Annotated in this window: 226 protein-coding genes, 5 tRNA genes, 1 other RNA gene, 1 CRISPR repeat array and 5 riboswitches (2 of these 238 only partly in view); of the genes, 75 read left to right on the top strand and 157 right to left on the bottom strand. The window is 31.1% G+C overall.

The window, feature by feature from the left end:
* Positions 1-288: the start of an adenosylhomocysteinase gene (locus Y592_RS00270; protein ID WP_077286928.1), read on the bottom strand. Its footprint begins 912 nt before the window's first position; 288 of the gene's 1,200 nt are visible here — the first part of the coding sequence; it begins with the start codon at positions 286-288; the stop codon falls past the left edge of the window.
* A 175-nt stretch (positions 289-463) separates the two neighbouring features.
* Here Y592_RS00270 and Y592_RS00275 point away from each other — a divergent pair, with 175 nt between their 5' ends.
* From Y592_RS00275 to Y592_RS00300, 6 genes are read left to right on the top strand one after another with little or no spacing between them, the layout of a single operon-like run.
* The gene (locus tag Y592_RS00275; RefSeq protein ID WP_075665091.1) at positions 464-976 is read left to right on the top strand and encodes a deoxycytidylate deaminase; all 513 of its coding nucleotides are present in this window, start codon (positions 464-466) and stop codon (positions 974-976) included.
* The gene (locus Y592_RS00280; RefSeq protein WP_077197692.1) at positions 963-1,787 is read left to right on the top strand and encodes a 2-oxoacid:ferredoxin oxidoreductase subunit beta; all 825 of its coding nucleotides are present in this window, start codon (positions 963-965) and stop codon (positions 1,785-1,787) included. The genes Y592_RS00275 and Y592_RS00280 overlap by 14 nt, the downstream gene beginning before the upstream one ends.
* Positions 1,788-1,791: 4 nt before the next feature.
* On the top strand, positions 1,792-2,394 hold the full coding sequence (locus tag Y592_RS00285; RefSeq protein ID WP_075665093.1) for a 2-oxoacid:acceptor oxidoreductase family protein: 603 nt from the start codon (positions 1,792-1,794) through the stop codon (positions 2,392-2,394).
* Complete coding sequence (locus tag Y592_RS00290; RefSeq protein ID WP_075665094.1) at positions 2,318-2,833, top strand: diacylglycerol kinase family protein; 516 nt, start codon at positions 2,318-2,320, stop codon at positions 2,831-2,833. Before Y592_RS00285 ends, Y592_RS00290 begins: the two co-directional genes overlap by 77 nt.
* Complete coding sequence (locus tag Y592_RS00295; protein WP_077288530.1) at positions 2,815-3,852, top strand: protein-glutamate methylesterase/protein-glutamine glutaminase; 1,038 nt, start codon at positions 2,815-2,817, stop codon at positions 3,850-3,852. The genes Y592_RS00290 and Y592_RS00295 overlap by 19 nt, the downstream gene beginning before the upstream one ends.
* Before the next feature lie 27 nt (positions 3,853-3,879).
* On the top strand, positions 3,880-4,965 hold the full coding sequence (locus tag Y592_RS00300; RefSeq protein WP_075665096.1) for an S-layer homology domain-containing protein: 1,086 nt from the start codon (positions 3,880-3,882) through the stop codon (positions 4,963-4,965).
* A 547-nt stretch (positions 4,966-5,512) separates the two neighbouring features.
* On the opposite strand, the gene Y592_RS00305 is transcribed toward Y592_RS00300, so the two are convergent.
* The 21 genes from Y592_RS00305 to Y592_RS00405 form a co-directional block, all read right to left on the bottom strand.
* Complete coding sequence (locus Y592_RS00305; protein WP_088368809.1) at positions 5,513-7,510, bottom strand: methyl-accepting chemotaxis protein; 1,998 nt, start codon at positions 7,508-7,510, stop codon at positions 5,513-5,515.
* Entirely contained in the window at positions 7,507-8,988 is a 1,482-nt protein-coding gene (gene hutH, locus Y592_RS00310; protein ID WP_075665098.1) for a histidine ammonia-lyase, read from the bottom strand. The genes Y592_RS00305 and hutH overlap by 4 nt, the downstream gene beginning before the upstream one ends.
* A 78-nt stretch (positions 8,989-9,066) precedes the next feature.
* The gene (locus Y592_RS00315) at positions 9,067-9,588 is read right to left on the bottom strand and encodes a cob(I)yrinic acid a,c-diamide adenosyltransferase (protein ID WP_075665099.1); all 522 of its coding nucleotides are present in this window, start codon (positions 9,586-9,588) and stop codon (positions 9,067-9,069) included.
* Positions 9,588-10,331, bottom strand: a complete 744-nt coding sequence (locus Y592_RS00320) for a hypothetical protein (RefSeq protein WP_075665100.1) — start codon at positions 10,329-10,331, stop codon at positions 9,588-9,590. The genes Y592_RS00315 and Y592_RS00320 overlap by 1 nt, the downstream gene beginning before the upstream one ends.
* Positions 10,332-10,333: 2 nt before the next feature.
* Complete coding sequence (locus tag Y592_RS00325) at positions 10,334-11,068, bottom strand: hypothetical protein (RefSeq protein ID WP_075665101.1); 735 nt, start codon at positions 11,066-11,068, stop codon at positions 10,334-10,336.
* A gap of 4 nt (positions 11,069-11,072) precedes the next feature.
* The gene (locus Y592_RS00330; protein ID WP_075665102.1) at positions 11,073-11,582 is read right to left on the bottom strand and encodes a GNAT family N-acetyltransferase; all 510 of its coding nucleotides are present in this window, start codon (positions 11,580-11,582) and stop codon (positions 11,073-11,075) included.
* Positions 11,572-12,387, bottom strand: a complete 816-nt coding sequence (locus tag Y592_RS00335) for a metallophosphoesterase family protein (protein WP_088368810.1) — start codon at positions 12,385-12,387, stop codon at positions 11,572-11,574. The genes Y592_RS00330 and Y592_RS00335 overlap by 11 nt, the downstream gene beginning before the upstream one ends.
* The gene (locus tag Y592_RS00340; protein ID WP_075665103.1) at positions 12,387-12,617 is read right to left on the bottom strand and encodes a DUF4911 domain-containing protein; all 231 of its coding nucleotides are present in this window, start codon (positions 12,615-12,617) and stop codon (positions 12,387-12,389) included. Before Y592_RS00340 ends, Y592_RS00335 begins: the two co-directional genes overlap by 1 nt.
* Positions 12,607-13,104 carry a metal-dependent transcriptional regulator gene (locus tag Y592_RS00345; protein WP_075665104.1) on the bottom strand — a complete coding sequence of 166 codons (498 nt, stop codon included), beginning with the start codon at positions 13,102-13,104 and terminating at the stop codon, positions 12,607-12,609. The genes Y592_RS00340 and Y592_RS00345 overlap by 11 nt, the downstream gene beginning before the upstream one ends.
* Positions 13,105-13,148: 44 nt before the next feature.
* On the bottom strand, positions 13,149-14,180 hold the full coding sequence (locus Y592_RS00350) for a M42 family metallopeptidase (protein ID WP_075665105.1): 1,032 nt from the start codon (positions 14,178-14,180) through the stop codon (positions 13,149-13,151).
* Positions 14,181-14,828: a Na(+)/H(+) antiporter subunit B gene (locus tag Y592_RS00355; RefSeq protein WP_075665106.1), complete on the bottom strand. Its 648-nt coding sequence runs from the start codon at positions 14,826-14,828 to the stop codon at positions 14,181-14,183.
* Positions 14,828-15,079 carry a monovalent cation/H(+) antiporter subunit G gene (locus tag Y592_RS00360; protein WP_172799323.1) on the bottom strand — a complete coding sequence of 84 codons (252 nt, stop codon included), beginning with the start codon at positions 15,077-15,079 and terminating at the stop codon, positions 14,828-14,830. Before Y592_RS00360 ends, Y592_RS00355 begins: the two co-directional genes overlap by 1 nt.
* On the bottom strand, positions 15,079-15,321 hold the full coding sequence (locus tag Y592_RS00365) for a hypothetical protein (protein WP_075665108.1): 243 nt from the start codon (positions 15,319-15,321) through the stop codon (positions 15,079-15,081). The genes Y592_RS00360 and Y592_RS00365 overlap by 1 nt, the downstream gene beginning before the upstream one ends.
* 1 nt (position 15,322) lies before the next feature.
* Positions 15,323-15,667: a hypothetical protein gene (locus tag Y592_RS00370; RefSeq protein WP_075665109.1), complete on the bottom strand. Its 345-nt coding sequence runs from the start codon at positions 15,665-15,667 to the stop codon at positions 15,323-15,325.
* Entirely contained in the window at positions 15,655-16,626 is a 972-nt protein-coding gene (locus Y592_RS00375; RefSeq protein WP_075665110.1) for an NAD(P)H-dependent glycerol-3-phosphate dehydrogenase, read from the bottom strand. The genes Y592_RS00370 and Y592_RS00375 overlap by 13 nt, the downstream gene beginning before the upstream one ends.
* Positions 16,623-17,552 (bottom strand): tRNA (guanosine(46)-N7)-methyltransferase TrmB, encoded by a 930-nt coding sequence (gene trmB / locus Y592_RS00380; protein ID WP_075665111.1) that lies wholly within the window; start codon positions 17,550-17,552, stop codon positions 16,623-16,625. Before trmB ends, Y592_RS00375 begins: the two co-directional genes overlap by 4 nt.
* Positions 17,549-18,652 carry a tetratricopeptide repeat protein gene (locus Y592_RS00385; protein WP_075665112.1) on the bottom strand — a complete coding sequence of 368 codons (1,104 nt, stop codon included), beginning with the start codon at positions 18,650-18,652 and terminating at the stop codon, positions 17,549-17,551. The genes trmB and Y592_RS00385 overlap by 4 nt, the downstream gene beginning before the upstream one ends.
* Positions 18,649-20,139: an NAD(P)H-hydrate dehydratase gene (locus Y592_RS00390; protein WP_232218236.1), complete on the bottom strand. Its 1,491-nt coding sequence runs from the start codon at positions 20,137-20,139 to the stop codon at positions 18,649-18,651. The genes Y592_RS00385 and Y592_RS00390 overlap by 4 nt, the downstream gene beginning before the upstream one ends.
* A gap of 10 nt (positions 20,140-20,149) precedes the next feature.
* Entirely contained in the window at positions 20,150-20,617 is a 468-nt protein-coding gene (locus tag Y592_RS00395) for a lytic transglycosylase domain-containing protein (protein WP_232218196.1), read from the bottom strand.
* A 1-nt stretch (position 20,618) separates the two neighbouring features.
* Positions 20,619-21,317, bottom strand: coding sequence for a prepilin peptidase (locus Y592_RS00400; RefSeq protein ID WP_075665114.1), 699 nt, complete (start codon positions 21,315-21,317; stop codon positions 20,619-20,621).
* Positions 21,302-22,360, bottom strand: a complete 1,059-nt coding sequence (locus Y592_RS00405; protein WP_075665115.1) for a tetratricopeptide repeat protein — start codon at positions 22,358-22,360, stop codon at positions 21,302-21,304. The genes Y592_RS00400 and Y592_RS00405 overlap by 16 nt, the downstream gene beginning before the upstream one ends.
* A 154-nt stretch (positions 22,361-22,514) precedes the next feature.
* Here Y592_RS00405 and Y592_RS00410 point away from each other — a divergent pair, with 154 nt between their 5' ends.
* Entirely contained in the window at positions 22,515-23,873 is a 1,359-nt protein-coding gene (locus Y592_RS00410) for a Do family serine endopeptidase (RefSeq protein WP_075665116.1), read from the top strand.
* Between the two features lie 141 nt (positions 23,874-24,014).
* Positions 24,015-26,498: a glycogen/starch/alpha-glucan phosphorylase gene (locus tag Y592_RS00415; protein ID WP_075665117.1), complete on the top strand. Its 2,484-nt coding sequence runs from the start codon at positions 24,015-24,017 to the stop codon at positions 26,496-26,498.
* 29 nt (positions 26,499-26,527) lie between these two features.
* Here the strand turns inward: Y592_RS00415 and lepB are convergent, their stop codons facing one another.
* The 8 genes from lepB to ffh are packed head-to-tail and all read right to left on the bottom strand — an operon-like array spanning position 26,528 to position 31,426.
* Positions 26,528-27,394 carry a signal peptidase I gene (gene lepB / locus Y592_RS00420; protein ID WP_075665118.1) on the bottom strand — a complete coding sequence of 289 codons (867 nt, stop codon included), beginning with the start codon at positions 27,392-27,394 and terminating at the stop codon, positions 26,528-26,530.
* Positions 27,395-27,399: 5 nt separating this feature from the next.
* The gene (rplS, locus tag Y592_RS00425) at positions 27,400-27,747 is read right to left on the bottom strand and encodes a 50S ribosomal protein L19 (RefSeq protein WP_075665119.1); all 348 of its coding nucleotides are present in this window, start codon (positions 27,745-27,747) and stop codon (positions 27,400-27,402) included.
* A 13-nt stretch (positions 27,748-27,760) separates the two neighbouring features.
* Positions 27,761-28,327, bottom strand: coding sequence for an RNA methyltransferase (locus Y592_RS00430; RefSeq protein ID WP_075666661.1), 567 nt, complete (start codon positions 28,325-28,327; stop codon positions 27,761-27,763).
* On the bottom strand, positions 28,317-29,057 hold the full coding sequence (gene trmD / locus Y592_RS00435) for a tRNA (guanosine(37)-N1)-methyltransferase TrmD (RefSeq protein WP_075665120.1): 741 nt from the start codon (positions 29,055-29,057) through the stop codon (positions 28,317-28,319). Before trmD ends, Y592_RS00430 begins: the two co-directional genes overlap by 11 nt.
* The gene (gene rimM, locus Y592_RS00440) at positions 29,054-29,590 is read right to left on the bottom strand and encodes a ribosome maturation factor RimM (protein WP_075665121.1); all 537 of its coding nucleotides are present in this window, start codon (positions 29,588-29,590) and stop codon (positions 29,054-29,056) included. Before rimM ends, trmD begins: the two co-directional genes overlap by 4 nt.
* Positions 29,587-29,811, bottom strand: coding sequence for a KH domain-containing protein (locus tag Y592_RS00445; protein WP_075665122.1), 225 nt, complete (start codon positions 29,809-29,811; stop codon positions 29,587-29,589). Before Y592_RS00445 ends, rimM begins: the two co-directional genes overlap by 4 nt.
* A complete protein-coding gene (rpsP, locus tag Y592_RS00450; RefSeq protein ID WP_075665123.1) occupies positions 29,808-30,095 on the bottom strand; it encodes a 30S ribosomal protein S16 in 288 nt (95 codons plus the stop codon). The genes Y592_RS00445 and rpsP overlap by 4 nt, the downstream gene beginning before the upstream one ends.
* Before the next feature lie 23 nt (positions 30,096-30,118).
* The gene (gene ffh, locus Y592_RS00455) at positions 30,119-31,426 is read right to left on the bottom strand and encodes a signal recognition particle protein (protein WP_075665124.1); all 1,308 of its coding nucleotides are present in this window, start codon (positions 31,424-31,426) and stop codon (positions 30,119-30,121) included.
* Positions 31,427-31,634: 208 nt separating this feature from the next.
* A riboswitch (TPP riboswitch) is annotated at positions 31,635-31,745 on the top strand.
* 30 nt (positions 31,746-31,775) lie between these two features.
* Here ffh and Y592_RS00460 point away from each other — a divergent pair.
* Complete coding sequence (locus Y592_RS00460) at positions 31,776-32,753, top strand: thiamine ABC transporter substrate-binding protein (RefSeq protein WP_075666662.1); 978 nt, start codon at positions 31,776-31,778, stop codon at positions 32,751-32,753.
* A 5-nt stretch (positions 32,754-32,758) separates the two neighbouring features.
* A complete protein-coding gene (locus Y592_RS00465; protein WP_233120216.1) occupies positions 32,759-34,276 on the top strand; it encodes an ABC transporter permease in 1,518 nt (505 codons plus the stop codon).
* Here Y592_RS00465 and Y592_RS00470 read toward each other — a convergent pair.
* From Y592_RS00470 to Y592_RS00480, 3 genes are read right to left on the bottom strand one after another with little or no spacing between them, the layout of a single operon-like run.
* Positions 34,253-35,119, bottom strand: a complete 867-nt coding sequence (locus Y592_RS00470) for a VIT1/CCC1 transporter family protein (RefSeq protein ID WP_077286946.1) — start codon at positions 35,117-35,119, stop codon at positions 34,253-34,255. The two genes, Y592_RS00465 and Y592_RS00470, sit on opposite strands and share 24 nt — an antisense overlap.
* Positions 35,116-35,892 carry a Rossmann-like domain-containing protein gene (locus tag Y592_RS00475; RefSeq protein WP_075665126.1) on the bottom strand — a complete coding sequence of 259 codons (777 nt, stop codon included), beginning with the start codon at positions 35,890-35,892 and terminating at the stop codon, positions 35,116-35,118. The genes Y592_RS00470 and Y592_RS00475 overlap by 4 nt, the downstream gene beginning before the upstream one ends.
* Before the next feature lie 10 nt (positions 35,893-35,902).
* The gene (locus tag Y592_RS00480) at positions 35,903-36,538 is read right to left on the bottom strand and encodes an N-glycosylase/DNA lyase (protein ID WP_255407169.1); all 636 of its coding nucleotides are present in this window, start codon (positions 36,536-36,538) and stop codon (positions 35,903-35,905) included.
* Between the two features lie 89 nt (positions 36,539-36,627).
* Between Y592_RS00480 and Y592_RS00485 the strand changes: the two genes are divergently transcribed.
* The gene (locus Y592_RS00485) at positions 36,628-37,377 is read left to right on the top strand and encodes a hypothetical protein (protein ID WP_075665128.1); all 750 of its coding nucleotides are present in this window, start codon (positions 36,628-36,630) and stop codon (positions 37,375-37,377) included.
* A gap of 15 nt (positions 37,378-37,392) precedes the next feature.
* Here the strand turns inward: Y592_RS00485 and Y592_RS00490 are convergent, their stop codons facing one another.
* From Y592_RS00490 to Y592_RS00510, 5 genes are all read right to left on the bottom strand, one after another.
* Positions 37,393-38,178: a hypothetical protein gene (locus tag Y592_RS00490; RefSeq protein WP_075665129.1), complete on the bottom strand. Its 786-nt coding sequence runs from the start codon at positions 38,176-38,178 to the stop codon at positions 37,393-37,395.
* A gap of 173 nt (positions 38,179-38,351) precedes the next feature.
* Positions 38,352-39,290 (bottom strand): ornithine carbamoyltransferase, encoded by a 939-nt coding sequence (argF, locus tag Y592_RS00495; protein WP_088368812.1) that lies wholly within the window; start codon positions 39,288-39,290, stop codon positions 38,352-38,354.
* 49 nt (positions 39,291-39,339) lie between these two features.
* Positions 39,340-40,674, bottom strand: a complete 1,335-nt coding sequence (locus Y592_RS00500) for a cyclic 2,3-diphosphoglycerate synthase (protein ID WP_075665131.1) — start codon at positions 40,672-40,674, stop codon at positions 39,340-39,342.
* Between the two features lie 165 nt (positions 40,675-40,839).
* Positions 40,840-42,432: a methyl-accepting chemotaxis protein gene (locus Y592_RS00505; RefSeq protein ID WP_075665132.1), complete on the bottom strand. Its 1,593-nt coding sequence runs from the start codon at positions 42,430-42,432 to the stop codon at positions 40,840-40,842.
* A 113-nt stretch (positions 42,433-42,545) separates the two neighbouring features.
* Positions 42,546-43,493, bottom strand: a complete 948-nt coding sequence (locus Y592_RS00510; RefSeq protein ID WP_075665133.1) for a radical SAM protein — start codon at positions 43,491-43,493, stop codon at positions 42,546-42,548.
* A 129-nt stretch (positions 43,494-43,622) separates the two neighbouring features.
* On the opposite strand from Y592_RS00510, the gene Y592_RS00515 reads away from it, so the two are divergent.
* The 4 genes from Y592_RS00515 to Y592_RS00530 all read left to right on the top strand — a co-directional run bounded on the left by Y592_RS00515 (position 43,623) and on the right by Y592_RS00530 (position 47,958).
* The gene (locus Y592_RS00515; RefSeq protein ID WP_143609904.1) at positions 43,623-43,910 is read left to right on the top strand and encodes a hypothetical protein; all 288 of its coding nucleotides are present in this window, start codon (positions 43,623-43,625) and stop codon (positions 43,908-43,910) included.
* Positions 43,907-45,469: a LytS/YhcK type 5TM receptor domain-containing protein gene (locus Y592_RS00520; RefSeq protein WP_075665135.1), complete on the top strand. Its 1,563-nt coding sequence runs from the start codon at positions 43,907-43,909 to the stop codon at positions 45,467-45,469. The genes Y592_RS00515 and Y592_RS00520 overlap by 4 nt, the downstream gene beginning before the upstream one ends.
* A 4-nt stretch (positions 45,470-45,473) precedes the next feature.
* A complete protein-coding gene (locus Y592_RS00525; RefSeq protein WP_075665136.1) occupies positions 45,474-46,154 on the top strand; it encodes a LytR/AlgR family response regulator transcription factor in 681 nt (226 codons plus the stop codon).
* 106 nt (positions 46,155-46,260) lie between these two features.
* Positions 46,261-47,958: a carbon starvation CstA family protein gene (locus tag Y592_RS00530; protein ID WP_075665137.1), complete on the top strand. Its 1,698-nt coding sequence runs from the start codon at positions 46,261-46,263 to the stop codon at positions 47,956-47,958.
* Positions 47,959-48,104: 146 nt separating this feature from the next.
* Here Y592_RS00530 and Y592_RS00535 read toward each other — a convergent pair whose 3' ends face one another.
* From Y592_RS00535 to Y592_RS00545, 3 genes are all read right to left on the bottom strand, one after another.
* Positions 48,105-49,250: a glycosyltransferase gene (locus Y592_RS00535; RefSeq protein ID WP_075665138.1), complete on the bottom strand. Its 1,146-nt coding sequence runs from the start codon at positions 49,248-49,250 to the stop codon at positions 48,105-48,107.
* A gap of 13 nt (positions 49,251-49,263) precedes the next feature.
* Positions 49,264-50,253 (bottom strand): lysylphosphatidylglycerol synthase transmembrane domain-containing protein, encoded by a 990-nt coding sequence (locus Y592_RS00540; protein WP_077286956.1) that lies wholly within the window; start codon positions 50,251-50,253, stop codon positions 49,264-49,266.
* Positions 50,254-50,444: 191 nt separating this feature from the next.
* Entirely contained in the window at positions 50,445-50,771 is a 327-nt protein-coding gene (locus tag Y592_RS00545) for a zinc ribbon domain-containing protein (protein ID WP_075665140.1), read from the bottom strand.
* 237 nt (positions 50,772-51,008) lie between these two features.
* Between Y592_RS00545 and Y592_RS00550 the strand changes: the two genes are divergently transcribed.
* Complete coding sequence (locus Y592_RS00550; RefSeq protein ID WP_088368813.1) at positions 51,009-53,177, top strand: AAA family ATPase; 2,169 nt, start codon at positions 51,009-51,011, stop codon at positions 53,175-53,177.
* 119 nt (positions 53,178-53,296) lie between these two features.
* Complete coding sequence (locus Y592_RS00555; protein WP_075665142.1) at positions 53,297-54,574, top strand: SLC13 family permease; 1,278 nt, start codon at positions 53,297-53,299, stop codon at positions 54,572-54,574.
* A 134-nt stretch (positions 54,575-54,708) separates the two neighbouring features.
* Here Y592_RS00555 and cas6 read toward each other — a convergent pair whose 3' ends face one another.
* The 20 genes from cas6 to Y592_RS00655 all read right to left on the bottom strand — a co-directional run bounded on the left by cas6 (position 54,709) and on the right by Y592_RS00655 (position 74,731).
* Entirely contained in the window at positions 54,709-55,437 is a 729-nt protein-coding gene (gene cas6, locus Y592_RS00560) for a CRISPR-associated endoribonuclease Cas6 (protein WP_075665143.1), read from the bottom strand.
* On the bottom strand, positions 55,415-56,032 hold the full coding sequence (locus Y592_RS00565; protein WP_075665144.1) for a hypothetical protein: 618 nt from the start codon (positions 56,030-56,032) through the stop codon (positions 55,415-55,417). The genes cas6 and Y592_RS00565 overlap by 23 nt, the downstream gene beginning before the upstream one ends.
* Positions 56,002-57,090, bottom strand: coding sequence for a type III-A CRISPR-associated RAMP protein Csm5 (gene csm5, locus Y592_RS00570; RefSeq protein WP_075665145.1), 1,089 nt, complete (start codon positions 57,088-57,090; stop codon positions 56,002-56,004). Before csm5 ends, Y592_RS00565 begins: the two co-directional genes overlap by 31 nt.
* 1 nt (position 57,091) lies before the next feature.
* Positions 57,092-58,030 (bottom strand): type III-A CRISPR-associated RAMP protein Csm4, encoded by a 939-nt coding sequence (csm4, locus tag Y592_RS00575; protein WP_075665146.1) that lies wholly within the window; start codon positions 58,028-58,030, stop codon positions 57,092-57,094.
* A 16-nt stretch (positions 58,031-58,046) separates the two neighbouring features.
* Positions 58,047-58,838, bottom strand: a complete 792-nt coding sequence (csm3, locus tag Y592_RS00580) for a type III-A CRISPR-associated RAMP protein Csm3 (RefSeq protein WP_088368814.1) — start codon at positions 58,836-58,838, stop codon at positions 58,047-58,049.
* A gap of 18 nt (positions 58,839-58,856) precedes the next feature.
* Positions 58,857-59,270, bottom strand: a complete 414-nt coding sequence (gene csm2, locus Y592_RS00585; protein ID WP_077286968.1) for a type III-A CRISPR-associated protein Csm2 — start codon at positions 59,268-59,270, stop codon at positions 58,857-58,859.
* A gap of 1 nt (position 59,271) precedes the next feature.
* Positions 59,272-61,536, bottom strand: coding sequence for a type III-A CRISPR-associated protein Cas10/Csm1 (cas10, locus tag Y592_RS00590; protein ID WP_237254758.1), 2,265 nt, complete (start codon positions 61,534-61,536; stop codon positions 59,272-59,274).
* 18 nt (positions 61,537-61,554) lie between these two features.
* Complete coding sequence (gene csx1 / locus Y592_RS00595; RefSeq protein ID WP_075665149.1) at positions 61,555-62,916, bottom strand: CRISPR-associated CARF protein Csx1; 1,362 nt, start codon at positions 62,914-62,916, stop codon at positions 61,555-61,557.
* Positions 62,913-64,355 (bottom strand): SAVED domain-containing protein, encoded by a 1,443-nt coding sequence (locus tag Y592_RS00600; RefSeq protein WP_075665150.1) that lies wholly within the window; start codon positions 64,353-64,355, stop codon positions 62,913-62,915. The genes csx1 and Y592_RS00600 overlap by 4 nt, the downstream gene beginning before the upstream one ends.
* Positions 64,356-64,358: 3 nt before the next feature.
* Complete coding sequence (locus Y592_RS00605; RefSeq protein ID WP_075665151.1) at positions 64,359-65,111, bottom strand: hypothetical protein; 753 nt, start codon at positions 65,109-65,111, stop codon at positions 64,359-64,361.
* Between the two features lie 24 nt (positions 65,112-65,135).
* Entirely contained in the window at positions 65,136-65,804 is a 669-nt protein-coding gene (locus Y592_RS00610) for a hypothetical protein (protein ID WP_088368816.1), read from the bottom strand.
* 7 nt (positions 65,805-65,811) lie between these two features.
* Positions 65,812-66,213 (bottom strand): hypothetical protein, encoded by a 402-nt coding sequence (locus tag Y592_RS00615; protein ID WP_077286977.1) that lies wholly within the window; start codon positions 66,211-66,213, stop codon positions 65,812-65,814.
* A gap of 48 nt (positions 66,214-66,261) precedes the next feature.
* Positions 66,262-66,573: a CRISPR-associated endonuclease Cas2 gene (gene cas2 / locus Y592_RS00620; RefSeq protein WP_232218198.1), complete on the bottom strand. Its 312-nt coding sequence runs from the start codon at positions 66,571-66,573 to the stop codon at positions 66,262-66,264.
* The gene (cas1b, locus tag Y592_RS00625) at positions 66,536-67,522 is read right to left on the bottom strand and encodes a type I-B CRISPR-associated endonuclease Cas1b (RefSeq protein WP_075665154.1); all 987 of its coding nucleotides are present in this window, start codon (positions 67,520-67,522) and stop codon (positions 66,536-66,538) included. Before cas1b ends, cas2 (Y592_RS00620) begins: the two co-directional genes overlap by 38 nt.
* Positions 67,523-67,532: 10 nt before the next feature.
* On the bottom strand, positions 67,533-67,796 hold the full coding sequence (gene cas2, locus Y592_RS00630; protein ID WP_075665155.1) for a CRISPR-associated endonuclease Cas2: 264 nt from the start codon (positions 67,794-67,796) through the stop codon (positions 67,533-67,535).
* A 96-nt stretch (positions 67,797-67,892) separates the two neighbouring features.
* Positions 67,893-68,671: direct repeats of the CRISPR family, unit length 30 nt; unit sequence GTTTCCATTCCTCATAGGTATGTTCTAAAC.
* A gap of 791 nt (positions 68,672-69,462) precedes the next feature.
* Positions 69,463-70,251, bottom strand: coding sequence for an MBL fold metallo-hydrolase (locus Y592_RS00635; RefSeq protein WP_075665156.1), 789 nt, complete (start codon positions 70,249-70,251; stop codon positions 69,463-69,465).
* A gap of 47 nt (positions 70,252-70,298) precedes the next feature.
* Positions 70,299-71,702, bottom strand: coding sequence for an amidase family protein (locus tag Y592_RS00640; protein WP_232218199.1), 1,404 nt, complete (start codon positions 71,700-71,702; stop codon positions 70,299-70,301).
* 5 nt (positions 71,703-71,707) lie between these two features.
* Positions 71,708-72,547, bottom strand: coding sequence for a carbohydrate ABC transporter permease (locus Y592_RS00645; RefSeq protein WP_075665157.1), 840 nt, complete (start codon positions 72,545-72,547; stop codon positions 71,708-71,710).
* Between the two features lie 12 nt (positions 72,548-72,559).
* Positions 72,560-73,441, bottom strand: coding sequence for a carbohydrate ABC transporter permease (locus tag Y592_RS00650; RefSeq protein ID WP_075665158.1), 882 nt, complete (start codon positions 73,439-73,441; stop codon positions 72,560-72,562).
* A gap of 51 nt (positions 73,442-73,492) precedes the next feature.
* A complete protein-coding gene (locus Y592_RS00655; RefSeq protein WP_075665159.1) occupies positions 73,493-74,731 on the bottom strand; it encodes an ABC transporter substrate-binding protein in 1,239 nt (412 codons plus the stop codon).
* A 332-nt stretch (positions 74,732-75,063) separates the two neighbouring features.
* Between Y592_RS00655 and Y592_RS00660 the strand changes: the two genes are divergently transcribed.
* The gene (locus Y592_RS00660; RefSeq protein ID WP_075665160.1) at positions 75,064-76,275 is read left to right on the top strand and encodes a glycosyltransferase; all 1,212 of its coding nucleotides are present in this window, start codon (positions 75,064-75,066) and stop codon (positions 76,273-76,275) included.
* A complete protein-coding gene (locus tag Y592_RS00665; protein WP_075665161.1) occupies positions 76,275-77,390 on the top strand; it encodes an ROK family transcriptional regulator in 1,116 nt (371 codons plus the stop codon). The genes Y592_RS00660 and Y592_RS00665 overlap by 1 nt, the downstream gene beginning before the upstream one ends.
* Here Y592_RS00665 and Y592_RS00670 read toward each other — a convergent pair.
* The 8 genes from Y592_RS00670 to Y592_RS00705 form a co-directional block, all read right to left on the bottom strand.
* Positions 77,371-78,309 (bottom strand): sensor histidine kinase, encoded by a 939-nt coding sequence (locus tag Y592_RS00670; RefSeq protein WP_075665162.1) that lies wholly within the window; start codon positions 78,307-78,309, stop codon positions 77,371-77,373. The two genes, Y592_RS00665 and Y592_RS00670, sit on opposite strands and share 20 nt — an antisense overlap.
* Positions 78,296-78,970 (bottom strand): response regulator transcription factor, encoded by a 675-nt coding sequence (locus Y592_RS00675; protein ID WP_075665163.1) that lies wholly within the window; start codon positions 78,968-78,970, stop codon positions 78,296-78,298. The genes Y592_RS00670 and Y592_RS00675 overlap by 14 nt, the downstream gene beginning before the upstream one ends.
* Positions 78,967-79,611, bottom strand: a complete 645-nt coding sequence (phoU, locus tag Y592_RS00680) for a phosphate signaling complex protein PhoU (RefSeq protein ID WP_075665164.1) — start codon at positions 79,609-79,611, stop codon at positions 78,967-78,969. Before phoU ends, Y592_RS00675 begins: the two co-directional genes overlap by 4 nt.
* An 11-nt stretch (positions 79,612-79,622) precedes the next feature.
* A complete protein-coding gene (gene pstB, locus Y592_RS00685) occupies positions 79,623-80,369 on the bottom strand; it encodes a phosphate ABC transporter ATP-binding protein PstB (protein WP_075665165.1) in 747 nt (248 codons plus the stop codon).
* Positions 80,366-81,178 (bottom strand): phosphate ABC transporter permease PstA, encoded by an 813-nt coding sequence (gene pstA, locus Y592_RS00690; protein ID WP_075665166.1) that lies wholly within the window; start codon positions 81,176-81,178, stop codon positions 80,366-80,368. The genes pstB and pstA overlap by 4 nt, the downstream gene beginning before the upstream one ends.
* Positions 81,171-82,028: a PstC family ABC transporter permease gene (locus Y592_RS00695; protein ID WP_075665167.1), complete on the bottom strand. Its 858-nt coding sequence runs from the start codon at positions 82,026-82,028 to the stop codon at positions 81,171-81,173. The genes pstA and Y592_RS00695 overlap by 8 nt, the downstream gene beginning before the upstream one ends.
* 10 nt (positions 82,029-82,038) lie before the next feature.
* The gene (locus Y592_RS00700) at positions 82,039-82,860 is read right to left on the bottom strand and encodes a phosphate ABC transporter substrate-binding protein PstS family protein (RefSeq protein ID WP_075665168.1); all 822 of its coding nucleotides are present in this window, start codon (positions 82,858-82,860) and stop codon (positions 82,039-82,041) included.
* 87 nt (positions 82,861-82,947) lie between these two features.
* Complete coding sequence (locus Y592_RS00705) at positions 82,948-83,466, bottom strand: GNAT family N-acetyltransferase (RefSeq protein WP_077286993.1); 519 nt, start codon at positions 83,464-83,466, stop codon at positions 82,948-82,950.
* Positions 83,467-83,517: 51 nt separating this feature from the next.
* Here Y592_RS00705 and Y592_RS00710 point away from each other — a divergent pair, with 51 nt between their 5' ends.
* Positions 83,518-83,940 (top strand): MarR family winged helix-turn-helix transcriptional regulator, encoded by a 423-nt coding sequence (locus Y592_RS00710; RefSeq protein WP_075665170.1) that lies wholly within the window; start codon positions 83,518-83,520, stop codon positions 83,938-83,940.
* A 149-nt stretch (positions 83,941-84,089) separates the two neighbouring features.
* The gene (locus tag Y592_RS00715) at positions 84,090-85,097 is read left to right on the top strand and encodes an NAD-dependent epimerase/dehydratase family protein (protein WP_075665171.1); all 1,008 of its coding nucleotides are present in this window, start codon (positions 84,090-84,092) and stop codon (positions 85,095-85,097) included.
* Here Y592_RS00715 and Y592_RS00720 read toward each other — a convergent pair.
* From Y592_RS00720 to Y592_RS00735, 4 genes are read right to left on the bottom strand one after another with little or no spacing between them, the layout of a single operon-like run.
* Positions 85,068-85,988, bottom strand: coding sequence for a 1-phosphofructokinase family hexose kinase (locus tag Y592_RS00720; RefSeq protein WP_075665172.1), 921 nt, complete (start codon positions 85,986-85,988; stop codon positions 85,068-85,070). The two genes, Y592_RS00715 and Y592_RS00720, sit on opposite strands and share 30 nt — an antisense overlap.
* A gap of 39 nt (positions 85,989-86,027) precedes the next feature.
* Positions 86,028-86,762 (bottom strand): 3-oxoacyl-[acyl-carrier-protein] reductase, encoded by a 735-nt coding sequence (gene fabG, locus Y592_RS00725; protein ID WP_075665173.1) that lies wholly within the window; start codon positions 86,760-86,762, stop codon positions 86,028-86,030.
* A 50-nt stretch (positions 86,763-86,812) separates the two neighbouring features.
* Positions 86,813-87,550, bottom strand: a complete 738-nt coding sequence (locus Y592_RS00730) for an energy-coupling factor transporter transmembrane component T family protein (protein WP_075665174.1) — start codon at positions 87,548-87,550, stop codon at positions 86,813-86,815.
* A 12-nt stretch (positions 87,551-87,562) separates the two neighbouring features.
* Positions 87,563-89,701 carry a sodium-translocating pyrophosphatase gene (locus tag Y592_RS00735; protein WP_198927367.1) on the bottom strand — a complete coding sequence of 713 codons (2,139 nt, stop codon included), beginning with the start codon at positions 89,699-89,701 and terminating at the stop codon, positions 87,563-87,565.
* 150 nt (positions 89,702-89,851) lie between these two features.
* On the opposite strand from Y592_RS00735, the gene Y592_RS00740 reads away from it, so the two are divergent.
* Genes Y592_RS00740 through coaE form a run of 8 tightly spaced genes read left to right on the top strand, consistent with a single transcriptional unit; the run spans position 89,852 to position 97,394 of the window.
* Positions 89,852-90,571 (top strand): response regulator transcription factor, encoded by a 720-nt coding sequence (locus Y592_RS00740; RefSeq protein ID WP_075665175.1) that lies wholly within the window; start codon positions 89,852-89,854, stop codon positions 90,569-90,571.
* 3 nt (positions 90,572-90,574) lie between these two features.
* Positions 90,575-91,846: a sensor histidine kinase gene (locus Y592_RS00745; protein WP_075665176.1), complete on the top strand. Its 1,272-nt coding sequence runs from the start codon at positions 90,575-90,577 to the stop codon at positions 91,844-91,846.
* Entirely contained in the window at positions 91,833-93,137 is a 1,305-nt protein-coding gene (locus Y592_RS00750) for a thymidine phosphorylase (protein ID WP_075665177.1), read from the top strand. Before Y592_RS00745 ends, Y592_RS00750 begins: the two co-directional genes overlap by 14 nt.
* 9 nt (positions 93,138-93,146) lie before the next feature.
* Entirely contained in the window at positions 93,147-94,751 is a 1,605-nt protein-coding gene (locus Y592_RS00755) for a phosphodiester glycosidase family protein (RefSeq protein WP_075665178.1), read from the top strand.
* Between the two features lie 19 nt (positions 94,752-94,770).
* Positions 94,771-95,283 (top strand): adenine phosphoribosyltransferase, encoded by a 513-nt coding sequence (locus Y592_RS00760; RefSeq protein WP_075665179.1) that lies wholly within the window; start codon positions 94,771-94,773, stop codon positions 95,281-95,283.
* 13 nt (positions 95,284-95,296) lie between these two features.
* Positions 95,297-96,646 carry a glucose-6-phosphate isomerase gene (locus Y592_RS00765; protein WP_075665180.1) on the top strand — a complete coding sequence of 450 codons (1,350 nt, stop codon included), beginning with the start codon at positions 95,297-95,299 and terminating at the stop codon, positions 96,644-96,646.
* Positions 96,646-96,858, top strand: coding sequence for a hypothetical protein (locus Y592_RS00770; RefSeq protein ID WP_075665181.1), 213 nt, complete (start codon positions 96,646-96,648; stop codon positions 96,856-96,858). The genes Y592_RS00765 and Y592_RS00770 overlap by 1 nt, the downstream gene beginning before the upstream one ends.
* Positions 96,855-97,394, top strand: a complete 540-nt coding sequence (gene coaE, locus Y592_RS00775; protein ID WP_075665182.1) for a dephospho-CoA kinase — start codon at positions 96,855-96,857, stop codon at positions 97,392-97,394. The genes Y592_RS00770 and coaE overlap by 4 nt, the downstream gene beginning before the upstream one ends.
* An 8-nt stretch (positions 97,395-97,402) precedes the next feature.
* Here the strand turns inward: coaE and Y592_RS00780 are convergent, their stop codons facing one another.
* The 5 genes from Y592_RS00780 to Y592_RS00800 form a co-directional block, all read right to left on the bottom strand.
* Positions 97,403-98,209 carry a GGDEF domain-containing protein gene (locus Y592_RS00780; protein WP_075665183.1) on the bottom strand — a complete coding sequence of 269 codons (807 nt, stop codon included), beginning with the start codon at positions 98,207-98,209 and terminating at the stop codon, positions 97,403-97,405.
* Between the two features lie 27 nt (positions 98,210-98,236).
* Positions 98,237-100,216 carry an excinuclease ABC subunit UvrB gene (gene uvrB / locus Y592_RS00785; RefSeq protein ID WP_075665184.1) on the bottom strand — a complete coding sequence of 660 codons (1,980 nt, stop codon included), beginning with the start codon at positions 100,214-100,216 and terminating at the stop codon, positions 98,237-98,239.
* 1 nt (position 100,217) lies between these two features.
* Positions 100,218-101,816, bottom strand: a complete 1,599-nt coding sequence (locus tag Y592_RS00790) for an Rqc2 family fibronectin-binding protein (RefSeq protein WP_088368817.1) — start codon at positions 101,814-101,816, stop codon at positions 100,218-100,220.
* Positions 101,817-101,894: 78 nt separating this feature from the next.
* Entirely contained in the window at positions 101,895-103,739 is a 1,845-nt protein-coding gene (locus Y592_RS00795; RefSeq protein ID WP_075665186.1) for an ABC transporter substrate-binding protein, read from the bottom strand.
* Positions 103,740-103,841: 102 nt separating this feature from the next.
* Positions 103,842-104,870, bottom strand: a complete 1,029-nt coding sequence (locus Y592_RS00800; protein ID WP_075665187.1) for a hypothetical protein — start codon at positions 104,868-104,870, stop codon at positions 103,842-103,844.
* 89 nt (positions 104,871-104,959) lie between these two features.
* Between Y592_RS00800 and Y592_RS00805 the strand changes: the two genes are divergently transcribed.
* The 4 genes from Y592_RS00805 (at position 104,960) to Y592_RS00820 (ending at position 109,495) form a co-directional block, all read left to right on the top strand.
* Positions 104,960-105,034, top strand: a tRNA-Val gene (locus Y592_RS00805).
* A gap of 51 nt (positions 105,035-105,085) precedes the next feature.
* The gene (locus tag Y592_RS00810; protein WP_232218200.1) at positions 105,086-105,532 is read left to right on the top strand and encodes a hypothetical protein; all 447 of its coding nucleotides are present in this window, start codon (positions 105,086-105,088) and stop codon (positions 105,530-105,532) included.
* Complete coding sequence (locus Y592_RS00815) at positions 105,529-106,836, top strand: nucleotidyltransferase (protein ID WP_075665189.1); 1,308 nt, start codon at positions 105,529-105,531, stop codon at positions 106,834-106,836. Before Y592_RS00810 ends, Y592_RS00815 begins: the two co-directional genes overlap by 4 nt.
* Positions 106,796-109,495, top strand: a complete 2,700-nt coding sequence (locus Y592_RS00820) for a DEAD/DEAH box helicase (RefSeq protein WP_088368818.1) — start codon at positions 106,796-106,798, stop codon at positions 109,493-109,495. Before Y592_RS00815 ends, Y592_RS00820 begins: the two co-directional genes overlap by 41 nt.
* Before the next feature lie 122 nt (positions 109,496-109,617).
* Here Y592_RS00820 and disA read toward each other — a convergent pair whose 3' ends face one another.
* The 12 genes from disA to Y592_RS00880 form a co-directional block, all read right to left on the bottom strand.
* The gene (disA, locus tag Y592_RS00825) at positions 109,618-110,688 is read right to left on the bottom strand and encodes a DNA integrity scanning diadenylate cyclase DisA (protein ID WP_075665191.1); all 1,071 of its coding nucleotides are present in this window, start codon (positions 110,686-110,688) and stop codon (positions 109,618-109,620) included.
* 74 nt (positions 110,689-110,762) lie between these two features.
* Positions 110,763-111,326, bottom strand: coding sequence for a pyridoxal 5'-phosphate synthase glutaminase subunit PdxT (pdxT, locus tag Y592_RS00830; protein ID WP_075665192.1), 564 nt, complete (start codon positions 111,324-111,326; stop codon positions 110,763-110,765).
* Position 111,327: 1 nt separating this feature from the next.
* Positions 111,328-112,206, bottom strand: a complete 879-nt coding sequence (gene pdxS / locus Y592_RS00835; protein ID WP_075665193.1) for a pyridoxal 5'-phosphate synthase lyase subunit PdxS — start codon at positions 112,204-112,206, stop codon at positions 111,328-111,330.
* Between the two features lie 16 nt (positions 112,207-112,222).
* The gene (locus Y592_RS00840) at positions 112,223-113,902 is read right to left on the bottom strand and encodes an acyl-CoA mutase large subunit family protein (RefSeq protein WP_075665194.1); all 1,680 of its coding nucleotides are present in this window, start codon (positions 113,900-113,902) and stop codon (positions 112,223-112,225) included.
* Between the two features lie 33 nt (positions 113,903-113,935).
* Positions 113,936-114,574: a class II aldolase/adducin family protein gene (locus Y592_RS00845; RefSeq protein WP_075665195.1), complete on the bottom strand. Its 639-nt coding sequence runs from the start codon at positions 114,572-114,574 to the stop codon at positions 113,936-113,938.
* A complete protein-coding gene (locus Y592_RS00850; protein ID WP_075665196.1) occupies positions 114,571-114,873 on the bottom strand; it encodes an RNA-binding protein in 303 nt (100 codons plus the stop codon). Before Y592_RS00850 ends, Y592_RS00845 begins: the two co-directional genes overlap by 4 nt.
* Positions 114,852-115,667 carry a 2-amino-4-hydroxy-6-hydroxymethyldihydropteridine diphosphokinase gene (gene folK / locus Y592_RS00855; protein WP_075665197.1) on the bottom strand — a complete coding sequence of 272 codons (816 nt, stop codon included), beginning with the start codon at positions 115,665-115,667 and terminating at the stop codon, positions 114,852-114,854. The genes Y592_RS00850 and folK overlap by 22 nt, the downstream gene beginning before the upstream one ends.
* Positions 115,664-117,040 carry a pyruvate carboxylase subunit B gene (locus Y592_RS00860; RefSeq protein ID WP_088368819.1) on the bottom strand — a complete coding sequence of 459 codons (1,377 nt, stop codon included), beginning with the start codon at positions 117,038-117,040 and terminating at the stop codon, positions 115,664-115,666. The genes folK and Y592_RS00860 overlap by 4 nt, the downstream gene beginning before the upstream one ends.
* Before the next feature lies 1 nt (position 117,041).
* The gene (gene infB / locus Y592_RS00865) at positions 117,042-119,114 is read right to left on the bottom strand and encodes a translation initiation factor IF-2 (protein WP_075665199.1); all 2,073 of its coding nucleotides are present in this window, start codon (positions 119,112-119,114) and stop codon (positions 117,042-117,044) included.
* A gap of 22 nt (positions 119,115-119,136) precedes the next feature.
* Entirely contained in the window at positions 119,137-119,337 is a 201-nt protein-coding gene (locus tag Y592_RS00870; protein ID WP_075665200.1) for a DUF3783 domain-containing protein, read from the bottom strand.
* Positions 119,338-119,354: 17 nt separating this feature from the next.
* A complete protein-coding gene (locus Y592_RS00875) occupies positions 119,355-120,221 on the bottom strand; it encodes a methyl-accepting chemotaxis protein (protein ID WP_232218201.1) in 867 nt (288 codons plus the stop codon).
* The gene (locus Y592_RS00880) at positions 120,199-120,963 is read right to left on the bottom strand and encodes an MBL fold metallo-hydrolase (RefSeq protein ID WP_075665201.1); all 765 of its coding nucleotides are present in this window, start codon (positions 120,961-120,963) and stop codon (positions 120,199-120,201) included. Before Y592_RS00880 ends, Y592_RS00875 begins: the two co-directional genes overlap by 23 nt.
* A gap of 167 nt (positions 120,964-121,130) precedes the next feature.
* Here Y592_RS00880 and Y592_RS00885 point away from each other — a divergent pair, with 167 nt between their 5' ends.
* A complete protein-coding gene (locus Y592_RS00885; RefSeq protein ID WP_075665202.1) occupies positions 121,131-121,763 on the top strand; it encodes a queuosine precursor transporter in 633 nt (210 codons plus the stop codon).
* A gap of 38 nt (positions 121,764-121,801) precedes the next feature.
* Here the strand turns inward: Y592_RS00885 and Y592_RS00890 are convergent, their stop codons facing one another.
* Positions 121,802-123,058 carry an alkaline phosphatase gene (locus Y592_RS00890; protein ID WP_075665203.1) on the bottom strand — a complete coding sequence of 419 codons (1,257 nt, stop codon included), beginning with the start codon at positions 123,056-123,058 and terminating at the stop codon, positions 121,802-121,804.
* 177 nt (positions 123,059-123,235) lie between these two features.
* Between Y592_RS00890 and Y592_RS00895 the strand changes: the two genes are divergently transcribed.
* The 23 genes from Y592_RS00895 to hutU all read left to right on the top strand — a co-directional run bounded on the left by Y592_RS00895 (position 123,236) and on the right by hutU (position 149,260).
* Complete coding sequence (locus tag Y592_RS00895; RefSeq protein WP_075665204.1) at positions 123,236-123,499, top strand: SHOCT domain-containing protein; 264 nt, start codon at positions 123,236-123,238, stop codon at positions 123,497-123,499.
* A 561-nt stretch (positions 123,500-124,060) separates the two neighbouring features.
* A riboswitch (cobalamin riboswitch) is annotated at positions 124,061-124,237 on the top strand.
* Positions 124,238-124,292: 55 nt separating this feature from the next.
* A complete protein-coding gene (locus tag Y592_RS00905) occupies positions 124,293-125,309 on the top strand; it encodes a succinate--CoA ligase subunit beta (protein WP_075665206.1) in 1,017 nt (338 codons plus the stop codon).
* Positions 125,306-126,145 (top strand): succinate--CoA ligase subunit alpha, encoded by an 840-nt coding sequence (locus tag Y592_RS00910; RefSeq protein WP_075665207.1) that lies wholly within the window; start codon positions 125,306-125,308, stop codon positions 126,143-126,145. The genes Y592_RS00905 and Y592_RS00910 overlap by 4 nt, the downstream gene beginning before the upstream one ends.
* 4 nt (positions 126,146-126,149) lie before the next feature.
* Positions 126,150-127,271 (top strand): hypothetical protein, encoded by a 1,122-nt coding sequence (locus Y592_RS00915; RefSeq protein WP_075665208.1) that lies wholly within the window; start codon positions 126,150-126,152, stop codon positions 127,269-127,271.
* Between the two features lie 39 nt (positions 127,272-127,310).
* Positions 127,311-127,488: riboswitch (Lysine riboswitch) on the top strand.
* Positions 127,489-127,554: 66 nt separating this feature from the next.
* Positions 127,555-128,514 carry an aspartate-semialdehyde dehydrogenase gene (locus Y592_RS00925; protein WP_075665209.1) on the top strand — a complete coding sequence of 320 codons (960 nt, stop codon included), beginning with the start codon at positions 127,555-127,557 and terminating at the stop codon, positions 128,512-128,514.
* The gene (gene dapF, locus Y592_RS00930) at positions 128,511-129,203 is read left to right on the top strand and encodes a diaminopimelate epimerase (RefSeq protein ID WP_075665210.1); all 693 of its coding nucleotides are present in this window, start codon (positions 128,511-128,513) and stop codon (positions 129,201-129,203) included. The genes Y592_RS00925 and dapF overlap by 4 nt, the downstream gene beginning before the upstream one ends.
* Positions 129,196-130,062: a 4-hydroxy-tetrahydrodipicolinate synthase gene (gene dapA, locus Y592_RS00935; RefSeq protein ID WP_075665211.1), complete on the top strand. Its 867-nt coding sequence runs from the start codon at positions 129,196-129,198 to the stop codon at positions 130,060-130,062. Before dapF ends, dapA begins: the two co-directional genes overlap by 8 nt.
* The gene (locus Y592_RS00940) at positions 130,059-130,712 is read left to right on the top strand and encodes a 4-hydroxy-tetrahydrodipicolinate reductase (RefSeq protein WP_075665212.1); all 654 of its coding nucleotides are present in this window, start codon (positions 130,059-130,061) and stop codon (positions 130,710-130,712) included. The genes dapA and Y592_RS00940 overlap by 4 nt, the downstream gene beginning before the upstream one ends.
* Positions 130,709-131,404 carry a 2,3,4,5-tetrahydropyridine-2,6-dicarboxylate N-acetyltransferase gene (gene dapD / locus Y592_RS00945; RefSeq protein ID WP_075665213.1) on the top strand — a complete coding sequence of 232 codons (696 nt, stop codon included), beginning with the start codon at positions 130,709-130,711 and terminating at the stop codon, positions 131,402-131,404. Before Y592_RS00940 ends, dapD begins: the two co-directional genes overlap by 4 nt.
* 4 nt (positions 131,405-131,408) lie before the next feature.
* Positions 131,409-132,608 (top strand): aspartate kinase, encoded by a 1,200-nt coding sequence (locus Y592_RS00950; RefSeq protein WP_075665214.1) that lies wholly within the window; start codon positions 131,409-131,411, stop codon positions 132,606-132,608.
* A gap of 4 nt (positions 132,609-132,612) precedes the next feature.
* The gene (locus tag Y592_RS00955; protein ID WP_088368820.1) at positions 132,613-133,737 is read left to right on the top strand and encodes an aspartate aminotransferase family protein; all 1,125 of its coding nucleotides are present in this window, start codon (positions 132,613-132,615) and stop codon (positions 133,735-133,737) included.
* Between the two features lie 97 nt (positions 133,738-133,834).
* Positions 133,835-134,953, top strand: coding sequence for a DegT/DnrJ/EryC1/StrS family aminotransferase (locus Y592_RS00960; protein WP_077287074.1), 1,119 nt, complete (start codon positions 133,835-133,837; stop codon positions 134,951-134,953).
* A 13-nt stretch (positions 134,954-134,966) separates the two neighbouring features.
* Positions 134,967-136,424 (top strand): apolipoprotein N-acyltransferase, encoded by a 1,458-nt coding sequence (gene lnt / locus Y592_RS00965; RefSeq protein WP_088368821.1) that lies wholly within the window; start codon positions 134,967-134,969, stop codon positions 136,422-136,424.
* Positions 136,421-137,719, top strand: a complete 1,299-nt coding sequence (locus tag Y592_RS00970) for a nicotinate phosphoribosyltransferase (protein WP_075665218.1) — start codon at positions 136,421-136,423, stop codon at positions 137,717-137,719. The genes lnt and Y592_RS00970 overlap by 4 nt, the downstream gene beginning before the upstream one ends.
* Positions 137,720-137,820: 101 nt before the next feature.
* On the top strand, positions 137,821-139,131 hold the full coding sequence (gene gcvT, locus Y592_RS00975; protein ID WP_075665219.1) for a glycine cleavage system aminomethyltransferase GcvT: 1,311 nt from the start codon (positions 137,821-137,823) through the stop codon (positions 139,129-139,131).
* 6 nt (positions 139,132-139,137) lie between these two features.
* A complete protein-coding gene (gcvPA, locus tag Y592_RS00980; RefSeq protein WP_075665220.1) occupies positions 139,138-140,457 on the top strand; it encodes an aminomethyl-transferring glycine dehydrogenase subunit GcvPA in 1,320 nt (439 codons plus the stop codon).
* Between the two features lie 15 nt (positions 140,458-140,472).
* Positions 140,473-141,921, top strand: a complete 1,449-nt coding sequence (gene gcvPB, locus Y592_RS00985) for an aminomethyl-transferring glycine dehydrogenase subunit GcvPB (RefSeq protein WP_075665221.1) — start codon at positions 140,473-140,475, stop codon at positions 141,919-141,921.
* A 1-nt stretch (position 141,922) separates the two neighbouring features.
* Positions 141,923-143,002 (top strand): iron-containing alcohol dehydrogenase family protein, encoded by a 1,080-nt coding sequence (locus tag Y592_RS00990; RefSeq protein WP_088368822.1) that lies wholly within the window; start codon positions 141,923-141,925, stop codon positions 143,000-143,002.
* The gene (locus tag Y592_RS00995; protein ID WP_075665223.1) at positions 142,999-144,165 is read left to right on the top strand and encodes a class I SAM-dependent rRNA methyltransferase; all 1,167 of its coding nucleotides are present in this window, start codon (positions 142,999-143,001) and stop codon (positions 144,163-144,165) included. Before Y592_RS00990 ends, Y592_RS00995 begins: the two co-directional genes overlap by 4 nt.
* Positions 144,166-144,169: 4 nt before the next feature.
* Positions 144,170-145,825, top strand: coding sequence for an outer membrane protein assembly factor BamB family protein (locus tag Y592_RS01000; RefSeq protein ID WP_075665224.1), 1,656 nt, complete (start codon positions 144,170-144,172; stop codon positions 145,823-145,825).
* Between the two features lies 1 nt (position 145,826).
* Positions 145,827-146,369 (top strand): NUDIX hydrolase, encoded by a 543-nt coding sequence (locus Y592_RS01005; protein ID WP_075665225.1) that lies wholly within the window; start codon positions 145,827-145,829, stop codon positions 146,367-146,369.
* Entirely contained in the window at positions 146,366-147,589 is a 1,224-nt protein-coding gene (locus tag Y592_RS01010; protein WP_088368823.1) for a M20 family metallo-hydrolase, read from the top strand. The genes Y592_RS01005 and Y592_RS01010 overlap by 4 nt, the downstream gene beginning before the upstream one ends.
* Positions 147,590-147,607: 18 nt before the next feature.
* Positions 147,608-149,260 (top strand): urocanate hydratase, encoded by a 1,653-nt coding sequence (gene hutU / locus Y592_RS01015; RefSeq protein WP_075665227.1) that lies wholly within the window; start codon positions 147,608-147,610, stop codon positions 149,258-149,260.
* A gap of 239 nt (positions 149,261-149,499) precedes the next feature.
* On the opposite strand, the gene Y592_RS01020 is transcribed toward hutU, so the two are convergent.
* From Y592_RS01020 to Y592_RS01185, 34 genes are all read right to left on the bottom strand, one after another.
* Positions 149,500-150,660 carry a 2-oxoacid:acceptor oxidoreductase subunit alpha gene (locus Y592_RS01020; protein WP_075665228.1) on the bottom strand — a complete coding sequence of 387 codons (1,161 nt, stop codon included), beginning with the start codon at positions 150,658-150,660 and terminating at the stop codon, positions 149,500-149,502.
* Positions 150,653-150,880, bottom strand: a complete 228-nt coding sequence (locus Y592_RS01025; RefSeq protein ID WP_075665229.1) for a 4Fe-4S dicluster domain-containing protein — start codon at positions 150,878-150,880, stop codon at positions 150,653-150,655. Before Y592_RS01025 ends, Y592_RS01020 begins: the two co-directional genes overlap by 8 nt.
* Before the next feature lie 9 nt (positions 150,881-150,889).
* Positions 150,890-152,026, bottom strand: coding sequence for a sodium ion-translocating decarboxylase subunit beta (locus tag Y592_RS01030; RefSeq protein ID WP_075665230.1), 1,137 nt, complete (start codon positions 152,024-152,026; stop codon positions 150,890-150,892).
* 89 nt (positions 152,027-152,115) lie between these two features.
* On the bottom strand, positions 152,116-152,913 hold the full coding sequence (locus Y592_RS01035) for a DNA polymerase III subunit delta' (protein ID WP_075665231.1): 798 nt from the start codon (positions 152,911-152,913) through the stop codon (positions 152,116-152,118).
* Positions 152,910-153,536: an energy-coupling factor ABC transporter ATP-binding protein gene (locus tag Y592_RS01040; protein ID WP_088368824.1), complete on the bottom strand. Its 627-nt coding sequence runs from the start codon at positions 153,534-153,536 to the stop codon at positions 152,910-152,912. The genes Y592_RS01035 and Y592_RS01040 overlap by 4 nt, the downstream gene beginning before the upstream one ends.
* Before the next feature lie 41 nt (positions 153,537-153,577).
* The gene (locus Y592_RS01045) at positions 153,578-154,336 is read right to left on the bottom strand and encodes an SAM hydrolase/SAM-dependent halogenase family protein (RefSeq protein WP_075665233.1); all 759 of its coding nucleotides are present in this window, start codon (positions 154,334-154,336) and stop codon (positions 153,578-153,580) included.
* 10 nt (positions 154,337-154,346) lie between these two features.
* Entirely contained in the window at positions 154,347-155,354 is a 1,008-nt protein-coding gene (locus Y592_RS01050; protein ID WP_075665234.1) for a 6-phosphofructokinase, read from the bottom strand.
* A 1-nt stretch (position 155,355) separates the two neighbouring features.
* Positions 155,356-157,305, bottom strand: a complete 1,950-nt coding sequence (locus tag Y592_RS01055) for a sodium-translocating pyrophosphatase (RefSeq protein ID WP_075665235.1) — start codon at positions 157,303-157,305, stop codon at positions 155,356-155,358.
* A gap of 45 nt (positions 157,306-157,350) precedes the next feature.
* Positions 157,351-158,259, bottom strand: a complete 909-nt coding sequence (secF, locus tag Y592_RS01060) for a protein translocase subunit SecF (RefSeq protein WP_075665236.1) — start codon at positions 158,257-158,259, stop codon at positions 157,351-157,353.
* Positions 158,256-159,689, bottom strand: a complete 1,434-nt coding sequence (gene secD / locus Y592_RS01065; RefSeq protein WP_088368825.1) for a protein translocase subunit SecD — start codon at positions 159,687-159,689, stop codon at positions 158,256-158,258. The genes secF and secD overlap by 4 nt, the downstream gene beginning before the upstream one ends.
* 22 nt (positions 159,690-159,711) lie before the next feature.
* Positions 159,712-160,065 (bottom strand): preprotein translocase subunit YajC, encoded by a 354-nt coding sequence (yajC, locus tag Y592_RS01070; RefSeq protein WP_088368826.1) that lies wholly within the window; start codon positions 160,063-160,065, stop codon positions 159,712-159,714.
* 18 nt (positions 160,066-160,083) lie between these two features.
* The gene (locus Y592_RS01075; protein WP_075665239.1) at positions 160,084-160,899 is read right to left on the bottom strand and encodes a bifunctional 5,10-methylenetetrahydrofolate dehydrogenase/5,10-methenyltetrahydrofolate cyclohydrolase; all 816 of its coding nucleotides are present in this window, start codon (positions 160,897-160,899) and stop codon (positions 160,084-160,086) included.
* A gap of 13 nt (positions 160,900-160,912) precedes the next feature.
* Positions 160,913-161,260 carry a hypothetical protein gene (locus Y592_RS01080; protein WP_075665240.1) on the bottom strand — a complete coding sequence of 116 codons (348 nt, stop codon included), beginning with the start codon at positions 161,258-161,260 and terminating at the stop codon, positions 160,913-160,915.
* Positions 161,257-161,946 carry an FAD-dependent thymidylate synthase gene (thyX, locus tag Y592_RS01085; protein ID WP_075665241.1) on the bottom strand — a complete coding sequence of 230 codons (690 nt, stop codon included), beginning with the start codon at positions 161,944-161,946 and terminating at the stop codon, positions 161,257-161,259. The genes Y592_RS01080 and thyX overlap by 4 nt, the downstream gene beginning before the upstream one ends.
* Positions 161,936-162,586: a ribonuclease HII gene (locus tag Y592_RS01090; protein WP_075665242.1), complete on the bottom strand. Its 651-nt coding sequence runs from the start codon at positions 162,584-162,586 to the stop codon at positions 161,936-161,938. Before Y592_RS01090 ends, thyX begins: the two co-directional genes overlap by 11 nt.
* Positions 162,583-163,059, bottom strand: coding sequence for a DUF3242 domain-containing protein (locus Y592_RS01095; protein WP_075665243.1), 477 nt, complete (start codon positions 163,057-163,059; stop codon positions 162,583-162,585). The genes Y592_RS01090 and Y592_RS01095 overlap by 4 nt, the downstream gene beginning before the upstream one ends.
* A gap of 3 nt (positions 163,060-163,062) precedes the next feature.
* Positions 163,063-164,049, bottom strand: a complete 987-nt coding sequence (locus tag Y592_RS01100; RefSeq protein WP_075665244.1) for a lipase family alpha/beta hydrolase — start codon at positions 164,047-164,049, stop codon at positions 163,063-163,065.
* 1 nt (position 164,050) lies between these two features.
* Complete coding sequence (locus Y592_RS01105; RefSeq protein WP_088368827.1) at positions 164,051-164,749, bottom strand: SIR2 family NAD-dependent protein deacylase; 699 nt, start codon at positions 164,747-164,749, stop codon at positions 164,051-164,053.
* Entirely contained in the window at positions 164,730-165,260 is a 531-nt protein-coding gene (locus Y592_RS01110) for a chromate transporter (RefSeq protein WP_335743679.1), read from the bottom strand. The genes Y592_RS01105 and Y592_RS01110 overlap by 20 nt, the downstream gene beginning before the upstream one ends.
* Complete coding sequence (locus Y592_RS01115) at positions 165,235-165,504, bottom strand: exodeoxyribonuclease VII (protein WP_075665247.1); 270 nt, start codon at positions 165,502-165,504, stop codon at positions 165,235-165,237. The genes Y592_RS01110 and Y592_RS01115 overlap by 26 nt, the downstream gene beginning before the upstream one ends.
* Positions 165,476-166,921: an exodeoxyribonuclease VII large subunit gene (gene xseA, locus Y592_RS01120; protein ID WP_088368829.1), complete on the bottom strand. Its 1,446-nt coding sequence runs from the start codon at positions 166,919-166,921 to the stop codon at positions 165,476-165,478. Before xseA ends, Y592_RS01115 begins: the two co-directional genes overlap by 29 nt.
* Positions 166,912-169,578 carry a DNA polymerase I gene (gene polA, locus Y592_RS01125; protein ID WP_075665248.1) on the bottom strand — a complete coding sequence of 889 codons (2,667 nt, stop codon included), beginning with the start codon at positions 169,576-169,578 and terminating at the stop codon, positions 166,912-166,914. Before polA ends, xseA begins: the two co-directional genes overlap by 10 nt.
* On the bottom strand, positions 169,556-169,921 hold the full coding sequence (locus Y592_RS01130; RefSeq protein WP_075665249.1) for a carboxymuconolactone decarboxylase family protein: 366 nt from the start codon (positions 169,919-169,921) through the stop codon (positions 169,556-169,558). Before Y592_RS01130 ends, polA begins: the two co-directional genes overlap by 23 nt.
* 1 nt (position 169,922) lies before the next feature.
* Positions 169,923-172,013 (bottom strand): cell division FtsA domain-containing protein, encoded by a 2,091-nt coding sequence (locus tag Y592_RS01135; RefSeq protein ID WP_075665250.1) that lies wholly within the window; start codon positions 172,011-172,013, stop codon positions 169,923-169,925.
* Between the two features lie 3 nt (positions 172,014-172,016).
* Positions 172,017-174,299: an endonuclease MutS2 gene (locus Y592_RS01140; protein WP_075665251.1), complete on the bottom strand. Its 2,283-nt coding sequence runs from the start codon at positions 174,297-174,299 to the stop codon at positions 172,017-172,019.
* 11 nt (positions 174,300-174,310) lie between these two features.
* Positions 174,311-174,949 (bottom strand): hypothetical protein, encoded by a 639-nt coding sequence (locus tag Y592_RS01145; RefSeq protein ID WP_075665252.1) that lies wholly within the window; start codon positions 174,947-174,949, stop codon positions 174,311-174,313.
* 35 nt (positions 174,950-174,984) lie between these two features.
* The gene (locus tag Y592_RS01150; RefSeq protein ID WP_088368969.1) at positions 174,985-176,139 is read right to left on the bottom strand and encodes an inorganic phosphate transporter; all 1,155 of its coding nucleotides are present in this window, start codon (positions 176,137-176,139) and stop codon (positions 174,985-174,987) included.
* A gap of 48 nt (positions 176,140-176,187) precedes the next feature.
* Positions 176,188-176,859 (bottom strand): DUF47 domain-containing protein, encoded by a 672-nt coding sequence (locus Y592_RS01155; protein WP_075665253.1) that lies wholly within the window; start codon positions 176,857-176,859, stop codon positions 176,188-176,190.
* A 1-nt stretch (position 176,860) separates the two neighbouring features.
* Positions 176,861-177,832: a lysylphosphatidylglycerol synthase transmembrane domain-containing protein gene (locus Y592_RS01160; RefSeq protein WP_088368830.1), complete on the bottom strand. Its 972-nt coding sequence runs from the start codon at positions 177,830-177,832 to the stop codon at positions 176,861-176,863.
* Positions 177,816-178,496, bottom strand: coding sequence for a 2-C-methyl-D-erythritol 4-phosphate cytidylyltransferase (gene ispD, locus Y592_RS01165; RefSeq protein WP_075665255.1), 681 nt, complete (start codon positions 178,494-178,496; stop codon positions 177,816-177,818). The genes Y592_RS01160 and ispD overlap by 17 nt, the downstream gene beginning before the upstream one ends.
* A 5-nt stretch (positions 178,497-178,501) precedes the next feature.
* A complete protein-coding gene (locus Y592_RS01170; RefSeq protein ID WP_369799918.1) occupies positions 178,502-179,365 on the bottom strand; it encodes a helix-turn-helix domain-containing protein in 864 nt (287 codons plus the stop codon).
* A gap of 1 nt (position 179,366) precedes the next feature.
* On the bottom strand, positions 179,367-180,305 hold the full coding sequence (gene arcC / locus Y592_RS01175; protein WP_075665256.1) for a carbamate kinase: 939 nt from the start codon (positions 180,303-180,305) through the stop codon (positions 179,367-179,369).
* Positions 180,305-181,204, bottom strand: a complete 900-nt coding sequence (locus Y592_RS01180; RefSeq protein WP_088368831.1) for a bifunctional enoyl-CoA hydratase/phosphate acetyltransferase — start codon at positions 181,202-181,204, stop codon at positions 180,305-180,307. Before Y592_RS01180 ends, arcC begins: the two co-directional genes overlap by 1 nt.
* A 4-nt stretch (positions 181,205-181,208) precedes the next feature.
* Positions 181,209-182,027: a M55 family metallopeptidase gene (locus Y592_RS01185; protein WP_075665258.1), complete on the bottom strand. Its 819-nt coding sequence runs from the start codon at positions 182,025-182,027 to the stop codon at positions 181,209-181,211.
* A 281-nt stretch (positions 182,028-182,308) separates the two neighbouring features.
* Here Y592_RS01185 and dnaA point away from each other — a divergent pair, with 281 nt between their 5' ends.
* From dnaA to Y592_RS01220, 7 genes are all read left to right on the top strand, one after another.
* Complete coding sequence (gene dnaA, locus Y592_RS01190; RefSeq protein WP_075665259.1) at positions 182,309-183,619, top strand: chromosomal replication initiator protein DnaA; 1,311 nt, start codon at positions 182,309-182,311, stop codon at positions 183,617-183,619.
* Positions 183,620-183,660: 41 nt separating this feature from the next.
* Positions 183,661-183,843, top strand: a complete 183-nt coding sequence (locus tag Y592_RS01195) for a ferredoxin (RefSeq protein WP_075665260.1) — start codon at positions 183,661-183,663, stop codon at positions 183,841-183,843.
* 229 nt (positions 183,844-184,072) lie between these two features.
* Positions 184,073-185,887, top strand: a complete 1,815-nt coding sequence (locus tag Y592_RS01200; RefSeq protein WP_075666672.1) for a hypothetical protein — start codon at positions 184,073-184,075, stop codon at positions 185,885-185,887.
* A 23-nt stretch (positions 185,888-185,910) separates the two neighbouring features.
* Positions 185,911-187,008 (top strand): BMP family lipoprotein, encoded by a 1,098-nt coding sequence (locus tag Y592_RS01205; protein WP_075665261.1) that lies wholly within the window; start codon positions 185,911-185,913, stop codon positions 187,006-187,008.
* 105 nt (positions 187,009-187,113) lie between these two features.
* Positions 187,114-188,622 carry an ABC transporter ATP-binding protein gene (locus Y592_RS01210; protein WP_269465626.1) on the top strand — a complete coding sequence of 503 codons (1,509 nt, stop codon included), beginning with the start codon at positions 187,114-187,116 and terminating at the stop codon, positions 188,620-188,622.
* Position 188,623: 1 nt separating this feature from the next.
* Positions 188,624-189,658 carry an ABC transporter permease gene (locus Y592_RS01215; protein WP_075665263.1) on the top strand — a complete coding sequence of 345 codons (1,035 nt, stop codon included), beginning with the start codon at positions 188,624-188,626 and terminating at the stop codon, positions 189,656-189,658.
* The gene (locus tag Y592_RS01220; RefSeq protein ID WP_075665264.1) at positions 189,655-190,614 is read left to right on the top strand and encodes an ABC transporter permease; all 960 of its coding nucleotides are present in this window, start codon (positions 189,655-189,657) and stop codon (positions 190,612-190,614) included. Before Y592_RS01215 ends, Y592_RS01220 begins: the two co-directional genes overlap by 4 nt.
* Before the next feature lie 97 nt (positions 190,615-190,711).
* Here Y592_RS01220 and Y592_RS01225 read toward each other — a convergent pair.
* The 7 genes from Y592_RS01225 to Y592_RS01255 form a co-directional block, all read right to left on the bottom strand.
* A tRNA-Asp gene (locus Y592_RS01225) sits at positions 190,712-190,789 on the bottom strand.
* 85 nt (positions 190,790-190,874) lie between these two features.
* Positions 190,875-190,952, bottom strand: a tRNA-Asp gene (locus tag Y592_RS01230).
* Between the two features lie 87 nt (positions 190,953-191,039).
* Positions 191,040-191,747 carry a queuosine precursor transporter gene (locus tag Y592_RS01235; RefSeq protein WP_077287119.1) on the bottom strand — a complete coding sequence of 236 codons (708 nt, stop codon included), beginning with the start codon at positions 191,745-191,747 and terminating at the stop codon, positions 191,040-191,042.
* A gap of 12 nt (positions 191,748-191,759) precedes the next feature.
* Positions 191,760-192,626, bottom strand: a complete 867-nt coding sequence (locus Y592_RS01240) for a DegV family protein (RefSeq protein ID WP_075665265.1) — start codon at positions 192,624-192,626, stop codon at positions 191,760-191,762.
* 2 nt (positions 192,627-192,628) lie between these two features.
* Positions 192,629-193,951, bottom strand: coding sequence for a DNA repair protein RadA (gene radA, locus Y592_RS01245; RefSeq protein ID WP_075665266.1), 1,323 nt, complete (start codon positions 193,949-193,951; stop codon positions 192,629-192,631).
* Positions 193,944-196,400 (bottom strand): ATP-dependent Clp protease ATP-binding subunit, encoded by a 2,457-nt coding sequence (locus Y592_RS01250; protein ID WP_075665267.1) that lies wholly within the window; start codon positions 196,398-196,400, stop codon positions 193,944-193,946. Before Y592_RS01250 ends, radA begins: the two co-directional genes overlap by 8 nt.
* 71 nt (positions 196,401-196,471) lie before the next feature.
* Positions 196,472-198,700 (bottom strand): CehA/McbA family metallohydrolase, encoded by a 2,229-nt coding sequence (locus tag Y592_RS01255; protein WP_075665268.1) that lies wholly within the window; start codon positions 198,698-198,700, stop codon positions 196,472-196,474.
* Between the two features lie 102 nt (positions 198,701-198,802).
* On the opposite strand from Y592_RS01255, the gene Y592_RS01260 reads away from it, so the two are divergent.
* Together Y592_RS01260 and Y592_RS01265 are read left to right on the top strand one after the other, a co-directional pair.
* Complete coding sequence (locus tag Y592_RS01260) at positions 198,803-199,273, top strand: metallophosphoesterase (protein WP_075665269.1); 471 nt, start codon at positions 198,803-198,805, stop codon at positions 199,271-199,273.
* A gap of 271 nt (positions 199,274-199,544) precedes the next feature.
* On the top strand, positions 199,545-200,471 hold the full coding sequence (locus tag Y592_RS01265) for a magnesium transporter CorA family protein (RefSeq protein WP_075665270.1): 927 nt from the start codon (positions 199,545-199,547) through the stop codon (positions 200,469-200,471).
* Between the two features lie 27 nt (positions 200,472-200,498).
* On the opposite strand, the gene ltaE is transcribed toward Y592_RS01265, so the two are convergent.
* The 8 genes from ltaE to Y592_RS01305 all read right to left on the bottom strand — a co-directional run bounded on the left by ltaE (position 200,499) and on the right by Y592_RS01305 (position 208,454).
* Positions 200,499-201,512 carry a low-specificity L-threonine aldolase gene (gene ltaE / locus Y592_RS01270; protein WP_075665271.1) on the bottom strand — a complete coding sequence of 338 codons (1,014 nt, stop codon included), beginning with the start codon at positions 201,510-201,512 and terminating at the stop codon, positions 200,499-200,501.
* Between the two features lie 64 nt (positions 201,513-201,576).
* On the bottom strand, positions 201,577-202,260 hold the full coding sequence (locus Y592_RS01275; protein WP_075665272.1) for a hypothetical protein: 684 nt from the start codon (positions 202,258-202,260) through the stop codon (positions 201,577-201,579).
* Positions 202,261-202,295: 35 nt separating this feature from the next.
* Positions 202,296-203,234, bottom strand: coding sequence for a radical SAM protein (locus tag Y592_RS01280; protein ID WP_075665273.1), 939 nt, complete (start codon positions 203,232-203,234; stop codon positions 202,296-202,298).
* On the bottom strand, positions 203,231-204,016 hold the full coding sequence (locus Y592_RS01285) for an NAD(P)/FAD-dependent oxidoreductase (RefSeq protein ID WP_088368832.1): 786 nt from the start codon (positions 204,014-204,016) through the stop codon (positions 203,231-203,233). Before Y592_RS01285 ends, Y592_RS01280 begins: the two co-directional genes overlap by 4 nt.
* Positions 204,001-204,555: a cysteine hydrolase gene (locus Y592_RS01290; protein WP_075665275.1), complete on the bottom strand. Its 555-nt coding sequence runs from the start codon at positions 204,553-204,555 to the stop codon at positions 204,001-204,003. Before Y592_RS01290 ends, Y592_RS01285 begins: the two co-directional genes overlap by 16 nt.
* Positions 204,552-205,442 carry a radical SAM protein gene (locus tag Y592_RS01295; RefSeq protein ID WP_075665276.1) on the bottom strand — a complete coding sequence of 297 codons (891 nt, stop codon included), beginning with the start codon at positions 205,440-205,442 and terminating at the stop codon, positions 204,552-204,554. Before Y592_RS01295 ends, Y592_RS01290 begins: the two co-directional genes overlap by 4 nt.
* A gap of 10 nt (positions 205,443-205,452) precedes the next feature.
* Positions 205,453-207,774 carry an ATP-dependent DNA helicase RecG gene (gene recG, locus Y592_RS01300; protein ID WP_088368833.1) on the bottom strand — a complete coding sequence of 774 codons (2,322 nt, stop codon included), beginning with the start codon at positions 207,772-207,774 and terminating at the stop codon, positions 205,453-205,455.
* Positions 207,775-207,776: 2 nt separating this feature from the next.
* Positions 207,777-208,454, bottom strand: a complete 678-nt coding sequence (locus Y592_RS01305; RefSeq protein ID WP_075665277.1) for an ABC transporter ATP-binding protein — start codon at positions 208,452-208,454, stop codon at positions 207,777-207,779.
* Positions 208,455-208,510: 56 nt separating this feature from the next.
* Here Y592_RS01305 and Y592_RS01310 point away from each other — a divergent pair, with 56 nt between their 5' ends.
* From Y592_RS01310 to Y592_RS01335, 6 genes are all read left to right on the top strand, one after another.
* Positions 208,511-209,122: a thiamine diphosphokinase gene (locus Y592_RS01310; protein WP_075665278.1), complete on the top strand. Its 612-nt coding sequence runs from the start codon at positions 208,511-208,513 to the stop codon at positions 209,120-209,122.
* Entirely contained in the window at positions 209,101-210,153 is a 1,053-nt protein-coding gene (locus tag Y592_RS01315) for a 1-deoxy-D-xylulose-5-phosphate reductoisomerase (RefSeq protein ID WP_075665279.1), read from the top strand. The genes Y592_RS01310 and Y592_RS01315 overlap by 22 nt, the downstream gene beginning before the upstream one ends.
* A riboswitch (cobalamin riboswitch) is annotated at positions 210,145-210,336 on the top strand. (Overlaps the previous gene by 9 nt.)
* 58 nt (positions 210,337-210,394) lie before the next feature.
* A complete protein-coding gene (locus Y592_RS01320; protein WP_075665280.1) occupies positions 210,395-211,276 on the top strand; it encodes an ABC transporter substrate-binding protein in 882 nt (293 codons plus the stop codon).
* Complete coding sequence (locus tag Y592_RS01325) at positions 211,273-212,250, top strand: FecCD family ABC transporter permease (RefSeq protein WP_075665281.1); 978 nt, start codon at positions 211,273-211,275, stop codon at positions 212,248-212,250. Before Y592_RS01320 ends, Y592_RS01325 begins: the two co-directional genes overlap by 4 nt.
* Positions 212,251-212,275: 25 nt before the next feature.
* A complete protein-coding gene (locus tag Y592_RS01330; RefSeq protein ID WP_075665282.1) occupies positions 212,276-213,082 on the top strand; it encodes an HAD-IIA family hydrolase in 807 nt (268 codons plus the stop codon).
* 6 nt (positions 213,083-213,088) lie between these two features.
* A complete protein-coding gene (locus Y592_RS01335) occupies positions 213,089-213,709 on the top strand; it encodes a sigma-70 family RNA polymerase sigma factor (RefSeq protein ID WP_075665283.1) in 621 nt (206 codons plus the stop codon).
* A gap of 90 nt (positions 213,710-213,799) precedes the next feature.
* Here the strand turns inward: Y592_RS01335 and ssrA are convergent.
* The 13 genes from ssrA to sufC all read right to left on the bottom strand — a co-directional run bounded on the left by ssrA (position 213,800) and on the right by sufC (position 226,553).
* Positions 213,800-214,158, bottom strand: a transfer-messenger RNA (tmRNA) gene (gene ssrA, locus Y592_RS01340).
* Positions 214,159-214,216: 58 nt separating this feature from the next.
* Positions 214,217-214,304: transfer RNA gene (locus Y592_RS01345), tRNA-Leu, on the bottom strand.
* A gap of 617 nt (positions 214,305-214,921) precedes the next feature.
* Positions 214,922-215,980, bottom strand: coding sequence for an SLC13 family permease (locus Y592_RS01350; protein WP_075665284.1), 1,059 nt, complete (start codon positions 215,978-215,980; stop codon positions 214,922-214,924).
* 597 nt (positions 215,981-216,577) lie between these two features.
* Positions 216,578-217,027 carry a 6,7-dimethyl-8-ribityllumazine synthase gene (gene ribH / locus Y592_RS01355; RefSeq protein ID WP_075665285.1) on the bottom strand — a complete coding sequence of 150 codons (450 nt, stop codon included), beginning with the start codon at positions 217,025-217,027 and terminating at the stop codon, positions 216,578-216,580.
* Positions 217,024-218,145, bottom strand: coding sequence for a bifunctional 3,4-dihydroxy-2-butanone-4-phosphate synthase/GTP cyclohydrolase II (locus Y592_RS01360; RefSeq protein ID WP_077287121.1), 1,122 nt, complete (start codon positions 218,143-218,145; stop codon positions 217,024-217,026). The genes ribH and Y592_RS01360 overlap by 4 nt, the downstream gene beginning before the upstream one ends.
* Positions 218,142-218,690, bottom strand: coding sequence for a riboflavin synthase (locus tag Y592_RS01365; RefSeq protein ID WP_075665287.1), 549 nt, complete (start codon positions 218,688-218,690; stop codon positions 218,142-218,144). The genes Y592_RS01360 and Y592_RS01365 overlap by 4 nt, the downstream gene beginning before the upstream one ends.
* Complete coding sequence (gene ribD, locus Y592_RS01370; protein ID WP_077287133.1) at positions 218,683-219,696, bottom strand: bifunctional diaminohydroxyphosphoribosylaminopyrimidine deaminase/5-amino-6-(5-phosphoribosylamino)uracil reductase RibD; 1,014 nt, start codon at positions 219,694-219,696, stop codon at positions 218,683-218,685. Before ribD ends, Y592_RS01365 begins: the two co-directional genes overlap by 8 nt.
* Positions 219,697-219,743: 47 nt before the next feature.
* Positions 219,744-219,862: riboswitch (FMN riboswitch) on the bottom strand.
* Positions 219,863-219,884: 22 nt separating this feature from the next.
* Positions 219,885-221,564 carry a methyl-accepting chemotaxis protein gene (locus Y592_RS01375; RefSeq protein WP_075665288.1) on the bottom strand — a complete coding sequence of 560 codons (1,680 nt, stop codon included), beginning with the start codon at positions 221,562-221,564 and terminating at the stop codon, positions 219,885-219,887.
* 107 nt (positions 221,565-221,671) lie between these two features.
* Positions 221,672-222,079, bottom strand: coding sequence for a Fe-S cluster assembly sulfur transfer protein SufU (gene sufU / locus Y592_RS01380; RefSeq protein ID WP_075665289.1), 408 nt, complete (start codon positions 222,077-222,079; stop codon positions 221,672-221,674).
* Complete coding sequence (locus Y592_RS01385; protein ID WP_075665290.1) at positions 222,069-223,310, bottom strand: SufS family cysteine desulfurase; 1,242 nt, start codon at positions 223,308-223,310, stop codon at positions 222,069-222,071. The genes sufU and Y592_RS01385 overlap by 11 nt, the downstream gene beginning before the upstream one ends.
* Positions 223,285-224,403 (bottom strand): SufD family Fe-S cluster assembly protein, encoded by a 1,119-nt coding sequence (locus Y592_RS01390; protein ID WP_075665291.1) that lies wholly within the window; start codon positions 224,401-224,403, stop codon positions 223,285-223,287. Before Y592_RS01390 ends, Y592_RS01385 begins: the two co-directional genes overlap by 26 nt.
* A gap of 10 nt (positions 224,404-224,413) precedes the next feature.
* Entirely contained in the window at positions 224,414-225,796 is a 1,383-nt protein-coding gene (sufB, locus tag Y592_RS01395; RefSeq protein WP_369799921.1) for a Fe-S cluster assembly protein SufB, read from the bottom strand.
* A 13-nt stretch (positions 225,797-225,809) separates the two neighbouring features.
* A complete protein-coding gene (gene sufC, locus Y592_RS01400) occupies positions 225,810-226,553 on the bottom strand; it encodes a Fe-S cluster assembly ATPase SufC (protein WP_088368834.1) in 744 nt (247 codons plus the stop codon).
* A 151-nt stretch (positions 226,554-226,704) separates the two neighbouring features.
* Here sufC and Y592_RS01405 point away from each other — a divergent pair, with 151 nt between their 5' ends.
* A complete protein-coding gene (locus Y592_RS01405; RefSeq protein ID WP_075665293.1) occupies positions 226,705-226,953 on the top strand; it encodes a hypothetical protein in 249 nt (82 codons plus the stop codon).
* Positions 226,954-227,164: 211 nt separating this feature from the next.
* Here Y592_RS01405 and groL read toward each other — a convergent pair whose 3' ends face one another.
* From groL to Y592_RS01425, 4 genes are all read right to left on the bottom strand, one after another.
* Positions 227,165-228,784 carry a chaperonin GroEL gene (gene groL / locus Y592_RS01410; protein ID WP_075665294.1) on the bottom strand — a complete coding sequence of 540 codons (1,620 nt, stop codon included), beginning with the start codon at positions 228,782-228,784 and terminating at the stop codon, positions 227,165-227,167.
* A gap of 16 nt (positions 228,785-228,800) precedes the next feature.
* On the bottom strand, positions 228,801-229,073 hold the full coding sequence (groES, locus tag Y592_RS01415) for a co-chaperone GroES (protein WP_075665295.1): 273 nt from the start codon (positions 229,071-229,073) through the stop codon (positions 228,801-228,803).
* A 205-nt stretch (positions 229,074-229,278) separates the two neighbouring features.
* Positions 229,279-229,354 (bottom strand) — tRNA-Ala (locus tag Y592_RS01420).
* A 32-nt stretch (positions 229,355-229,386) separates the two neighbouring features.
* A complete protein-coding gene (locus Y592_RS01425) occupies positions 229,387-230,040 on the bottom strand; it encodes a 4Fe-4S binding protein (RefSeq protein ID WP_216635296.1) in 654 nt (217 codons plus the stop codon).
* A 67-nt stretch (positions 230,041-230,107) separates the two neighbouring features.
* Here Y592_RS01425 and Y592_RS01430 point away from each other — a divergent pair, with 67 nt between their 5' ends.
* Positions 230,108-230,488 (top strand): Mini-ribonuclease 3, encoded by a 381-nt coding sequence (locus Y592_RS01430; RefSeq protein WP_075665296.1) that lies wholly within the window; start codon positions 230,108-230,110, stop codon positions 230,486-230,488.
* A protein-coding gene (locus Y592_RS01435) for a phosphoenolpyruvate carboxykinase (ATP) (protein ID WP_075665297.1) crosses the window boundary here: on the top strand, positions 230,485-230,686 show its beginning. Its footprint extends 1,517 nt past the window's final position; 202 of the gene's 1,719 nt are visible here — the first part of the coding sequence; the start codon lies at positions 230,485-230,487; the stop codon falls past the right edge of the window. The genes Y592_RS01430 and Y592_RS01435 overlap by 4 nt, the downstream gene beginning before the upstream one ends.

The raw sequence follows: 230,686 nt of genomic DNA on the forward strand, positions 1-230,686 counted from the left end.
ATTTTCATAATAAATTTTTTCATCGTTTGTTCTCTTTGCGTGAACAATTATCCCAAAATCTTTTAAAGCTTCTGCAACATCATCTTGGGTTGATAATGGATTGCACCCAGTAACAAAAACTTCTGCTCCCAACTTTTTTAGAGTAATTGCCAAATAAGCTGTTTTAGCTTCCAAATGTATCGCCATTGTAATTTTTATTCCATCCAAAACCCCTTTATAATTTTTTTGCAAATAATTTAAAAGTGGCATATAATTTGAAACCCACTCAATTTTCTTTATACCAATCATACTATACCTCCCTATTTAATTTTTAACACTTTATATTTTATCACATATAAGTGAAAATCTAACAACTCTTTACGTTTAGTCTAAAATAAAAATAGCTTTTTGCAGTATTTATGACTTGCTTTTAAAATTAAATATATTAAAATTTTTATAGACACCAAAACAAAGGAGTTTAAAAATGGATCTAAAAAAATATTTGGAAAATCTAAATGTATCTTCAAAAGGTACGCCACAAAAAAGTTGGGATGAGTATTTTTTAAAAATAGCGCTTATAATATCCACACGTTCGTCTTGCATCCATAGAAAAGTTGGAGCGGTAATTGTAAAAGATAAAAGAATCCTTGCAACTGGTTATAATCAACCTCCTTCTGGTTTTCCCCACTGTAATGAAATTAACTGTATAAGAGATGATTTAAATATCTCCTCTGGAAAAAACCAGGAAATTTGTTATGCACTTCATGCTGAACAAAATGCTTTAATGCAAGCTGCAAAATTTGGTATATCTACCGATAATTCCATAATTTACGTTACACATAAACCTTGCTCCGTCTGTGCAAGACTTATAATAAACGCTGGGATAAAAAAAGTCATATTTATCAATGACTACCCTGATCCATTAACAGATTTTTTGTTTAAAGTATCAGAAATAAAAATTGAAAAATATGGAGGTGTAATAAATGAAGAGGGATGAACTTATCAAATATTTAAGAATTGATAGATGGCCAACCGTTTGGTGTCCAGGTTGTGGAAATGGAATAATAATGAAATCATTTATCCAAGCCACTCATGAATTGAATTTAGAAAAAGACAGAGTAGCAGTTATTTCTGGAATAGGTTGTTCTTCAAGAGCAACTGGATATTTAGATTTTAACACAATGCACACACTACATGGAAGAGCCATAGCATTTGCAACAGGGGTAAAACTTGCAAAACCAGATTTCAAAGTAATTGTAATGGGTGGTGATGGTGATTTAACAGCTATTGGTGGAAACCATTTTATACATGCTTGTAGAAGAAACATTGATTTAACTGTAATAGTGTTTAATAACATGATATACGGAATGACAGGAGGGCAACACTCGCCAACAACTCCACATGAAAAAATTACTAGTACCATGCCTTATGGTAATATTGAAAACTCTTTTGATATTGTGAATCTAGCACTATCTGCTGGTGCCACTTATGTTGCAAGAAGTACAGTCTATCATTATCCATTAACAGTAAAATATATAAAAGAAGCTATTACACACAAAGGAATGAGTGTTGTAGAAGTTTTAACAAATTGTCACACTTATTATGGTAGATATAATGGAATGAAGAATGCTTGGGACATTCACAACTACATGAAGGAAAATGCAATTTTAAAATCCAAAGCTGAAAAAATGGATAAGAATTTACTAAAAGACAAAATAATAATTGGTGTTTTCAAAAAAGAAGAAAAACATGACTTTTATGAAAATTATAAAAAAGTTGTTGCAATATCAAAAAATTCGGAGGTGTAAATAAATGGAAATCCAAAGACCATTTTCAATTAGAATCGCAGGAATAGGTGGTCAGGGAAATCTAATCGCTGGTTTAACTCTAGCAAAGGCATTAGTGAAATCTGGCAAGTATGTTGTACAAACTCAAAATTATACTGCACAAGTCAGAGGTGGACCAAGTTATTGTGATTTACTAATTTCTAATAAACCTATTGATTTTCCAAAAGCAACTCTCTTCGATATATTGTTAATTTTACACCCTTTTATGATTGAACAGTGTAAAAATGTCAGAAATAATGGTATAATTATTATTGATGATACATATATCAAAGAACTTCCACTTGAATCATTTAGGATGACCAAAAGAAAGATAAATATATCTGCTTCAAAAATTGCGCTTGAGAAATTTGGAAGCGAAATGTTTGCGAATATGATAATGTTAGGAGTTATTTCTAAAGCAACTTCAATAGTTAATATTGATTATTTAATTGAATCTATCAAAGAAAATATAAATCCAAAATACGTTGAAAAAAATATTGAGGCGGTGAAATATGGCACAACACTTACAGAAAAATTCTACAAACCAAGAATCGAAAGAAAAGTTAAAAGAACAATTGGGTTCGAATAATTTAAAAGAATCATTTTCACATGCAATTGAAGGTATATTAACAGCTATTTCTCAAGAAAGGAATTTAAGAATCCATTTTTTTGTAGGATTTGTTATACTATTTTTGAGTTTATTTTTGCCAATTGATAAAAATAACTATATATGGATTTTTTTCGCTGTATTTTTTGTAATAATTTCTGAATTAATAAACACTTTAATCGAAAATTTGCTTGATTTGTTTATACCAGAATTTCATCCTATTGTTAAAATAATAAAAGATATCAGTTCTGGTATCGTACTTTGGGCTGCAATGTTTTCTGTAATTGTCGGTATTGCAATCATTGGGAATTTATTGTTTAATTGGGATATAATTATTGCGAAAATCTTTGGTTTTGGATTTGTTTCCTTATTCCCATTTATATATGTTTTAGGAGTGATAAGATGGAAGAAAAAAAGATAAAAATATTAATAGTTGATGATTCGGCTTTTATGAGAATGATTCTAAAAGATGTTATTGAAAAAGAAAAAGACATGAAAATCGTTGGAATTGCCAAAGACGGTCTTGAAGCAGTAGAACTTGCTATAAAACACAAACCTGACGTCATTACATTAGACGTTGAAATGCCTAAATTAAATGGAATTGAAGCATTAAAGGAAATTATGAAACGTTCTCCTTCAAGAATAATAATGGTTAGTAGTCTTACAGAAGAAGGTGCTGATATAACTATAACTGCACTTCAACTTGGAGCGGTTGACTTTGTCACAAAACCTGCTGGAAGTATTTCAATGAATTTTAGAAAAGTAGCAGGGGAACTAATTGAAAAAATAAGAAATGCCATGAAAATTGACGTTAAAGCTCTATCACGAAAAATCACTTACAGTCATAAAACATTTAGTGTCAAATCTTTAGTTTCCGGAAAAATCGTTGTTATTGGTTCATCAACTGGTGGGCCAAAATCATTAGACCAGGTGATCCCACCGCTACCTTCGAATTTTCCTGCACCAATAATTCTTGTTCAACATATGCCCGCTGGATTTACAAAATCACTTGCAAATAGATTAAATAAAATTTCAAATTTAAACGTTAAAGAGGCTGAAGAGGGAGACATACTAAAACCTGGGTGGGTGTATGTTGCTCCTGGCGATTACCACCTTGGAATAAGATTACATGATAAAAAAAGTATAGTCTATCTTGAAAAAAGCGAAAAAATTAATAACGTTAGACCTGCAGTCGATTTTACATTGGATAAGGTTGCAGAAATATACAAGGAAAAAACAATATCTGTTATTTTAACTGGAATGGGTAAAGATGGTACAAAAGGTGCATTCAAAGTGAAATACTACAAAGGAATTGTTATTGCTGAATCAAAGGAAACTTGTGTAGTATACGGTATGCCAAAATCAGTGGTTGAAGAAGGATATGCAGATTTTGTGTTACCCGCATATAAAATACCAGAAAAACTAGTTGAAATAATTTAGGAAAATAATTTAAGGAGGTGTAAATTTATGAAAAAGCTTTTTGTTTCATTTTTTATATTGGCATTGTCTATATTTTATTTTGGGGCCTTTAAAGATGTTCCAGTAAATCACTGGGCATATGATGCTGTAAATGAACTAAGTAAATTAGGAATTGTTAGTGGAATGCCTGATGGAACTTTCCAAGGAAACCAAGGAATGACGCGTTATCAAGTTGCTGTTGCACTTTATAGAATGATGAATTATATCCAATCTCAAATTGACAAGGCTGTTTCCAATACATCTAATGTAAGTAAACTACGAGAGCAGATTTTAACACTTTCTGATATTGTAAGCACAGCAATGAACAAGATAGAAGATTTATCTTCTCTAAAAGATTCCGTTCAGATTGTATCTTCAGATGTTAGCGAACTTAAAACGTCATTAGTTAATACTAAAAATGATGTAAAAAGTTTATCAATCGATATCTCATCATTAAAGAATAAAGTAGACGAATTAAATAACAAAATTACTATTTTAGAAAGCAAAATGCTTAATGAAGATATAAACAAATACTTGTCTCAAAAAGTTGACCTTGATAAGTTTAACAAATTATCATATGAGTTTGATAACTTTAAAAAGCAAACTGAAAATAAACTTGATGCATTAAATGGTGATATAGTTACTATAAAGACAGAAAACAGCAATATGCAGAAAACAATTGATACTCTAAATAACAACTATTCAAGCCTTGAAGAATATTTAAATGCTAAAACCAAAGCCTTGGATACAAGAATTTCTACTATTTCTGGTGATGTTACTCAGTTAAAAGTTGATTTTCAAACATTCAAATCAGATTATGATATTACAGTACAAACGTTTAATAAAAAGATTGAAAAATTAAATCAAATCGTAAGTAATTATGAAACTATTTCCACAGTTGTTGAAAATTTAAATAAAAATTACTCAACCTTAAAATCTACAACCGAAAACAAAATCGATGAACTATCTCAGGAAATAAACGAAATAAAAAATTCAAGTAATTCTACGTCTTCAACTTCAACTATCGCGTTAATCATATCGATCTTATCAGGCGCAGTCGCTGGTATAGCTTTATATTTAACAATAACCAATTAATACATAAAACCATAACAATATCCCACTACTGGATCAAAAAAAAATAAAAAAGCACCCCCGAAGCAACAAAATAAAACTGACAAGGGGGTGTTTTTCTTTTGCGAAGAAAGTACAAAATTTTTGTATTCTCCTAAAATAAAAGAAAAAATCATTTGAATTTCCCTTTGGAATTGCTCAAAGCAGAGTTCGTTTGCAGATTAATAAATAAAAGCGTAAAATATCATCTATTTCAAAAATCACATATTACTGAACATAGCACAAAAAAGAAATGACAAAAAACTTAAAGAAAAAATTAAAAAGACATATCTCAAAATACAATGGTGTTTACAGATATCACCGTAAGTATACATATTAAAGAAGTGAGAATAATAAATAATAATCTTTCAAAAAACACATACTAAATCTTTAAATTACTAAACATTACCAAGTACTACAAAAAATCATCGCTTATGTTTTTAACCAATAAAATTAAATATCTATTACAAATAACACAAAATAATAAAAAAGGTGTTTCCTAAGAGGAAACACCTTATATATGACTTACATATTATAATTTAAAATTTGATAAGTATTGATTTAGACCTTCTACAGCGTTATTTAAATCATCTGAATATATTTTTACTTCTGATGCTTGTTTTGCTTGATTTTCCACTTGTTCTGCCATGTGTTTTATTTCTTCTTCCACTTCCATCAACGTCTTTGTTACCCTATCTATTGCCGCACTTACTTCTTCTGATGCTCCACTTTGTTCTTCTGATGTCGCTGCCAAGTCATTTGTCATTCCGTATATGTCTTCTATCTTTTCCAATAATTCCACTATTGATTCACTTACTTTCTCCGATGATTCTACTGAATCTTCTATCTTTTCCCCTACTTCTTCTGTGTATTTTGCCACGTTTACCGCTTGATCCTTTATTGCATTTAATACTTCTGCTATCTTTTGTGTTTGACTTTTACTTTCTTCGGCTAGTTTCCTTATTTCATCCGCAACTACTGCAAATCCCCTTCCTGCTTCTCCTGCTCTTGCCGCTTCTATTGCTGCATTAAGCGCTAGTAAATTCGTCTGTTCCGCTATGTTTGATATTGTTCCTACTATTTCCCCTATCATATTTGATGATTCTTCCATCTCACGTACCGATTTTTCTGTCTCCTTCATCGTTTCGTTTACTTTCATTATTACTTCTTTTAGTTCTTTTACTCTTCCTGATGAGTCTGTTGCCTTCTCTTTCATCTCTTCTGCTTTCCTTGCCAAATTCTCCGCATAGTTTGCTATGTTTTGCGCGCCTGATGCTATCTCTTCCATTCCACTGTTTGCCTCTTCTGTCGCCGATACTACTTCTTGTAATTCATATGTCGCTTTGTTTACCGTTTCTGTTGCATCTTTTGCTGCTCTTTCTGTGTCTTCTACTAGGTTGTCCAATAACTGTGATACTGAGTATACTTGTGAGTTTAGTTTCATTACTTCTCCTACCGTTTGCTTGAAATTATCCACCAATATCTTAAACGCATTTGTTAGTTGACTTATCTCATCTTTCCCTTTTCTTTCTTTTATCTCTACCGTTAAGTCTTTTTCCGATACTCTCTTTGCTATTTCACTTATCTCTATTATTGGTTTACTTATTGATTTCGATACAAAGTATGCTATTATCGCTGCTATTAATGCAACTATTATTCCCGTTAGTATCCCTAGATTTACTATATTTTTCGCTTCCTTTATCACTTCCGAGTAATTTATTGTAGCCATTACTTTCAACGGTAAATCATCTATCTTTATAAAGCTTGCAAATTTTTCATATCCATTGTATTTATACCTTACACTCCCTTTGTCTTTTGATAAGAGTTCTTCTTTTAGCTTCTCAAGCCCTTTTTCCTTTGCTATGTCTAGTTCGTTTATTTTACTTTCATCTGGATGTGCCACCACTAACGTGTCGTATATTATACTTACTATTCCATTTTCTCCTATCTTTGCCCCTTTTATCATATCTTGTAGTATGCTTTGTGGATATAATCCAACTAATACCGCAACTACGTTATCACTGAAGTCTTTTACTGGTACAGCAACTGCTATGGTGCTTGTAGAATTGTATTCAAATGGTATGTATATGTCATATTCTTTTTCCTTGTTTTTTATCTTGTCAATTATATCTTTTAACTTCTCTGGAAAATTAATTGATAACTCACCTGTCTCATCAAGTACTTCACCTGTTTCTAATACGATAAATGTCTGGATAACCCCCTCTTTTTTTAACGCATTTCTTGCATTTCTAATTCCCCATGCAAGTTGTTTTTTTCCTAAATCACTTGTCGCATTCATCAAATATGGGGTAAGTGACCCCCCTGTTGCATACTTGTAAATTGGATCAATGATGTTTTCTAGTTCTGCATGTACGTCTTTGGAGATCGAGGTAAGGATGAGTTTGTTTATAGTACTTGCGCTTTTTGAAACGTTTTTGAAGGCAAGATATGATGAAATTGAAACACTTGTTACCGTAGCAATTATTGCTACCAATACTAAGGATAGTATGAGTTTAAATTGTAGTTTCATTTAACCACCTCCGAAAGTATGTATTCTCTTACATTTTCAAAATCTTCTCCAAAATATCTATCACCATTCATTTCGATATTAATATTTGAAAGAAAATCTTCAATCATTTTAGAGGACTTTAATGGACGCCTAAATTCCAAAGCAACCCTAACTAACATTGTCTCAATTGATATTAAATCTACTACATTTGTATAAATTTTTCTTAACTTCCTTGCAGAAGTTGCTCCCATACTTACATGATCTTCTTGGTATGCAGATGTTGGAATCGTATCACATGATGCAGGATGAGATAAAACTTTATTTTCATTACATATTGCAGCAGCCGCATATTGCCAAATCATATAACCAGAGTTAAGTCCCTCTTTTCCAGATGCAAGAAATGCAGGTAATCCCCTATTAACTAGTGGGTTTACCAATCTATCAATTCTTCTTTCGATCATATTACCTAAATCAGTTAACGCTATAGATAAATAATCACAAACTAATGCAACTGGTTCACCATGGAAATTTCCACCACTAATTATTTCCTCATCAAATATTAACGGATTATCCGTTGCCGCATTAATTTCATTTTCAGCAACTTTTTTGGCAAATTCAAGAGTATCATACACTGCACCATAAACCTGAGGAATAGCTCTAAGTGTGTATGCATCTTGGACATTAGAACATTTGATGTGTGATTCTCTTAATTTACTCTTATTAAGATATTTTCTCAGTAATTCGGCAATATAAATTTGGCCTTTATGATTTCTTACTCTTTGCAATCTATCATCAAATGCGACTGGTGTCCCAAGTAAAACATCTGTTGATGCTGCTGCAATTAAAGTTGCAATTTCTATTAATCTAAACATATCTCTGACAACAAGTGAAAGTATCGCTGTCATAAATTGCGTGCCATTTAATAAACTTAAGCCTTCTTTTTCTTTTAAAGTCAATGGTGTTATATTTTTTTCTTTCAATATTTCTCTTGTTTCAACTTTCTTGCCATTCTTTAAAACATATCCTTCACCAATTAGTGCCATTGAAATATGTGATAATGGTGCCAAATCACCACTTGCACCAACACTCCCCTTCTCCGGCACATATGGTACAACATCTTTATTCAAAAACTCTACTAATTTTTCTATTACCGACACTCTTACCCCTGAAAAACCTTTTGCTAATGAATTAGCCCTCAACAACATCATCGCACGAACGATATCATAGTTCAGTGGCTCACCGATACCTGCTGAATGAGATAACACAATATTTTTTTGTAAATCCTCTAATTCTTCTTTTGAAATTCTTACATTAACCAATGCACCAAAACCTGTATTCACACCGTAAACTGGTTTGTTTTTTTCTAAAATTTCTTCAACTTTTTTTCTAGAAAGTTCAACATTTTTTTTGGCCTTATCATCAAGCAAAACTTGTTCATATTTTCTCGATACTTTATGAACATCCTCAACGGTTAAGCTATTTCCGTTAATATATATCAAAAAAATCCCCCCTCTAATATTATCTATGACAAATATATCACAATAAAAATTTTAATCAAATACCAATTCTTATCTTTTTTATAAATCAGATACAGATATCTTATTTATTTCATCATTTTCTAAATATCTTGCAATAACATAAAGTAAATCTGAAATCCTATTAATATACGCCAATAACTGTAATCTTACATTTTCGACTTTTGACAGTCTAACAATGTATCTTTCGCCTCTTCTTGCAATTGTTCTACAAACATCAAGTAATGCACTTTCCTTTTTAGCACCCGGTATTACAAAAGAGCTTATATTTAATTTCTTTTCGTAATTTTCTACATATTTTGTTACTCTATCAACATCTCTTTTGTCAATAAGCTCAATAAATTTTTCACCTTTTGCTAATTCAGTAGCTATTCTAAACAAATCCTTTTGAATTTCTTCAATTATAGTTTTTTCATTCACATCCAAACCAATTTTTGCCAATCCAAGAAATGATACCAGCTCATCTATCGTTCCATACGCTTCTACTCTGATATTATCTTTGTCTACTCTCTCACCATTTGCCAAAAATGTCTTTCCATCATCACCCATTTTTGTACTTATCATTATTTATCCCCTCCTAAAATTACTCTTTTAAAAAATTCTAATTCTTTGATAATAATATCTATATTTACATCCTGCATTAAAAATGATTTTAAAATAGATAAAGGTATTAATTCCAAAACATTATTTACATTCTTTAAACTATTAAAAAAACACTTTTTTTGTATATCAATACTAATATTCATATTTAATTTCTCCACTTCATTCCAAAAACTCTGAAAAAGAGCATAATCACTCTTAAATTTTACCTTATAAATTAAAGTATTATCTGAGTTAATTATGTAGCCTAACTTTTCTACAATTCTCAACAATCTAGAAAAAATTATTAAATCAAGGTATTTCTCCGCATTCTTTACAGAAAATACGTTAGGATGCTCTATTAAAAAATCCATATTTAAATTTATAATAATTTCATTTTTTTCAAAAGAATTTTCTATTTTTAATACCTCTCTTTCACAGTTTACTTTCTTTTTAAATAATTCTTTTGAAACGAAATTTCTAATCTTAAATAATTCAAAATTTTCATCATTAAATTCAATGAAAATATCGATATTTGAATCTTTTTCCTTACATTTATATATATTAAAATTTATATCATTAAACTCTTCACTGCCAATATAAATACACTCACTTAAATTCCAGTCAAAATAGCTGTTACAAACAATATATCGTTTTTCAACTATAATTGGTACTAGATAATCAAACACTTCCTTTATCGAAAAGAAAGAATCAATGTATAAAATCACACCTAATCCCCCTTAAAAATTTTTTTTAGTTCTTTAATATCATCCTTAAAATCATCTTTGTTTTCGCAATTTTCAATTATATTTTTCAAGATTTTTAATGCTTTAACCGTCTTTTTTAGCTTTCTTTCAGGTTCCCTTTCAAAACGTTTTAAGTAAAAAAAGAAATAGTAAATAATAAACAAAGAAACTGGGACAAATACAAAATACAACATTATATGATGTGCTGGATAAGCAGAATAAACCAAAAAATTCAAGTCTTTTTTTTCAACTATTTTAAATAAAACTTTTTTCCCGTTATAATAAGTAATATTACCTTTAACATCAGGAAACATTTCATTAAAACTTACAGAAAAATTGTTACTATTAACTATCTTTTTATCATTAGTAAAAAATACAAAATAAGATGTTATTTTAGGAATTGTATAAAAAGCATTATCTTTTACATAAATAAGATTTGAAGTTTCACCAAACTTTACAATTGAAATCCCCTCTGAAAGATTTTCAACTTTAAAAACCTTCCCCATATAGTATATTTTATTTCTTTCTACTACATAACCTTCTGGTTGTTTGTTTGAAATTATGTTTGCAATCAAATTTTCATAATTTTCATAATCAAAATCAGCAATTTTTTCATACTCATTTAGTTGAAATTTTGAGTAAGACAAATCCATTTTAAACATTAAATAAGGCAAAACCATAAAAAAAATAACAAAAAAAATAACGGGTAACTTCCTCATCCTATCATTCCTTTACTTTTGCCATTATTAAAAGATCAACATAATTTCCATCTAAATTCACAGCTTTTTTCTTTCTACCTTCGATTTTATATCCAAGTTTAATATAAAGATTAATTGCAATTAAATTACTCTCAATTACTTCCAATTGAATTCTTTTTACTCCATTCTTAAAAACCCACTCTTCTGCAATCTGAATAAGCTTTTTACCAATACCCATTCCTCTAAATTCCCGTAAAACAGATATTCCATATTCAGCAACATGTCTCATACGTTTTCTTTCATGAATCATTATATCAATTTCACCTATAATTTTGTTTTCTAACTTAGCGATAAAAATCTTTCTTAACTCATTTTCAATGTAGAATTCTACATATTTCTTAAAAGATTTAAAATCCATCAATTCTTCTAGAGAAGTTACTAAAAATTTTGTTTCGCTTAAAACACTTTTTCTAAATTCATATAACTCATTAATTTCATTAAAAAAAATTTCCTTAAAAACAAAATCAAAATTCAACGTTAAACTCCTCCAATATTTTGTTATTGAGATCTATAACCTTTATATTTAAATCATCATTAAGTTTCAACAAAACGAAATGATATTCTTTATAAAACGATACAAGATATTCATTATCAATCACTTTCCCATAAAGTGATGCACCAGCACCTCCGGTAATAATATAATGAGTATTATTAACATAAAAATGTTGATAATTATGCTCATGCCCAGAAATAACAATTTTAATACCTTTATCAGCAATAATTTTATCTAATTTTGACAAATCCAATCTATCTTTCCAATGTGGTCCAACTGTATAAATTGGATAATGCAAAAAGACTATGCTTCTCTCATTTCCATAATTTTCTAAAAATTCTAAATAACCTTTCGTATACGGATCCAAAAAAATAAGTCTATATTTCTTAAAATCTGCATAATAATTGTACAATCCAAAATACTTTTTATAATAAACATCAGGATTCTCGTGATTGCCTTTTACTAATTGGAAATAAGAATTTTTTCTCAAGTTTTTTGTTATTTTAAAAAAAGTATTCCACTCCTCTTTCCTATCTCCTCTATTTACCATATCCCCCAAATGAACTACGACAGTTGGATTATAAGAAGAAATCAACTCTACAATTTTTATATGAACTTTATTTCCAAAACGTGAATCACCGTATACAGCTACCAAATTTGTTGTGTTAGGAAAAAACTCTCCATCACACAACTTACACATATCATTTTCTTCATACAAATAATAAAAAACATTAGAGAATAAAAACATTGGAACAAAAATAAATAAAAATACCATCTTCTTTAACATTAATCTGCACTTCCAGAATTTTTTCTAATTTCAACAATATCAAAATCTATATCCATTTTTAAACTATCTAACATTTTTAAAATGTCCTTTTTAAAATAATCGGTTGTAATAATCCTTAAAATTCCACCTTCGTATTTTCTTATATTAACCATATTATCTTGCGCTTCTAAAATGTAACTCAAATAATGTACATCGTTCTTATCAATATTCAATAAAATATCAATCTCCATATTTATCCTCCTTTTTAGTCATAAATGGACATTTACTTATTATCTTATTATTCTTTAAAAACTCATCAAAATGCTTTAAAAACAATGGCTTTTCCTGCGGGCACTCATTCATAAACTTTGCAAATAAAACAAACTTTTCAGCGACTTCATCCCCCAAATCAAAATATATCTTAAAACATGCTTCTTGTGCTTTTAAAGGTTCTATTTTCAAGAATTCTATCAAAAATCTTCTAAATGCTTGAATGTTTTTATTTTCCTTCAAAGCTATGTTTTTACCTTCCTCAGTTAAAGTTATAGCTCCTCTTTTTTCATAATAAATCAAACCTTTTTTTGCCAATGAATTTAAAGTCTGCTTCGCAGAAGGCATTTTAACTCCTGCATAATCCGATACTTTCTTTAATCTTGTCCAGCCCATTGAGTTTAAAGTAAGATATACAATCAAAAGATATTTTCTTTCTGCTTTAGTTAAATTACGGTGACTTGACAAAAAAATCCCTCCACATAAGTTTATTCTAATTGTATTTTAACACATCATTCCAATTCAAGATACTTTTGAAGAAGTTTAAGTGTTGCTTCAATTGCATCGACATGAGTTCTTTCATAGCCATGTGACGCATAAATCCCAGGACCAATTAATCCATGTTTTACGTTATATCCCGCACGCACTGCAGCACTTGCATCAGAACTATAATACGGATATATATCAACAGTAAAATTTACCTTTGATAGTTCAGCAGCTCTTATCAATTTACCAACTACATCATAATCATACGGTCCACTTGAATCTTTGGCACAAACTGAAACTGAATAGACATCTGAATCTAAATCATCTCCCACTGCTCCCATATCTACAGCAATAACTTCTGTTACGTCATCTGGAATTCCAGAAGATGCTCCATGACCAACTTCCTCATAACTTGTAAACATAATATAGATCTTTCTTTTTGGTTCTATAGTAAAATCTCTTATTACCTTTGCCAAAGTTAGCAAAATACCTGCTCCTGCTTTATCATCTAAAAATCTACTTTTTAAAAATCCAGTTCTTGTTAAAACAGTTCTTGGCTCAAATGCTATATAATCACCTGGCCTTATTCCAAGGTTTTCCACATCTTCCTTGCTATAAACTTTCTGATCTAAAACAACTTCCACGTTATTTTCATTTCTTTCAATAGTTCCAGTATCATTATAAACGTGGACTGAAGGATGTATGTTATAAATTGTACCAGTATATGCTTTGTTATCTCTTGTGAAAACTATACAATTTTCATTTTCAATATGCGAAAAAGGATACCCACCAATTCTTGTTAACTTTAATCTACCATTTGGTTTTATTGATCTAACCATAGCACCAAGTGTATCAACGTGCGCCATAAGTAATATTGCATTGCTATCCCCATGACCTAAATCTACAATTAAGCTTTTTTTATTAGTATATTCATATCTAAAACCTAATTTTCTAACTTCATTAATCAAATAATTCATTATCCTATTTGTAAAACCAGTAGGACTTGGAATCTCACACAAATCAATAATTTTACCGATTGCTTCTTGAACGTACGACATTTATATCCCTCCCAATTTATAATTTTTCAAAATTTTCTTCAAATAATCTTGCGTATAAAAAGAACTAAATTCCATAAATTCAATAGAATTTTTATCGGAAAAAGTTAGGTAAAAAACCTTATTTGAAATTTTTCTTATCTCACTTAAACTATTTAAATTAATTAATTCAAAATAACTCAATTCTTTGTTATTAACCATATAATAAGGCACATCTAAAATTTTAAAATCACCTTTGAATGTTATACCTAAATCCACTTCGCCTTTCTCAATTAACTTCATACATTCCCCAATTGTTAAAACTTCAACGTATTCAATCTTATGATTATACTCTTTTGAAAAATCTTCTAAAATTTTTGGAATAATTCCCGCAAAAGTATCTTGATATTTTTGACAAATAACTGGGATCCTTACAACAGCCACCTTCAATTTTGAATGAATTTTAAAAGAGAGTAAGTAAACAAATGTAGTCAACAAAGCTCCAAGCATTGCTTCGGTAATTGCCACATCTGGTGCTAAATATACAACGTAAATTGCAACCATCAAAACACTCAGTACCGTTCTATATAAAAAAGAATTAAATACTTTTTTAGAAAAAAACACAAAAATAGTTACCAAAACCGCAAAAAAAGATAAAACATACTGCATCATTATCTTTTATCCTTTCTAACAAAAGAAATTGAAATAAAATAAGTTACTGCAGGCATTCCTATTAACATAATTAAAAGTGCAACTAAAATCTTTTCAATTTGAAAACCGCGTATTAATAAACCTATTAATATCAAAATCCCTCCACCAGTATCTCCCGCGCTCAAATAGTGTAGTTTTTTAAACATGTTTTTATTAAACAACGCAAAAATATTCCCAATTAACATCAAAAAAGCACCAAAAATTATTATCATCAATCACTCCTTGAAAGAAATGAAGTAATAGCAAATGCTCCACCTATTGAAATCAAAACATAAAAAATTGCAACATCTACTATTATTGGCAAATCACTATAATATGAATATACCAACAACAAAATTGATATCTTAGTAGAAATAGAAAGAAGAGGAATCAATTTTTCATAAACATTCTTAAAATATCCAATCCCAATTATCGAAATAAATAATGAAATCAATATTAACAATATTGCTACCATCTCAATCACCTAATTTATGAATATAAAGGAATCTGTCATCGTGATCAAAAGCTATTGTCTTTGGTGTTAATGTTATATACAATATCTTTATTAACATCTCAAAATCATCTTTATATTCCTCAAATTCGATTTTTTCATTTTTAATAAAGAAAACCAAAATTGATTCATACAAAGTTTTGGGAATATACTTTAAAAGTAAAAACACCAATTTAGAAAAATTTAAAACATTTTGCTTGAAAATTTCATATACTATTATTGAAACAAAAAGATTTAGAAAAAAATATTCTTTCCCCGAAAATACACTCAAGAACAAAGTACCTAAAATAATATTAATTAAATGTACCATTCTTCTTTTAATGGCCTCCTCATTAAATCCAACATAGATAGCCTTGGATTTTTATTTGCGTATAGTATTTTAAACACTTCACTAGAAATAGGCATATCTATACCTCTCTTTAAGGAAAGCTCAACAACAGCTTTCACAGTATACATACCCTCTGCAACCATTTTGGTATTTTTCATTACCTCTTCAAGTGTTTGACCTTTTGCTATTAACTCTCCCAAAAGTCTATTTCTACTATGTCTACTATTACATGTGACCATCAAATCTCCTACGCCTGAAAGTCCAAAAAAAGTTTTTTCCTGTGCTCCAAAGATTTTTCCAAACTTTATCATTTCATATAAAGCACGTGTCATTAGTGCCGCTTTTGAATTATCCCACCCACCTAATCCATCTAAAACTCCTGCGGCAATTGCCATAACATTCTTCAAAGCACCAGAAATCTCTATCCCAACCACATCATCAGAGGTATACACTCTAAAATAATCATTACTGAACAATATTTGTAATTCTTCAACATTTTCACCGGCGATTGTTACAGCTGTAGGTATATTTTCAGCTACTTCTTCAGCATGTGATGGTCCTGAAAGAACGGTATAGGGTATACTAACAAAATCTCTTATAATTTCCGAAACTCGTTTTAAAGTCTTTATCTCTAAACCCTTTGATAAGTTAACGATTCCTTTAACATTATCCCAATACTTAATCTTACTTAAATTTTCCCTTATAAATTGCACAGGTATAGCTATAACAAGATAGTCCGAAAAATCCACAACTTCTTGTATGTTATCTGAAGCATTAAATTTTGGTCTAATCCCATTTAAATAACTTATCTTTTTTAAAACATTTATTTCAAATACTACTTCCTTTCTTCTAGCCCAAACCAATACATCTTGTCCATTATCAACCAACAAATTTGCAAAAGCACATCCCCAACTTCCTGCACCAATTACTCCAAATTTCACTCGAGCACCTCCATAATCTTTTTTACGGACCACTTTACAGCAGGTGTTCTATACGGGTTTGATTCACTATCTAATTTTAATACCCACTTCATCTTCTCCTTAGGGTATAAAACTAAAAAGTAATGTTGCGTAAATTCATCATCAGAAGATATAATTTTAAATATATAAGCATCTCCATTTACTTCCTTATAAACATTTTTAACCACAAAAATCTTATTATCTTCCTTAAAAACTTGTCCCTTTAATTCCAATACCTTTTGTTCTGTTATTTTTCCCACAGCATGTGGCATATCATCCTCACTCCTCAACAAACGTGTTATCTTTCCCTTTTTGATTTTCCAAACCTTTAATCTAAAAATATCTCTATTAAATCTTATCCATTTTTTCTCATATCTGGTTAAAAATTCACGTTTAGGGTTTTTTTCGATATCATTTACTTTAAAGTATCCGCTCTCCTTTGCATTTTCGTATGCTTCAATTGCGTACCACTCTTGATCAGTAACAAGTTCAAATTCCCCATTGTATTTTAAAACTACTGACAATACATTGAAAAAATCCTTAATTATTATTCTTCTATGTGCCTGTGAATTTTTATACCAAGGAACAGGAAAATTCATTATCAACTTATCAATAGAATCGTCGCTAAAAAATTCTCTCACACCAAACCTTGCATCACAGAGAATTAATTTTGCATTTTTTATACCATTTCGTTTTAATTTTCTTTGTGCTTTCACCATAGATGTAATTGAAAGCTCAAATCCAATATAATTAATATTCTTATTCTTACTAGTATAGTAAGCCGCATATTCCCCATTCCCAAAACCAAGTTCCACATGAATTGGACCATAATTTCCAAAAATTTCATCCCAATTTAAAGGAAACTTATTTAAAAATTGAGGTTTCAACTCAAATTCCGGATATATCATCTGAGACCTCCTACTCTTTCAATAAAATACTTTGCATGCTTGCTATAAGTACTATTTGGAAATCTTTCTATAAAATCTTTAAATAACAAGTAAGATTTTTCAAAATCACCTATCTGATAATAATTTAAAGCTCTATAATAATATGTATCATCTAAGAAATAAATATTCTTCACATTCAAAGAAACAGCTTTATCTATTACAAATTCCAAAATATTAATCGACATTAAATAATTTTTCTGTCTATAATATTCATATCCCATTAACCATAAAAAACGTAAGGTTTCAATATTTTTTGGATTTAACCTTTCAAATAGTTCAACACTTTTTGTTTCTTTATCTTTAGAATTTTCAAGTACTTTTAAGTTTTCTTCAACTTCAGAAAGTTTTAAAATAAGATTTTTAGAACTTTCCTTTTGTAATGTTTTTATTTCCTCCAAGATTTTAGAGACTGTTTCATTCGAGGAAATAATCTCATTTTTTACTTCATTACTTGATTCCAAAATTTTTGTATTCAATTTTTCAAAATTAACTTCAATTTTTGAATTTATTTTATCTAAAGAATTTTTTAATGAAAATATAGTCGGATTAAACAATGAGATAATTGTAAAAATCAATATAATAATCAAAGTTCCCATAATAAATATGTTAATATTTTGTGGTTTTTTTTCTTGGAGTTCTAAATCTAAATTTGGTTCGAAATTTAATAAAATACCTTTCAAATATCTTATAAGCTCTTTATCATTATTTCTAATTGCTTTTTCTAATTCAAGTCTTATCACTTGAACAACTTCTGGATACTCACTTTTTATTGAATTATAATCTATATTTTTATCAAGTTCATTATAAATTTTTTCTACTGCATTTTCTAAATCACCAACCTGTATCTCTCCCGTTTTAAGTGCAATGCCATAAAAAAATTTCTCTTCATAACTCAAACTTTCAAATATCTTTCTTGCATTTTCTAAATCACCTGAAAAAACAGCATATTCAAATTTTAAAAATGGATATTCTCTTTCAACTATTTGTATTATACTTTCCGCTAACTGGTATTTCCCCTCTTTCATAATTTTTCTAATAAATCTTACAAGATTGTCATTCACTTTATCACCTCCGCAATAGCTTTTGGTAAATAATCAAGAATTTCACTAACGAAATTACGCCCCTCGTATTTATACATTTCAGCAGCAAGTCCCATTGTATAAATTCCTGTAAGTACTCCATTTAATACCTCATGGTTCTGTGCAACAAATCCTGCTATAACTCCACTTAATATATCCCCACTTCCACCTTTTGACAAAGAGGAATTTCCCGTTAAATTGAAATAAATACTTTCTCCATCCGAAATTATAGTCGTAACATCTTTTAAAGCAATTACTAAATTATATCTTTCTGCAGTTTCTTTTACTAGTTTATAATTATATTTTACTTCAGATATTTTCATTTCCATAAATTTTGCAAATTCACCTGGATGAGGTGTTATTACAACTTTTTCTTTAAATAAAATTTCATCTTTAAATCTTGAAAGATAGTATATACCATCTGCATCAACTATTATCGGTACATTTACATTTTCAAAAACTTTTTTTACAAATTCACTTATTTCTTCTCTTCTTCCCAATCCAGGTCCAATTACAACAACTGTATTTGAATCAAGCACCTTTTCTATCTCATACAAACTATTTTCAGTAAAATCTATTGTAATAGGAATAATTCCAGGCTCATAATTTACCGCATTAACTACAACTTTATTATTACCTGCAATATACACCCTTCCAACACCAGCCCTTAAAGCCCCTAACACAGATAATAAAGGCGCACCTATATAATTTTCAGAACCACCAATAACAATAACTTTTCCATAAGTCGATTTATTACTTTCCTTTAATCTTTTTGGAACCTCAAAATAACTTTTCGTTAAAAGTAACTTATCACATGGGTAAATAGCCCCCAAAATCTTCGGTATACCAATTTTAACTACTTTTAACTTTCCAGTAAGTGCTCTTCCAGGAAATAAAAAATGGCCAACTTTTGGGTATTCAAAAGTAACTGTTAAATCTGCCTTAATTGCCGTTCCCAAAACTCTTGCAGTATCAGCTGAAACACCTGTTGGTATATCAACTGAAACCGTAAATTTTGAATATAAATTTATATAATCAATAATTTCTGCATAAATTCCTTCCACTATTTTTGATAATCCAGTACCAAAAATAGCATCTATTACCACATCACTGTTTCCCAATAATTTAGGCACTTCCAAAATATTCTCCTTTGAAATTTTTATTACCTCTCCGCCAAACGATTTATAAACTTCAAAATTCTTTTTTGCCTCTTCTGTAACAAAATCATCTATAAAAACTACTTTTACTGCTTCTGTATAATTTAACAGTTCTCTTGCAATTACAAGACCATCTCCTCCATTATTTCCAGGTCCACAAAACACTAAATAACTGTATTTTGATAATTTTTCCAATTCATTCCATAAAACTTCTACTGTTGACACTCCAGCTCTTTCCATTAAAATCAAACTATCTATTCCAAAATCGTTTATAGCCTTTTTTTCTAATTCCTTCATTTCTTTAGATGACACTATTCTCAAATCAATCACCTCGATATAAAAATTTATAAATATAATACGCAGTATAGACTTTCTTTAAGTATCTTTTACCAGCACTTTCTTTAACCTCTTTTGATGCATGTGGGCCTGTATTATAACCAATTAAAGCATCCGCTAAATTACCGTTAAGTTCATACAGATACTCAAGATATTTTATTCCCAATTGTATATTATCCTTTGGAACATAAAGATTGTAATTTTTATCAAACTTTTTATTAATCCACTCAGAAGTTTGTGGCATTACCTGCATTAAACCATAGGCACCAAGCGGAGAAACAGCATCTTTTATAAAACTACTCTCAACTTTTATAATGCTTAATATCAAGAGCTTATCAAAAATTGTTTCTGGAAAATATTCAGTATATTTATACGGAAAATTTTTAAATAACCAAAACAAAAAAAATAGACAAATTACTGAAACAAAAAACATAAATATTCTCAAATTAAACACCTCAAAAATATTTTAACATAAAAAAATACAATAAATATCCAGAAATTGAAATAAATGGTCCAAATGGTATTATTTTTTTCTTTCTAATCAATGAAAATAACAAACCCAAAACAGACGAAAGGAGTAAATGATAAATTGAAAATGGTAGACTTAGCAAAAATGAAAAAGGGACAATTAAGTAGATATCGCCTTCTCCTAATTCATCTTTATAAAATTTCTTCAAGAGTAAAAATATACTCAACATTAAAGTTAGAGAAACTATTCTTAAATACCAAAAATACTGATTTCTAATTAAATCCAAAATTGCTGAAATCCATAACAAAACCCAAGTAAAATCTGGTATCATCAAAATTTTCATATCAACATAAACCACTACAACAACTGAAAAAATCATTATATCTAAAATTAAACTTTCAAATCTTGTGAAAAATACACTATGTACTAAAAACATAATACCTGTAAAAAGCTCAACAAAGAAGTACCTGAAAGGTATTTTAACTCCACAATTCCTACACCTTCCACCCAATAAAATATAACTTAAAAGTGGTATATTATCATACCACTTAATTTCCACTTTGCAATAAGGGCAAAAAGAACGTGGAGGATCGTTAACCTTTAATCCCTCCACGCTTCTATATAATATTACATTTAAAAAGCTCCCGAATATCACTCCCAAAACAAAATTTACGAAATACCACACAATTGTTTCTCCTTATTTGTTAAATATTTATCAAAAATTTCCTTTTTACCAAACAAGTACCAAAAATCATTTTGTTTTAGCTCCTCATAAAATTTTCTGGCTTTTTCAGTTTTACCTAATTTTATATATGGAACTATCAATAAAGCTTTGAGATGTAATGATTCAATAGATTCATCTATCATTGGTTCAATAGCTTTTACAATTTCTTCGTACTTTCCATATTTCATTTTTATTTTAGCCCAAATTTCCATTCCATTTGGATCGCTTGGCTTGGAATTTAAAATTTCCTGCTCTACAATCTCTGCTTCCTTTTCTTTTCCAATCTCTCTGTATATTTGTGAAAGTTCATACATTGCAATTACATTATCATTATCAATTTCAATTAATCTATTTAAAATTTCAATTGCCTTCTCATAATTTTTGGATCTAGTATATGCATCTGCAATCATAAAATAAGTAAAAATATCATTTGGTGAATATTCTATCTCTTTCAACCAATAACCAATCGCCTTATCATATTCTCCTTTATTATAATACACTTCACCAAGAGTAGAATACGCCTGAACAAGCCAAGGATCAACTTCAATAGCTCTATTTAAAAACTTTATTCCCTCATCAAAATTCCCATGTTCAATTAATATAGTTCCCAAAAATTCGTATGCAGGAGCAAAATTTTTATCAATCTTAAGTGCAAATTCTAAAATATTTTTCGCATCACCAAGTAAATCCTTATCAGCATACTCTATTGCAAGTTCATATAATCCATCAACCGTACCATGCTCAAACTTATCAGGATGTATATTTCTTTTATTTAAAAATGCAATAATCTCTGACCAAATAATTGGACCATAAAATGCTTCACCTAAAATAGTGATATTTTTTTCAATAAATTCCAAATCTTCAATTTCATTTACAAATTCGGTAAAATCCTTCTTCATGTTATACCAATCTCCACCATAAAACAAATCTCTCAACATTATAAAGAAAGGAGTCTCATCTGTTAAAATTAATGTTTTATCTTTTACCATCATTTCTACCTTCATAATTATCACCTCCAAAAATCTTGTTACTTTCTATTTACATTATAACACAACATGTAAAATTCGAAAACTATATTTTAGAACTAAAAAAGTTACAAATTAGTCAAATAAGATGGTAATTGAAGATAATTACTAATAATCTCAGGAGGTGAAAAACATGAAAAAAAGTTTAGTTGTAGTATTCTTTGTCACTTTGTCAATTTTAACATTGGGATTTGTAAACCAAAATTACGAAAGTCCTATTACAAATGTTGTAGAAGCGGCAGCTCCAGCCGTCGTTAAAATTGAAGCAACGGTTTACTCAACTTCGTATATTGATCCATTTATAGAAGATTTCTTTAAAAGATGGTTTGGAGATATACCAAAACAATATCAACAAAAAGGTACAAGTTTAGGTTCAGGATTTATTTTTGATAAAGAAGGATACATTTTAACAAACTTTCATGTTGTAGACGGTGCTGAAGATATAAAGGTAACTCTATTGGATGGTACAGAGTTTAAAGCAGAATATATTGGTGGAGATAGAGAATTAGATATTGCCATACTTAAAATAACTCCAAAAAACAAAGAAATTCCAACTTTGGAATTTGGTAATTCCGATAAATTAAAAATTGGTGAATGGGCAATAGCAATTGGTAATCCTCTTGGATTCCAACACACTGTAACAGTAGGTGTTATTTCAGCAACAGGTAGGAAAATCCCCAAACCAGATAATAGCGGATACTACACAAATCTTATCCAAACTGATGCTGCGATTAACCCTGGAAATAGTGGAGGTCCATTATTAAATATTCACGGTCAAGTTATAGGAATTAATACCGCTATAATAGCCCCTTCTGAAGCAATGAATATTGGATTTGCAATACCGATTAATACTGCAAAAAGATTCATTGAAAGTATAATAAAAACTGGAAAGGCAGAAAAAGCATATTTAGGTGTATACATGCAGACTGTTACAAATGAACTTGCAAAGGCTCTTGGACTTAAAGTAAATAAAGGGGTATATATTTCACAAGTTATCGAAAATTCTCCAGCAGAAAAAGCAGGATTAAAAGAAGGAGATGTTATCACTGAAGTTGAAAATCTGTCTGTAACTACCGCTAGTGAACTTGCTTCAATTATCCATAATTATACACCAGGTTCAAAAATAAAGATAAAAATAAATAGAAAAGGAAAAGAAATTGAACTTGAAGTAGTCCTTGGAAAATCTGAAAATAAAAAAGAGACCATTGAAACGAAAGAATTCATAGGAATAACAGTTAAAGAAATTACAAATTCTGATAGAGAAGAATACCAAATACCAGAAAAAATTAAAGGAGTATTGGTTATAAACAGCAAAAACAATTTTATAAAAGAAGGAACAATAATATACAAAATTGCAATAAACGGAAAAGTTTATAATATTAAAAATTTAAACGATTGGAATGAAACAATTTCAAAGGTTAAAAAAGGTGACTATGTGGCTTTATTCTACTTTTATAAAGGTGCTACTGGTGTCTTTTCATTTGGTTACTGAAATCCTGGCTAAAAAGCCAGGATTTTTTTTTATCATCAAAAATCTTCGTAATTCTTTTTATTCCTTGACATTTCATAACAAAAAATGATAGAATTTAAATGTCAAATCTACTGGAAACGATTCCGAATGGAGGTTTTCAAAATGGGAGTTACTAAAAAGATAAAAGAAGATAAAAGGTTTAGAACTTCTAAAGGACTCATCAAAGAAAACTATTTAGATCACATCAATCTAACCCTTGGAAAAACACTTGAAAATGCAACATCATGGGACAAGTATAATGCACTTGCACTCTTGGTTAAAGACCAAGTAGTAGAAAAATGGTTGCAAACTCAAAAAAAATACTTTGAAAATCCTGATACCAAAAGAGTTTATTATTTCTCAATTGAATTCTTAATTGGTAGACTACTTTACAATAACCTATTAAACTTACAAATCTACGATGACGTAAAAAAAGCGATGCAAGATTTAAATCTAAAATTAGAAGAAATAGCCGAAATTGAGCCCGATGCAGGATTGGGAAATGGCGGACTTGGAAGACTTGCAGCGTGTTTTCTAGATTCTATTGCCACGCTTGGTATACCTGGATATGGTTACGGTATAAGGTACGAATATGGTATATTTAAACAAATAATCAAAGATGGTTTTCAAGTTGAACTACCAGATGATTGGCTCAAAAATGGGAATCCATGGGAAATCGAAAGAAAAGATAGAAGCGTAAAAATTAAATTCTTTGGAAAAACAGAGAGTTACAAAGACAAAGATGGAAATTTAAGATTTAGATGGGTAGATACATACGATATTTTAGCGGTTCCCTATGACACACCGATAATTGGATATGGAAATGAAGTTGCAAATACATTAAGACTTTGGTCTGCAAGGCCAATCAATGAATTTGATTTTGACAATTTTCAAAAAGGAAATTATATAAAATCCGTTGAATCTCAAGCAATTGCAAGTGCAATCTCCAAAGTGTTATATCCAAACGATGCTTTTTACGCAGGGAGAGAGCTAAGACTAAAACAAGAATACTTCTTTGTTTCAGCCTCCATACAAGATATTATAAGAAGATTTAAAAAACAATTTGGAAACAATTTTGATATATTCCCAGATAAAAACGTAATCCAGCTAAATGATACACATCCAGCACTTGCTATTCCAGAATTAATGAGAATTTTAGTTGATGAAGAAAAATTATCTTGGGAAAAAGCATGGAAAATTACCACTAAAACTTTTGCATATACAAATCATACAGTTATGCCAGAAGCTTTGGAAAAATGGGAAGTACATCTTTTGGAAAGGCTGCTTCCAAGACATCTTGAGATTTTATACGAAATAAATGCAAGGTTTTTAGATAACGCAAATAAAATATTTAGTGGAAACATTGATAAAATAAGGAATGTTTCTATTTTTGAAGAAGGACATGTAAAGCAAGTCAGAATGGCTAATTTATCAATAGTTGGCTCTTTTTCAATTAATGGTGTATCTAAATTACACACAGAAATACTTAAAAACAGTGTTTTTAAAGATTTTTACGAAATATGGCCAAAAAAATTCAATAATAAAACCAATGGAATTACTCAAAGAAGATGGTTATTGCAATGCAATCCAAATCTTTCAAATCTAATTAATGAAACACTTGGAGATAATTGGATTATAAACCTAGACTATCTAAAAAATCTTGAAGCCTATGCAAATGACAAAAACTTTTTAGATAAGTTCTTTGAAGTAAAACAACATAACAAAAAACAACTTTCAAACTATATAAAAAAGGAATTAGGTATAAATGTAGATCCTGAATCTATCTTTGATGTACAAGTAAAAAGGCTCCACGAATATAAAAGACAGCTTCTCAATGTGATGCATATTATATATCTTTACCAGACTTTAAAAGAAAATCCAAATATTGATATCTATCCTAGAACATTTATCTTTGGCGCAAAAGCTGCACCAGGATATAGAATGGCAAAGTTGATAATAAAACTGATAAACAGTGTAGCAGACATAGTAAATAATGACAAAGAAATAAACGATAAAATAAAAGTTGTATTTATACCAAATTATAACGTATCTCTTGCAGAAATAATAATACCAGCCGCAAATGTAAGTGAACAAATATCAACTGCTGGAAAAGAAGCATCAGGTACTGGGAATATGAAATTTGCATTAAACGGGGCATTGACCATTGGAACACTTGATGGTGCAAATATCGAGATAAAAGAATGCGTTGGTGATGAAAATATCTTTATATTCGGATTAACTGCAGAACAAGTCCAAAAACTAAAAGAAAGTAGGCTTTACAATCCATATGACATATACTTGAGAAATGAAAATATTAGAAAAATACTAGATGCTATAAACAATGGATTCTTCAACAAAGAGAATCCTGACTTGTTTAAAGATATATTTCAAGCGTTATTATTTGGTTTAAATGGCTCACAAGCAGATGAATATATGCTACTTGCAGATTTTGACAGTTATAAAACTAGACATAAAGAAATAGACATAACATATAGAGATAAATATCTTTGGAATAAAAAAGCATTACTAAACGTTGCAAGAGTCGGCATTTTCTCAAGTGATAGAACGATAATGGAATACGCAAAGGATATTTGGAATGTGAAATAATAAAAATAAAGGCTCCTTAAAAGGAGCCTTTATTTTATCCCAATTGGTTGAACTGGTCCAAAATTTTTCAATGGCCAAATTCTCAATATAGGTCTTCCAATAACAGCTTCTTTGGGAACGAATCCAAAATATCTACTATCTAAGCTTTCCCTAGAATTATCTCCCATAAAAAAGTAGAAACCGCTTGGTATTTTTACAAAGACTTGCCCATTTTTTTTCCATATATAATCTTCAAAATTTATATTCTTTGGTTTTAAATATTTATCCACATATTCATAATACGGGATACCGTATTTCACTGGTTCCATTCCGCCAACTATACTAAAAACTATATTGGCAAATTTTGAACCTTTTTTCAAAGCAAGTTCATAGAGAAATTTCCTATATTCTGTTTGATTATTTCTCAATCTACTAGCCTTATCTAAATAATTCCAAAGTTCCGGATATTCAAAAACACCTTCAGGTAAGTAATTAACATCCCTTAAATTTTCTGGAATCTCTCCATTAACAAATAGTTTCCATTTACCATCAACTAACTTTAACGTAATAACATCGCCTTCTTTTGCCACAAGCCTTTTTACATATTTTACATGTCCTTTAAATTCCTTTGGGGAAAACAAATCCATAAATTTATCAAACGCTCTAAGCATCTGTTGAGCTCTCTCATCGCGGAAAGGCGTCCAAAATACTGTTATTTCACCTATTTCAGGTTCTCTCGCTTGAAAAGTTATTTTTTCAATAAAAAGGCGGTCCCCAATGTTAATAGTTGGTATCATAGAACCTGTGGGGACCATCATAGTTTCAAAAACAAACAGCCTAATAATTGTAGCTGCAACTATAGCATAAACAAGCGTAATAACTGTATCCTTAAAGATTTTTGAAGGGCTTTTTTTCATTTAAATTACCTTCTCTCCTTAATTTTCACCTTTCCGCGGATGTTTCTCAAGTAATATAGTTTTGCCCTTCTAACTTTACCACGCCTGACAACCTCAATTTTTTGAATTATCGGTGCATACAGTGGAAAGATTCTTTCAACACCCACACCATTAGCACCAATTCTCCTAACTGTAAATGTTTTTCCAATACCAGAACCTCTTAAAGAAATTACAATTCCCTCAAAAGCTTGTGTTCTTTCTTTGTTGCCTTCTTTAAATTTAACATATACTTTTACAGTATCTCCAGGTCTAAATTCTGGCACCTCTTTAATTTGATTCTTTTCAATAATTCTAATAAGGTTATCCATACTCATATAAATCCCTCCTTTATACATTCTCTCCTATTAACCTATCAAGTATTATTGCAACAGCAGCCCGCACAGAAAGATGATTAAAATCGGATTTTCCTCTTACAGGCTCTAATGCATAATCACATTGCTCTAAAATCTCATCTGGCATACCCCAACCAGTACCAAATAAAATTAAAATAGGTTTATCACTTCTCAAAATCATTTCTTTTCCTTCATCAAATGTTATAGTATTTTCGCGCCATTTGGCAGATGTAAACATGATGATAGGTTTCTCTTTTTCAATATTTTCTATATCTTCAATAACATCCTCATAATAACTCATTAACTTAACTAATGATAAGGCCTCTGAACGATTGGGATTGTACTCTTTTCCAAATCCCTCTCGCCAATATGCCAAAACTTTCTTTACTATATCTTGTTGGGCAGGTAAGTTATTCACAAGATAGTACTTTTTAATATTGTAAGTCCTACAAGTCCTTGCAATGTCATGTATATCTAAATTTGTAACAGCTGTAGATATAATCTTACCATCTCTTCCTAAAATTGGATAATGAATTAAAGCGAGATAAATTTTATCTAACACCATCAATCAACTCCCTAAACAACTCCAGCAACGCAACTTTATCAAGCTTATCAAATTCTTTATTAAAGAACAAATCCGGTCTTTTCTCCATAGTCTTTTTTAACGCCATTTTACGTCTCCAAATTTCTATTTTATTGTGGTCTCCACTTAGTAGAACTTCTGGAACCTTTAAACCATTTATTTCTCTCGGTCTTGTGTAATGTGGATGATCAAGTATTCCCGTGTTAAAAGATTCTTGCTCAACCGAATCTTTATCTATGACTTCTGGAACAAATCTTGAAATTGCATCTGCAATGATCATAGCTGGTAGTTCCCCGCCAGTTAAAACATAATCACCTATTGAAATTTCTCTATCAACAAAACTCATTACTCTTTCGTCAATTCCCTCATACCTTCCACAAATTATAAGAACATTTTTTTCACAACTCAATTCTTTTACAATTTCGTTATTTAACGTTTCTCCCTGTGGCGAGGTTAAAATTGTATAAGGCTTTCCAAATTCTTTATTAAAATACTCAAAAAACCTAAAAAAAGGCTCGGGCTTCATAACCATTCCTGGGCCACCACCAAAAGGGTAATCATCAACAACCTTATGTTTATCATTTGTAAAGTCTCTAAGATTAAATATTTGGATATCTAAAATCTTATTCTCCACCGCTTTGGAGATTACTCCATATTTTTTTATTACACTTACCATCTCAGGAAAGATGGTTAAAATACTTATTTTCACCCTAACCACTCCGGAAGCCTGACAACTATCTTTCTATCTTTCTTGTCAATTAAAACAACATAGTCCTTAATAACAGGTATCATAAGTTCATTTTCGGTATCCTTATTTATTACAAGAACATCGTTACTACCCGTTTGTATAATCTCATCAACTTTTCCTATGTTCTTACCATTCTCATCAAAGACATTTAAACCTAAAATTTCGTAAAAATAATACTCATCATCTTTTAAAGATGGCAACATACTTTTTTCAATATAAAGTTTAGACCCCACAAATTTTTTAGCGTCATTCACAGAATCAATTCCCTTAATTTTCACAATGTAATAACCATTTGACAATACCATGTATGAGATTCTACCAAATAGAAACTTTTTTACCTTTTCGTTATATATAAAAACTTCATCTAAAGATTCAATAACTTCAGGTATATTAGTTAATGGTAACAACCTTAACTCTCCACCAAGCCCGTGCGTTTTCCCAAGTATTGCAACTGGGACTTTGTCTTTTAAAAGCTCATGGAGAGTCTTAATCATCTTACCACCTTCAAAATAAAATCATTTTCATCGGTTATTGAAGATAAAAGTATCTTAATTGACTTTATTGTTCTTCCATCCTTTCCAATAACTTGCCCAACATCTTCGGAATTTACCGATATTTCAAATATTCTTTTTCCATCCTCATTAAATTCCAAAACAACTACCTCTTCGGGATTTTTTACAATCCCCTTGAGTATGTACTCAAGGAGCTCTTTCATTGATTAGCCTCCTTCTTTTTTACATTTTTTATTTCATCAACTTTTTTAAAGACCCCTGCCTTTCTCAAAAGGTTTCTTGCCGTTTGGCTTGGTTGTGCACCTTTTAAAATCCAATCAACTGCCTTATCTACATCAACATTTAAAACATAAGGGTCCTTAATAGGATCATAATATCCCAAACTTTCAATGTATGCACCATCTCTTCTTTTTCTTTGATCAACTACCACAATTCTGTAAAATGGTTGTTTCTTTTTACCCATACGTGTTAACCTAATCCTTACCACACTAAACACCTCCATACAAATTTTTATAATTTAAAACCTCTTAAATTAAATGGTAACTTTCCTTTTTTAAACATTTTCATCATTTTTTTCATTTCCTCATAGTTTTTTATTAATTTATTAACTTCTTGTACACTAGTTCCACTACCTTTTGCAATCCTTTTCTTTCTGCTTGCATTAAGTATCTTGGGATTTCTTCTTTCCTCAGGAGTCATTGAATTTATTATCGCCTCTGTTATTTTTAATTCTTTTTCACCTTGATCTAAATCAACCTTCGGGGCACCTGGTAAAAGATCAATAATTTTTGAAAGAGAACCAAGTTTTTTTATTTCCTTCAACTGTTCTTGAAAATCTTCCAAGGTAAACTCCGCATTTATCATTTTCTTTCCTAAATTTTTCATTTTTTCTTTATCAAGTTCCTGCTCTGCCTTTTCAATTAACGTCAAAACATCCCCAAGCCCCAATATCCTACTTGCAATTCTTTCTGGATAAAACTCCTCAAGGTCCTCTATTTTTTCACCGGTTCCAATAAATTTCACAGGTTTTTGTGTAACATATCTAATTGATAAAATCACTCCGCCCCTTGCATCACCATCCATCTTTGTTACCACAAATCCCGTGACATCTAGCCTTTCATCAAAAGTTTTAGCAGAGTTTACCGCATCTTGCCCAGTCATTGCATCAACTACCATCAAAATTTCATCCGGGTTTAAAATATCTTTAATTTCCACCAATTCGGACATCATTTCTTCATCTATGTGCAATCTCCCAGCAGTATCAAATATTACTACATCATATCCACTATCTTTTACTTCTTTTAAAGCCCCTTTTACTATTTTAATTGGATTTTTTTTATCACCATAGTAGACAGGTACGTCTATCCTTTTACCCAAAGTTATCAATTGATCAATAGCCGCAGGTCTATAGGTATCTGCTGCGACTAAATATGGTTTTCTACCTCTTTTTTTAAGTAAATTTGCAATTTTAGCCGCACTCGTTGTCTTACCACTTCCTTGCAATCCAACCATCATAATATATGAAGGAGAATGAATCATTTGCAATTGCGATTTTTCCCCCATTAATCTAATTAATTCATCTTTCAAAATCTTAATAAACATTTGATCAGGAGTCAAAGATCTCAAGACTTCTTCTCCTAACGCTTTCTTCTTTACTTCATCTATAAATTCTTTTACCACTTTATAATTAACATCAGCTTCCAGCAAAGAAAGCTTTACTATTCTAATAGCTTCTTTAATATTTTTTTCCGTAATTTTTCCTTTTCCAGATAAACTTTTAAACGCCTTTGAAAGTTTTTCTTGTAGTCCCTCGAACAAATAAATCACCTTCCTTTTTCTTCCTAATTTAGTATATTATACTTTTTCCTTTTTTCAATTAAATTTTTGTACAACTTTGAAAACAAACACAAAATTATATGTAACAAATAAATTACACCAGTTCGATTGCTTAACTTAACACATCGAATAGTTTTAACATTTACGTAAAAATTTATGTTTTTGAATTAATCAACCTGATGTATAATAGAATTAACCCAAGGGGAGCTCCATATTCCGGGGCTGAGAGGAAGGTGGAAACCTTCGACCCTTTGAACCTGACCCAGATAATACTGGCGGAGGGATGGGAAATACCCTCCAAAAGGAGGGATTTTTTTTAGGAGGTGAAAAAATGAAAAAATATATTGTAAGCTTGTTTGTTCTAATTGGAGTACTTTATTTTTCTACCCAAACATTGGTAATTTACACATACGATAGTTTCGTCTCAGGGATTGGTTATGAGGTAATTCCAATTTTTGAAAAAATGTATGATTGCAAAGTCGATCTTAGATCTTTCGGAGATGCCGGAGCCGTATTAGCAAGGTTAATATTAGAAAAAGATAAGCAAAAAGCAGACGTAATAATAGGACTTGATCAGGCTTTACTACATAGGGCAAAAAAAGAAGGGTTACTTGAAAAATATTCACCGATAAATTATTCTTTATTAAAATATCCAGAATTAAAAGATGAATACGGTGTACCGTTTGATTTTGGTGCCATTGCAATAGTTTACAACAAAAACACTGTAAAAAATCCACCGAAAAGTTTTTCGGATTTATTAAAAAAAGAGTTCAAAAACAGAATAGTTGTGGAAGATCCACGCACTTCAAGCACAGGAATTAGTTTTTTGTTGTGGACAATCGCTGTCTATGGAGATAACTATTTAGATTTTTGGAAAAAATTTAAAGAAAACATACTAACAATAACACCTGGCTGGGATGAAGCGTTTGAGATGCTCGAAACTGGTGAAGCAGATATCATGGTAAGTTACGCCACAGATGGTGCATATAGTTATTACAACTATGGTAAAATTACATATGTACCAGTAATTATGAAAGAAGGAGCATTTGTACAAGTTGAATATGCTGCAATAGTAAAAGGTGCAAAAAACATGGAACTTGCAAAAAGATTTTTAGAGTTTGTATTAATGGACAATTTTCAAGAAAAAATTCCATTAAATCAATGGATGCTTCCTGTAACTAATGTCAGTATTCCAGACGCATTTAAATATGTGCCAAGAATGGAAAAAATTTTGAAAATAAATCCCAATTTATATGAAAAACAAGAGGAGATATTAAAAGAATGGTCAAAAGAAATTATTGGTGGGTAATTCCTTTGTTATATGTTATTGGGGGACTTTTTGTCCCCCTATTTTTTCTATTTTATAAATTTGGTGGAATAAACTTTTCCGCTATAAAAGATCACTCAAATGTTATCAAATTTACTATAACCCAAGCAATTGTTTCATCGATTTTTACATTGCTTCTTGGACTACCCGGTGCATACATTGTTGCCAGAACAAAAACACATCCATTTTTAAAATCTATTTTTAGAATATTGTCATCAATTCCTTTTATTTTACCTGGTGTTACCATGAGCATTGGATTTTTAATGGCTTTTGGAAGAAATGGACTCTTAACTAAGTTATTGGGAATACTAGGATTTGATAGGAAAATTTTGTATACATTCACCGCTGTAATTCTAGGACATGTCTTCTATAACTTTCCACTTTTCATAAGGATAGTTGGAGAAACATGGGAAAAGATAGATGCAAGTTTAGTTGAAGCAGCAAAAATAGATGGTGCGAAACAACATAGAATTTTTTGGAAAGTGGAACTTCCAATTTTAACTCCATCAATTTTAAAAGCATTTCTTTTAACTTATGTCTATACTTTTACAAGTTTTTCAGTTGTTTTAATACTTGGTGGAATAAAATATTCAACTATTGAAGTTTCCATATATATGTATACAAAAATACTCTTTGATTTTAAAAGTGCTCTTTCACTTTCATTTTTTCAAATCTTATTCATCTCTGTAGTTTCATATATGCTTTCATTTGAAAAGTTTGAATTTCTCAATGGAACTTCTTTAAAAGAAAAATTCCCAACTTGGGGATATTTTTATATAATTTTAACCATTGCAATCATATTCATCCCACTAACATATTCCGTTCTTTCAGGATTTATAAACTACGGTGGAGGATTTGGAATAGAAAATTTTAAAAGACTTTTATCATTAAATTTAAAAAGATACATTGGTACCACTTTTTCATCTATGTTTGTATATACAATCTCTTTTAGTATAATCTCTTCAATTATTTCAATAATTATCTCAATAATAAGCTCTTTTTATAAAATCCAAAAGCTTCAATATCTAATGTTTTTACCCGCATCAATTTCTCCAGTTACTCTTGCTTTCTCATATGTATCTCTAAATATTAGTCAATACATTTCAATTCTTGTAATATATTCGTTAATTTCGCTTCCAATAGTATATGGAATAATCTCAAGTGGTTGGAAAACAATTGATCCATACTCTATCGAAGCAGCTAAAATAGACGGTGCAAATACATTTAATTTAAACTTAAAAATAAGGTTTCCACAAATTAAATACCATCTACTAACAGCTTTTGTATACGCTTTCACATTATCAATAGGTGAAATGTCTGCAACTATAACATTAAGCAACCCACCAGTTTCAACCCTATCTATATCCATATATAGACTCTTAAGTTCCAGAAAAATTCCAGAAGCAAGAGCCTTAAACACAATTTATTCATTTATAGTTATTCTTTTATTCTCAACAATTGAATATTTAAGAAATAAAAAACTAAAGAATGTCTATATTAAATAACATCTTAGCAATAATTCCTATTATAAAAGACAAACCCATAACTCCAAAACTAATTAAAAACATTTCAGAAAAATAACCTTTAAAACTCTTATTTTGAACTATTGAAACAAAATATGAAAAGAACAAAATAATTACTAATGCAATAACCAGCAAGAAAATTAAAGCAAAAAATGGATTAGGTACCAATATATATGGCATAACCAATAAAAATACTGTAAAAATGTAAGCAATACCTGTATAAATAGCAGATTTTAATGGATTTTGTGAATTTGGATCAGACCTTTGTGATAAATATTCGGAAGCAGACATTGAAAATGATGCTGCAATACCAGTTATCACACCTGAAAGGGCAACCAATTTTGAATTTTGAAATGCAAAAGTTAATCCTGCGAGTGTTCCTGTTAATTCAACAAGAGCATCATTTAATCCCAAAACCATTGAACTAATATATTTTATCCTTTCTTCGTCGATAAGCTTTAGTAACTCTTTTTCATGTAAATCTTCATCTAATATTATTTTTTCAATTTCCGGTATTTCATCTTTTAACATCAAATAATTTTTTTGGGCTTTTTCTTCCGCCTTTTCCATAGCATTCAAAGAGAAAGTTAATCCCAAAATAAAGTAAACAAAGATATGCCAAATTATTTTCAAATAATTCGGATGAAGATCTTTTTTCGAATATTTTTTTAAAATGTTATAGTGTCTAAATTCATCTTCTGCAATTTTTCTAAGAACTTTACTATTTTTATTTTTAGAAATCTTTGACAAAAATTTATAGACATAAAATTCTGTAATTTCATTTCTTTGAAAACCATATAAAATTTTTCTCAACTTTTTTGTCAAAATATCCCTCCTTTTATTACAACTTTTTCAACTAATTTTTCGGCAATTATTTTCCTTGTTCCAGCACCATGTGCAATTAATTTAAATAATTTTTTTGAATCTAAAACTCTTACTCCAGCAAGGAATTTCACCGGTATTTTTTCCACAAGTGGTGTAGATGGTCCTACAATAATAACCCTTTTTGTATTTACATATTTTAAAATCCAATCTATTGTTCCATTAACAACTGTTGCACCAGTTATGATTACTACTGTACACTTAGGCAAAAGATCAACTATAGCCCAATCTGGAAGCACATCATCACTATTCCTATTCCTATCAAAAACTAAAACATCCCAAGCAACAGGTTTAAGATATTCAATTAATGGTTCTATTTTTCCAACAACTCCTACCGTGTCATCAAAAGATACATCTAAAAACTTAGTTATGTCTCCTTTCAGATATTTACTTTCATCATAATAAAAAACGGAATTTAATACCGCATATGCCACTGATCTTGTCAAAGGATCAGGGGAAAATGCCCCTATTTTCAAAATTTCTCTTACACCCATTCCAACATCTATTTTACTTACTGGATTACCCGTACTTGAAGTACATTTAAAAAACTCTTCACATTTTCCAAGTGTATCTTCTCTTAATGTGTAACTAACACCACATCTACCATCACTTAACAACGCAGCAGTTAAACCATATCCAATTATATAATCTTCCAAAAAAACAGAATTATCTACAAACTCAAATGCCTCATTAAACAACACTTCCGAAATTTTCATAAAATCCCTCCTATTTTTCGACTTTTCCCTTTAAATAATACCATAAATACATATCAAATTTCCCTGGACATTCTCCAAATTCATCTGCAAGAGCTTTAAAAACTTTTTCAATTTCAAGATATCTTCTTTTACTCCAATTTTTGGGTATAATATCAATATAACCATACTTATTTAACAACCTCAAAACATGTTTATCTAAAATTGCAACTTCACAAAAAGCTACATTTCTCAAAAAATGCGAAGATTCTTTCCATGAAATTCCTTTAACATTTTTTACCAAAAACTCCCTTGCTTCTTCAACGGGTAAACTCAACAAGTTTCTTAAATTTCCAACAATCCATCTATTTTCATATATATACCTTGCCCTTGCCCTTGGAAACCTATGCCCGACCTTCATTAAAGATATCTCTAATTCTTCTAGAGAAAATGTATAAAATCCCTCACCAATTTTCTCTTGCGCAATCATTCCACCTTTTGCAGACCAATTTGCAGTTAAAACACAAAAAGATAATTCAGAAAAAAGATCTATTTCACTACCATTTTTCCTAAGTTCTAAAAATTCATTCCATCTTTCATTTACCATTTCTTCGGCTTCACTTTTTATTTGTTTTATCTCTAAAATCACTATTTCACCTCTTTTTTCAATTAAAAACTTTTAAAAATTTAAAAAAATCATAATAAAATTATCTCCACAATATGATAAAATATAATCAAAAGGAATATAGGGGGGATTAAATGTACATTAAAATGTTCGGAAAATATGGTATTTATCTAAAAGATGAAAAAATACTTTTAAACAGCAAAAAAGCCGAATACATACTATACTATTTAATTTTAAACGTCAAAAGGAAAATATTTGTAAATGAAATCCTAGACTTATTTTTTGAAGGTTATGACAAAATATACTCGAGAAAAAACCTAAATACACTTTTATATATGATTAGAAAAGGATTAAACATAACCAAAGACGATCTCAAGATAGAAAAAAATATGATATTCCTTAATCCTAGAAAACTCAAATGTGATTATCTTGAATTCCAAAAACTTATGGAAAAAAAACCTTCTAATGATGTCCTACAAAAAATCACCCAGCTTTACTCCGGTGAACTTCTAAGTGGATTAGATTTTGATTGGATAATGCCTTTTAGAAAACTATGTGAAATGCAAATTTTATTAATGACTCAACAACTAAAATTACCTAATAATTTTGAAATAACAAATTTACCAACAAGAAATGAAATATCTATGGAACTTGCAATAAAACTAATTGCTCTAGATAAAAAAAGGCGAAATCCAATGTTTTATCCTATTTTGCTAAAAACAAAAGAAGATATAAATGAAAAAATAAGAAAAAGTGATTTTTATGTTAGATTATCTCAAAACAGCTACCTTGTATTATTTGAAACAGGAGATTCGAATATTGAAGCACTTAAAAACATATTAAAATTTAGATTCAATAACATAGAAATTGTAAAAGAAATTTAACCCCTCTAGATGGGGTTAAATTTTGTTAAATACACCTGTAAATAATTTTGAAAGTACATTTGCAAGGTACATATAGTTTTCATTTTCAAATGCAAATTCATTTTCAAAGTTGTATAAAGATATAAACCCGAATAATTCATTATTTTTATAAAAAGGAATGGATAACATCGATAATATTCTAGTTAAATGTGCGTACTTCATTAAAAATTCTACTTTTTTCATCCTTTCATTATCTACATTCAGATAATATTCCTCGGCAACATCATCTAATTTAACGATCATTGGTCTTTTTAATCTTTCAGAGTATACTTCATCTAAAGTAAAAAAAACATCTTTCATTATCTCATAATCAAAACCTGATGCACCTCTTATGCATAAAATATCACCATCTCTCGTGGAAAATAAAGCACCATCTATCTCTGGAAAATTTTCAACAAAAAGTTCAGTTAAATTACTATAGTTTTCTTTTCTATTAAATCCTTTTTCCAACCATTCACAAATAAATTTATCAAGTATCTTTCCTAAAATATTAAACATCTTTGCTTTTAAATCCTTACTAACTAAATCATTAATCTTTTTAAAACTAATTATATATTTATAGCCATCTTTTTCCACATCTACTTCAAAAATTTCATCTTCAAATTCAAAAAAGAATTTATCCATTCCATCCAACAAATTAAATCTATTTTGTTTAAGAAACAAACTAAATATTTCCTTCACTCTTTCCTCAGAAAAAATAGTTGAAACTATTTCAAAATCATCTGATTCATAGACTAATAAAATATCCGTTAGCTTTTTCAAAATTCCTTTAAAGATAATCCACACCTCCTTATTTCAAAAATATTATAGCATAATTATCCAAATTAAAAACTCCTCAAGCTCATACGCTTGAGGAGAAAAATACGCTTTATTTAACTGTTTGTTTTTTAAAAGTTTCACCACTAAATTTTAAAAACAACAAGAGGACTTTTTATTCATATTGTAGCAAGCATAACAGCCTTTATCGTATGTTTTCTATTTTCAGCTTCATCCCAAACTTTACTTTGAAGTCCTTCAATAACCTCAAAAGTTACTTCTTCTCCTTTTACAGCTGGCAAACAATGCATAAATATTGTTTCAGGTTTTCCAGTTTTTTTCATAATTTCTTTATTAACCTGATATGGCATAAGTAACTTTCTTCTTTCTTCTGCTTTTGACTCTTCACCCATTGATGCCCAAACGTCTGTGTATATTACATCAGCACCTATCACTGCTTCATCTACATTATCTGTAAATTCTATTTTTGCACCTGTTTCCTTTGCAATTTCCAAACATCTTTTAGTTAATTCTTCATTTGGTCTTAATTCTTTTGGAGAACAAATCACATAATGTAAACCCATTTTTGCCGAACCTATCATCAAAGAATTAGCCATATTATTTCTTCCATCACCCATAAATACCAACTTTACGCCTCTCAACTTTCCAAAATTCTCCTCTATTGTCATCAAATCCGCAAGAACTTGAGTTGGATGATACAAATCAGTTAATGCATTATATACAGGGACACCAGAATACTTTGCCAATATTTCAACTGTTTCTTGTTTAAATCCTCTAAACATTATTGCATCAACCATTCTTCCAAGAACTCTTGCAGTATCTTCAATAGATTCTTTAGCACCTAATTGAATATCCTGAGTAGATAAAAATAATGGATGTCCTCCTTCCTCACCAAAAGCAGTTTCAAAAGCAACTCTTGTTCTTGTAGATCTTTTTTCAAAAATCATTGCAAGTGTTTTTCCTTGAAACCTTTGATGGATAATTTGCGCTCTACTATCCGCTTTACATGTTTTTGCTATTTCAATCAAATATTTGATTTCATCCGTGGAAAAATCAAGCAATGTTAACAGGGATTTGCCTTTTAAATTAACTCCCATTTGTACATCCCTCCCACTAAAAGATAGCGGGGAATCTCCCCGCTTTTTATTATAACAAACCTTTCTTCTCGAGAAACTCTTTCAAAATATCTTCAAGTGTTGGTTTTCCAATTTCTTGTAATTCATAAGTAACTCTTACAGCAGGTTTATTTAATTTCGTTACTCTTCTAAGATCAATAGGTGTACCTATAATTACGAGATCAGCATCTGCTCTATTTATTGTTTCTTCTAATTCCTTCATCTGTTTTTCACCATATCCCATTGCGGGAAGAATCATATCAAGGTGAGAATATTTCTTGTATGTATCAACTATAGAACCAACTGCATATGGTCTTGGATCAATTATTTCTGCTGCTCCAAACTTTTTCGCTGCTACGTATCCTGCACCATACCTCATTTCACCGTGTGTTAGGGTTGGTCCATCTTCTACTACAAGCACCCTTTTACCTTTAATTGCTTCTGGATTCTCAACAAAGATTGGAGATGCTGCATCAACAACAATCGCATTTGGATTCCACTTTTCAATATTTTCTCTTACTTTTTGAATACCTTCAATATCTGCTGTTTCTTCTTTATTAATCACTACAACATCCGCCATCAACAAATTAGACATACCTGGGTAGTATAAAACCTCGTGACCTGGTCTGTGAGGATCAACAACCGTAATCAACAAATCCGTTTTGTAGAATGAAAAGTCATTATTTCCTCCATCCCAAAGTATAATATCTGGATCTTCTGCTTCAGCTGCTTTTAAAATAGCTTCATAATCCACCCCTGCGTAAATTACACTCTTTCTATCAATATGTGGTTCGTATTCTTCTCTTTCTTCAATTGTACATTTGTGCTTGTCCAAGTCAGAGTAATCAGCAAATCTTTGCACCTTTTGAGCAACAAGGTCACCATATGGCATTGGATGCCTAATAGAAATAACTTTTTTACCAAATCCTCTTAAAATATCAAGGACACGCCTTGTTGTTTGACTCTTTCCACATCCTGTTCTAATTGCGCAAACTGAAATAACAGGCTTTGTTGACTCAACCATTGTATTTCTTGGCCCCATTAATTTAAAATCAGCTCCTGCCGAAAGAACGGTTTCTGCTTTTTCCATAACGTATTGATGTGGAAGGTCACTGTAAGCCAAGATCACCTCATCCACGTCATATTTCTTAATTAATTCTACCAACTTTTCTTCCGGCTCAATTGGAATACCATTCGGATAAAGTTCACCGGCAAGTTCTGCAGGATATACCCTTCCTTCGATATCTGGAATTTGCGTAGCAGTAAATGCCACTACCTCATAGTCTGGGTTATTTCTAAAATAAGTGTTAAAATTATGAAAATCACGACCCGCTGCTCCCATTATTATAACTTTTTTCTTTCCCATGAAAACACCTCCTTAAATTACGTTCTACCACTTAAAAGTATATCTAAAAACTTCTTATTTATCAACTAAATTCTTGTATAATTATAAAAACTTATTACATTAAATCTTTTTTTTGCTTTAGTATGCGTAAATATGCATAAAAATGAGGGGATATATCCCCTCATTTTATATTTTATACTTTAAAACTATATTCTTCAGTGTGTTAGTACCATCTCTAATATCCTCTACCTCATCTACTATTTCCTGAACATTAGCATTCACTTCTTGAAGTGATGCATTAATATCACCGATATTGTAATTTATCTCTTCAACACTCTTTGAATTATCAACCATTGCCGTTGAAATCTCATCTACGGCCGCAGTTTGTTCTTCAACAGATGCAGCTATATTCTGTAGCATTTCGTTTATCTTCTGTATTGCTTCTATTATCTCATCGAGTTTTTTATCAGCTACATCAGTTAATTTTGTTCCTTCATCTACCTGGATAGTTATTTCTTGTGAAACACTTTGTGCTTCTTTTGCAATACCTGAAATCTCATCAACAACGACTTTTATTTTTTCTGATGCAACTTTACTTTCTTCGGCAAGCTTTCTAATTTCATCAGCTACTACGGCAAATCCTTTTCCTGCTTCGCCAGCACGTGCAGCTTCTATCGCCGCATTGAGTGCTAGTAAATTTGTCTGTTCTGCAATGGCATTAATTGTTTCAATAAATTGTGTTATATCCTCTGCTCCTTTATTAAAACTTTCAACCACTCTTTCTACATCTTTTGTAGAATCTGCTATCTTTTTAGTTGTTTGAATAACGGACTTTAATATATCTGCTGCATCTTTTGCAAGATCTGTACTTTGTTCTGCAAACATTGCGGAATCTTGCGCACTATCTGCTATATGCTTGGTAGCAGCACTAATTTCCTCTGCACCAGCTGTCGTTTCCTGTATTGATGCGGAAATCGTTTGAATTCTTGCAGAAATGTTATCCATACGTTTTACAATATTATCAGATTGACTTGCCAGTGATACAGTAGAATCAGAAATTTTATCAATGTTTTCCACTATATCAATTGTTTTTCTTTGGATTTTCTTTAAATTATCCCTAAGATAATCAACAAACTTTTTAAATGATTTTAAAAGAACTCCCATTTCATCTTTCGTTTTAGCTTCATTAATATCAACTGTTAAGTCATTCTGCGTAAGTGAGTTAGTCACTGTAACTAACAATGTAATATTTTTGAAAATTTTAGAAGAAACTATTAAAACAAAGAACACAGAAATTACCGTAATAATTATTGGTAAAAAGACAAGTAAAACATTTATCATAGAATCTGTATAATTTATTGCCTCGTTTAAGTTATCTTTCTTTTTTTCAAGATTAAAAAGTATATCTTTTTTTACATTTTCGGTAAATTTCACCACATCAGAAATAAGGTATTTATTGCCATCTTTTATACCTTTCAATTTCTTTGAAAGTACGTCAATATTTTTCTTCAACATTGGTATATCATTAGAAACTTTTTGTAATTCAACAAAAAGTTTGTTTAATTCCTCGAAATTTTTTGCACCATATTGGTACGCTTTAACACTTGCTTGAAAATCAGAGAGTTTTTCAAGTGCGTAAGTAGCTTTTTCATATTCTTGAACTTTTTGTAAAACATCTTTGTTACTACTACTGACCATACTTGCAGTAAACATTCCAATCACAAATAATACTAGAAGAGGTAAAAAGACTAATAATAATATCTTTGTTTTAAGATTCATATACCCCCACCTCCTCTTTAAATAATTTCATTTTATTAATTTCCTTTTACGATTATATCACTTCTTGTTGTTTTTTAAATCGCAAATGGATAATATGATTCATTATCTAATCACTAGAACGTATTCTCATTTTTATTTTTTAATTTTTTTAGATACCTTTCATTATCATATTCCACAAACTTCACTTCTTTTTGTAATTTTTTTAACACTTCATCTATTGTTTCTTTAAAATATTCTGCTATTTCTTTTGCTTGATCATATCTTAATGGATGTTTTTCCGTTATATCTAAAATTGCTTCACATGCATTAGTATACTTATTAACATCAAACTTACCTTCTTCCCTAAAATTAATGGGTATAGCATTTGGGAGTTTTTCCTGAGCATACATCAAACTTCTTTTATCTGGTATAGTCACCCACTTTTCTGTCGGCGGTCTAATGGGAACATTTATATAAACCCTTTCAGGTATAGGAAAAATAGAATTTATTATTTTCGAAATTTTATCAATATCTTCTCTGGAATCATTAATATCTTTCATCAACATGACTTCAACCCAGATTTTTCCATTAAAATTTCTTGCAAAAAGTTTTAAGCCATCTATTATTTCTTCGTATCTAATTTTCATGACTGGTCTATTGATTAACCTAAACTTTCTTTCATCAGGAGCATCTATACTAGGAAGAACCAAATCGGCATATAGCAAATCATTACGTACTTCATTTAAATACAACAACGACCCGTTTGTAATAACTGCAACCTTAAAATTTGTTTTTTCTTTTATCCATCTGATTATCCTTCCAATTCCCGAATGCAAAGTTGGTTCACCATCACCTACAAAAGTTATATAATCTATATTTAAAGTAGTATTTTTGATAGCATATTCCAATTCATTTATTATTTTTTCTGTAGGATAATATTCCTTTCTTTCGTTTGTAAAATAATTTGTTTTTCCCAATTGACAATAAACACACGAGTAATTGCACGTTTTCAAAGGAACTAAATTAACTCCTAATGAGTTTCCCAATCTCCTTGATGGAACAGGTCCAAACACATTAGCCACTTTTTCGCCTCCTTTTCTATTGAATACTATAACTCTATTCACAAAAGTTTTGTAAAAATTTTTTCAACAACTTTGAAAGTTTAACTATGATATAATTTTAACGATACAATTCATGAAAGTTGGTGATAGATGATGTATGACTGTGCTATATTGTATGGTACCCATTTTACATCCTCTGATGTAAAAAGCATCATTAAATACAAAGAACTAGGCTTTGCAAAAAAATTTATCGTTTTTGTTTCCAAAAAACCAATAGGATATCCCAATGAATTTTCAAAAAAAGTGGATTACCTTGAAATAATAGTAACACCAAAATTTGTAAACGATGCAAAGAGAATCTTCAAAACCACAAAAAACTCTTATATTGCACCTTTGGATGAATTTGGTTTTAGAGGGATGGAGCGTGATCCCTGTTGAGCATTACAAACGCTCTAATTAACTTACTTTCCAGGTTATCACTTCTTATTGTCATAATGTACATGATACTTACATTATACAATACTAGAAGCTTATTTATAAAACTCATAAAATCGCATAATGCAATACTTTTAGGAATTCTTGGTGCTATTTTTGGAATAATTGGAACTTATTTAGGAATATGGTACAAAGGGGCAATAATAAACTACAGGGATGTTGGTGTGATATTTACTTCTTTAATTGGTGGATTTCCATCTGCTTTTATTGCTGGAGGTATAGCTTCTGCACATCGACTTTTTCTAGGTGGAATCTCAGCAATCCCTTGCGCTATTGGAACATTTCTTTCTGGAATTATTGCCGCATCTATCCACTATTTAACACACGGTAATCCTTCTATAATTACAATTTTTTTTACAGCGTCTTTTGCAGAAACAGTTCATCTTGCAATTGCTCGTTATATGATATTTCCAGAAAGTTTAGCAATAGATATAACTCACAAAATCTTTATTCCCATGGTTGTTGTAAATACATTTGGTGTTACACTACTTGCTACTATGTTTAAAAATTTCGAATGGCAAATGCAACTTGTGTCAAAAATCACTACAAACTGGTTTATATCCATTTTTGAAGAGCTAATTGGAACTATCAATACAAAAAATAGCGAACAAAATATCTCAAAAATATGCCAAATAATAGCACAAAATTCACCTGTAGACGGCGTATTTGTAACCTCGCAAAATTCCATTATCTCGAAATATCCAGAAGATCTAAATCTTGAAATAGATTACAAAAAATCCATAAAAAGCAAAAAGATTTTGAAATTCTTTAAAAATGGAACATGGTATATAGTTTTCCCTATTACAATTGGAGATGATACAGCTGGAACATTAATCTTTTCCTCCAAGGACAAGATGAAAGAAGTTCATATATTCTTTGGAAAAAAAATAGTTCACATACTATCACTTGTTTTTTCAATTCAAAAAGCCGTAATTGAAGCAAAACTTGCAAAAGAAGCACAACTTCGTGAATTCACTTCTAAACTTAGCCCACATTTCCTCTTTAACACACTAAGTACAGTAAGATATTTTTCAAATGTAGAGCCAAAAAAGTCCGTAGAATGTATAGACAAACTTTCTGAATTACTACGTTATATTTATGAGAGGAAAGATAAATTAACAACTTTAGAATCCGAAATAAATGCAATAGAAAATTATCTTGGAATAATGAAAATGAGATATCCTGAAATTTTAGAATACAAAATAAACTGCCCCAAAATAGATGTAAAAATTCCTCCTTTTATTTTTCAACCTGTAATTGAAAATGCAATTAAGTATGGAAGGAAAAATAATAAAATAAAAATTGAAATATCATGCCATATCAACGAAGATCGACTAAGGATTGAAATTCGCGATCACGGGCCAGGTATAGATAAAATTACAATGGGAACAGGTCTCAAACTTGTTAGCGAACGTTTAAAGCTGATCTACAACAACCAGGCTTCTCTTTTATTTGAGAATTCCAATGGACTAAAAGTAATATTTGATCTACCTGCGAGGTGAAAATATGATAAAAGTATCAATAGTTGAAGATGAATTTGCATCACGTGAACACCTAAAGAAACTTATACTGTCAATTAATGAATTCGAACTTATAGGAGAATACCAATCAATTGACGAAATTAAAAACTTAAACAACTTGGATATTTTATTCTTAGATATAAACTTAAATGGAAAAAATGGATTGGAATTTGCGCGTTTTTTAAAAGATATAAAAGTTGTTTTTGTTACTGCATATCCAGAATATGGTGCAGAGGCATTTGAAATTAACGCAATTGATTATCTTGTAAAGCCTGTTACTGAAACACGCTTTAAACAGTGTGTTGATAAGATTCTAGAGTTATTTAGACCACATTTTGAAAAACTTCCCGTTATAGATCAAGACGGCATCTTACTTTTAGATATAGAAAAAATTCTATATATTGAATCTTTCGGCAAAACAGCAACTGCAATAACTTTAGAAAAAGAATATAAAATTCACAAACTAAACATTGGAACCTTGGAAAAAAAGCTCCCAGATAGTTTTTTACGCGTTCACAAATCTTTTATCGTAAACATGAATAAATTAAAAAAAATAACCAAAGAAAGAAAAAACTTACTTTTAAAACTTGGTGACTCTTGTGAAATTACTATACCAGTTAGTAAAAAATATTCTAAACTTGTCAAGCGATATTTGCACCTCTTATAATTCATATTTAACTTTTCATTCCAAATTTTGCTCTAGTTGTTCCTTCATATTATTAATCCACGTTACAATGGATATACCAAAACTTTATAATGGAGGTGGTTAAACCATGAACTCCGTATTTCTCGTTTTAATAGCTTTCTTTGGATATATAGTTGCATACCAAACCTATGGTAAATGGATTGCAAAAAAACTCATGGGCTTAAACGACAAAAACCCTGTCCCATCAAAGGAATTTTATGATGGCGTAGATTATGTACCAACCAAAAAGCACATACTTCTTGGCCATCATTTCACAACAATTGCTGGAACAGGTCCAATTGTTGGACCGGCTATAGGAGTTATCTGGGGATGGGTTCCTGCATTTTTATGGGTTCTACTTGGTCCAATTTTTATGGGTGCAGTTCACGACTTTATGGCACTTGCTATAAGTGCTAGAAACAAAGGTAGCACTCTAGGTGAATTAACAAGAGGAGTTATCTCTAATAGAGTAGGAATAATATTTCTACTTCTTATCCAATTTTTGCTTTGGATTGTAATAGCGATTTTTGGTTTAATTATGGGAATACTATTTAACATGTATCCTGCAAGTGTCTTTCCAGTTTGGATGGAAATACCTATTGCTATTTGGCTTGGATATATGGTGTATAAAAAGAATAAAAACGATACCATATACTCGATAATAGCAGTATTTTTGATGTACGTTACTATCTTTATTGGACTTTATTTCCCAATAAAAGTTCCAGCACTTGGTGGTTCTCCAATAATAACGTGGATCATCATACTGTACATCTACGTATTCTTTGCGTCAACTTTACCAGTACATAGGTTACTTCAACCTCGTGATTACATAAACTCACATGAACTTTTAATAGCAATGGCATTACTTCTTTTAGGTGTATTTATTGGTCACCCAAAGGTAGTTGCCCCGGCATTTCATCATGTCAATGATGCTCCATCTATTTTTCCAGCTTTATTTATAACAATTGCTTGTGGTGCAATTAGTGGGTTCCACAGTCTTGCAGCTTCTGGAACAACAGTAAAACAACTTGAAAAGGAAACAGATGCGTTGCCAGTAGGTTTTGGTGGAATGTTACTTGAGGGTGCTCTTGCAACTTTAATAATTGTTGCAGTAACAGCGGGGATTGGCATGAACGGTGGAGGCACAGCAGCATTCACACAACATTACGCTTCATGGGCCACCGCTAGTGGATTAGCGGCAAAACTAAAAGCAGTTATAGATGGTTCTGCAAATTTAATGAATTCATTTGGAGTTCCTCTAGAACTTGCACGTTCAATAATGGCTGTCTTTATCGTTTCATTTGCAGGCACAACACTTGATTCTGCAACACGTATACAAAGATTTGGACTTCAAGAGCTTTTAAGAACAAAAAATGGAAAAGTAATAAAACCATTCAACAACAGATATATTGCAACATTCATCGTCATACTATTAGCCTTTGGACTATGTATGGTAAGTCCTGGTGGAAAAGGTGCATTAATACTTTGGCCAGTTTTTGGAGCACTTAACCAGCTTCTAGCAGGACTTGCACTCTTGGTTGCCACTGTATATCTTGCCAAAAAAAGAAAACCCATATGGGTTACTGCTATTCCTATGATAATAATGCTAATCGTTACATTAACTGCATCATATCAAAATCTTGGAAAATTTATTTCTCAACACAACTGGTTACTTGTTTTTGTTTCATCAATAACTTTGTTTATAGCCATATGGATGATCATCGAAGGAATCATTGCTATGTTTAAATACTCAAGGGAAATTGAAATAGAAGAAACAATAGAATAAGAAATATTCATCAATTTTGGATTTATTAGCAGGTTAAACAAAAAGAAAATTCACTTAACTAAAAAAACATGGCTCCAATATTATGCTAGAGCCATGTTTTATTTGAGCTTTTCTTAATTTTTTTGACGCTAATAACATATTATTTTTTAATTTTTCTTTACCTTATACCAATCTAGTTTTTTCTTAAACTTTTTTAATTGTAAAAAAGAAACTAGTACAATTCCCGCATCAACAAATACCATCAAAATAATTCCCGCAATCGTTTTTATTATATTTGATTTTAACTTGTAAAAAATTTTCAATTCAATCCCTAGTATTGATAAAACAGACAAAAACTCTACTAAAAAAAGTATATTAAAATGTGAAAAAAATGGTAATATTACAATTGACCATATCCCTCCTATTTCTATTCCAAAAGAAACAAGAACTCTTTTAGCCCCATTTTCCACGGCTTCTGCCATTCCTTTACCATACCATCTAAATCTTTGTTTTACGAAATCCTTCATACCTACTGTTGCATATTCTAAAAGTACTGGGCCATAAAAATATTTAAATTTAAATCTTCCTTGATCAACTGCGCTATTTATCATTGCCCCATCATCAACACCTTGATAATTCAAATGATTCTTTATATATTCGAAAACCTTTTTTCTAATAAACATTCCTCTTCCAGTGAAGGAGGAAAAAATATTAGTATACCTTAAAAAACTTAAAAGAAGTATCTCTATAGTATGCATTAAAGCTGGAAAAGAATCTTTCTCGTTATACGCTCCAAGTGTACTTTCAGTTACATCAACGTCTTTCATCCTTTTTACATAATATTCTATATAATTCTCTGGAATAATATTATCCGCATCCATAACAAAATAAATATCTGCGTCAAATTCTTCTGTTACTTTTAAAATATTTTTCAATTTTCCTTGACCTTTTTCATTTCTTTTAACATGAATTCTATCAGGGTATATTTTTTGATACTCACACATTATTTTATAGGTACTATCAGTTGATCCATCATCAACAAGAACAATTTCAATGTTTTTATAACTTTGAGAGAGAAGACTTTTTATAGATCTCCTAATTGTTTCTACTTCATCCTTTGCAGAAACAATTGCGCATAATTTTTCCTCTTGATTATTTTCTGCAACATTCTTCGACTTATTTATATTTAACAAAATTTTCAAAAGAAAAAAAACAACCACTCCTAAAAAAAGAAAGATATTTGTAAAAAATGAATACCCTAAAAAAGAAATTGCTACAATTGAAAGTACTATACCAAATATAATATAAATCATATGAATTTTTCACCTACTCTTCAACATGTTTGTTATTTATCCAAAGCATAAAAGTTCCCAACACCAGCTGTAAATAATAAGCTATAAATCTCCAACCAGTTATTGCAATAAGTGATATTTCAGAATTACCAACAATACTTGAAAGCACATATTGATAAGTTGCTTCTATCCCACCAGATGAACCCGGAGTAGGAATAAAATACGCTATTGCATTTACTGCATTAATTGATCCAAACAAAAACCAAAAATTTATTTTCAAAGATGATATACCCTTAAGAATATAAAATAAAGAAAAAAGCTGAAGCATAACTATAAAGAACCAACCTAATATATCTACAATCATTATGTAAGTGTTTTCTTTCCACATATACTCAAGACTACTCTTGAAATTTGAAACCCAATTTTCAAATCTAGTAACCCAATTTGTTTTTCTTAATATCTTTGACATTCCTCTAACTATCGGTATCATAACTTCAGGGACAACCATTGACAAAATAAGTATAAATGAAGAAATTAAACTTATAGCAATTCCTAATAAGACTAATTTTCCCTTATCCATAATCCATCCCATACTTGTGTTAAGCATTATTATTGCAATAATCGCTCCACCTAAAGAGTTTTGCAAAACCCTTGCAACCATAATCCCTGTTGCATAACTTGAATCAACGCCTTTTTTTACTAAATGATAAATCTGAAAGGGTTGGCCTCCCATGGCAAAAGGCGTAAGATAAGAAAAGAAATACCCCAATATATTGTTATACAACAACGAAAAATAACTTACCTTGTACCCTCTATGCCATAAAAGATACATCATACGAAATGCCTCTAAAAAATACGAAGAAAAAAATATTAAAAAAGCCACTAAATAAATTTTTATTGGTACAGAAAAAATTAGGGAAACTATATTAATATTCCCTTTGTGTAAGAAACTCATAATTGAAACTACAGTAAGTCCAGAAATAACCGCAAATATAATTGATAAAAATATTCTTTTATTCTTCATCTTTTTTAATTATATCAAAATTTTAATCTATATCAAGAAACAAAAAGGTATATTTCAAGAATAAAAAGGAAGATTATTAAATCTCCCATGATATAAACATAAAGAAAACATTAATCCTAACCATCACTAAAAATAATTACTTTACGCACTACATCAATCATATATATCAATGTTTTAGTATACAAAATTCTTCAAAAACCTAAATCATCTAAAATTTCACCCAAAGTTGCCCCGTCTATATTACTTAAATCTTCGCCTAAAATATCTTCAGCAGTTTCTCTCCAAAAATCCCAACAATCATCCTCTTCATAATCGTATTCATCTTCGTCATCTTCTCCAATATGATCTTCCCAGTAAAAATACCAACCACACCGATAACATATTTTCTCTGAATCATCCAGATACTCTCCACATCTTGGGCATTTTTTCTTATAAAATTTCCAACCACATTTACAACTTTTTCTATTATCTCTAACTTCCTCACCACACCTTGGACATTCTTTCCAGCCAAATATCATAACTTTCACCTCGCTCTTATTGTTTTAGATTACTATAAAACATTATCACTTAGAGAAAGTTATATCTAACTCTACTTCTATGTTTAAACTTAAAAATATCATAACATATTTTTCATATTACTTCAAGAATTCAAACTTTAGCTGTTACCTTAAAAATTAAGGCGCATATTAAATATTCATGTTTAATATTTTTGTCGTATAATATAAAATAAGTATATAATAAAATGGAGGGATTTAATGTTCTTCAACACTAACTTTGAAGATAAAAAATATGCTATAGAAACATTAGAAGATTTTATAAACAATCCATTAGATTTTCTCATTATCTCTGGAAGTGCAGGTACTGGTAAAAATTTTCTTATATCTAAATATGCACAGTACTTAAATAAAAAAAGTATCAATTTTGTTCTTCTTGCACCTACCGGAAGAGCGGCAAAAATACTCTCAGAAAAATCTGGCTTTGAAGCTAAGACAATACATAGTGAAATTTACAGTTTTACCAATATGGAAATTAAAGAAAAAAATGATGAATCGAAAATATATTTTTCTTTAAATATTAATAAAAATGATAAAACAATTTATATTGTTGATGAAAGCTCAATGATTTCCGATGTAAACAACAACGATTTTTTAGTATTTGGAAGTGGAAAATTATTAACAGATCTTATTACCCACATAAAATATGGGAAACATAACAAAATAATATTTGTAGGAGATAACTACCAACTTCCTCCTGTCAATTCTTCATTTTCACCTGCACTTGATGAATTTTATCTAAAAGAAAAATTTCATCTTGATGGTAAAAAAATTACATTAGATAAAGTAGTAAGACAAAAATCAGATAGTTTTATTCTAAAAAATGCGCTTCTAATAAAAAAACATATTCAAAATAATAATTTTTTTGATTTAAACTTATCACTTTCAAATGATTTCGTAGAAACTCCAAATTTAATTTCACAATACGATGTTAATAATACAAATAACAATATAATCATATGTTCAACAAATAAAAAAGCACTTGAATATAACAAAAAAATTAGAAAAATGAAGAATCTAAAACAAACATTCAAAATAGGAGATATATTACTAAATACGCGAAATGTTCATTTTCAAAACCAAACTATCTTAAACGGAGAATTCTTTGAGGTTTTAGATATTATCTCAAACGAAAAGCAAAGTATTTATTTACGTGGTAAAAAACCAATAGATTTAATATTTTATGATTTAAAACTCAAAAATATACTAACTAATAATGTACTAAAATTCAAAGTCCTTGCAAATAGTCTTTACACAAAAAGTACCAGTGAAAGAGATTTACAAATAGCATTAATCGTATTAACTAAAAATATGGTTGGAAATATTAAAAATAATGAATTACATAAACACCTTGAAAACAACCCTTACTTTAACGCACTATATGTGAAATATGGCTATGCTATTACCCCCCACAAAGCACAGGGAGGAGAATGGGAAAATGTTTATGTTGATACCGAATTTTACAATTCCTTGAAATCCAAAGAATATTTTAAATGGCTATACACATCAATTACACGTGCAAAAAAGAAAGTATATATAACACCGTTACAAATCAACTCTATAGAAAATAATAATATTAAAATCTCTGATAAGTATGTTATAAAAAACAAAATAAAAATTCCAGTTGAAAATGAAAAATTAAATAAAGAATGTTCTAAAGTTATACATAACAAATTAATAAAAAACATAACTTCTTACAATTTTAAAATAATTTCCATAAAACATTTTGATTACCAAGAAGTATATTATCTACAAAAGGATAATAAATATCTTAAAATACAAGTATTTTATAACAAAAAATGTGATGTTACGAGAATAATTTTGTCAGAAGCAACTTCGGAAAAAATTGCCAAAGATTTTCTTAATATTTTCAATGCTAAAAACAAAAATTATAACAACACAATCAATAATAATCAAAATTATGATTGTATAAAAGCTTTTGTTGATGGTAGTTATGATGATAATTTAAAAAAATTTGGTTCAGGACTAGTAATTGTCAAAAAAGATAGAATTGAAAAATACTGTAAAAATTATTCCATAACAAAATTCATTGAAAGTAGAAATGTATCAGGTGAAATATTTGCAACGTTACTTGCTTTTGAATATGCAAAACAAGAAAATTTAAAATGTATTGAAATAAATTACGATTATGAAGGAATTGAAAAATGGGCTCTTGGATATTGGAAAACAAAAAAGGAAATATCTAAATTTTACAAAGAAAAGTATGATTATTACTCAAAATTTGTAAATATAAAATTCAAAAAAATTCAAGCACATTCAGGAAATAAATACAATGATTTAGCAGATAAGCTTGCCAAAGAAGCTATTTACAACAATTGCAAATCCATAAAATATGAAATAAAAATTTAACTTAAAACTAACAAAAATTACAATCTATAACAAAAATAAAATTTACACAATCTGATCTTTTGGTATATAATATTCTTCGGAGTTTTTTTAAAAATCTTGATGGAAAAGAGGAATAAAAAATGCCTTTAAAACACATATTAGTTATTATCATTGTTTTAACTTCCTATTTATACATAATTTTCGGAAAGAAAAATAAACCTGCTGTTGTATTTAGTCTAGCGCTGTTAATTTCAGCTTTAAGACTGGTAAATGGACTCAATTCGGAGAATTTTAGTCACATTGTTGACGTGGATACTCTGGGTTTATTAACAGGAATGATGATGATTGTTGCCTTTCTTAATAAATCTGGATTTTTCGAGTATTTTTCTATAAAAATAATCAAATTTGGCGGAAAAAAATTCTTTTTAACCATGACTTTACTAATGATTATTGTTGCATTAACATCTGCATTCTTAGACAATGTTGTCACTATTCTTGTAATGGCCCCTATGATTTTTTTAATTTCTGATATGTTAGAACTTAATCCTATCCCATTAATTATGCTTACTATTCTAATGGATAACATAGGTGGTTCTGCCACACTAATAGGAAGTCCTCTAAATCTTGTAATAGGATCAATTAGCGGTTATTCGTTTAATGATTTTATTAAAGTAATGGGACCTGTTTCAATTTTAGCTTTTATAGGTGTTTTATTATACTTCAAAAAACACCTAAAAGTTGATGAAAAATCTCTAAAAAATATTGAAAAATTAAACCAAATGGATGAAAAAAAGGCTATCACAAACCCAAAAATGATGTGGTTTTCATTAATAGACTTTATAATAGTAATTATTTTATTCATTCTACATTCAACTTTAAATTTAGAATTATCTGTAATTGCACTCATAGGTGGTTCAATATTAATAATTAAATTTTCAAATGGATATGAAGATGTCGGAAAAGATATTGATTGGGATATGTTATTTTTCTTTGCAGGACTTTATATGACTTCCTATGCTCTAGAAGAGATAGGTTTTACTCAACAAATTGCTAATCTATTTTTACCATTTAAAAGTAATAACCTGATAATATTAGGAATATTTTACATCTTATCGATAATTACAATTCCAATATTAAATAACGTACCATCTGCTCTAATATTAGCACCTGTAATAAAAATATTAGTATCACACGGTGTTAACCCTATACTGTGGTGGACATTTGCCATAGCTTCAAACTTTGCAACAAGTTTAACACCACTTGGCGCAGTTCAAAATTTAGTTGCCGTAAATTACTTGGAAAAAAATTTAGGAAGAAAATTTGGATTTTTTGAATACATGAGATGGAAAATAGTACCTGTTTTTCTTACATTAATTATAGGAATAGTTTATATATTCTTCTTAACCTTAATTCATTGATGTAATGAGTAAAACCACTGAAATGTTTTTGTAATTAAATTCAAAAAATAATTAGCTTATTTTCCTTATCAATAATGAAAGAAGTTCTTTAAAAGAAAGAGCGATTTTTATATTTATACTACCCACTATTATCCTTATATCTTTTCAAGTAACCCAAACCCCTGTGAATTTTTTGCACCAATTCCTGCTTCATATGCTATCTTAATCAACTCTTCATCACCAAATAAATCAAAAGCTGTCATCCAACCCACAATTTTAAAACCTTTATAATAAACAACAATTCTTTTGGGATTTTTTCCAACATGCTTGATATTGATAATTCCTTTTGGTTCTTTTTTATAAATAGAATAATATTTTTTATAGATATTTTGTTCAACTATTTTCTCAAATTTTGGATCATCTGGATAATAATACAAGGTTTTTTTCTTTCCATTTTCGTCTAAATAAGTCGAATAAACTGTAACCGGAGATTTTGTAATGGTCTTTAAACTGTTTTCAGATTTAAAATAATCAACTTCAATACTTTTTGGAGATACAAAATTTCCTCCTAAATAAATATTTTCAAAGCTTAAAAACCTTTCTGCAAGATATCGACAAAACATATCATCATAAGATGAAACAATAAAATTTGCACTGTCAAAAAATGTAATCTTTCCCTTTTCTTTGTCGATACTAAACTTTCCATATATTCTTGAAAAAGTATAAAGTTTGAATTTTCTCTTTTCATAAATATATCCTTGATCATGAATAAAACTCTTAAAATCATCATTGGAAATCAAATTCAAAATAGTAGATTGTAAAATATGGTTATAATCTATTGGAAGAACTAACTTTTCAAATTCAAAGCTCACTTTTAATCTCATTATTTATCACTCCAAATTTTTTATCTTCAACCAAAAATCCCCTATATCCCCCTGTACCATAAAGTCCTAATACATTTGCCAAATTAATTAATTTTTTTGAACCAAAGAACAAAGCTTTTTTATAATTTTTTCCATTCTTAATTATTACAACCAAAGAATTATCATCAGGATTTTTACCATACAACTCTCTATATTTTTCAATCAACTTTTCTCTTATAAAATCACTATAATCTTCTACTAAATCTAAATCTAAATTGCTGTTCAATACATAAAACTCTCTATTAAAATTTAATCTATTTATATAAATTTTATGTGGTTTTAACCCGTATATTTTATTATTTAAAATATCCGCTATCCTTTTGTTAAAAAATGTCTTAATTATAAAAAACGCTCTTGATTTTATATAAAAGCCATTTTCAGATTTAAAAACTTTATCCGATAAAAAACCCGAAAAACTAAAATCGGAAAACCCTACACTGGTTAATTCTTTTTTGAGATTCTCAAAATTACCTTTTCCCAAATACAATGGAAAATCAAGTTTAAACTCGAAAATCAATTTCACTCCTATTTTTTCGTTAAAGTTACCATAATCCATCCTAATGGTTGCATCACCCCATCTTTTTTTACCACTCTTCTTGTCAATGGGAAAAACTCTGGTTTATAATTTTTTTTCCTTTTACCTAAAATACTTTTTAAAAATCTTACTTGTTTTGCTTCCAAATTCTTTACAAAAATTGTTTTTGAATAAAATCCTGTTGAAAAACCTAGTTGTAACAAAAACTGATTTTCATTCAAATTATTTAACTTATCTTCCAACATATTGTAGAATCTTTTTAAATCTTCAATACCTTGTTCAGTTACTATTTCTTTTTCTTTTTCAATATACCTTTTTACACCCAAATTTATGTTTTTCACAAAATCATTGAAAATTAAACGTGGATCTTTGTAATAATGCCTCAAAATAAAATCCATATTTCCATACTTTTCAAAATCATCAATTTTAATTGTTCCATTTAATACTTTTCCACTATCCAAATACTCAGCATAAAGATCTAATACAGTCTTATTCTTTAACAAATGATAAACTTGAATATTTGTTATTTTTAAATCATTGTACTCTAAATAATTAGAATCAGAAACCTTTAAAAGTTTAAAAGGTGACATAACAGCTTTTCCGAAAACTTTTAAATCAATATTTTTTACAAGTTTCTTAATATCTTTCTTATTATCTTTTTTAGATTCTAATAAATATTGAAATTTCTTCTCATACTCTCCTTGAAATTGAGTCCCTTTAATCAAAAAAGTTCTAATTGCACCTTTTAAGGAAGATCCAGGGATATAAGGCCTTCCAGCAGTTTTTACAAATTCACTAACTTCCGTGTTTCCCTTTATATAACCTTTAATTTCATTTTTAATATAATTCTTATAATTTATATTCAATCTTTTTAACGTATTTAGAAAGTTATTCCTATCCCCCAATATTTCTGGATAATTTATTACAAAATTCATAAAATTTTCTTCATTTCTTATTAACCTATCAAAATCAACAACAAATGCTTTATTACCATCTTTTATTATTTCAAAACTTTTTATTTTATCTCCAGAAAGTATAACTGTAGGAGTTAAAATTTCTATTTTATAATTAAACACCATATTATTTAAGAGCCTCCTTTTCAATTGGAATTAAATAGGCTCGCGCATATTTATAAACCCTATGATACTTAAAACCTTTAGGTGTAATATCTAGTATTTTTCCTACAACTTTATCTGAAAATACGCTACCTTCGCTAAATAACCGAACTATTGGTTGTCTTTTGGTATTATCATATAGCGAAAAAACATAACCAGTCTTTTCATAAATTTTGTAATAAATAACTTTTCTTACTTCTGATTGATCCTTGGGATAATAGGAGGACAGCAACAAAAACATTTTACCTTCACTTTTTAAATCTACTTCTTCCACATCAAACTCAAATGCTCCATATCCATATGTCCTTTCTCCACCAATTCCTTCATCCCCCAATAACTTTAAAGAAGCAAAAACTTCATTTTCCAAACTTTCATCAACATCTAAAAAAAACCACAAACCACTATCTTTGTCAAAAGTAACGTATGACATATAAAAGATACTTACCTCATTTGTAATTCTATCATTGACTATTCTTGGAACATCTCTAACATGGACAAACTCTTCTACATTTTTTCCATTCGTTGCAAATTTGCCAAATATAACTGGATTTTCAACATTTCCTTTCAAAAATTCTTCCGAAACAAACTCTAATTTCCTTATTTTTTTCATATCATCTAGGTAAAACTTATCCAAACCAAAGTTATACCCAAAAGGTTTAGGATAAAAGTATATATCTTTATAGTAGAAAAATGAAGACGAAATTCTAAATATATCTGGATCTTCAATAATTACATTGAGAAATTTTTCGGTTTTTTCACCACCAAATAAAATATTATACGCATTTACCAAACCAGAAAATATTGTATCAGAATGCACAAACTTGGAAACCGCATTATAAATATTATCTTTTTCTCCAACATGTAGAGGGGTCCTAAACTTTAACTTTACCCTATATTTTTTCATCTTATCAAACCCCATTTCATTCTATTTTCATACTTTCCCAATCTATCTTTTCAGTAGTATCATTCAATTTTTTTAATTCTTTTTCATCCGAAATTCCCAAGTAAAATCCTTTATCTCTAAACGAAATAGAAATATTTTCAAATTTCACCTTTCCATATCCCCTTGAACCAGAACCACCCAAATAATCATCTTCAAGTAATTTCATAGCAGTTATCAACTCTTTTAAATATTTTACTTTTTCATCGTTATACACATTAATGACAAATTCAACTTTAAACCTTGCTCCAGCAGGTACTCTTTCATTTTGTCTTGGATTAGCAGAAGAAGTTATTCTATCAATTGTATTTTCGTGTTTTACTTCTGTATAACTAGTATCTAGATTATTTCTCATTTCATCTGTAATACTTTCTTGTATTAATTTGGCATCTCTAACTATTAACCTTGTAGGCATTAAATTCTCAAACACTTTATTTTCACCATTTACAAAGGTATGTTTCCCATGATTTCTTCCAAACAAATTACACACAGGGCAGTCTTTATCATCGCACATATGAATTTTAATTTCACCTTTCTTTACCCAAACAAGTTTATTTTCATCAATTTTTTCATGATAGTATTCCATAAGTGTTCTAAGTTTTCCTTTAAGACTTGTTCCAGGAATATACGGTATACCACGTTCATCTTTTATAACTGGATTATCAATACCTCCAATCTCCATCGTATTATCTTGCCCCCCAATATGTAGTCCAGTAAGTAAAACTAATTCAGCCTTTACAATAAATTTTCCTTTAAAATTTATTCTTTCCATATTCTCCCTCCTTAAAAATTATCTTCTTTTATTTGTAGTTTCTAGATATTTATGATATGCTACTAATGCTTCCCAAAAATCCTTAAATCTTTTCAAGTAGTTTATATCCCCTTCATCCAAAGTCAAAACCATATTTTTCATTGAATTTGCAAAATTTTCCGCTTGATTAATAATACTCCTATAATTTGATAACTTCTTTATATTGTACAAAAAAACAGCTAAAAATCTTTTAACCTCATACTTAAATTTACTTTCATCCATGGAAATCTTTTTTACTTCACTAAAATATTTTCTAATTTGATTTGAATTAATACTTTTAACTTCTTCTGCCAATTTCTTAGCATATTCAAATAGCAACTTCCCATCTGGATCTTTCTCAGGATTAAGCATTTTTTCAGATAATTCTTTTGATATCAACACTTTATTTTCCATATTATCCCTCCCTAGTTTCGTATTCTACCCAATAAGTAATTGAATCAATATGTTTATACAACTTGTTATCATTTCTAAGTATTAAATCTAAAAATCCAAGTATTTCTTTTCCTATTTCTTTGTTTCTATCAGCAAGTCTCGAAAAATAATAAAACAACCTCCATATTTTTCTATTTTCACCTGAAAAATGTCTTAGAACATATAAAACTTTTCTAGTAATATTTTTGTTAATAAAGCTTTCTAACTTTTCCTTTATTAGGGTATACTCTTCAAACTCTTCCCAACCAACTACCTTGTTGAAATTAAAAAATGCATTTTTTTCATACCCATTCCTTTTGTAATCCTTTGCAATGTCCAAGTTATTTCCAGCACCCAATGCTACCCGGTAAACGGGATATTTTTTTGCGGGAGCAAATTCCATCGCCATTGAAACTGTTATATCTTTATTTTCCCCACTAAAACTTCTTAGACTTTTTTGTATTTCCCACGCCAAATTTGGTAAATCGCTCCAAGGTCCCAAAATAAAGAAATCATCTCCTCCAGAATATATAACACTAGAATTTGGAAATCTTTCCCTAACAATATCTTCTAAAAATTTCCCAAAAAATATTTCAATTTCTTGTGAAAGTGTAGCTTTTTTTGATATTGGTGGTTTATCACCTAACCCCTTCCCAAAAACCTTTCCTAAATTATCTACATCTCCTCTTAAAACACCCCATTTCTTTATCCCTTTTGAATTATTAGCTATAGTCTCTAAATCGGCTATACTTCCATCATCTTTCTTTGGAACATAATTAGCAGATTTTATAAAATATATATATCTTCCAAAATCTATTTTTTTATCTTTTACCGTCAAATAAGAATCTTTTAAATTATCTCCAAACTTTATTTCGTATCCAAACAAATTAAAAATATCGTTATAACTATTTATCTTTTCTATCTTTTTATTTGTTTTTAAAATTTTGAAAGAATTTTTCTTTGTGAGAAAATCCCCTAATTCTGCAAAAGACTCACAAAACTCACATTTTTCACCTATTAATTCTCTGTGACAATAAGGGCACAAATTTTGTGAAACATCCTTTAGGTTAAATATTTCTTCATGGTTTTTTTTCAGAATACTTTCAAATTTTCTAAACTTTTTATCTTCAACTTTTTCGGAAATATTTTTGAATAATTCACCGCTAAGTTCATTGAGTGATATTTTTTCTCCAGATAAATTTACGGTTAATTCTATGCCGTGTGCTTTAAACAAATTTTCTTCGATTTTTTTCTGATAATACGAGAGTTTATCAATTATGATTGCCGGTCCAAGAAGATAAAAGTGTCCACCACCATTGTATATTACATTACTAATTGACAATTTTTCAGAGTAAATTATATACCTTGCAATGATTTCCAAAAGACATGAAACATAAAAAGAGCGACCTCTAAGCTTTTTTACAGCATGTTCCTGTGAGACGTTATATATAAAATTTTGTATCCCAGAAACATCACCTTTTACTATACCCATTATCTTTTTGTCACTTTTAACATCTTTGAACAAGTTTATATCGCCACTTTTAAAACCATCTTCATATTGTTTGAAAATAGATATAGCAATTGCTGCAGTGGTACTTAAATGAGAAAACAGGGAAATTTCAGGTTCAGAATAAAAAAATGCAGATGGCACATTAGATGTATATTCTTTCAATAGATAATATATTTTCTCATAGAATGGATCAGTAATATCCAGTTCTTCTGTATTTTTGTGTTCTCTGACAATGTTTTTTACTTGTTCTTCAAACTCATTCCATAAATTTTTGTACGAAAGTTTTATATTTTCCTCTTCTCTATCAATTAACTCCTTAAATTCTGATAGTCTGGACACTCTTTTATATTTTTTATTCTTTTTGTTATCTTTCAAAGAAACCAAAGAAAGAATTGAAACCATATTTTTTACTCGTTTGTTTTCAGAAGAACTATAGTCCTCTCTTTCGTTTGCCGAAACATGATCAGCCAATTGAACTAACTCTGATAACAAATTTATGGGGCTATGGTGATTTAAAATTACACCTTCAATCTCATCTTTATAAGGTAAACCTGAGTTTTTATAAAAATACGCGCCCCATTCTTGGTGTCTTGGACTATAACTTTTCGAACTTTCAATAGAATATCTATAAGTTTCTGCTATTATCTTTTTTAAAGAATTAATTTCTGCTCTTTGATAAAATTTTCCAATATCATGAAAAATACTAGCCAAAAATACTTTTTCAACTGTAAGTTCCATAATTTCACCCCTTAAACTCTAAATATCCTTGAAATTTCCAAGAATGTTTTCCATTTGAGGTACTATCAAAATATCACTTTTTGTCTTTTTAATTTTAAAAGTTCTATTTGAAAGTCCTGCATGTGCCAAAAAGTTTCTTTTTTCGTTGGAATAAATTTTAGAATAAATTTGTTTACTTTGTTTATTCTCATTATCTTTGCTCTTAGTATAAATAATCTCACCTTCTGGCAATCCTTTAGCATAATTTCTTATATCGCTTAACTCCTTTTTTATAGAAAGTGCAGAAAAAACATTTATGTAATTACCTTCCTCATTTATCTTCCATACAAAATTTGAAATACTTTCTAAATAGTCAATTGGATACTCATCCTTTAAATGTATTTTTTCATCATATTCATCAAATAATTTGACAAATAATTTACTAAAAATGGACGAAAAAATAATTCCTTTAAATGAAGGAGTAATTGCAAGTTTTCTTTTTACTATTTCTTTATCAACGCCATTTTCGATATCTAAAACATCTTTATATATTTCAATTCCTTTTAAAATAATTTTATTAAAATCTACCTTTTTAAGCATTGTAGAAAATACCAATGGAAATCCATAGTAAATTGACTTTAAAAATATTCTAGACTTATTTATAACTTCACTCTTTTTTAATTCTCTGTAAAAATCATTTAACCTGTTCTTTCCGATTATTCTTTTTTCTTGATTATCCACAAAACTTGAAAACCCAAAAATTTTTTCCCCTTGAAAATCTTTTATATTTAAAAACGGAATTATTCTTTTTTCTTCAATTTTATGAACAAATAATATATTTTTTTCTTCTCTACTAAATGGTGACTCTGAATTTGTAACAACAAATTTTACAGGTTTAATAAATGAAATTAATTGCAACAAATCAATTAACGAACTATAAAGCATATTAGTATGGTAATTAATTCCAAAAGTAATATCTAAATACACTTCCAAATCATCATTTATATTTAAATCTTTGAAAAGATTATAAAAATAATATAAATTCAAATAGTAAAGATCAGTAATTGTACCTTTAAATCTGTATTCCATATCTTTTCTATTTCTAAAAGTGCCTACACCTGGAACAACTTTAATTTCAAAATTTTCAAACTCACTGTGACTACTAAAATATTCTGAATATTTCTTAATTAAAAAATCCTCCATCTCATTGTAATTTTTCGGTTGTTCATCGGTCAAACTAGGATACAAAGTGTCTAAAACGAAAATCATAACCTTATCAATATTAAACTCATTGATTAACAAATTTGGTAAAAAATCATAATTATTTGATTGTTCAAATCTATAAAAGACGCTATTTTTATATGTTCTAATATTGCCAAGTGGCATCAAAAGAATTTTCAAATCCCATCCCCCCTTATATTTTCAATTTCAAATGCTTTAATATAACTTCCTGTTTCTTTATCTAACTGATAAATACCCCCCTTTGAAAAATCACCATAAGCCATTCCCAAACCAAAAGCAATTGGAAGTGGTGCACTAATGAAAAAATGAACATTTTCACAGCTAGTACAAGTCCTTATATTTTGTGTAATAGACATAATTTCAGAAACTATTTTAGTCCAATCTCCCGGTTTAATATTTCCTTTATTGTCTTTGTGTTCAATTAAAATTTTTTTAGATGAAATATTATTATTCAACAAAAATTTTCGAACATCTTGTATAGGATTATGTGAGGCAAAATAAAGAACATATGAACAATCTTTACCTTCACCTTCAACTGTATACTTAACAAACCTATAATCCTCAGTAATCGATTTGACTTTTCTAACATTATCAGTTAAATCTAAAACCCTATGATATTCTCCATCCTGATGATGGTAAAATACTAACTTATTATGTGTTCCTAATGTTACTCCCAAAGCCATCGCCATTGCAACAGGTCCTACAATTGCTATATGTGGTATTCCGTTATTTGAAATTATACTATTTAACACTTTTCTTGCATCTTTTAGAACTTTTTTCCACTCATTATTTTTTATTTCATCTGAAACATATGTTTTCTTAAAATCGTATAATTTTTCGAATATATCAACAAAATTCAACGGAAATTTTTCTCCAACTTTTTCTTTCAATTTCTCATAGGAATTATCTACAAACTCTTCATCACGTTTCTGAAACACGAACAACACTGGCACATGATATTCTTTTGCTTCGAAAAAGTCTTTTAATTCAAATACATTATTAACATCCAAAGCACTTATTAGCTTCATATTTTCTTCTTCACAAACAGATTCTTTAAAATGTAAATTTCTTATATTCTTCAATATACTACCATCACTATCAACTTCACCAGTAAAGGCTACATTTTTTGGAATTTTACTAGTTAATCCTCCCATGGTTATTGCTAACATAAAGGAATTTCCTGTAAAATGGGAATCAAATATTACTCCCAAGTTTTTCTGAACTATCTTTTCAATAATTTTTATCTTATCTGTAAATCCTTCTAGATTTACATACGTTTTCTCATTTTTAAAAACTATAGCCCTTGCTATCTTTCCATTACCAGAGTCATTTACAATCGGAAATCTAACCTCATTATATCCATTTCTATACAAGTTCAAAACTGTCAAATCATCATTTAATAATTTAATCAACAACTCTATTGACGATGTCTTTTTTGTCTCTAATATCTTTTTTATTATTTCATACAAAACAAAACTTTTTTGTGGAAAATCTTCGCATTTTAAATATGAATCAACAGCTTCATTTAAACTTATCAAATCTTTTTTTACTAAAAGAACAAAGTCCTCAATATTTTGCTTTAAAATATTAGTATACAAAGCTTACACCTCGCTTATTTTTAAATTTTTCTCTATTTCTTCTTTGGTCAAACCATCAATATTTGTAATTTTAATGTGATCATGTACAACTCCATTAAAAAGTTCTCTGCCATCATAAAACACCTTTACTTTCTTTTCCAAAAGACTATCATCTAAATAAATTATTAGCGATTTCCCCTTAATTATTCCCACATAATTTTCACCTTTTACACCATCTGTATCGGCTGCCAAAATTTCTTCATGTCTTTTTAATTCTTCCGGAAATTCTATACATACTTCGTTTGAATCATCATAAACTATTTTTTCAAAGAAAAGTTCATATAATTTTTCAATTTTCTTTGCCTCTAAACTAAAGAATTCTTTTCTTGGGCCAGAATACACTTCAGACGCCAAGATATTGTAATTTTCTACAATTTCTTCCACATCTACGTGTTTTATAAATTCACAGTACTTGTCTGAAAATTCATCGTCAAAATAAAACTTCATATGAGTTAATATAACAGTTAAAACTAAATGATTAATTTTCAATCTCGTGGCTGTTGAGCTTGCTAAAAACGGCTCAGTTGTCAAATAAACAGCTTCGTTCAAATCATCCGTTTTACTAACTATCACACCATAAATTGGATATTTCGTTGTGTAAATAACGAAAATATCACCTGCAACTAATCTCGAACCGTTGTTTATTTCTATAAAATCCGCTTTAAACTCTTTATTATATTCTTCATAAAGTTCTAATTCACTTTTTAAGAAATTCATAATACCCTCCTTTTTTATTCCTCTCTATTTATTATTACGTAACTTTTCACAAATTTCTGACATATAAATACGGATAGCCAACAAAAATTCTTTTTCAGTGATACCATTTTCTTGAACAAGTTTCTTTAACTTTTCCTTTGTTCTTTGGATAATCTTATATTTTGCATTTTTTGTTTTTTCAGAAAAACATATTTCTTCAGAACGTGATACTTTGTATAAATAAAAGCACAAATACTCATCATTCATTTTACATAGCTCTTTAAAAAAATACTGTGCTACAACCACAGTTTCAGAGCTGTCACTTAAACTGTCATTTAAATCTTCTGAATGAAAAAAATATTCAATTCTATTTTCAAAATCATCACTTTCATTGTCTAAAGAAATATTAAATCTATAATTCCTCAAAATATCCACAATATGATTTTTTATTATGGTATATAAATACGCGCCATGATTATCTGATAAATTTTTAAATATATGTGCTTTATTCCTTATTTTTATCAAAATATCGTTTGATATCTCATTTATTGCATCTTCAATACTTCCGTAACATGCCTTAATCCCACTTTGATATGTTTTGTTTTTTGAAATAATACTTATCACAATTCCTTTTACAGAATTTAAAAATTTTTCACTAACTTTATTATTTATAATATAATTCAACAACTCTTTCCTAAACAAATCTTTTTTCAAGTTTTCTTCACCCCTTTAAAAAGTCATCTAGATTCTTCTTACATACCCCACACTTTTTAAAATATTTATCTACTATCTCTCTTGGGATACCATCAAAAATAAACTTACCTTTCTCCTTAAAAGCATAAGACATTTTATTTAAATTACATTCTTTCGAAACAGAACACTCCCTTCTTATATCTATCTTTATTTTGGAATAATTTTTTGTTGATAAGAACAAAAGTCTACACGTATTATTTTCTAAATATTCAACAAAAACAGGCCTATTAGTTCTAGGCCTCTCTTTTGATCTCCAAAGTGATTGTGTTTTTACTATTTTCGAAAATTTCCTCAACCCTGTCATTATACCTATTACAGATTTAAAGTATCTTTTAAATTCATTTTCAGTTTTAAATATTTCATCAATCAATTTTTTAATTTTACATCACCGTAAAGATTATAACATATTCAATAAAAATTACAAAAGATTATTTGAAACAATCCATTTTACTTTTCCATCAACTTCTTTATTAAAAACAGCACTTGAATTAAAGTAATATATTACAACACTATCCTTTCTTTCATCAATTACTCTCTTTAGTCTTCCTATTAACTGTTTTAAATTTGATTGTGTTATTTTTCCTTCAAATGTTGAATTTTGTTGCCATACAAGATATTCTTTTACAATTTTATGTACTCTACTTACCCTCTTTTCATTAACATCATATGTAAGAAGAATGTATCTAATAAACTCACCCCCTATCCCTAAAACCCCGATAATTTTCTTCACCCTTGAGATGCCTTATAAGTTTATAACATTCATGTAATATAACAGTTTTAAAAGAAACTTTTTGATTTGGATATATTTCTACTGTTTTTTCTAATCTTTTTTCAAGTTCTAAAACAAATTTCTTTTTTCCTTCTTTTGACAGATAAATTCCATCACTTATCGGTTCAAAATCAGATTTCTGGACAATTTTATTGTTTACCAGATATAAAATTACCTTATCAACTATAATAGGTTTAAAAATTTCAGAAATATCAAGTTGTAAAGAAAATTTTTTGTTTTTAGGTTCATGTAGAAAACTTATTTGAGGTTCTAAAGAAGTCTTATAAATCTCAGATAACACTATATTGTACAAAATTGTATTTCCATAACTTATTAAAGCATTTATTTCGTCTTTCGGAGGTTTTCTTTTTCTTTCCTCAAAACTAAAATCTTTCTTACCAACTATCTTTCCAAAAGCTTTGTAATACCTTTTTCTTATATTTCCTTCAATAGCCATTAAAGCTGGAATATTTGTCTGTTTATCAAGCGTTGATTTAATCTTTTCAACATACAGTATTTCATCATATACCAGTTTCTTAAAATTCCTTAAAACTTTCAACATATTATGAACAGCAGCTTTTAATATCTCTTTTGCAATTAAGATACGTTTTTCCATATCGTTATAATGTTCAAATTGCAAAAGCAATGTCTTTCCCGTTTTATTCTTTTCCCTTGGATAAAAAGTTCCCAGATAATTTCCATAATAGCCAAAAAAATGCAATGGTATTTCTTCTTTACAGAGCATTTCTAAAAACCTTTTATTTATACTCACTTCTGAAAAAATCATAATAGAACTAACATTTTTTAATGGAACAATCATTGGTTTTTTTTCTTCAGATTTTGGAATCAAATACATCGCATTATTTTTCTTTCTGATTTCGCCATCTGTAAAAACATATAATGTTTCCATAAACTCCCTCCTATATAATACTGGAAATTGTTGATTTGGGTTCACCAATATAGTGCCTATAAGGAACAAACTCTTTTTTTAAAATATACCAATATATACTATCCTCATTTTCAACAATTATGTTCTGTATTTCCATTCTCAATTCATTAAAATCTTTCTCTGTTATTCTACCCTCAAAAACAGATCTTTGTACCCAACGTAAATATTTTCTAGCAATTCTTAAAACTTTTGAAACCCTTTTTCTATTAACATCGTAAATCATAATAACATACATAAAATTCCCTCCCAATTAACTCTCCTTTCATTTATAATTACGAATCTAAACAAAAAAATCTGACAAAATAAAAAATTTTTTCAAATAAAAATTTTACATCCCATTCCTCATAGGTATGTTCTAAACCTTGCATGGAAGAAACGGATGTGCTGCGGTGGGAGCGGTTTCCATTCCTCATAGGTATGTTCTAAACTTACTACATAGACTTTGTTCCAAACGTACAGTTGACAGTTTCCATTCCTCATAGGTATGTTCTAAACGTAATCTTGAAAATGTGCAGAGCTAAGAAATCACGTGAAGGGTTTCCATTCCTCATAGGTATGTTCTAAACACGAACACAGGATATGCTTTATTGTGGTGTGACCCCAGGTTTCCATTCCTCATAGGTATGTTCTAAACAAGATATTTGAAAAGCAGATTTCACTCGGACAGTCGTTTCCATTCCTCATAGGTATGTTCTAAACGAAAATATGGAAAGATATCTAAAAACAAGATTTCATGGTTTCCATTCCTCATAGGTATGTTCTAAACGAGATATTATGGAAATCATGGTGAAATATGTAAACTGTTGTTTCCATTCCTCATAGGTATGTTCTAAACATGAAAATTAAGGAGGATAAGATGAAAATTAAGTCAGTTGTTTCCATTCCTCATAGGTATGTTCTAAACATGAAAATTAAGGAGGATAAGATGAAAATTAAGTCAGTTGTTTCCATTCCTCATAGGTATGTTCTAAACCAGCTGATAAAAGTTATATTCAGTTTGGGAACGCAAAATTAAGTTTCCATTCCTCATAGGTATGTTCTAAACGAAGAAGGGGTGGTTGAAATAGTTGATATCATAAAGTTTCCATTCCTCATAGGTATGTTCTAAACCAATTAAAAAACCTCATAAATTATTATGAACCAAGATATTTTCATTTTGATTAACCGGAAGTTACCTAAAAGTAAACATGTTATTTTAAGCCACATACAAGCTTTTTGTTAACGGAAAAGGTCGTTGAAAATCTTATATATTTTTTATCTTAACCTAAACGTTACAATTGGTTACAATTAATATATTATTAAATAAGGTATTTTTGATGAGTTTGTGTAAATGGAAAACCTATTAGTTAATTTATTTTTATTTATTTATAATTAACAAATTAGATTAATTTTTATTTTGTTTTACATTACGTAATTTTATTTTTATTATTTATAATAAACGATATTATTTTTGTTTAAAAGCGATATATATGTTATTAGATATTAAGTAATATAATCATAATATTATAATAATTAAATGATTTGTTGTTAAGATAAATAAAATATATAATTAACTATAGAAAATAAAATTTAATATCATTAAAAACAAAGAAAAATAATGCTTAAAAGATTTCATGAAATATTATTATTGGCAATGTAAAATAAAAGCTGTAAAAACAAAAAGTGACATGTGTTTTGGAATAAATAAGTGAAAAAACTTATTACAAATGAGGAGTATATGGCGTGGCACGGAAATCAAAAAAAGAATAAGTCAAAATTGGCTATACAAAAATAAAACTTATTGGAATTAAAAAAACACAAATTATAGCTTCTTCATTTTTTTCAATTATATAAATTATCATTTTAAAGCTATAATTTGGTTTATATCCATTAACAAAATAATATTTTCAAGAATTCCACAACTAAAACTCAAATACACTTCCTGCAAGACATTCACAAATTTTTGTTTTTAGGTTCTTTTTAAAAATGTCAATTGCAATATCTCCCGTACAATGACAAGGATAAAGCACATCAATTTGAAAATCATTTAAAAGATTTGAAATTTGTAAAAGTTCCTCATTTGTCTTATTTAAAAGATGAAATCCTCCGATAACTGTCTTAATCTTACCTTTTTTTGATAAATGAAAAATTATATTTACTATTCCCCTGTGAGAACAACCTGTAAGTACAATAGCACCATCTGATGATTCAATAAAAAGATATAACTCATCATCAAACAAATCCTGTTCTTTTTTAGAACCAATTTTAAATTTTTTCTCTGAATATTTGGAAGTTTTCAAAGGTGCAGCTGTAATAATCTTAACACCTTTAAATATTTCCAAATCATTTTGAACAATCTCAAAATTTCCACCAATTCTCTCGTAGAAAATTCTATTATGTTTAATACCAGCATACTTTTCTCCACTATACCTAAGGTTAAAAAATCCATCTCCTACATAAATTTTTTTAGGCCCAATTTTTTTTAATAAAAATTCCAATCCATTTCCGTGATCATAATGTCCATGACTTATGACAACTGCATCTAAATCCAAAAGATTTAAATCCAATTTTTCTACATTTTTTAGAAAAAGATCGCTTTGTCCTGTATCAAAAAGAATTTTCTTCCCATTAACCTCAGTTAATACACTAAAACCATGTTCAGAATAAAACCCGCTTTTTGCTTTATCATTCATTAAAATCCAAATCTTCATATCCTCACCACCGATTAAATAGAGATTTGCTCTTAATTAAAAATAACTTATTTTTCAAGTGGTATTTTTCTTATTGAAAAATTTTTTTCAAATAAATATGCTAAAGAAAATAATTTTTCCTCTTCAAATTCTCTTGCAGAAAAAGTTAATCCAAAAGGTCCTGTATCGGTATACCCAGCAGGTACAGTTATTGAAGGATATTTTGCCTTTGCAGTTATGTGAGCACCATAATTTGCGGGAAATAAAAGTGCTGTTAAGTTATATTTTTCAAATAACCAATCTATTCCCCCTTTTGCATACTTTCTATCATTTAATAATGACTCTATATATTCTCTTTCATTAATATCTGTTGTATCTGATCTTAATAAAATACTTTGTCCATATGGAATTGCATCTTTATTTTCAAAATTAAAATTAATTACATCTGTTAGCGTTTTAACTTGCAAATCTTTATCCTTCAAATAATTATTTATTCCATGTTTAAATTCATAAAATAAAACATTTATATTATTTATCTTATCAAGATTTTCAAACTTTATTTCAACTACTTTTCCATTTAATTTTTCAACCTTCTTCAAACTATCTTTAAATAACAAAATCTGTTCATGTGTCAACCAATTAAAAAATTGTTTGCTATATCCAAAAATCATTCCAGAATAATCAGATATTTCTTTTATCTTTTCTGGAACTTTTTTATTTTTTACTATATAAGTTGCAGGATCATTTAAATCAAAACCATATATAATCCTAAATACTTCAAATGCATCTTCAACTGTTCGAGTTATAGGTCCAGCTGTATCCTGTGTATATGATATAGGAATAATTCCATTTCTACTAACTGTACCAACAGTTGGCTTTAATCCAACACATGAATTACTACTTGAAGGTGAAAGTATTGAACCTGATGTTTCAGTACCAATTGAAACAAGCGCAAAATCAGCTGCAACAGCCACTGCAGATCCCGAACTTGAACCACCAACATCAAAATTTCCATACGGGTTTTTCGTCTGTCCACCCAACCTACTATAACCATTAGGCATCTCATACGACACAAAATTTGCAAATTCAGTTAAATTTGACTTACCAATTATAACCGCTCCAGCTTCCCTTAATTTTTTTACTAAAAACGCATCATTATTCACATAATTTCCTAAAAGTGCCTTTGCACCTCCTGTTGTTTGCATTTTGTCTTTTGTATCAATATTTCCCTTGATTATTACCGGAACCCCATGCAAGTTACTCCGTTTTTTGTTATTTTTTCTTTCCTCATCCATTGCTCTTGCGATAAATAAGGCATCTGGATTAATTTCCAAAACAGCATTTAAAGAAATACTTGAAATACGTTCCAAATAAAATTCCACCAATTTTTCAGAAGTTATTTTACCTTCATCGTATAGTTTATTAAATCTCTTAATAGTTAAATCTCTCAAAATAATAGTTAAATTTCTCAAAAAAATCACCCCTTAACAGATCCAGCAGAAAGACCTGCAATAATCTTCTTTTGAAAAATCAACACAAGTGCTACCAATGGAGTAGTAACAATTACAGCAGCTGCCATAATCTGTCCCCACGGTATTTCATACTGTGAAGCACCTTTAAACAATGCAATTGCCACTGGAACCGTATATTTACTGGGCCTTTGCATAAACGTAAGTGCATATAAAAATTCATTCCAAGCTGATATAAAAGTTAAAAGTCCAGTAGCCACAAGCCCTGGAGCAGACATAGGTAAAACAATAGACCATAAAGTTCTAAATCTTGAACAACCATCAATGGCAGCTGATTCCTCAACTTCTTTAGGAAGTTCTCTAAAAAAATTCTGTAAAATCCAAGTAGTCAACGGAAGCGTCATAGAAACGTATGGAAAAATAAGTCCCGAATACGTATTTATCAACTTAAACTTTCTTAAAATTACAAACAAAGATCCCAAAATGGATACCTGTGGGAACATACTAACCGCCAAAATTAAAGACATAACAACTATTTTTCCCTTAAATTTAAGTCTTGCAATTGCGTATGCAGCAAGTGAACCAATCGCCAGTGAAAACAACGTAGTAATTCCTGAAACAACAATACTATTCCAAATATTTATATGAAAAGGCCTTTCAGAAAAGACTTTTATATAATTTTCAAATGTAATTTGCCTTGGAAAAAGTGAAGGATTTAATTCGAATAAATCCTTGTCCGGTTTTAAAGATGACACAATAGCCCAATAAAACGGAAAAACACACCATATAAAAATCAAAATAACTGCTAAGTACAAGAAAAATTTATAAATCACTCTTTTATATTTCACGATTCTCACTCCTTAGTCAATCTGCAATTTTAACGATTTAATATAAATTATCGCAAAAATGGAAATCAACAAAAAAATGACCACAGAAAGACTAGAACCGTATCCAAACCATCTTCCTGTAAAAGCCCTGTCCATCAAAAGAGACCTATTATACACAGATAATGTTTCGGTACCTACACTCCCACGCGTCATAACATATACAACATCAAAAACTCTCAATGCATCTAAAGTTCTGAATATTAAAGCAATCCCAATAGTTTGCATAATTTGAGGTAGGGTAATTTTAAAAAATCTCTGTACCATGTTAGCCCCATCAATTTTAGCAGCTTCGTACAATTGTTCTGGAATTAACTGTAACCCTGCTAAAATAAGTAGTGCCATAAACGGTGTAGTCTTCCATACATCCACTTGTATAATTGCCCATAAAGCAAGTCCCGGTCTTCCTAAAATTGGAGTCCCAGGTTTTATTATTCCTAGAGCCTCATACAACTTAGAAATAATACCGAATTGATCGTTAAACATCCATCTCCACATTTGAGAAGAAATTGCTGTGGGAATCGCCCATGGAATTAACATAGCAGCTCTTACTAATCCCCTAAATTTAAAATTTTGATGCACCACTAAAGCAATCAAAAGTCCCAAAACAGTTTCAAGCAACACAGAAACAACTGTAAAAATTATTGTTGTTTTAAATGCCGCCCAAAATCTACTATCATTAAATAGTTTAATATAATTTCCAAAACCAACAAACTCTCTTTTAAACATAGGATTCAATCCAAAGTCAAAAAAACTATCGTAAAATGTCTTGAACAACGGAAAAAACGCAATAACTGAGATCACAAAAATGGCAGGAAAGATCATCCAAAAGGCCACAATTGGTTCTTTTTTATTCATTCCTCTACCACCTCACATTAAAATCGGGGGGGTATTCCCCCCCAGATTTTTTTATTTATTAAGAAGCATTTTTAATTCTTTTTCAAGATCCTTTATAGCTTGTTCTGGAGTTACCTGCCTTGTTAAAGCAGCATGTACATGCCTTTGTATTGAATCTGAAATTTCAGCGTAATTTACCGCCCTTGGTCTTGGCAAAGCATTAATAAATACATCAAATAATTCGACCATAAATGGGTTTGCCTTTTTTAATTCTGGCACCTCATACACTTCCATCCTTGTTGGATTTTGTCCTGCATTTACCGCCTTATACAACTGTTCCTTTGAACTTGTTAAAAACTTTATTAATTTCTTAGCAGCTTCTTTTTCTTTCGGAGAAGAATTTGCATTTATTCCCAAATTCCAACCACCTAAAGTTGCAGCATGCTTTCCACCAGGACCTTTTGGCAATGGAGCAATACCAACTTTTCCCTTAATTGGAGAATCATCTGAATTTGCAAGTGACCATGCATACGGCCAATTTCTCATAAAGACTGCATTACCACTCTGGAATATCCTTCGTGCATCTTCCTCCATATACGTAGTCACACCTTCAGGTGAAATTCCATCTTTATAAATTAGATCTACCATAAATTGTAATGCTTCAATAGCTTTTGGATTGTTTACAATAATATTACCATTTTCATCAAGTACGTCTGCACCAAATGACCACAAGTACTCCATAAAATCACAAACAAGTCCTTCATACCTTGCTCCTTGCCAAACAAAGCCTTCAATTCCCTCTGCTTTTGAGATCTTTTTAGCCATTTCTACAAGTTCGTCCCATGTTTCAGGTGGTTTTTTGTAACCATACTTCTCAAGCAAATCCTTTCTGTAGTACAAAAGACCCGCATCTGTAAACCAAGGCACTGCAACAATTCTTCCCATTACAGTAACAGACTTTACAGTTCCAGGTAAAAACTTGTTCAATTCAAAATAATCATAATCAGCTGTTAAATCTTCTAAAAATGGAGCAAATTCTGGTGGCCAAATAACATCTAGCATCAAAACATCTGGATCACTTTCTCCTGCAGCCAAATACGTAACGTATAAATCATGCCTTTCTGTTGACGAATCAGGCATTGGTATTACGGTTACAACAATATCTGGATTTTGCTTCATAAATTCTTTTAACTGAGCATAAAGTACCTCAAGTTCTTTTCCAACCCCACCCGATGTCATTGTTATGGTAGTAATAGCAAATGAAAAAGCAAACACAAATACCAACATACTCAAAACAAACAGTTTTTTCATATTAAAACACCTCCTTTTTTTGATGTTCAAAGTAATAGTAACATAATACAATGGAAAAATCTAAATTATATAAGATTCAGAATTTTATCAATAATAAAAAATATATTCTTATAATACCGGATAACTCAAAATATTTAATATTGGAAATGTTTCAAATAAAAAGATTTACACTTAGAAATTAATAGAAAAATAATATATTATTCTAAATTATCCTTAAATACATATTTTAAATTATTTATTACTTCAAATTGCTTAAATTTGCTCTATTTTTCAAATACAATTAATGTGTTAGAATTATTTCGATAATCAAAAAAAGTCGGGGGTGCTTATATATGAAAGTACAACTTCCTCAAAAAAGTATAAAAGATTACTTAAAAATTGCCAAAGAAGATGTAGAAGAGTTATTTGAAATGGCAAAGGACTTAAAAGATCTAAAAATAGTACACGTAAATGCAACATCATACGGTGGTGGAGTTGCTGAGCTTTTATACACCTTAATTCCCTTAATGAACGACTTAGGTATAAATACCCAATGGGAAATACTTGAAGCACCTATGGAGTTTTTCAACGTAACAAAGAAACTACACAATGCATTTCAAGGTGCCAAAGTTGATTTAATTGATGAAGAACTTGATCTTTATGTTAAAATAAATAAAGAAAATGCAAAGAATTTAGATTTAGATGCAGATGTTATAATTATACATGATCCACAACCTTACTTAATTCCAATATTTAAAGAGGGTAAATACATATGGAGATGTCATATAGACACTTCTACGCCAAATAAAAAGATATGGAATAAAATAATACCCATGGCATGTGATAAATATTCAAAGGCATTATTTCATCTTGAAGAATACATACAAAAGCCTTTTGAACAAATTGCCATAGAATTTCCGCCAAGCATAGATCCACTAAGTGATAAAAACAAAAAGCTCTCGAAAGACCAAATACAAAAAATAGCAAAAAGGTACAACATAGATCTTGAAAGACCGATAATCACCGTTGTAGCAAGATTTGATCCCTGGAAAGATTTAAAAAGTGCTATTGATGTTTATAGAATTTTAAAAGAAAAATCTGACATTCAACTTTTAATAGTTTCTGCAATGGCAAAAGATGACCCAGAAGGTTGGATTTTATTTGAAGATATTTTAAGATATGCAGGAACAGATCCTGATATACACTTTTTAACTGATTTAAAAGGTGTAGGACATTTAGAAGTTAATGCATTTCAAACTATTTCTACTGCAGGACTCCACACAGCAACTAAAGAAGGATTTGGTCTTGTAATTGCAGAAATGTTATGGAAAGGAAATCCTATAGTTGCACGACCTGTTGGTGGTATAAAATTACAAGTAATTGATGGATACAATGGGTATTTAAACACAGAAGTTAATGAACTTTCAAACGCATTGTATAAAATAATTTCAGACAAAAGTTTAAAAGATGAACTGGGAAAAAATGCCATAAAGAGTGTAAAGGAAAAATTCTTGACAACTTCACATTTAAAAAGATATTTGAAAATCATAAAAGAGGTGGTTTAATGGAACTTACTACAACAAAAAAAATACTTTTAGAATTACTTATTAAAAAAGAAACAAGTAGAAAAGAACTTGAAGACGCATTAAACATTACATCTTCCACCCTTTCATATACATTAAAAAAAATAAAAGACTACATTCTAATTTCCAATAAAAAAAGTATTGGTCTTGGAAGACCAACACAATATGTACTTTTAAATCCAAATTATTGGTATTCAGTCGGAATAAAAGTGGGAAGAGATTACATAAATGCCACAATATTTAACTCAAAATTTGAAATCTTAGAAAAAAATGCATTGAAGATCACAAAAGAATACATGGGAAATGAAAACATTTCCAAGCTACTAGATTCCGTACTCTCAAAGCTAAGTCTAAAAGACAAAATAAAATCCATTGGCATAGCATTTTCTGGTAATGTAATTGATAAAAAAGTTAATTCCTACATATTAAAACTTAAAGACTACTCACCAAAAGATATCATTAAAAAGCATTTTGGTAATATCCCATTTACAATTTTAAATGATGTTGAAGCAATAGCAACGGAAGAATTTGTAAATCACGCTGGAGAAAAAATACTTGTTTTAAACTATGGAACAGGTATTGGCGCTTGCTACCTAGAATCATTAGACTATTTCAATAAAAACTATAAAAAAATAATAGAACTGGGACACTTTTACGCAGGTGGCAATGAAAAATGTTATTGTGGTTCAACAGGTTGTCTTGAAACTCTTGCATCAGAATACGCTATACTAAAAAAATATAAATTTAGAGACTTAAAAATTACAGAATTTATAGAAAATGAGGAACAATACGAAATAGATTTGAAAGAAATAAGAAAATTATATAAAAATTTCAAAAAGAAAGCTGAAATAATTTATGAAGATGTATTTAAACATCTAACCGTGTCTATTATTAACACGTTTAAACTCTTATCACCCAAAAAAATAATTTTGACAGGTGAGGGAGTTACCCCTTGGTTTTCGCAAGTTCTACAAAAAAAAGTTCTATCTGTTAGTAAAGAACCTATACCAATTGTATATAGAGGAATTGAAAGCAACATAGAACTTGGTGCAGCAATAACCGCATTGCAATATTACATTATTCAAAGCAAATTATAACTTCCGTACCTATTAAATAATAGGAGTTTATCTTAAGCTCACAATTTAAAATCTTACAAATATGCTTTACAATTGATAATCCTAATCCAGAACCATATGCCATTTTAATGGCATCTTTGCTTCTATAAAATCTTTCTGTAACTTTTTCAACTTCCTCTTTTTTTATTCCAATTCCACGATCTTTAACACGTATTTTATCTTTTTCAACGGTAATATAAATTTTGGAATCTTCATAAGAATACTTTATAGAATTAGAAATAATATTTTTTAAAATTGTGTATAACATAAAACTATCGTTAAAAAATTCCTTTTGAAATACTGATATTTCAAAAGACAATCTTTTTTTGTTAATCCTTTCGGAAAATTCCTCTAAAATTTCTTTTAAGATTTTTTCCACATCAACGACATTTTTCTGTGGAGTATACATACCAAGTTCCAACATTGCGATAATTTTTAACTGCTTAATTATCCTTTCCATGCGTTTTATAGCATGTTCCATTTGTTCCAAAGGTTCTATATCTCCAAAAGTATCCCTTAATAGATACAAATTCCCCTTTATAACAGAAAGTGGTGTAAAAAGTTCATGTGAAACAGATGTTGTAAAATTTACTTTTGCCTCATTAATTCTCATTTCATCTGTTAAATCTTTAATATAAATAAAACCGTTAAAATACTTTAATCGAACATATCTCTCATCTGAAAGATAAAAGAAATAAAACTTATCTTCTATCATAAAATTTTCTTTTTTGATTATTTTCTCCACCACTACATCAACTTTCTCAAAAGTAAAAACCGACAGTATGTCATTTCCTTCAAAAAAACCAAGAGATCTCGCAACTTCGTTAGAATTTAAAATTTTCAAAAAATCGAGTTTTATTATCGCATCATCGAAATTTTCAAAAAAACTAAAGTCTTCCATTATATCCCCTCGCATTAAATTTATAACCTGCTCCTCTAACAGTAATTATCCATTCCTTCCCCAATTTGTTTCTTATATTACTTATATGTACATCCACCACTCTATCGGAAATGAACTCATCCTTCCACACTAAATCTAATATTCTATTTCTCGAAAAAACAACATTTTGATTTTTTGCAAGTAGACATAAAATCTCAAACTCCTTAGCCGTCAAATCCACTTCTTGACCTTCTTTTAATACCACATAATCATCACAGTATATTTCCAAATTACCAAAGCGCAGTACTTCTTTCTTCCCGGAAACCCTTCTAAAATAAGCCTTTATTCGTGCCACTACCTCTCTTGGATTAAAAGGTTTTGTAATATAATCATCAGCTCCTATTTCCAATCCAAATATTTTATCACTATCACTATCCTTTGCAGAAATTATAATAATTCCAACTTCGGGATACTCTACCTTAATTTCAGGTAGTTCATCTGTAGATAATCCATCTGGCAACATTATATCTAACAGTATTAAATCGTACTTTCCTTCCTCCAATTTTTTTCTCAAATCAAAAACACTTTCAACTTCATCAATTTCAAATCCTTCTAATACAATATATTTCTTTAATACATCTCTTATCAAAGGATCATCCTCAACTATTAATATTTTTTTCATATATCTAACTCCTTCAATTCTTTACCTGTTTCAATGTAAACAATTTCCTCACACAAATTATTTAAATGATCTCCAATCCTTTCAAGATCTCTTGCAATTAGTATGTTAGTAATCATTATATCTTTCTCTTCCAATTTCGATTTTTCTCTTATTTCAATCTCTATTCTATCTAATTCTTTATCGCGTTCCCATATCTTCTTTAAAAGTTTTACATCTTTTGTTGAAAACGCCAAAAATGTATCGTGAAGCATTTTCAATGCAACACCAAACATTTCCTTTATCTCTTTAATTATCCTGTATTTTATTCCTTTTTTTGTAACATCCAAAACCTTCTCAGCTATATTACAGGACAAATCGGCAATTCTTTCCAAATTATTCGAAAATTTTATCATCGTAATCACATATCTTAAATCTTTTGCTTTGGGGTTATATCTTGCTATAATCTCATAAATTTTCTCTTCAATTTCCCTATTTAAAAGATCTATTGCATCATCATCTTCTATAACTTTATTTGCAAGATTTACATCTAAAAACTCCAACGAATCGATTGAACTTTCAAATGATTTTGAAACAAAAGATAACATCTTTGAAATATCTGCTTTCAAAAGTGCATATTCTCTTTCAAAATGTAATGTCTCCATCTTATCACTCCTTAACCTATTTTTCCATTCAAATACGCTTCTGTTAATTTCGATTTTGGCTTTTTCACCATAGAAGAAGTATCTGAAAACTCCACTAATTCTCCCTGGTACAGAAAAGCGATATAATCTGATATCCTTATTGCCTGTGCAAGGTTGTGAGTTACTATTACTATTGTATAACTTTCAGATAACTTTTCCAATAGAGATTCTATCTTTTGAGTAGCAATTGGATCCAAAGCAGAAGTTGGCTCATCTAAAAGCAATACCTCTGGTTCGATAGCTAGAGTTCTTGCAATACAAAGTCTTTGTTGTTGACCTCCAGATAGAGCATTTGCGCTTTTTTTCAATTCATGTTTTACCTCATTCCATAGAGCTGCTTGCTTCAGAGACTTCTCTACTATTTCGTCCAATTTATTCTTTCCTTTTATACCATGTATTTTCAATCCAAATGCAATGTTATCATATATACTCATAGGAAAAGGTACGGGTTTTTGAAATACCATTCCAATTTTCTTTCTCAAAATAGTAATATCGTCTATTTCTCTATAGATATCTTTTCCCTCAAATAATATTTGACCTTCAACTCTAAATCCAGGAATCGTATCATTTATTCTATTGATACTCCTCAAAAGTGTTGACTTACCACAACCAGATGGTCCAATAATAGCGGTAATTTTATTTTTTGCCACATTAAAACTTACATCTTTTACCACCTTTTTATCGCCATAGTATGCACTAAAATCCTTTATTTCAATCATCTCTTGATACCTCCAATTTTAAAAGCTAAAAAATATAAAATTAAAACAAAAATCAGGAGTAACGCCGCACTTGCGCTAGCCATCCAAATTGAACTCTTTCCATATGCAGCTATAAGATAGTAAATATGTGTGGGCAAAGTCATAACTGGAGAGAAGATGTTTTTTGGTAATGAAGTTGCGTAAAAAACAGCACCAGTAATTAAGATTGGAGCGGTTTCTCCTAAAGTTCTACCAAAACCTATCAAAGAAGCAGTAACTATACGTGTTCTTGCCGCAGGAATCAAAACTTTAAAAATCACCTCATTTTGCTTTGCACCTAGCGCATAAGCTGATTCTTTCAACTCATTTGGTAAACTTGATAAAGCCTCCTTAACCGAAGAAGAAATAACAGGCAACGTCATTAAAGAAAGAGTAAGTGAAGCAGAAAGAACACTTGTTCCAAATCCCAACGCAATGGAAAACATAGCATATCCAAAAAGTCCAAATACAATTGAAGGAAGTCCACTCAAAGAAGTTACAGCCCAATCAACTATCCTAGATAAAATACTATTTTTATATTCTTCTAAAAAAACGCCTGTAAAAATCCCAAGTGGTATTGAAAAAGCTGCACTCACAGTCACTATATAAAAACTTCCCAAGATCGCCGGAAAAATCCCTCCTTTTTTCATTCCATCTGAAGGATATTTAGTAAAAAAATCTAAAGAAAAATACCTTATACCATCGAATATTACAGACATAATAAGTGCTAATATTAAAAAAACCACAAAATAAGTTAATACCTTTAAAAAATAATTCATAAACCTATCCATCTATTCTACCCCTTTTCTTTGCATAATAAGTAAGTATTAAAGATATACACAAGAGTATTAAACCAGCAAGGAACAAAGCATGATAATGCATACTATTTACACCTGCTTCTCCAATTTCACTTGCAATTGCCGCAGTAAGAGGTTTTATTGGATCAAAAATTGAAGTGGGAATTATTGCCGCACCACCACCAACTAGTAACACAACCATTGTCTCACCAATAACCCTATTTATAGTTAATACCGCAGCATTAAGTATTCCATTTATAGAAGCCTTTGTTGTTATTTTTAGTGTTGTAATAAATTTACTTGCACCAAGTGCCAGTGAACTTTCTTCTAGCTCTCTAGGTACATCTTCTAACGAATCTGTCATTAATGATACTGAATAAGGCAACGAAAGGAAAGATAACCCTAATACAGCAAGAAAAAGATTTTCCGTTGACCAAATATCAAAATTAAGTAAAATAGGAGAAACAAATATTAAAATTGCTGCACCAATAATTACTGATGGAACACCAGATAAAACTGAAATAATGTATTTTATTATATGTTTTTCTCTATCGCTTGCATATGTATGCAAATAAAAGGAAATAAAATAACCAAGTGGAATGGTAATCACAGAAGAAAGTACAGTAACAAGCAATGTATCCACTATAAGTGCAAGCATTCCAAACTCTGGTGGATCGTAAGTAGGATACCAATACAAACTTATAAAAGGTTTTATTTTTAAATGTATAATTGCAGGCAAGGATTCCTTTACTATGAAAAATATCAAAAAGATGAGCGCTGCAATGGAAAACAGCGCAAATGTAAATATTAAAGTCAACTGAAAATAATATTTTATATTTCTCATATAATTCCTCCTAAAATCCGTATGCTGCTACATATCCAGCTTTTTCAACTAATTCTTGTCCTTCTTTAGATAATCCAAATGTAATGTATTTTTTTATAGCTCCTGAATCTGGATATCCATTTGTTGCATCCAAAAACATATAAAGTGCTCTTGAGATTGGATAAACTCCATTTAAAATATTTTCTTTTGTCGGTAAAATACCTTCAACCTTTAACACTCTCACATCATCTGTAACATATCCAATACCAACGTATGCTATTGCATATGGATTCTTTTCAACTGTTTCCAATTCAAATCTTGTACTTTCAACCATACGTACCCACGGTGCCATCTTTTCTTTGTTTAAAACAATTTTTTCAAATGTTTCAAAAGTTCCAGATGCTGTGTTTCTTGAATATATCTGTATTTGTTTTTTAGGTAAATTTGGATCAACCTGATTCCAATATCTAATTTTTCCAGTATATATCTTCTTTAAAGTATTTAACGATATTTTTTCTAAGTTCAGATTTTTATTCACAATTATGGCAATACCATCATATCCTATAACAATAGGTATAAAATATCTTCCTTCTTTGTGCATCTTTGCAATTTCACTTTCCTTTAACCATCTACTTGCATTCGCTATATCCGCAGTTTTGTTAAATAAAGCTGCTATTCCCGTAGATGAACCTGCTCCTTCTAATGTTATTTCAAGATCAGGATAAATCGTTTTTAATTTCTCAATCCAAAGCTGTGCGATAGGAAATATGGTATTTGAACCCTTTATCACTAGAGTTTCCGAAAATAAAAACACAGTAAATACAAAAAGAATTAACACAAGAAACTTTCTCATAAAAAACACCTCCTGTTTTTAGTCTCCAGGAGGATTTTCTCAAAAATTTATTTAAAGTATTTTAAATTATATTAAGAAATGTTAAGATTACTTCCATTCTCTTCTTAAAAGTCCCATTACAATTACATCCCAATATTTTCCATCCCTAAATAACTCTTCCCTTAAAACTCCCTCTTTTTTAAAACCAAGTTTTTCATAACTCCTTATAGCCCTTTGATTAAAAGAATAGACATGTAACTTTATCTTATTAATATTCATTTCTTTAAACACAAAATCTACTAAAAGTTCCATTGCTTCTGTTCCATATCCTTTATTCCAGTAAGACATTCCAAGAAAAATACCAAGTTCACACACCGAATTCTTCCAATCTACCTTATTAACACCACATCCTCCTATATACTCATTGTTTTCTTTTAACTCAATTGCAAAAGAATAGTTATCAGAAAAAGCATTAAAACCCTCATACCATTTTATTTCATCTTCTACCTTTAGAGGATATGGAATACCGGGCATTGTGTATTTTAAAACATTGTTCACCATATTTCTTGCTTTTTCTAAATCCTCCCTTCTGTATTCCCTTAATCTAACCTTTTTACCATCTAACACAAATATTCCTCCTTTCTTACAAAATGTTATAATATACTTAGGGGGAAAATAATGGATAAGAAAAAAATATTCGAATCAATTTTTAATTTAGTAGTCAACTTTACACAGTTTTTTCAACAAAATAGCACTTTTTCGAAGATGACAACAAATGAATTCTACTTATTCTTATTCGTCAATTTTAACTCACCTGTATCTATGAAATATTGCTCTGAAAAAATGGGACTTTCCAAAAGTGCTATTACCGTACTTATTGACAAATTGGAAAATAAAAAATTGGTTAAACGAAACCGTTCAAGTGAAGATAGAAGGCTCATACTTATTTCCCCCACCAATAATGGTAAAAAGCTCTTTGAAAGTTTTTCAAAGGATTTTTACAAAATAATAGATTTTACTATTTCAAAGATCCCAGATAAAGAACTAGAAATTATAAATAAAGGATTTGAACTACTTCTTAGAAATATCTACAAAAAATAACTCTTCTTAATTTTACACCAAAAACAAAAAATTTTTTAAATAACTGTTCATAATCGGCTTTAATAACTTATCCAATAATTTTGTTTTATTTTATAAATAGTTTATAATATAAATAGTCTAAAATATAAACTATTTAAGAAGGTAAAAAAATGGTATTTATAACAGGTGGTTCTGGACATTTGGGGAATGTCTTAATAAGGAAATTAATATGTAATGGTGAAAAAGTTGTAACTCTTGTTCACCCAAGTGATAAATGCGAAAGTTTAATGGATTTAGATGTGAAAATTATAAAAGGTGATGTTAGAGATTATAATTTGGTAAAAAACATAGCAGAGGATGCCAATATAATAATACATCTTGCTGCAATTATTTCAATCCTTCCATGGAAAAAAAGACAAGTCTTTTCTGTTAATATAAATGGTACAAAAAACATATTAAATATTGGAAAAAGGCTTAACAAAAAAATAATTTACGTTAGTTCAGTACACGCTTTTATAGAACCTAAAAAAGGTACAACAATTGATGAAAGTATAGAAATAAATCCCAAAAAAACCGTTGGAATTTACGGAAAATCAAAAGCTTTTGCTGCACTTGAAGTCTTAAATGCAGCAAAATCCGGCCTTGATATCATAACAATATGCCCAACAGGTATTATTGGACCATATGATTTTAAACCATCTGAAATGGGAAAATTCTTTATACACTATTTACAGGGAAAATTAAAATACATAATAAATGGCAGCTTTGACTTTGTCGATGTAAGGGATGTCGCAAATGGAATTATAAAATTAATAACCCACGGAAAAAAATCGGAATTTTATATTTTAGGGAATGAGACTATTTCAATAAAAAGGATTGTAAAATTATTAAACAAAATTACAGAAAAAGAAAAATTCCCAAAAACAATTAACTCACGCTTTGCCTATTTTATATCATGGCTTGCCGCAACATATGGTTTTTTTACAAATACAAAACCTCTTTTTACACCTTACTCAATCCACACACTTACTAGAAATTACAAATTTTCACACAAAAAAGCAAAAAAAGAAATTAATTACACTCCTCGCCCAATTGAAGAGACACTCTTTGATACACTTGAATGGTTTAAAAATTATCTAAGAAATTCTTTAAATTTCACTTATTTCCACCATGTTTAACAAATCAATTACATCTTCTTTTTTACATAATTCTGTGCCAGGCGTCATAACAGCTGCAGTCCCAGCGGCATTTGCCCATCTAAAAGCTTCCTTTCTTCCTAGTTCTCTTTTTAACACATAAGCTGCCAAAAAGGAATCTCCTGCTCCCACAGCACTTTTCACTTCTACATCCAAAGGCTTTGCATAATAACATTCATCTTCTGAAACTAACATAGCACCCTTACCACCTAAGGTTAAAAGAATTTCCTTTAAATTAAACCTTTTCAAAATCTTCTTACCTTCTACTTTAAAATCTTCCAAACTCTTTAATTTTTTTCCGACAAGTCTCTGAAATTCATGTTCATTTGGTTTTATAACATCTGGATTTCCAAGAAGTCCCGCCTTAAGCTTCTCACCATCTGCATCAAAATATACATATACTCCCCATTGCTTTAACGCAAATATTATTCCAGTGTAAAAATCTGGTGAAACTCCTTTTGGAAGGCTTCCTGAAATTATGATTACATCACCTTCTCTAACAATTGCATTTAAAACTTCAAGAATCACTTGTAGTTTCTTTTTCGAAATCTTTTCACCTGGCATACTAAATCTATACTGTCCTTCTTTTGTCTCCATTATTATATTAGTCCTTGTTTCAACTTCTACCCTTATAGTACTATAAATAACCCCTTCTTTATCAAGCATTTCCTCAATTCTCCGCCCAGTTTCACCACCAAGTAATGAAATAGCAACAGATACTCCCCCAAGTTCTTTAATTACTCTTGAAACATCTATACCCTTTCCCGCTGGATAGTCAACAACATTTTTTACACGAATTGTATCATCTAAAACTAATTTATCAACGTATAAATACCTATCCAAACAAGGATTCATCGTAAGCGTAAAAATCAAAATTTCACCCCTTTCAAAAAGGCCAGATTAAATCTGGCCTTAAATTACTAATCCACCATCCACTCCTATTACTTGACCTGTAATGTATGAGGAATCATCAGATGCTAAAAATAGATAAACCTTTGCAACTTCTTCTGCTTCTCCCATTCTTTTTAAAGGTATTTTTTCATTTAAAGCTTGTATTATTCTATCAGGAACTTTTTCCGTCATTGGTGTTTTAATAAACCCGGGAGCTACTGCATTTACCCTAATTTGTGCACCTTTTCTTGCAAGTTCTTTTGCCCATGTCTTTGTCATACCAATTATACCTGATTTTGTTGCGGCGTAATTTGTTTGGCCTATATTTCCATATACCCCCACAACTGATGAGGTATTTATGATACTTCCTTTTCCATTCTTTAACATTATTGGTGCAACAGCCTGTGTCATGTTAAAAACACCCTTTAAATTGACATCTATTACTTTATCCCAATCTTCTTCTTTCATCTTTAACAATAAAGCATCTCTTGTAATTCCAGCATTATTTACTAAAACATCTATTTTACCGTATTTTTCGACTATTTCGTCCACCATTTTCTTAATTGCACTTCTATCACAAACATCTAATTTATAAGTATCAATACTTTCATTTTCCTCCTTTAATTTTTTTAAATTTTCCTCAACTACATCACAAGCTATCACTTTTGCCCCTTCTTTTGCAAATAACAAGGAGGCAACTTTCCCTATTCCACTACCTGCACCTGTAATTATACAAACTTTTCCTTCTAATTTCATATTCTAACCCCCTTAAGTTAGTCTTGTTTAACATTTTAATTATACAACCTCTATAACTTAAATACAAGAATAAAAATTAAAATAGAAATTGAAAAAATTAAAAATAAAGTATCCCGAATACTCCAACATAATTTATAATAGCTTTTTCTCTCAAATAGCCCGTATTTTCTTGCTTGCAATGCAATTGAAATTTCTTCTGCCTTTCTTATTGATGAAACAAGAAGAGGGACGATTATTACAATTATCGCTTGAAGTTTATACTTTAGCCCTTTTTGGTCAAATTTTGCCCCTCTTGCAATTTGCGCTTTAATTATTCTATCAACCTCATCAAACAAAATAGGAATAAATCTAAAAGAAATGGTCATAATCATTCCAAAATCGTCTCTGTATCTTTTTTTTACACCAAAAAATTTTAAAAGATCAGATAACCCTCTTGAAATCAACAATGGTGAAGTAGTAAAAGTTAAAAAAGATGCAAAAAGTACAACAAATACAAGTCTAAGTGCTATAAAAATGGACATTTCAAGTCCACTGACAAAATACTGCACTACTGAAGCAAATAATATTAAAAACCACATGTTTTTCACAGATCTCAAATACAAAGTAAATCTAATATTTGACAAAAATGATATAAGCAAAAACACAAAAAAGAATATCAAATACCCTGTTAAATTTTGTACAAATAAAACAGCTGACACTAAAACAAAAGAAGAAATAATTTTTGTTCTTGGATCTAACGCGTGTATTATGGAATTTCCTGGTACATATCTTCCAAAAGCAAATTTCATATTACTCCTCCATTAAAAAATGTGAAATTCCAAAAATAAAGGAGCCAAAATTAATGAAATAACAGCCATTATTTTTATCAAAATATCCAAACTAGGTCCAACAGTATCTTTTAAGGGGTCACCAACTGTATCTCCTATCACAAGCGCATCGTGTTCTGTTGAGCCTTTCTCAAGTCCTTTAATTTTTCCCTGTTCTAAATGTTTCTTTGCGTTATCCCACGCACCACCGGCATTTGCACTAAATAACGCTAACATTATACCACTTAACGTTGTTCCAACCAATACACCACCGACAAACTCTGTTCCAAGTAAAAATCCAGAAATTATAGGCGTAAGAACTGCAATAAATATAGGTTTGCTCATTTGTTTAATTGCACCTGCAGCACTTATCTTAACACATGTTTGATAATCGGGCTTTTCATCACCTGTCAAAATACCTGGCCTTTCTTTAACCTGACGTCTAATTTCATCTACCATTAATCCTGAACTTTTTACAACAGACTCTATCAAAATCCCACTAAACATAAACGGTAAAGATGCTCCTAAAATAGCTCCCGAAAGTGTTTTAGCATTTATGATATTTAAATTCAAAAGATCAAAAACGTTATTAAAAAACGTACCTGGAGATGTTTGGGAAAAAACATACGAAGCAAAAAGTGACAAAGCAGCCAATGCAGCAGAACCTATTGCAAATCCTTTACCAATTGCGGCAGTGGTGTTACCAACCATATCTAATTTATCCGTAATCTTCCTAACATCTTCCTCTAATTTTGCCATTTCACTTATTCCACCCGCGTTATCCGCAATAGGCCCATACGAATCAACGGAAACCGATGTTGCAACAAAGGAAAGCATACCTATAGATGCCATTGCAACACCGTATAGCCCTGAAAAATAATTTGCAAGCAAAATCGCTATAAATAAAAATATTGAGGGTAAAAATACACTTTTCATACCAAGTGCCAAACCACCAGATATCACAATTGCAGATCCCTGCTTTGATTTATAACTCAACTCCCTTGTAGGCCTAAAGTCATCTGAAGTGTAATATTCCGCCAATAATCCAATAATGATTCCTACAAAGACCCCTAAAACTGAAGAAAAATATGGTGAAAATTTTCCAAATCTAAACCCAAAAATTTCCAATTTTTTTACATCTGACAAATAATAATTAGTCAAAAGAAAATTTCCAAACAAGCTTAAAATTGCAGATAAAAACAAAGAACTGTTTAAATCTTTATGTGGATTTCCAGATCCTTTCTTTAATATTACAAAATAAATTCCAAAAATACTCCCGATCAACCCCACAGTAGTATACAAAAACGGGTAATAAATTAACTTCTTTACCGTTTCATAGTATAAATTACCCGATAGTGTAAAAATATAAGATGCTAAAACTATAGCAGATAGTATTGAACCCACATAACTTTCTAGCAAGTCTGCACCAAGTCCTGCAACATCTCCCACATTATCTCCTACATTATCCGCAATTGTTGCTGGATTTCTTGGATCATCCTCCGGTAATTTTAACTCCGTTTTTCCCACTAAATCTGCTGCCATATCTGCAGCCTTTGTATAAACTCCTCCTCCCACTCTATCAAACATGGCAATTATGGAGCACCCTAAAGAATATCCAGAAACAGTCATTGCAAATGGTATAAAATTAATCCCCAAATAGTTCTTTATAATCACTAAATTTTCTTTATCAAGTTGATAAGAAAAAAGCCAAAAGACTATACCAAGCCCCAGTAGTGCAAAAGAGGCAACAGACAACCCCATAACAGATCCACCCTGGAAAGCAAGCTTTAATGTTTTGTTTAAATCACGTGTTTCACGTGCAATATTTGAAACTCTTACATTTGCCCTAGTTGCAATTTTCATCCCTATAAATCCTGCAAGTGAACTCATCAACGCACCAATCAAGAAGGAAACTGATACATACCATGCAGTTATAAAACCAAGAATTATAGCAATGGGTATAGATATTTTAAAAACAACTGCATATTCATGTGAAATAAACGCATCTGCACCTTCTCTAATTGCAAGAGAAATCTCCTTCATTTTGTCGTTCCCCTCGGATTTTTTTGTGACAAAATAAAAATTTAATAACGCAAGCCCTATCCCCAATATAGGTATCAATAAATAAACCATCAACATCCCTCCTTTTACCAAATCTTAACTTAATTATAACAAGGTTTTGTTCCAAAATTATGTACAAGTATTTCCAATTTGTTAAAAAATATGATATAATGTTTCAAGAAGATATCAGTTAACATTTGAATTTGAGAGGAGGTTCCTTCTATGGGAAAAAGGAAAGTTATGGTTATTGATGATCAACCGGAAATTCTTGAATTAATTAGTTTCACGCTCGAAAAAGAAGGATATGATGTTATACCCGTCGAAGACGCTGAGAAAGCTCTTGAAGAGATTAAAGATAAAGATGTGGATATGTTTCTCGTTGATATAATGTTACCTGGAATGGATGGCTTTGAATTTGTAAGAAATATTAGAAGTCAAGAGAAACATAAATTTACACCTGTAATCTTTTTAAGCGCTAAAGGTGAGGAATTTGATAAAGTCTTAGGTTTAGAATTGGGTGCAGATGATTACATAACAAAACCATTTAGTATTAGAGAACTCCTTGCAAGAATCAAAGCTGTATTTAGAAGAATGCAGCTTTCCACTCAAGTAAAAGAAGAAAAACCAAAAAAGATAGTTGCGAAAGATTTGGAAATTGATGTAGATAAGTATGAGGTAAAAATAAAGGGTAAAAAAGTTAATTTAACCCCGTTGGAATTTGATCTTTTAAGATTTCTAGCCGAAAACGAAGGGAAGGTATTTTCCAGAAACGTACTTTTAGACAAACTTTGGGGGTATGATTACTTTGGTGACACAAGAACTGTTGACGTTCACATAAGAAGGCTTAGAACAAAAATAGAAGAAGATCCTTCGAATCCTAAATATATAGTAACAGTTAGAGGGAAGGGGTACAAATTTAGAGACCCTGGAAAGGAAGAATAATTAATGCTCTATTTGATAATTACTATATTTGTACTATTAATGTCTCTCTTTGTTGTAATACACAAATTAAAGAAAATAAAAAAAGAATACGATATACTACAAATTTCCATGAAAAAAATAGAAAAATTGATAGAGGAGGATAGGAATTCTCCTCCTCTTTATATTTCAGAAAAAATTAGAAAGAAAATAACGGCTTTAGAAGAAAAAATATATGAACTAGAGTTATCACTAAAAAACCACTTGACTATTTTAAATAATATAGTTGATCCTATAATAATAGCGAAAAAAGATGGAACTATTACATTTGCAAATATTGAAGCTCGCAATATTACAAGGCCTGGAGTTGAAGGAAGAAAACTATACGAAGTCTTTGAAGATTATTACGTAAATCAGATGTTCGAAGAAGTTCAAAGCAAAAAAGATCTGAAATCCGGAGAAATAAACCTCTTTGTCAATGGTGAAAAAAGATATTACGAATTAAAAATAGTACCTGTTACACTGGAGCAAAATAACGAAAGGTATATTATAATACTCCATGATGTAACACAAGAAAGAGTTTTGGAGAATGTAAGAAAAGAATTTATTTCTAATGTTTCTCATGAACTTCGAACACCGCTTACTTCAATTCACGGATATGCAGAAGCACTTCTTGATGATTCCCTTGAAGATAAGGAATTAATAAAAAGATTTTTAACGATAATTGAATCTGAAGCCGCAAGAATGACCAGATTAATCAACGATTTACTTGATCTTGAAAAACTAGAATCTGGAAATACTCAATTTGTATTTGAAAAAATCAACTTCACCGAGATTCTTGAACATGTAAGAAATATAATAGAACCATTGGCAAAAGATTACAAAGTTGAAGTCGAGTTTGTCTACCCAGACAATATCGAACTTATAGGTGATAAAGATAGACTAACTCAGATGGTACTAAATCTAGTTGATAATGCGGTAAAATATACTTCTCTAAAAGAAAAAGGAAAGAAAAAAGTAACTGTTGAAGCATACAAAGAAAATGACAATATAAAACTAATTATAAAGGATACTGGCGTTGGAATCCCTGAAAAAGCACAAAAAAAGCTGTTTGAAAGATTCTACAGAGTGGATAAAGCCAGAAGCAGAAAAATGGGTGGAACAGGTCTTGGATTATCAATTGTAAAAACAATTGTAGAAAAACACAATGGTGTAATTGAGTTTTCAAGTAAAGAAGGAGTAGGAACAAAGTTTATCGTTACTTTACCAACGGGAGGTAATACAAATGAGACCGTATGATATTATTCTAAAAAAAAGAAATGGAGAAACTCTTAATAAGGAAGAAATAGAATACATGGTAATGGGATATGTAAATAAAGATATACCAGATTATCAGATGTCCGCCTTTTTGATGGCAATATTTTTCAAACACTTAAACAACGAAGAAAGGGCTATTTTGACGGAAATAATGGCAAAATCTGGTGATATGTTAGATTTATCAAAAATAGAAGGAAAAAAAGTGGACAAACATTCAACAGGTGGTGTAGGTGATAAAACAACATTAGTTGTTGCCCCAATAGTCGCATCACTTGGTGTTCCAGTCGCTAAAATGTCAGGTAGAGCTTTAGGCCATACTGGAGGTACCATTGACAAATTAGAATCAATACCTGGATTTAAAACTTCGTTAACACTAGATGAGTTTTTTGAAAATGTAAACAAATACAAAATAGCTGTTGTAGGACAAACTGCAAATCTTGCACCTGCAGATAAAAAGATATACGCTTTACGTGATGCAACGGCAACAGTAGACGAAGTCTCTTTAATTGCTTCAAGTATTATGAGTAAAAAACTTGCTGGTGGAGCTGATGCATTTGTATTAGATGTAAAGGTAGGTTCAGGTGCATTTATGAAAGACATTGATTCTGCAAGAGAACTTGCCAATGCCATGGTAGGTATTGCAAAAAGTCACAACAAAGAAGCCGTTGCTGTTTTGACTAATATGGATGAACCTCTTGGTTTCTTTGCTGGAAATTCTTTGGAAGTACTCGAAGCAATTGAGACCCTAAAAGGAAATGGAGATAAAAAATTCGTTGAGTTGTGCCTTACTTTATCCGCATGGATGTGTTATCTGGCTGGAAAAGACTCTTATGAAAAATGTTATAAACTTGCGTATGATTCTCTAAATAACGGAGACGCTTTAAATAAGTTTAAAGAATTTATAATCGCACAAGGTGGTAATCCAGATGTAGTACAAAAACCGAAAGATATATTACCTATTTCCAACAATTTTGTAGAATTTAAGGCAAACAAAGACGGATATATATCAAAAATAAATACGGAAAAAGTAGGAGTTGCTTGTAATTATTTAGGCGCAGGAAGAGTAAAAAAAGAAGACAAAATTGATCATTCAGTTGGTCTAGAATTTTTAAAAAAAATCGGGGATAAGGTCTCAAAAGGTGAAACAATAGTAAAACTTTACATAAGTGAAAATAGTGATGTGGAAAGTGCCCTTAATCTTCTTAACGATGCGTATACAATAGGTGACAGCGATGTCCAAAAACTCGATATTATTTTGGATATTGTAAAGTGAGGTGAATTTTTGAAAAAGATATTTGTAGCATTTATACTAATCATTGCCCTTGTTTTAAGTGCACATACTATAATTTATAAAAACCACGCTTTTTATTCGCAATCTGTGTGGATTAACGAAGAAGTATTAAAACAACTAGGTTTTCGTTTTGTAAAAAACGATAAGATATTTATGGTTTTTAATAATGATCTTATTATAGGTAAAAATGGTGATTTTACGTTAAATTTTGACAAGATTTTTAAAAACGTATATCAAATTAATGATAGTCAACTATACGTTAATATAGACTTTATAAAAGACTATTTTAAACTTAATGAATACTCATTAAATGGTCAAAAGATATTGTACGATACTCTCCCTGAACTAAAAAGTGTAAATTTTGAAAATAACAATTTATCTTTGTATTTTTCTTCAGAAATAACAAAAGAATTCTTAAAATTAGAAGTGGAAAATAGAGATTTAATCATCACTGTTGAACCTGTAAATGGGGATCCAATAGTAATAGGAAATGTTAATTTGCAAAAATCCCAAAACAAATTTTTGCTTTTTATATTAAATAACAAATTAAAGCCTGTTCCCATTACTTCATATCAAAAAAATATAGTAAAAATTGCTCTAAACTTTACAGAAGAAGAAAAAAGGATTATAAAAGATGGACTTATTTGGGAACGAAAAGTAGAAACATTTAACAAAGTAAAATATCTAATCAATTATTTAAGAATTGATCCAAAAAAAGTTGAAATACTACCGGTATTTCCACTTAATGGAATTGGTACAAGAGAAGATTTAAGACAAATATTAAAAAATAACGGTTGCATTGCTGGAATAAATGCAAATTATTTTGATCCATCAAATAATTTACCTATTGATCTTGTAATAAAAGACGGCAAAATATTATCAGATAAATACGGGTTAAGACCATCATTTATACTGACATACAACAACGAGGCTTTCATAAAAAGAATAAATCTTGAAATTAACATTTACATTGGTGATCTGCTTTTTTTAGTTAAAGGTGTAAACACACTGGCAAAAGGTGAGGTATTGCTATACACAGATGAATTCGCTTTAAAGATACCAAAGGATGAACAAAAATTATACTTCATCATTGAAAACAACAAAATAAAAGCAATTGGATATATAGATAAGGTCCCAGATGGTGACATGGTTTTATCAATTGACAAAAAATATAAAAAATATTTAAAAGATGTAAAAAGTGGAACAAAAGTAGATTTAATACTAAATTCGGATTTTCCATTTCCTATAAAACATGCAATTGGTGCCGGACCTCTATTGGTCGAAAACGGTAAAAAACTAATAGACAGTGCAGAGGAAAAGTTGAGATATGGTAATGGAATAGCCACTTCAAAAACAACTAGAACTATTATTGCTCTAACAAAAGAGGGGAAAGTTGATTTTATAGTAATAGAAGGATATAATAACAACGGCGGAATGGATTACGATATTGCTGCAGATTTTCTTATATCAAAAGGATACTTTTTTGCGATGATGTTAGATGGTGGAGGATCAAGTGCTATGGTTATTCAAGATGAAGTGGTTAACCAAGATGGACAAATACAAAGAGGTATACCAGTAGGTTTAGGAGTAAAATAAAAAAACGGAGGTGCCTACATTGGAACTTAAAAAATTTATAAGAGACATTCCAGACTTTCCAGAAAAGGGAATTATATTTAGGGATATTACACCGCTTTTAAAAGATGCTGAAGCATTCAAGTTTTCTATTGATAGTCTTTCGGAAAAATTAAAAGATATCGACTTTGATATTATTGTTGCACCTGAAGCAAGGGGATTTATTTTCGGTGGAGCACTCTCATACAAGTTAAACAAAGGATTAGTTCCCGTAAGAAAACCTGGGAAATTACCATATAAAGTAATTTCTGAAAAATATTCACTTGAATACGGAGAAGCAGAACTTCAAATGCACATTGATGCTATTTCAAAAGGACAAAAAGTAATAATATTTGATGATGTACTTGCAACTGGAGGTACTGCACTTTCTTTAAAAAAACTAGTTGAAAAATCCGGTGGAGAAGTAGTAGCTATGTCATTTTTGATAGAACTTAGTTATTTAAATCCAAGAAAAATCCTAAGTAACGATAAAATTATATCTCTTATTGTATACTAAAGGGGGAATTTTCATGCTAAAGTTTGATTTCACTAATCTATTTAGTGAAAGAGTTTTTGACAACATAACAATTGAAGATGTTAAAAATTACGAAGAAAAAATCAATAAAATCGCTAATGAAATTGATAAAAATAAACCTGGATTTGCTGAAATTGTATTTTCTAGAAAATGGATTGATTCAGTCTTAGATTTAAAAGATTTTATTTTTGAATTTGATAATTTAGTTGTTTTAGGAATTGGTGGTTCAGCTCTTGGTAACATTGCCTTACAAAACACATTAAAGCCATTTAATTGGAATTTTCTGTCAAAAGAAGAAAGAAAAGGAAAATTGAAAATTTTTGTGATAGATAATGTAGATCCAGATTACGTTGCTTCAATACTTGACACAATTGATGTAAACAAAACATTATTTAATGTAATATCAAAATCTGGTAGCACTGCAGAAGCAATGTCAAATTATCTTATAGCACGTGGTATTATTGAAACGTATGGATTAGATCCAAAAAAACATTTAATATTTACCACAGATCCAGAAAAAGGAGTATTAAGAAGTATCGCAAACAAAGAAAGTATAAGGACTTTGGAGATTCCTCAAAACGTCGGGGGAAGGTTTAGTGTTCTTACACCTGTGGGATTGTTATCCGCATATGCTGCAGGCATAGACATTGAAGCATTGTATGATGGAGCTAAAAACGCTTATAAAAAACTATTAAATCCACTGTTTGAAAACCCGGCAGCTTTAATAGCACTTACACACTATTTATACTACAACAAAGGTAGAAATATCTCGGTTATGATGGCTTATTCCAACAAATTATATTATTTAGCAGATTGGTATAGGCAACTTTGGGCAGAAAGTTTGGGAAAAAAATTTGATAAAGATGGCAACAAAGTAAAAGTTGGTCAAACACCTGTTAAGGCCCTTGGAGCCGTTGATCAACACTCTCAAGTGCAACTATACAATGAAGGACCGGATGATAAAATAATTACGTTCTTAAAAGTTGAAAAATTCAAAAGAGACATTAAAATTCCGCATGTTCATGATGAAGAAGCCCTCTCTTATTTACAAGGAAGCAAATTATCAACTCTTTTGAATAATGAACTTCTTGGAACTGAAAATGCAATACTTGAACATGGTAAACCATCTTTAAAGATAACATTCCCACAAATCGATGAATTACATGTTGGTGAATTTTTCATGACGTACGAACTTGCTACAGTAATTGCTGGAAGTCTTTTTAACGTTAATCCATACGATCAACCTGGAGTAGAACTAGGTAAAAAAATAACATACGCATTAATGGGAAGGCCAGGTTTTGAAGAATACAAAATAAATCCAAGCAGTGAAAGGATAGAGTTATAATGAAAATTATTAAAATACTAATAAAAGAATTTAATCCCGTTGAAATTTATGAATCAGAAGAATACATAACTTTAATTATAAACGATGAAACAAATATAGCGGAAAAATTAAAGCAATTTCCCAAAAAATATGAAGTTGAAAAAAGTCTTAGGATCTTAACCACAGAAGAGCTTGAAAAAATTTCTGAAAAATTAGGAGTGAAAGTGTATTGAAATACACCATCTGTGTTACTGGAAAGATAGGTACAGGGAAATCAACTATTTCAAATTTTTTCAAAGAAAAAGGTTTTAAATACATAAATATGGATGAAATAGGAAAAGAAGTATTTTACTCAAAATCCAAAGAAATAAAGGCACTTTTTGGAACAGACAATAGAAAAGAAATATCCAAAATTGTATTTACACAAAAAGATATGTTAAAAAAATTAGAACAAATCTTACATCCACCAATGCTAAAAAAATTGGAAAATTTAACTCAAAATAACGGTTTATACGTAATAGAAGCAGCAATAAAAAGAAGGTTGAAAATTACATGTGATCTCACAATAACGGTAACTTGTTCAAAAGATGTTATTCATAAACGATTGGCAAACAGAGGGCTTAATAAAAGTATGGTGGATAAAATTTTGGAAAATCAAAGTGACATCTTAGATGAAGGAATTATAATCAGAAATGATTACTCTTTAGAACTATTAAACGAAAAATTAGAGAAAATATTTGCAATTTTAACTAAAACACTCCCTTGTTAGGGAGTGTTTTAGTTTAGTTTCTTTATTATTTTTTGTCTATACATTTCTTTATCAGATTTATTTATTGCCCCAATTACATCATCAAAACTCCCTGGTATATTTACAGATCCCCATGAAAATTTCGTTTTTGTATTTTTTTCAATCCTTTTCACAACCTTTTCTCCATATTCTCCATTCAAAAAGATGACAAATTCATCTCCACCCCATCTAACTATAAAATCTCCTTTTCTAATAAACTTCTTAACTGTTGAAACAAACTCCCTTAAAACTTTATCTCCCTCAAGATGTCCATAAGTATCGTTTATTTTCTTTAATCCATCTAAATCTACAAAAACTATTGTTCCTATTTTATTTTCCCTTTTTAACTCGTGATATTTTTTAAATAGTAATTCCATACCTGCCTTTCTGCTCAAAGCACCTGTAAGTTCGTCATAAAAAGCATTCTCTTTCATCGTTTCAAATTTTTTTACATTTTCATAATGGATTTCAGCTATAGCTAAAATGTACTTCAATAAATTTTCTTCAAACTGACTAATAGTATTGTAGTAAACTACTATCTTTAAATTATCAAATATATATTCACTAGAATTTCCCTCAACTTTTCCAAATTTATAAGCGCTTTCCCCATTCTCAAAGATTTCAACACCTAAAATAGAATGCAATATATTAAATATACTCTTGCTAAGCTTTTCTAAAAATTTAATTTTCTCAATTGTTCCAACAATATCTACAACAAAAATAGAAAAAAGCGGAAATAGTGCTTTCTCTTTTAATTCCTCGTTTGCTTTTAATATAATATCCCCTATCTTTTTCATGTGCTATCACCTCGTTTGGTTTATCGACTAGTTCTTTAAATTCTTTAACTTTTCCCTCACCTTAAATAGTTCATCTCTAATACGTGCTGCATCTTCATATCTTAATTCAGATGCAGCTTTGTACATTTCCTCTTCTAATATTGCCATGTATTCTTCCGCCGACAATGTTTCTTTTAGCATAAACACATCCAATCCTTTTTTATTGTCTTCTTCATCCATAAATTGTTTAAATATCTCTTCATTCAGTGGTTTTACAATACTCTGTGGCTTTATATTATACTTTTTATTATATTCCAATTGTATTTTTCTTCTTCTATTTGTTTCTTCAATTGCTTTCCTCATTGCAGAAGTAACTCTATCTGCATACATTATTACTTTACCATTTTGGTTTCTTGCAACACGTCCTATTATTTGAATAAGAGTAGTTTCACTTCTTAAGAAACCTTCTGTATCAGAATCAAGAATTGCAACCAGTGAAACTTCTGGTAAATCCAGACCTTCTCTTAATAAATTTACACCTACAACTACTTCTATATCACCACGTCTAAGTTTTTTCAAAACTTCTACCCTTTCAATAGTATCTAATTCTGAGTGCAAATACAAAGCTTTTATTCCATATTCTATCAAATATTCTGATAATTTTTCTGCAGTTTTCTTTGTCAAAACCGTTACGAGCGCTCGTTCATTTTTCTCCCTTATCTTTAAAATTTCTCCAATTAAATCATCCACTTGATTTTGCGTTGGTCTAACCTCAACCTCTGGATCTATCAAACCTGTAGGTCGTATAATCTGTTCAACCACTTGCTTTGAATTTCTAATCTCAAAATCACCTGGTGTTGCAGAAACAAAGATTATTTGATCTATCTTTTCCCAAAATTCATCAAATTTTAAAGGTCTATTATCAAATGCACAGGGTAATCTAAAACCATATTCTACCAAATTTTTCTTTCTAGAGTAATCTCCTCTGTACATAGCCCTTAACTGTGGAATTGTTATATGTGATTCATCTATAAAAATCAAATAGTCACTACCAAAGTAATCCAAAAGACTGTACGGAGGTTCGCCAGGTTTTCTACCATCAAAGTGTCTTGAATAATTTTCAATACCATTACAATACCCCAAAGTTGTAAGCAATTCTATATCATTCATGGTACGCTGTTTTAATCTTTCCGCCTCAAGTATTTTTCCATTTTTCATAAAATATTTTACTTGTTGTTCTAGTTCTTCTTTAATAGTATTAACGGCATTCAAAATTTTTTCTTCTGTTGTTATAAATTCCTTTGTAGGATAGATTATTACCCTATCAAGTTTTTCAATAATAGTTCTATTCAATGGATCAAAAGTAAAAATTCCATCCACTTCATCTCCAAATAATTCTATTTTTATACCCTCATCTTGATAACTTGGAAATATTTCTATAGTATCCCCTTTTAGTCTAAAAGCACCTTTTGATTCTATGTCATCTTTTCTTTCGTATCCAATCTTTGCAAGATGCGTCAAAAACTTTCCCAATTTAATATTTTGACCTATTTCTACCTTAAAATTTAACGCACTAAAATCTCTTGGATCACCACAATTGTATATAGCAGACACACTTGCTACTACAATGACATCTCTTCTTGTGAGTATAGACTTTATAGCACTCATTCTCATGCGGGAAATAATCTCATTAATATCCGCATTCTTTTCAATATACAAATCTTTTGTTGGAATATAAGCTTCGGGTTGATAATAATCGTAATAGCTTACAAAAAATTCCACCTTATTTTCTGGAAAAAAACCTTTAAATTCAGAATACAACTGCGCAGCCAAAGTTTTATTTGGTGAAATAATTAAAGTAGGTTTTTGAATATTTTCAATAACCTTTGCCATTGTAAATGTTTTACCACTACCTGTTACTCCCAACAATGTCTGAACTTTGTATCCACTTTTTAATCCATTAACTAATTTTTCTATAGCTTTAGGCTGATCCCCAGAAGGAACAAATTCAGAAATTACCCTAAACACCTTATAACCTCCTAGGTTCCACAAATAGTGTTTTGTAATTACTATATAAAACAAGTCCAGGTTTTAACCCCTTTGTTTTTCTAACATTCTTTGCCTTGGTATAATCCACAGGCACTTTCCCAGAATTTTTTCCCTTGCTATAACCTGCGGCTAAACTTGCTGCATATTCTATAACATCTTGATTTATTTCCTTTCCCGCATACTTTATTATTACATGTGCACCTGGCATCCCGCTAACATGTAACCAAATATCTTCATCTTTTGAATCTCTCACCAACATATCATTTTGCTTGTTGTTTTTTCCAATGTATATTACATACCCATCATACTCAATTTTTATAGGCTTAGATTCTTTATACATCTTCTTTCTCTTCTTTGATCTTACAAGCCCTACATTTTCCATTTCATTTCTTATATCTTCAAGTTCATTAAATTCATTTACCTCGTCTAATGTATACCACAGCTGATAAAGATAATCTAATTCCTTTTCTAAATATTGTTTTCTTTCCATTAGACCTTTCACTTTTACTTTTAATTTGTTATACCTTTTAAAATAAAAATTTGCATTTTCAATGGCATTTTTATTCTTATCTAGTTTAACTAAAACAGTTTCTTGAGTTTCCCAATCTACTAATTCAACTTTATCGACACCTTCTGGAACTTCATAGTAATAAACCTTTAAAAGTTCCCCATATTTTCTATAATCATCGTAATTTTTTGCCTTTTCCAATTCCTTGTTTATTTTTTCAAGTGCATTTTCAATTTTAATAATTCTTTTCACAATTACATTTTCAAGATTTTTTTTCATTTGAAACAAAACACTCTTTTGTTCCTTAAATTCGAAAAACACATTAATAGCGTCTTCTATTTTATCACAATGCCTTTTTTTACTAATTTGTAAATGATGTAAAGGAAACGCGGAAATCTCAACAGGCATGTTATTTTCATAGTATAAAAATAAATATCCTTTCTCAAAATCATTTAAAATACTTTTCAGTGCCTCGTTAAAGCTCATGTTCTGCATCCTAAACATTAATTCTTTTACCGTTATTTTTGAAAAACCCTGCACTCTTTTATACAGAATTTCTACATCACTTTCATCTTCTACTTCATATGGTGTTATCTTTTCGGATTTATAAACAATAAATTCCTCACCAGGATAGATAGTCCTATATCTATTTTTTATTCTTTTATACGCATCTAAAATTACTCCATTTTCAACCAAAATTATATTCGAATGTTTCCCCATAATGTCAATATACAACTCATATACGTGTTTTTCACCTACTTCATCAATTTTAAACACAACCAATTTGAGTGTCCTTTCAAATTGAAAATCAATAACATCAACAACAATTCCCCCTCTTAACCTACTTCTTAAATATTCTACAAAATAGTGTCTTTTTGGATCTTGCGGAAGATTTCTTTTTTCAAACGTAATGTATGAAAAATTTGGATTTAATGATACTTTTAAATCAAAGCGGTGAAAACTAATATACACAACATTATTTTTGTAGTAAAAATTTCTTATATGCGCATTTAACAACTTTTCTTTTGCATAATCTACAAATCTCTTCATTACAAAACCATCATATGGCATTTTCTACCTCCTCTCACAAAATAAGTATATCATAAAAAAAGCGGCCCAAAGGGCCGCAAGCTCAATTATATCCAATAATTACTCTTTTCCTTCGAACCAGTATGAATAGTAGTCATCACCTGGTCTCATTGCGTTTGGATACCAACCTTTAAGCCATTTTCTTTGTACCCTTACTCCAACAGGTTGATAAAGTGGTACACTAATTGCGTAATCTATTACAAACTTTTGTACTTTTGCATACAGTTCTGCTCTCTTTGTTGCATCTGTTTCTGCGGCTGCTTGCTCAATCAATTCATCCAAGCTTCTTCCTCCGAGATCTGGATGAGGAGTACTTACAAATTCGCGGAACTTTTTACCTTGTCTTGGTCCATAATCACCTTTAGAATCATAATATGTAAAGATAAAGTTATCTGGGTCAGGGAAGTCTGCAAGCCATCCAAGAATGAATATTGGGAGCTCACCACGTTTCGTTGCATCTAAGAATGTTGGCCATTGCAATCCAACAACGTCTATTTTAATCTTTGGATTCAACATTTCAAGGTACATCTTAACCATCTCTGCCGTTCTTTGTCTTGCTTCGTTACCAAGGTTATATGCAACAGAGAACTTAAATCCTTTCTTCCAAGCTTCGCCATTCCATGCTTTCATTAATTCTTGTCTTGCTTTAAACAAGTTGAAATCGTAAAGCGGAAGTGATGGATCAAATCCAAGTAATCCCTCTGGTAATGCAGTTGGAACTCTCTTTGCAAAGCCTTTCAACACTTCGCCGATCAATGCATCATAATTTATAACGTGTGCAATTGCTTTTCTTGCATGTACATCGTTAAAGAAATCAACTGGTATACCATTTCCATCAAGTTTTCCACTACCAATGTATTTACTATCTTCCCTAATTGTCCAATTGAATCCCAATGCAGTAATTGAAAGTGTTGGAAGCCCTTCAATAATTTCAATATCTGGATTACCTCTAACTTGATCAAGGTATTGTATTGGGATATATGCAATATCTGCGTCACCTTTTTCGAGCATTGCTTTTCTCGTTGAGTATTCATCAATACCCCAAATTATAACTTTCTTAATCTTTGCAGGTTCTCTCCAATAATTTTCATTTGCTTCTAATATAACTTTTTGTTGTGCCCTATCCCATTCAACAAACTTGTATGGTCCAGTTCCCATCGCTGTTTGATAAAGTGGTGAATCTTCTTTTCTTTGATTGTGCCATTTCCACCATGTAGTTGGTTGTCCATCCCAAAGTCCTTGTTCGATACACCATTCTTTATCAAGGATTGCTCCCCAGTGTGCAGATTGTGCGATTACGTTCAAAAATGGACCATATGGTCTCTTAAGATGAAATACAACATTATCTCCTTCAACTTCAATTGCTTTATCTACTTCATCATATACCTTTTTGAATACTTCCTCAGCTTCTGGAAGTGGATTCCCATTTTCATCGAACAACTCATCATAATCTTTTCCAGAAACTTCCTTTACTAGATCCTCAACACTCCAAACACCGAAAATCGAATACCAGAGCATCCAAACTGGCCCACCTGCAGGATTGTAAAGTAATCCTCTTTCAAAACTGTATTCTACATCTTCTGGTGTTAAATCATTTCCATTGTGGAATTTGACACCTTTTCTAATTGGGAAAATATATGTTTTTCCGCCATCTTTAATAAGTCCGTTGTCAACCGTAGGAACTTCAGTTGAAAGTCTTGGTAAGAATTTGTTCAAACTTGAGCCATCGTATTGGATAAGGTTTTCGTATACTTGGTAAAGAACTTCACCGCTTGAAGTATCATATGCCAAATGTGGATCAAGGGTATCTGGTTCACCAATAGTTGCATCCACCAAAACGTTTGGATCAGCTGCAAACAATGCAACAGCTAAAACTACCATCAAAAACACCAAAATCTTTTTCACAAAAATCCCCCCTCTTCTAGAGTATAATAGTGCTCGTAACTATTATACCACAAAAATTACAAAGAAATCAACTCTTTTACACTTATGAAAAAAATATTTCTTTTATTTAACTTTCATATATTTTGCCGTTGGAATAAACGCTTTTATCTTTGTCCATGGTAACTCAACAATCTTAAAATTTGCATATAAAACTGTCCTATCGACTAATACTTTTCCAATTGGATCAGAAACACTTCCCAAAAAATATACTTTCTTATTTTTAAAGTTAACCTTATTTGGTGTTATTTTACCAAAATTCTTATACTCATATCTTTTATTTCCATATTTGAAAATTGCAATGTCAAACAAAAAAATTTCATTTTCAAAAATAAAAGAAGAAATAGTGTAAAGTCCGCTTAAATCATTTGTTATTTCATATGCATAATTTAAATCAAAAATTACTTTCTTAATAGAACTATTTGCAATATGTTCCAAATCAGCTATGTATTTATGAAAATTACCTTTTGAAAAATCAAATGAATATATAAAAATTTCCGCAATATCTCTACCATAAACTACTTTAATTGCAGGTAATGGGATAAATTTTTCTAGTTCGATAACACTAATATCTAAATTTTCTCCTGGTATATCAATCTTCAACCTCTTTTTCCTAAGTATATCCCCCAAATACGGGAAAACGTATCTTGCAAAAAATTGCTTTTTCCCATTTCCAAACCTTGAAAAGTATTCTTCTATCTTTACACCATCAACCGCTAACAATTCAACATCATTTTTCAATTCACATTGACTATTTATTATAATATATTTACCATTTACGTATCTTAATTCAAAAGGCAAGACATTTGTTGTTTTTGCAGAAATAGGCAAGAAAAAATATATACCTGGAAGACTTGAAAAACGTTTTAAAAGAAAAACATAAAAATCATAACGATTCATGCTTTTGTAAATTTTTATATAGTCATTTTGAAAATCTTCCACATAGTGTATCTTCATCTGACTTATTAAATAATCAACATCTTTTTGCAAGGTTTTCTGTGAATATGGTATATATTTAAATAAATAAGGCGAAACTATAAAAAAAATAATAACTGCACTTACAAATATTAAAGAAAAATTAACAAATTTTCTCACAAAACTCCTCCCATTCTCATATCATACAAACATATTATACAAAAAAGTTCTTGATAAAAAAAGAGATTTATGGTATCATTTCAATGCATGGGTGCGTAGCTCAGTGGGAGAGCGCTTCCTTCACACGGAAGAGGCCGCAGGTTCAATCCCTGCCGCACCCACCAAAAGGGGCCTTTAGGCCCCTTTTTGTGATAAAATAATTTAGGGGTGAAATCTTGAAATATATAACATATCTTTTTGGAACTATATTAGCAACATTTGGTTTTATATTATTTTCTTTATACATTTCACTTTTTCTTTTTTCTCCAATAATAGAAAATATTTTTGCAATCGATATGAATATATCATCTGCATTACTGATAATTTCAGTATCTTTCACAATAACCGGTATTTTCCTAGGATTTTATTCTATTTCAAAAGACAATTGGGAATATGCTAATATATGGATTTTTGTATCTATTATTCTAAGTATTACTTCTTTTATATTTCAACTCTATAAACTTGCATCACTGGGACCAACGTGGATTGGAATTGAATTTTTTGGAACAACTGGAAATAAAATTGAAGCAATGTATATCGACATGCTTCTTTTTATAGTAAACCTTTGTGTTTTAGTAATAACATCCACAATTGGTTATAATATAAAAAGAGGTAAAAAATGAAAGTTCTAGGTCTCATTGTTGAACACAATCCATTTCATAATGGTCATTTGTATCATCTAAACAAAGCAAAAGAAATAGTAAAACCAGATTTTACCATTGCCGTTATGAGCGGTAACTTTTGTCAACGTGGTGAGCCTGCAATAATCGACAAATTTTCACGTGCAGAAATTGCACTTAAAAATGGTATTGATGTAGTTTTTGAACTACCTGTTGTTTATGCGCTACAAGATGCCGGAGGTTTTGCATACGGTGCTATTAGTCTTCTTGATAAATTAAAAACTGTTACTGATATTGTTTTTGGGAGCGAAAGCGCTGACAAACAATTTATAACAGAAGTTGCAAAAACACTTTCGATTAATTCCAAGGAATTTGATAAATTACTAAAAAAAGAACTTAAAAAAGGCATGTCATTTCCAAATGCCAGAAAATTTGCTTTAAAAGAATTTCTAAAAAAAGATGTAAATTTTATCAAAAAAATAGAGAATTCAAATGATATACTGGGAATTGAATATGTAAAATCTATACTAAAACTAAATAGTAACATAAAATACAACGTAATCAAAAGAATTGGTGCAAGATATAATGAATTAAACTTGACAAATAAATATTCATCTGCAACTGCTATTAGAAATGCAATAAAGATGGATAAGGAATTTAAAGAATTTGTACCGGATTCTTCATATGAGATTTTAAAACATACCTTCTTAAAAGGAAAAGGTCCTGTGTTTTTAGAAGACATGGAACAATTCATACTGACATTTTTAAGATTAAAAAGAAGAGAAGACCTAAAAAAAACATACAGTTTTAATGAAGGATTAGATCAACGATTCATTAATGCAATTAAAAATTCTACAACACTTTCTGAATTTTTCGATAATGTAAAAACAAAAAGATTTACTTATTCAAGAATTAGAAGGGCAATATTTCACGCAATATTCAATTTTGAAAAAGAATACATTGATTTTTCAAATAAGTTAGGCGTGCAGTACGCCAGAATTCTAGGCTTTACAAGAAAAGGACAAAAATTACTCTCCAAAATCAAAAATGTCTCAAAAATTCCAATAATTTCAAATCCTTCATTAAAAGACAAAATTTTAAAAAAGGCACTATCTAGTGAAAAATTCGAAATCAACAAATGTTTATTTAATTGGCAATTCGAAAAAGATATCTTGGCATCAAATATATACACAATGTTTTATCCTAAAAAAACTCAAAGAAAATACGGAGTTGATTTTAGAAAACCAATAATAATTGAGGGAGAAAATGAACGAAATAATTATCGTTCCGACAGAAAAAGAATGTAATATAAGCGGGTATTTTCACATTCCATCTTATGATATCTTTCCATTTGAAGAAATAGAAAATTCTTGGTACGTACGCTCCAAAAGAATATACGCGCTCTATCTTGCACTTGAAGGGAAATTAAAAGCTATTTCCACACTCTACTCCCTAACAAGATACGTTATGCCACCTGATATCTTCAAAAAATATATTTTTAAATTAAAACCAGGTGATAGACTCAATTCACCTGAAATGTTATTTTCAAATCTAGGATATAAAAGAACGTACAACGTAACAGAAGGAGGGCAATTTTCAATAAGAGGAGATATAATAGATTTTTTTGGACCTAATAACATTCCCATTCGTATTGAATTATTTGAAAATACAATAGAAGAAATAAGAATATTTGACGTTGCGACCCAAAAAAGTATTAAAAATATCGAATATGCTCTAATTCTACCGGCCAAAGAATATATTGAAAAAATAACACATGAAACTATCTTAGGCGAAAAATACAACGGTACATTTATAGACTACAATATAGAATTTAAAATAGTAGATAAAAAAAGATGTATTGAAGAATACGTAAAAAAGGAAAGAGAAATAAGGGAACTTATAATAAGTCAAGACTTAAGAAAAAAGTATATAAAATTTTCGGGAATAGATTACACAAAAATTATAACTCTATCGAAAGAAAGCGACATAGAATTAAAACCTGTAAAATTTGAAAAAGAAATTAATTCCATACCAGTTATAAGCGAAGAAGAGTTCGAAATGGGAGAACTAGTCGTACATAAAGAATACGGTATAGCAAGATTTGAAGGTACTACAAAAATATTACAAAAAGGTCTTGAAAGAGAATTTCTAATACTTCAATTTAAAGATTCAAAACTATTTGTACCAACTGATAGATTAGATTTAATCCAAAAATATATTGGGGCAAAAGATACCATACAATTAGATAGTCTGAAAAAAAATAACTGGCAAAAAAAGGTTAAAAAAGTTAGAAAAGAAATTCAAAATACAGTAAAAGAACTCCTGAGATTAAATGCACTAAGAAAAAAAACAAAAGGGTTATCACTTCCAGGAGATCCTGAACTTGAAAAAGAGTTTGCAAAAACTTTTCCACACATTGAAACAGAAGATCAACTAAAGGCTATAGAAGAAGTAAATAATGACTTAATGTTAGATAAAAACATGGATAGACTTATTGCTGGAGACGCCGGTTATGGAAAAACAGAAGTTGCCATGCGCGCTGCTTTTAAAACTGTTGTTTCTGGAAAACAAGTAGCAATCTTAGTTCCAACGACTGTACTTGCAAGACAACACTTTGAAACATTTAAAAAAAGGGTTGAAAAATTTGGAATAAAGGTAGAACTATTCGACAGCTCTCTTACCCAAAAACAAAAGGAAAAAGTTAAAGAAAATATAAAAAAGGGGATCACAGATATTGTAATAGGAACACATGGAATTATCTCTTCGATAAAATTCTCCGATTTGGGACTTTTAATAATAGATGAAGAACAAAAATTTGGTGTCCATCAAAAAGAGGCATTTAAAAAAGTAAGAATAAATTTGAACATCCTTTCAATGAGTGCTACACCAATTCCGCGTACCCTACATATGGCTTTAAGTGGTCTTAAAGACATGTCCATTTTAAAAACTCCACCTATTGGAAGAAAAAATATACAAGTTTTTGTGAGTAAATTTGATGAAAAAATTACTAGACATGCTATCTTAAGAGAAATAAACAGAGGAGGTCAAGTAATCTACGTACACAACAGGGTAAACTCCATTGAAGAAGTAGCAAATAATCTTAAAAAGATAGTTCCAGAAGTAAAAATAGATATTATCCACGGCCAATTACCAAAAAGAAAAATGGAAAAAGTTATAAAGGAATTTTACAATGGAAAATTAGATGTACTTGTTTCAACATCTATTATTGAAAATGGAGTTGATATACCAAATGCAAACACATTAATAGTTGACGATGCTCACAGATATGGCCTTTCACAACTTTATCAACTAAGAGGCAGAGTGGGAAGATCAAAAAAAAGGGCATTTGCATACTTTTTTTATCCAGAAAAAATAAATAAGGTTGCAACAGAAAGGCTTAAGGCAATTAAAGAAATTATGGGACCGGGAAGTGGTTTTCAAATAGCTTTAAAAGATATGGAAATAAGGGGAATTGGAAATATTTTGGGACTTGAACAACACGGCTTTATAAATGAAATAGGCTTAAATTATTATTTTGAAATATTAGATGAAGTATTGTCAAATATGGAAGGAAAAATACAATCAAAAGTAACTACAGAATTGTTAGGAATGAAAGGTTCAATTGTTATTCCAGATAATTATGTAAATGATCCCGTTGAAAGGCTCAGACTCTATAGAAGAATTTCTTCTTTTTCTAATGGAAATGAAATAAATGAAATATACGATGAATTTAAAGATAGATTTGGAACACCTCCTCAAAGTGTTTTAAATCTTCTAAAATATGCCAAAATAAGAATTTTAGCTTCAAAAAAAGGGATTTCAAAGATTATCTTTAAAGATGAAGCAATAATTGCATACACAAACGACAACTTAAAAATTGACCTTCCTCATATATATAACGAAAGAGAAAAATCATATATAATATACTCAGATGAAGAAACGTTTCTAAAATTTTTGCAGAAATAAAGGAGATCTTTTCCTAAAAAATACTAAAAATCTTTTTGATTGGATACTCTACATTATAGCTTTTCTCTATTTTGAAAAAAGCCTTAAGCTAAATAAAAAAATTTGAAATTTTTCAAAAAAGATTACTTAGAAATTTTATTCCTCATAGAATTTATACTATCTATTATTGCCGTAGCACGCTTTTCTCCTATACCTTCAACCTCTTTTAATGCAGAAAAATCAGCGTTACTCAAGGAGAAGACATTTCCGAATGCCTTGACCACATTGTGCGTTATATTCATTGGGATCTTTGCCACATTTCTCAACAACCTATATCCCCTTGATTGTACATGATAATCACTTAATTGATTTATATTTGCAATGTCATCATATCCCAGCAACCTTGACGTAGATATTGGCCTTCTTTCTTTATAATTTTTTAAAGTACTTATTATTTGTTCTACTACATCTTCATCTTCTATATCTTCTTTGTAATAATCCAATATAAGGTTTTTGATTATATCTTCAATATCAACCATTATTTCTTCCAGTTGCATTGATGCTAACCTTCCCTCAACTCCGAGTTCTATTACATAAGGATCTATTTCCTCTCTAATTTTCAAAATTTCAATGCCCTTGTTTATAATTTCAACCACATCGATTAAATTGACTCTGTTTTCAATTTCAAGAATATCTAAATTCAAGATCATTTTATCAAAATTTTGTCTGTATTTTTCCAGTGTATTTAACGCTTGATTAACTCTCGTAATTAAAAAGTTAATATCGTTAATTATATACCTGTAATTTTTGTAATACAAACTAATAATGTTCCTTCTTTTTGATACAGCAATCACCAATTCTCCTATCTGCTTTGCCACTCTCTCTGCAGTTCTATGCCGTGTACCCGTTTCACTAGTTGGTATACTCGCATCTGGCACAAGATGCACATTTGCAGCAAGTATTTTTGTTACATTATCATCTACCAAAATTGCACCATCCATCTTCGCAAGTTCATACAGTTTTTCTGGCATAAAAGGTATATCAAGCTTAAATCCTGCTTGAAAAATTTCCTCATTTTCTTTAAATTTTTCCTCGGGAATAAAAACAATTAAAGCACCAAAATTTGCCAAAACTATATCATCTAATGCCTTTCTGAGTTTTGTACCTGGTGCTAGCAACTTTATTTTTGAAACCAATTCTTGCGGAATAGACATAAAACCCCACCTTGTATTTTTTTACACAAAAAGATTATAACATAAAAAAACGTGCTTGGTAAAACCAAGCACTTTTATTTTACCATATTTAAGAAATATTCGTGCACTCTAGTATCATCTGTCAATTCAGGATGAAAAGATGCCACAAGAACATTCTTTTGTCTTAACAAAATTGGCGAATTTTCATAAGTTGATAAAACTTCCACATTGTTTCCATAACCCACAACCTTTGGAGCTCTTATAAACACCGCCTTATATGACTTTTCAAATCCTTTTATTTCAACTTCCGTTTCAAAACTGTCAACCTGTCTTCCATATGCATTTCTCTCAACCTTTATATCTATGACTTTTAGGGAATCCTGTTTGAAATTTACCACTTCTTTCGAAAGTAATATCATACCTGCACATGTACCAAAAACTGGAAAACCATTTGAAATTCTTTCTCTTAATTTTTCATACAAATTTACCATCTTCATTATTCTTATCATCGTAGTAGATTCCCCACCTGGTATAACCAATCCATTAACTTCATCTAAATCTTCGGGTTTTCTGACTATCAAAACCTCCACACCAAGTCTTTCAAGCATTTGTTTGTGTTCTCTAAAATCTCCCTGTATTCCAGAAACTCCTATTTTCAAATTACCATCCCCTCTCTTGGAGTCTCACATCAAGCTCCTCTATTTCAATCCCCTCCATTGGTTGACCTATATCTTCTGAAATTTTCAACAACATTTCTGGATCATTCCAATACGTTACAGCCATAACTATTGCCTTTGCCATTTTAGCTGGATCTTTAGATTTAAATATACCACTTCCAACAAATACCCCATCAGCTCCCAACATCATCATCAAAGCTGCATCCGCAGGAGTGGCAACTCCCCCAGCTGCAAAATTAACAACGGGCAGCCTTCCAAGCTCTTTTATCTTTGCTACCAAATTAACTGGTGCACCTATATTTTTTGCAAAAGTTACAAGTTCTTCGTCTGGCATGTTTTTAACCATTCTAATCTCATCCATAACTGTTCTCATGTGCTTTACGGCTTCAACAACATTTCCCGTACCCGCTTCACCTTTCGTTCTAATCATTGCAGCACCTTCCGCAATTCTTCTCAAAGCTTCTCCTAAGTTTCTTGCTCCACAAACAAATGGCACATTAAAATCCCATTTATTTATATGATATTTATCATCAGCTGGTGTAAGCACTTCTGATTCATCTATAAAATCAACTCCCAAAGTCTCTAAAATTCTTGCTTCTGCAATATGTCCAATTCTCACTTTAGCCATAACTGGAATTGAAACTGCGTCCATAATTTCTTTAATTTTAGAAATACTTGCCATCCTTGCAACTCCACCTGCTTTTCTTATATCAGCAGGCACTCTCTCCAAAGCCATTACCGCTACTGCACCAGCTTCTTCTGCAATTTTTGCTTGTTCTGCAGTTGTAACATCCATGATTACTCCACCTTTAAACATCTCTGCAAATCCTTCTTTAACCATCCATGTTCCCTTTTCATTCATTTTAAACACCTCCAAATCATATTATTATTGTCTCCGTATATTCTCCAAACACTTCTCTTAACGCATTACTAATTTCCCCCACAGTTGCATAAGATTTTACTGCTTCAATAATATAGGGCATCAAATTTTCATCAGAAGATGCCGCTTTTTTTACATTTAAAAGCGCTTTTTTTACTTTTTCGTTATCTCTTTTTTCTTTTAACTTCTTCAATTTTGCTTTTTGCTTTTCCTCAAGTTGCGGTTTTACCTTTAACACCTCTTTTTGTGATAAATCCTCTTCTATTTGGAATTTATTTACCCCCACTATTATTTCTTCCCCATTCTCTATAGAAAGCTGCATTTTGTACGCACTTTCATGTATTTCCTTTTGTACATAACCCGTTTCAATAGCCTTGACCATTCCACCCATTGCATCTATCTTTTCAATATACTTCATTGCCTCTTCTTCTATTTTGTTTGTCAAAGATTCAATAACATAAGAACCACCAAGTGGATCTATGGTATCTGCAACGCCAGATTCATACGCAATAATCTGCTGTGTCCTCAATGCAATTCTAACTGATTCTTCAGTTGGTAAACCTAATGCTTCATCATAACTATTGGTATGGAGCGACTGTGTACCACCTAACACAGCAGCAAGCGCTTGTAAAGTTACCCTTATTATGTTATTTAAAGGTTGTTGTGCAGTTAATGTTGATCCACCTGTTTGAGTATGAAATCTCAACATCATTGCTTTCTCATTTGTAACACCAAATCTCTCCTTCATAATCTTTGCCCAAAGCCTTCTTGCAGCCCTAAACTTTGCTATTTCCTCAAGGAAATTATTATGCGCTGCAAAGAAGAAAGAAAGTCTTCTTCCAAACACATTTGGATCTAATCCTGCTTTAATTGCAGTTTCCACATAAGCAATAGCATCTGCAAGCGTAAATGCTACTTCTTGTACTGCTGTGGACCCAGCTTCTCTTATATGATAACCACTAATACTTATCGGATTCCATTTTGGCATATTCTTGGAACAGAATTCAAATATATCTGTTATTATTCTCATAGAAGGTTGTGGTGGGAAGATATATGTTCCTCTTGCAATGTATTCTTTTAATATATCATTTTGAATTGTACCAGATAATTTTTCCATTGGAACTCCTTGTTTTTCTGCAACTGCAATATACATCGCAAGAAGAATTGAAGCAGTACTATTTATAGTCATTGAAGTGCTAACTTTATCAAGTGGTATCCCATCAAAAAGCACTTCCATATCTTCCAGTGAATCTATAGCAACACCTACTTTTCCAACCTCACCTTCGGCCATTGGATCATCTGAATCATATCCTATTTGAGTTGGTAAGTCAAAAGCAACAGACAACCCCATCTGACCTTGTTCTAGCAAATATTTATACCTCTTATTTGATTCTTCTGCTGTTCCAAATCCCGCGTACTGTCTCATAGTCCAAAACCTTGCCCTGTACATAGTAGGTTGAACTCCTCTTGTGAAAGGATAACTACCGGGAAATCCTAGATCTTCTAAGTAATTAAACCCCTCAATATCAACCGGAGTATACAACCTTCTAAATTCATATCCAGAAGTAGATTTAAATTCACTCTTTCTTTCTGGAAACCTCTCAACGGCTTTTTTTACTTTTTCTTCATAATCTTTCATTTTTGTCTCTATTTCTTTTAGTTTTTCTTCATCGAACATATTTTGACCTCCTTGTATTGTCTTACACAAATATTATCCAATATCTTTTTTAATCTGTCTATAACCGTTTAAATACTTATTTCTCAGTATAACCGCGTCTTCATAACTAATTGTCGAAAAATTTCCAATATTCAAAGTATATAAATATATTTCAGCTGTCTTTTCACAAACTAAGCTTGCAGTCAATGCTTCATCAATATCAAAACCTACTGTAATTAGCCCGTGGTTTTTTAATATAACTGCATTGTTATCAGAAAGAGCATCTACAACATTTTTTGCAAGTTCAATACTTCCAGGAAGAGCGTATTCTGAAACTTTAATTTCTGGTCCTAAAATCATAACTGCATCTTCTATCAATGGGGGTATTTCACTTGATACTACTGAAACAGTGGTCGAAAACACAGGATGCGTATGGACTATTGCATTAACATCTTTGCGATTCTTATAAATTTCCAAATGCGTCGGAAGTTCTGAGGAAGGTTTCAAACCATCAATCAAACGCCCATTAAAATCAACAACACTTATCATTTCTTCTTTCAACTTATCATACGGTATACCTGATGGCGTTATATAAACATAATCTTTATCCCTAATTGAAACATTTCCCCAAGTTCCTTTAACTAATCCATTTTCCACAATAAATCTAACAGCTCTTAATATTTCTTCTTTCATCCTTTTCCTTTAAACCTCCCACCTTCATTTTCTAAGCCAAAGATATTACCATACCCTTTCAAGGCTTTTTCGCCAGCTTTTAAATCTTTGGCTTGAACTTTTAATTTATCTATAATTTTTTTTATCTTTTTCTTTCGTATTTGATCCTTTTCATAAATCAATTTTAACACTTCTTTTGGAAGTTTAGAATTTATAAATTTTTCACGTTCATCAAGTAACTTATTTAACAATTCAAAATCTTCTTTTTCAATACACTCATCTATCTTTCTTTCTAAATCTAGTAACTCTTCAAATTCCAATGTATTACCTCCCAATCTTTTTCAAAACTATCCGCAAAAGACTTCATCGAAATATTTGCTACGGGATGTTTGAAATTTTCCAATATCTCTGCCATAGGAACCACAAAAAAACTTCTTTTTTCAAAATCATAATGTGGAACTTTCAAATTTTCCATATCAACAACCAAATTACCGTAAAACAAGATATCAATATCTATGATCCTTGGGCCCCATTTTATCGTCCTTTTTCTTCCCATATCATTTTCTATCTTCAATAACTTATTTAAAAGCTTCAATGGCGATAAATCTGTATCAATTTCCACAACAATATTGTAAAAATCATCTTGCTCTGTATATCCATAAGGCTTTGTAACATAAATGCTTGATACTTTTAATATCTTCAAATTTCTTTTTTCCAGTAAAGTCAAAGCATCTATTAAATTCCTTTCCTTGTCTCCTATATTTGTCCCCAATCCTAAAAAAACTTTCCCAAATTGACGTTCCAAAATAACAGTGGAAAAGGCAAATGTATCATGCGATAATGATATGTGACAAAAATTAAATCCTCCAAAATCTTTGTGAAAAATAACATAAGGTTTTCCACGTTTATTGTTCAAGATTGAAATATCTTTAAAAGAATTACCGTTAATTCCTGTCCCAAGGGCCTTAAAAAAAGATTCCTTTAGAGAAAAACGCCCAGCTATATATTGGGCGTTTAATTTTTCTTTCTTTTCTATTTCAGTTAAAACTCTATTTGCTACCTTCTCTGAAACACGCTTAATATTAACAATATCTGTACCTAATCCAATAATCAAATGGGATAACCTCCTTCATATTCATCCACCAACGCAAAATCAACGCGTATTTTTTCCTCATATTTTTCCCTAAGATATTTTCTTCCAACTTCACCTAAAATTGCATAAATCAACAAATATTCGTCTGTATCAGCTAATATCCCTATTTCTCTCTTCAATTTTTCTAACTCAGGTTCAAGTAAATCTGCCGGTCTACAATCTATAGGTTTTTCATCACCTAAAATTTTTTCCATTAATTCTTTATCAATTGGGGCAGGAGGTCTTCCATACATTCCTTTCACATAATTCTTCACTTCATTTGTAACCTTTTTATACCTTTCGCCAGATAAAACATTTAGGACTGCCTGTACTCCAACAATTTGACTAGTTGGAGTAACAAGTGGAGGATATCCTAAATCCTTCCTCACTCTGGGTATTTCGTCTAAAACATCTTGAAGCTTATGTAACATCTTTTGTTCTGAAAGTTGTTTTACCAAATTTGAGTACATTCCACCTGGAACTTGTGAAACTAAGATCTTATAGTCTATACTTTTCATCATTACATCATATTCTTTGTATTTTTCTCGTATCTTTGTAAAATATTCCACAAGATAAGCTATACTTTCCCAGTTTATCTCAGGAATATTTCTATATTCTCTAACTGCATAATACATCGATTCAAATGGTGGTTGAGCGGTTCCAGATGCAAAAGGTGATAAAGCGGTATCCAAAATATCAACACCAGCTTCAACTGCTGAAATGTAATTTAAATCTCCCAATCCAGATGTACAATGTGTGTGTAATTCAACTGGTACATTAAATCTTTCTTTTAATGTTTTTACCAATTCAAAACTTTTTTTTGGAGTTAACAACCCCGCCATATCTTTTATACACAAAGAATGCACACCACGTTCAACTAATTTCTGTGCAAAGGAAATATAATATTCAGTTGTGTGAACAGGACTTATCGTGTAGGAAATAGCTCCTTGCACATGGGCCCCGTTTGTCAAAGCCACCTCTATACTTTTTTCAAGATTTCTTATATCATTCAACGCATCGAAAATTCTTATTTTGTCCACACCATTTTCAATCGCTTTTTTTACAAACAATTCAACTACATCATCGGCATAATGCCTATACCCAACTAAATTCTGCCCTCTAAGCAACATCTGAGTTTTTGTGTTTTTTAATTTAGACTTAATTGTTCTGATGCGCTCCCATGGATCCTCTTTTAAAAATCTTACACATACATCAAAAGTTGCGCCACCCCAAACTTCCATAGCATTAAATCCCAAAGAATCCATGGATTCCAATGCAGGAATCATATCAATTGTTCTCATTCTAGTTGCAATTAAAGACTGATGACCATCCCTTAGTGTGGTATCTACAAACATATTATTCCTCTCCTTTTTCATTTTCAAAATTAAGTTTTCTAGAAACTTTCTTTAACATTACAAACTCTAGTTCATCACCTTCTTTGATATCATCAAAATTTTCCAATTTAATACCACACTCTTGAGGTGCTTCTACTTTCTTAACATCTTGTTGGTAATGTTTTAGCGATTCTATCTTTCCCTCGTAAATTAACTTTCCCTCTCTATACAACTTGACCATTCCATTTCTTTCAACAAATCCTTCAAACATTTGTACACCTGCAATACTTCCAACTTTCTTTATCTTAAAAACTTTTTTAACTTCTCCCCTACCTGTTATTTCTTCTACTTCTTCAGGTTCAAGCATTCCCTCAAGAGCTGCTTTTAAATCTTCTATCAATTTGTAAACTATTGAGTAAGTTTTTATTTGAATACCTTCGGCTTCTGCCATTTTTCTGGCTTTGCCGTCTGCTTTTACTCTAAATCCTAAAATTATCGCATCAGAAGCCGTAGCAAGCATAACATCACTACTTGTAATTGCACCTACACCAGAATGAATTATATTAATTTTAATCTCCTCACTCTGCAACTTATTAATCGCGCCCTTTAACGCTATCATAGAGCCCTGTGTATCAGCTTTTAAAATCAACTTTAATTCTTTCTTTTCCGATTCTTCCATCATCTTTAATATTTCTTCTAACTTCATATGTCTTTTTCTCTTTAACTCCTTTTGTTCCTGTTCTGCTATTTTTCCTGTAATTTCCCTTGCCTTCTCCAAACTTTTTACGGTATAAACTACTCCGTGGGAATTTGGTAACTCTTCAAAACCTACGACCATAACAGGAGTTGAAGGGCCAGCTTCCTTTATTCTTTGACCTTTATCATTTACCAATGCTTTAACTTTTCCCATAACTTTTCCCGAAATTACATAGTCGCCCACTTTCAATTTTCCATCTTTAATAATTACATTTGCAACGGGCCCAAATCCTCTATCAAGTTTTGTTTCGATTATCACAGCTCTCACAGGACCATTTGGAAGTCCCTTTATCTCTTGCATTTCCGCAACTAATAAAATCATCTCAAGTAATGTATCTACATTTTGACCTTTTTTTGCGGAAATGGGAACAACTATGGTATCCCCACCCCATTCTTCTGGTATTAAGTTCAATTTATTTACAAGTTCTTGTTTTGTTTTTTCTACATTGGCATTTGGTTTATCTATCTTGTTAATTGCAACAATTATGGGCACATTAGCAGATTTTGCGTGGTTATATGCTTCAACAGTTTGAGGCATAACACCATCATCAGCTGCAACAACGAGAACTGCTATATCCGTTGCTTGGGCACCTCTTGCGCGCATTTCTGTAAAAATTTCGTGCCCTGGAGTATCTATAAAAGTGATAATTTTCCCATTTGTTTCCACTTGATATGCACCTATACTTTGTGTTATCCCCCCTTCTTCTCTTTCAGCCACCCTAGTTTTTCTTATAAAATCCAAAAGAGTTGTTTTACCATGATCAACGTGACCCATTACAGTAACAATAGGAGGTCTTTCTACTAAGTCCTTTCCTTCGGAATATTTTTGCTCAAAATATCTTTCAATTTCTTCCAACGGATTTTCTCTAACTTCTTCTTTTTCTTCTACATCAAAGGATATTTTCGCATCATACATCTTTGCTATCTTTTTTGCAAGTTGCAAATTCAAAGTTTGCCCAGGCTTTAGAACTTCACCTTTCATAAAAAAATCTTGTATTATTCTATTTTGAGGAACCCCTATTTTTTTGGAAAATTTATCTAATTTCAGATCTTCTTCATTAAGTTTAATTATATCCTTCTTTTTCTTTGTTATCTCCTCTTTTTCCACACTCTCTTTTTTCTTTCTTTTTACTTTTTCCTCTTCATCATCAAGAAGCTCATACTCTTCATAAATTAACTCTTCTTCTCCGTACATTTCAAGTAATAAATTTACCGTTTCCTCATCAATATAACTCATATGGCTTTTTATTTCAATACCTAAATCAGCCAATTCCTTCATTAAATCTCTCGTATCCATTTCAAGCTGTCTTGCAAGCTCATATACTCTTAATCGAGCCATTGAATCACCTCCAAAACTCCTATTATTTCCTCATTTTTTTCATAACTTTGTGCTCCTTTTCAATTTCAACTATTAAATCGGAAAGTTTCCAATTCAAATTAGTTGGGGTGGTAGTTGCAAAAATCAACTCCTTTTCTGGAAAATTTTCCTTTAATATCTTCATTACTTTAAATATATCATCTTTTTCAAATCCGTGTAATATAACAAACCTTTTGTCCTCCATATAATCTCACTCCTAGATTATAACTTCAAGTCTTTTAACGACTTTTGGGAATTCACAATAGACTTTATCACTTCTACTATAACACTAAATTCATTAGACGTCTCTGATAATATATTAACCGATTCAGACAAAACTGTTGATTCTTCTTTTAAATTTTCCTCAGTTATATTAAGTAAATTTCTAGAGTTTTCCATAACTTTAATGTTATCTTTCATATAATCCATGGAATTTGCCAAAGCATTTTGTACCGCATCAAAAAGCTTTTGAATCTCATTTAAAGAACCAAGTGAATCCTTTATAGAAGTAGATATTTCCGCAATAATTTTTGATATATTATTTGATGCACTTTGAGATTCCTCTGCAAGTTTTTGGATTTCTGAAGCAACCACTGCAAATCCTCTTCCGTATTCTCCGGCCCTTGCTGCTTCAATTGAAGCGTTTAAAGCTAATAAATTTGTTTGTTTTGCAATCTTTTGTATAGCCTTCACCAAATCTCCAACTTTGCTAAATTTTTCAAAAGTTTCCGATGTTTTTTGTATAGTCTCACTAAATTTATTTGAAACTGTATTTACATCTGTTCCAAGATTTTTTAAATCATTATCTATCTTTTTATTTATTTCATAGGCATTTTCTATATTTTTCAATATCTCATTACTTTCCCTTGAAAAATTCCCCAAAAGATTATCAATATCTTTGCTTAGCTTTTCAAATCTTTCCGTTATTTTCTCAATTTCCCCTTTTATTTCAGAAATCCTTGAAACTAAAACCTCATCTAATTGATCCATAAAGGATAACATTAAATTTTGCACGTAAAAAGCAGAAGAAAGTGTATTTAACGTATCTTTATCTATCTTCATATTATCATCTCCCGTAAAATTCTTCAATTATGTCAACTCCACATTTTAAGTTTTTAAACCAATTTAAAAAATCTCTTGCTGCTTTATCTTTTAACAATGTTCCATGTTGAGGAGCAATTATAGAAATCTCATATTTTGAAACCATATTCACCCATTTACTACACGCCTTGTTTGAACTCATATACCTTTTGTGAAATCCTTCCATGTATTCTAACAATTCACCAAAATTATCCTCAATCATTTGTACTCTTTCATTAAACGGTAAAACAGAAACACCAATATCACCCGAAAAGAGAATTTTCGAAATAGGATCATACACATTAAAATTTCCAGGTGCATGTAAAAAATGGGCTGGAATAAAATCTAATTTATATCCGCTAAAATTCATATTAACATTGCCTTTATCTTTAATTCCAACAACTCTTCTTTTATCATACACACCAAAATGTGGTAAAAATCTCACCCAAAGTTCAGATATATATATTTTTGCATTAGTAGCTATAGAAAGCCACATTGTAACACCAGAAGATACATCGGGATCCTGGTGAGAATAAAAAATACCTTCTATATTCTTCGGAGATATTATCTCTGAGACATTTGCAAGTACTCTCGGAAAGACATGCGCACCACCTGGATCAAGCAAAAAACCTTTATTTCCATGGACGATTAAATACTGATTTGTAGGTACTAAACCACCTTCTTCTGTTTCTTCCCAGCCAAGTAAATAATATTTATGTTCACCGTCATCGTACAAACACAAATTTTTCATATTTGCACCTCCTTCTACCGCTTTATATTATATTATACCAGATATCTAAAACTACCAATTAAGATACTCTTACAATTTTAACAGATTTTACAATATTTTTACTTGAAAAAAAGGCAATTACATTATAGAATTAAATGCTAAAAATTTGAGATAAAAGGAGGAAAAAGATGGAAAAATACTATGAAAAACTCATTACACTTTCTGGGATTTTTACCGCCGTTATTATAATCTCAAACATTATTGCAGGTAAATTAGTTAATATAGGTCCTTTTGTTATCACTTTATCTGTATTAATATATCCTCTAAGTTTTGGAATATCAAACATAGTATTTGAGATATATGGAGAGAAAATCGCAAAAAAAGTTATCAAGATTGGATTTATATCGTCTTTAATATTGGTTATTTATTCTTATATTGTAATTCTTTATCCACCTGCAAGTATTTTCAACAAAAACAACGCTTATGTAGCTGTGTTTAATTCTACTCCGAGAATAATTCTTGCTAGTTTTTTTGCTTATCTTTCCGCACAATATACAAACGTTTGGGCATTTAACTTGCCCAAAAGGTTATTTAAAATAAACAACGTAATATTTAGAAATACGTTTTCAATGGTTATAACTCAACTAGTTGACTCTATAGTATTTGTTTTAGTCTCTTTCTTATGGACTTATGATCTAAATGTATTAATGAACATGGTAATATCCCAATATATTGTAAAGTTAATACTCTCAAGCTTAAATAGCCCAATAATAAACATAAGCATTCAAAGATTTAAAAAAGACCTGGCATTTGAAAAATAACCCGCAAAAATTGCGGGTTATTCTTATATTTTCTTCATTTAAAACTCACGTGAAAGAGAATATCCAAGTAATCTTGATATTATCCTTGGTATATCCGTGTTGTCCATAAATCCATTGAAATTTTCCGCACCTGGACCAAATGCAAATATTGGAACTGGAGCTGCCGTATGTTTATAAGTAGTCCAACCAACAAGGGCTTTTTCGCTTAATATTCTTCCAAGCAAACTTGCTGCTTTATATGGATTACTTGAATTTTTTGTTTGTTTTAATAATTGAATTTCCTTATCTGAAAGTTCAACGTTGAAATAACGCTTTATAGTTTTCCTAAATTCTTCTTCATTGTTAACATCGTAGTTTTTCATTATCCAGTCTGCTGTCTTTTTATACCCTTTTATTACATCTATATATAATGAATATTCTCCTGTTGAAAGACCTAACCCTCCTGTTTCATGATCACTTGTAATAACAATTAACGTATTTGGATGTGTTTCAAGAAATTTTAATGCCACTTCCACTGCTTTATCAAATTCCACTACTTCTTTCCACACACCATATACATCATTTCCGTGGGCTTCCCAATCAATTTGTGAACCTTCTACCATTAAGAAAAATGGCTTTTCATCTTTGGAAAGTAGGTAAAGTGCCTTTTCGACCATTTCATAAAGCATAGGTTGTTCATCTGTACGCTCACTTGCTGCATTTAAATGACTATCAGAAAAAAGCGCTAATAATTTATCTCCTGTATAATTCGCAAGTTCAGATTTACTTTTAATATAGTCAAACCCCTTTTCACTTACTATCTTCTCATCAAAATATTTCCAACCTCCCCCCATCACCACATCTAACTTACTATTTAACAGCTGATTTGCAAGTGTCTTTTCATCTTTTCTAGTTTTTACATGTCCATAAAAAGCACCAGGAGTCGCATGGGTAACTCTACAAGTTACAACTATTCCCGTTTTCATACCATATTTTGAAGCTATTTCAAAAATAGTTGGAACTATTGTTCCATCTGGGAGCATGCCAATCATACCATTATTTGTTTTAAAACCAGTGGCTAGGGCAGTACCTGCAGCTGCAGAATCTGTAACAAGTGAGTTTGCAGAGTATGTCGTAACATAACCAACAAAAGGTGATTTCATAATATTTAATGTTTTTCCTTCAAGAAGACTTGTCAAAACCAGATGATTAATTCCCATTCCATCACCTATGAAGTATATAACATTCTTTACTCCAAAATTGCCCAAAACCACAACCATAAGAAACAAAATTAAAATACTGAAAAACTTTTTCACGATCCTCACCTCCCGATTTTTTATATCAGTAAAGAGTTTTACAAAAAAATATTTACCATTTTTTTAATTTTATAAAGAAAGTTAAACTCATAAATCTTAAAAAAACTTGAAATTCTAAGTTTTTTTTAAGTTTTAATCTGTATAAATAAAGTAGAAACAAATAGGAGGTGTTTTTTGATGTACTGGTATCATAGACCCTTTATTTGGCACAGTGGATGGTTTAGTTGGATAGTCCCAGTTATAGGCTTAATTGTTTTAATCTTTTTTGCATTCTTAATTTACAAATTAATCAAAAACTCTGAAAGACATCCAGATTTTCGCTATGAAAAAAATTTTGAAACATACGATAACAGTCTAAAAATTTTGAACGAAAGACTTGCCAAAGGTGAAATTGGCGAAGAGGAATATAAAAAATTAAAAAACCTTATCCTAAAACACTAACTTTAAAAATCAATAATGAAAATAAAGTGAGGCGTTAGTAAAGCGCCTCATTCTAAATACTTATTATCTCTTGTAATTTTCTTACCCTACGTTTTGGATTCTTGTTTATCTTAACTCATAATTTTTTCTTTAAATATAACAAGTCTTGAATAGATATATATATAATTTTTGTAACCTATAATTTTAAGACATTCCATTTAGACTACATTTTTTCTAAAACTTCATAATTTTTATTTTATCTTTTTCATTCATTATTTTAAAAAACAATAAAGTCTTTTCTGAATATTAAAAATTACTTTCTTTGAAAAATAAAGTAAGCGGAAAGTCCTTTTTATCCAAATGTTTGAAATATAAAAAATCTAAATTTCAATAAATCAAAAGTCTTTTCCTCTTCTCTATCTTCATTTTTATATAAGTCTTTGTATAGCTATTTTTAAACATATTACCAAATAATGATATTTTTTGTATTTTTTCCAATTTAAATTCAAAATAATACACGTCTAATCTGATTTTTTTATTTTCAATTTTTAAAACTTGATGATATAATAACATTGAAAATTAAATACAACGTGGAATAAAGGTGCCTATGGCTTAATAGGGAAACTGGTGAAAAACCAGTGCGGCCCCGCCACCGTAACTGGGGACGAAAGCCACAACCAGCCACTGGGGAAACCTGGGAAGGCGTGGTAAGTAGGAAGATCCAGGAGCCGGGAGACCTGCCTTTATTCCAACGTATTTCTCAATCTCGCGGGTAGATTGAGAAAAATTTTTTTGCGAAACGGGAGGTGTGAAAGTGAAAATTCATGAATTTGTAGGAAAAAGGATATTAAAAGAGGGGGGGATCTCTGTTCCTGAAAGTTATCTTATTTCCAATGATAGGGAAATTGAAGTGAAATTTTTACCTGCTGTCCTGAAAAGTCAGGTGCTTGTTGGAGGCAGAATGAAAGCTGGAGGAATTTTATTTGCACAAAACAAAGATGAATTTTTAAAATTCTCAAAAAAACTACTGCACAAAAAAATAATGGGTGAAACACCTTATGGAGTTCTAGTTGAAAAAATGGTAAATATCGAAAAAGAATACTACTTATCTTTATACATCGATAGATATGAAAAAGAAATAAAAATATTATTCTCACACTTTGGCGGAATTGATATAGAAGATAATAAAGATAAAATTGAACGACATAGTTTATCAGATATCCAAAAACTTCCAAAAAAAATCCAACCAATAGTCCAAAAATTACACAAAATAATGAAAGAAAAAGATTTAACTCTTTTGGAAATAAATCCATTAGTAAAAACAAAAGAAGGAAATATAATGGCACTTGATGCCGTATTACACTTAGATGATAATGCGATTTTTAGGCAACAATGGGCAAAAAAATTTGTACATGAAGAATATCCTTTTCATTTTGTAAAACTCGATGGTGATATTGGAGTAATTGGCTGTGGAGCAGGTATAGTAATGGCAACAATGGATGCAATAAGTTTGTATGGAGGTAAACCTGCAAATTTTCTTGATCTTGGTGGAGGTGCAGATACAAAAACTACAATTAAAGCGCTTGAACTTTTAAAATCTCTTTCGTTAAAAAATATTGTCCTAAATATATTTGGTGGAATAACAAAATGCGATGAAATAGCAAAAGCGATTGTAAGTTTCAAAGAAAAAAATGATGATATAAAACTTTTTGTTAGAATTACTGGAACTAACGAAAATGAAGCAAAAAAAATTTTAAAAGAACACAATATTCACTTTTTTGACGATATGTATGAAATGATCAAAAGTGCTGTAAAGGGGGACTTCGTATGATAAATGGTACAGAAAGAGTATGTGTACAAGGTATAACTGGAAAGTATGGTAGTTTCCACACAAAAAAAATGTTAAAATACGGCACAAACATAGTATGTGGTGTCTCAAAAAATACAAAGATAAAAGAAATTGAACATGTTCCTGTTCTTCATAACATGTACGATGCTGTTGAAAAATTCAGTTGTGATACGAGTATTGTATTTGTACCGGCAAAATTTGCCAAAGACGCAATATTTGAAGCAATAGATGCGGGAATTAAAAAGATCATAACCATTACAGAACACATTCCACAAATGGATATGCTAGAAATATACAAATACGCAAAATCAAAGAATGTTACCTTTGTAGGTCCAAATTGTCCTGGAATTATTTTACCAGGTGTTTCTAAGATTGGAATAATGCCTGAAAACGCATTTAAACCAGGGGATGTTGCAATAATTTCCAAAAGTGGTACTCTAATGTATGAGATAGCAAACTTTATCTCAAAAAAATCAACAGGAATTAAAATTGGCATAGGATTAGGTGGAGATCCCATAATCGGCACAAGTGTTTACGAAGCACTTTTGTATGTTTCAAAACTTAATCCAAGAAAAATAATAATAATAAGCGAAATTGGTGGTAATGAAGAAATTTTAGACGTGGAAAGATTTCTAAATAAAGGGTACAATTCTAATATACAATTTTTCTTTGCTGGAAGAACAGCTCCAAAGGGAAAAAGAATGGGGCATGCTGGTGCAATTGTCGAAGGTTTAGAAGGTACAATAGAATTTAAAGAAAAAAAATTAGAAAATTTAAACATTCCAGTAGCAAAATACATAGAAAACTTATTGGGGTGATCAAATGCTAAATCCTTATCTTTTATTGTTTTTAAGCATTTTTTTCGGGATGTTGTTGGGAAACTTAAAGATCAAAAATTTCAAATTAGGAACTTCTGGAACACTTTTTAGTGGTTTATTTTTTGGCTGGTTATTTCCACATTTTGTTTCTTCAGAAAAATCTTTTCAAAATACTTTTAACATTTTTTTTCAATTTTCTCTTATACTTTTTGTGACATCTATTGGCTTAATAGCATCAAAAGAAATAAAAGAAATATTGAAAAAATACGGCATGAAGTTTCTCATACTCTCACTTACAATAACTTTTTCAGGTTTCTTACTCACTGTTACATTTATTTTAATTCTAAAACTTAATCCATATAACCTAATAGGTGTATTTTCAGGAAGTCTCACAAGCTCACCTGGTCTTGCCACAGCTCTTGAAAGTGTGAATCACACAAGCGAAGTGGTATTTGGATATACAGTTGGTTATATACCAGGCGTACTTGCCGTTATTTTCTCCATATACTTAATACCATCAATCTTCAAAATAAAAATATCACAACAAAAAAAATTACCGGAAAACAAAAAAGAAGCAAAAGAAAAAACGTTCAACTTGTTATCATATTCTTTAGTTATTGCAATAGGAATTATTATAGGTAATATCCCATTAAATCTTGGCTTTTCAACTATAAAGTTGGGAATTACAGGTGGCCTATTAATATCTTCACTTACACTTGGTTCTATAGGAAATATTGGAAAAATAAATTTTTCTTTCAACACCGATCTTCTGAAAAATATTCAGAATCTTGGGCTTGTAATGTTTCTATCATCAATAGGCCTTAAATCAGGATACAAAGTAATTGAAAATTTTAATGGATATAGTTTGATCTTAATGGTTATATCATTAATAATAGCATTATTTTCTATATTCATCGGCTTTTTCCTGGGAAAATACGTATTCAAATTGGATTGGGAAATTTTAGCCGGTGCTATAACTGGTGGTATGACAAGTACTCCAGGACTTGGAGCAGCTCTAGAATCTACAAAAAGTAACCTAGCAGTTGCAGGATACGGTGCAACATATCCTTTCGCCTTATTGGGCATGGTTGTATTTAACAAAATATTAACATTATTAACATTTTAGTGATTTTTATATTTGTTTTTTTTTGGTATAATTTAGCTAAATACGATCGGAGGTGCGTCCAAGAAGAGTAGGATTTTCCATCAATGGGAGAATATTGGGAGAATCTGAAAGGCGAGGACGCCGAAGGGTGTAGAGTTTCTCCCACTCTACATGCCTGGGGGTACAGGGAATACCTGTGCCACTGTCACGGAAATATCCGTGGAGAGCCGATCGTTGGGAAATAAATATATTTTTCTCAACGACGCCTCTTCACGAGGCGAATTTTTTTATGGAGGTGTTTGATGTGGTAATAGGTATTGTGGGTGCAACCGGCGAAGTAGGCAGAACCATGATAAAAGTATTGGAAGACTTCAAAATACCCGTAAAAAAACTAAAATTATTTGCTTCTAATAAATCCAAGGGGAAGTTTCTTGAATTTAACGGCAAAAAAATAAAAGTAGAAGAATTAACAGAAAAATCAATGAAAGAAAAATATGACTTTCTTCTCTTTTCAGCAGGAAAAAATATCTCCACACATTTTGCACAAATTGCAGCCAATCATGGAAATATAGTAATTGATAATTCTTCAGCATTCAGAATGGTTCCAAACATTCCGCTTGTCGTCCCAGAAATAAATGGACATCTGGTAAAAAACTACAAAGGTATTATTGCAAATCCAAACTGTTCAACTATACAAATGGTTCTTTCAATACACAAAATTCATGAATTTTTAAAAATAAAGGAAATATATGTTTCAACTTATCAGGCTGTATCAGGTGCCGGACATAAAGCATTAAAAGAATATTTAAACCAAATTAGCGGTAATAACGAAAAAAATGTATTTCCAAAACAAATTGCTCACAATGTCATCCCCGTTATCGGAAACATATTAAATGACAATTTTTCTGAAGAAGAATACAAAATGATAAATGAAACCAAAAAAATATTAAACGACAACTCTATAAAAATATATCCTACAACCGTTCGGGTTCCTGTAAAATACGGACATTCTGAATCTATAATCATCAGAACCGAAAAAAAGTTTAAAATATCACAAATAAAGGAACTTCTTTCAAAATCGGAAAATGTAATATATACCGAAGATCCAACAACTCCTTTAGATGTAGAAGGAAAAGATATAGTATACGTTTCACGACTTAGACAATTTGATGACTATACATTTTCAATATGGAACGTTGCAGACAACATAAGAGTGGGCGCAGCCACAAATGCGATTCGAATATTAGAGGTGATGAGAAAATGAAAAAATACACTGCAAATGGTAATTCTTTTGTACTATTTGATATTTCAAAAACCAGTATTTCAGATAATGAAAAGAAAAAATGGGTTTTGGAAAACTGTAAAGATAGAGATGGTGCTTTATTCGTAGAGAAAAGAGATGGAATATATTATATGGATTATTTTAACAAAGATGGAAGTAGAGCACCATTTTGTGGGAACGGAGCAAGGGTTTTCTTTTATTATCTACAAAACGAAAAAAAAGAAAATGTATCAAAATTTCTAACCGATGCCGGATTAGTTTTTGGAAAAATATACAACGGAAAAATACTAATTAAAATGCCAAAGCCTTCTATTGCACAAAAAATAAAAATTGAAAACTTTAGCGGATATCTTCTAAAAGTAGGAGTACCACATTTTGTTACGTTTGTAGATAATGTAGACAAAATAATGATCAACAATATTGGAAAAAAACTAAGAAAAAAATTAAACGCAAACATTAATTTTGTACAAAAACTTTCAAAAAACACAATAAAAGTTAGGACATTTGAAAGAGGGGTTGAAGGAGAAACATTATCGTGTGGAAGTGGCTCAACGGCATCAGCGATTATATTAAATGAAAATAAAGTTAAAGTAATAACAAAAGGAGGCATATTATACGTACATATTTTAAATGATGGTTTTTACCTTGAGGGAGGTGTGGAAAATGTTTAGTGGAATCGGAACTGCTATTATTACACCATTTGAAAATGGTGAAATAGACTTTAAAGCACTTGAAAAACTTCTTAAAACTCAAAGCAACATTGATGCCATTGTGTTACTGGGAACAACGGGTGAAGCTCCAAACATATCAATAGAAGAGAGAAATAAGTTAATCTCCTTTGTTAAAAACTTTTATCCAAATAAACCATTAGTGGTTGGAGCTGGGACAAACAGTTTAACTCAAACCTTGGAATTGACTAAAAATGCCGAAAAAAATGGTGCAGATGCATTACTTATTGTCACACCTTACTACAACAAACCCACTCAAGAAGGATTATATCACTATTACAAATATATCTCAGAACATACAGATTTAGAAATAATAATATACAACGTGCCCAGTAGAACAGGTGTAAATATTTTACCTGAAACAATATACAATCTTGCAAATGATTGTAAGAATATTGTCGCACTGAAAGAAGCAAATTCATCTTTTGATCAAATTAACAAAGTGATGCTTCTTAAAAACGAAAACTTTAAGGTGTTTTCCGGTAATGATGACACATCATTCCAATTTCTAGTAAGTGGTGGTGATGGTGTCATATCTGTTGCATCAAATATTATTCCAAATCAAATGGTGGAAATGTTTAAATTAATTAAAACAGGAGAAATAAAAAAAGCAAGAGAATTGTTCTACAGATACTACCCCCTTTTTAAAGCCCTATTTGTAGAAACAAACCCTATACCGGTAAAACTTACCTTAAGTCTAATGGGATTAATTAAGAATGAACTAAGACTTCCACTTTATCCTGCAAAGGAAGAAAGCAGAAAAATTTTAGAAAAAACATTAAGGGAGTGTAATTTAATATGAAATATGGCGTTATAGGTTACAAAGGAAAAATAGGAAGACTAATAACCAAATTATTCAACGAGAAAGGACATACCCCTGTGTTATACGTGGACAAAAATAGTATAAAACAAACAGACATTCCTGAGATAATAATTGATTTCTCTTCAAAAGATGCGTTGCCACATACTATAGAACTCTGTATTAAAAATAGCGCTAACCTCGTCATTGGAACAACTGGTCTTTCAAATGAAGATATATCATCCTTAAAAGATCTTTCAAAAAAAGTTGCAATCTTACAATCATATAACTTTTCATTTGGAATAAATATAATTGTAGAAATTCTTGAAAAATTCAAAACACTTTTTAGTGATTGGGATTGTGAAATCTTTGAAATACACCATTCTGAGAAAAAAGACAAACCTTCTGGTACAGCCTTTATGCTTGAAAAAGCTATCAACAGAAAAATAAATATAACTTCCGCAAGAATAGGAGGAATACCTGGAGATCATACGATTTTATTTGCAAATCAAGGAGAATTAATTTCAATATCACATAGGGCAATTTCCAGAGAAGTATTTGCCCTTGGTGCACTCAAAGCTTCTGAATGGTTATTAAGTAAAAAGAAAGGTTATTATACCTTTAAAGACGTAATAAAGGAGGGATTAAAGTGAATACACAGGAAATAATAGATCTTATCTCTAATTCAAAGAAAAGGACCATTACAAAAGCATATATATCTGGTAACTTAAAAGACATAAATTTTAAAAGTGTTGAATTTGTAGGCACCGAATCATTTGGGATAATATTTGGAGACTACGAGGAAATAGAAAAAATTGTAAAAAATCCTGCAATAAAAAAATTCAAAACAGAAATCTTCTCAAGAAACTCAGCCATTCCTCTTGCAAATTTAACGAAATACAATGCAAGAATTGAACCAGGAGCAATAATAAGAGACATGGTAGAAATAGGTGATGGTGCAGTAATTATGATGGGAGCTGTAGTCAATATAGGTGCCCAAATCGGAGAGAAAACAATGATAGATATGAATGCTGTTATAGGAGGTAGGGCAATAATTGGGAAAAATTGTCACATAGGTGCCGGCGCTGTAATTGCCGGTGTAATAGAACCGCCAAGTGCAAAACCTGTAGTTATAAAAGATAACGTTATGATAGGCGCAAATGCAGTAGTTTTAGAAGGTGTAGAAATAGGTGAAAATAGCGTTGTTGCAGCTGGTGCTGTGGTAATAGATGATGTTCCTCCAAACTCAGTTGTCGCTGGAATTCCAGGGAAAATAATTAAAAAAGTTGATGAAAAAACAAAGGCAAAAACACAAATTGTTGAAGGTTTAAGAAATATGAGGTGATTAGATGGTTGTTGTTCAAAAGTATGGAGGATCATCTGTTGCAGATAAAGATAAAATACTAAACGTTGCAAAAAAAATTAAAGCACGAATTGAAAAAGGTGATAAAGTTATAGTAATAGTTTCTGCAATGGGGAAGACCACTGATAATTTAATCAACCTAGCAAAATCTATAAGCAATAAACCGCATCCTAGAGAGATGGACATGCTTTTAACTACAGGGGAACAAGTTTCAATTGCTCTACTTTCAATTGCTTTGAATGAACTTGGAGTAAAAGCAAAATCTTTCAACGCTTTTCAACTTAACATCTTAACAACACATGAGCACACTAAAGCAAGAATTAAAGATATAAACTCTAGCAAAATACTAAAAGAACTTAAAAAAAATGCCGCTATTATAATAGCAGGTTTTCAAGGTATCACAGAAAGTGGTGATTTGACAACTCTCGGCAGAGGGGGTTCAGACACAACCGCAGTTGCAGTTGCGGGGAAATTAAATGTCCCTTGTGAAATATACAGCGACGTTGATGGAATTTATACATGTGATCCAAGAATCATACCAAATGCAAAAAAAATTTCTTACATAACCTACGACGATATTCTAGAATTATCTTCTCTAGGGGCAAAAGTTCTCCATTCAAGGGCAGTAGAACTTGCAAAAAAATACAATGTTAAATTATACTGTGCCTCTTCATTTTCAAACAAGGAGGGAACATGGGTGGTTAACAAAATTCCAGAATGGCTTGAACAACCCGTAGTAACAGGTGCAACAATTGAGAAAAATCAAATAAAAATTACACTAAGTAATTTGCCAAAAAATGAGACTCTCATAGAAAGAGTTTTTAAAGTCTTAAGTGAAAAAAATATTAACATAGATATGATATCCATGTATTCAGATGAAAAATATTACCATCTCTCATTCTCCATATTAGATGATTTAAAAAAAATTATAATAGATGCCATAAAAGAAATTGATAGTTCTCTAAATATAACCTATCAAGGACCCTTTGACAAAGTTTCAGTAGTAGGCGTAGGCATGAAATCCAGTCCAGGTGTTGCAGCAAGATTTTTCAAAACAATTTCAAAGATAAATGCAAAACCTGAATTGGTAACTACTTCGGAAATTAAAATATCCGTTCTAGTTCTAAAGGAATTTTCGCAAATTCTGTTAAATGCATTAGCAGATGAATTTTCACTAAAGGAGTGAAATTATGTTTATTTCAAATACATACAATAGATTTCCTATAAAAATTAAAAAGGCAGATGGGATATGGATTTTTGATGATAAAGGAAACAAATATCTTGATACTTTTTCCGGTATAGGTGTAACATCTTTTGGACACTGTAATGAAGAAATTTCTAATGCAATAATAGAAAAATTACAAAAATATAGTCATATATCAAATTTTTTCCTAGATGAAGATGCAATAGAAGTTTCAGAAAGATTGGTAAAAGAAACCGGTAAAAACGGAAAAGTATATTTTTCAAACTCAGGAACAGAAGCAAATGAAGCAGCACTAAAAGCTATTAAAAAAACAAAAAAGGGAGCTATAATCTCATTTTTTGGAAATTTTCACGGTAGAACAATAGGCTCTCTATCAATAACCGGTTTTCCAAATATAAGAAGTAAATTTTTACCATTACTTAACAACGTTATCTTTCTACCATTCAACGATATAAAATCATTTAAAGATGTTTTTAAAAAACAAGAAGTATCTGCTGTTTTTGTGGAAAGTATTAGGGGAAGTGGGGGACTTGATACATTAACAAAAGAATTTGCAGACACAATTATGGAATACAAAGAAAAATTTGATTTTATCTTGGTCACAGATGAAGTACAGAGTGGCCTTGGCAAAACTGGTGAATTTTTTTCGTACAAACACTTTAACTTAGAACCAGATATAATTACAGTTGCCAAGTCTCTTGGAGGGGGACTCCCTTTAGGTGCAACCATTTTTACAGGTAATTTTTCAGACATCTTCTCACCAGGAGAGCATGGTTCAACCTTTGCACCAAATCCACTTGCACTTGCTGCAAGTAAGGTTGTTTTAAAAAAAATAAACCAAAATTTATTACTTAGCGTAAAAGAAAAAGGATTGTATTTAAAAAGACAACTTTTAAATATTAAAAATGTAAATAAAGTAAAAGGTTTGGGGTTAATGTTAGGGGTTAAAGTAGATGTAAAAGGAGATATATTAAAATTAGCATTAAAAGAAAATCTATTGTTAAATGTAGTGAAAAACGATACAATTAGATTACTCCCACCTTTAAACATTACATATAAAGAAATAGACTTAATGGTTTCAAAGCTAAAAAAGGTTTTAACATCAAGATGATTTTTTACAAACCGAATTCTTCCTTTGTATTTAAAACTTTTATCCAAAACAAAAAAACTATGTTATACTAATTACAAAGAAAACGTGGAGGGATAAAATGAAAATACCACTCTCAAATGCATACATTGAAAAAGACGATATAGAAGAAGTTTTAAACGTTTTAAAAAGCAAAAGACTTGCACTGGGGCCATATATGGAAAAGTTTGAAAACATCACTAAAAGCTACGTTAAAAGCAAATTTGCCATTGCAGTAAGTAGTGGAACAGCCGCCTTGCATTTAATTTTAAAATCTCTAAATTTTAAAGAAAAGGATACACTTTTAGTTCCTTCCTTCACTTTTATCTCTTCTGCAAATGTAGCGTTATACGAAAAAGGAAAGGTCCATTTTGTTGATATAGAAGGCGATACATTAAATATCTCGCCAAATGCTCTAGAAGAGGAAATTGTAAAATTAAAAAAAACAAATAATGGCAAATTGTTTTTCATGGGAGTCGACATTTTCGGACATCCACTTGACTGGGATAAAATCATCAAAATATGTGAAAAACACGATGTAACAATAATAGAGGATTCTTGTGAAGCCTTGGGAAGTGAGTACAAAGGAAAAAAATGTGGTACCTTTGGAATAGCAGGTACTTTTGCTTTTTACCCAAATAAGCAAATTACAACTGGCGAAGGTGGAATTATTGTAACAAATGATGAAAAAATAGCAAGACTCGCGAAAGCCATGAGAAACCAAGGAAGGACTTCCAAAAAATGGCTTTCACATGAGTTATTGGGGTACAATTACAGATTAGACGAAATGTCCTCCGCATTGGGATATTCACAAATGAAAAAAATAGATAAAATCATAGAAATGCGCAACAAAATTGCACAAAATTATAAAAAACTTCTTAATTTCGTTGAAACTCCAACAACAAAAGAATACACCACAAAGATGTCATGGTTCGTATATGTTGTAAAGCTTCCAAAAGAAATAGATTTAAACAAAGTTATTACATTTATGAAAGAAAATGGTATCGAAACGAAAAATTATTTTGCACCTGTACATCTTCAACCACTCTACAAAGATTTAGGGTGGAAAGAAGGAATGCTCCCAGTAACGGAAAATATATCAAAAAGAACGCTCGCTATTCCCTTTCACAGTAAATTAACCCTTGAAAAACAAGAAAAAGTTGCATTTTATCTAAAAAAAGCTATAGAATTATTCACCTAAAGGAGGATAAAATGTGATTTACATACTCATATCTTCTATCCTAACATCTCTTGCAATGCCTGGATTTTTGTGGGGAGGATTGATTTGGTTTTCACTTATACTCTTTTTCAAAGGACTTGAAAACAGAAAGATGGCTTTCTTGTATTCTTTCCTTTTCCATTTCATACTTTACTTCATATCTTTATATTGGGTAATCCCCGTACTTACCAAAAATCTTCCAGAATTTTTTGGTAGGTTTTCTTCATTTACGGGTTTTTTAGTATTTATCTTACTCTGTACAATTGAAGCTTTTCCATTTCTAATATTTGGAATCTTCTATGGATATTTTATCGACAGAATTAAAGGAATTGTTCCAAAAGCTATATTTGTTTCTTCAGTATACTCTATAATGGAATTTTTAAGGGGAATTGGTGATTTGGGATTTACAGGAATAAGGCTTTCCGATGCACTATTTAAAGATATTGGAATAATCCAAATCACCTCCGTTGTAGGAACAATAGGTCTTACCTTTCTAATTGTACTCGTTAATTTTTTTCTATATTACAAAAAATTTTCACCTTCTAAGATAATTATAACCTTATCCATTATATACTTTATAAACTGGTTGATTTTCACATCTCTTCCCGAAAATAAAGCTAATATCCCATTAGTTGCATTACAAACTAACGTGGAACAAAAGGTAAAATATCTAAAAAACGAAAGAGAAATTTTAAAAGAAATAACAAAATTTAAAACTCCAAATTATTTACATATCTTTCCAGAAGCAGTATTTCCAGAAAAAGACATTAGAAATACCTATATTGAAGACAAATTAAAAAATATCAGTATGGAAAAACCTATAATCTTAGGATTTCCAACAATGGAAAACACTCCCAAAAATAGTGCTGTGGTCTATTACAAAGGAAAAATTGTTGGAAAATACGATAAAATTAAGCTTTTTCCATTCGTAGAGTTTTTACCATACGAAAAAATATTCAAAAAATTCCAATTTTTAAGAGGAATATCTTACTTTTCAAAGGGAGATAAATATACAACTTTTAAAATAGAAAATTATCCAGAATTTGGAATTCAAATCTGTTTTGAAAGTTATTTCCCAGAAATCTCAAGAAAATTATCAAAAAATGGCGCACAATTTTTAATTGTTATCACAAACGACGGGTGGTATAAATTTACCACCGCACATATACAACATTTCTCAAAATCCGTATTTAGGGCTATAGAAAATAGAAGATACGTTATCCAGGTGTCAAACACTGGTATAACTGGAAGCATCGATAAATACGGAAGAATAACTAAGGTATTTCCTACCATGACTGAAAAAGTAGGAATCTTTAACGTAAAAAAAAGTAATACAACAACTATTTATCAAAAATTCGGTGATTGGTGTGTTATCATGTTTTTAATAAATTCAATAGTAATTCCAATCGCATACAAAAAAAGAAAAACTAGTATAAAAGGAGGAAAAATATGAAAAGGTTACATCCAAAGGTGTTTAAAATTCCAATAGATAAAATTCGTATGGGATACTATTCTGATAAGTATTTTACAAGGTATGTTGAAATTTTAAAAAAAGATAACCATCATCCAACTGTATATTACCAATTCTTTCCAAGGCAAAATGCGACTATTTGTGGAATTGACGAAGCACTTGCAATACTTAAATTCTGCACAGGCTATTATAAAGATGAAGAAAAAGCAAGAAAAATATTCTCAGAAATGCTCCAATTGGACAAACAAATGCAAAATCTAACAATTGAAGGAAATGTAAAAGAAATAATAAAGCTTACAGAAAAGAAATGGAATTTGAGGCTTAAATTAAATGAACTGTGGATAGATAAATGGGATGAAATAGAAGTGAAAGCTGTATATGACGGAGATGATGTAAAAGAAGGAATGCCTATCTTAACCATAGAAGGTGATCCTACCTACTTTGGTTATCTTGAAACTATATTATTAGGGGTAATTGCAAGGGCTTCAAGTACAACAACTGCCGTAAAAAAAGTTGTCAAAGCAGCAAATGGAAAACCCATACTCTTTTTTAGTGCAAGGTTTGATCATTATTGGGTTCAAGCAACAGATGGATATGCTGCGCTAAAAGCAGGTGCTTTTGGAGTCTCAACCGATGCAAACGCCGATTATTGGGGAATCGAATCCATGGGAACAATACCCCACGCCCTCATTGCTGCATATAACGGTAAAACAGACATTGCATCTATTGCATTTGACAAATACATGCCCGAACACGTAAACAGAATTTTTCTAGTTGATTGGGATAATGATGTTATTAATACTACCTTTGAAGTGGTAAAAAGCTTCTATGAATACGTAACAGGCAAAGAATTTATTTTGGGAAAAACAGACCCTGCACCGATTATAGGGGAAGGAAAAAATAAAATCTGGGGTGTAAGATTTGACACTTCTGGTAATTTAAGGGACAAATCTGTTGTTCCAAAAGATGAAAATTCATTTGGAGTTTGTCCTGAACTTGTTTGGAGGGCAAGAAAAGAATTTGACAAAGTTGGTCTTAACAATTTAAAAATCGTAGTTTCAGGTGGATTTGACGAAAATAAAATAGAGTTGTTTGAAAAATTAGACGTTCCAGCCGATGTCTACGGTGTAGGTTCAAAGCTTTTGAAGAAAAAAATAGATATAACGGCAGACATAGTAGAGGTAAACGGAAAACCATGCGCAAAAGTTGGTAGGTATAAAATGGATAATTCTCATTTACAAACAGTATCCAAAAAATTTTGGGAAAACGAACATTAATTCAAATAACATAAAATAATTTCAATAATTGGTATTGAATAATATTATTTGAATTTTTACACCTAAAAAATTGGTGTTACAATAAACTCGGAGATGAGATTATGTGGAAAAAAATAATTGAGATAGATAGTGAAATTAACGCAAAACTAGTTGAAGGATGGTTAAAAAGTAACGGTATTCCCTGTATAATCAAAGCAGAAGCAGAACCATTTCCAAAAGCTTTATTCGGCTCATCGGCATTTTTCGCAATCTTTGTACCAGAAAGTGAATTAAAAAAAGCAAAAGGAATAATCAATCTCAATATAAAGGGGGAAAAGAACATGAAACGCACACCATTACACAATGAACATTTAAAATTAGGTGCTAAAATGGTCGAATTTGCAAATTTTCAAATGCCCATCCAATACTCTGGTATAAAGGATGAAGTTCTTGCGGTAAGAAACAATGTGGGGATGTTTGACGTATCACACATGGGGGAGGTAATAGTGGAAGGTCCACAATCAACAGATTTTGTGAATTTTCTCATCACAAACGACTTTGAAAATTTAAAACCCGGTGAAATAGTTTATACAGCAATGTGTAATGAGAAAGGCGGATTCGTAGATGATCTACTTGCATATAAAATTTCAGAAAATAAAGCAATGTTGGTTATAAACGCAGCAAATATAGAAAAAGATTTTAACTGGATGAAAAAAATTGCAGAAAAATTTGATGTAACACTAGAAAACAAATCAGATGATTACGCATTAATTGCTGTTCAGGGACCAAAAGCACAGGAAACTTTACAAGAAATTGTAAATCTAAATCTAGATGATATTGGATACTATACTTTCTCTTTTGGAAACATACTAGGTACAGATGCTATCATATCAAGAACCGGTTATACAGGAGAAGACGGATTTGAAATATACACAACAAATAAAGACGGGATTGTAAAAATATGGCAAAAACTTTTGGATATGAAAGTAACACCAGCAGGTCTTGGTGCAAGAGACTGTTTAAGGCTCGAAGCCTCATTATTACTATACGGGAATGATATGGACGAAACGATTACTCCACTCGAAGCTGGAATAAAATGGGCCGTAAAATTTAACAAAGATTTTATGGGAAAAGAAGTGCTGCAAAAACAATTAGAAGAAGGGCTAAGTAGGCGCCTTAAGGGTTTTAAACTTATTGATAAAGGTGTTGCAAGACATGGTTACAAAATTTTCAAAGAAGGAAAGGAAATTGGATACGTTACAAGCGGAACTTTCTCTCCAACGCTAAATCAAGCAATTGGCATGGCCTTAATTGAAAAAGGTCATAAATCTGGTGAAGTAATTGAAATTGAGATTAGAAATAAATTAGTAAAAGCAGAAATAGTTAAAATGCCATTTTATAGAGGCAGTGTAAAAAATAAAAAGAAAGGATGATTGTGTATGCACAGATACATACCACACACTGATGAAGAAATAAAGGAAATGTTAAATGAAATCGGCGTAAAATCTATAGAAGATTTGTATATAGATGTCCCAAAAACTGTCGATGATTACAATCTAGAAAGTGAAAAAGACGAATTTACCGTAAAAAGTGAAATATTATCACTTGCAAAGAAAAATAAAGTATTTAAAATAGAAAACATCTTTGCCGGTGCGGGTATTTATGCGCACTACATTCCGACCGTAGTTGAACATCTTGCAAATGATCAAAGATTTGTAACAGCATATACACCATATCAAGCAGAAGTTTCACAGGGCACATTACAAGCACTGTTTGAATATCAAACAATGATGTGTGAATTAACAGGTATGCAAGTGGCAAATTCTTCCATGTATGATGGAGCAACTGCTCTTGCCGAAGCTATGTTAATGGCTGTAAGGGTTAGTAGAAAAAATAAGATATTAGCCGCCAGTTCTATTAATCCAGAGTATTTACAAACAAGCAAAACATATTGTACTCCGCAAAACATAGAAATTGAAGAAGTAAAATGGAATGATAACGGCACTTTGGATATTGAAGATCTAAAATCTAAGATAAGTGATGAAACTTCTGCGGTTGTAGTTGGATATCCAAACTTCTTTGGAATTATTGAAGATTTAAAATTAATAAAAGAATCTATTCCGGAAAAAACACTGTTAATCGTCGTTAGTGAACCAGTATCTTTAACTATATTAGAATCTCCCGGAAAGCTTGGCGCGGATATAGTAGTAGGTGAGGGACAATCGCTTGGCGTAACTCCAAATTTCGGAGGACCTGGAATTGGATTTTTTACTACTCTTGAAAAATACGTCAGAAAAATGCCCGGAAGGATTATAGGTCAAACAAAAGATGTAGATGGAAAAACAGGATATGTGATGGTACTTCAAACAAGGGAACAACACATTCGTCGTGAAAAAGCTACATCAAATATTTGTTCAAATCATGCATTAATAGCACTCATAAATGCTATATATTTATCAACTATGGGACCTGAAGGATTAAGAAAAGTCGCAAAAATGTCGTACAACGCAGCACATTACTTTGCAGAAAAATTAAAAGAAAAAGGATATTCCCTCATATTTAACGGTCCTTTCTTTAATGAATTTGCATTCGACGCAGGTGAAAATTATTACGAAAAATGGAAAAAATTAGCAGAAGAAGGTTTCTTAGGCCCTCTACCATTGGTAAAGGTACTTCCCAATTTTAAAAATTGTGCACTTGCATGTTGTACAGAAGTAAACACAAATGAAAGCATAGATAATTTACTAAAACATTTTTAGAATGGAGGGACTCAAATGACTACTATTTTTGAAATGTCAAAAAAAGGTAGAATTGCGTTTAAAATACCAAATAATAATATAAAAGATTATGAATTTGACTTTCCAGAACACTTACTTAGAAAAACATCGCCTAGACTTCCACAAGTAAGTGAATTAGATGTGGTTAGACACTATACCAATCTTGCTGCAAAAAACTACTCAGTTGATGTAGGATTTTACCCATTAGGTTCATGTACTATGAAATACAATCCCAAAATTAATGAGAAAATTGCAAATGACGAACACTTTTCAATGATACATCCATTTCAACCAATGGAAACGGCACAAGGCGCTCTTCAATTAATGTACGAACTAAAAGAAATGCTTTGCGAAATATCAGGAATGGATGATATGACACTTGTTCCATCTGCAGGAGCACATGGAGAATTAACTGGTATGTTAATAGCAAGGGCATATCATTTAAGTAGAGGTGACACAAAGAGAAAAAAAGCAATTGTACCAGACAGCGCTCATGGAACAAACCCTGCATCGGCAAGAATGGCTGGATTTGAAGTTATAGAAATAAAATCCGGTCCTGATGGAAGGGTAGATCTAAACGAGCTTAAAAAACAACTAGACGAAGAAGTTGCAGTTTTGTTATTGACCAATCCAAATACACTTGGTTTATTTGAAAAAGATATCATAAAAATTGCTGAAATGGTACACGAAAAGGGTGCACTTTTATACTACGATGGTGCAAACTTAAATGCAATCTTGGGACGAACAAGACCAGGTGATATGGGTTTTGATATTGTCCACTTAAATCTTCATAAAACATTTAGTACACCACATGGTATGGGTGGACCAGGTAGTGGCCCGGTGGGAGTAAAAAAACACCTTTCGAAATTTTTACCAGTACCTGAAATAATAAAAGAAAATAACACATATAAGCTAAATTACTCCAAACCAGAAAGTATAGGATTTATAAGAAGCTTTTTCGGGAATTTTTCCGTTTTGGTAAGGACATATACATATATAAAAACTATGGGAAAAGAAGGTTTAAAAAAGGTCGGGCAAATGGCAGTGTTGAATGCAAATTATCTAAGAAAAAAGGTATCAAAAATCATGGACATTGCATATCCAGGTCTTTGTATGCATGAGTTTGTATCCACATGTGAAAAATTAACAAAAGAAACAGGAGTCAAAGCGTTAGATATAGCCAAAAGACTTCTAGATTATGGAATCCACGCACCAACGATGTACTTCCCATTAATTGTACACGAAGACTTTATGATTGAGCCAACGGAAACTGAAAGTAAAGATACATTAGATGAATTTGCAAAAATACTTGGAAAAATCTTTGAAGAAGCGAAGCAAAATCCAGAATTAGTAAAAAATGCACCTTACACAACACCAATTAGAAGACTAGATGAGGCTACTGCTTCAAGAAAACCTATAGTAAAATTCAATTTTGAGGGGGAATAAAATGAAATTTTACCTTCCCACAAAGGTATTTTTTGAAGATGGTTATAAAGACTCTATAATTGAAATCGAAAAATTGGGAAATACCTTTTTAATAATTACTGGAAAAAGTTCGAAAAAAAACAAAAGTCTAGATGAATTAGTAGATGTTTTAAAAAAATTAAATAAAAAATTTGAAATATTTGATGAAACTTTGGAAAACCCTCCTAAAGAGATGCTTTATAAGATCATAGATAAATTTGGAAAAAATTGGGATGTAATTGTTGGCCTTGGTGGCGGCAGTCCAATGGATGCCGCCAAGGCTATTGCTGTTTTGTGTAAAAATGACATAAAAGTTGAAGATTTATACGATAACCTTAAATATAACAGCGCATCTAAAATTCTTTGTATTCCAACAACTTCCGGTACAGGAAGTGAAGTAACACAATACTCCGTTCTAACTATTAACAACGTAAAAAAAGGATTTAAACATGATGTTATATTCCCAAATGTTTCTATACTAGAACCAAAGTACACACTTACACTATCAAAAGAACTCACAATATCAACGGCATTAGACGCCTTATCGCACGCAGTTGAATCTTTTCTATCACTAAGAGCCAGTGAATTTTCAAAATTATACGCGCTAGAAGCAATAAAGCTAATAAAGCAAAACCTAAATAAGTTAGTTGAAGACTTGCAGAACTACGAGTTGAGAAAGAAAATAATGCTTGCATCATTTTATGCAGGTATTGCAATAAGTTTGACAGGTACCACTATTGCACACTCATTGGGATACTCACTAACCTCTGAAAAAGGAATAAAACACGGTCTTGCAACAGCTGTCTTTCTACCATTTGAAGTTAAAAACTCTGGTAAAGAAGAAGAAATTAAAGAAATTCTAGGCGACCCACTTGAATTTCTCAAATCTCTCAACGTTTCCATTGAATTTTCAATAGAAGACGAAGAAATTGAAAGGTGGTCAAATAGAGTACTCAATTCTTCACACGTAAAGGTTACCCCTGGAAACTATAACCTCAGCAAAATCAAAGAATCATACAAATGGGTAATTGAAAAATCCGGACTATATGGAGGTAGCAAATGAAGGTATTCTTGAAAAAGGATATAAAAAATAGAATAAAAAATGGGCACCCCTGGATTTATGAAAATGAAATTGAAAGAATAGAAGGAATCCCGGAAAATGGCGGTATTGTCAATGTATTTAACCATGAAAAATCGTTTCTAGGAAAAGGATACATTAATTTTAACTCTAAAATTAGAGTTAGAATTTTAACAAGAAAGGCAGAAACAATAGGAAAAAACTTTATCAAAAAAAGATTTTTAGAAGCTTTGGAGAGAAGGCATACAAAAGAAAAAAGTTTTCGGGTTATTTTCTCAGAAGCGGATAATTTATCTGGTTTAATAGTAGACAAATTTCAAGATTATATAGTACTTGAAATCAATACTTTGGGTATTGAAAAACTAAAAAATCATATATTAGATGTAATAATAGAACTTTTTAATCCAAAAGGTATTTTTGAAAAATCCGATAGTAATTCCAGGGAAAAAGAGGGATTAAAAAAATATTCCGGTTGGATATATAAATCTGGTCCCGAATTAATACCATTTGAACTAAATGATTTAAAGTTTTTTGCAGATACCCAAGGACAAAAAACTGGTGCTTTTCTTGACCAAAGACTAAATGTAAAATCACTAGAAAGATATTCCAAAGATAAAGTATGTCTCGATGCATTTTGCTATACTGGAAACTTTGGTATGCATATGTTATTGTACGGTGCAAAATATGTAACTTTTCTTGATTATTCACAACGCGCAATTGACATTGTAAATTTAATTGCAAAAGAAAATGGATTTAAAAACTATGAAACTATAGTAGGAAATGCTTTTGATATTTTAAAACAGTTTGACAAAACATCAAAGTACTTTGACGTTGTTTCGATTGATCCGCCTTCATTTGCCAAAAAAGGGAGTAATAAAAAAAGTGCACTTAAAGGATATAAAGAAATAAATCTCAGGGCAATGCGCATCCTAAAAAATCACGGTATTTTGGCTACTTCTTCATGCACACAAATAATCTCAGAGGAAGAATTTGATAATATAATATTTTCGGCAGGTATAGATACAAGCAGCATAACAAGAGTTATGCATAGGGGTGCTCAACCTTACGATCACCCATATGTATTAAACATCTTAGAAACAAAATATTTAAAATTCAGATTACTTGAAATTGAAAAGATTAAGGAGTAATACAATGAAAAAAATAATACTTTTTTTTCTTTTGACTATAACAATTTTGTTCTCGCAAACTTATATTTTAACCAATGACGGTCTATATAAATCTTTTGAAAAAGTACTTCCAGGTACATTTTCAGATCTCTTTCGTTATGACAATAACATCTATCTTGTCGGAAAAGACGAAATATTGAATATTCAAACAAACAAAAAAATCTATGTAGAATCACCCACTTACATTGGTGAAGGATATATTGTTTCAAAAGATAGACTTTATCATTTAAAAAATGATAAATTGTCTTTAATAAGGATAATATCAAATATTTCAAACCCACAAGTTTACAAAGATATTTTATTTGCCATAAATATGGGAAGAGTTGTAGCTTACAACAATGGAAAAATAATATGGACCCTTTCATATGATAAAGGAAGAATAAACAAAATAAGAATTTCAAAAAACATCCTTGCCGTATTTTCCACGTATAATCTTTCTCTTTTCGATATTTCCAATCCAAGGTACCCAAAATTTTTGAAAAAATTCAACCCAGTTAATGATTACACATACAATGGTTACCACGTGTTATTAAAAAATATGACTATTTCATTCTACGATGAAACAAATAAATTAGTATTTTCAAAAAAAGTAAATGGAAATAAAATTATTACAGACAGTGAAAATATAATTGTCGGGAATTACTTAATAACAAAAGATTTTAACATCACAACATACCCTTTTAAAATAAAGGCATTTGTAAACTTAAACGAAAATATAGAGGAAACCCAAACAAAATTTACCAAATTGTGGAGTATAGATCTTAATGCAGACATAACTGGGAGACCAGTTGCAATAAACGGTACTTTGTTTTTAGCAACCACAAGTGGAAAATTGTTCAAATTAAGTAATGGAAAAATACTGTGGAATTATCATTTGCCGTTTATAGTTACTGGACATTTAACCATTACCGAAAATGCGCTAGTAGTTCCTTGTTGGGATGATTTTCTTTATTCTTTCGATTTAAATGGGAATCTTATTTGGAAAACACAATTGGATTCAGATATCACACTAGGTGCTGCATACGATGGACAAATAATATACACCGTAACCGATGATGGACTTTTGTATGAAATCAAAGATGGAAAAATAATTTCAACTATGAAAGTTGGAAAATGGCCGATAAGTGGACCTTTTGTATCACTATCTGGTCAAATCTATACCGTAGATGGGATGGGATATTTATGGAAAAATGAAAAAAAGGAAAAGTTTATAGGTAACATAAAAAACTTGGCTTTTTCGTTGGAAAATCCACAAATTCCCTCTGAAAATTCTGTAATCTTAATAGACAAATCAAATAAATATGTATTTTCCAAAAACTTTTTCACAAAAAATGACGTAAAAATTCTAGACTTTGAATATGACATAATAGATAGTGTTATAGGTCAAAAATTCATATATATACTAACCGAAAATAACAACTTATACATTTTAGAAAAAAATAGCTTTAAAATTCTCTATAAAAAAACATATGAAAATTCAAAATTTATAATATTAGACAACATAGGAAATTTATACATAGTTGGAAAAACAATAACTGTAATTTCTACGAATGATTCGCCATCAACACCATGGAACAGTATCTTTAAAAATAACCTAAACTCATCGGCGGTTAATTATTGATATGATAATCGGTGCAAATGAATACGCTGTGGTAATACCCATAGTAAACAAAAAATATTTTTTATTCGAAGTACGTTCAAAAAAATTAAATACTCAACCAGGAGAAGTGGCATTCCCGGGTGGGAAATTAGAAGAAAACGAATCACCTAAAGACTGTGCAATACGTGAAACAATTGAAGAAATAGGTACAGTCCCAAAAATAATCAAAGATCTTCCAATGGTTGTTACACCTTTTAATATAGTAATATACCCATTTTTAGGTACCATCAATAGCAAAATTATGCGTAATAAATCAGAAGTTGACGCAATTTTTTTGGCACCAATTAAATTATTTGAAAAACCTTTGTACGAATATTACATAGATGTAAAGGTATATCCACCTACTAATTTTCCATTTCATTTAATACCAAATGAAAAAAATTACAATTGGAGACAAGGGAAATATAGAATCTTATTTTTCAAACACAAAGAATATATAATTTGGGGAATAACGGCTTTAATTGCACATGAGGCTTACAAAATATTAAAGGAGGAATCTATATGAAAGAAAAAATCATTCAAATTGTTGAAAAATTAAAACCCGAAATCATTACCTCAATGAAAAAATTTGTATCCATTAACTCTGTAAATCCTAGATCAGGTGGCCCAGGTGAAAAAGAAATGGCTGAATGGTTAGAAGACTTAATTAAAGATTGGAGCTTTGATTCTGTGGAAAGATACGATGCAAAAGATGACATAGTGCCATATGGATTTAGACCAAATATTGTGGCGAGAATAAAAGGAAGTGAAGGAAAAAGAACTATTTGGATTATAACCCACATGGACAAAGTTCCCGCAGGTGATCTATCATTATGGGAAAATGATCCATTTGATCCACTAGAAAAAGACGGAAAAATATTTGGAAGAGGTGCAGAAGATAACGGTGCATCTTTAATTGCATCATTATATGCTGCAAAAGCGATATTAGAACTCAAAATAAAACCCAAAGACAATATCGCACTTGCCTTTGTTTCAGATGAAGAAACAGGATCCGACTATGGTATAAAACACCTTTTAGAGCTTGGCTTATTCAATAAAAGCGATTTGTTTATAGTACCCGATGCCGGCGAACCCGACGGTTCATTTATTGAAATTGCCGAAAAATCCATTGCATGGTTAAAAATAACTACTTTTGGAAAACAAGCACATGCATCAAGACCAGATATAGCTAAAAATGCCCATAGGTTCGCTTTGAAATTCGCTTCACAATTGGATGAATATTTAAATAAAAAATATAACTTAGAAAATAAATTATTTGATTATCCGAAAAGTTCCTTTGAACCCACAAAAAAAGAAAATAATGTGGATAATGTAAACACTATACCGGGAACAGATGTCGTCTATTTTGATTGTAGAATATTACCAGAATATAACATTGAAGAAATCTTCGAGGATATAACCAATTTTGCAAATAAGTTTTCAAAAGAATACAATGTGGAAATTCACGTAGAAAAACTGCAATTTGAGCAAGCTGCACCACCCACTAATAAAGATTCAGAGATAGTAATAAAGTTAAAAAGTGCAATAAAAGAATTGAGAAATTTAGAACCAAAAGTTGGAGGAATAGGTGGAGGAACTTGTGCCGCTATAGTTAGACGTGCAGGCTTCCCCGCGGTTGTCTGGGCCACATTAGATGAAACGGCACACCAACCAAATGAATACGTGGTTATAAATAATTTAATTGAAGATACAAAAGTCTATACTTATTTAATGGCAAATTCTTAAAATTAAGGGGGGAATATTATGTCAAGGATTGTAAAAGCACCAAGAGGAACAAAACTTTCTTGTAAAAGTTGGCAAACTGAAGCACCTATGAGAATGTTAATGAACAACCTAGATCCAGAAGTTGCAAGAGATCCTGCAAACCTTATAGTATACGGTGGTACAGGAAGAGCCGCAAGGAATTGGGAATGTTTTGACAAAATAGTTGAAACACTGCAAAATCTAGAAATGGATGAAACACTTTTAATTCAAAGTGGAAAACCAGTTGCAGTTTTTAAAACAAGTGAATGGGCACCAAGAGTATTAATCGCAAATTCCAACCTTGTTCCCAAATGGGCAAATTGGGAATATTTTAGAGAATTAGAAAAACGTGGTTTAATTATGTACGGTCAAATGACCGCTGGAAGTTGGATTTACATAGGAACTCAAGGTATACTTCAAGGCACATATGAAACATTTTACGCAGTAGCCAAAAAGTATTTTAATGGATCACTAAAAGGAAAATGGGTATTAACTGCAGGTTTAGGAGAAATGGGAGGAGCACAACCTTTAGCTGTAACTTTAAACGATGGTGTAGTACTTGCCGTTGAAATAGATAAAAGAATGATTGAAAGACGTATTAAAACAGGTTATCTCGATACTTGGACTGACAACTTAGATGAAGCATTAAAATTAGTACAAGACGCCGTAAAAGAAGGAAAACCACTGTCAGTTGGTCTTTTAGCAAATGCTGCAGATGTGCATCCAGAACTTGTAAAACGTGGAATTATTCCAGATATAGTAACTGATCAAACAGCTGCGCATGATCCATTAACAGGTTACATACCACATGGCATGTCATTTGATGAAGCATTAAAATTAAGGAAAGAAAATCCACAAAAGTACCTTGAGTTAGTATACGAAAGCGTTGTAAAACATATAGAAGCAATATTGGAAATGCAAAAGCAAGGCGCAAAAGTATTTGAATATGGAAATAATATAAGAAGACTTGCATACGATCACGGAGTAAAAAATGCATTTAATATTCCAGGATACGTTCCAGAATACATAAGGGACTTATTCTCCGAAGGAAAAGGTCCATTTAGGTGGGCCGCTTTATCCGGTAATCCTGAAGATATTTACAAAACTGATAAAAAAGTATTGGAATTATTCTCTTACGATAATCACTTAAAAAAATGGATAGAACTTGCACAAAAAAAGATTAAATGGCAAGGGTTACCTGCAAGAATATGTTGGTTAGGTCAAGGAGAAAGAGCAGAATTAGGACTTGCCATAAACAAAATGGTACAAAAAGGCGAAATCGAAGCACCTATTGTAATTGGAAGAGATCATCACGATACAGGGTCAGTTGCAAGTCCATATAGGGAAACTGAAGCTATGAAAGATGGCAGTGATGCAATAGCAGATTGGCCAATTCTAAATGCGATGTTAAATGTTGCAAGTGGGGCAACTTGGGTATCTTTCCATCATGGTGGCGGAGTAGGTATTGGTTACTCATTGCACGCAGGAATGGTTATAGTAGCTGATGGTACAGATTTGGCACATAAGAAACTAGAAAGAGTTTTAACAAATGACGTTGGACTTGGTGTAGTAAGACATGCTGATGCAGGCTATGAAATAGCAATAAATACTGCAAAAAAACATAACTTGAAAATACCTATGCTTGATCAATAAAAAATCTTAGGTAACTGTGCACTGAACTAAAAAAACGATAAAAAAAGCACCCCCAAAATGGTTAAATAAAACTAAAAAGGGGGTGCTTTTTTTTAAACAGTTGAACTAAAAAGATGTGAAGAATACAAGAGAAGGTATAAAAATAAATTAGATGGCCTCGGTGGAGTGCTGAAGCCATCTAGTTTTGAAATTTTTTATTTGTCACATCTTTGAAGATAAACCCATAATCCTTAGAACTTTTAAAAGTCATATCCTTCAGTTAAAATATCGTTTATTCCTGCTAAAATTTCCTCTGGGGTAATTAATTCTCCTCCTACTTTATTGATAAATTTAACTTTTGTTCCAGGTTTTACCAATCTCAAAATTTCCCTTCCGTATTGCCCTAAATTCATTTCTGGTATAACAACTGCTTCAACTTTTGAAAGTCTTTTTCTAAGCTCGTGAACTTGTAATGGCCAAATTGTAATTGGCTTGAACAAACCTACTTTCATTTTATCGTTTCTTGCTATTTTCACAGCCTCAAGTGCGCTCCTTGCCACTACCCCATACGCTATAACCAGCACTTCTGCATCTTCTGTCATATACTCATCGTAAATTGAAATCTCATCAATATGGAGCCTTATTTTATTTGACAATCTCTTGATTAATTTTTCTGCAGTTTCATACGCTGCATTTGGGAAACCAGATTCGTCGTGCACAAGGCCCGAAACATGGAATCTTGTTTTACCCATCTCTATCAACGCATTAGGTTTTGGTTCAGCATATTCACTTTCTGCATACGGCACAAATATCTCTTCATCTTCCAATTCTTTTTCAGAAATTCTATCCACAATTTCTATATCTCTACCATTCGGTAATTCAAATGTTTCTCTCATATGGCCCAAAGTCTCATCCATTAAAAACACAACAGGTGTTCTATATACTTCGGCAAGGTTAAAAGCCTCAATTATATACCTATACGCTTCTTGGACAGTTGAAGGGTACATCGCAATTATGGCATGATCTCCGTGAGTTCCCCACCTCGCTTGCATAATATCACCTTGAGCGGGCTTGGTTGGAAGACCAGTTGAAGGGCCTCCACGCATAACATTAACAAAAACACACGGAGTCTCAGTCATAACAGCATATCCTAAAGCCTCTTGCATCAAACTAAAACCCGGGCCGCTAGTAGCTGTCATTGATTTTACCCCCGCAAGTGATGCACCAATCATAGCCGCGGCACTTGCAATTTCATCTTCCATTTGAATAAAAACCCCATTATGTTTTGGTAACTCTCTTGCCATGGTCTCGGCAATTTCTGAAGAAGGGGTAATGGGATAACCTGCATAAAATCTACAACCAGCTTTCAGTGCTCCATATGCAACTGCTTCGTTTCCCTGCCAAAAAACTAATTTACCCATTTTTTTCACCTACTTCTTCTGTAATCTCAACTATGTCAATGGCAAAATCTGGACATAAATTTTCACACATCAAACATCCTATACACGTTGTATGATCTTCTACTTTTGGTCTATTCATTTCCCCCTTAATAATAGTTTTTGTAGGACAAGTGTTATAGCATATCCCGCAACTTTTACACCAATTATAATTTATCTTCACCTTAAACTGTTTCTTCGCCATTACCTCACCTCACTTAATTAATGATAAGAATATACCAGCTGCAACAGCAGAACCTATTACTCCGGCAACATTTGGCCCCATTGCATGCATTAATATGAAATTAGTTGGATCTTCTTCCTGGGCAATTCTTTGAGCTACCCTTGAAGAATCAGGTACAGCTGATACGCCAGCAGCACCAATTAATGGATTTATTTTATCTTTTAAAAATAAGTTCATTAATTTTGCAAATAAAATTCCAGAAACTATAGACGTTATAAATGCAATAGCACCCATACCGAAAATAAGCAAAGATTGAGGTTTTAAAAACACGTCAGCCCTTGCAGATGCACCAACTGAAACACAAAGTAGAATTGTAACTGTATCAAGGATATATCTACTTGCCGCTTCAACAAGTCTCTTTACAACACCTGCTTCTTTTAAAAGATTTCCAAACATCAACATACCAATTAATGGTAATGCCTTAGGGACTATTAGTGCTACAATTATAGTTGTTAAAATTGGGAATAGTACCCTCTCTACCTTGGTTACCTTTCTAGGTGGTTTCATTTTTATTCTTCTTTCTTCTTTTGTTGTCATCAATTTTGAAACCAACGGTTGAAGTACGGGAATTAACGCAATGTATGAATATGCAGAAATTGCAATTATAGATAACAATTCAGGTGCAAATTTTGAGGTTATAAAAATTGAAGTAGGACCATCTGCTCCACCAATAATACCTATCGATGCCGCTTGTTTTAAAGTAAAACCAAACACCCTTGCCAAAAGAAAGGTGATAAATATTCCCATCTGAGCCGCTCCACCAAGAAAAATTGTAATAGGATATGAAAGCATAAAGGAAAAATCAGTCAATGCCCCAATTCCAAGAAAAATCAGTGGAGGATAGATTCCAAGCACTAATCCCTGTTGTATATACCACAAAACACCACCTGGTGAAGATTGAGAAGGAGGATTTAATATGCCAGTAATATCTGGAGGTATATTTGCTAAAATAATTCCAAAAGCTATAGGTATCAAAAGAAGTGGTTCTGCGTCTTTCTCTATAGCAATATAAATCAGCAGTCCGGCAATCCCGAACATTATCAAATTTCCATAACTAATATGCATAAAAGCTGTACTTTGAAAAAAAGATAATAATGATTCCAGCAACTCAAACTCCTCCTTTATTAGCAGATCTATTCTAATTATATATCACTATTTATAATATGAAAAGAAAAATTACTACGTATTTCAAGCAATTAAACCTTATTTTTTTTAATAGCATCTTTTAAACTTAATAATATATAGTAATACGTTAATTCATAGTTATAATTGGAAACTTTTGAAGACGCTATTTTCGAAAACTCCCTTGCAATCGTATAATCCAAACTATATTCTTCGCAAATCCACAGTGCAACCTTTGCAATAGCCTTTAAAATTTTAAAATTTTTTACTTCCAACAATTCCATTACTAACATATTTAAAGCTTTGCTATCTTCTAATGCCTCTTTCATCTTAATGTAAAATGTATAATATGCATTAACACCCAGTTGTTCTGTAATCTTTTCTTCTACAAAATCCTTATTTTTTATTTTTTCAAATTCCTCTGGAAATTCTAAGTATAACTTTTTTTGTATGAAATCTTTAAACTCTTTTATTTTATTTTTTGGAAAATTTAAAACAAATTTTTGAAGCCTACTTCTAATAGTAGGATAAAGTGAATTCCAACTTGTAGTAACTAATATTATTAACGCATATTTTGGCGGTTCTTCCAACGTTTTTAAAATAGAATTTTCTGCTTCAGGAAGCATTTTCTCTGCATCAAATAACACAACTATTTTCTTGCCACTTTCAACGGAAAACGATAAAAAATCCTGTATTTGCCTTATATCATCTATCTTAATATTTTCCTGATCTATAATATAATATCTTTGCATATCATTATTTGTGATTTTGTATACCAAATTCTCTACATAACTTTTTAAATAATTTTTATTGTCTCCAACAATAGCAATTGAAACCCCAGAATATTCCTCCAATACTTTATCTATGTTCACGTTTCCACCTCGTTAATATACATATCTACAACTTCTAAAACATCATTACTATCTTTGACAATAGTTCCTTTATCCATAAAAATTGCCCTATTAGAAAATTCTAAAAACACTTCCGGATTATGAGTGGCAACTATTATACCCATACCCATTTTTTTTAAATCAAATATAAGTTCTTTTAAAACTTGCCTATCGTTTTTATCCAACATTGAAAGTGGTTCATCTAATAGCAGATATTCAGGTTCCATAACAAGTATTGATGAAATCGCAAGTTTTTGTTTTTGTCCTCCTGATAAATTGTGAGGTTCCATATGTTTAAAATCGTATAACCCCGTAATTTTTAAAACCTTTTGTGCCCTTTTTCTTATTTCTTCCCTATCAAGTCCGAGGTTCTCAAGTCCAAAAATAACATCTTCCCAAACTGTACTACCAATAATTTGAGTTTCAGGATTTTGAAAAACATATCCCGTAACAAAATAATGCGGATGGTTTCCTTCAACAATTATCTCTCCAGAGTAATTCACCAATCCTGAAAGTGCTTTAAGAAAAGTGGATTTTCCACTACCGTTATAGCCCAAAAGCAATACAAACTCATCTTTACTAAATTTTGTATCTATCTTTCCCAAGACTCTTTTATTTCCATAAAAAACTTCAAGATTCTTTACAATTATATTATCATCTCCAATTTATCTCCTGCATTAAACTTTAGTATGTCTGCTGCTCTAGATTGATTTACCGCAATTTCAACAAAACCTGTGCTATCATTATGTACTAATAACCCTCCAATATCAACTTCTGCATAATACCTCAAAATGGGTAATTCTATCCATTTTCTTCTAAAAAATAACTTGATCTTTTCCTTTTCTTTTATCCATTCAAATGGTATATTAGTCTCTATATTACCAAACTTATCAATATACGCAACTTCTCCTGATATTTTATTTTCGATTTTCTTTGCCTTTAAATATGGCAAGGTTGCGTAGTTAAATAATTGATTACCAAGCTCTTTAAAAAAACCCTTTGTAATATACGCTGCAACGGGTGAAAAAATATCCCTACCATGAAAAGTACTTGATTTGCTATAATGATATCTTTGGTTATTTAATTCCCTTATCTCTAAAGGTTTTTCTCTTTCAAAAACTAAAGTAAACAATCCATTATCTGGTCCAACAAAATAATAATTTTCCGTTTTAACGGCTATTGCCTTTCTTGCACTCCCTACACCGTAATCCACTACACACAAAAAAACCGCTCCTTTTGGAAAATGCATAAAAGAACGCGAGAGGACATACATCGCCTCCCGCACATTAAACGCAGTTATCTGATGGGTTAAATCCACAATTTCTTCGTCTACTATTTGCTTAATTACTCCTTTACAAATTCCAACATAATGTGAACTTCCCCAATCAGTCATAAATACTATCATAATTATCACCTTAATAAAACAATTTTGTTAATTCTCTTAGATAAAAATCCACAGGTCTATAATTTATAATCGTTTCAGAATACGGTATTTCCGTAATAGAAAATCCCTTCACACCAACTGCATGATATACTTTTCCAATCTTTATCATCTCTATAGCATGCGCAGCCATTTGTGTTGCAATAATTCTATCCATTGCACTTGGAGAACCACCTCGTTGTAAATATCCCAAATTTGTATATCTCCATTCAATTCCAAAATCTTTTAACTGTTTTTCTATATACCTTCCAATAACAATAGACGACCCCTCCTCAGGTGAAAATCTACATTCCTTCTTAATATCTTCAGGAATTTCCACGCCAGATTCGATAACTATTAATGAAAATCTCTTTCTTCCCTCATATCTCCTTTTTATAATATCAATCATTTCATTGAAATTGGTCTTTTCAGCAGAAGAAATAATATAATCAGCCCCACCTGCCAATCCACCAATAACTGCTATCCAACCACTTGGTTTTCCCATTGTTTCAACAATCATAACCCTGTGATGCGATTCAGCAGTTGAATGCAAAACATCAAGCGCGTTTTTTACATTTTCAACTGCGGTAAAAAAGCCTATAGAAAAGTCTGTAAAAGAAAGATCATTATCAATAGTAGCCGGAATTACAATAGATGGTACACCTACATTCATCAAATTTATAGCTGATTTTGCTGCAAGTCTACCACCAATAATTATCAATGCAGAAATACCGTATTGTTCTACCTTACTCTTAATTTTTCCAATTTCGTTATTCTCTGGTACATACAAAGAAGTACCTAACATTGTTCCACCTTGATGCAAAACATTGGAAACATTGCCCCTTAATAAAACATCCAGATCATCCCTTAAAAACCCCTCAAAACCATCTTTTATACCCATTACTTCAACATTTAAATCCAATCCTTTTACAACAGCTGCACGTATAGCCGCATTAATCCCAGGAGAATCATTTCCGACACATAATACTCCCACTCTTTTCATATTATAACCCCCTTACAATTGTCATTAAGACTATAGAGGTAATTGCCATCAATTTAATCAAAATATTGATAGAAGGACCAGAAGTATCTTTGTATGGATCTCCTACTGTATCACCAACGACTGTTGCTTTATGCGCAAAAGAACCCTTTCCTCCAAAATTTCCCTCTTCAACAAATTTTTTTGCATTATCCCAAGCTCCACCTGAATTTGCCATAAATATTGCAAGCATTACACCAGACACGGTTGCACCGATCAAAAGACCACCAACTCCAATCGCTCCAAAAGAAATATAAATCAAAACAGGTGATAACACCGCAAGCATAGCTGGTAAAACCATTCTTTTCAAAGCACCTTTTGTGGCAATTTGAATACATCTTTGATAATCTGGATCTTGCGTTCCCGTCAAAATACCCGGAATTTCTTTAATTTGCCTTCTTATTTCTTTAACCATATCATCTGCCGCATCACCAACTGCATGCATGGTCAATGCAGAGAAGAAAAACGGAAGCATACCACCAATAAGTGCCCCTAAAAATAAATACGGATTACTCAAATTTACAGAGGAAATTTCAGATAATTCACTAAAATTAGCAAATAAAGCCAAAGCAGTTAACGCGGCAGAGCCTATTGCAAAACCCTTTCCCATAGCAGCTGTAGTATTTCCCACTGCATCCAATGAGTCGGTAATTTCTCTTACGCTTGGATCTAATCCCGCCATTTGCGCAATACCACCTGCATTATCAGCAATTGGACCATATGCATCAACTGATAAACTAATTCCCAAAGTTGAAAGCATACCAACTCCTGCAAGTGCTACACCAAATAATCCTAAAATTTTATAAGCCAGAATAACTGCAACGGCAATCAATAATGTGATTATAAAAGTTGATTCCATTCCCAAAGCTGTACCACTTATTATAACGTTAGCAGGTCCCATCATACCAGTCTTTGCAAGTTTTTGTACCTTCTTACCAGAAGTATACCATTCTGTTATAATTCCAATTAACAATCCAACTATTACACCAAAAAACACCACAAAAAATAATTTTAGCCATTCAATATATACGCTGTAAACAAAAGTCATCGATAAAGTTAAAATTCCAGAAAAAATCGTACCAACTCTCAAAGTTTTTGCAGGATTATCTGACTTTTCAGCCTTCAATAATGTATAGATTATTCCAATAATTGAAGAAATTAATCCAAAAATCACAACAAATACCACTGATAAAAATCCTTTTTCTTTAAAGAAGATATTTCCCAATACAATCGCAGAAAAAATTGAACCTACATACGATTCGTACAAGTCTGCACCCATTCCTGCAACGTCACCTACATTATCTCCAACATTATCCGCGATTACAGCGGGGTTTCTCGGATCATCTTCTGGAAGATTGGCTTCTGTTTTTCCTACAATATCTGCTCCAACATCCGCAGCTTTTGTATAAATTCCTCCTCCAACCCTTGCAAATAACGCAACAAAAGATGCGCCAAGCGAATAGTAACTTATTAACTCTATATCCCTAGTAACATAATAGGTTATAGCAAGACCTAAAATTCCCAAAGTGGATACAGTTAGCCCCATAACTGCACCACCTGAGAACGATATTTTTAAAGCTTTTCCTAAACCTTCTGTTGCAGCCCATGCAGTTCTTGCATTTGCCCTAGTAGCTATAGACATCCCAAAATATCCAGCAGCTACTGAAAAAAGAGCACCAACAAGCAAAGAAATGCTCGCCTTATACCCCATAAGAAACAAAAACAAAATTGAAAGGGCAAAAATTACCGGGAAAAACACCTTATACTCTTGGAGCAAAAAAGATTTTGCACCTTTCTGGATAATATTAGATAATTGAGTGGTTTTTTCATTACCAGATGAATACTCTAATATTCTAAAAGATAGAAAAATAATAAATCCAAGAGAAATAAACCCCAAATACAAAAAGTAGGCCAAAATATCACCCCTTCAGAGAAAATTGAGGGCCTTTTCGCCCTCATTTTATCTTTTTATCCACTTTATAACTACAGGACTTGCTATATAAAGCGATGAATAAGTTCCAACTACCGTGCCTATAGTCATTCCAAATGCAAAAGGTTTAATGCTATTTCCAGAGAATAGCAATAAAACAAATATAACTATAAACGTGGTGAGTGATGTATTTATAGTCCTTTTAATAACCTGATTTATACTGTCGTTAACTATATTTTCTATACTTTTTCCTCTAGCTCTCTTTAAATTCTCTCTTATCCTATCATACACAACAATTGTATCGTTAAGTGAATAACCTATAAGTGTTAAAACAGCTGCAATTGCCGCAACATTAAGTTCGTAATTAAAAAATGAGAAGAATCCCAATGTGATTATAACATCGTGGATAAGTGCAACAATTGCACCTACTCCAAATACAAATTGAAACCTCAAAGTTATGTACAATAAGATTGCAAGTAAAGTAAATACAACTGCCTTCCAGGTTAGATTTTTAATTTCTTTAGCTGCATAACCACTGGTTTCGTTAAATCCAATTACATTTGCAACCTTCCCTTTTTCTTTAAATGCTTCAACAATTTTTTTACTAACCATATCTTTTTCTTCTCCAGAATAAACTCTCAACTTTCCTTTTTCATCAAGTGGGGAAACAACTATGGAAAATTTCGTTATATCTTTTGGATCATCAATACTCCTTATTTGAGTTACCCTTGCATTTTCAAACTCTGGTGCCAAGTTTTTTATTACATTTCTCACATATGCCTCATCTACAACATCGTTAACACTCAAGATAATCTCTGAACCACCCAGAAATTCTACACCAAGGTAAAATCCTTTAGTAAATATACTCACAAGAGATGCCGCAACCAAAATTATAGAAAGTATTATAAAAACATTCTTTTTTCCAACAAAATCTATCATGCCCTGGCACCTCCCTTGCCAACACTTTTAACCTTAATCCCACCGGAAAATAGTTCTAAGAAAAATCTCGAGACTATCAAATTAACAAACAAACTACCCAAAACACCTATAATTAAAGTAATGGCAAAACCTTTTACAGTACCTGTACCAAAATAATAAAGGAAAAGTCCAGCAATTATCGTTGTAAGATTTGCATCAAAGAGTGTAATAAATGATTTTGAAAAGGCTGTCGAAATTGCAGCTTTTACTGAACTTCCCTTTCTTAATTCTTCCTTTATTCTTTCATAAATTATTATATTTCCATCAACAGTTGTACCAATAGTCAAGATAATACCTGCTATACCAGGTAACGTTAAAATTGAACCAGTTACCGCCAAAATTCCAAGCAATAAGAATGTATTATACAACAATGCAATATCTGCAACGATTCCCATAACTCCATAAAATACTATCATATACACAAGAACAATAACAACACCAACTATACCCGCTTTTATTGACGCCTCAATTATATCTTTTCCAAGCAAAGGTGCAACCCATCCAGATGAAACTTTCTCTAACCTTGCAGGAAGCGCTCCACTCTTTAAAATTGCAGCCAATTGTTTTGCCTCATCCAATGTAAAGTTTCCCTTAATTAACGCACTACCATCTGTTATCTTTGCAGTAACAAATCCCGCAAATTGCACTCTATTATCCAAAACAATTGCTAATCTCTTTTTTAATGCTTGTTTATATGCAATTCCTCCTTGATTAAGTAATTCTTCTGGTACATAAAGTTTTTCTGTTATTCTCTTAAATACATCCACATAAGCTTTATCCATCTTAAATGTTACAACATAACCAGCTACATTATTTCTATCAACTTGTGGTATTGCCTCAACAATCTTTGGTGAAACAAGCTTCAAACTGGAAATATTAGCAATCTCTTTTTTGACAAGGTACCACTTCTTACCTTCCCTATCAAGCAACCACTCTGCTTTTTCCCTTTTGGCTTCGTTTGTTAATTCTGGATCTATTTTTGGATTTGTGGTTGTCTCATCAACTACTTGACCAAACCAAAGTATACCTGTAGAACCAATTAGTTGTTCTGCTCTAGCGGTATCTGTAGCCCCTGGAATTTCGACAATAATAAATGTGTTTTCTTCTCTAAACGTCTGTTTAACCACAGCTTCGGTATAATTTGCCATATCAAGTCTATTTCTTAAAACAGTCCAGACATCTTCCGCAATCTGTGATGGATTTTCTACAGATTTGTCGATATCAACTTTGTATTCAATTCTTGCTCCTCCACTAATATCAAGTCCTAATCTTATTCTGTTAAATAAACTTGCAAATCCTCTATATCCATTTGAAGTAGGCCAAAGTAAGGATACAAAAGCAAGTGCAATAACTATCAATGTTATTACGCCTCTGACTTTATTTTCTTTCATCTAAATACCTCCCCTTGGTTTATTATTCCTCCTTGTTTTTTATTACTTTTGCTACATAAACCTTTGCAATTTCAAGTTCAGTTGTATTGTTACTTTTTATTTTTAGTGTATCTTTTTTTACATCTATAACCTTTCCTACAATACCGCCAGAGGTAATAACAGTATCTCCCCTCTTAATTTCAGAAATCATTTGTTTAAATTGTTTTTCCCTCTTTTTTTGAGGTAAAATCATCAAAAAATACATCATTACAAAGAAAATGAGTAAAAGGAATAACATTTGAAAAAGTCCACTCGCAGCACTTGGAGCAGCCGCTGCTCCCGGATTGGACACTCCAGCAGATGGATCAGGTACACCTGAATAAACAAAATTTGACATAAAAACACCTCCTATATTTTAAAAATTTATTCTTTCTGCAGCTTTAACAAGATGCTCCATTAATAATACAGTTGTAATTTTTCCCACACCTCCAGGTACAGGTGTAACTTTTGCAATATCGGAAACTTCCTTAGCAACATCCCCCACAATACCATTCTCCGTAACATTTATTCCCACATCTATAACCACGGCATTTTCCTTAACCATTTCTTTGGTTATGAGTTCAGGCCTTCCCGCAGCAGCAACTACAATATCTGCCTTCTTTGTAAATTCTGAAAGATTTTTCGTTTTTGTATGACAGACAGTCACCGTAGCACTTCTATCACGCCTCAACAACATTAAAGACAGTGGTTTTCCAACCGTATTACTTCTTCCCACAATTACTACATTTTTCCCAATAATTTCCGTATAACTTTCCAAAATCTTTATCACTGCTTCGGCTGTACATGGTGCAAAAAACTCTTCTCCATATGCAAGCATCCCCAAATTATACGGATGTCTACCTTCTATATCTTTTCTCGGGTCCAAATTTTCAAAAACTTCCATTTCATCAACATCAGGCAGTGGATGCGTTACAAATATACCATCTATTTCTTCATCATCTGAAAAACTTCTTAGCAATTTAATAACGTGCTGTGGTGTTTTTCCCTCTATAATCTCATAATCCAATCCAAACCGCTTAGCAGATTTCTCTTGACTTCTCAAATAACTTATTGTAGATGAATCAGGTTTGTATGTAACTACAACAAGTTTTGGCTCTCTTCTTAACTTTTCAATCCTTTTTAAAAGCTCACTTCTAATTTGTGTATACAAAGGTTTTACGTCAATATACATCAAAATCCCCCTTTTAAAATTTTTTAATTGGCTTTACCCCCTTTGAATATAATATCCCACAAGCTTCGAACATCCCAATTTTGGTTCTCAAAAGTCTAACACCATTTAATTGAGCAACTCTTATCGTTTCGGGCATTATTTCTCTATTTCTAACTATTATAACAGCCGGAATTCCAACCACGCCGGCAGTTCTAACACATTGTGGAGTGGCAAGCCCTGTAATTAAAAGCGATCCTTCCTCACCAAAGGCCAATACATCGCTCATCAAGTCAGATGCAGCAACTTTCTCGATTTCAATTTCCAAATCACCATTTACTAGCACTTCTGCATTTAAAAGCTGAGCAATTTCTGATAATTTCACAATTCCACCCCTTTTAAAATATCTCCTCTGTAATTAAATTTCAAAAACGCCTCAAATGTCCATGGACATTTTTCCTTAAATATCTCTGCAATCTTTATTGCATATTGCTGTATTTCAAATTGCGCATGAGAATCTGCACGCAAATTTAAAAAATTCATCAAGCTCCTTGCATTAACAGTCCAATAAAATTGCGTATAAGATGACATTGGAAGAACTATCCTAGCCATTTCCCTTGCAACTCCTATTTTTAATAGCTCTTTATACGCTCTATAAGAATCTTCTATCGCTTTATTTATCAATTCAAGCGCCATATTTTTTAAATCCTCATCTTCAACCTTTACCGCTTTTTGTTTATCTTCTTTTACATTTTTTCTTATGTGATTTGGTATATAAAATTCATCTTTTAGCTCTGTATATCTTAAACTTGCTTCGTTAAAAGACCCTATTCTATGTCTAAACCACTGTCTTGCAACAAAAATAGGAGTTTTTACATGAAATGTGAAAACAATATGCTCAAAAGGAGTCTCATGTTTATGCTCCATTAGATAAAAAATCAATTTTTTATCCTTATCAGGTGTCTTAATCCCCTTACCATATGAAACACGTGCAGCCTTTACAGCAGAATAATCATCACCCAAAATATCAACTAATCTCAAAAATCCTTTATCCAGTACCTTATATTCCAAAAAGAGGCACCCCCATTTTCTTAACTATTATTCTATATCTTTCTTCATCTATAATACCACTTTTATACCATTCTTCAAGTTCATTAATCTTTATTAAATTCACAACAGGTTTAAAAGTCAACCTATGTTCTGGAGTAAGTCCATATTTTTCTATTAAATCTATGTGCAATTTTGTAGGATAACCTTTATGTCTTTCAAATAAATAATTTGAAAACCTCTTAGAATAGAAATTAAGTATTCTATCTCTAATGACCTTTGCAACAATTGAAGCGGCAGAAATTTCTTTTACAAGAAGATCACCTTTAATAATACATTTATACAGATATTTCAATTTTAAGTTTTTTCCGTCTACTAATACTAAATCGAAATCTACTTTCCTTCTTAACATATCAAGTGCCCTGTTCATTGCAAGCTCAGTTGCATGCAATATATTCAATTTATCAATCTCAGCAGGTGTTGCAATTCCGATACCAAAAAATGAATTTTTCAATATCTCAAAAAATAATTTTTCTCTACTTTTAGCGGTTAATTTCTTTGAGTCGTTTATCCCTTCAACATCGTTAGTTAGAACAACGGCACCTGCAACAACGGGTCCAAATAATGGGCCTCTACCTGCTTCATCTACACCTGCAACTATCATATTATCGCTCCGTAAACTTTATCTATATAGCCTAAAAAATCTTTTACATCTTTGCCGGTGATTATAAACAACCAATTGTCTTTCCACCAAGCAACTATATCAATCGCCTTATACCTCATTTGAAAATATCCTCGATCAAATAAACTATATGTTAAATAATTCAACTTTAAGGGGCTACCAAACTGATTTTTAAATCTTTTCCAATTTTCCTTTGCACGCAACTTATCATTATACTTAAATACATAAAATGTACCATTAAATCCCTCAAATATTCCATACAATCCCCTTTCAAGCTCTACACCATAGATTTCTTCAATTTCACCAATTGAAACAAGTGGATATTCAAAACTATCTAAAAGCAAAATCGCGCTTTTTTCCGAAAAACTTCCAGGCAAAGAAGGGGTTTTAAATAAAATACCACAACTTGAAATTAAAAGCACTAATGAAATGATTAAAATCCAAAATTTTTTCATAGTTTATATACCCTCCCCTAAAAGTCCAAATAATTCCAATGCTTTCTTTATTATATCACGTCGCATTGCAAGGTCAGCGTGAGATGCCTTGAAAAATACATTTAAGTCCCCGTACGCACTTGCACTTATTGTTGGTACCATTCCATCATTCTCCAAAAAAACCGAATTTTTCGGATATATGTTATCAATAACATATTTTAGAAAATAAAGTCCAACAAAACTTGGTAAGTGTGTTTCAAGGATTTTGTCTAGATCTGTTACGGTAAAATCTAACTTTCCAACAAAATTTATTACTCTAATATTTTTAGGAATTTTTGGATAATCTCTTCCAAAAACCAAATACTTATAATTAGGTGCCACAATATATCCTTTAAATAAGTTAGCTAGAAACAGTGCATATTTTATTAATTCGAACCTTTGCCCAATATATAAATCAAAAAAAGATTGATCAAAAGTTGCAATTTGTGCAAGTGGTGAACCCAAATGTGGTGTCCCAGCAAAAATCACACATTTTATCTTTTTTGCAAAATTTTCATCTTGCAAAGCATACTTCAATAAAATTCCACCCATACTATGTGCATAGATATAAAAACTGTCAAATCTACTTGTTAAGTCTACTAATTCTTTTGAAATATTCTCAAGTGGCACATCCAAACTGGGATATAAAAAAAGGTAAAGTCCAACGTTTTCCGGTACTTCTTCTTTAAAAGTACTTATCATATTTTCTTTATAATAATCAATTTTTTCATCTACTTCTCTTGGTGAAATTCCATGGATAAGAATTATTTTCTTTTTTCCATCTTTTATCTTCAACAACTCAGGTTTAAAAGGATTCCAATCTTTTTCCTCAACTTTATCGTATTCAAAAAATGGTTTTATTTTTATATCCAAACTTCTAAAAACAACTACACCTTTAAACTTATACTCATACAAAGTAGAAGAAAACAAAAAACACGAAATTAAAACTAATAAAACAGATAATCTTTTCAATTTATTCCTCCTCAAAATATCTAAAAAGTATCTTTGAAAATTCATTTAAATCCATGTGATATACAAGATCAGCAAACTCATCATATGAGGTACTATCAATATTAATTATAACCAAATTCCCTTGATTTTCTTTTATCAATAAAGGAAAAGAAGCAGCAGGATATACCTGCAAAGAACTTCCCATTACAAGTAATGTATTTGCTTCTTTTAAAAGACTATACGCATAATCGAGGTTTTTTACGTTTTCTCCAAAAAATACAATATCAGGTCTTATTATTCCACCACATTTACAGTAATACTTTTCAGGAAAAGAATATTTTCTTCCACACCTTTCACAATAAAATCTGCTTGCATTTCCATGGATTTCAACTACATTTTTTGATCCTGCCTTAAAATGTAAATTATCTATATTTTGAGTAATAATACCTATTAAATATCCCAAATCTTCTAACCTTGCAAGTAATCTGTGTGAAATATTACACTTTGCTTTATACATTTTACTAAATTCTTTCTTTACGAAGTCATAGAACTTTTCAGGATATCTTTTAAAAAATCCATAATCAAAAATTTCATGACCGTATCTTTCGTACAATCCATTTTTTCCCCTAAAATCCGGAATACCACTATTTGTACTTATTCCAGCTCCAGTTAACGCAAGCACATTCCCCTCTTTTATAATTTCAACTAATTTTTCGAGCATATTCCCACCACACAATCAAAATAAAAACAGGTATAACCATTGATTTAAAGAAAAAAACCACTAACAAGGCTAACCCTAAAACAATAATCTTTTGTTTATCCCATTTTTGTAATCTTACTATAGAATACAAAACTCCTAAAACAAGCCCTAAAATTGAAGCATAAATCCCGTTAAAAAGGGGAGAAAGTTCATTTGAATATTTTCCTACTAACGTACCGGCTAATACTATAACCAAAACCGGTGGAATCAAAACACCAAATACTGCAAATACGATTCCCCAAATCCCAAAAACTTCTTCACCTATTAAAATTGCCATATTAATTGCTATAGGGCCTGGCATAGATTGTGCAAGAGATAAAATTTTCCCAAATTTTTCATCATCCATATAATTTGAAAATTTTCTCTTAAAAATTGGAACCATAGCATAACCTCCGCCCAATGTTAAAGCGGAAGTAACAAAAAATTTTGTAAAGATTTCCCAAAGTTTAGAATAATCCTTCTTCATTTTCATTCTCCAAACTTTCTAAAAACTCTCTATATTTTTTGTCTATCTGTTCTTTTTCATGTTTAAAATTAATAAGCTTTTTTCTAGCTATGGAAAGTAAATCAACGGCCTTACCATATAACTTTAAAGCAAGCTCTATATCAACATCATTTTGATGAAAATAATCTTTTATTCTTTCTATTTTTTCGATAAGATCGTTGAATTCCAATCGTTCCATATCTTCAATTTTTAAAGAGAGTATGTCCTCCATACAATTCCTCCTTTTTATTCTTTCTCTCATTAAACACCTTTACATTGATTTTTCCATCCTTAAGATAAAGTCCCAATTTTTCACCTATCTTTATTTGCCTTATACTACTTACTTTCTTTCCGTTTTTCAAAATGACTGCTCCACCAAAAAGTAGCGGGGCAAGTTCTTCTTTTTTTAACAATTCTTGAAAAATTACATTTATGCTAGATTCTGCACGGGAAATCTTTAATTCAAAATCTTTTTCAAGTAATTTTGCATAATTGAGCATATTACTTTCTTCATTTTTAAACTTACCATTCATTTTCTCAGAAATAAAATTGAGAACATCCTCTGAAATCCTACGCTTTGAAAAATCTATCTTATACTCTAGATGATTTTCTAAATTTTCATAATAATTATCCAACAAATAATTAATGTTTTCAAATCTAACTGTAATTGTTTTATTTATGTAATCTATAAGTTGGAAGTTCAATATGTTATTAACATTTTTGAATAAACTCATTACCAACAATCTCAAATCATTCCAATTATTATCAACTTTCTTAATATTATCATCTATCTGCTTAGAAATTGCCCTTGCAACTTCTGTAGGCGTTGCAAACCTTTTCCATGCAACATAATCTGGAATAGTAAAATCCCTTTCATGTCCTATTCCAGATAACACGGGGCAATATTCATTAAACTTTGCAATCTCAACGCCTAATATTAAATCATCAAAATACATTAAGTCACTCTTTGCCCCTCCACCCCTTGCAATTACAACTACATCATAATCAATATTAGATCTTTTTATTCTATTTAAAGCTAAAATTATTCCCGTTGCTGTTCGCGCACCTTGCATTGGTGATTCATACAAATGAACGATTGGTTGATAAAGATAGCTAACTTTTAAATTTTTCAAAAAATCCTCATAGCCTGCGGCAGTACTTGAAGAAATAATTGCTATTTTCTTTATAGGCGGAAGTTCTGATAAATCGTGTTTTTCGAGCATAAGTAAATTTCTCATTTTAAGTTCTTTTAATATTTCTTTCCTTCTTTTCTCTATTTCAGATTCTCCAACAGGTGCAATAGTATCTGCAAAAAATGTAAAACTCATTCTATCTCTATAAAAAGATAATTTACCTTGAAAAATCCACTTTTTCCCCACTAGATCTTTTTCACTTTCTATCCCCAAAACTTTTAACATACGTGGATACAAAAATTTTAAAACAAAAACCGTAATCTCAATGTTTCTCGTTCCTTTTTTTCCTGGATAGGTCTGAGAAACATCAATGTACAATCCCGTGTTATGTACATTTGCCCTTACAACATCCGCATAGAACCTAAATGTTTCCTGTGTAATACCAGTAGATTCTATCTTATTTACAACGTACTCGTTTAATTCTATCAAATCTTTAAATTCTTTCACTATTCCCACTCTTTTCCTTCGTATAAGTCTACTTTTAATGGGACTTTTAACTTAACAGAATTCTCCATTTTGTCTACTATTATTTCTTTTACTATTTCCAATTCCTCCTTTGGAACTTCAAAGACTAATTCGTCGTGAACTTGCAAAATCATCTTTGTTTTTAATTTTCTCCTCAAAAGTTCATTATGTATATTAATCATTGCAATCTTTATGATATCTGCTGCTGTGCCTTGAATCGGTGTATTTATCGCTATTCTTTCACCTTCTTGGCGAACATTTTTTGACCTTAGCTGTGGAATATATCTTTTTCTTCCAAACAAAGTCTTTACAAACCCATTCTTTTTTGCAAATTCCACTGTCTGTTTAATAAAATCAAAAACACCATTGTAATATTTAAAATAACTATCTATTATCTTTTTTGTCTCATTTACATTCAATCCTATTCTCTTTGACAAGCCATACGGTGAAATACCGTATATTATCGCAAAATTTACCATTTTTCCCATTCTTCTCATATCTTCTGTTACCATTAATTCAGATATATTAAAGATATTTGCAGCGGTAATGGTATGGATATCATAATTATTTTTAAATGCTTCAAGTAATTTTTCATCCCCACTCATGTGGGCTAAAATTCTCAATTCAATTTGTGAATAATCCGCTCCGACTATATACCAGTCTTCAAATTGAGGCTTAACAGCTTTCCTAATTTCTCTGCCTTCTTCAGTCCTTGTGGGTAAATTTTGAAGATTAGGCTCTGAACTGCTCAATCTACCTGTTGCAGTTCCCGTTTGATGAAAGCTACTATGTACTCTCTTTGTAATATCATTAACAGAATTTGGTATTGAATCAATATAGGTACTCTTAAGCTTTTGATATTTTCTATGTTCCAGTAACAATTGCGCAATTTCATATTCCTTGGCAAGTTCTTCTAAAACCTCTGCATTTGTTGAATCTCTACCCGTTGAGGTCTTTTTAATAGATGGAAGTTTAAGTTTATTAAACAACACTTCTGCAACTTGCTTAGAAGAATTAATATTAAAACGCTCACCGGAAATCTCATAGATTTTTTCTTCTAATCTTCTCATCCTCTGTTCATATTTTTCGGATAATATTTTCAAATAATCCAAATCAAAATACACTCCATTTAATTCCATTTGAGCAAGTACATTTATAAGTGGCATTTCTATGTTGTAGAACAAATCTTTTATTTCTGATATATGTTTACTCAATATATGAAACAATCTAAATGTAATATCTGCATCTTCGCAAGAATACTCTGCAGCTTTTTCAATTGGAACAAATGAAAAATCATTCCCAAATAAGGGAACACTACCATCTACTAATTCGTCAAAGCTTATCATTTTATACCCCAAAAACTTTAAAGATAACTCTTCAAGATTGTACTTTCTTTCATCAGGATTTAAAAGATACGCAGCAACCATTGTATCAAAATATGGGGGATGGGGATCAATTCCAAAAAGTTTAAAAATCTTATAATCAAACTTTAAATTCTGACCCACTATATTAAACTCTCCACTTTCCAAAATTTCCTTTAAAAACTTTAATACATACTTTTTTTCAAAATTTTTTCCATTGACATGTGAAACGGGGATATAGTATGCTTTACCTTCCTTTGTAGCAACAGATATCCCTACAAGTTTTGCACTATATGGTTCAAGTGAAGTTGTTTCTGTATCAATGGAAAAAACTTTCATTTTCTTTATCTCATCTTGTAGTTTTTCAAGTTTTTTTAAATTATCCACTACAATATATTCCTTTTCAAATTCCTCTTGCAAATTAAGTTCTTTAACTATCGAAGAAAATTCAAAATTTTTCAAAACTTGTAAAAGTTTTTTTTGATTATACCCCTTATATATCAAATCCTCTGCTTTTAAATTCAAGGGCACGTCGTATATTAGTTCAACCAATTCTCTACTTAATGTTAAATTTTCCTTTGAATTTTCAAGTAATTTTTGTAGCTTATTGGTAAGTAACTTTTTATTTTTTATAACATTGTCCAAAGAACCATATTTTTTCAACAAAGATGTGGCAGTCTTTTTTCCTATTCCCTTAACACCTGGAATATTATCAATTTGATCTCCAACAAGAGAAAGATAATCTGCAAATTGATACGGATAAATCCCGTACTTTTCATACACTTTGCTTTTATCGTATAAAACTAAATCTGTAATTCCCCTTTCTATCCGCCAAACAAAGATCTTATCATCAACAAGCTGCAATAAATCTTTGTCACCTGTTATTATATTTATCTGTTCAAAATCATCGTAAAATTTTTTTGCAAGTGTTGCGATAATATCATCCGCTTCGTATCCCATTAATTTTAACACTCTTAACCCAAAACTTTCCACAAATTCCTCTATATACGGAAGTTGTTCAATTATAAGCTTGGGGGTTTCAGGCCTATTTGCTTTGTATTCAATCAAAAGTTCTTTTCTTTTCTGACTTCCTCCTTTTGAATCTAAAACAAAAGCACAAGCATCTTTATTAATATTGATATGCTCTTTAAAAAACTTTATTAACATCTTTGCAATTCCGTATACTGCATTTGTATGCTTTCCTGTAGAAGTCTTTAAAGATTGATCTATTGCATAAAACGCCCTATAAACTAAACCTGTACCATCAAAGAGAAACAGATTTGCCATCTTTTTGCATCTCCCTGATCTCATGCAACGTATTTACAGCACGTCTCAAATGTGGTATAACGATTGATCCACCTACAATTAAAGCCACATCAAACACCTCAAAAAATTCCTCATCGCTCACTCCATGCTCTACACACCTAATCATATGATATGTTATACAATCATCACATCTTAACACCATAGAAGCAACTAATCCCAATAACTCCTTAGTTTTTTCATCTAACACACCTTTTTTGTAAACATTTGTATCCAGATTAAAAAACCTTTTTGTATTCAAAGTACCATTTTCAAGTATTTTCTCATTCATCTTCTCTCTGAATTTTTTAAATTCTTCAAGATTCATATTATTCCTCCTTTAATTCATAAGTGAAAATAACTTCATCTCCATTGGAAAGTGGTTCTGTAAAATAAGCGCTTTTTCCATTTTTTAACAATTTATAATTTTTTATTTTCTTTAAATCAATCTTAAACTTGCTAAATATATCGGCTAAAATTATCCCCCCGCCATCTTCAGAATAAGTTGTATATATTTTATCACCATTTTTTATTTCATATTCTTTACTTACCAAAACACCATTTACTTCATACAAAAGCGTATCCTTTTCAATTACCTCTTCTTTTCCATTCAAAACTATCTTTACACTCTTCGTTTCACTCTGGGCAACATCCTTTATCTTCAAAGGAGTTATTTCAAAAACAACTTTAAGTGTTTCCCCAGGATCTACCTGATTTTTGTCCGATAATTCCAATTCGTTTTTAAAAATCTTCACTTTACCAACTTTTTTCTCTTGATAAATATCATTATAAAAAAACTCTACTGTTGCAAGTTCCCTTTCAAGTTCAGCCCTTATATCTTTGACAAAAACTGGATTATAATCAATCTTATCTCCATCTTTTAAAATAACATTCTCCTTTATAATTTCGCCATTTAATGAAACAGATGGAAAGTATTTCCTTTTTTTATCACCAAAATCCAAAATTATAGGTAAAACTACATCATAAAGACTATAGGATTTTTCACCTGTTTGTGATGGTTTACCAATAACTATTCTATCACCATGTTTTACTTTATCTCTTAATGTAGCACGTTTCCCATTAATATAAATGGGTGCGGGTTTTGGTAATTCACCTTTTAATATTTTCATCTTTCCATTAATTTCAAGAACAATAGATTCACTTGGTTTTCCCAAAAGATCAATCATCGAATATCCACATTGTAGAAGTACTTCGCTTAACATATGCCCACCAGAAAAACCAACTAATTGTATCGGTTCATCATTTACAAATACCTGTTCAAAAATAGTACCACTCTTTGTAAGTGCAGTATACGCAATTCCTAGCGGAGTTACAAATTCACTACCAACAACAATTCCCGTATTATCTAAAATATTCAAGTTTTTTGCATCTTTTAAAGATATATTATCAATTTCTATATCCAACTTTTCTGCAAGTCTTTCCACGAATCCTGGAACTTTTGCCCCACCACCAACAACCATTACCACTTGCGGCTTGTCACCATTTAAGGTTAAAATCTCTTCAGTAATCTTTGTTGTAATATTATCAACTACCGGTCCAATTATTTCGTTAAGTTTTTCTTTTGTAATTTCTTTTTCTTTATCTAAGATATTTCTATAAACTTTTTTATTTTCTTCTGGAGTATTTAACCAACGCTTTAAATTTTCCGCTGTGGAAAAATCTACAAGTAAAGCCTTTGTTATTGATTCTGTCATTTCATCTCCAGCAAGTGGCACCATTCCATATGCTATAATGGTTCCTTCCTTGGATATGGCAATATCACTAGTACCCGCTCCAACATCAACCAAAGCTATATTTAAAATTCTTAAATCTTCCGGCACAGTTATATTTATCGCAGCAATTGGTTCCAAAGTCATGTGTGTCATTGTAAGATCTACTTTTCTCAAAACTGACACCATTGCATCCACTACTTGTATCGGCAAAAAGGCCGTTACAACTTCTACTTTTGCATTCTTGCCTTTTAACCCCTTTATTTTTTTCAACCAATTTCCGTCTAATTCATATTTTATTACGGAATAACCCACACAATACATATTTTCCGCATCAATCTTTTGCACCGCGCTATCAACCGCAGAAAGTTCTAATCGCGTTATAAGCTCATCATCTATCTCATTAACGTGTGAAATATCCTCTTCATATTCACCAATAGCCGTGGTCAAAAATCTTCCTGCAAGTGCAACAGCTACTTTATCCAAAGTCACATTGTTTCTACTTTCAAGCTCTTCCTTTACCTTCTTAACCACCCTTGCAACTTTTTCCACATCGTGAATTTGTCCATCCAACATTGCACGATGTTCGTGTTCTTTTAATACTATATCATGGACTATAACTTTCTCATCTTCCAACGAAGCTAACACACCTGCAATTTTTCTTGTGCCTACGTCCAGAGCAAAAACCAAGCCTCACACCTCCACAACGGTAACTCCAACTCCACCTTCACTTGGCCTTCCAAAACGATAACTTTTTATCCTCTTGTCTTCTCTTAAAAAATTCCATATATTCGAAGCCAAGCTTCCAGTACCTTTTCCATGCACTATATATCCATTCGAATAATCAGAGTATATAAGATCATCAATAAACTTATCCACAAGTTCAATAGCTTCTTCCACAGTCTTTCCCCTTAAATCAATTTCATTTGAAGAAAGCACAGAAACACTTTGATATAAAACAGGCTCTTCATCTTTTTTAGGTGGCTCAACCTTTCTCAATCTTGACTTTTTTACCTCTATTTTTAATCCATTAAAATCTACAAGAATTTTCCCGTTTTGCCTTTTTTCAATTATCCTACCAACAGCCGTTCCATCTACCAATTTAACGTAATCCCCTTTGTTTATTTCCTGGGCTATATTTGGATACTTTAAACTTTCCAAAGTTTTATCCACCTGGGTAATATCCTTTTCCCTTTGTTCAAGCCTTTTTAATTTTTTCTTTATTAATTCTTCGCTATTTGTTTTGGTAGAAAACAATGCAGACTGGATCTCTCTTTTTGCCGTTCTAAATTCCCTATAAATATTCCTCAATTCTTTATCAAGTTCCTCTATTTTCTTTAACTTCAAAATACTATATTTTTTTTCATACTCCGATTTTAATCTCTCATATTCTTTTAACGTCTTTTCAAGAAGCTTCTTCTTTTCTTCTAGTTCACTCACTTTTAAATTCAAATGTTTAATTATATTTTCAATTTTTAAATGATCCTCAGATATATATATCTTTGCTCTATCAATAATATCTTTATTCAATCCCAACCTTTCTGAAATTTCAAACGCATGTGATGCACCTGGAGTATTTAAAAGTAACCTGTAAGTTGGAGATAAAGTATTTATATCAAATTCCATTGACGCAGTCATAATATCATCACGTTCCATCGCAAATAACTTTACATTCGTAAGGTGAGTAGTAATAATAAATTTAATATTTTTTTCAAGCAAATGCTCTATAATTGCAATTGCAAGAGCACTACCTTCAAATGGATCAGTTCCCGAACCTAATTCATCTATAACCACCAAAGAATTTTCATCGGCATCTTTCAAGGCTTCTATTATTCTTACCATATGAGAAGAAAAAGTGCTGAGATTTTCCACAACATTTTGAGAATCACCTATATCTACAAACAACTTGAAATTTGGAATTCTTGTACCTACATCTGAAAGAACGGGAAAACCATGTTGGGACATGAATATAAACAGAGAAATAGTCTTCAAAGTAACAGTTTTACCACCAGTGTTTGGACCTGTAATTATCAATCCTTTTTTATCTTTAGGAATATCTATAGAAATTGGAACAACTTTATCCCTTGAAATTAATGGATGCCTTGCGTTTACTAACTTTAAATACGTACCTTCTGGCTTTACCACAATCCCATTATTTTTATACGCATACTTTGCACGAGCGAAAAGTGAATCAATATGCCCAACTATCTTTATATCGTTAATTAAATGTGCATATCTATCGTGAATTTTACTAGTTATTCCTCTCAATATTTTATTGATTTCTATCTTTTCTTCACTTCTTAATATTTCAATTTTATCATTTAAATGTATGAACTCCTGAGGTTCAAAAAACAATGAAACTCCAGTATTTGAAACTCCATGAACAATTCCTTTCAAATGTCCACGTGCTCCTGATTTAATTATAAACACATATCTTCCATTCCTAATCGTATACAACTGCTCCTGTAAATATCTACTATTTTTTGAAATAAATTTTTCAATCTTTTCTTTTATTTCTAAAGATAACCTTTTTTGCTCTTTTCTAATAACGGACAAGTTTTTAGATGCCTTATCCTTAACATTTCCATCAGGTTCAAACACAGATTCAATTTCATTAATCAATGCATCATAATTTCCTAACTTTGATATATAGAAACTAACTTTATACCTTGTACTACTTATAGCTTCTTTCAAGCTATGCACAAGTAACATAAATTCCTTTATCTTAAATATTTCATACGGCTCAAGAATGGGATAATTTTTTGTTTTTTGCAACAAAGGTCTAATATCTTCAATTTTTTGAAAAACAGGTAACCCTTGGGTTACCTGTATATCAAACACTTCTTGAAGATACTCATACTCTTCACCATTCACACATTCTTTTGAAATTTTTTCCAAGTGTTCTCTACCATACACAGAAAAAGTATATTCCAAAAACTGCTTAAAAACATCTTCCCAATCCAAAAACCGCTCCATATCAAACTCCTTTAAAAGGGTATACTGAGTGCAAAGTCTAAATTCAAAGAATTTTCAGGTTCAAGCTCAATTGAAACGTCCTTCCCCGTTTCAGTTTTCGACCCTGTATAGAATTGGATACTATAATATAACCTTCCGCTTAAATATATATTCTTACTTAAAACAAAATCACATCTAATTCCAGGTTTTAAAGCAATCGAAGATATCACAATTTTATTGTAATGCTCAAAGTTCACACTTTCAAAATCACTTAAAGATGTACTACTCCCAGAAATTTTTTGGAATATCTCTTTTTGCAATAAAACTTCTCCCTGAAAACCAATCTGTAATTTTTCCCCAACATTAAACAAAGTAACACCAAATATCTTTACATTAAAGTCAAATCCCAATCCTCTAACCAAATATTCTTTATCTGGATCAAAATTTGCAAACAGGCTAAAACCATATGCCACTGGAGAATTGTGTTGAGGATCAACATTTTTTTCATATCCAAAAAACATAACAAAATTTTGTAATAAAGAATAATTATTCATTAAATTAGTATCGGCTGGCTTTAAATATCTCAATCCTAACCAAGTCGATTGATTTAATGTAAAAGAAAAAATACTTAAAGACAATAACAATGCAAATATCATAACCACTCTTTTCATGCAACTCACCTCCAATTAATATTATATCACAAAAACTAAACTATAATAACGTACAAAAGCGCACTAACAGCTGCTGCAAATGGAACAGTAACAAACCAAGAAATTATAATATTTTTCAATATTCCAACATTAACAACTTCAATTCCTCTTGCAAATCCAACTCCTGAAACTGCACCTACCACTGTATGAGTGGTGGATATAGGCATACCAAATGTGGACGCAAGTAAAACTGTAGTAGCAGTTGCAAAATCAATGGAAAAACCACGTGTATTATTCAACTCTGTTATATCTTTACCCACTGTCTTCATAACTTTATAACCCAAAATTGCTACACCAAATGATATACCAATACCACCTAATGCAAGTATATACTTTGGAATTTCTATAACTCCAGTTGCATTTCCCGTTGTCAAAATTATATAAATCAATGCCAAAGGTCCTACAGCATTTGCAACATCATTTGCACCATGTGCAAAACTCACATAGCAAGAAGTTACAACCTGTGCTTTTTTAAAGACTTTTTCAACTAAATCATATTCTCTGCCTTCCCCACCAAATTTTCTTATATATAGAAAAGAAACAAAAAACACCAACATCCCAATGAAAATACCCACGTAATTTCCAAATATAGCATCTTTTTTCAAAGTTTTCACTACAAAAAGAAAAGCTATTGTATAAAACGCTCCACCTAAAAGTACTGGTGCAACAATTTTAGCGGCCTTTAATGGATTTTTTCTGTGTAAAATGCTCCATGATATAAATTTAAATATCACAAATGCTAAAGAACCACCAATAAGTGGTGAAATCACCCAGGTTGTTACTATCTTTAGTAAGGTAATCCAATTAACATAACCTACCCCTCCAGCAGCAAGTCCAAAACCAATCATTCCCCCTACAATTGAGTGGGTAGTTGAAACGGGCATTCCCCAGTAAGTTGCAATTAAAACCCAAATTGTAGCCGCAATAAGTGCGGAAAAAGCTCCCACTAAAATTTTATTTGGATCATATATCATATTTAAATCAACTATACCTTTTGCAATGGTTTTAGTAACATGTGCACCAAATAAAAGCGCACCTAAAAATTCCAAAATAGCTGCTATAAAAACTGCTTGTTTAGGAGTAATTGCACGCGCTCCAACAGCTGTTGCCATACTATTTGCAACATCATTTGCTCCAATAGAAAATGCCATTCCAAACCCAACTAAAAATGCAGCAAACACTAACAAAACTAACACCTCCTACCTAATTATCATTCTTATTCTTTCCACAACATTTTCAGCTCTATCTGCTATTTTCATCATTAAAACCACTATACTATTTAGAAAAATCACATCTACGGGATTCATAATACTTTTTTGAGCATATAACAGTTTCCCGATTTCTATTCCTAATTTATCAGTTGAACTTTCATCTTTTTCCACATCAAATGTTAAATTATCTTCTTTTTCAACTTCGTTTGGGGAAAAATCAGATTCAACTACCGTTCTTAATTCATCAACAGTAAGTTTCATGTACTTTATCACTTCATATACGTAGTTTCCCATCTTCTCTATCTCTTCAATTATCTCATTAGGACAATTTTCCACTCTATTCATCGTCATTACTTTCACAAAATCATCTACTGCGTCAATAATTGAATCTTGATTATGCACTATTTCCAATGCATCTATTCTATCAAAATAACTCCACCTTAATTTTGTGTAAACTTCTCTCAATTTTGTCTTAATTTCATCAGCTTTTGATTCATATTCATCAATTTTTTTTGAATATTCCAAAATTTCTTTTGCATTAAAATAATCTTTTAATATTTTAGGAACTAATTCTCCTGCATTTAGACAATATTGCGCATGTTCACTCAAAAGTTTAGTTGGGGAAATTTCAGGAAAAAGTCTATCAATAAATCTTTTCATGTTAACCCTCCTCTTTATTTTGATAATTAAACCCAAACTTTGGAAATAACAAAGTTCCCAATATCAACGGAAAATAAAAAGTTATAATTCTATATATAGTTATTAACTCAATAGCTTTATTTCCACCAAATATTTGTGAAAACACTAATTGGTATGTTCCTTCAATACCACCACTTGATCCAGGGGTAGGTATATAATATGCCACCGAATTTAACAAAGCCAATACCCCAATTATGTACCAAAAATTTATATTAACAACAAACATATAAAGTATAAACCCATACATACATATAGTTAAAAAATAAAGAATTATATCAAAAAATAACATCCACGGATTTTTCACCCAAAGTATATTTATACTTTCATGCAACGAATCTATCCACTTTAAAATCTTATCCTTTTCCATCCTTTTCTTAAATATTCTTCCAAAAAACAACAATATCTTTTCCAAAAATTTCCTGTTGACAAATCCTAAAAATATAAGTATAGAAACCCCCAAACTTACCAAAAATCCCACAACTATTAATGTAAACCCAATACTTTTTGGATATGCATTTAATATTGGTTTTACAAAAATTAAATCAAGTGCAAGAATTACTATTGAAATTTCTAAAGTTCTAGAAATTATTATATTTGTTGCATCTTCTGTTTTCACCCCAATTTTTGAAAGATGATAAATTTGATACGGTTGACCACCTATGGACATAGGTGTAATAAACGAAAAAAATTTACCAAAAAATACGTTCCTTACTGTTTCAAAAAATGGTATTTTATAACCAAAAAAGCATAATAATAGCTTTAATCTCAAAGAATCAATCAAATATATCAATATTAGAATAAAAATTCCCAATATGAATTTCTTTGACAAAAATACATTTATCCCAACACTAAATGAATAAAAAAATTGAAAGAGGATAATAACCGAAAAACTAATAGCTATCGATACAAATACCTTTTTATATATCCCATTCAAAGTTCTCAACCCCTGCCAAAAACAAATCTTCTTTGGTTGTTATCTTTATATTTGATTTTTCACCCATAACAACATATACATCAAAACCTGCTTTTAAAACTACAGACGAATCATCTGTGTAATTTTCTAAATCTTTTACTTTCTCGAATGCTTCTAAAAGGACAGAAAATTTAAAAGTTTGTGGGGTTTGAATGGAAAATAATTTCTTTCTAGGTGGGACGGTCTTCACTCTATCATTTTCAACAAAAGCAACGGTATTTTCAACAGGTAAAGCTGTTACTACTGCACCATAATTATCAACAAATTCAATATTTTTCGACAAAATTTCTTTATTTACAAATGGTCTTGCACCATCGTGTATAATAACATTATCTTCTTTTGAAATTTTATCTTTTAAATAATTTATAGCACTTAACGTAGAATACTCCCTCGCAAAACCTCCTGTTATTATTTTTACTTTTTGACCGTATTTTTTCAAAATTTTCCTTGATTTCTCTAAGTAATCCTTATTTACAACTACAACAATTAAATGTATAAAATCTTCAAAAAATTTTTCCAGAGTATGCTCCATTAAAGTCTTGCCGTTAAATTTTAAAAATTGCTTTGGAATTTTTTGTGAAAACCTTTTTCCACTACCTCCAAAGAGTATTACTCCAACATTCATAAAAATCACCTATTCTTATCCAACTTATATATTTTAATCTTATAAGAAAGTGTTTTATAATTAATATTCAACATTTTTGCAGCTTTCATCCTATTCCCTGATTTCTTTAATGCAAGTGAAATATATCTTTTCTCCACATGTTTCACCAATTTACTCGTAAAATTAATTAAATCAATACCGGAAAATGTAGACTTTTTAAATTTTGGTATATTTAACATACCATTTGTCGCATATTCACTTGCAACTTTCACAAGTTCTTTTGTATTTCCAGGCCAATTATAAAGTTTTAATAATTCATATTCTTCATCATCCGGTATTCTCTTTTCGATATTATTGTATTTAAAATAGATAGAAGATAAAACTTTATCAAACATAAAAACAATGTCTTCCTTTCTATCCCGAAGTGGTGGTATCTTTTCCCCCTTTGTTTTTGAAAAAGTAACCTTTACTCCTGGGAGTTTTAAGCGAATATATGATACATATTCATTTAAATACATGCCATCTTCGTATTTTAAAGTCGCTTTTTCTTTATCCTTATACATTGATATTAATTTGTTTAAAAACTCATGTATTACAGGACCTTGGAGTTCTGGAAAAGAATACAACATATCAAATTCTCTTTTCAAATCATCATATCTCTGTCTTTCTTCAAGATACAAAACTGCAAGCTCCAATTCCCTTATGGAATACACCACAAACTTACCCGGAACATTCTTTTTTTCAGTTAAATATACAACATCCCAATAATTTTCTTTTAATTTTTCTTCTAAGTTTAAATCATAAATATCAAAAACAACATTCTGATGGTTATATAAAAATCCCCTCAGGTCCTCCACGAGAGCCTGAGGGATAAGAATTCTAATCAACATTTCACCCCTTAATAATTCGTGTTCCAGTTTCACCCCTCAAGGCTTTATCCAATACACTCATATCTGTTATCAAACATTCTTTACCAGTTGCTTCAACAAAATCTATTGCAGCTTCTATTTTAGGTCCCATACTTCCTTTTGGAAAATGACCTTCTTTTAGGTGTTTTTTTGCATCAGAAACAGTTAATCTATCCAACGCTTTTTGATCTTCTTTTCCATAATTTAAGTAAACTTTCTCAACACCTGTTAAAATAATTAAAACATCCGCACCAATTTCCTTGGCAAGTAACGCACTTGCCCTATCTTTATCAATTACGGCTTCCACGCCCTTTAATCTTCCATCTTCAAGGACTACAGGAATTCCCCCACCACCTGCTGCTATAACAATCACATCATTTTTCATAAGCAATTTTATCACATCTTTTTCAATAATGTCCAGAGGTTTTGGAGATGGAACAACTCTCCTCCAACCTCTACCCGCATCTTCAACTATTTTCCAACCTTTTTCACGTTCCAATTCTTCTGCCTCTTCTTTTGTATAAAAAGGTCCGACAGGTTTAGTTGGGTTTTCAAAAGCGGGATCATTTTTATCCACTATTATTTGTGTAATCAAAGCGGAAATTTCCCTCTTCCTTCCTTTCTCTTTCAAACAATTATTCAAGGTTTGAGCAATCATATATCCTAAACTACCTTGAGTTTGTGCATCATTAACATCAATAGGAAAAGGTGGAATTTTATTTTTTGCAATTTCCTGTTGGATTAGCAAATTTCCAACTTGTGGTCCATTTCCGTGAGTAATCGCAATATCATACTCATCAAGCATATTAACTATATAACTTGCAGTTTCAGAAAGATTTTTTATCATATTTTGTGCAGTGGGTTTTTCTCCTGGCCTATTAACTGCATTCCCACCAATTGCAACAACAGCTAATTTTTTCATTATTTTCCCTCCTTTTGTACACTAATAGCCGCTGCAATAGCAAGTGAATTTTTCTTTGATTCACTTGTATCAGCACGTGAAACTATAACAATAGGCGCCTTTGCCCCCATCACTATACCGGCAATCTTACCATTGGCAAGATAAATTGCAGATTTTCCTAAAAAATTTCCGCTATGTATATCTGGCACAACCAATATATCTGCCTTTCCCGCTACATCACCTGAAACTTTTTTTATTTTAGCCGCAAATTCACTTAAAGCATTATCCAATCCCAACGGTCCATCTACTACACAACCTTTTATTTGACCTCTCTGCGCCATCTTTGCAATAATTGCCGCTTCCATAGTTTCAGGCATATCTGGATTTACAACCTCAACTGCTGCAATAAGGCCTACCTTCGGTTCTTTATATCCCAATTTATGTGCAAGTTCAACAGCATTTTTAATAATTTGAACCTTTTGTTCCAATGTTGGCTTTATTACCATTCCGCCATCTGTAACAAGCACAATCCTATCCATGCCCGGTGTCTCTAATAATGCAACGTGAGATAACAAACCATTTCCTCTCAATCCCCATTCTTTGTTTAAAACTGCTTTTAATAAAGTGGAAGTTTTAATAAGGCCTTTCATTAGAATATTGGCATCACCAGATGAAACTAATTTCACTGCTTTTTCCGCTATCTCATTTTCAGATTTTGCATCAACAACTGGCAAATCCATGCCTAATCCATTTAAATTTCTTCTCACAATTTCCTCATTTCCAACCAAAATAGCTTTTATTCCATAATCTTTGACATCTTTTATAGCTTTTAAAGCCTCTATATCCTCTGCACCAGCTAATGAAACAACCGCATCTTTGGTCTTTGCAATATCTACAATTTCTTCAAAACTCTTTAGCATTCCTTCACCTCCCAAGATATTTGACAATTGATGCCATAAATGTCATACTGAGTATTGTATCAAAAACCACCCTATAGTCATCATGCACTAATTTAACTTTCCTTCCATCAATTCTTTTAACAAGTGGCAACATTTCCACCAAATCAGCACGAGCTGTATCTGAAAGTTCAACGACTAATTCTATAGGTTTCTCAAATTTTACAATTTCAAATTCCTCTCTTGGTACCCCTATCATTTGCTTTGTCTTATTCTCAATATCCAAAAGAACTTTTTTCATAGATTTGTGCTTTGCAGAAAATCTTCCCAAAGAAGTTTTTGTCTCCACATAAAACAAATTTTTAAAATTAACCTGTGTTTTTAGTTTATCATCCCCTATAATCATTGCAACAGGTACATTGTAAAGTCCTGCATAAGCAGCGTTAATGATTGCTTCATTCATTATCTTTCCATTTATCCAAATATTATGTATAGAAGATGAAGAATATGTATGATCCATTACTGCATATCTTGTGCCAATTCCAGCATGATAACCAAAAAACACAACTCTATCAAAAGTTTCATCAAGACCTGTCATCATGTAATCCTTTCTCAACCCACCGGATATTATTTCCACATTATCAAATTTCTTTGTAATTTCCCACAACACGTTATCTCCCATGGCGTGAGAATCGGAAATCAACACATAATTATTTCCAACAGCTTCCAAAAATTTTTCTAGTTGTTCCATAAGCAGATGTTGTTTGAATTTAATACCATATTCCACATCAGACCACTGCGTTATCCCACCTAATCCTTCAAAATCTAATGAGACATAAATTTTCATATTTTTCACCTCCATGTTACAAATTTATTTTATCTTAAATCCCCAAAAAATCTAAGCTTCGCATACTTGTGTAAAAATTAGAAAATCAAAAATTCTCATCAATACTTAATTTTCTTTGTTCTTAAAAAAGAAATTTAATAACCCTGCCACATTGTTTCACATTATTGGGAATTTATTCAGAACATTGACACATTTTTCCCTTGAATTTTTACATTGAGGTATGAGATAATAGATTCTGCCCCACCAAAAAATATTCAAAAATAATCCTTGAGGTGTTTCCTATGAAAAAAGAGATAATAGTTGCACTAAAAGAAAAAATTAGCCGCCAAAATTGGGAAAGTTGGTTCTTGGATTTTGATATTAGGGAAATTAAAGATAAACATGTCATTTTCGAAGTTGGAAATATCTTTATAAAAGATAGGCTAGAAAAAAAGTTTAATAAAATTATTTCAAAAATAGTCAAAGATATTTTGGGAAAAGATAGTACATTTGAAATTACATACAAAGAGGTCAAAAACGTTAAAAGTGAAGCTGGTCCATTAATCAAAAAAAGACCTCTTTTAATCACACCACTTAACCCAAAATATACTTTCGAAAATTTAGTTGTAGGTGAATTTAATAAGTTTGCATACAACGTATTTATTGAAGCAAGCAAAAAACCAGGCTTTTACAACCCAATATTTCTATACAGTGGTGTTGGGCTTGGTAAAACACACCTTGCTCAAGCACTTGGAAATTATCTACTTGAAAGTAACCCAGATATGAAAGTTGCTTATCTTACAAGCGAAGAATTTATGAACGAAATGTTTTCGGCCATAAAAAACGGAAATATTGAAGATTTTAGGGAAAAATACAGAAAAAAAGCGGATATCCTAATAATAGACGATATCCAATTTTTAATAGGAATAAAATCGGCTCAAACAGAACTCTTTCATACATTCAATACTATACACGAAGCTGGAAAACAAATTATAATCTGTTCAGATAGAACCCCTCAAGAATTAAAAGATTTTCATTCAAGAATGATTTCTAGATTTCAAATGGGGTTGCTAGTAAAGATCGAAAAACCAAACAAAGAGGATTTATTTAAAATCGGCAAAAAAATCTGTCAAATGAAACACATAGAAATTGAAGACAAAATTATTGATTATATCAGTAATGTATACGATAATCCCAGACTCATACACGGGGCAATTCTAAAATTAATCGCATATAAAAATCTATACGGAAAACTAAACCTTTCTATTGCCGAAAGTATACTAACAAATGTCTCCAAACCTCCAAAATCATTTGAACAAAGACTCCTTGAAATCTTAGCAGATATTTTTGATTGTTCACCAGAGGATATAATATCATCTAAAAGGACAAAAAATATTTCATACGCAAGAAAAGTAGGAATGTACTACGCCGTCAAAAAATTAAATCTTTCAACTAGAGATGTTGGAACTATCTTTAAAAAGTCACATTCATCTGTAGTACAAAACGTAAAACAAGTGGAAAAATTGATAAATGATGGAAATATTATAGTAAAAAATTACTTAAAACAAATAGATAAAACATCAAAAACCTTTGCACATGGTGAAAGCATGTGATATAATCTTAATAGTAACTTTAATATCAGGAGGTGTCTAGGATGAAAGTTAGAGTAGACGAAGCAACATGTATCGGTTGTGGTGTATGTGAAAATCTTTGTCCAGATGTTTTCAAAATAGGCGACGATATGAAAGCAAAAGTTCTTCAACCAGAAACAGATCTCGAATGCGCAAAAGATGCAGCAGATAGCTGTCCAACATCTGCAATTACAGTTGAAGAGTAGTTAGAAAAAAAAGAAAAAACACCCTCAACTATGAGGGTGTTTTTTTATACTGCTATTTTCCTTCAAATTTAATATAATCGAATTTATTAAAAAAAACTTAAATAAAAGTGAAAAAATTAATTTTATTGTAATTTTTTACAGAATTTATGCTATAATTCTTTGTAGATAAACTTTTAAATTCATGATAGAATTAGAATCCAAAAAACAACAAAGTGGAGGTGCTAATTTGATGAAACGGGCTTTATTTTTTTCTTTTTTAATAATCTTCTCAATAATGGTATTTACGATTAATCTGGAAAAATCAAAGGAGCTGTTCTTGTATTATATCCAAAATTTTGATAATCCCAGCGATGAATTTCTTTTGACTGTCAAAAAATCTATTGACAAAGATTTACCTTTATATAGATTTTACAAAATAGCACTAGTAGGTAGTGTTGAAAAGACAGATGTAACGAAAAAGGTTGGGGATTATCTTAATGTTATATACAAGCAAACAATATCTAAAGATTACAATGAACAGCTTGCACGTGCAATGTTTTTTTCGTACCTTGAATCCTCCCTTGAAAGAAAAAAGTTTGAACCCAGCTTTATTAAATCTTCCCCAAATTTCAATCAATTTTTTAACAAATACCAGTCAAAAGTAATTTTTGCTTCCAGAAACTTCATTTCAGATCTCTTTGCAAAACATTTAGGTGCAAAAATAGATCTCCCTCATGACATCGCCGCACCATATTATACATATGAATTTAAATATACACCAAAATTCAACCAACCTGAGTTTTCAGATGAAATAAAAATTTTGCTTAATAATGAAGAAATAAAGAGTAAATTTAATGAATACCTTGGAGAAATAAAAAAACACCCAGATAGATTATCCTATTACATAAATAGGTACACCAGCCTTATGCAAAGAAACATTATAAAAGATATTTCCAATTTAAAAAATCATTTCTCTGAGTATTTCGCAAAGCTTCCTCCCAAAAAAACAAATTTTTGGTGGATAAGGTGGATCATATATGTTTTAATCATACTAATTTTCTTTAAATCAAGAAAATGGAATTATGTTATTTTAACAATTTCTATTGTTGAAATACTATATTTGTTCTTAGCATTTGATGTACTTTCAAACACAGACGCAACTATATATGGGTTAATAGCCTTCTTTGCACTGATTGCTTCCATATTTATAACACTAAAAAACAAAAAAATATTTGATATTATCATTGTTTCATTATTAGTTCTTTCATTTTTCATTCCAGCGTTTTCTACAAAAGATCTACTCATGAAAAATCAAAAAGATTTTCAGAATTCCATATATTTTGATGAACTTACAAGCGACGTCTTAAAGGATAAATATTCTAGATTTTCAAATATTATTACCAATTTGTTGACAATTGTTAATTCAAGTATTAATAATACAGAAAGTATAGTAAATAGAATAAAAATTAACCTAAACGAAATTGATAAAAACGTAAAAACAGCTGAATACAAAAGCATTGAAAACTTTGATAATAGAATTAAAGATTTTAAAAGCCTAAAAGATGAACTATCAAACTATGTAATTGAAGAAGATATAAACAAAAGCCAATTTAAAAGAGCGGAAAAAGACCTAGAAAAGTTTTCAAACAAAATAGCAAAACTCTCTTCCGAAAAATTTGAAAAATTATTTGTATCAGAACTTAAAAGAAGACTAAATTTAGAAGAAATCGCTCCATCTGTTCGTAAATTAGAAAAAATTATATCAAATACAAAAGACAAAAATAGCTTAAAAATATACTTCTATAAAACAAAATTCGGCATAATAACTTTCGTTCTTATAACAATTGGTCTATTTTTATACACTTTAAAAAACAAAAATTATTTTATTTGGATAATAGCATCGATATTGTCATCAATATTAATGCTTATAACCCCCATTAATTACATTGTCCAATTCGGTGTACCAATGTTGAAACTAAATTATACATTTACTATTCCAACATTATTTATAATTTCCATTTTAATCTTATTTAACTCATTAAAATCTTTACCCAAAAAGGGTTAAACTCTTAAAAGGAGGGATATTTCATGAAGAAATTACTTGTTTTCATTTTAGCAATGTTTTTTGTGGTAAGTGCCTTTTCATTTAAAGCAATTATGGTAACAGACACTGGAGGTCTTGGCGATAAGTCATTTAACGATGGAACTTGGGCAGGTATTCAAAGAGCCGGTAAAGATTTAGGAATAGAAACACAAGTTATTCAATCGTACGAACAAGCAGATTATATCTCAAACCTTACAAAAGCCGCTCAAGAAATACAAAAGGAACCAGATGGTGGTATCGTATATGCTGTAGGATTTATGATGACTGATGCTCTTTTCCAAGTTGCTCAACAATTTCCAGATGTATACTTTGCAGGAATAGACATTGCACCTCCAACAGAAGATGTTCCACCAAATGTAATATGTTTCTTATTCAAAGAACAAGAATCTGCGTTCTTGGTTGGATATATAGCAGCCGCAACTACAAGAACGGGAAAAGTTGGATTTATAGGTGGAATTCCTATTCCTCCTGTTGAAAGATTCAGATACGGTTTTGAAATTGGTGTGAAGGTATACAACGATTTACACGGAAGAAATGTAGAAATTTTAAAGGGTTATACAAATGCATTTAGTGATCCAAAAAAAGGTAAAGACCTTGCACTTTCACAATTTGCAGGAGGCGTAGATATTATATTCCACGCAAGTGGTGCTTGTGGTAATGGTATTATTGAAGCTGCAAAAGAAAAAATGGTATCACTCGTTGGAAAAGAAGATCTCGCAACAATTTTGGATTACGCATACTCAAACGGCGGATATTTTGCAATTGGTGTAGACGTTGATCAAGACTATATGGCACCTGGTATAGTACTTGCAAGTGCGATGAAAGGTGTAGATACAGCATCATATCTCGGTGTAAAATGGGCATACGAAGGAAATTGGATGCCAGGTATACACAAACTTGGTCTTAAAGAAAACGGTGTAAGAATGAGTCCAATGAAATACACAAAAGGGTTAGTTACTAATGATACACTTGCAGAACTTGCATACCTTGTTACACTCATTAAAAATGGCATACTTGTAATCCCAGAAACAGAAGAATCACTTAAATCCTTTAAAACCCCAAAAATAGCATTCCCATTCTAAAAGCTAAGGGGGGCTCTCCCCCTAGCTTTGTTATTTTACCAAGGTAATAAAACTTTGGTAAAGTAACAAAGCAGAAAGGAGGATTACATTGTGTATGCAGTAGAAATGGTAAACATTGTAAAAAGGTTCCCCGGAGTTTTGGCAAATGATCACGTCACCATTAGAATAAAAAAAGGCGAAATACACGCCATTGTCGGTGAAAATGGTGCTGGAAAGTCTACGCTAATGAATCAACTTTACGGATTATATCATCCAGATGAAGGTGATATCTTTATCAACGGACAAAAAGCACAAATCAAAGGGCCAAAAGATGCTATTAAAAACGGGATCGGTATGGTCCACCAGCATTTTATGCTTGTTGATACATTAACCGTTGCAGAAAATATAGTTTTAGGTAGTGAACCTACTAAAGGCATGAACTTTGATTTAACAAAAGCAAAAAAAGATGTAAAAGAACTATCTGAAAAGTATGGATTGCTAGTTGATGTAGACGCAAAAATAGAAGATATTTCCGTAGGAATGCAACAAAGAGTGGAAATTTTAAAAACATTGTACAGAGGAGCAAACATAATAATACTTGATGAACCTACAGCAGTATTAACACCTCAAGAAGTAGAAGAACTATTTGAAATAATGAGAAAGTTAAAAAAAGATGGAAAAACTATTTTGTTTATCTCGCACAAACTTCATGAAGTTATGGAAATAAGTGAAAGAATAACGGTTATGAGACTTGGAAAAGTAACTGGTGAACTTGAAACTTCAAAAACAAATCCACGAGAAATTGCAAGGCATATGGTGGGAAGGGATGTTGTATTAAGAGTTGAAAAAAAACCTCATGAACCAAAAGATGTAGTATTTGAAATAAAAAACCTTGTTGTAAATGACAATAGAGGGTTAACAGCGGTAAATAACGTCTCTTTTTCAATAAGGAAAGGTGAAATTGTAGGAATCGCAGGTGTTGCAGGAAATGGTCAAACCGAACTTGTTGAGGCTATAACAGGTTTAAGAAAAGTTAAAAGTGGTCAAATATTGTTTGAAGGTAAAGATGTTACAGGTGCAACTCCAAAGCAACTTAGGGAATTGGGACTTTCACATATCCCTGAAGATAGATTAAAACATGGAATCATTGAAGAATTTGAAGCATATTACAATGTTATTTTAGGTCAACACTATAAATCCCCATTTTCAAATGGGACATTTTTAAATCACAAAAACATATTTGAATATACAAAAAATCTTATGGAAGAATTCGATGTTCGTCCAAGGAGAATAGAACATTTAGGTGGGAATTTTTCAGGTGGTAACCAACAAAAATTAGTTGTGGGACGTGAAATTAGAATGGATCCAAAGTTTCTTGTAGTTGCACAACCCACCCGTGGTCTTGATGTAGGTGCTATTGAATTCATTCACAATCAAATATTGAATATGAGAGAAAAAGATGTTGGAATTTTGCTAATTTCAATGGAACTTGAGGAAATATTCTCGTTAAGTGATCGCATTTTGGTAATGTATGAGGGAGAAATAATGGGTGAAGTAAAGCCAAAGGAGACTACTGTTGAAGAAGTAGGTTTAATGATGATAGGCCAAAGATTAGAAGAGGTACGGAGGGGATAAGATGAATAAAAAAGTATCAGCAATACTCATTCCAATAATTTCTGTTTTAATTGCATTGTTAATTTCAACGATAATAATACTTCTTATTGGAAAAAATCCTTTAGTTGCATACTCTGCTTTAATTAGAGGATCATTTGGTTCAAAACAAGCAATTGCAGATACAATAATTAAAACCACTCCTCTAATATTAACGGGTCTTGCGGTTGGTTTTGGTTTTAGAGCTGGTGTATTTAACATTGGTGCTGAAGGTCAAATGGTTATGGGAGCGTTAATTGCTGCAACTTTTGCAGGAAATTTTGGGTCACTTCCCCCGATAATCTCCATTCCATTAACAATATTAATTGCGATGTTAGTAGGTGCAGGTTATGCTGCAATAGCTGGTTTTCTTAAGGCAAAAACTGGGGCACACGAGGTAGTTACAACAATAATGTTAAACTGGATAGCCACATACTTTGCTTCTTATATGGTTACAGGTCCTTTGAAAGTTGGATCTGGTACACCTAAAAGTCCGGAAATTGCAGATTCCGCTCAACTTCCTATCTTAATGAAAGTTGGTGCTATTGAACTGAGCGCTGGAATAATCATCGCAGTTGTCGCTGCAATATTTATGTATATTCTTCTAAACAAATCAACAACAGGTTATGAAATAAAAGCTGTAGGTTTTAATCCATATGCAGCAGAATACGGGGGAATCTCCGTTGCAAAGAATATCGTACTTGCAATGGCAATAAGTGGCGCACTTGCAGGTCTTGCAGGCGCAACTGAATTAATGGGAGTACACCATAGATTTCTCGGTGAACTTTCCGGTGGTAAGGGATTTGACGGTATCAGTATCGCATTAATTGGTCAAAATAATCCGATAGGAATAATCTTTGCAGCACTTTTAATAGGTGCATTAAGAACGGGAAGTAATGAAATGCAATTTGTCGGGGTTCCAAAACATATGGTTATGATAATACAAGGTATAGTTATCTTTCTTGTAGCTGCCGATAGAATAGTACGCACTATTATGATCAGAAAGAAGGTGGAAAAATGAGAATATTAGAGGCAATATTTCTAGTATTTGCAAACCCTCTTTTTTATAAAATTACATTAACAGCTTCAACTCCTTTAATATTTGCTTCACTTGGTGGTGTTTACAGTGAAATTACCGGCGTTGTCAACATTGCATTAGAAGGTATTATGCTCCTTGGAGCGTTTACATCTGTAGTATTTACATATTTTACTGGTAGTGTGTGGATTGGAATATTAATGGCAGTAGTCTCTGGTGTTGCCTTTGCATGGTTGCATGCTTGGGGAAGTATTAAATGGGCTGGAAACCAGGTAGTTTTGGGAACTGCATTAATACTAATTGCACAAGGTGTAACCGGATTTTTAATGGTACCAATTTTTGGAAAACCAGGACAAACTGATTTTGTTGGAAAAGTTAAAGAAATAAAGATTCCAGGTCTTTCAGATATACCTTTTATTGGAAAGATATTTGGAGAGTTAAGTCCATTTATATACATAGCGTTCATATCAGTTGCATTTTCATGGTGGCTTATATACAAAACCAAATTGGGACTTAGAATGAGAGCTGTAGGTGAAAACCCAGAAGCTGCAGATACTCTAGGTGTTAATGTCTACGGTATAAGATACTTTGGAGTTTTAATGAGTGGTGTTTGGGCAAGTCTTGCAGGTGCGTATCTTAGTATCGGTGAAGTAGGACATTTTAGAGAATTAATGTCAGGTGGAAGAGGTTTTATTGCACTTGCAGCTATGATTTTGGGAAAATATAATCCAGTTGGTGCAATGCTTGCAAGTTTGTTATTTGGTGCATCAAGTGCTTTTGCTAATCAAATGCAAAGTAGTTCTCTAATCCATGTTTCAGCTACAGTTAAACCATTATTTGATATGATACCATTTGTCCTTACAATAATCGTTGTTGCAGGATTCGTTGGAAAATCACGTCCACCAAAAGCTGATGGAGTACCATATGAAAAAGTATCATAATGAAAAAGTATCAAAAAAAGGCTTCGGATAATCCGAAGCCTTTGATCTATTTATATACAAAATAAAAAAGACGAAGCTTGGGCTTCGTCTTTTTAATTGGCGGGGACGACGGGATTTGAACCCGCGGCCACCGGTGTGACAGACCGGCGTGATAACCAGGCTTCACCACGTCCCCAACTCTGGTAAGGAAATTCTATCACGATATTTTAAACTTGTCAATTATCTTCTATCAAAGGCAAAGCACAATGCTTTGCCTTATCTGGCGGGGACGACGGGATTTGAACCCGCGGCCACCGGTGTGACAGACCGGCGTGATAACCAGGCTTCACCACGTCCCCAACTCATCTTTTTCACAAAGACCATTATTTATTTTGCCATATACTCTTTGTTTTGTCAACATATCTTTTAGTAAAATTTTAGTTAATTTATCCTTCGTTTTTTACTAATTCATTAATCTTTCCTTTATCAAATAAAAACTTTGCTATATATAGAAAAGGAGTGTCAGCAGCTGCTACTATCCATTTGAAAAAATATGTTGTCCACAAAATACTCCAAAACACATTTAACTCATAAACACCCCAAAACGCTATAAAACAAAACACAAAACTATCAATAAGCTGTGAAATCATTGTTGATAAATTATTTCTTATCCATAGATATTTTGTTTGAGGAAATTTCTTTTTCCATATATGAAAGGCCCAGATATCGTGCATTTGCGAAAGCCAATATGCAGAAAGTGATGCAATAACTATTCTTGGCATAAAAGAAAAAATAGTAACCAACGCTTCCTGTGAAAAATCAGATGCATCTGGTTTAAACAACAATGCAATTTGCATCATTATTGTCATGGTAATTAAACTCAAAAAACCAACCAAAACTGCCTTTCTTGCTTCCTTTTTCCCATAATTTTCGGAAAGGATATCAGTAACCAAAAATGTAGTTCCGTAAACTATATTCCCCAATGTCGCAACAAATCCAAATAACTCTACCGTCTTAATAACTTGGATATTTGCAATAATAGTTGCCAAAGTAGTCCAAATAAACAATCCAGTCTTACCAAAATACTTGTAAAAAATTAATATACCGGAAAAGTTAGCAACCATCAATACTATCCAAAGGATTTCGTTACTCACCAAAATACCTCCTTATTCTAATATTTCTATCCCAAAACCAGCCATTCCAATTCCCACATGTGTCGAAATTACCTTTCCAGTACTCGACTTATCAAAATAAACTACTTGGTATCTTTCTTTTATTAATTTGTACATTTCATCAACATGTTCTCCTCCATTGCAATGTATACCCGTTAAACCAATCTTTTTTCCTATTTTTACTCCTTCTTCCTCCATCTTAGTCAAAATCATATTATAAGCCTTTTTATACCCTCTAACCTTATCAAAAGGTATTAATTCACCCTCATCATTAATATAAATACCAACTTTTATCTTCAGTAAATTCCCGACAAATCCAGAAAATCTACTAACTCTTCCACCTTTAACCAATGAATTAAAATCAGATACAAAAAAGATCGCATGAAACTTCTTCTTTTTTCTTGCATCAATAATTTTCTTTTCAACTTCTTCTAAATCCAGACCAGCATCTAGCAACTCCCTTGCATATCTTGCCATGTTGGAAATAATTGAAGATGCCATTCTTGTATCTATAACCTTTATTGGTATATCAAATTCTTGAGATGCAAGTAATGCTGAATTGTATGTACCTGATATTTTTGTAGATATTGTTAAAACCAAAATCCCTTCATATCCTTCTTCTATAGCTCTCATATATGCATTTTGAAACTGCACAATTGATGGCTGAGATGTTTTTGGCAATTCTTGTGCGTTTAAAAGTTTTTCGTAAAATTTTTCCAATTCTTTTTCATTTCTTGTATCATCTGGTTCGCTTTCACCACTTATCCAATTAATATGTAGCGGTACAATTTCAATATCATACTTTTCAAGCCAACTTTCCGGAATATCAGATGTACTATCTAAGATAATCTTTGTCTTCATATTTACCCCTCCTCTAAAATCTTTCTATGCAATTCTTTAATATTTCTAACCTTTAATATTTTATCACCTTTAATATTTTCATCATAAGGAATTATAAATCTTTCAAATCCAGCTTTTTTCGCATTTTCAATTCTTTTTGCCAAATCCCGTACTTTTCTAACACTACCATCCAAACCTACCTCTCCAATAACCACCATTTTACCCAAATACTTATTAAATAACGAAGATAGTATAGAAGCAGCAATTGCAAGATCACTTGCCGGATCTGTAATTTTAATACCACCTGATACATTTAAATAAATATCATGTGCATCTATTGGCAAATTTAAATGTTTTGAAATTACTGCACTTAATATTATCAACTTTCTTACATCAACTCCATGTGAAATCCTTCTTGAAGTAGCTATTTTATCTCTTGATACAAGACTTTGAATCTGAACCAAAATAGGTTTTGTTCCCTCATACAAACAAGAAATAATATTTCCCGGCATTTCACTCTCTTCGATAAAAACCTTATTTTTCAATTCTTCAAGCCCCGTACTCTTCATTTGAAAAACGGCTATTTCCCCACTAGGTCCAAATCTATTTTTTAAAACTCTTAATATACGAAAATCCGTTGTTTTTTCCCCCTCAAAATAAATAACGGTATCCACTATATGCTCAACTAATTTAGGACCAGCTATATTACCTTCTTTGTTTACATGCGCAATCAATAAAACGGAAATTTTTCTTTCCTTTGAGTACTTTCTGATTTTCTCTACAACGGTCCTTAACTGCAAAATTCCACCTGGAACACCTTCAACTTTATTTGAAAAAATAGTTTGTATAGAATCAAACACGATAAATATAGGAGAAATTTTTTCTATATTCACAAAAATAGATTCTAGTTCATTATCAGTAGTAACATACAAACTTTCATTTTTCACATTTAATCTTTTAGATCTTAGGGCAATTTGTTCTATGCTTTCTTCACCACTAACATACAAAACCTTTCCAACTTTTGAAATTAAATAACTAATTTGAAGTGCAAGCGTACTTTTTCCAACACCAGGCTCCCCACCTAAGAGAATAACTTGTCCTGGTACAATTCCCCCACCAAACAATCCATCCAATTCTTCTTTACTTGTTTTAATCCTTTCAATCTTCAAAATATTTAAATCATCACTAAGCAAAAAAATGCGGGACCCTTTCCCCGCATTTATTTTCTCTTTCACTTCAAATTCCTTTGCACTATCCCAAGCATTACAAACGGGACATCTACCAAACCATTTTGGTGATTCATACCCACAACTGTCGCAAACATATACTTTTTTGGCTTTACTCATTCTTTACCTTTACCTTCTTTTCTCTCTTTTTCTTAAATACAATTTTTCCTCTTTCATATGAACATAAAATAATGTCATTTTCTTTAAATTTTCCCTTTAACAATTCCTCTGATAGAGGATCCTCTATATATCTTTGAATAGTTCTCTTCAAAGGTCTTGCACCATATGCCGGTTCATATCCTTCCTGTACCAAAAAGTCTTTTGCACTTTTTGTTAATTCAAGTTTCAATCCTTTTGATTCTAACCTACTTCTAATATCTTTCAACAAAATATCTATAATTTCTCTAATGTGCTTTTCAGTTAGCTTGTGGAATACTACAATTTCATCTATTCTATTTAAAAATTCCGGTCTAAATGTTTTCTTTACTTCTTCAATAACCTTGGATTTCATTTCACTAAATTCCGCATTTAAATCTTCACTGTCGACAAATCCTAAAGATTTTTTACCTGAAACTATTTGGGCTCCTCCAATATTACTAGTCATTATAATTATTGCGTTTCTAAAATCTACGATGTGCCCCTGAGAATCTGTTAGTCTTCCATCATCCATTATTTGCAGTAACAAATTAAATACATCTGGATGTGCTTTCTCAATCTCGTCAAATAAAATAACCGAAAATGGTCTTCTTCTTACCTTCTCCGTAAGAGTACCTCCTTCTTCGTAACCCACATAACCAGGAGGCGCACCTATTAACCTAGAAACTGAGAACTTTTCCATATACTCACTCATATCAAACCTTATTAACGCCTTTTCATCCCCAAACAAATATTCAGCTAACGTCTTTGCAAGTTCAGTTTTTCCTACCCCAGTAGGTCCAAGAAACAAGAAAACGCCAACTGGTCTTCTTGGATCTTTCAAACCACTGCGAGCACGTCTTATAGATCTAGCAATTGCCTTTACAGCTTCATCTTGACCTACCACTCTATTGTGAAGTGCTTCTTCAAGCTTTAATAACTTTTCGCTTTCTTCTTCTTCAAGTTTCTTTAAAGGAATACCTGTCCAATTTGCCACAACCTCTTCAATATCTTGAACATCTACTACTATGACACTGGTTTCTACTTTTTCCTTCCACTCTTCGTACTTTCTAGTATACTCTGATTTCAATTGCTGTTCTTCCTCTTTTAATTTTGCCGCTTCCTCGTAATTTTGGTTTGCCACTGCTATTTCCTTTTGAAGTTTAATATTCTCAATTTTATTTTTATAAATATACAAATCATTCGGCATAACAAACGCCTTTAACCTTGCACGTGCTCCCGCTTCATCTATAACATCTATAGCCTTATCAGGCAAGAAGTGATCACTAATATATCTTTGTGATAAATACACCGCCGCTTCTAGTGCTTCATCAGTGTATTTTACTTTGTGATGCAACTCATATTTTGGCTTTAACCCTCTTAATATTTCAATTGTCATCTGTGCAGATGGTTCTTGAACGTAAATCTTTTGAAATCTTCTTTCAAGAGCCGCATCTTTTTCAATAAACATTCTGTACTCATCTGGAGTAGTTGCCCCGATACACTTTACCTCACCTCTTGCAAGTGCAGGTTTTAATATATTTGCCGCATCAACGGCCCCTTCTGCAGAGCCTGCACCTACAATCATATGAATCTCATCTATAAACAATATTATATCCTTTTCATTTTTCAAAACTTGCAAAAGTTTTTTCATCCTCTTTTCAAACTCACCACGATATTTTGTACCTGCAACAAGAGATGCCACATCCAAAGAAAAAATAGTTTTTCCCTTTAAAGGTTCTGGAACCTCACCTGCAACTATTCTTTGAGCAAGTCCCTCAACAATTGCCGATTTTCCAACACCTGGTTCTCCAATCAATACGGGATTGTTTTTCTTCCTCCTAACAAGTACTTGCATAACCCTCTCAATTTCCAAATCTCTACCTATTACCGGATCAAGTTCTCCTTTCAACGCCAAAGCTGTAAGATTAACACCAAACCCTTCAAGTTGTCTTGTTCTTTTAACAATTTCATTTTCCAAATCCAAATAATCTGATTCCTCATCCGTCATATTTCCAGATAACTCCCTTCTTAATTGTTGAATATTAATTCCCATTTTTCTTAAAATATGCACCGCTATACCTTCTCCTTCTTTTAAAATACCCAAAAAGAGATGAAAAGGTCTTATCTTATCATCACCCATATCTTTTGCTTCTTCATAAGCTATCTCGGTAACTCTCTTTGCTCTAGGAGTCATCTGAGGAGACATTATAAATCCCCTCATTCCCATACCAACTATTGAAATTATTTCATTTCTAATCTTTGAATAAGAAATTCCATATCCTTCTAATATTTTCCTTAATCTTTTATCATTCAATTTTAAAATTGCAAGCAACAAATGTTCCGTCCCAACATATGAATGTCCTAATTCTTTTGCTTCTTCTTGAGCTGTTACAAAAACCTCGGCGGACTCTTCCGAAAACTTATCAAACATATATTTCACCTTCCTTTCTGTCCGCACCTTATTTAAATTATACCTTAAATAAACGAAAATATCAATTTTTATTAATTTGATAATATATTTTCAATAAATACCTTATCGTACTCAAAATCATAGTCTGAAAAAATGGATTTTCCCAAAACAATTACTTCTCCATTCCCAATTACTTCTTTTGCAGCAAGTACAATTTTTTTCACAACTTTTGCATCACCATTTCCATCACTATCTTCATTATACGCCGTATCTGAAGAAATTAATACTATGGCATTATCACCTACTATTAAAGAACAAGGACTATAAAATCTTACACCATTTACCAAGATTTTATACTTTGCTCCATAGTTATTAACATCATCGAGAACTTGATCATCATTAAATCTTATACTTGAACCCAAATATTCTAAAATTTCGTTTAAAGTTCCAGTATTTCCACCATTTCTAAAATCACTCTTTGAAGTTATAATAACTTTTCCACCGTTTTGAATAAACATTTTTATGTTATAAATCTCATCTTGTGTATAGCTTTTACCATTTTGAATTATTAAAATATCACCACTTTTATTAATCTTTTGGATATATTCTACTTCAAAACCTTTCTCCTTTAAAAAAGATTCAAATTTTGTCAATTTTTCTTTCCCATAATCATTTCCATGCCCAATATCTATTAAAACCCTTTTAGAAACATTCGAAAAAACACCAAAATATTTATCTAAATCCTCTAAGTTCATTACCGTAGCATTTAAAAGTTTTCTGTATATTTCAAAATAATTTTCATCGCTTCCCTTTATTAAAATTATCTTCCCTTTAAATTCCTTTAAAGCTTTTAGTTCTGGACTTAAAAGATCTTTTGAAAAATCGAATCCGTCAATTTTGGGCGTAGAAATAATCAATATATCAACATTTTCAAGATTATTCAAAAATCTCTTTGGGTATAAAACCTTGTATCCATTTCTTCTAAGTATTTCTGCAAATTTTTTCAAATAATCCAAATGATCATTTTCATGCAAAGTATCTATTACAACAGTCTTTTTATAACTTTTTATAAATACTTTAAGTGATTGAACAAAGATCCCATCCACATAAAACTCTACTTTATTGCTTCCAGATGATAATTCTAAATCTAAAATTTTATGTCTATTCTCATAAGCATTTAGTAAAACATCTTCAGAATACAATAATTTATTATTCACCTTGATTCCCAAATGTACATCCTTTTCTTTAGGAATTATATTGTAAATATCAAAAGATAATTTTCCATTAAAATAATTACAATTGTTTACGTAGACATCGCTACTCTTTTGAAAAAATATTGGTGCAGTTACAATTTCATCACCATCAGACTGTTTTACATAAACATAATACCATTCATAACCATCTGGTATCTTAATTTTAACATCCGTTGCATAATCATTTAAATTTGGAAATGCACTAACGATTGTGCCACTTTGTGATACAATCGCAAAATAAGTTAATATATCATCATCTTTATACTTGAAATGTAAAATCGCTTCATCTGGGCTTTCTACAATATCTCCCATAATATAATTTTTATAACTAAACGAAAGCTTCACGTTTTTATCCTCAGTACCAAATGTGTGTCTACTCCAAAGTGCTCCCATTACATCTTCATATGTTAAAGTATTCGAAATAATACCTGTTCTTCCTTCATTTGCACTTCCCCAATTTGCCTTGTGATTATCTTGACCAACAGTTGCACCTAAATGCCATCCCTTATTTAACGCCAAATTATAATTTTTTAACATTTCATTACTAATAACATCTCCTTGTTTCCAATTTCCATTTCCCACTTCAATTAAATTCATATATTTATCCGCTTCTGGATAATATTCAAAATCATTAAAGTTCCCGAAAATCTTGATAGGATGGTTAAACTGCCCTAACTTCTTGTGCTTGATTATCCACTTGTAAAAATCTTCTGCAGAAGGCACATTATTTCTGTCAACCCATTCTAAAGATTCATAAACATTAATATGGCCTATTCCAGAAGTCCATTCAAAACCTTGTAGTGCAATAAACTTTCCTTCTATTGTTGCATTTTCAGCCGCTTTTTTCGTTAAAAAAGGTTTAGTCTTCCCATCTATTAACTGAGTAAAATAATACGCATGATCAGTTACAGCCTGAACATCAACATAACTTTTCGCATAATTATACGCATCTTCAGGCAATAACTTTCCATCTGAATAAGAAGTATGTGCATGTAAATTACCGTAATATATATTTGCAAATGAAAAAAACGTAGCTAAAACCAAAAACAATACTACTATCTTTTTCATAGTCTCACCTCAAAATTTTATTTTTCCTTGCCAAATAATTATAACCTAATTTTGGAATGTAAAAAAAAAAATTATGCTACAATATTGTAAAGGGGGGATAATATGTGGCTTATCTTAAGTGATTCACATGATAATTTAACAAAGGCAAAGGAAATAGAGAAGATTATTTCCAAATATTCAATTGAAGCAGTCTTTCACTGTGGCGATTTTGTTGCACCATTTATACTACCGTACTTTTTAAAAGAACAATTTTACGGTGTTTTTGGGAATAACGATGGGGAAAAATTACTGTTATCTCAAAAGTCAAATTATAGAATAAAACCAGGACCATATGAAATAACACTTAATAATTTTAAAATATTGATAATGCACGAGCCATACGCGTTAAATGCGGCAAAAAATAGCGATTTATATGATTTTGTATTCTTTGGCCATACTCATGAATTACTAGCGGAAAAACACAACAACACACTTATAATCAATCCCGGCGAATCATCTGGTTGGCTCACAGGAAAGGCAACTGCTGTTATTTTAGAACCTTTGACAAAAAAATATGAAATTCTAAACATTTGAGATACTAAAATACAAATGCTTTAAAATTGATAAAATAATTTTTCAAGATTAAATTCACTTATGAAAAGAAATCTTTTAATTTTTTAAATTTTGAAAACAACAAATTAAGTTTTAAAGAAAAAATAATACAGATTAATGAAAAGTGATATAATTTAGAAAGGCCAATATATAGGAGGTGAAAAGGTAATGAGTAGTGATAGTTTCAGTTGCAGTTACTCAGACGAACCTTTGCCACGACCACCGTAAAAAATATATAGAGGAGGTAATAAAAATGGTAAAATTTTACACCACAAAAGAAAACAAAATTGTGGAAGTTGAAAAATTTGTTGAGAACTCTCTAATCAAAGTTATTGATCCTTCCGCTGATGAAATTCATATGCTTTCAAGTTTATTGCAATTTGACCCGGATTTTGTATACGACTCACTTGATGATGACGAAAGGGCACGTATTGAAGTAGATGAAGATACCGTATTAATAATCCTAAAAATTCCTAAAAAGTTCGATAGTAGCTCAAAGATTCCTTATCGAACTGTATCAGTTGGTATAATTATTGGAAAAAATTATACCATTTTTTCCTCAAAAGAACCCGTAGAATTTATAGAACATATGATCAAAAATAGTAAATTTGATATCAACAAAAAGAGCCGCATGATCTTTCAAATTTTTCTCATAAATGCGAAGGTTTTTCTTGCATATTTAAAGGAAATAAATAAAACCATTAGCATTATTGAAGAAGAATTACATAGATCAATGAAAAATAAAGAGCTTGAAGAAATGATGTACCTTGAAAAAAGTTTAGTATATTTTACTACTTCACTAAGATCAAATGAAATAATGATGGAAAAATTACTTAGGGGAAATATTATAAAAATTTATGAAGAGGATAAAGATGTTTTAGAAGATGCCATTATCGAAAACAGGCAAGCAATAGAGGTTTCAAATATATACAGTGACATTTTGGCAGGGATGATGGATTCATATGCCTCTGTTATTTCAAATAATTTAAATATCGTCATGAAAATATTAACAGTTGTTACTATATTAATGCAGATTCCGACAATAATAACTAGTTTCTACGGCATGAACGTGAAATTACCAATCCAGCATAATTCCTTGGCTTATTTATATATAATCATATGGTCCATTGGAACTGTGGCACTCACACTTGTTTGGTTTAAAAAGAAAAAATGGTTATAATCTCCTTTCAGCCAAGCTGAAAGGAGATTAATTGAAAAACTTTGCCATGGTTTCTACAACATAATCAATATCCTCTCTTTTTATCCAATAATGTGTAACAAACCTAAACACTCCGTCCTCTGGCGGATTTATTTTTATGTTGTTTTTTAAAAGATACTCAATAAATTCATTTGTGGAAAAATTCTTATCGATCTTGAAAAATACCATGTTTATTTCAACCTTTTCGACAATTTCTATAAAGGCAAAATTACTCAACCTTTTTGCCAAATATCTTGCATTTTCATGATCTTCTTCCAATCTAAAACGCATTTTTTCTAATGCAACAATGCCCGCCGCAGCTAATATTCCCACTTGCCGCATACCACCGCCCATTATTTTACGCTTTTTTCTCGCCCTTTCAATAAACTCCTTGTTTCCAACCAAAAGTGAACCAACAGGTGCACATAACCCTTTTGAAAGACAGATATTTATAGAATCAGCATATTTTGCAATTTCTTTTGGTTCCACCTTTAGAAAGGTTGACGCATTAAACAATCTTGCTCCATCTAGATGAATAGGAATATTTCCTGCTATTTCTCTTATTTTTTTAAAGTTATCCAAAGGTATTACATTCCCATTTGAATGGGCATTTTCAAGACAAATCAATCCTGTTCTGGGATAGTGTATATCTTCAACTTTCCTTATCTTACTCTCTAAAACTTCAGGAATCATCGCACCTTTTTTTGTCTCAACTGTTCTTAGCTGCACACCTGCAATTACAGCAGCAGCACCTGCTTCATGCTGGACTATATGATAGTTGTCACCGATAATAACCTCATCTCCTCTTTGACAATGGGTAAACAAAGCAAGTTGATTTGCAAAAGTACCACTTGGAACAAACAAGGAAGCTTCTTTTCCCAATATATCTGCACATAACTTTTCAAGCTTGTTTACCGTTGGATCATCCATATATACATCATCTCCAACTTCTGCGTATGCCATTGCCTTTCTCATCTCTTCTGTAGGTTTTGTTACTGTATCACTTCTTAAATCTATGTACATTAGAACACCTCCTTATCAAAAAAGGCCGAGGATTTCCTCGGCCATATAAACATTTAATTTAAAATTATTCTCCTTCCAATGGGGTACCTTTTGATGCCTCATCAAGAACAGAATTCAACGCTTTGAAGAAGTCTACTCCTTGTTTTCCCAATTTTCCCACTGTTTGACTTACAAGTGCTTGAGATTCAAGGATTGATAACAGATTTGTTGGATCGTAGAAATACAAAACGTGTAATTCAACAATATTTCCCTTTCTTACTTCCCAACTTGCATATTTTAAAGCTCCACTCACAATAGCATTCGCCATAACCTTAGTAATTCCTTTATAAGCACTAACGGCTGCCTCAACAAGCTGTTGACTTGCTTTTTCTTCGTTGTTATTTGTCTGTACACTTTGTAATTGTCCTTCAACAACTTTTCTAAAGGTTTCAACTTTTGCATTTAAAAATTCCGCAATTTTACCTAAAGCTTGCGTCCTTGCTGCATTCTCTGCAATTGACATATTTACTCCGCCACCAACATTTACTCCTTCAAAAAGGAAAAGTCTCCCTTCACGTGCAAGTTGCGCAACTTTTGCTTCGTACGAATAACTTACTTGCACATTTTCTGCTTCTTTAGGTAATTTCCATATCCTAATCCCTTGCGCTTCAATATACCTATCCTTTGGTAATAAAAAGAATATAGCTCCAACAACCAACGCAGCAGCTAAAACACCCACACCTATCCACAATAACATGTTGTTTTCCATGGTATCACCTCCTCAGGAAATATTATAACATTAAGTTATTTAATTACAAAATTATATCCATATTTTAATTGCTCATTTTCCATCAAATGTTTTTGTACATACTGCCCACAATTACTACCTATTTTATTTTCCTCCAACTCTCCAATACTTATTATAACATCATACCCATTACTCTTTAGTTTATCCACAAAATATTTGTGATTAACTGGCATAAAAGTCTCAAGATCAATATCTGACTCTAATCCATTCTTTGTAGCAGAATAAGTGGGATTTACAGGCGTGATTTTTATTAAAAACTTATCCTTATCAAAATACTTAATTATCACATCTGGATCAACTATATTCTGCTTTGCAAGTGCAAAATTCAATGTGACTTTTCTATCTTTTTCCTTCACAAACATTTCTCCATATTCTGCAATTTTTCCAAAATCCCACTTTCTAATGGGAATAATTTTATCGCGTTGTTTTAAATCTGTCGAATGAATAGAAAACTGCAACTGAAAACGACCTCTATAGTGTTTTTCTTTTAATCTAAATAATCTTTCAAAAAATTCATCAGTCCCCACTGGTGCAACTGTTGAAATAGATGGCATTAATCCAGGTGCGTTTAAAATACCAGGAAGTTCTTCTAAGACATCCAATACACCTTCATTTAAAGCGGGCTCTCCCATCCTTGCAAATTGAATTTTAAATTTTTTAACGGGCACATTTCTACCATACCTTGTATCTACCAAAAATAATATTTGCTCAATTATTTCTTCCTTTGACAACTTTCCATTGTAAAATCCCCCAGCATCGCACATTAAACAACCCACTGGACAACCGTTCAACGTGGAAACTATCAACACCCACTTTTCATCCCTTGGTATTGGAGGTTGTATAGATTCCACAAATTCCACAATGTTTCCCTTTGAAGTCTTTGCAAGGTATACATATGCAACTTTTTCATTACCAAATCTCTTTAATATTTTCAACACCCATCCCTCCTCAAAATCTTCATTCCTACCATAATACCATCACCTACTGCAATTGATGCTTGTCTGTAATTTGGATGCGCAACATCACCTATCAGATGGACATTCTTTGCTCTTAAAAAAGATAAATCTATCTTTCGCCCTATAGCAAGTAAAAGTGCATCAAAACGATAAATATTTTCTTTTGTCCTTATTTTAACAAAGTCATTAAAATTTAAAACTTCTTCAATTTTTTCACCCAAACGCATCTTAATTTTAAGAGATTTTGCTATATTATAAAGTCTTGGCAATGCCTTAATTTTTTTACTTCTAGAAAATAAAACAACATTTTTTCCTTGAAGTCTTGCCCTAATTGCGCCATCAAATGCCACATCACCTGCTCCATAGATTGCCAAATTTTTAGACCTTGGAAGATCTCTATACTCATACACAACCTTATCATTTTCAAATTCCTTTATTCTATTTGGTACAGTTCCAGTGGCAATTATTATTTCATCGAAAAAATAATTGTCTTTTTTGGTAATTATCTTGTTCTCTTCTACTATAACGACTTCATCTTTAATAACTTCAACATTGTATAAATTCAAAAATGACACCATATTTTTCACAACATCTTTTCCAGATGCTGGCTTAAAAATGGGAATATTTTCCACTCTCCAAGCATTGATTAACATTCCGCCAAGTTGTTTCTTTTCAAAAATTGTACAATCTATTCCATACCTTTTTAAAAAAACTGCAGCAGAAATCCCTGCAGGGCCTCCCCCCACTATTCCAACGCGCATAAAATTTCCTCCGTTGAGGAAATAATTGCAAATCCATGAGCTAGTGATTTCAACGACGAAAAATGATAAAATTCATTTTTATCCCAAAGCGCATCTTCTACCATAACAATATTAAATCCCCTTACAAATCCGCTTCTAGCCGTTGTTTCACAACAAAGATGAGTCATAACTCCAGTTATTATCAAATCAGTTATACTTTCTTTTTTTAAATAATCCTCCAAATCCGTTTTATAGAATGCATCATATGTATCTTTTTTTACTATTTTTTCCACAACAAAATATGGGTCTATACTCTCCACTACATTTCCCCACCATCTTCTCATATTCTCCGAAGCTCCCACGTGCAATGTCGAAACAATGGGATATCCTTTTTCTTTAAATTTATCTACTAACTTCTCTATATTTTCAAAAATGTTTTCAATCCCACTCAAATAAGCTGGGCTTTTTTCATCAAAAAAATAGCTTTGAACATCTATAATTAACAAAGAAGGTCTATTTAAAATGAGGGGATGTTTTTTTCGCTCTCTATAAAAATTCATTCTAATAACTCCTTTACCATATTTTCCAAATCTTTATTATACTCAAAGAAATTATATGGGATATCTCCAGGTTTTTCGTTATAATAAGGCCTTGTGCAATGTTTACATCCAGATGTTAAAAAGGCCCTTCCCAAATTTTCTTCGTATCTATAATTTATCTTTTCCAACATATTTCCTTTAAACACAAAAGTATCCATTGAAACTTCCTTTTCAAAAATTAAATACCTTGCCAACTGAATCTTTCTATACCTATTTCTATCTGGAGGTATTTTATCTTCTAATTTAGTCCCTTTTATCGGAGTAAACGCAAATAATGCAACATTTACACCAAAATTTTTCATGTTATAAAAGAAATCAATCAATTCTTTATCACTTTCTCCCATTCCAACAATAACATGAGTGGTTATTCTACCAGGATATTTTTCTGCAGCACTCTTTATCAAATTCATTAACTTCTTAAAATCTCCTCCTCTAATCTTACTAAATAATCTTTCATTAACCACGTCAACTGATAAACCAATTGAATCAATTCCAAGCGAAAAATAACTATCTATTTCTTCTAAAGTTAGTGCCCTTACTGAAACAGAAATTACCTTTCCCTTTAAAATTTTTAAAACTTCTTCTAAATCCCTTCTATATCCTCTATAACTTACAACCTGCAAACATATTCGCTTTACATTTATATTTTTTAAATCATTACTTGAAACCTTTTTCCAAACAACTCTAGATAAAAACTTATTATCCACATCCACACTTCTTGCATGGGAACAAAATCCACAATCAAAAACACACCTACCATCAAGCATAAAATAGGCTGTATCCATCTCAATTTTTTTCTTTACATGACCCAAAAGACCTAGTGTCCCATAAGATGCTCTCAATACCATATTATTCACCTCAACTAACATCTAAAAATTTTATTCTTTCCTTATACAATGTCTTTACATGCTCTATCAATTTTCTGTATGCATCCATATTTTCCACTATATACTTTGCATCTTCCCTTGCCTTTACAATAATATCTATATCATTTACTATATCTGCTACTTTAAATTCAGGAAGCCCATGTTGTTTTACTCCTAAAAACTCTCCCGGCCCCCTTAATTTTAAATCATATTCAGAAATTTTAAAACCATTGTTTGTCGATGCGAAAAAGTTCAACCTTTCCAAAGTTTCTCTTGAAACATTTCCCACAGTAAGAAAACAATAAGATTGTTTATCTCCCCTTCCCACTCTTCCTCGAAGTTGGTGAAGTTGCGCAAGTCCAAACCTTTCTGCGTTTTCAATTACAATCACAGTAGCTTGAGGTACATCTATTCCTACTTCAATAACACTTGTCGAAACAAGGATTTTTATCTCACCTTTTGAAAATCTATACATCGTCTCATCTTTTTCAAAATCACTCATTTTACCATGAATCAATGCAATAGGAATATTCTTAAAGATTTCATCCTTTAATTTTTCATACATAGTAACCGCTGCTTTTACGGAAAGCTTTTCCGATTCATCGATTAAAGGATATACTATATACGCCTGTCCACCATTTTCAATTTCTTGCACAACAAATTTATACACATCTTCTATTTTTGTTTGATGAACCACAAATGTCTTTATAGGTTTTCTTCCTTTTGGCATTTCATCAATTATAGATACATCTAAATCTCCATAAACAGAAAGGGAAAGGGTTCTTGGAATAGGCGTTGCAGTCATAACTAACGTATCCACCAATTTTCCTTTGGTAATAAGTTCTTTTCTTTGTCTTACACCAAATCTATGTTGCTCATCAATTACCACTAATCCTAGATTTTTAAAATGTACATCCTCTTGTATAAGTGCATGTGTTCCAACTATTACATCTATATCTCCATCTTTTAACATTTGTTTTATTCTATTTTTTTCAGAACTAGAAGTTGCTCCTAAAAGCAATGCTACTTTTATTTTAAATCTTGATAGATGGTCATATATCTTTTTGTAATTTTGTATAGCTAAAATCGATGTTGGCACCATTACCGCAGATTGAAACCCTGCTTCATGGTTATCCAAAATTGCAAGCTCTGAAACTATAGTTTTTCCAGAACCTACATCTCCCTGCAACAATCTATTCATAGGTTTATTAGATTTCAAATCCTCTTGTATCTCTTTATACGCTTTTAATTGCGCACTTGTTAATTTAAACGGGAGCTTTTTTAATAATTTTGAAGAATAAATTCCGTCAAAATTCTTTGAAATTCCTCCAACAAATTCACTTTCCTTTTTTGTTAATAAAAAAGCAATCTGTAAATACAACAACTCTTCGTATGCCAGTCTAAATCGTGCCATTTTTTGATGGTATACACTCCTTGGAATGTGCATACCTGTATATGCTTGATGTATATCCAATAACTCCCTTTTTTCCCTTATATCTTCAGGTATAACTTCTTTATAATTATAAATGTTATAAAGGTTTTCTTTAACAACCTTTCGAATGACATGTTGCTTTATCCCTTCGGTAAGCGAATAAATAGGAATAATTTCCCTTTTTGAACTTTTTACCATCTCAATTTCTGGATTGTGTATTTCAAGAGCACCGTAAAAGCCCTTTTTTACAGTTCCAAAGACAAACACTTTTTTGCGCAAAAAAGTCTTTAAGATATTTTCCATAAAATCTTGATTAAACCATTTTAAAAGAATTTGATACATTCCATCTGCCAAAACAGCACTAACTATTGAAACACCACTTTTTTTTATTTTTTCAACTGAAGTTAAAACCCCGGTAGTAACTACTTTTTCATCTTCTTTAATTATGGAAAGTGGAATTATTTTTCTTCTATCTTCATAATCACGTGGAAAGTAATTTAGCAAATCTTCCACCGTATTTATTCCCAATTTTTTTAATTTTTCAGCCCTCTTTGGACCTACACCTTTTAAATATTTCACAGACATTTTAAGTGATTTTAAATTTTCAAACTTTTCCACCTTATATACCAAATACATTTTCCTAAATCTTTTTACCATACCCGGAATATAACTCATGCGTTTTTCTATTCGCTCTTTTGGCAATTTTTTCATAGCAATTATATAATCATAAAAATCCTGAAGTTTATTTGAAACTTCAGGAATACTCACAAGAGGATCATCTATTTTTTTCATGTTTTCTTCAAAAAACTCAATTAATTCTTCAAAATCTTTTATATTTTCCACATAATCCAAAAATTCTTCGATTAAAAATGGAATATACAATTTTACCCTCCTGTTGATACTATCTTTCCACTATCCATCCTAATTATCCTATGAGCTTTTTTGGCAACGTTTGGATCGTGAGTTACTATAACAAAAGTTGTACCTAACTGTCTATTCATATCCAATATGATTTCCATAATTTCTTCACTGTTCTTTGTATCTAACGCCCCTGTAGGCTCATCTGCCCACACTATTTTGGGATTATTTATCAGTGCACGTGCAATTGCAATCCTCTGTTGCTCGCCACCAGACATCTCATTAGGATATGCATATGCCCTGTGGCTAATATGCAATCTTTCAAGCCACTCAAGCGCTTTTTTTCTTATCTCCCGTATACCAAATTTTTTTGAGATCAAAAGTGGAAGCTCAACGTTTTCAACCGCATTTAATACTGGAATTAAATTAAAAAATTGGAATATAAATCCCATATATTTGGAACGAAAAATAGTTTTCTCATCTTCTTTCATTTTCACAAGATCTTTTCCAAGAACTTTTATACTTCCTGAGGTAGGTTCATCAAGCCCTGAAAGACAATTTAAAAGTGTAGTTTTTCCACATCCAGAAGGCCCTAAAACCGCAACTATTTCTCCTTCTTCTATCTCCAAATCTACACCCTTTAAGGCTTCTATTTTTTCATTTTTTCCATATAATTTTGTTAATTTTTTTGCTTTAACAATCATTTTCTTCACTCCATGTTATAATTTCTCATGTAATATTATAACATGGGAGGGATAACGTGAAAGCAACAATAATATTAAATGGAAACGCAAAAGAAACATTGTACATTAACTCGGACATAATAATTGCAGCAGATGGAGGAGCAAAAGTTTTAAAGGAAAGGGGTATTCTTCCAAATGTCATTATAGGAGACTTAGATTCTTTGGATAATGATACTTTGGAATATTTCAAAAAAAATAACGTTGAAATCATTGAATACCCGAAAGAAAAAGATGAAACGGACTGTGAAATAGCAATTAAATACGCATTTGAAAATGGATACGACGAAATCGAAATATTAAATTTTTTTGGAGAAAGACTTGATATGATACTTGCTTTATTTGGATTGATGAAAAAATTTGACACAAAAATTTTGTTAAGATCTGAAAAATTAGAATGTTCCATTATCAAAAATACATTTGAAAAAAATGTGAAAATAGGAGAAATCTGGTCTTTTATTCCAATTTGTAATGCAAAATTCAAACTAGATGGTTTCAAATACACATTTAACGGGGAAATGAACATAAAAAATCCCATTGGAATTAGTAATGAAACTAATTCTAAAAATATAAAAGTACAAGTTTTTGAAGGAGAGGTGATTTATTTTAGATGGTTGAAAAAACCGTTGTGATTTTAGGTGCTACAGGTTCAATTGGCACTCAAACATTAGACGTAATAAAAAAACTAAAAGGATATAAGGTAACTGGAGTTGTATTTGGGCAAAATAAAAAACTTGGGGAAAAAATTGTAAAAGAATACAATGTAAATTTTTATTACTCACAAGTATTATCAAATGTCTCTTCCATAGAGGAACTTTTGGAAAAAACAACCCCAGATATAGTTGTTGCGGCAATTCCTGGGTTTAATGGTGTTATATCCACATTCCAAGCAATTAAATTCACAAAAAGACTTGCCCTTGCCACAAAAGAGGCCTTAGTTTGTGCAGGACCATTGTTAAAAAAAGCTTGTAAAGATGTAGAATTAATACCAGTTGATAGCGAGCATTCTGCCATCTTTCAGATTTTTGATGAAAACGTAGAAAAAATATTAATAACCGCATCAGGTGGCGCAATAAGAGAATATGATAACATAGAAAACCTCACTCCAAAAGAAATATTAAAACACCCTGTATGGAATATGGGACAAAAAATAACAGTCGACTCATCAACTATGATAAATAAAGCCTTTGAAGTAATTGAAGCATATGAATTATTTGAATTAGACACAATAGATGTATTAATACACCCCACGGGCACAGTTCATGGTGCAGTTTTCTTGAAAGACGGTACAGTAAAAATACACTTTGGATTCCCTGATATGAAAATACCAATTTCATATGCACTGACTTATCCAAAGAGAATGTATATAAACCTAAATTGGCCAGAGTTTAAAGAGGAAAATTTTATTTTTACAGAGGTAAGTGAAGAAAAATACCCCGCTTTTTTTTATGGTAAAAAAATTATTAAAGATCTTGCAAAAAGAGTAGCTTTTAACGCAGCAGATGAAGTTGCAGTAAATATGTTTTTGGAAAGTAAAATAAAGTTTCACAATATCTCAAAGATAGTTATAGACACATGTGAAAAAATAAATGGCAAAATAAGGGATTTAGAAGATGTTTTTGAAGTAGATAAACTTGCAAGGCAAATTGCAAATAATTTTTGATGTGTTATAATTTACGTGAGATACATTTCTTCTAAAAAAAGGGAAGCCGGTGAAAATCCGGCACGGGGACGCCACCGTAACCGGGGACGAAATCAGTACAAATGCCACTGGGGAAAACCTGGGAAGGCGCTGAAAGTAGGATGAACCGGGAGTCGGGATACCTTTTTTTAGAAGGAAAAAGCCACCTTTACGGTCCCTAAAGGTGGTCGATTTCTTTTAAATATAACCAGGAGGTGAAGATATGAAAAAACTAGGGGTTTTGTTTTTAGTTGTTCTTAGCTTTATTGCATTTTCAATTTCTATTGTAGATGATGCAGGAAGACTGGTTGTCTTTGAAAAAACGCCTGAAAAAGTCGTTTCTGCAGCACCAAGTTCAACTAAATTTTTATTAAAACTTGGATTAGACAAAAAAATAGTCGGAGTTACAGATTGGGATAGCTTTAACGCAGAAAAGATTGGAAATATGGTACCTTTAAACATTGAAAAAATTTTGTCTTTAAACCCAGATGTTGTGATTATCTTTGGCGGGTTTCAACTTCCAGAAGTTGAAAAATTAGAAAAATTTGGAATAAAAACATTGGTACTTAATCCCGTTTCCTTAAATGATGTAGCAAGAGACGTAATGTTACTTGGAAGTGTGTTTGGCAAGGAAAAAGAAGCAAAAATGATAAAAGATGAAATTTTATCAAAATTGAAAGATTATGGTACAAAAACTGCAAAAATTCCACTTAATGAAAGACCAAAGGTATTCTTTACAATTACAGTACCCAACGATGAAACAAAAGATTTATGGACTGCAGGAACGGGCTCCTACATAAACGAACTCATTACTATTGCTGGTGGAGTAAATATCTGTGCACCATACACAGGAAATAACGGTTGGTTCTCTGTAAATTGGGAATTCTTAACTATAAACAACCCAGATGTAATAATAATAGCAGGATATGGTGATCCAAATCAAATAAAAGAAAAGATAAAGGGAAATAAACTCTTTTCATCTTTAAAAGCCGTTAAAAATGACAAAGTATTAATTATTGATGGAAATGATATTAGCTCAATCTCACCCAATATAGTAAAATACCTTGATATATTCTATAATTTCTTTTACGGAGGAAATAAATGAAAAAATTTCTTAATCCTAAAACTGGGAGGATTATCCTTCCAGTTTTCTTTCTTTTAATTTTATTCTTAAATCTTTCAATAGGTAGTGTCAAATTACCAGTTTCTTATATATTCAATGCTCCAAATGAAAGAATTAAATTCTTAATATGGAATGTAAGATTCCCCAGAATTTTAATGGGAATAATTTCTGGTTCAATATTAGCTTTAGTAGGAAATATTTTTCAAACAATAATGAAAAATCCATTAGTTGATCCATACCTTATTGGTACATCTTCTGGCGCAGGATTTGGCGCAGTACTTGCAATATACGCTGCAGTTTCACTCAACAAAATATTCAGTGTAAACTTTTTCTCTTTTTTATTTTCCATAATAGCCTCACTTCTTGCCATCCTCCTTGCAAAAAGAAAAAATATAATCCCTATAACGCATCTTATTTTATCCGGTGTTTTAATAAGTACAATATTTTCTTCCGCTACTATATTGTTAATTAGTCTATCGAGAAAAACTCTTACAAGTGCCCATATTTGGTTGTTTGGAAGTCTTTCAGGGATAACATTGGATGATCTTATCCTTCCATTTTCTGCACTAATTATTCTTTTTTTATCTGGATATATAAAAAATAAAGAATTAGATGCTATAGCATTAGGTGAGGAAGAAGCAAAACTTCTTGGTGTTGAAACTGAAAAAATCAAGTGGTTTTTTTATCTACTAGGTTCTTTTTCAATTTCTGTCATAGTATCAAAAACTGGAATTATAGGTTTTGTAGGATTGATAATCCCTCATGCTGCAAGGATTTTAACAGGTCCCAAACATAAATACAGCTTAATGGGTAGTGCATTACTTGGTGGAATATTCCTCTCTATTTCAGATACAATCGCTAGAACAATTGCCTCACCTATTGAGATTCCAATAGGTGTTATCACTTCTTTTATTGGTGCACCACTTATGTTTATCCTTTTAAAAACTAAAAAATAATGTATAATTCTATTGAGGTGATTACATGAAATTAATGTCAAAAAATGCCTTAGAAAAACTAAAAAAGGTAAAGTTATTTGTTTTAGATATCGACGGTACATTTTCACTTAGTGGAAATTTATTACCAGGCTCAATATCTTTTGCAGAAAAAACAAAAAAACTAAATAAAAATTTTGTCTTTTTAACAAATAACTCAAACAAATCTACAGAGTCTTATCTAAAAGAATTTTCAAAAAATGGACTATCTATAACAGAAAATCAAATTTTCACAGCAGGTATTGAAACGGCAGAATATCTTTTTGATAAATTTGGTCCTAAAAAGGTTTTCATTGTCGGAAATAATGAAATAAAAAATATTTTTAAAAAAGTAGGACATACAATCGTGGAAACTTCAGAACCTGAAGTCGTAATTGTAACTTTTGATAACACACTTAATTATGAAAAACTTGCTAAAGCTTCTTCCTACGTCTCTAAAGGTAAACTCTTTGTATTAACAAACCCAGACTTAAACTGTCCATCAAGCATTGGCCCAATACCAGATACAGGGGCAATAGCAAGTGTAATAACCAAAGCAACAGGAAAAAAACCGGATATTGTTTTTGGAAAACCAGATCCTTTAATTTTAGAAATGATAATGAAAAAAAATAACGTAGTAAAGGAAGAAACTTGTGTTATCGGTGATAGATTATACACCGATATATTATTGGGAAAAAGAGCAGGTGTTCTAACTATTTTGGTTCTAACTGGAGAGGCTAAAGAAAGTGATATTACAAATATAAAACCTGATATAATTGCAAAGGATATCGGTGAAATTTCACAAAACATCAGGTGATAAAAAGTGATAAAATACAATCTTAGGATGAAAAGAGTTGAAAAATTAGTTGAACTTGCACAAAGCGGATTAATTGAAGCATTAGAATTGATAATTGAAAAGTATTATCCAATGGTCGTAAAAATATCATCAAAATATTATGCTCCATGGGCAGAATTTGAAGACATAATCCAAAATGGTCTTATCGGACTTATCAAAGCCGTTTTTTACTTTGACTTTGAAAAAAGTTCTTTTAATTCCTTTGCATGGAGAAGCATAGAAAGCGAAATTAAAACTTTTATAACATATCTAAATAGAAGAAAAAATAAAATCCTTTCAGAATCATCGAGCATAGATAGTCTAAATGAAGCAGAGGGATCAGAACAAGCAGATTATTCACTAGAAGATAAGAACTCAAGTGTTATAAAAAACGCATTCATTCAAATAATAAAAGAAAAAATCATGAACTATCTCAAAGATATAGAAATAGATATTTTTGAAATGTGGTTGGAAGGCTACACATACAAAGAAATCGAAAAAAAGCTAAACATAAATTTAAAAAAAATAGATAACACTGTACAAAAAATTAAAAGGATCGGAAAAACAAAAATTGACAAATTCATACTGGATCAAATTTTCTCTAATTAACCCTCATTCCCCCCTAAATATAGACATTTCATAAAATTATTTTCACAACTAATAAAAAAATAAAGAGACCGGAAAATAACCGGTCTTATCTGGTGGAGGCGGCGGGAATCGAACCCGCGTCCGAAAGCAGAACCCTCCGAGCTTCTCCGAGCGCAGTCCGTGTTTTTTATTCGGAGCCAAGATGCCCACGGACAGGCTTCTTGACTCCTATCCTCCCTCTAATTTCGCGGCTTTGAGTGGAAGGAAGACTCAAAGCCACTAGACCGGTTATGTCACGCCCTATCCAGAACCCCGGTCAAATCCTGGTAGGACGGCAGCTTTTTAAATTAAGCTGCTAATGCTAATTCTTCATTGGCATTTATCTTTTCCCCGTGCTTTTTTACGAGAAGCACGGAAAACTCGGCTCGCTTCTCGGAGGATTCCACCCCCGTCGAAACCAGTTCGCCCCCTCAATATGGGACCTTAAACGTAATTTTTTGTTCAAAAAAAGGTCCCATTCTGGGGACCTGGTGCCGAGGGCGGGACTTGAACCCGCACGGGCTATACGCCCACATGGCCCTCAACCATGCGTGTCTGCCTATTCCACCACCTCGGCTCACAATTCCTATTATATCATTAAACATTAATTCCGTCAACATTATTTTATGATTTTTTCGCGTGTGTTCTTCACACAATTCATAAAATTTTACCAATCACTTTAAAAAAAATAAATATATCTCAAATACTTTCAAAAAATATATTAAAACAAAAAATCAAAAATTTTTTCTAAAATATTCTAACTAAAATAATAAAAAACAAAAATGGGGTATAAAAAATCCATTTCCATCCTTTTCAGAAAAAATATCTTTCCAACTACATGGGGAAAGAAGGTGCCAATTTACATAAAATGGAAAAATCCAAATAGTTTTTTGACTTCCATACAAGCAAAAAAAACACAGAAAAAGACACAAAAGATAAAAAAAGGCAATTGAAAATTGAATTTACTAGCCAATATGAAACTAATCAGCTACCCAAATGTTAAAAAATGTTCTATAAATCACAACTATCATTTTACAACCCTTGGTCAAAATTTAGGAGTTGTTGGAGTAAATAGTGAATATACCTAAGCTCATAAAAAGTAAAAGAAAAAGCATAAATTGAAAAACTTTTTTCTGAAATATTGTTTATTAATAACGCATGTCTTGGTTAATATTAGCAATATAAACAATACCATTAAATATGAATTATATAAACCAGCACTCCTATTCCAAAAAACACAAAACCGTAAAAGTGGAATTTTAACAGGAATGATTTTGTTCTTCCATATTTCATTTTGTAAAGCCTGTACGTTATCAGGTTTGCGATAGAACTGATCAAAGTTCCACATCCCCCAACATTTACACCCCATAACAACGCTTTCCAATCTTTGGTAAAATCTGCAAAAAGTAATGCACTAGGAACATTACTCACTACTTGACTTCCCAACGCTGAGAAAAAAAATACTTCAAGTGATCCGTTAAGTTCGAATTTTAAAATATGCATTAGATTGTCCGTAAAACCAAAAAATGCGAAGAACGTAGCTAACAAGAGATAATCAACCATTAAACTTCTTCTATCATACAAAATAGCATAGAGAACAGGCACTCCTCCAACTTCTATAGGCAAAATCTTTAATACAGAAAGGGCAAATAACAGAAAAGAAATCAAATAAACATACGCCTTGGTACTATGTTTTTTTATCTCCAATGCTTTACTTCTCTTTGCTCTACATTTTCCCACAAAGCTGAACAGCAGTATCACAATAAGTGTTATACCGCTGAACGGTGCGATAGTTTTAACAAACTCCAGAGGATGAAGATTGTAATAGTAATAAATGAATATGTTCTGAGGGTTTCCAAAAGGTGTAAGTGAAGATGCGACGTTGGCTGTAATAGTTTCTAAAACTACAATAAGTTCCTTCCTTTCAATTTTCATTGATAAGGTTAGAGGTATCACTACAAAAAGTGCAACATCATTCGTTACAAACATAGAAAGCAGCGCTGCAAAAAATATCAATTTCTGTGGCAAATAACGTTTCTGCGAAAGTTTTAAAGAAACATTGTGAAAAAAACCACTCTTTTCAAGACCTTTGACCATCACGAGAAATACAAAAAGAACGTAAAGGACCTTGAAATCGGCAAGATTGTACATTGGAAAACGCTTCAGCCAGAGACTTGTCACGACCAATCCCGAAAGAGTAAGTATAAAAAACCACTCATCCAACAAGTTTGATACAAATATCTTTATGTTCATACATCGCCTCCATTATCCATCCGTTACCATACACCTCTTCCAGTAAACCACAAAACTACTTTTCTTCATCCCTCTTTCCCATTACAGATTTTGAAAAAGATAGTTAGATCCTCCTATCAAATTGTCGAAATGGCAGAAAAGACCATAATCTCGAATAAATACAAGAAATCCCAAAGAATTTTCATCTCTTTCAGGAAAGAGTATCTTTCCAACTCTTATGTTCTTCAACCCGCATGAATACTTTTATTTCAACTCATTTTTTCCGTACCTATTCCCACCCTATCATTTTTTTGCAAAATGTCCCTCTTTTTTCTTTCACTTTCCATTTATTTATGCGGTTCCCAGACCTTTTTTCGGTTTTCATTTATTCATACGGTTTCACAAAATTCTTAATTCAGACCAAATAAATATGGATTAAATATTATTTGCTATTGTGTTATTGTTTTGTTTTCATCTATGCATCCACATAATTATATAATACTTCTTACTTTTTTCAAGTTTTTTACACTTAATATTCTTGGATTCTATAATTAAAATTCTTTCTTTAATTTTCTTATTAGATATGATAAAACAACCACATCTAAAAGTCATGTTCATTTATAAAACTTTATTTAACTTTGCCATTTCTAATGCTACCATAGCAGCCTCAAATCCTTTATTTCCCAGTTTTGCCCCAGATCTATTTATTGCTTGTTCTAAAGTATCCGCAGTTATTATACCAAATGATATTGGTACTTTTCCTTCCAAGTTTAATTGCATCACTGCCTTTGAAATTTCATTTGCCACAACATCAAAATGATACGTTTCACCCCTTATTATTGCCCCCAAAGCTATTATTGCATCATAATTCTTGTTAATCATTTTTTTTAACACAAATCCTATTTCCATACTACCTGGTACCTTTATGATATCAATATTATTTACTCCATGCCTTTTTAAACAATCTAGTGCACCTTCCAATAACATTTTGGTGATTTGTGAATTAAATCTTGAAACAACTACACCAATTTTTAATCCCTCACATCTTTCAAAATTACCTTCAATCATACTTTCTCTCCTTTCAATTTTATTTTATGACCCATTTTATTAACCTTAGTTTTCAAATATTTTTCATTGTATTTATTTATATTCCCATAAATTGAAACCGTTTCAACTTTAATACCATATTTTTCCAACTCAATCTCTTTTCTTGGGTTATTAGTAAGCAACTTTATCCTCTTTACACCAAGTTTTTCCAAAATTAAATATGCTATGTAATAATCTCTTTCATCTTCTCTAAAACCTAAAATTAAATTGGCATCAACTGTATCAAAACCTCTATCTTGTAATTCATAAGATTTAATTTTATTGTTTAATCCTATACCTCTTCCTTCTTGCCTTAAATAAATTAAAATTCCGCCATTTTTTGAAATTATCTTCAAAGATTTTTCAAGTTGATCACCACAATCACACCTAAGTGAATGAAAAATATCTCCTGTTGCACATTCAGAATGAATCCTAACAAATGGAATATCAAAAAATGGTCTTTTTACAATTGCAACGTGTTCTTTTTTATCATAATTGTTTTTAAAAGTATAAATTTCAAAATTTTCATCAAATTTTGTGGGAAGTTTTACTTTAGTTTCAATTTGGAATACTTCTTTGTTATATTCTTTGTATAAATCTTTAATATCTACAATTTCTAAATTGTACTTCTTTGAAAATGCCATAATATATTTAAAATCGTGTGAATTTCCATCATTATTAAGCATTTCTATTATTACCCCATATGGTGAAAAACCCAATTTCTTTGATAAAAATGTAGCAGCTTCAGTGTGTCCCCATCTTTCTTCCTTTGCACCAAGTAAAAACACATGCCCGGGATAAAAAAAGTGTGAAACATCAACCCCCTCACTTACTTTTTTTATTGTCCTACACCTCTCAACAGCAGAAATACCCGTTCCTTTTCCATAATCAACTGGTATAAAAAAATTAGTTTTTGCTCCATTATTTGGTAGTCTAAAAAAACCTTTACTTAATAAATTTTCTTCATCTGTGGCAAGGCAAAGTAATCCCCTACCTTCTTTTAAGAAAAAATTTATTACCTTCTCATCACATACTTGCGCTGGAATAAATAAATCCCCCTCTAATTCCCTTTCACTATCAATTAATATGAATGGTTTCAATTCTCTCCCCTCCCATATCTTGCAAAAATATCTATTTCATAGTTTACAAACTCACCAACTCTTAAATATTTTAAATTTGTATTTTCAAAAGTATGGTATATTACTTGTACTTCAAAAACATCTAAACTTACATTTGAAATAGTTAAACTTACACCATTTAAAGCTATTGACCCCTTTCTTACAATTGCATACTTTTCTTTTGGAAGAGAAAAATACATATAAATACTTGAATTTTTCCTAATGCTTTTCACAAATCTTATCATTCCATCAACATGTCCCAACACAAAATGACCATTCACCCTATCACCAATTTTTAATGCGCGCTCAATATTTAAATATCTTGAAAAGGAAATATTTGTAACTTTTTTAGTTTCGTCTCCTATATCAAAATAATATTTATTTCCAACACTTTTTTTGACAGTCAAACAAGCGCCATTAACACTTACACTTTCACCAATCTTACATTCAAATGGTAATTCTATCTCAATAACACTTTCTTTAAATATAAATCTATCAGTACAAAATTCGACAATTCCACTAAACATTTCTTACTACCTCCAAATAAATTTCATTGTTTAATTTTAAAACCTTTCTAATATTAAAAGCACTTTTCTCATCAACAAATTTTTTCACACCTTTAAACGGTGAAAGCCCATTTCCAAAAAATTTTGTGGAATAAAATAGATGCATTTCATCCACATAATCAAAAAATTGAGATAAAACATCTGCTCCACCTTCAATTAAAACTGAATCAATTCCCAAACTGTACAACCTTTTTAAAATACTTTCTGGATCTGTTTCAGGGTAACATTCCATTTTATTTATACAATTTTTCGAAAAAACTATGGTCCTTGCGGTTTCATCATATATATTAAGTTCTTTTCCAAAGGTAATTCCATTTTTATCTAATACAACTCTTACAGGGTTTCTCCCTCCATTTCTACAAGTTAATCTAGGGTTATCCTTTAATACTGTATTAGCCCCAACCATAATACTTGAGAAAAAATTTCTCAAAGAATGCGAAATTTCAAAATTTTCTTTTGTAATCCACTTTGAATTTCCCAAAGAATCTGTTATAAACCCATCTAAAGTCATTGCTACCTTTAAAGCAACATACGGAATTTTTTGAGTAATATACTTTAAAAAAACCCTATTAAGATATCTTGCTTCATCTTTAAGAAGCCCAATATGTACTTCTATACCGTTTTCCCTCAATTTTTTTACACCTTTTCCATTAACTAGTGGATTTGGATCAAGGATGGAAATATAAACCTTTGAAATTCCAGAAGAAATTATTAAATCAGTACATGGAGGTGTTTTTCCATGGTGGGAACAAGGTTCAAGGTTAACGTATAATTCACTATTCCTAAGACCCTCTTTCGCATTTAAAATGGCATTTCTTTCCGCATGAAAACCTCCGTATTTTTCATGATAACCCGTACTTATAACTTTCCCATTTTTTACAATTACCGCACCTACTAGTGGATTTGGTGAAACTCTTCCAATACCTTTCTTTGCAAGCTCAATGGCAAGCTTCATGTATTCTTCCAAGAAAAATCCCTCCTTTACTAGGAGGGAGAGGTAAATGCATACTATTGCATTGTCCTCTCCCATCCGGACTTTAACCGTCGGCTCCGGAATTTCACCGGATCAACCCTTAACGGGCTCGCGGGCTTTCACCGCCGGTCGGGACTCTCACCCTGCCCCGAGGACTCTAAATATATTATACAACAAATTACTTAGAATTCAAATTTATTTACTTGTTCTCTTAAGCTTAATACTTCATTGGACAATACTTTTATACTTTCTAAAAGTTCTTTTGCTATATCCAAACTCTTATTTGCTACATTGTACACATCATCTGATTTTCTTTCCACATCTTGTGTTTGTTTTAAAATTTCAGTTGCAGCACTATTCATTTCTTCAACTGACGCATTTTGTTCCTGTGAATGTGCTGCAAGTACATCTACAACGGAAGATAATTTGTTAAACGACTCAAAAATATCATTAAAGACCTTAGAAAGTTGCTTCATACTCTCTTGAGATACATTAAACTCCTTATTCATTTCTTCTGTCTCTACATTTATTCCATTTGTTTTTTTATCTAAATTTTTAATTGTTTCAGAAATAGTATTTGTTGCTTCTTTAGTTTCTTCGGCTAATTTTCTAATTTCATCTGCAACAACGGCAAATCCCTTCCCTGCTTCCCCGGCACGGGCTGCTTCAATGGCGGCATTTAGCGCAAGTAAATTTGTTTGTTCTGCAATCTCTCTAATTGTTATTACTATCTTTTCTATATCTTTTGTTAAGTTAAGAAAATCTTCTATCTTTGTGTTTAACATTTTATATCTTTTCACAACACTTTCATTGATATTCTTTACTTTATCTAAACTTTCAACACCCATTTTAGAATTTTCTACCAACTTATTGTTAATCTCCAATGTTTCAGAAGCCGTACTATTCAATACAGTCGCTTGATTTGCTAACTCCTCCAAACTTGCGGTAATTTCCTGAACCGCCGCACTTATCTTTTCAACTGAAACCTTTTGTATCCTCGCACTTTTCTCTGTATTTTTAATAAAATCCAACAATTTTTCAAATCCATCACTTGCAGACCCTGAAACTTCACTTGATTTTTCAGAAGCATTGTTAACATCAACCAATATTTCTTTTAATCCTCTAATCATATTAGACAACTGCAATGATATATCTTTAAACTCATCATTCGAATTGATATTAAACCTGTAATTAAGTTTACCTTTCGAATAATATCTCATAGCATCCTTTATAATATCAACAGGCTTTAAAATAATTTTATTTAAAACATACAAAAACACGGCAAGTAATATATTCAAGATAATACTAATAGTTGAAACCCTCCAACTATTTTGGCTTGTGAGAACTCCTTTAAAATACAAATATCTAATCATAATAGGTCCAATCCACAGTGAAACAGAAAGAACTGAAATTAAAACTTTCGTAGAAATACCTATTTTAAATTTATCAAAATTTTCCTTAATTTCTTCAAAATTTAAAACTCTTGAATACAACAACAAAAACAAAGCAACAATATTAACATTAATTGCTATTGCCCCACTTAATCTTAACGCTAAAGCCTCAGAAGGAAGCTCTCTAATCTTCTCTGCAAATAATCCAACAAATGTTGCTGCTAAAAAGTTAACTAAAAACAAAACAATAGATGAAAATACGGGAATATTAAATTTTGCATTTTTAGCATTCCAGTAAACTAAGAATACTGTTGGAAAACCAAAAATTACAAGTGAAATCAAATAACCTGTAAGAAAAATCGATACAGGATAATTTCTAAGCCCAGAAAAAACATAGTAAGAAAACATCAAAAAAGGAAAATCAAGCACCAACAAAATAAAAAGGGTTAAATTTGCAACTTTTCTTTCCATTTTTTCACCCTCTTAGATAGATTTTTTTATTTTATTTTAACAATTTACAAAAATTCTTAAGTTGCTTTTGTATAAAAAAGAAAATCACAGAAATGTAACAATATATTTTACACTTGTTTTTTTAATGCAAGTTCTAATGTCTTCCAAGAAAGCAAAAAGCATTTTATTCTCATAGGATAGTTTCTTATATCTTCAAGTTCTTTTACAATCCCCAATTTTTCTTTTTCAAAATCTTCACCTTTTACCATCGCATAGACATTTTTCAAAATATCTAATGCTTCATCTTTATCTTTTCCAATTACACTTTCAAGCATTATATTTGCCGATGCCTGGCTTATTGCACAACCTATACCTTCAAATTTTCCATCAACAATCTTTCCATTTTCAAACTTTAGATAAAGTGTTATTTCATCACCACAAGATAAATTTTTTCCTTCCTCTACAACATCGGCATCTTTAAGCTTTCCTTTGTATTTTTTTAATTTAGAATAATCCATAATAAGTTCAGAATACATCAAACCACTCCTTTATCTTATTGATTGCCATCGCCAATATATCAATTTCTTCTAGAGTGTTGTATGCATAAAAGCTTGCCCTACAAGTACTATTTGGAAATACATCTAAACAACTTTGAGTCTTTAATATTTTCATAAGTGGTTGTGCACAATGGTGGCCACTTCTAACTGCTATACCAAATTTTTCATCTAACAAATGTGCAACATCATGCGGATGTACACCGTTAATATTAAAGCTTACAATTCCCAACTGATTTTCATTTAATGGTCCGTATAATTCTACATCTTTTATCTTACTTAACTTTTCAATTGCATATTGCGTTAATTTTTTTATGTGCTCTTCTAAATTCTCAAAACCAACACCTTCTAAATACTCCAAAGCAAATAATAATCCAGCAATTCCCCCAATATTTGGAGTTCCCGCTTCAAATTTGTATGGAAGCACATTAAACGTTACATTATCTAATCCCACTTTATCAATCATTTCACCACCGTATAAAAATGGTTCCATCTTTTCTAAAAATCCCTTTTTTCCCCACAAAACCCCAACACCACTTGGTCCCAACATTTTATGGGCTGAAAAGGCCAAAAAATCTATACCTAACTTTTTAACATCTATTTTTTTGTGAGGAATGTACTGAGCACCATCTACCAACAATATTGCATTTGGAAATTTTTCCCTAATTTTTTCTATATCTATAACCTGTCCTGTGACATTTGATTGGAAAGTTACAGCAATTATTTTTGGTTCTTTTTTTACATTAAAATCTTCAATCTTTAACTCGCCAAATCTTCCCGTTGGAGCGACCACATCTACATGAAAGTTGTGTAATTTTGAAAGTCTAATCCAAGGCACAAAATTTGCATGATGTTCGACCAGAGTAACCAACACACTATCACTACTACTTAACATACCTGATCTTACAAAACTTTCTACAACAAGATTTATAGACATTGTAGTTCCAGAAGTAAATATTATTTCCTCTTCTCTTGCGTTAAGAAACTTTGCAAGCTTTTCTCTCGTATACTCTAGCATCTGAGTTGACTCAGATGCTAAAGTATGTACCGCTCTATGAACATTTGCATAATTGTTTAAATAAAAATTTGATAACCTTTCAATAACAAGTTTTGGTTTCAAAGTGCTTGCAGCACTATCAAAGTAAATTAGTTTATTTCCATTTATTTTTCTATCCAAAGCAGGAAAATCATCCCGTATACTCCTCGAGAGCATCTTTTACCAGCCCCTCCACACTGAAATTAGATAACTCATTTATAAGTGTTTCAAAGATACCATTTAAAATATACTTTTTCGCCTCTTTCTCGCTAAATCCCCTACTCATTAAATAAAAAACAGCCATTTCATCTAGCGGCGAAGAACTTGCAGCATGTGAAGCCGTAACTTCATTTTCGTCTACTAACAAGCTTGGAATTGCCTCCATTTTTGAATTCTTTGAAAGAAGGATACACTTTTCAGATTCTTCTGCTTCACTATTTTTGGCACCTTTTTTCAAATCAAGTATACCACGAAAGACAACTTTTGCATTATCCATTAAAGCTCCTTCAGCATTTACAGAACCTTTATTCTCCATACCAACAAATCTTAAAAGATACAACAAATCAAATATTGCATTATTTTTACCCAAAAAGTAAGGTTTTACTTCTACATTTGCCTTTTCACCATTCATCTTTATTCCTAAATATCCAGCAACTTTTCCTGAACCAATATATATGTCCCTAACAACCACACTTGAATTATTTCCCGTCCAAATAAACATGTTATCCACACTAAAAGACAATTTTTGAGTAACATGTATATTGTACAAAGTAAGACTTGCTCCATCATTTACAATAAACCTTGCCGTGTTGTTAGAAAATTTATCCGTATTAATTATTCTAACAAGGCTAAATTTTCCATCTATATTATAAACATCGTTTGTAATTTCATTATTATATTCCTTTTTCAATTCAAGTTTGTCATTTACCGTTAAATAATCTCCTTTTGAAGAAAACACATCTGAAAGAAGCACAAACTTTCTGTGTGTTCCCTCAAAATCACTTACATTTATATCAAAATTCACATCTTTAAAATAATCTACGTACTTATACTCTGGCAAATTTACCCTATTGAGTTTTAACCTTCTCCATTTTGGAAAACCAATTTTCTTATATTCTCTGTATTTATTCTCTATATACCTTCTCAAATATTCATTGTCAATATTTTTCAATACCGCGGATATATCTTTATAATCTTCGTTGAAAAATTCCTCTGGTTTTGATACAACGGTAATTTCATCTTTTAAAATTAATTCTAATGTTTTTTCCATATATAACACCTCACCCTATAGATGATTCTATTTCCATTTCTATTAACCTATTTAACTCGACTGCATACTCAAATGGCAAACTACTTACAATAGGTTCAATAAATCCCTTGACTATCATGCTCTTTGCCTCTGTTTCACTTAATCCCCTAGACATTAGATAAAAAATTTGTTCATCTTTTATTCTACCTATCCTTGCTTCATGCCCTATATCCGCATCATTGTTGTAAACCTCAATAATCGGAACTGTATCACTCTTTGAATTATTATCAAGCATCAGAGCTGTACATTGTACGTGTGACTTACTCTTCCTTGCATCTTTTGCAACCCTTAAAAGACCTCTATAAAACGCCCAGCCACCACCTACGCTAATACTTCTTGCATCAATGGTAGAGCTTGTATACGGTGCAAGGTGAACTACTTTCGAACCAGTATCCATGTGTTGCCCTGGGCCTGCATAGGTAATACCTAAACTTTCTGCTTTTGCACCTTTTCCTTTTAAAATAGTCATAGGATATAGCATTGTCTTCATACTACCTAAAGATCCAGAAACCCAAGACATAACTCCATCTTCTTCTACAATTGAGCGTTTTGTATTTAAGTTATAAGTATTTTTACTCCAATTTTGTATTGTCATATACTTAACCTTTGCATGTTTTTTTACATAAATTTCCACCATACCCGTATGCAAATTAATTACGTTATATCTTGGTGCAGAACAACCTTCTATAAAGGTAACTTCAGAACCTTCATCTGCAACAATTATTGTATGCTCAAGCTGGCTCATCCCTGGATTACTCATGAGAAAATATGCCTGAAGAGGCATAGGTACTTTTACTCCTTTTGGAACATACAAAAATGTTCCACCACTCCAAATAGCACCGTGCAATGCCGCAAATTTATGATCATGTGCTGGGACTAGTTTCATAAAATATTCTTTTACAAGATCAGGATACTTTTTTACAGCACTTTCCATATCGAGAAAAATAATACCCAAACCTTCCAACTCTTTCTTTATATTCTGATACACTATTTCAGAATCAAATTGGGCTCCCACACCAGCAAAATATTTTCTTTCAGCTTCTGGAATACCCAACTTATCAAATGCCTTTTTAATTTCTTCTGGAACTTCATCCCAAGTTGTATTTTTAGAAGCTTTAGGTTTTATATAAGGAATTATCTTATTCAAATCAAGTCTTGAAATATCCACACCAAACCTAGGATTATGCCATTTTTGAAAAATCTCCAACGACCTTAATCTATGTTCTCTCATCCATTTTGGTTCTTCCTTAATATCTGAAATTTCCTCAATTATCTCAGAAGTTAATCCGGGTAAACTTACATATTCTGGTTCAATCTCGGCAATATAGTTAAACTTTTCTTCATTACTCTTCATATCAAACATAATTTCACCCCACTATTGTTGTATAACCTTTTTTCTCAATCTCGTCTGCCAAAGAAAAGTTTCCACTTCTCACTATCTGTCCATTTGTGTATACGTGCACCCTATCTACATCTAAATAATTTAAAATTCTCTTGTAATGTGTAATGATTAATACACTTGTCCCCATTTTTCTAATTTTATTTATTTGAGAAGCAACTATCCTTAATGCATCCACATCAAGTCCAGAATCAATTTCATCTAAGATTAAAAGCCTTGGTTTTAAAAATCTTGCCTGTAAAATCTCTCCCTTTTTCTTTTCACCACCAGAAAATCCCACATTCAAAAACCTATTTAAAAAATTATCAGATACCACAAGCTCGCTTAAAATAGATTGTATTCTTTCATTTAAAACTTTGTATGACTCGCTATCACCGTGAATTTTTCTATAAGCTGTTAAAAGGAAATTGTTAAATTTTACCCCATCAATTTCATATGGGTTTTGAAAAGTCATAAAAATACCCTTTTTAGCACGTTCATCTGTTGTAAGATCTTTAATACTTTCACCATCAAAGAGTATATCTCCTTTATCTACTTTATATTTTGGATTTCCCATAATAACATTTGCAAGTGTAGACTTTCCCGAACCGTTTGGCCCCATTATAGCGTGTAACTCTCCAGTAGAAATCTCAAGATTTACACCATTTAATATCTTTACATCTTCATCTCTAACAGATACGTGTAAATTTTTAACCTCTAATATTTTTTTCATAAGTATATACCTCCTTAATTAGTCTTTCCTAATTAAAGTATAACATATTAATTTTTTTAGGTCAACAAAAAAATAAAGAAACATCAAAAACACCTAAATTATTTAAAAATTTTTTACATTCCATAAAACTTAAAGCAAGGAGGGAATCCGCATGAAACTAACCGGAAAAATTCTTATATTAATAACAACATTAGTTCTAGGAAGTTTTTTAGTATTAACACTTATAACAAATAAAACTGTGAGTAAATCCTTAATTCAAAGTTATGACGAAAAATTAACAGCTGTAGTTAAAAAAACAAATTTTGTCCTTAGTAAATATTTTGAATCAATTCATATAACATCATACAATTTGTCAGTTATGAATTTAGAACCTTTCATACGTATTAAAAAAGTCTATTAATTAAAACAACTTCACATCTAACTTTTTTTATTCCTTTTACAATAACATCTTGAAGTTTAGTACAAATAAAAGTCTCCAAGTAATTGTTGAAAAATTTTTTAAACATCTTTATTCTCACCTTTTATTTGAAGAAATAAAAAAATGGCTTCGGCAAAATACCGAAGCCATTTTATTTGAAAAATCAATAATTTCTTAATTTTCAAAATTCTTATTAATATTCTGGCATTTCTGGTACTGGTGGGTTATTTTTTGGTTCTGGTTTTTCAACTACCAATACTTCTGTTGTCAAGAGCATACCTGCTATAGATGCTGCGTTTTGCAATGCACTTCTTGTAACTTTTGCAGGATCTATAATTCCGCGTTCAAACATATCACAGTATTCGCCATGTAATGCGTCAAATCCATATGCTGGATCATCATTTTCAAGAACTTTGTGAATGATGATTGCACCATCGTAACCTGCATTCTTTGCAATCTGTTTAATAGGAGCAACTAATGCTTCATATACTATTTTTGCACCTATCTTTTCGTCTCCATCAAGTTCATCTACTACTTTTTCAACTGGTTTTCTTGCTCTTAATAAGGTAATTCCTCCACCAGGAACTATACCTTCTTCAACAGCAGCTCTTGTTGCACTTAATGCGTCTTCTATTCTGTGTTTCTTTTCTTTTAATTCTGTTTCTGTTGCAGCTCCTACCTTGATTACTGCTACTCCACCAGCGAGCTTTGCCATTCTTTCTTGTAATGTTTCCTTTTCATATTCTGAAGTTGTTTGTTCAATTTGTGCCTTTATTTGAGCAATTCTTTTCTTAATTTCTTCTTGATCACCATGTCCACCAACTATTATAGTTTCATCTTTCTTAACCCTTACTACGTCTGCTCTACCAAGATCATTTAATGTGAGATCTTCAAGGTTAATTCCAACTTCTTCACTTGCAACAATACCACCGGTAAGAATTGCAATATCTTGAAGCATTGCCTTCCTTCTGTCACCAAATCCAGGTGCTTTTACAGCTACTGTATTCAATGTGCCTTTAAGTTTGTTTAAGACCAATGTTGTTAATGCTTCTCCTTCAACATCTTCAGCAATAATTACTAATGGTTTACCAGTTTGAGCAACCTTTTCAAGGATTGGAATCAATGGCTTAATATTGGAAAGTTTCCTGTCCGTAATGAGAATAAATGGTTCATTGTAAACAACTTCCATCTTCTCAGGGTCTGTAACAAAATATGGAGAGACGTAACCTCTATCAAATTGCATACCTTCTGTAAACTCAACAAATGTTTCAATTGATTTGCTATCTTCAACTGTAATTACTCCATCTTCTCCCACTTTTTCCATTGCCTCTGCAATCAATTTTCCAATTTCTTCACTATTTGCACTAATGGATGCAACATGTGCTATATCATTAGAACTAGACAAGCTCTTTGAAATCTTTTTAATTTCTTCAACTGCTGCTGTAACCGCTTTATCAATACCCCTTTTCACAAGAATTGGATTTGCACCAGCTGTTACATTTTTAATTCCCTCTTTAATCATTGCTTGAGCCAATACAGTAGCTGTTGTTGTACCGTCACCTGCTACATCGTTTGTTTTACTTGCAACCTCTTTAACAAGTTGTGCTCCAAGATTTTCAAATTTATCCTCAAGTTCTATTTCTTTTGCTATTGAAACACCATCATTCGTAATAGTTGGACTTCCCCAAGATTTTTCAATAACTACGTTTCTTCCTTTTGGACCTAATGTAATTTTTACTGCATCTGCAACAGCATCAACACCTCTTTCAAGAGCTCTTCTTGCTTCTTCACTAAATCTTAACATTTTTGCCATTCGTGTCACCTCCTCATTAGTCTTCTATTTTTGCTAAAATATCTTCAACATCGATGATAATGTACTCTTCGTCCTCAATTTTTATTTCTGTTCCGGAATACTTAGAAAAGATTACCTTATCACCAACTACAATATCAACATCCGAATCTTCCAAATTACCCACAGCAACAACCTCTGCTTTCATGGGTTTTTCCTTAGCTGTGTCAGGAAGTACAATTCCTCCTTCTGTTCTTTTCTCCTCTTGAATTGGCTTTATCAAAAGTCTTGAACCAAGTGGTTTAACTTTCATATCCTTACCCCCTTTCAAAATTTTATTGTCACTCTTAAGCGTTGACTGCTAATTTTAGTTTACCAAAAATATCGAAAATGTTAAGCTTTATTTTGGACAAATATAAGAAATTAACAAATATTATTTTTAAATAAGTACATATTTCTTTGTATTTCTCACTTTTACATAACAAAAAAAAAGGAAGGGAGGCATCTAGCCTCCCTTCTGGTGGAGCCGATGGGATTCGAACCCACTGCCTCTACCGTGCCATGGTAGCGCTCTCCCAATTGAGCTACGGCCCCTAACCAAGTATAATTTATCATATTTTAAACATTTAGTCAATATGCTTAATTTTTAAATGAATAGCATTTACCGGACAAACTTTTTCACATTCAAAACACATTAAACATTCCTTGGCAATAATTTTTCTTTTATTATTTTCCAACGTAATTATCGTATTTGTAGGACAAACCTTTTGACACATTCCACAACTTACACATTTTTTCTCATCTATTGTTAATTTTAAAGGTGCTACCTTTCCACCTACAGTTAGTAAAGTACCGTACGGGCACAACTTTTTGTGCCAAAATTCTTCTTCAAAAAACAAGGTAATAAGCGTGGCAAATCCAATAACGTACAACAAAATGTTTAATTTTACTTTTAAAAGCCTTGTTCCAACAAATAACATAATAAAAGCAACAAGCATAACATACCTTAATACATTGATCTTAGGCGCTTTGAATCTTTTTATATTCAATTTCTTATAAATAAAGTTTATAGGCTTAAATATTGTGTTAATTGGGCATATAAAGCCACAATAGAATCTTCCGAAGAAAAGTGATAAAAACAAACTAATTCCAAATATAAAAATCCATTTTAGTAAAATATTATTTTTCAACAACCAAAAAAACAAAACAAAAAATACGATCTCCATAATATACATAAATTTTCTTATTATAAACACCACCTTCTTAATTTTTGATTGCACTTTTTGCATCTCAAGTATTATACCATACTAAAATTCTGTGTTAGAATAGTAATAAGGGGGAGAAAACTTGGATATCTTTTCAAGAATTAAACCTAATGTAAACACAAACGAACTTTCTACAGACACACTTGCGTATATTGGTGATGCAGTGTTTAATTTGTATGTTAAATTACACTATTTTAAAAAAACCTCTGTAAAAAAACTACACAAAAATACACAATCTGTAGTAAACAGAAATTATCAATCAATACTCCTTGACAAAATCCTTCCCAACCTAAGTGACGAAGAATTTTCCTATGTAAAAAGAGGGATTAATAGCAAAGGTGCTGGAAAATACGGTAATGATCCCGCATATCGTAAAAGCACAGGTTTTGAAGTATTAATTGGCTTTCTTTATCTCAAAGATGAAGAAAGACTTTACAAATTACTTTCGGAGGTGTTAGAATGAGCCGCTCAATCATTATCGATGGTTCTGTTATTTACACCAATTACAGTCAAATTATGGGACATAAAAAATTCGAGGCACTTTTAAAAGAATTCATTGAAATTCTCGTCGAAAAAAATAGTCCCCTACTACAAGCCCTTTCCCCTTTTAAATTTGGAGATGAGTATGATACAAAAAGAATAGCTGAATACTTTAATCTTC

It is taken from the genome of Thermosipho sp. 1070, from assembly GCF_001682135.1.
GTDB classification, from domain to species: Bacteria; Thermotogota; Thermotogae; order Thermotogales; family Fervidobacteriaceae; genus Thermosipho; species Thermosipho affectus.

Bases quoted from the DNA above. Each gene is read 5' to 3' on its own strand.
- Y592_RS00275 (WP_075665091.1), top strand. From the start codon at position 464: ATGGATCTAAAAAAATATTTGGAAAATCTAAATGTATCTTCAAAAGGT.
- Y592_RS00280 (WP_077197692.1), top strand. From the start codon at position 963: ATGAAGAGGGATGAACTTATCAAATATTTAAGAATTGATAGATGGCCA.
- Y592_RS00285 (WP_075665093.1), top strand. From the start codon at position 1,792: ATGGAAATCCAAAGACCATTTTCAATTAGAATCGCAGGAATAGGTGGT.
- Y592_RS00290 (WP_075665094.1), top strand. From the start codon at position 2,318: ATGGCACAACACTTACAGAAAAATTCTACAAACCAAGAATCGAAAGAA.
- Y592_RS00295 (WP_077288530.1), top strand. From the start codon at position 2,815: ATGGAAGAAAAAAAGATAAAAATATTAATAGTTGATGATTCGGCTTTT.
- Y592_RS00300 (WP_075665096.1), top strand. From the start codon at position 3,880: ATGAAAAAGCTTTTTGTTTCATTTTTTATATTGGCATTGTCTATATTT.
- Y592_RS00305 (WP_088368809.1), bottom strand. From the start codon at position 7,510: ATGAAACTACAATTTAAACTCATACTATCCTTAGTATTGGTAGCAATA.
- Y592_RS00315 (WP_075665099.1), bottom strand. From the start codon at position 9,588: ATGATAAGTACAAAAATGGGTGATGATGGAAAGACATTTTTGGCAAAT.
- Y592_RS00325 (WP_075665101.1), bottom strand. From the start codon at position 11,068: ATGAGGAAGTTACCCGTTATTTTTTTTGTTATTTTTTTTATGGTTTTG.
- Y592_RS00335 (WP_088368810.1), bottom strand. From the start codon at position 12,387: ATGTTAAAGAAGATGGTATTTTTATTTATTTTTGTTCCAATGTTTTTA.
- Y592_RS00340 (WP_075665103.1), bottom strand. From the start codon at position 12,617: ATGGAGATTGATATTTTATTGAATATTGATAAGAACGATGTACATTAT.
- Y592_RS00350 (WP_075665105.1), bottom strand. From the start codon at position 14,180: ATGTCGTACGTTCAAGAAGCAATCGGTAAAATTATTGATTTGTGTGAG.
- Y592_RS00355 (WP_075665106.1), bottom strand. From the start codon at position 14,828: ATGATGCAGTATGTTTTATCTTTTTTTGCGGTTTTGGTAACTATTTTT.
- Y592_RS00360 (WP_172799323.1), bottom strand. From the start codon at position 15,079: ATGATAATAATTTTTGGTGCTTTTTTGATGTTAATTGGGAATATTTTT.
- Y592_RS00365 (WP_075665108.1), bottom strand. From the start codon at position 15,321: ATGGTAGCAATATTGTTAATATTGATTTCATTATTTATTTCGATAATT.
- Y592_RS00370 (WP_075665109.1), bottom strand. From the start codon at position 15,667: ATGGTACATTTAATTAATATTATTTTAGGTACTTTGTTCTTGAGTGTA.
- trmB (WP_075665111.1), bottom strand. From the start codon at position 17,552: ATGATATATCCGGAATTTGAGTTGAAACCTCAATTTTTAAATAAGTTT.
- Y592_RS00405 (WP_075665115.1), bottom strand. From the start codon at position 22,360: ATGAAGGTAGAAATGATGGTAAAAGATAAAACATTAATTTTAACAGAT.
- Y592_RS00410 (WP_075665116.1), top strand. From the start codon at position 22,515: ATGAAAAAAAGTTTAGTTGTAGTATTCTTTGTCACTTTGTCAATTTTA.
- Y592_RS00415 (WP_075665117.1), top strand. From the start codon at position 24,015: ATGGGAGTTACTAAAAAGATAAAAGAAGATAAAAGGTTTAGAACTTCT.
- lepB (WP_075665118.1), bottom strand. From the start codon at position 27,394: ATGAAAAAAAGCCCTTCAAAAATCTTTAAGGATACAGTTATTACGCTT.
- rplS (WP_075665119.1), bottom strand. From the start codon at position 27,747: ATGAGTATGGATAACCTTATTAGAATTATTGAAAAGAATCAAATTAAA.
- rimM (WP_075665121.1), bottom strand. From the start codon at position 29,590: ATGATTAAGACTCTCCATGAGCTTTTAAAAGACAAAGTCCCAGTTGCA.
- Y592_RS00445 (WP_075665122.1), bottom strand. From the start codon at position 29,811: ATGAAAGAGCTCCTTGAGTACATACTCAAGGGGATTGTAAAAAATCCC.
- Y592_RS00460 (WP_075666662.1), top strand. From the start codon at position 31,776: ATGAAAAAATATATTGTAAGCTTGTTTGTTCTAATTGGAGTACTTTAT.
- Y592_RS00475 (WP_075665126.1), bottom strand. From the start codon at position 35,892: ATGAAAATTTCGGAAGTGTTGTTTAATGAGGCATTTGAGTTTGTAGAT.
- Y592_RS00485 (WP_075665128.1), top strand. From the start codon at position 36,628: ATGTACATTAAAATGTTCGGAAAATATGGTATTTATCTAAAAGATGAA.
- argF (WP_088368812.1), bottom strand. From the start codon at position 39,290: ATGGGAGTTAATTTAAAAGGCAAATCCCTGTTAACATTGCTTGATTTT.
- Y592_RS00500 (WP_075665131.1), bottom strand. From the start codon at position 40,674: ATGGGAAAGAAAAAAGTTATAATAATGGGAGCAGCGGGTCGTGATTTT.
- Y592_RS00505 (WP_075665132.1), bottom strand. From the start codon at position 42,432: ATGAATCTTAAAACAAAGATATTATTATTAGTCTTTTTACCTCTTCTA.
- Y592_RS00515 (WP_143609904.1), top strand. From the start codon at position 43,623: ATGATGTATGACTGTGCTATATTGTATGGTACCCATTTTACATCCTCT.
- Y592_RS00525 (WP_075665136.1), top strand. From the start codon at position 45,474: ATGATAAAAGTATCAATAGTTGAAGATGAATTTGCATCACGTGAACAC.
- Y592_RS00530 (WP_075665137.1), top strand. From the start codon at position 46,261: ATGAACTCCGTATTTCTCGTTTTAATAGCTTTCTTTGGATATATAGTT.
- Y592_RS00535 (WP_075665138.1), bottom strand. From the start codon at position 49,250: ATGATTTATATTATATTTGGTATAGTACTTTCAATTGTAGCAATTTCT.
- Y592_RS00540 (WP_077286956.1), bottom strand. From the start codon at position 50,253: ATGAAGAATAAAAGAATATTTTTATCAATTATATTTGCGGTTATTTCT.
- Y592_RS00545 (WP_075665140.1), bottom strand. From the start codon at position 50,771: ATGATATTTGGCTGGAAAGAATGTCCAAGGTGTGGTGAGGAAGTTAGA.
- Y592_RS00550 (WP_088368813.1), top strand. From the start codon at position 51,009: ATGTTCTTCAACACTAACTTTGAAGATAAAAAATATGCTATAGAAACA.
- Y592_RS00555 (WP_075665142.1), top strand. From the start codon at position 53,297: ATGCCTTTAAAACACATATTAGTTATTATCATTGTTTTAACTTCCTAT.
- cas6 (WP_075665143.1), bottom strand. From the start codon at position 55,437: ATGAGATTAAAAGTGAGCTTTGAATTTGAAAAGTTAGTTCTTCCAATA.
- Y592_RS00565 (WP_075665144.1), bottom strand. From the start codon at position 56,032: ATGGATTATGGTAACTTTAACGAAAAAATAGGAGTGAAATTGATTTTC.
- csm5 (WP_075665145.1), bottom strand. From the start codon at position 57,090: ATGGTGTTTAATTATAAAATAGAAATTTTAACTCCTACAGTTATACTT.
- csm4 (WP_075665146.1), bottom strand. From the start codon at position 58,030: ATGAAAAAATATAGGGTAAAGTTAAAGTTTAGGACCCCTCTACATGTT.
- csm3 (WP_088368814.1), bottom strand. From the start codon at position 58,838: ATGGAAAGAATAAATTTTAAAGGAAAATTTATTGTAAAGGCTGAATTA.
- csm2 (WP_077286968.1), bottom strand. From the start codon at position 59,270: ATGGAAAATAAAGTGTTGATATCAAAAGAATTATCTGAAAAAATGCTT.
- cas10 (WP_237254758.1), bottom strand. From the start codon at position 61,536: ATGGAACTTACAGTTGAAAAAGTATTTTTGGCTAGTATTTTTCATGAT.
- Y592_RS00605 (WP_075665151.1), bottom strand. From the start codon at position 65,111: ATGAATTTCTTAAAAAGTGAATTAGAACTTTATGAAGAATATAATAAA.
- cas1b (WP_075665154.1), bottom strand. From the start codon at position 67,522: ATGGAAACATTATATGTTTTTACAGATGGCGAAATCAGAAAGAAAAAT.
- cas2 (WP_075665155.1), bottom strand. From the start codon at position 67,796: ATGTATGTTATTATGATTTACGATGTTAATAGAAAAAGGGTTTCAAAA.
- Y592_RS00635 (WP_075665156.1), bottom strand. From the start codon at position 70,251: ATGAAGATTTGGATTTTAATGAATGATAAAGCAAAAAGCGGGTTTTAT.
- Y592_RS00650 (WP_075665158.1), bottom strand. From the start codon at position 73,441: ATGAATAAAAAAGAACCAATTGTGGCCTTTTGGATGATCTTTCCTGCC.
- Y592_RS00655 (WP_075665159.1), bottom strand. From the start codon at position 74,731: ATGAAAAAACTGTTTGTTTTGAGTATGTTGGTATTTGTGTTTGCTTTT.
- Y592_RS00660 (WP_075665160.1), top strand. From the start codon at position 75,064: ATGAAAGTACAACTTCCTCAAAAAAGTATAAAAGATTACTTAAAAATT.
- Y592_RS00665 (WP_075665161.1), top strand. From the start codon at position 76,275: ATGGAACTTACTACAACAAAAAAAATACTTTTAGAATTACTTATTAAA.
- Y592_RS00670 (WP_075665162.1), bottom strand. From the start codon at position 78,309: ATGGAAGACTTTAGTTTTTTTGAAAATTTCGATGATGCGATAATAAAA.
- Y592_RS00675 (WP_075665163.1), bottom strand. From the start codon at position 78,970: ATGAAAAAAATATTAATAGTTGAGGATGATCCTTTGATAAGAGATGTA.
- phoU (WP_075665164.1), bottom strand. From the start codon at position 79,611: ATGGAGACATTACATTTTGAAAGAGAATATGCACTTTTGAAAGCAGAT.
- pstB (WP_075665165.1), bottom strand. From the start codon at position 80,369: ATGATTGAAATAAAGGATTTTAGTGCATACTATGGCGATAAAAAGGTG.
- pstA (WP_075665166.1), bottom strand. From the start codon at position 81,178: ATGGATAGGTTTATGAATTATTTTTTAAAGGTATTAACTTATTTTGTG.
- Y592_RS00695 (WP_075665167.1), bottom strand. From the start codon at position 82,028: ATGAGAAATATAAAATATTATTTTCAGTTGACTTTAATATTTACATTT.
- Y592_RS00700 (WP_075665168.1), bottom strand. From the start codon at position 82,860: ATGAGAAAGTTTCTTGTGTTAATTCTTTTTGTATTTACTGTGTTTTTA.
- Y592_RS00710 (WP_075665170.1), top strand. From the start codon at position 83,518: ATGGATAAGAAAAAAATATTCGAATCAATTTTTAATTTAGTAGTCAAC.
- Y592_RS00715 (WP_075665171.1), top strand. From the start codon at position 84,090: ATGGTATTTATAACAGGTGGTTCTGGACATTTGGGGAATGTCTTAATA.
- fabG (WP_075665173.1), bottom strand. From the start codon at position 86,762: ATGAAATTAGAAGGAAAAGTTTGTATAATTACAGGTGCAGGTAGTGGA.
- Y592_RS00730 (WP_075665174.1), bottom strand. From the start codon at position 87,550: ATGAAATTTGCTTTTGGAAGATATGTACCAGGAAATTCCATAATACAC.
- Y592_RS00735 (WP_198927367.1), bottom strand. From the start codon at position 89,701: ATGGTTTATTTATTGATACCTATATTGGGGATAGGGCTTGCGTTATTA.
- Y592_RS00740 (WP_075665175.1), top strand. From the start codon at position 89,852: ATGGGAAAAAGGAAAGTTATGGTTATTGATGATCAACCGGAAATTCTT.
- Y592_RS00745 (WP_075665176.1), top strand. From the start codon at position 90,575: ATGCTCTATTTGATAATTACTATATTTGTACTATTAATGTCTCTCTTT.
- Y592_RS00750 (WP_075665177.1), top strand. From the start codon at position 91,833: ATGAGACCGTATGATATTATTCTAAAAAAAAGAAATGGAGAAACTCTT.
- Y592_RS00765 (WP_075665180.1), top strand. From the start codon at position 95,297: ATGCTAAAGTTTGATTTCACTAATCTATTTAGTGAAAGAGTTTTTGAC.
- Y592_RS00770 (WP_075665181.1), top strand. From the start codon at position 96,646: ATGAAAATTATTAAAATACTAATAAAAGAATTTAATCCCGTTGAAATT.
- Y592_RS00780 (WP_075665183.1), bottom strand. From the start codon at position 98,209: ATGAAAAAGATAGGGGATATTATATTAAAAGCAAACGAGGAATTAAAA.
- Y592_RS00790 (WP_088368817.1), bottom strand. From the start codon at position 101,816: ATGCCATATGATGGTTTTGTAATGAAGAGATTTGTAGATTATGCAAAA.
- Y592_RS00815 (WP_075665189.1), top strand. From the start codon at position 105,529: ATGAAAGTTCTAGGTCTCATTGTTGAACACAATCCATTTCATAATGGT.
- Y592_RS00820 (WP_088368818.1), top strand. From the start codon at position 106,796: ATGAACGAAATAATTATCGTTCCGACAGAAAAAGAATGTAATATAAGC.
- disA (WP_075665191.1), bottom strand. From the start codon at position 110,688: ATGTCTATTCCGCAAGAATTGGTTTCAAAAATAAAGTTGCTAGCACCA.
- pdxS (WP_075665193.1), bottom strand. From the start codon at position 112,206: ATGAATGAAAAGGGAACATGGATGGTTAAAGAAGGATTTGCAGAGATG.
- Y592_RS00840 (WP_075665194.1), bottom strand. From the start codon at position 113,902: ATGTTCGATGAAGAAAAACTAAAAGAAATAGAGACAAAAATGAAAGAT.
- Y592_RS00845 (WP_075665195.1), bottom strand. From the start codon at position 114,574: ATGAAAGAAGAAATATTAAGAGCTGTTAGATTTATTGTGGAAAATGGA.
- Y592_RS00860 (WP_088368819.1), bottom strand. From the start codon at position 117,040: ATGTTTGTAGATACCACACTAAGGGATGGTCATCAGTCTTTAATTGCA.
- infB (WP_075665199.1), bottom strand. From the start codon at position 119,114: ATGGCTCGATTAAGAGTATATGAGCTTGCAAGACAGCTTGAAATGGAT.
- Y592_RS00870 (WP_075665200.1), bottom strand. From the start codon at position 119,337: ATGGAGGACAAAAGGTTTGTTATATTACACGGATTTGAAAAAGATGAT.
- Y592_RS00880 (WP_075665201.1), bottom strand. From the start codon at position 120,963: ATGAAAAATTTGTGTTTGTACGATGACGGTGAACATAAATATTATTTA.
- Y592_RS00885 (WP_075665202.1), top strand. From the start codon at position 121,131: ATGGAAAAATACTATGAAAAACTCATTACACTTTCTGGGATTTTTACC.
- Y592_RS00895 (WP_075665204.1), top strand. From the start codon at position 123,236: ATGTACTGGTATCATAGACCCTTTATTTGGCACAGTGGATGGTTTAGT.
- Y592_RS00910 (WP_075665207.1), top strand. From the start codon at position 125,306: ATGATAAATGGTACAGAAAGAGTATGTGTACAAGGTATAACTGGAAAG.
- Y592_RS00915 (WP_075665208.1), top strand. From the start codon at position 126,150: ATGCTAAATCCTTATCTTTTATTGTTTTTAAGCATTTTTTTCGGGATG.
- dapF (WP_075665210.1), top strand. From the start codon at position 128,511: ATGAAAAAATACACTGCAAATGGTAATTCTTTTGTACTATTTGATATT.
- dapA (WP_075665211.1), top strand. From the start codon at position 129,196: ATGTTTAGTGGAATCGGAACTGCTATTATTACACCATTTGAAAATGGT.
- Y592_RS00940 (WP_075665212.1), top strand. From the start codon at position 130,059: ATGAAATATGGCGTTATAGGTTACAAAGGAAAAATAGGAAGACTAATA.
- Y592_RS00950 (WP_075665214.1), top strand. From the start codon at position 131,409: ATGGTTGTTGTTCAAAAGTATGGAGGATCATCTGTTGCAGATAAAGAT.
- Y592_RS00955 (WP_088368820.1), top strand. From the start codon at position 132,613: ATGTTTATTTCAAATACATACAATAGATTTCCTATAAAAATTAAAAAG.
- Y592_RS00960 (WP_077287074.1), top strand. From the start codon at position 133,835: ATGAAAATACCACTCTCAAATGCATACATTGAAAAAGACGATATAGAA.
- Y592_RS00970 (WP_075665218.1), top strand. From the start codon at position 136,421: ATGAAAAGGTTACATCCAAAGGTGTTTAAAATTCCAATAGATAAAATT.
- gcvT (WP_075665219.1), top strand. From the start codon at position 137,821: ATGTGGAAAAAAATAATTGAGATAGATAGTGAAATTAACGCAAAACTA.
- gcvPA (WP_075665220.1), top strand. From the start codon at position 139,138: ATGCACAGATACATACCACACACTGATGAAGAAATAAAGGAAATGTTA.
- gcvPB (WP_075665221.1), top strand. From the start codon at position 140,473: ATGACTACTATTTTTGAAATGTCAAAAAAAGGTAGAATTGCGTTTAAA.
- Y592_RS00990 (WP_088368822.1), top strand. From the start codon at position 141,923: ATGAAATTTTACCTTCCCACAAAGGTATTTTTTGAAGATGGTTATAAA.
- Y592_RS00995 (WP_075665223.1), top strand. From the start codon at position 142,999: ATGAAGGTATTCTTGAAAAAGGATATAAAAAATAGAATAAAAAATGGG.
- Y592_RS01000 (WP_075665224.1), top strand. From the start codon at position 144,170: ATGAAAAAAATAATACTTTTTTTTCTTTTGACTATAACAATTTTGTTC.
- Y592_RS01005 (WP_075665225.1), top strand. From the start codon at position 145,827: ATGATAATCGGTGCAAATGAATACGCTGTGGTAATACCCATAGTAAAC.
- Y592_RS01010 (WP_088368823.1), top strand. From the start codon at position 146,366: ATGAAAGAAAAAATCATTCAAATTGTTGAAAAATTAAAACCCGAAATC.
- hutU (WP_075665227.1), top strand. From the start codon at position 147,608: ATGTCAAGGATTGTAAAAGCACCAAGAGGAACAAAACTTTCTTGTAAA.
- Y592_RS01020 (WP_075665228.1), bottom strand. From the start codon at position 150,660: ATGGGTAAATTAGTTTTTTGGCAGGGAAACGAAGCAGTTGCATATGGA.
- Y592_RS01025 (WP_075665229.1), bottom strand. From the start codon at position 150,880: ATGGCGAAGAAACAGTTTAAGGTGAAGATAAATTATAATTGGTGTAAA.
- Y592_RS01045 (WP_075665233.1), bottom strand. From the start codon at position 154,336: ATGATAGTATTTATGACTGATTGGGGAAGTTCACATTATGTTGGAATT.
- Y592_RS01050 (WP_075665234.1), bottom strand. From the start codon at position 155,354: ATGAAAAGAGTGGGAGTATTATGTGTCGGAAATGATTCTCCTGGGATT.
- secF (WP_075665236.1), bottom strand. From the start codon at position 158,259: ATGATAGATTTTGTTGGAAAAAAGAATGTTTTTATAATACTTTCTATA.
- secD (WP_088368825.1), bottom strand. From the start codon at position 159,689: ATGAAAGAAAATAAAGTCAGAGGCGTAATAACATTGATAGTTATTGCA.
- yajC (WP_088368826.1), bottom strand. From the start codon at position 160,065: ATGTCAAATTTTGTTTATTCAGGTGTACCTGATCCATCTGCTGGAGTG.
- Y592_RS01075 (WP_075665239.1), bottom strand. From the start codon at position 160,899: ATGTATATTGACGTAAAACCTTTGTATACACAAATTAGAAGTGAGCTT.
- Y592_RS01090 (WP_075665242.1), bottom strand. From the start codon at position 162,586: ATGATAGTTGCAGGTGTAGATGAAGCAGGTAGAGGCCCATTATTTGGA.
- Y592_RS01095 (WP_075665243.1), bottom strand. From the start codon at position 163,059: ATGAAAAAATTTTGGATTTTAATCATTTCATTAGTGCTTTTAATTTCA.
- Y592_RS01105 (WP_088368827.1), bottom strand. From the start codon at position 164,749: ATGCTCGAAAAATTAGTTGAAATTATAAAAGAGGGGAATGTGCTTGCG.
- Y592_RS01110 (WP_335743679.1), bottom strand. From the start codon at position 165,260: ATGAAAATGAAGAAGGATTATTCTAAACTTTGGGAAATCTTTACAAAA.
- Y592_RS01115 (WP_075665247.1), bottom strand. From the start codon at position 165,504: ATGGAGGACATACTCTCTTTAAAAATTGAAGATATGGAACGATTGGAA.
- polA (WP_075665248.1), bottom strand. From the start codon at position 169,578: ATGGCAAATCTGTTTCTCTTTGATGGTACAGGTTTAGTTTATAGGGCG.
- Y592_RS01130 (WP_075665249.1), bottom strand. From the start codon at position 169,921: ATGAATCTTGAAGAATTTAAAAAATTCAGAGAGAAGATGAATGAGAAA.
- Y592_RS01140 (WP_075665251.1), bottom strand. From the start codon at position 174,299: ATGGAGCGGTTTTTGGATTGGGAAGATGTTTTTAAGCAGTTTTTGGAA.
- Y592_RS01145 (WP_075665252.1), bottom strand. From the start codon at position 174,949: ATGAAAAGAGTGGTTATGATATTTGCATTGTTATTGTCTTTAAGTATT.
- Y592_RS01150 (WP_088368969.1), bottom strand. From the start codon at position 176,139: ATGGCATTTTCTATTGGAGCAAATGATGTTGCAAATAGTATGGCAACA.
- Y592_RS01155 (WP_075665253.1), bottom strand. From the start codon at position 176,859: ATGAAAAGATTTATTGATAGACTTTTTCCTGAAATTTCCCCAACTAAA.
- ispD (WP_075665255.1), bottom strand. From the start codon at position 178,496: ATGAATGTTGGAGTAATACTCTTTGGAGGTAGTGGAAAAAGGTTTTCA.
- Y592_RS01170 (WP_369799918.1), bottom strand. From the start codon at position 179,365: ATGTTGATTAGAATTCTTATCCCTCAGGCTCTCGTGGAGGACCTGAGG.
- arcC (WP_075665256.1), bottom strand. From the start codon at position 180,305: ATGAAAAAATTAGCTGTTGTTGCAATTGGTGGGAATGCAGTTAATAGG.
- Y592_RS01180 (WP_088368831.1), bottom strand. From the start codon at position 181,204: ATGCTAAAGAGTTTTGAAGAAATTGTAGATATTGCAAAGACCAAAGAT.
- Y592_RS01185 (WP_075665258.1), bottom strand. From the start codon at position 182,027: ATGAAAATTTATGTCTCATTAGATTTTGAAGGATTAGGTGGGATAACG.
- dnaA (WP_075665259.1), top strand. From the start codon at position 182,309: ATGAAAAAAGAGATAATAGTTGCACTAAAAGAAAAAATTAGCCGCCAA.
- Y592_RS01195 (WP_075665260.1), top strand. From the start codon at position 183,661: ATGAAAGTTAGAGTAGACGAAGCAACATGTATCGGTTGTGGTGTATGT.
- Y592_RS01200 (WP_075666672.1), top strand. From the start codon at position 184,073: ATGAAACGGGCTTTATTTTTTTCTTTTTTAATAATCTTCTCAATAATG.
- Y592_RS01205 (WP_075665261.1), top strand. From the start codon at position 185,911: ATGAAGAAATTACTTGTTTTCATTTTAGCAATGTTTTTTGTGGTAAGT.
- Y592_RS01210 (WP_269465626.1), top strand. From the start codon at position 187,114: ATGGTAAACATTGTAAAAAGGTTCCCCGGAGTTTTGGCAAATGATCAC.
- Y592_RS01215 (WP_075665263.1), top strand. From the start codon at position 188,624: ATGAATAAAAAAGTATCAGCAATACTCATTCCAATAATTTCTGTTTTA.
- Y592_RS01220 (WP_075665264.1), top strand. From the start codon at position 189,655: ATGAGAATATTAGAGGCAATATTTCTAGTATTTGCAAACCCTCTTTTT.
- Y592_RS01240 (WP_075665265.1), bottom strand. From the start codon at position 192,626: ATGAAGACAAAGATTATCTTAGATAGTACATCTGATATTCCGGAAAGT.
- radA (WP_075665266.1), bottom strand. From the start codon at position 193,951: ATGAGTAAAGCCAAAAAAGTATATGTTTGCGACAGTTGTGGGTATGAA.
- Y592_RS01250 (WP_075665267.1), bottom strand. From the start codon at position 196,400: ATGTTTGATAAGTTTTCGGAAGAGTCCGCCGAGGTTTTTGTAACAGCT.
- Y592_RS01255 (WP_075665268.1), bottom strand. From the start codon at position 198,700: ATGAAAAAGATAGTAGTATTGTTTTTGGTTTTAGCTACGTTTTTTTCA.
- Y592_RS01260 (WP_075665269.1), top strand. From the start codon at position 198,803: ATGTGGCTTATCTTAAGTGATTCACATGATAATTTAACAAAGGCAAAG.
- Y592_RS01265 (WP_075665270.1), top strand. From the start codon at position 199,545: ATGGTAAAATTTTACACCACAAAAGAAAACAAAATTGTGGAAGTTGAA.
- ltaE (WP_075665271.1), bottom strand. From the start codon at position 201,512: ATGTACATAGATTTAAGAAGTGATACAGTAACAAAACCTACAGAAGAG.
- Y592_RS01275 (WP_075665272.1), bottom strand. From the start codon at position 202,260: ATGGAAAACAACATGTTATTGTGGATAGGTGTGGGTGTTTTAGCTGCT.
- Y592_RS01285 (WP_088368832.1), bottom strand. From the start codon at position 204,016: ATGCGCGTTGGAATAGTGGGGGGAGGCCCTGCAGGGATTTCTGCTGCA.
- Y592_RS01290 (WP_075665275.1), bottom strand. From the start codon at position 204,555: ATGAATTTTTATAGAGAGCGAAAAAAACATCCCCTCATTTTAAATAGA.
- Y592_RS01295 (WP_075665276.1), bottom strand. From the start codon at position 205,442: ATGGTATTGAGAGCATCTTATGGGACACTAGGTCTTTTGGGTCATGTA.
- Y592_RS01305 (WP_075665277.1), bottom strand. From the start codon at position 208,454: ATGATTGTTAAAGCAAAAAAATTAACAAAATTATATGGAAAAAATGAA.
- Y592_RS01315 (WP_075665279.1), top strand. From the start codon at position 209,101: ATGGTTGAAAAAACCGTTGTGATTTTAGGTGCTACAGGTTCAATTGGC.
- Y592_RS01320 (WP_075665280.1), top strand. From the start codon at position 210,395: ATGAAAAAACTAGGGGTTTTGTTTTTAGTTGTTCTTAGCTTTATTGCA.
- Y592_RS01325 (WP_075665281.1), top strand. From the start codon at position 211,273: ATGAAAAAATTTCTTAATCCTAAAACTGGGAGGATTATCCTTCCAGTT.
- Y592_RS01330 (WP_075665282.1), top strand. From the start codon at position 212,276: ATGAAATTAATGTCAAAAAATGCCTTAGAAAAACTAAAAAAGGTAAAG.
- Y592_RS01350 (WP_075665284.1), bottom strand. From the start codon at position 215,980: ATGAACATAAAGATATTTGTATCAAACTTGTTGGATGAGTGGTTTTTT.
- ribH (WP_075665285.1), bottom strand. From the start codon at position 217,027: ATGATTGAAGGTAATTTTGAAAGATGTGAGGGATTAAAAATTGGTGTA.
- Y592_RS01365 (WP_075665287.1), bottom strand. From the start codon at position 218,690: ATGTTTAGTGGAATTGTCGAATTTTGTACTGATAGATTTATATTTAAA.
- Y592_RS01375 (WP_075665288.1), bottom strand. From the start codon at position 221,564: ATGGAAAGAAAAGTTGCAAATTTAACCCTTTTTATTTTGTTGGTGCTT.
- sufU (WP_075665289.1), bottom strand. From the start codon at position 222,079: ATGTATTCTGAACTTATTATGGATTATTCTAAATTAAAAAAATACAAA.
- Y592_RS01385 (WP_075665290.1), bottom strand. From the start codon at position 223,310: ATGCTCTCGAGGAGTATACGGGATGATTTTCCTGCTTTGGATAGAAAA.
- Y592_RS01390 (WP_075665291.1), bottom strand. From the start codon at position 224,403: ATGGAAAAAACATTAGAATTAATTTTAAAAGATGAAATTACCGTTGTA.
- sufB (WP_369799921.1), bottom strand. From the start codon at position 225,796: ATGAAGAGTAATGAAGAAAAGTTTAACTATATTGCCGAGATTGAACCA.
- sufC (WP_088368834.1), bottom strand. From the start codon at position 226,553: ATGAAAAAAATATTAGAGGTTAAAAATTTACACGTATCTGTTAGAGAT.
- Y592_RS01405 (WP_075665293.1), top strand. From the start codon at position 226,705: ATGAAACTAACCGGAAAAATTCTTATATTAATAACAACATTAGTTCTA.
- groL (WP_075665294.1), bottom strand. From the start codon at position 228,784: ATGGCAAAAATGTTAAGATTTAGTGAAGAAGCAAGAAGAGCTCTTGAA.
- groES (WP_075665295.1), bottom strand. From the start codon at position 229,073: ATGAAAGTTAAACCACTTGGTTCAAGACTTTTGATAAAGCCAATTCAA.